The sequence below is a fragment of the Allobosea sp. Tri-44 genome (assembly GCF_004123845.1).
Classification (GTDB): Bacteria; Pseudomonadota; Alphaproteobacteria; order Rhizobiales; family Beijerinckiaceae; genus Allobosea.
In genome coordinates this window covers 274893-498170 of the sequence record NZ_NBDP01000030.1, presented here as the reverse complement: position 1 = coordinate 498170, position 223278 = coordinate 274893, and the positions used below count along the sequence as shown (strand labels likewise).

The window sequence follows — 223278 nt, the reverse complement described above, 5'->3', positions numbered from 1 at the left end:
GAATTTCACCGGTGAGGTCTGGCCGAAGGCCGAGCCCATGATCAGGCTGACGCGTTTGCCCTCGCCGACGATGCGCGGCAATTCGGGCGCGGCGTGGTGGATGAATTCCGGCGTGACCTCCTCATGCGTCTTCGGCAAAGCGAGCCAGGTCTGGATGCCATAGAGCTTGGGCGCCTTCAGCCGCTCTTCCGGCGCGGTGCGCTCGGAATGGACGATGCCGCGCCCGGCCGTCATCAGGTTCACCGCGCCGGGGCGGATCGGCAGCGCCGTGCCGAGCGAATCGCGGTGCATGATCTCGCCGTCGAAGAGATAGGTGACGGTGGAAAGCCCGATATGGGGGTGCGGGCGCACGTCGATGCCCTCGCCGAGCAGAAACTCGGCCGGGCCCATCTGGTCGAAGAAGATGAAGGGGCCGACCATCTTGCGTCCGATCGAAGGCAAGGCGCGGCGGACCGAGAAACCACCGAGATCATGCGCGCGTGGCACGATCACCTGCTCGAGCGCCTCGCAGGAGCGGGTATCGCCCGCGATCGGATCATGATCGGGCAGCTGCGACATGGCGATGTCCTCCTGTGAGCGTGAGAAGACTGGCCCCGGACGTCGCGCACGACAAGGGTACAACCGGCCGCACCGGGCTCGACGCCGCCCGCCGGAAAAATTATCGATAATCCATGGCCAGCGAGAAATCCGAGACCCTTCCAGTCCGCATCAGCCGCGTTCTCGCCGAACGGATCATCTCCGGGCAGCTCGAGCCGGGGGCAAGGCTGCGGCAGGACCATGTCGCGGCCGAGTTCGGCGCGAGCCATGTCCCGGTGCGCGAAGCCTTCCAGCGCCTCGAGGCGCAGGGTCTCGCCGTCAGCGAGCCGCGCCGCGGTGTGCGCGTCGCCGCCTTCGACCTGCGCGAGGTTCGCGAAGTCGCCGAGATGCGCGCGGCGCTGGAAGTTCTCGCCTTGCGCCACGCCGGGCCGCATCTGACGCGCGCGATCCTCGACGAGGCCGAGGAGGCGACCCGCGCCGGCGACAATTCGCCGGATGTCCGCGCCTGGGAGGAGGCGAATCGGCGCTTCCACCGCCTGATCGTGACACCCTGCGCCATGCCGCGCCTGCTGGCGGCGATCGACGATCTCCACGCCGCCAGCGCCCGCTTCCTGTTCTCGTCGTGGCGCTCGGACTGGGAGGCGCGGACCGATCACGATCACCGTGCCATCCTCGCAGCATTGCGCGTTGGCCAGGTCGACGACGCCGCGGCGATCCTCGCCCGCCATGTCCAATGGATCGGCTCCAAGCCGGTCCGCACTGCCACCGGCGGAACCCGCGACGTCTTCGCCATCCAGGGCTGAAGCCGAGGCCGGGCCATCGGCGGCGGGGCGTGGCTACAACGCGGCTGTGCATTTTCGCGCGTGGGGTAGCCGAGCGCTGCTGACTTGCAATCCGATCGGCCTTATGGATTCTGAGATAGATCGACTTGCTAAATTATCTATAATTCTGGAATCAATGGAGATCAAACCCATGAGCGACCTCAGCTACGCCGCACCCCCCCGCTTCAGCCCGCTCGATCTGCAAGCGCGTCCGGCATTCGTCCAGCTCGGGGCAGTCCTCGCCGGCACCCTGGTCCTGGCGATCGCCTCGCAGATCAGCGTACCGATGTTGCCGGTGCCGATGACCATGCAGACACTGGCGGTGATCCTGATCGGCGCGCTCTATGGCTGGCGGCTCGGCGCGCTCACCATCGTCGCCTGGCTCGGAGAGGCGGCGCTAGGCCTGCCCGTGCTCGCCAATGGCAACGGTGGACTGGCGCCCTTCATGGGCCCGACCGCGGGCTATCTCGCCTCCTTCCCGCTCGTCGCCGCCCTGGTCGGCTGGCTCGCCGAGCGCGGCTGGAATGGCAGCCGTCCGGCCTTCGCTTTCGTCTCGATGCTGCTCGGCCACGCTCTCTGCCTGCTGCTCGGCGCAGCTTGGCTCGCCACGCTGATCGGTCCGGAGAAGGCGATGCTCGCCGGCGTCGTGCCCTTCCTGCTTGGCTCGCTGGTGAAGTCGGGGCTTGGTACGGCGATCCTGATGGCGTTCTCGCGCCGCACGAACAAGGCCGAGCAGGGTTGAGTCGGGACGGGCCGGCGTCTCGGCGCCGGCCCGTCCACGAATGCCCCGGCTAGTCAGGCGGCCTGCCGGGTTTCGAGCTGGGCGAGCCGCGCTACGTAGTGGCCGGCGGTCGCCTCCAGGGCCTCGGCATCGGCCCGGCGGACGTCATAGACCAGGAACGGTTCCTGCCAGGCGAGGGCGCAGCGATGCGCCGTCGCCTGCAGCGGTTTCAACAGGTCGCGCAGCGAGAACAGATTGGCTCCGCTCGGCGTGTAGGCCTCGGGAACATTGCCTGCGGTGGCGGCGATCAGGATCGGCCGGCCGGCAAGCTTTGCGCCCTCCGCTGCGTAGTGGATGTAGAACATCCGCGTCAGCACCGCGTCCTGCCAGGCTTTGAGCAGCGGCGGCGTCGAATACCATTGCACCGGGAACTGCAGGACGATGCGCTCGGCGGCAAGAAGCCGCGCGACCTCCACGTCGCCATCGATGCGCCCATCCGGATAGAGCGCCTGCATATCGACGACGGTCGTGCCGGGCTGGCTGCTTGCGGCTTCCGCCAAGGCCTTGTTGGCGCGCGAGCAGCGATAATCGGGATGGAAGAGCAGGATCAGCGTCTGCGTCATGGCGACCTCCTTGGGTTCGAGAGGAGGATGCGGCGCGCTTAGAAATTACTCCAATGGATGATCAATATATCCTATTATCAACCTCATGAATTTACGGGCGATCGATCTCAACCTGCTCGTGGTGCTCGACGCCCTGCTAGACGAGGCCCATGTCTCGCGCGCGGCCGAGCGGATCGGGCTGTCGCAGCCAGCGGCGTCCAGCGCGCTCGATCGCTGCCGCCATCTCTTCAAGGACCCGCTGTTGCTGCGGGGCAGGGGCCGGATGCACCTGACGGCGAAGGCGCGGGCGCTACAGCAGCCGCTGCGCGACATCCTCGCCCAGGTGGCGGCACTGCTTGACGCCCCGGAGCCGGATCTCACGAGCCTGACGCAGACCGTCAAGGTGATGACGGCCGAGCTGCCGCCGGAGTTGGTGACGGGCCGGGTCTATGAACACCTGATGCGCACCGCGCCGGGCCTGACCCTCGCCATCCTGCCCTGGCAGGGCGCGCAGGCGACGCTGGAGGCCCTGGCGCAGGGGCGGGCCGATCTCGCCATCTCGGTCTTCCCGACGATCGACGCCGATTTCACCCGCCGGGAGCTGCTGCGCGAGCGCTATGTCGTCGCGATGCGCAAGGGCCACCCCGCTGGCGCCAGCTTCGACCTCAATCGCTGGCTCGCCTTTCCGCATGTGCTGGTTTCCGGCCGAGGCGAGACGCATGGTCCGCTCGACGAGGCGCTCGCCCGGCTCGGCCGCAAGCGCCATATTGGCCTGGTCGTGCCGAGCTTCCTCAGTGTGCCGCCGCTGCTGCTGGCCTCGGACCTGATCGCGCTCCTGCCGAGCCGGACCTTGCCGCTGGAAGAGGCTGATCGCTTCGTCACCTTCGAGCCGCCGGTCGCAGTCGAGGGCTTCCCGCTGCATCTCGCCTGGCACCGGCGCAGCGAGACTGATCCTGCGGTCCAGCATGTCGCACGCTTGATCGAGGCCGTGCTCAGCGAAGCGGCCGCGATCAGTCCACTGGCCTAGTTCCCGACGTCGAGTGGCTGGGTGCCGGTCGGCTTGCCGTCGGCCCCGAGCGTGATCTTCTCGATGCGGGCTTCTGCCTGCTTCAGCAGCGCGTCGCAGCGAGCCTTTAGCGCCTCGCCGCGGGTGTAGATGTCGATCGATTCTTCCAGCGCCACGTCGCCGCGTTCGAGCCGGGCGACGATGCCCTCGAGCTCCTTCAGGGCCGCCTCGAAGGGCAGGCCGGCGACATCGGCATTGGTCTTGGCGTCGGTCACGGGCGCGAATCCTGTTGGCGGCCCGTTATCGGCTCTGGTCCCTTTCGCCGCAACCCCGTGCCTCACATCGGCAGGGCGGAGGTCTTCTTGATCGTGCGCAGCGTCAGGGTCGACTGGACCCGGGTGACGCCCGGCAATTGCGTGATGATGTCGGTGTGGATGCGCTCAAAATCGGCGCTGTCGCGATAGATCACGCGCATCAGGTAGTCGTGCGCGCCGGCGAGCAGGTGGCATTCGAGGATCTCGGGCAGGTCCTGCACGGCCTTCTCGAAGCTCTCCAGCGAGGCGCGGCCCTGCTGGTCGAGCGTGACGAAGACGAAGGCAGTGCCGGGGAAGCCGGCGATGCGCTCGTCGAGCATCATCACATAGCCGCGGATCAGCCCGCTCTCCTCGAGCTGGCGCACACGGCGCAGGCAGGCGGAGGGCGAGAGGTGCACCTTGTCGGCGAGGTCCGAATTGGTGATCCGGCCGTCCTTCTGGAGGATACGCAGGATCGTCTTGTCGCGGGAATCGAGTTCGATCTGCATCGCTGGAGCGTCGTCCCGTGGGCCGGCGCCGTCTGGCGCGGTCGCCGGAAAGCGCAGATGTTTCTGCGTAAAAAGCGGGTTTGGCAAGCATGATCTTGCGCGTGCTCCCGCATTATCCGCATGGCGGCGCTGTCGCAGCGTCCTGCGCCGCAGGATCGTGCAGCGCAGCATTCGGATTTGTCCAGTCGAGATCGAGGCGGACGGGCTTGCCGTCGCGGGCGCTCGCCAAGCGGGTCTGGCCGTGTGCGCAAAAACGTTTACAACTAAACTATTCTCTTCGGGACGCCGCCATGAATCTCTGGTTCCGCCTCATCTGGCTGCTGCTGACGCGGCCCTTCCAGCCCAGGCTGAAGCCGCCCTTCGAGGCCTCGATCCTGCCCTTCCGGGTCTGGCCCCACGATCTCGACACCAGCCTGCACATGAACAATGCCCGCTACTGGGGGCTGATGGATCTCGGCCGTGCCGATCTGATGCTGCGCAGCGGTCTCTGGCGCGCGATCCTGCGCCATGGCTGGGTGCCGGTGGTCAATTGCGGCACGATCCGCTTCCGCCGTGAGGTCCGCCTGTTCCGCGCGCTCAGGCTGGAGACGCGGCTGCTGTGCTGGGGCGAGAGCTGGGTCGTGATGCAGCATCGCATCCTGGCGGCAGGGCGCGACGGCCAGGAGATCGTCGCCGCGGTCGCGCTGGTGCGTGCCGCGCTCTATGACCGCAAGGGCAGAGCCTATGTGCCGGCTGCCCGCCTTTTCGCCGAGATGGGCGTTGCGGTCGAAAGCCCCGAGCCGAGCCCGGAGGTCGCGGCCTTCCTCGCGGCCGAGGAGGCCTTGCGGCAGGCGGGGACTGCGCTGGAAGCGTGATGCCCCGTCATTCTCGGGCGGAGCGAAGCGCAGACCGGAGAATCTCATGACGAGAAGGCGCTGGCTGAAGCCCCATTCGGCCTGAGATGCTCGGGTCAAGCCCGAGCATGACGCGTTTCATTACTCCGCCGCGAGCCGGGTCGCGCGCCATTGCGCCAGCAGGGCCCGCAGCGCACCCGGCTTCAGCGGCTTGTTCAGCACGTGGATATCGAGCGCCGCGGCTTCCTCGCGCACCTCCGGCGAGCGGTCGGCCGTCAGGAGGATCGCCGGCAGTCCGCCGACCTGCTGCCGCAGGGCCGAGATCACAGCGATGCCGTTCTCGCCACGGTCGAGATGGTAGTCGGCGATCAGCACGTCCGGCGAGCCATTCGCGGCGATGATCGCCGCGGCTTCGTCGAGATCGCGTGCGGTCTCGACCTTGCAGCCCCAGCCGCCGAGCAGGAGCCGCATGCCGTCGAGGATCGTCGGCTCGTTGTCGATGGCGAGCAGCTTGAGGCCGGCGAGTTGGCTGCTGGACGGGGTGTTGCGTGCGGCCGCATTCGTCGCCATTGCCGGCAGCGGCGCGGCGCGCGGCACCAGGATCGAGAAGCGCGTGCCGCGTCCCGGTGTCGAGGCGAGCTGGAGCTTGTGGTCGAGGGTGCGCGCGATCCGCTCGACGATCGACAGGCCGAGACCCAGTCCTCGCGCGACCTTCGCGCCCTGGTCGAGGCGCTGGAACTCGCGGAACACGGTCTTCTGCTTGCTCGCCGGAATGCCCAATCCGGTATCGAGCACCTCGATCGCGATCTGCCCGCCGCGCTGGCGGCAGCCGACCAGCACCTTGCCGTTCGGGGTGTACTTGATCGCGTTCGAAACCAGGTTCTGCAGCAGGCGACGCAGCAAGCGTCGGTCCGAGCGGACGGTCGTCGCGGTCGCCGCGAAGACGAGCTTCAGTCCCTTCTCCTGGGCGCTCGGCTCGAATTCGCGCTGGAGCTGCCGCATCAGCTCGTCGAGGCGGAAGGCGCTGATCTCGGGCTTGAGCGCGCCGCCGTCAAGCCGCGAGATTTCGAGCAGCGCGGTCAGGATCTCCTCGACCGCGTCGAGCGAGGCGTCGATGTTCTCGGCGAGATCTGGCTGTGTGCTGGCACGGTCGCGTTCGACCAGAGCGGAGGCGTAGAGCCGAGCGGCATTGAGCGGCTGGAGGATGTCGTGGCTGGCAGCGGCGAGGAAGCGCGTCTTCGAGGCGTTGGCGTCGTCTGCCTCGGCCTTGGCGCGCTGCAACTCGGTGTTGACGTGCCTGATCTCCTCGGTGCGCTCGGCGACACGCTTTTCCAGCGTCTCGTTGGTCCGCGCCAATTCCTCTTCGGCCACGACCGAGTCGGTGATGTCGGTATAGGTAGTGACGATGCCGCCATCGGGCAGCGGGTTGGAGCGGATCTCGATCACGTTCTTGGAAGGGTAGAGCTTGAGCCGGACCGGTTCGCGGTCGTTGACGAAGCTCTCCAGCCGCGCCGCCATGAGCTCGTCGAGCGGGCCGGCGCCATAGGCGCCGCGCTCGGCATTGTAGCGCACGATCTCGTCGAGCCCGGTGCCGAAGCGCACCAGCGAGGGCGGCAGGTCGTAGAGCTGGATGAAGGCCTTGTTCCAGGCGAGCAGCCTGAGGTCGCGGTCGAGCACGGTGATGCCCTGGCCGGCATGGTCGAGGCCGTTCTGAAGGATGTCGCGATTGTACTGGAGGGCTGCCGAGGCGTCGTCGAGCAGCTTGAAGGCGGCCTCGGTCGAGAGGTTGCGCCGTTTCAGCAGCAGCGACAGCACGAGGCGTGACGAGGCGGCGCCGATCGCGGAGGAGAGCAGGTGCTCGCCGAAGCGCAGCGTGTGGATATCGGCCTCGCGGGTGCCGTTCAGCACCTCGCCGCGCGAATGGGCGAAGCCCTCGAAGGCGCGCTGCGTCCGCTCCTGGCCGAGATAGCGGCCGATGGTCGACTGCAGCTCCGCCTCGGTGACGCTGGAGCGCCAGAGCGAGAAGGACTGCGCCATCGTTGCCCGGTCCGACTCGACGAAGGCGTTGGCTTGCAGCCGCTCCATCGCGCTCGCCGGGCGAATGAACGAAAAGCCGACATAGCAGATAAGGTTGATGCCGAGGCTCCAGAGCACGCCATGGGGCAGGGCCGGCAGCGACAGGCCGAACAGCGCCTCCGGTCGCAAGGCGGTGATGCCGAGCGGCCCGTGCGCGACGATCTCCGCCCAATAGCCGCCGGGCTGGGCGAGGCTCGGTATCAGCAACGTATAGAGCCAGGTCAGCAGGCCCGCCGACAGGCCGGCCGCGGCGCCGAGCGCCGTGCCGCGCCGCCAGATCAGTCCGCCGAAGAAGGCCGGCGCGATCTGCGCCGTCGCGGCGAAGGAGAGCAGGCCGATCGAGACCAGCGCCGCCTCGCCCGCAGCCCGGTAATAGGCATAGCCGAGCAGGATGACGACGACGATGGCGCCGCGCCTTATGTGCACGACCTGCGAGCCGAGATCGCCGCCGGTCGGACCGCTGCGGCCTTTGCGCTCGATCATCGCGGCCGCGCGCTCGGGGTCGACGCTGACGCCGCGCCCGCGCAGCAGCAACGGCGTGACGAGATGGTTCGAGATCATGATCGCCAGCGCGACCGAGGCGACGATGACCATGGCGGTGCCCGCCGAAAGCCCGCCGATGAAGACGAAGAGGGCGATGAAGCCGGCCTGCTTCTCCAGCGGCAGCAGCAGCACGGTCATGTCGCGATCGACGCCCGAGCCCGGCAGCAGGACCTCGCCGGCCGCCGCCAGCGGCAGCACGAACAGGTTGATCAGCACGAGGTAGAGCGGAAACATCCAGGCGGCGCGACGCACGTCCCGGACGTCGCGATTCTCGACGATCGCCATGTGGAACTGCCGCGCCAGCAGCAGCGCGGCGCAGGAGGACAGGGCGGTCAGCGTCAGGAACATCGGCCAGCTCGAGGTCCGGTCCCAGATCGGCGGCTTGTCCGCAGCCGCAGCCGCCCGCGCCGCCTGGGCGAAGAGGTCGCTGGCCCCGTCGAACAGGCCGTAGACGACGAAGACGCCGAGAGCCAGGAAGGCGACGAGCTTGACAAGCGACTCGGCCGCGATCGCCAGCACCAGCCCGTCCTGGTGTTCGGTCGCGTCGATATGGCGGGTGCCGAAGGCGCAGGCGAAGCCGGCGAGGACCAGGGCGACCAGGAAGGCGAGGTCGCTCAGGATCGGGATGTCGGTCATCGGCGGCGGCCCGCCGGCAGCGGCGAAGAACACCGAGAGCGAATTTGCCACCGCCTTCAACTGCAGGGCGATATAGGGCAGGGCGCCGACCACCGCGACGATGCAGACCAGCGCTGCGACGCGCTCGCTCTTGCCGTAGCGCGCGCCGACGAAGTCGGCGATCGAGGTGATGTTCTGCGACTTGGCGATGCTGACGATGCGGGCGACGAAGCGGTGTCCCAGACCGATCACCAGCGCCGGGCCGACATAGATGCCGAGGAAGTCGAAGCCCGCCCGGTTGGCGAAGCCGACCGAGCCGTAGAAGGTCCAGGACGTGCAGTAGACGCCCAGCGCCAGCGCATAGATCGTCGTGCGCGCCCGCCCGGTCATCAGGCGCCGTCCGGTGGTGTCCGCGAGATGCGCGATCGCGAACAGGACGCAGAGATAGCCGAGTGCGCTCAGGACGACTGACCAGGCCGGTAGCATCGCGCCTCCCTAGATCAGGCCATCCGCATTTGGACGATTCCGTCCAAATGCGGATGGCCTGATCGATTCCAATAGTTTGGAGCATGCTTTACGCGAAAAACCGTTGCCACTTTTTCGCAGCATGCTCCTGCAACGGCGATCGCCGGCAAACCTATCGCTGCCGCGCCATTGCCGCCATCGGTCTTTAGGCCGGTTTCAGGCTGCTGTCGGGACCTGTGCCAGTCGCTCCATCCGCTGCTGCCCCCACGCGTGCATGGCGCGGACGATCTCTTCGAGCGAGCGGCCTTCCTCCGTCAGGGCGTAGTCCACCCGCGGGGGAACCTGCGCATAGACCGTGCGGAGAACGAGCCCGCACTCCTCGAGCTCGCGCAATTGCCGGGTGAGCATGCGCTGCGTCGCGCTCGGCAGCTTCCGGCGGATCTCGTTGAAGCGCAGCGTGCCGGAGAGCAGGTGGTAGATGATCACGCCCTTCCACTTGCCGTCGATCAGGTCGAGCGTCGCCTCGACCGGGCAACCGGCGGCGCAGTCGTAGCGCTTCTTCGTCTTCAGCATCCGACAGTATCCATTGTGATACTACTGGTCCGTTTTGTGCGTATTGCAGCCTGGGAGCATAACCATATTTCTTGGCCTGCAACAGGAGATAATCCGATGAAGGCCGTTGGCTACCGCGCATCCCACCCGATCGAGCATCCGCAGGCGCTGCTCGACCTGACGCTCGACAAGCCGGCGGTGGCTGGCCGCGACCTGCTGGTTCGGATCGAGGCGGTCTCGGTCAATCCGGTCGACACCAAGATGCGCCTGCGCTCGCAGCCCGAGGCTGGCAGTGCGAAGGTGCTCGGCTGGGATGCCGCCGGCGTCGTCGAGGCGGTCGGCCCCGACGCCAGATTGTTCAAGCCGGGCGACAAGGTCTTCTATGCCGGCGCCATCGGCCGCTCGGGCACGAATGCCGAATACCATCTGGTCGACGAGCGCATCGTCGGTCGCCGGCCGGCTTCGCTCTCGGTCGCGGAAGCGGCGGCAATGCCTTTGACTGCGATCACCGCCTGGGAGGCGCTGTTCGACCGGCTCGACATCCGCCGGGCGGTTCCGGGGGCGGCGAATGCGCTGCTGATCATCGGCGGCGCTGGGGGCGTCGGCTCGATCGCGATCCAGCTCGCCAGGCAGCTCAGCGACGTCGCGGTGATCGCGACTGCCTCGCGGCCGGAAACGCAGGCCTGGGTCAGGGAGCTCGGCGCCGACCATGTCGTCGACCACACCAAGCCTCTGGCCGCTCAGGTCGCTGCGCTCGGCATCGGCGCGCCGGCCTTCGTCTTCTCGACCACGCAGACCGACCGGCATTTCGACGAGATCGTCGAGCTGATCGCGCCGCAGGGCCGCTTCGGCCTGATCGACGATCCCGAGCCGATCGATGCGATGAAGCTCAAGCGCAAGAGCGTCTCGCTGCATTGGGAGCTGATGTTCACGCGCTCGCTCTTCGGCACTGCCGACATGATCGCGCAACATGAGCTGCTCAACGAGGTCAGCGCCATGGTCGACGCCGGCAAGCTCAAGACCACCCTCGGCGAGCATTTCGGCAGGATCGATGCGGCCAATCTCAAGCGCGCCCATGCCCTGCTCGAAAGCGGCAGGGCCAAGGGCAAAATCGTTCTCGAAGGTTTCTGAGAGGGGACGCGGGCGGCAGAGAGCGGAATCTCTGCCGCAGGGTTGGTCGTCATCCCGACTTCGCAATATGGATGGTCGGCCTCCTGAAAACGGCGTTTATCCGCTGAAAGGGCGAGGAAAGTGCTGGGAGAGCGGTTTCCCACGTCGCCGTCGATGGTCTAGCCTGCCGCGGGGGGCGGCATTGCGTAGCGTGATGCCGAAGACTGGCCAGGCATTCGGAAAGGCGCGCCATGATCAAGGAATTCAAGGAATTTGCCCTGAAGGGCAATGTCGTCGATCTCGCCATCGGCGTGATCATCGGCGCGGCTTTCGGCAAGATCGTCGAATCGCTGGTTGGCGACATCATCATGCCGCTGATCGGCGCGATCGGCAGCGTCGACTTCTCCAACTACTTCATCGGCCTCAACAGTGCCGTGACCGCGCCGGTCCTCGTCGATGCGAAGAAGCAGGGCGCCGTGCTCGCCTATGGCAGCTTCCTCACCATCGCGGTCAACTTCATGATCATCGCCTTCGTGCTGTTCATGGTCGTCAAGGGGATCAACCGGCTCAAGCGCAAGGAAGCGGCCAAGGCGGCCGAGCCCGCGCCGCCTGCGCAGGACGTCGTGCTGCTCGGCGAGATCCGCGACCTGCTGAAGCAGAAGGCCTGACGTCCTCGCGGGGCGTGCCGGAACGCCGAGCGCGCCCTGCGATCCATCACCGCGACCGATCGGGTCGATCTCGTCAATTCATGCCGCCGCGGCGCGATCTGCGTTAGATTGGCTTGCATGTTTCTTGCGACAGATCGCCCGAAGGATCGCCTATGAACATGCACGCACCGGCCGGGACCAGCCTGATCGCCGACCTGCGCCCCGAGGCGCGCAATGCGCCCGAGAGCGGCATCGTCGAGGTCGTCAACCACGGCCGGCTCAAGCCCGGGCTGATCCCGCTCTGGGTCGGCGAGGGCGATCTCGCGACGCCCGAGTTCATCGTCCGCGCCGCCAACAAGTCGCTGGCCGATGGCGAGACCTTCTACACTTGGCAGCGCGGCATTCCGGACCTGCGCGAGGCGCTGGCGCGCTACCACACCGCGCTCTATGGCCGCCCCTTCGCCATGGACCGCTTCTACGTCACCGGCTCCGGCATGCAGTCGGTCCAGATCGCGGTCCGGCTGATCGCCGGCGTCGGCGACGAATTGATCATCCCGACCCCGGCCTGGCCGAATTTCGCTGCTGCCATGGGTATCGCCGGCGCCAATCCGGTCTGCGTGCCGATGGAGTTCAAGGACGGGCGCTTCACGCTCGACCTTGAGAAGCTGGAAGCGGCGATCTCGCCGCGCACCCGCGCCTTCGTCATCAACTCACCGGCCAACCCGACCGGCTGGACAGCGACACGCGACGAGCTTGCGGCTATCCTCGCCATCGCCCGCAAATACGGCATCTGGATCATCGCCGACGAGATCTATGCCCGCTTCGTCTATGACGGTTCAGCCCGGGCCGCCTCCTTCCATGACGTGATGGAGCAGGAGGACCGCATCCTCTTCGTCCAGACCTTCTCGAAGAACTGGGCGATGACCGGCTGGCGCGTCGGCTGGATCGAGGTGCCGCCGGCCTTCGGCCAGATCGTCGAGAATCTGATCCAGTACTCGACCTCCGGCTCACCGGTCTTCGTCCAGCGCGCCGCCATCGCGGCGCTGGAGGAAGGCGAGCCCTTCGTTGCCGAGCAGATCGCCCGCGCTACCGAAGGCCGGCGCATCATCGCCGAAGGGCTGAAGGCGACGAACCGCGTGACGCTGCAGGCACCGGACGGCGCCTTCTACCAGTTCTTCGCCGTCGACGGCCGCACCGATTCACGCGCGCTGGCAATCGAGCTGGTCGACAAGGCCAATGTCGGTCTGGCGCCCGGCACCGCCTTCGGACCGGGCGGCGAGACGGGGCTCAGGCTCTGCTTCGCCCGCAAGGCTTCGGATCTCGTCGAGACGGTGGCGCGCCTGCAGAAGGCGCTGGCCGGCTGACCTCGCCTGGGTCATGCCCCGCTTGCGCTCCCGGCGTTTGACCTGAGAACTGGCGGCCGTCATTGATGCGGCGTTGCGCCCCGACGGCGCATCGCGAGCATCATGCCTGTCCCGAGCTACGTCCCCTACCATCTGCGCACCCTGTCGCGTGAAGCGGCTGTGATCGCTTGCGCGGCGGTCGGCGGCACGCTCTTCGCCCTGCTCGATGTCCCGGCGGCCTGGCTGTCGGGCTCGATGCTGCTGGTCTCCATTCTCGGCATCACCCGGCCGCTGCCCGATCTACGCCGCCCCTGGTTCGATTCGACCATGGTGATGTCCGGCGCGCTGATCGGTTCGGCCGCGACGCCCGAGGCGCTCGCCGCGACGGCGCGCTATCCCGGCTCGCTGCTCGTGCTGGTCGTCGGCCTCGTCGCGATCATGCTGACGACCGGCGCCTATCTGCGCTTTGTGGCACGCTGGAGCTGGATCGACTCGCTGCTGGCGGCCGCGCCCGGCGCGCTCTCGGCCGTGATCTCGGTGGCACAGGACAAGGGCGCCAATATCGGCCGCATCGCCGCGATCCAGCTCTTCCGCATCCTCGTCCTGGTCGCGGTCCTGCCCAGCATCATGAAATTGAGCAGCGGCGGCGTTCCGCTCGCTTTGCCGCCGCCTGTTGTGATCGCGAGCGTTGGCGACATGGCGCTGCTGCTCGGCTGCGGGCTCGTCACCGGACTGATCTTCGAGAAGATCGGGATCACCGCGCCCTTCATTCTCGGCGCCACGTTGGCGAGCGCCGTGCTGCACGGCACCGGTCTGGTCCACGGCACGATGCCGCCGGAGATCGCGATCGCGGTGATGGTCATGCTCGGCGCGGCCATGGGCGGGCGCGTCTCGAACCTGAAGCGCAACGAGATCGCGGCGCTGTTCCCGCTCGCGATCGGCGGCTTCGTCGTCTCGATGGCGGTGGCCTTTGCCTTCGCCTGGCCGGCAGCCTGGCTCGCCGGCGTGCCCTATGCCAGCGCCATGGCAGCCTTCGCGCCGGGCGGGCTCGAGGCGATGGCGATGCTCGCCTTCGCCATGGGGCTCGACCCGCTCTATGTCGGCGCGCACCATCTGACGCGCTTCATGCTGCTCGGGCTGCTGATGCCCTTTCTTGTCGGGCGGCTGAAGTCCGAAAAGCCGCCCGCGCCGCAGTAACAGCCCGGGGCCTGCCATGGCCGGCTCCCGGGGCAAGGATCAGTCCAGGCCGATCGTGGTCAGGTCCTGGAACCAGTGCTGGGCCAGCACGAACTTTTTGATCTTCGGCGAAAGCACATGCGGGTTGGTGTCGTGCACCACCCACACCAGAACCGCGTCGTCGACGATCTGCGCATGCGCCTTGGCCAGCAGCTCGTCCTGCCGGGCGACGTCGAAGGTCTTCATAGCCTCGTCGAGAAGCGCGTCGACCGCGGGGCTTGCGTAGACGCCCCAGTTGACGCCGACCGGAGCGGCCTGGTTCGAGTGGAAGAACCGGATGATCGCATAGAGCGGATCCGAGGTGACATAGGCGATGTTGTTGGAGCTGATGCCGGCGTTGATCTCGTCCTTCGCGCCCTTGCGCCAGTGGGTGTAGAGCAGCTCGAGCTCGACCACCTTGAAGTCGATCTCGATACCGACCTCTTTCAGGTTCTGCTGGATGAACTCGTTCATTGGCAGCGACAGCATCTGGCCGGTGCCGCCCTGCGCGATCACGAAGGTCGCCTTCAGCGGCTTGGTCGGCGAATAGCCGGCCTCGGCGAGCAGCTTCTTCGCCGCCTCGGGGTCGTATTTGATCTCGAATCCGGGCTTGCCGAACCAGGGATTGGCTGGATCGACCTGGCCGACGGCCGGCTTGGCGAGGCCGTTCATCAACTCGACCACGCCCTTGCGGTCGATGGCGAGATTCATCGCCTTGCGCAGCCTGATATCGGTCCAGGGCGAGCCGGGCGCGACGCTGAGATGATAGTTCCAGACATGCGGCGTGACGTTCTCGACGATCTTCATGCCGGCCTTCTTGAGCTGAGGCACGGTATCGGGGGCCGGGGTCTCGATCAGATCGACCTGGCCGGAGATCAGCGCGTTGGTGCGCGACAGCACCTCCGGCAGCGGCACCAGCACCAGCTTGTCGACCTTGGCGAGGCGGTTATTGTTCCAGTAATCCGGGTTCCGGCTGAGTTCGGCGAGTTCGCGCGGCACCAGCCGGGTCAGCTTGAACGGGCCGGTGCCGGAGGGCTCGCGCGCGAACTTCTCCCAGTCGCGGCCGAGCTTTTCGTATTGCGCCGGGCTCGAGACCAGGAACCAGAGCATCTGATAGGGGAAGAAGGAATCGACTGCCTTGGTGGTGATTTCGACCGTCTTGGCATCGACCTTGCGCCAGCTCGCGATCGAGGGCAGGCGCGGCTTGACCTGCGCCGCCTGGCGCCGGTCGTAATGCGCTGCCTTCTCGTCGAGCACCTTGTCGAGGTTCCAGACCACGGCGTCGGCGTCGAAGGCGCTGCCGTCATGGAACTTGACGCCGTCGCGCAGGGTGAACAGCCACTTCTTCGCATCGGCCGGATCGACCTTCCACGCCGTCGCCAGCCCGGCTACGAGCTTGCCTGGCCGCTCGGCGACGTCCATCTCCCAGGCGACGAGCGGGTCGTAGAGCGTATAGCCCGTGAACTTGTAGGCGCCGGCGCCGCGATCCGGCTGGCCCGAGGTCAGCGGTATGTCCGCCATCGAAATGCCGTAGCGGACGACCGTCTCGGCCAACGCCGGACTGGCTACGGAAAGGGCGACGAGGGCAGAGGCTGCCAAACGTTTGAACATTGCGCACACCGATAAGAGGAATGGTGTGCGGACAGCGGCAAGAGATGTGCCATACGGAACTATCTCTCTGCCGCAATCATGAGCTTGTCATACCGCCTGCGCGGGAGGTTCAGGCCACGCCGTTGGTGTGCGTCATCAGCGCATAGAGCGAAGTCGTGCCGCAGATGAAGAGCCGGTTCCGCTTCGGCCCGCCGAAGCAAAGGTTCGCCACCACCTCCGGCACCAGCACCTTGCCGATCAACGTGCCATCCGGGTCGTAGACATGGACGCCATCGGCGGCGCTGCTCCAGAGCCGGCCGGAAACGTCGAAGCGGAAGCCGTCGAACAATCCGTTGGTGCAGGTGGCGAAGACCGAGGAGGCGCCGAGCGTCCTGCCATCGCCGGTCATCGCGACCTTGCGGATATGGCGCGGCCCGTTCTGCGGATCATGGCTCGCGCCGGTATCGGCAATGTAGAGCGCGCTTTCGTCGGGCGAGAAGGCGAGGCCGTTCGGCTTGACGAAATCGTCGGCGGCGATGGTGACTTCGCCGCTTTGCGGATCGATGCGGTAGACGTTGCAGTGGCCGATCTCGCTTTCGGCCTTGTCGCCCTCATAATCGGTCAGGATGCCGTAATCGGGATCGGTGAACCAGATAGAGCCGTCCGACTTCACCACCACATCGTTCGGCGAGTTCAGCCGCTTGCCCTGGTAGTGGCTGGCCAGCACGGTGACCGAGCCGTCATGCTCGGTCCGTGTCACCTGGCGCCCGCCATGCTCGCAGGTGACGAGCCGGCCTTGGCGGTCGACGGTGTTGCCGTTCGAGTTGCGCGCCGGCTGGCGGAAGACGCCGACCTGGCCGGTGAGCGCATCGAAGCGCAGCATCCGGTCGTTCGGGATGTCGGACCAGACCAGCGTCTGGTGGGCCGGGAACCAGGCCGGTCCTTCCGACCAGCGCGCCCCGGTCCAGAGCCGCTCCATCCTGGCCGAGCCGGGCACGATCCGATGGAAGCGCGGGTCGAGCACCTCGACGCGAAAACCCTCGATGAAGCCGAATGTCATGCCTGTCCTCCCTGGTGGGAGGGACAATCGGCAATAGTAGGCGCTACAGCAACCGGGCACTGCGGGAGCCCGCAATGCATAGGGCGCGGGGAACCCTCTCCTGGAAGGAGAGGGCAGGGTGAGGTGTAGGCCGCTTGACCAGTGCCGCGAGGGCTGATCGCGCGGTTGGGTTCCGGCCAACGTTTCCAGTCCGAACACCTCACCCCTGCCCCTCTCCTTCCAGGAGAGGGGTTCTGTCGGGGTCCCGCGCCTGAAACTCTACAACACCAACCCCTCATCCCAATACGGCGTCGCCCCGTACAGCTCCGCCAGATAATCGACGAAGGCGCGCACCTTCTGCTCCATGTGCCGGCGACTCGGATAGACCGCGTAGACGGCAACGCGCTTGCCGACCGAATAGTCCGGCAGCACCCTGATCAAGGCTCCCGATTTCAGCTCCGGACCGACATCCCAGGTCGAGCGCAAGGCGATGCCGACGCCCGCCAGCAGCGCCTCGCGCACGACCTCGCTGGAATTCGTCCGCAGCGGGCCGTTGATCCGGACCGAAACCTGGCCTTCCGGCCCATCGAGACGCCATTGGTCGGCATTGTGGGCGACCAGCGTATGGCGCGGCAGGTCCTCGATGGTTTCGGGGTTACCATTGGCGGCGAGATAGCCGGGCGTCGCGCATAGCACGCGATGGTTCGGCGCCAGCCGCTTCGCCACCAGGCTCGAATCGCGCAAATCAGCGATCCGCACCGCCAGGTCGAAACCCTCCGCGATGATGTCGACGAACCCGTCGCTCAGGATCAGTTCGACATTCACCGCAGGGTTGGCGTCAAGGAAGGGCTTCAGATGCGGCGCGACATGCATCCGCCCGAACGAGGTCGGCGCCGAGACGCGCAAGGTTCCGCGCGCCTGGCCGGCGCCGCTGGCGACCCAGGCCTCGGCTTCCTCGATCGAGCCGAGGATCGACACCACCCGCTCGTAGAAGCCCTGGCCGGCCTCGGTCAGCGAAAGCTGGCGCGTGGTGCGCTGGAGCAGGCGCACGCCGAGTCGGTCTTCCAGGCGGCGGATGCGCTTGGAGATCACGGCCGGCGAGAGGCTGAGCTCGCGGGCGGCGGCGGACATGCTCCTGGCCGTGACGACATGGGCGAAGACGTCGAGGTCGCCAAACCGGTCCATGCGCCCACCATCTTTTCCATTTTGGAAATAATCATGCACGTTACTCGCGCTGCGCCACATGTGGAAGTATTCTAGAGTCGCATCGGACTCGTTCGGTGCGCGTGCGCAGTGACAGCGCCTGGTGGCTCCGTGGGCGAGGCAAGGTGAGTGGAGGATTTGCTATGAGTGCGATCGCCTTTCCGGTTCCCGATGCCGGCATCCTCGCCCGCCGCGACGCCATCATCGCCGGCCTCAGCCTGCTGGTCGCGCCCGATGCGCTGATCACCTCGGAGGACGAGCGCCGCCCCTATGAGACCGATGCGCTGACCGCCTATCGCCGCATGCCGCTCGCCGTTGTGCTGCCCTCGACCACGCAGGAGGTCGCGGCGGTGCTGCGCTATTGCGGCGAGCAGGGCGTGCCGGTGGTGCCGCGCGGTGCCGGCACCTCGCTCGCCGGCGGCGCGATCCCGCAGGAGGATGCCGTGGTCATCGGCGTCTCCAAGATGAACCGCATCCTCGAGATCGACTACGCCAACCGGGTGGCGAAGGTACAAGCCGGCGTCACCAATCTCGCCGTTACCGGCGCCGTTTCGGCCGACGGTTTCTTCTACGCGCCCGATCCGTCCTCGCAGCTCGCCTGCTCGATCGGCGGCAATATCGGCATGAACTCCGGCGGCGCGCATTGCCTGAAATACGGCGTCACCACCAACAACGTACTCGGCGTCACCCTGGTGATGCTCGACGGCAGCATCGTCGAGATCGGCGGCGGCCATCTCGACGCGCCCGGCTACGACCTGCTCGGCCTGATCGTCGGCTCGGAAGGGCAGCTCGGCATCGTCACCGAGGCGACGGTGCGCATCCTGCGCCAGGCCGAGGGTGCGCGGCCGGTCCTGTTCGGCTTCCCGACCAGTGTCGAGGCCGGCGCCGCGGTCGCCGCGATCATCGGCGCCGGCATCATCCCGGTGGCGATGGAGTTCATGGACAAGCCGGCGATCGAGATCTGCGAAGCCTTTGCCCATGCCGGCTACCCGATGGATTGCGGCGCGCTGCTGATCATCGAGGTCGAGGGTTCCGAGGCCGAGATGGACGCCCAGCTCGCCCGCATCGTCGCGATTGCCAGGGAGCACGGCGTCGGCACGGTCAAGGAGAGCAAATCGGCGATGGAGACGGCGGCGATCTGGAAGGGCCGCAAATCGGCCTTCGGCGCGACCGGCCGCATCGCCGACTACATCTGCATGGATGGCACCATCCCGACCGGGCAATTGCCCTTCGTGCTCGAGCGCATGGACGAGATCATCAAGGGCTATGGCCTGCGCGTCGCCAATGTCTTCCACGCCGGCGACGGCAATCTCCACCCGCTGATCCTCTACAACTGCAACGATCCGGTCGAGGCGCAGAAGGCCGAGGATGCCGGCAACGATATCCTCAAGCTTTGCGTCGAGGTCGGCGGCTGCCTCACCGGCGAGCACGGCGTCGGCATCGAGAAACGCGACCTGATGACCGTTCAGTTCAACGAGGCCGACCTGCACCAGCAGCAGCGGGTGAGGGCGGTGTTCGATCCGCGCTGGCTGCTGAACCCGGCCAAGGTCTTCCCGCTCAAAGGCCGGATCGCAGCGTGAGCTTTGTCATTCCGGGGCTCGCGTAGCGAGAACCCGGAACCCACGACCGGGTGAGCGGGATGGCGTATCTCGTCTACCTCATGGCTAGCAAACGAAGCGGTACGCTTTACCTGGGCATCACCAACGATCTGGCGAGACGTGCCCATGAGCACAAATCGAAACGAAACATCGGATTCACGAGCCGCTACGGGGTAGACAGGCTGGTCTGGTACGAACAGTTCGAGGATGTCAGGGATGCGATCGACCGGGAGAAGGTCCTGAAGAAGTGGCGCAGAGCCTGGAAGATCAAGCTCATCGAAGACATGAATCCGGAATGGAAGGATTTCTATGAAGGGCTGTCCTGACCGGCGATGCCCAGTCGTGGGTTCCGGGTTCTTCGCGATGCGAAGCCCCGGAATGACAGTGGTGGGCGCCTGATGCTCCACACCCCCACCACAGAGGCGCAGGCCTGCGCCGTCGTCGCTTCGATCGTCGAGGCGCGCGTTCCGCTCGCCATTCGCGGCGGCGGCACGCGCACGGGCCTCGGCCGGCCGGACAATACCGTCAGCACCATCACCAGCGCCGGCCTCACCGGTATCACGCTCTACGAGCCGTCCGAGATGGTGATCGGCGCCAAAGCCGGCACGCCGCTGACGCTGATCGAGGAGACGCTGGCCGCGCGCGGCCAGATGCTGCCTTTCGAGCCGATGGACCATCGTGCCTTGCTCGGCACAGACGGCGAGCCGACCATCGGCGCGATCGCGGCCGGCAATATCTCCGGCCCGCGCCGGATCAATGCCGGCGCCGCCCGCGACTCCCTGATCGGCATCAAGCTGATCAATGGCCGTGGCGAGTTGGTGAAGTCGGGCGGGCGGGTGATGAAGAACGTCACCGGTCTCGACCTGGTGAAGCTCGTCGCCGGCAGCTTCGGCACGCTTGGCTTCCTGACTGAAGTGACCTTCCGAGTCCTGCCGCGACCGGAACGCGTCGTGACGCTGATCTGGGAGGACCTTGCCGACGAGGCAGCAGTGGCGCTGCTTTCGGGCGCGCTTGGCTCGCCCTTCGAGCCCATGGCGGCCGCGCATCTGCCGGCTGGCATCGGTGCAGAGCAGGCGCGCACGCTGCTCAGGCTGGAGAACTTCTCCGCTTCGGTCAGCTACCGCGCCGCCGAGCTTGCCCGCCTTTTGAAGCCTCATGGGCGACCCGCGTTGGTCGAGGGGCGCGCATCCGACACGCTCTGGCGCGAGGTGCGCGATGCCTCCTTCTTCGCCGGCACGCTGGACGCCGTGTGGCGGCTCTCGCTCGCGCCTACCAACGGGCCGAAGGCGACCGCCGCGATCGCTCGCGCCGTGCCGGGGGCGCGCTGGTTCTACGATTGGGGCGGTGGCCTCGTCTGGCTGGCCGTGCCGGCAGATGGGGATGCCGGTGCCGCCGCGATCCGCGCTGTGCTGAAGCCGCTCGGTGGCCATGCCACTTTGGTCCGGGCACCCGATGCGGTGCGAGCCGTAGTTCCCGTATTCGAGCCGCTCTCCGAGCCACTGATGCGAGTGACGGCGGGCATCAAGAAAAGCTTCGACCCGGAGGGCGTGTTCGAGCCCGGCCGGATGTATGCGGGGATCTGATGACGCTCGCTGAATCGCTTTCCTCCAAGGCGCCCTCGGCGCGCGCGAACTGGGCGCCCGGCCGCCTCGGCCCTGTGGCCATCGCCGTGCTGGCGGCGCTGCTGACCGCCGGCGCGGCGGCGATCCTGCTCTGGATGGGCCGCGAGCCGATCTGCAAATGCGGGACGATCAAGCTCTGGCAGGGCACGGTGATGTCCTCCGAGAACTCCCAGCACATCGCCGACTGGTACACCTTCTCGCACATCATCCACGGCTTCCTGTTCTACGGCCTGTTCTGGCTGATCCGGCGTATCACCGGCCTGCCGATCTCCGTCGGCCTCGCGCTACTACTCGCGATTGTGCTGGAGAGTGCCTGGGAGATCACCGAGAACACCGACGCGGTGATCAATCACTACCGCACGGCCACGATCTCGCTCGACTATTACGGCGACAGCGTACTGAACTCGGTCAGCGACATCCTCGCCATGGCGCTCGGCTTCCTGTTCGCCCGGTTCGCGCCGGTCTGGATCACGGTGTCGGGCGCGCTGGCGATGGAGCTCATCGTCGGCTGGCTGATCCGCGACAACCTCACCCTCAACGTCATCATGCTGCTCTGGCCGATGGACTGGATCAAAGCCTGGCAGGGCGGAGCCTGAGCGATGCAGACCAATTTCTCGCCCGAACTTCTCGCCTCCGATCCGCGCCTGCCGGCCTCCGAGAAGATCCTGCGCACCTGCGTGCATTGCGGCTTCTGCACCGCGACCTGCCCGACCTATCTGCTGCTCGGCGACGAGCTCGATTCCCCGCGCGGGCGCATCTACCAGATCAAGGACATGCTGGAGAGCGGCCGGCCGGCGAGCCCGGACGTGGTCAAGCATGTCGACCGCTGTCTCTCCTGCCTCTCCTGCATGACGACCTGCCCCTCGGGCGTGCACTACATGCACCTTGTCGACCATGCCCGCGCCCATATCGAGGAAACCTATGAGCGGCCCGTCGCCGACCGGACGCTGCGGGCCATCCTCTCGGCGATCCTGCCCTATCCCGGCCGCTTCCGCCTCGCCATGCTGGCGGCGCGCCTCGGCAAACCGCTGGCCGGGGCGCTCGGCGCGCTGCCTGTCATCGGAGCGCGGCTGAAGGCGATGCTGGCGCTGGCGCCCTGGAGCCTGCCCGACCGCTCGGCGATGGAGGGGCCGCGCTCCTTCCCGGCCGAGGGCGAACGGCGCCGACGCGTCGCCATTCTCTCCGGCTGCGCCCAGCCGGTGCTCGACCCCGGCATCAACGAGGCGACGATCCGCCTGCTCACCCGCCACGGCGTCGAGGTGGTGCTGCCCAAGGGCGAGGGCTGCTGCGGCGCGCTCGTCCACCATATGGGCCGCGAGCATGACGCGCTCGCCTTCGCCCGCGCCAATATCGATGCCTGGATGGCGGAGATCGAGGGCGAGGGGCTCGACGCCATCCTGATCACAGCCTCGGGCTGCGGCACGACGATCAAGGATTACGGTTTCATGTTCCGCGACGACGCGACCCATGCGGCGAAGGCGGTGAAGGTTTCGGCGCTCGCCAAGGACGTGACCGAGTTCGTCGAGACGCTGGAGTTGGCCCCGACCCGGAGCTTCGACCTCACGGTCGCCTACCACTCGGCCTGCTCGATGCAGCATGGCCAGCAGCTCAAGGACGGGCCGAAGCGCCTCTTGGCGCGCGCCGGCTTCCGCGTGAAGGAGGTGCCGGAAGGCCATATCTGCTGCGGCTCGGCCGGCGTCTACAACATCCTCCAGCCGGAGATCGCCGGACAGTTGCGCGAGCGCAAGGTCGGCAACATCCAGCGCACGAAGCCGGATCTCGTCGCCACCGGCAATATCGGCTGCATCACCCAGATTGCGAAGGGCTTTGCCGACCGCGGCGCGTCGACGCCGATCCTGCACACCGCCGAATTGCTCGACTGGGCGACCGGCGGGCCCTTGCCTGCGAGGCTGGCGAAGGCGGGGATCGGGGAGGCGGTTCCGGCCGGAGTCGTCGCAGCGGAGTGACTATGTGTCATGCTCGGGCTTGACCCGAGCATCTCAGCCCGGATGGGCTCTGGCCTGCGCCTTCTCGTCAGGAGATTCTCGGGTCTGCGCGGAGTTTATCCTCGGGCCGACCGAAGGTCGGACCCGAGGGCTCCGCCCGAGAATGACGCCGGCGTCAGTTCCCGTAGACCATCTGCCGGAGCTTCTGCTGAGCCGCGGTCATCGCCGATTGCTTGGTGTTCATGGCGGTGATCGCCGCCTGCACCCTGTTGCGCAGCGCCGTATTGCGCACATCGACCTGAGACCCGCTCACCCGGATCGCCGCCTTGTTCGCTTCGATCAGCTCGGCCAGCGCCAGGATCGCGGCGAAGGTCTCGTCGGTCACCGGGAAGACCTCGCGGACGGTCGCGGCCGGCTCCGTCACCAGTTTCTGGTAGGCGCTCGCATAGACCTTGGCGAGGTCTTCCGGCTGCTTGAGGGCGGCACGCTCGCTCTCGGCGGCGGCGAGCGCGGCGTCGAGCGCCTGGCGCATCTGGGTAAAGCCGGCGCGAACCGCTGCGATCTCGGTCTTGCGCGCGACCACGTCCTCGATCGAGCGCGGCGCGGCCTTGGCGGTCGCCTCCTGCATCGGCTTGCCGACCGTCGTGTTCATGCGCTCGTGGAAGCGCAGGATCACGGCATAGTGGCCGGCATAGTCGCCGAAGGATTTCTGCTTTTCGGCATCGGGGCGCGGCAGGCGCACGCCCGGGCGCGCCAGTATGTCCGTCTGCAGGAAGCCGATGAAGGCCTTGCGCTGGTCGGGCTCGCTCGGCCCGCAGGCGGCGAGCAGCAGCACCGCGAACAGGCAGGCCAGCAGGTTGCGTAGTCCGGCCTGCATCATCCATTCCTCGCGCCGCGGCCGGAGACTAGAGCCGGATCCGATAAGATTGCATCAATCCGATCGATGAATCGGTCTCTGACTTTAGTATCAGAGACCGCCTGCCGATCGGTTTCCGAGGCAAGCCGATCGGCAAGCGGTCTGTAATGCGCGATTATGGCCGCGGCTAGCCGGATTGCGGCCGCTGCGCTTGCTCCGCGCGCCGCAGCGGGCTAACCCGCCTCCAGACCCGGTCATAATCTCAACTCGAGTTTTAAAAATCCTATGTCCGCCCCTGCCAAGCTGAAGGCCCGCCAGCCGCGCGGTTTCGTCGATCGCGGCCCGGCCGATGTCGCCGCCACCGAGCGCATGCTCGCCGTGATCCGCGAGAGCTTCTCGCTCTACGGCTTCGATCCGGTCGAGACGCCTTTCGTCGAGTACACCGACGCGCTCGGCAAGTTCCTGCCGGACCAGGACCGCCCGAACGAGGGCGTCTTCTCGTTCCAGGACGATGACGAGCAGTGGCTCTCGCTGCGCTATGATCTGACGGCGCCGCTCGCCCGCTATGTCGCCGAGAATTTCGACGCGCTGCCAAAACCCTATCGCAGCTATCGCGTCGGCTACGTTTTCCGCAACGAGAAGCCGGGGCCGGGACGCTTCCGCCAGTTCATGCAGTTCGACGCCGACATCGTCGGCTCGGGCAGCGTTGCGGCCGATGCCGAGGCCTGCATGCTCGCCGCCGACACGATGGAGAAGCTCGGCATCAAGCGCGGCGACTATGTCGTCAAGGTCAACAACCGCAAGGTGCTCGACGGGGTGATGGAGGCGATCGGCCTCGGCGGCGAGGAGAATGCCGGCCGCCGTCTGACAGTGCTGCGGGCCATCGACAAGCTCGACAAGTTCGGGCCGGAGGGCGTGCGGCTGCTGCTCGGCGAGGGGCGCAAGGACGAAAGCGGGGATTTCACGAAGGGTGCGGGGCTGAGCGAGGAACAAGCCGATGTCGTACTTGGATACCTCGAGTTTCAATTAGACGAGGAGTTCGGCGACTGGGAAGGCGTGCTGGACGACTGGAAGCGATCTGTTGGCAACAGTGCAATCGGAAATGCTGGCGTTGAGGAGTTGGCTCAGATTCATGCGTTGTGCCGAGCTGCGGGGTATGGTTCTGATCGGATTGCATTTGAGTCCTCCGTCGTCCGCGGCCTCGAATACTATACCGGCCCGGTCTATGAGGTGGAGCTGACCTTCCCGGTCACCAATGAGGACGGCCAGGTCGTGCGCTTCGGCTCGGTGGCGGGCGGCGGGCGCTATGATGGTCTCGTCGGCCGCTTCCGGCCCGAGCCCGTGCCGGCAACCGGCTTCTCGATCGGCGTCTCCCGGCTCTATTCGGCGCTGAAGGCTGTGAAGTCGCCGATCGTCGATGCGAAGAACGATTTGCCGCTCGTCGTCGTCACCGCGATGGACAACAAGTCGCCGGAGTTCATGCCGGGCTATCAGAAGCTTGTCTCGGACCTCCGGCAGGCGACGGTCGAGGATGGCAAACCGCTCTGCCGCGCCGACCTCTATCTCGGCTCGTCCGGCTTCAACGCCCAGATGAAATATGCCGACCGGCGCGGCGCGGTTTGCGCCGTGATCCAGGGCTCGTCGGAACGCGAGGCCGGCACGGTCGTGATCAAGGACCTGATCCTCGGCGCCGAGCTCGCCGCTGCGGGCCGCGACGTCAAGGATTCCGCCGAGCACAAGGAGCGCCAGGCGCAGGCGCAGTTCTCTGTGCCGGTTGGTGAGCTGGTTGAGGGCGTGAAGAGGATGCTGGGGCGGCATTCATAAGGCGTGGGGAACCCCTCTCCTGTAAGGAGAGGGGCAGGGGTGAGGTGTTCGGACTGAAAACGTTGGCCGGAACCCGCCCGCGCGGTCAGCGCTCGCGGAACTGGTCGAGCGGGCTACACCTCACCCTGCCCTCTCCTTACAGGAGAGGGTTCCCCGCGCCCCTTCACGATTCCCGCTAACCCAATTCCCTAAAAACCATCGAAAATCGTAGCGGGCCCTGCTAGGACGGCGCCGCAATAGGATGTTTGTAAAGTGCCGGCCATGCGCTCAAAGCTCGAGACCGTGATCGCGCCGTTCGAGCGCGAGGGCTACCGGCGCGCCGAGCCGGCGATCCTGCAGCCGGTCGAGCCCTTCCTCGATCTCTCGGGTGAGGATATCCGCCGCCGCATCTTCCTGACGCAGGACGATGACGGGCGCGAATGGTGCCTGCGCCCCGAATACACCATCCCCGTCGCGCTGGCACATATCGCAGCCCATTCCGCCGAGCCGGCGTCCTATGCCTATGCCGGCCCGGTCTTCCGCATGCGTGCGAATGAGCCGAGCGAGTTCGCCCAGGCGGGTCTGGAATCCTTCGGGCGGACCGATTTCGCCGCCGCCGATGCCGAGATCATGGCGCTGACCGTCGAATCCGCCGCCTCGCTCGGCCTGAGCCGGCCGCGCCTGCTGATGGGCGATGTCGCGCTGCTGACGGCGCTGCTCGACCGGCTCGGCGTGCCGCAGGCCGCCCGCCGCCGGTTGATGCGTGCGGTTGCGCAAGGCAAGGGTGCCGATGCCGTCGCCGCGCTCGAGCCGCCGGCGAACGAGGTCGAACACGCCCATGCCGGCCTGCTCAAGGCGCTGGAAGGTCAGGACCCCAAGGCGGCGCGCGCTTTCGTCGAGGACGTGCTCTCGATCGCCGGGATCTCGACTGTCGGCGGCCGCTCGGCCGGCGACATCGCCGAGCGCTTCCTGGCGCGGGCGGCCGAGCGCGACAATCCGGTCAATGCCGAAGCGAGCGGCCTGATCGCGCATGCACTGGCCATCGGCGGCGATCCGGATGGCGCCTCCGCCGCCTGGCGCAAGCTCGCCGGCGAGGCCGGGCTCGACCTTGCCGCCGCCCTCGACGCCTTCGACGAGCGCACCGGCTTCCTCGCCGCGCGCGGCGTCGACGTCGCCAATATCTCGTTCTCGGCCGGCTTTGCCCGCAATCTCGACTACTACACCGGCTTCATCTTCGAGTTGCACGATCCGGCCCGGCCGGATCTCAAGCCGATCGCGGGTGGCGGCCGCTATGACGGCGTGCTCCAGCGCCTCGGTGCGCCGGCACCGGTGCCGGCGGTGGGCGCCTCACTCTGGCTCGACCGCCTCGCGGGAGGCAAGGCATGAGCGCAACGATGACCCAGACTCAGACCAACGACGCGCCGCTGGTCCTTGCCGTTCCCTCCAAGGGACGTCTGCAGGAGAACGCCACCGCCTTCTTCGGCAGGGCAGGGCTCAGCTTCGTGCAGGCGCGCGGGCAGCGCGAATATCGTGGCCAGATCGCCGGGCTCGGCGGTGCCGAGGTCGCCTATCTCTCGGCCTCCGAGATCGTCGCCCAGCTGTCTTCCGGCGCCGCCCATCTCGGCATCACCGGCGAGGATCTGGTCCGCGAGCAGGTCGCCGACGCCGATGCCAGCATGGTCCTGCTGGCGCCGCTGGGCTTCGGCCAGGCCAATGTCGTCGTCGCCGTGCCGCAGGCCTGGATCGACGTCCGCACCATGGCCGATCTCGACGACGTCGCCGCGACCATGCGCGCCCGCAACGGCCGCAAGCTGCGCGTCGCCACAAAGTATGTGAACCTGACCCGCCGCTTCTTCGCCAGCCATGGCCTCGCCGACTACCGCATCGTCGAGAGCCTGGGCGCGACCGAAGGTGCGCCGGCAGCCGGCACCGCCGAGATCGTGGTCGACATCACCACCACCGGCGCGACGCTCTCTGCAAATGCGCTGAAAGTGCTCGATGACGGCGTGATCCTGGCGTCGGAGGCCAATCTCGTCGCCTCCGTGCGCGCGCCCTGGGGCAAGCAGGCGCGGGATGCCGCCGCCGCCATCCTCTCGCGCATCGCCGCGGAGGAGGAGGCGCGCTCGCTGCGCGAGGTCCGCGCCGTGCTGAACGCCGTCTCGCCGCAGCGGCTCGGCGAGATCGCGCACCGGCTTGGTGCGCGCCTGCCCTTCGGCGCGTCCGGCAGCGACGGCGTCGTCACGCTGCATTGTCCGCGCAAGGCGGTGTTCCCGCTGGTCGAGGAACTGAGCAAGGCCGGTGCCGACGACATCACCGTGCGAACGCTCGATTACGTCTTCCGCCGCTCCAATCCGCTGATCGAACGGCTGCTGGCGCGCATTTGACACGCCGGATTCCCGACGCAATGTCCGGGTAATTCAGTCGGGCGAGGCGATTTCGGTGCAAGTCGTACCAAAAGCGGTGCGATCGAGACTTGCGCTCGCCACCACGATCGGTGCAGTGGAAAGTATCGGGTTCTCGTAGAGCCGGATGATTTCAGTTGGCATCGCAAGGCGATGCCAACTGAAATCTGAATCCGTCTCTCATCAAAAGGTTAGAGCAGGATCGATGCGAAAAACCGGTTCCCACTTTTTCGCATCCTGCTCTAAGGCTGTCGCTCTTTCCAATCGGGGTCTGGACCAGTTGAATACGCAGTCGCGCCTTGGCCTCCTGGCCGCCCTCGTTCTCTCCCTGTCGCCTGTCCTGGTGAGTGATGCGCTCGCCCAGGGGCGCCAGCGGCCGTCGCAGATTCCGCAGCAAGGGCAGGACGCTCCGCCGCCGCGGCAGCAGGAGAAGAATTTCCCGCTCGACGCCTCCTGGACCCTGAACCAGATGAACGGCAAGCCAAATACTGGCTACCGCGCGACGCTGAAGGTCGATTCCAATCTGCGTGGTACCGGCTTTGCCGGCTGCAACACCTTCTCGGCTTCGGCCTATCCGCTACGCCAGCAGGCTTTCGCCGTCGGCCCGATCGCGGTGACCAAGATGGCCTGCGACAAGGGCGCCTCCGACTTCGAACGCGGCTATCTGACGGCGCTGCGCACCGCCCAGAAATGGGACCTGGTCGAGGGTCGTCTCGTCATCAAGACGGGCACGGGCGAGCTCCGCTTCGATCGCGGAATCTGAGCTGGCGCGAAGCCGTCCCGCCGCTTCTCGTCATGGTCGGGCTTGTCCCGACCATCCATGTCTTCCTCTCGGTCAGATGCGGTGTTCAAGACGTGGATGCTCGCCACAAGGGCGAGCATGACGTGCTGGGTTTCGTAGCGCTGTCGGACTAGCCCGCCGCTTCCATGGCCTTCGCCTTCGGGCTGAAGGTGCCGTCGGCATTCTTCTCCATCGCGATCAGCTCGTCGTGCATGGCGCGCAGAGTCGAACGATGACCGATCGAGACGATGCTGGTTTGCGGCAGCTCGCGCCGGATCACCTCGTAGATCTCGCCTTCCAGCTTCTCGTCGAGCGAGGCGGTCGCCTCGTCGAGGAAGAGCCAGTCCGGCTTGGCCAACAGGGCGCGCGCCACCGCGAGGCGCTGCTGCTCACCGCCCGAGAGGCGCTGGCCCCAGAGATCGACTTCGTCGAGCCGCTCGGCGAGATGGCCGAGCTTGACCTTGTCCATCGCCGCATGGATTTCCGCGTCACTGAACGCATCGGGTTCGGCCGGATAGGCGAGCGCAGCCCGCAGGGAGCCTTGCGGCAGATAAGGCCGCTGCGGCAGGACGAGCATGCGTTGCCCCTCCGGCGTCACGACCTTGCCCTCGCCGAATGGCCAGATGCCGGCGAGCGCCCGGAACAATGTCGACTTGCCCGAGCCGGATGGCCCGACCACCAGCGTCGAATGCCCACCCGGCAGAGTGAGGCCGGAAGCCTGCACGATCGGCTGCCCGTTCGGCAGGTTGAGAGCGAGCGTCTCGATCGTGGCGTCCTTGACCGGCTTCTCGACGATATCGATCGCTGCGCCTTCTCCACCGGCGCCCTGCGCCTCAGCCTTGGCGATCGCCGCCTCGAAGGTGGTGAGACGGTTGATCGAGGCGAGATAGGAGGCGATCGACTGGTAGCTGTTGATGAAGAAGGACATGGCCGTCTCGACCCGGCCGAAAGCCGAGGACACCTGCGTCAGCACGCCGAAGGCGATCGCACCGGCGAAGTAGTAGGGCGCCAGCAAGACGAAGGGGATGACGACGTTCGCCTGATTATAGGAGAGCGTGAAGGTCGTCAGCTTCAGCCTGCGCCAGAGCAGGTGGTAGAAATTGTCGACGATGCCGCCGAAGGTCTCGCCGAGATGACGCCGCTCGGCCCCTTCGCCGCGCATCAACGCGATCTGCTCGGAGTATTCGCGCAGGCGAGCGAGAGCGAAGCGGAAGTTCGCCTCGCGCCGCTCCTGCTCGAACTCGAGCCCGATCAGCGGCTTGCCGATCAGATGAGTGATCCAGGTTGCGATCGCGGCGTAAATCAGTGTCGCCCAGAAGATGAAGCCGGGGATTACGAGGTCGGTGCCGGGCACGGTGATCGCCACGGGGATCGACCAGAGGATGATCGAGAACGAGACCAGCGTTGAGACCTGGGTAATCAGCGTCAGCGAGAAGCTGTAGGTCTGGTTCAGGAAGGCCCGCGTGTCTTCCGAAATGCGCTGGTCGGGGTTGTCCGCCGTGCCGGCGAGCGAGATACGGTAGTGGTTGCCGTTGCCGAGCCAGCGCTTGTTGTATTCGGCGGCCATCCATTCGCGCCAGCGGATCAGCAGGACCGAATTGGCGACGGTCTCGATCAACACGCTGATCACGGAGACTGCTGCCCAGACGCAAAAGACGTTGATGAGCTGTTCCCAGAAAGCCGGCGCGTTCTTCTCCTGCAGGGCGTTGTAGAAGTCGCGATAGAAGAAGTTGATGCGCAGCGAGATGCCGACCTGCGCCTGGTTGAGGACGATCAGGAAAACGACGAGCGCGACCGCGAAGGTGCCGAGCCGCATGCGGTAGCGGCCGAATGGTCCGAGATTGGCGATCTGCGGCTCGGAGGATTCGAAATAAGGCGAGGCGATGCGGGCAATGCGCTGCACCACCGGCACGAAGGAGACCAGGTAGATCAGGATGCCGAAGACGGCGACCGTCGTGCCGAGGCTGGCCGGCGGCGCCGCAGCCTGCCAGGCGGTGGGCCAGAGCCCGAGCTGGGCAAGCAGCGCGCCGGCGCCGAAAATCACATACTCCGTGCCGAAGATGCCGGAGAAGATTTTCAGGAAGAACGGGATGCTGGTCGAGCGGAACGTGGCGAACGCCAGCAGCAAGCCGACGACGCCGAGGCCGAGAATGCCCGTACTCCCGCTTTGCTGGCCGACCACGAGCGCGATCACGGCGAGCGCGGCGATGGCGAAACTCAACAGGCGCATGGCGTCGTCCTTGTCGGGGAATCAGCGCGGGAGCCGCGCTGCTCAGGAGAGAGCGTTGTAGATCAGCCCTGCGCACAAAAAAGGCCCGGCTCAAGACCGGGCCGCGCTTTTTCAGCGTTTTGTGATCTGGCTCAGTCCTTGTCGACCGAATAGGCGCCAGCGCCGGCTGTGAACAGCACGAGGAAGCCGCCGGCGACCGCGAGGTTCTTCATGAACAGCAATTGCTGCATCGGCTGCGCCCAGTTCATGTGGAAGAGCACGGAAGCGGCGATGGTGAAGGCGAACAGCGCGAGTGCCGCAAGGCGGGTCTTGTAGCCGACGACGATCATCAGGCCGCCGATCAGTTCGACGATGATCACCAGCGGCAGCAGAATCCCGGGAACGCCGGCGGAGCCCATATAGGCTTGCGTTCCCGCATAGCCGTTGATCTTGGACCAGCCGCCGAGGACGAACATCAGGGCGAGCAGGATGCGACCGACGAGCTTGGCGGCGTCGGCCAGGGCAGGGTTGTTCATGAAGTGACCCCCGAAAGCATGGACGCGGCAGGATGCCGCACCCGTCGCGATCTAGGGCCTACAACGAAAGTCGATGCAAGACTGCGGAGCCTCTTCCTTGTGCAAAGCGCGCAATTGCCAAGTTCGGCTCAGCCGCCCGGTTTCTGCTTGCGACGCGCTTCCAGCTCCTCGGTCACGGCGATGACGTCGAGATAATCCTCGTGCTTGGCCGGCGCATAGCGCGACACTTGCCCGTCGGTGAAGGTCTTGAACACCTCCGGCGCCTCGTCCTTCATCGCCATCATCGCGGCGACGAACTCGTCCTTGAGCGCTTGCGGCAGGTTGGCGCGCGTCGAGAACGGGCTCGCCGGGATCAGCGGCGAGGTCCAGATCACCCGGGTCGCGCCGGCCGGGATCATGCCGCGGCCGGCGAGGCGCTGCACCACGCCGGAATTCTCGTTGACCTGGAAGGTGGCGACGCCGTCGAACTGGCCGCGCACCAGCGCGATCACCGAATTGTCATGGCCGCCGGAGAACACCGTGCCGCCGAAATGCGTCTGCGGATCGAAGCCCTGCTTGCGCAGGTAATAGGACGGGAAGGCGTAGCCCGAGGTCGAGTTCGGGTCGGCGAAGGCGAAGTTCTTGCCCTTCAGATCGGCGACCGACTTGTAGGGGCTCTCGGCGCGCACGACGACGACCGAGTAATAGCCCTCCTGGCCGTTGTTATCGACATCGCGGAACAGCGGCTGCAATTTGTCGCCGAGCACGCGCCGGCCGAGCGAATAGACCGCCGGCCCGAAGCGTGAGAATTCGAGCTGGTCTGCGCGCATCGCCTCGACGAGGCCGGCATAGTCGCTGACCCGGTAGATCTTCACGGGGACGCCGAGCTTCTTGGCCAGATAGTCAACCATCGGCTGGTTGCGGGCGATCGCTGCCGCCTCGTTCTCCGCCGAAGAGACGCCGAAGCGAACTTCCCGGATGCTCTGACGCCAGTCATCCTGCTGGGCAAGGATGGGCGAGGCGGCGACCGAACCGAGTCCGGCAAGCAGCAGGCGACGCGTGAGCATGGTGGAACTCCGGCGAGAAAGCCGAACTCTGCCCAGCGCCTGAGTCAGGGCGTTTACGGAGCGATGTCGTTTGCAAGACGCGCCGGCAAACGGAAAAAGGCCCGGCTTGCGCCGGGCCTTCCATTCTTGTCGAGCTGGAGAGCTCGGACTTCCTATCAGAAGTCCATGCCGCCCATGCCGCCGCCGCCCATCGGGGGCATCGGGGCGTCCTTCTTCGGCGCCTCGGCGATCATCGCCTCGGTGGTGATCAGCAGGCCGGCGATCGAAGCCGCGTCCTGGATCGCCGTACGCACGACCTTGGTCGGGTCGATGATGCCGGCCTTGACCAGATCGCCGTATTCGCCGGTCTGGGCGTTGTAGCCGTAGGCGTAGTCCTTCGACTCCAGCAGCTTGCCGACCACGACCGCGCCGTCATCGCCAGCGTTGTCGACGATCTGCTTGGCCGGAGCGGTGATCGCCTTGCGGACGATCTCGACGCCGGTCTTCTGGTCGTCGTTCTGGGTCTTGATCGCCTTGACGGTCTGGAGCGCGCGCAGGAGGGCGACGCCGCCGCCCGGCAGGATGCCTTCTTCCACCGCAGCGCGGGTGGCGTTCAGGGCATCGTCGACGCGGTCCTTCTTCTCCTTGACCTCGACCTCGGTCGCGCCGCCGACGCGGATGACCGCGACGCCGCCGGCGAGCTTGGCCAGACGCTCCTGGAGCTTCTCACGGTCGTAGTCCGAGGAGGTCTCCTCGATCTGCGCCTTGATCTGCGAAACGCGGCCTTCGATGTCCTTCTTCTTGCCGGCGCCGTCGATGATCGTGGTGTTCTCCTTCTCGATGCGCACCTTCTTGGCGCGGCCGAGCATGTTGAGCGTCACGGTCTCGAGCTTGATGCCGAGGTCTTCCGAGATCATCTGGCCGGCGGTCAGGATCGAGATGTCCTCGAGCATGGCCTTGCGGCGGTCACCGAAGCCCGGAGCCTTGACGGCCGCGACCTTCAGGCCGCCACGGAGCTTGTTGACGACGAGCGTGGCGAGAGCCTCACCCTCGACGTCCTCGGCGATGATCAGCAGCGGCTTGCCGGTCTGCACGACGGCCTCGAGGATCGGCAGCATCGCCTGGAGCGACGACAGCTTCTTCTCGAAGATGAGGATGTAGGGGTCCTCGAGCTCGGCGACCATCTTCTCGGCATTGGTGATGAAGTAGGGCGAGAGATAGCCACGGTCGAACTGCATGCCCTCGACGACGTCGAGCTCGGTCTCGGCGGTCTTGGCCTCCTCGACGGTGATGACACCCTCGTTGCCGACCTTCTGCATCGCGGTCGCGATCATCTTGCCGACCGACTCGTCGCCGTTCGCCGAGATCGTGCCGACCTGCGCGACTTCCGCGTTCGAGGTGACCTTCTTGGAGTTCTTCTTCAGGTCCGAAACGATCGCCTCGACCGCAAGGTCGATGCCGCGCTTCAGGTCCATCGGGTTCATGCCGGCGGCGACCGACTTCAGGCCTTCGCGCATGATGGCGGCGGCGAGAACCGTAGCGGTCGTGGTGCCGTCGCCGGCGGCGTCGTTCTGCTTCGAGGCCACTTCGCGCACCATCTGGGCGCCCATGTTCTCGAACTTGTCGGCGAGCTCGATCTCCTTGGCGACGGTGACGCCGTCCTTGGTGATGCGCGGGGCGCCGAACGACTTCTCGATCACGACGTTGCGGCCCTTGGGACCAAGCGTGACCTTGACGGCGTTGTTCAGGATCTCGACGCCGCGCAGCATCTTGTCGCGGGCATCAGTGGAAAAACGGACTTCTTTGGCAGCCATGAGACTACTCCTGATTGAGGGCTTGAAGGAACGTCAGGCTGTTCAGCCGATGACGCCCATGATGTCGGATTCCTTCATGATCAGGAGATCCTGGCCGTCGATCTTGACTTCGGTGCCGCTCCACTTGCCGAAGAGGACGCGATCGCCCTTCTTGACATCGAGGGCAACCAGCTTGCCGGCTTCGTCGCGGGCGCCGGGGCCGACGGAGACGATTTCGCCCTCTTGGGGCTTTTCCTTGGCGGTATCGGGGATGATGATGCCACCCTTGGTCTTCTCTTCGCCATCAAGGCGACGGACCACAACGCGGTCATGCAGCGGACGGAACTTCATGGTTCTGTCTTCCTCTCGGTCGTATTCTGGACGGGCTCGAGTTTGGCCCGTGAAAGGGATCTGTTAGCAGTCTCACCAAGTGAGTGCTAACGGACGTCGCGGAGATAGGCCTGAGGCCCGCAGGAGTCAAGGAAACCGCCGCGCAAAAGGTGAACGCGGCAACCGGCCGCCGATCTGCCTGCTGCGGCCGCACGTTAAACCGGCTATCGTGGCGAGATGACGACGCCAGCGCACGATCTCCACCTCGACGACATCGCCCGCTCCTGTGTCGTGCTGCATGTCCGCATGACCGCGCGGGCCGTGACCCGCGCCTATGACGAGGCGATGCGGCCGAGCGGCCTCAAGATCACCCAGTTCGTACTGCTCTCGGCGCTCTCGACTGGTGCCTGGCGCTCGGTCACCGAGCTCGCCGACCGCTTCGCGCTGGAGCGGACCTCGCTGACCCGCAACCTGCAACTCCTCGCAGCCGAGAAGCTGATCGAGCCGGTCGATTGCAAGGGCAGGGCGCTGACCTATGCCGTGACCGAGAAGGGCCGCGCCGCGATCGAGGCGGCGATCCCCTATTGGCGCGCGGCGCAGGACAGGATCGAGGGCGGGCTTGGCCAGGAACGCTGGAGCGAGACGCGCGACAATCTCAAGGCGATCCGGCGGGCGGCAAGGCAGGTCGGCTGAGCCGCGCGTGCAAGCTTGACCGAGTCGGTCAGCCATCTCTATCGTGCATCTACACGATAGAGATGGAGTCGGACATGTCCCGTGAGATCGGTGTCGTCAGCCGCGATGTTCTGCTCGCGGAGGATGGCGTGTCCTTCCTGCGCGGGGTGATCGAGGGGCGCCATCCCGGCCCGCCCTTCGCCGATGCGATGGATTTCGACATCGCCGAAGTCGAGGAGGGCAGGGTGGTCTTCGTCGGCACGCCCTCGCCGCGCTTCTTCAATCCGCTCGGGACGATCCATGGCGGCTGGACGGCCACCATCCTCGATTCCGCCATGGCCTGCGCCGTGCATTCGACGCTGCGGGCCGGTGAGGGCTACACCACGCTGGAGATGAAGCTGAACTATGTCCGCCCGGTCATGCCGGGAAACGGCCCGGTGCGCTGCGAGGGCAGGCTGATCCACCGCGGCGGCTCGGTCGCGACGAGCGAGGGCAAGCTGGTCGATGCGCAGGGCAAGCTGTTGGCGCATGGGACCGAGACCTGCATGATCTTCGGCGCGAAGCGCTGAGCGCCGCTCAGGCTCTGCGATAGTCGCTCGGGTTCGCGCCCATCACCCGCTTGAAGCGGCGGTTGAAGGTCGAAAGATCGCCGAAGCCGCAATCGAAGGCGATGCTGGCGACTGGTAGCTCGCTCCGGCGCAGCAGCAATGCCGCCCGGTGCAGGCGAGTGCGCAGCACATATTGGTGCGGCGTCATCCCGATCAGCGCCCGGAAGGTGCGCAGGAAATGATAGGGGCTCATCGCCGCCTGCCTGGCCAGCGCATCGAGCGAGAGCGCCTCTTCGCAATGCCCTTCGATGTGGCGCAGCGCCCGCGTGATCCGCCGCTGGTCGCGGGCGCTTGGCCGCTCGGCTACAGACTTCTCGCCCGACAGCACGCTCGCCACGGTGCCGGCAAGGCGCATAGCGGTCTCCTCGAGCCTGTCGGGATCATCAGTAATGGCTTCCGCTTCGGCCAGGAGGCCAGCCAGCGCAGGGAGCGGCGGGAGATGTGCCAGCCCGAAATCGTTGCGCCGGGCACCGGGCACCGCCGCGATGATGCCTTCGAGATAGGCCGGCTCGAACTGGAAGGCGAGGCAGCGGTCGCCGGTCGCATGTTCATGGCCGCATTCGAAGCAGGCGCCGCGATTGCCGAGCAGCAGCGAGCCCGGCGCCAGGACAGCGCTGCCCTGCGTCGAGCGGTACCGGAACGAGCCGCTGCGGACGATGGCGATGCAATGATGCGGATGCTCTTCCTCGAAGGCGCGGTCCTTCGGGCCGGCGGTGCAGACGATATCGCTGACCCGCCAGCCGGGGCCTGAAGCCAGAAGATGAGCGGTCGCGGTCATGCTGACGAGTTTAGCAGTTTTTCCCAAGCAAGGCCCGGGGCTTCGGGTCTAGCTGGCGCCAAGTTGATCAAGACGGAGTCCGATCATGACAGCAGCGCCATCGACGCTGGCCGATGTTCTCATCGCTGACGGGCCGGCGCCCGAATATGCGGAGAAGCTCGCCCTCTACGGCCAGTTTGTCGGCGCCTGGACCATGGAGGCGGTGATCCACACCGACGATAGCCAGCGTCATGAGGCCAGGGGTGAAATCCGCTTCGGCTGGGTGCTCGATGGGCGCGCCGTGCAGGATGTCTGGAGCCTGCCCGGCTTCTTCCACGGCACGACGCTGCGCATCTACGACCCCGACCAGGACGCCTGGCACATCCGCTGGAACGACCCGGTCAAGCAATACTACACGCACCAGATAGGCCGCGCCGATGGCAAGGACATCGTCCAGCACGGCAAGCTCGAGGACGGCACCGCGATCCGCTGGCGCTTCACCGAGATCACGCCGGACTCGTTTCACTGGATCGGCGACCACTCGCGCGATGGCGGCGCGAGCTGGCAGATCCAGGCCGATGTCCGCGCCAAGCGCATCAAGACCTGACAGGGAGAAGACAAGCCATGTTCGATCACGTTTCCATCGGCGTTCGCGAGATCGCCAGCACCAAGCGCTTCTACGACGCCGCGCTCGGCGCCCTCGGCTATGACTGCCTGAGCGCCGACGAAAGCTCGCTCGGCTATGGCAAGGGCAGTGTCGGGCTCTGGATCGGGGCGGCCTCGGCGCCGGTGCCGCCGGACCGCGAGTCGAACCTGCATTTCTGCTTCGTCGCGCCGACGCGCCAGAGCGTCCACGCCTTCCATGCCGCGGCGCTGGCAGCAGGCGGCAGCGACAATGGCAAGCCGGGCCTGCGCGAGTCCTATGGTCCCGACTACTACGCCGCCTTCGTCGTCGATCCCGACGGCTACCGGCTCGAGGCCTATTGCAGCAAGCCGGCCTGAGGCGACCGCAACAGATTAATGCTCGGGCGGCAGATCATGTGCCGCCCATTCGCTGCGCGGGATCGCCTCGCCGACGCGGAACTGGAAGCCGGCGACCTTGCCGTTCGCCGCCATCTCGCAGCGGAACCGCAAGCCATACCATTGCTTGCGGCTGCGGAAGGCAGCTCCGTCCGCTTCCAGCGCAGTCTTCGACTGCCTCGTGCCGGCCATGGCGAAAGCCACGACGCGGTCGGGCTCGAACTCCGCCTTCCAGGCATGGATCTGGCTCATCGCCTCGAGATTGCAGAGCTGCTCGATGCGCTCGGCCGCGTCGAGCGTCTTCAGCGCTTCGCGCGTCCCGCGGCTGCGCGGATTGGCCAGCACGCTTTCGGAATGCAGCACCCGGGCCGTGATCATCGCCGGTGGCTCGGCCGGTGGTGGAACGGGCGGGACGGCCGGCTTCTCGGAGGGTGGAGTGTCAGGGGCCGCTTGCGGGGGCGGCACGATCTCAGCGGCCTGTGGAGGGGCGGGCGCCCGCACCGGCGCCGGTGGTGGTGGTGAGGTCGGCGTCAACGCCTCCGGTCCGACCAGTTCGACCTCGACGCTTGCCTCGCTTACCGGAACGAAGCCGCTGAAGGCTCGGACAGCGAGCAGGGCGCCAAGCAAGGCAAGATGCAGGCAGAGCGCGACGGCCAGGCCGGGTTCGCGAAGGGCGCGAACAGCGGGGCCGGGGCGCTGCATGCCCTGATCAATCGCCGTTGGTGCGGAAGGAGGGCATGAGCGGCGTGCGCTTCCCTTGAGGCGTTCCGTGCAGAAGTCCGACCAAGCAGGCGATTTTGCGGCGGGGTCAGCGCCGGCTTACGGCGAAGGCACCGGCGACGATCAGGGCCGCGCCTGCAAAGGTGGTCCAGAGTGGCACCTCGCCGAAGACGAACCAGCCGAGCAGGCTCGCCCAGATCAGCGCCGTGTACTCGATCGGCGCCAATCGCGAGGCGGGCGCCCGGGCGAAGGCCGAGGTCAGCGAGAGATGCCCGGCGACGCCGAGTGCGCCGGCGCCAAGATAAGCGAGCAGATCGCCGCCGCTCATCGGCATGAAGACGAAATAGGCTGGCCAGGCCAGGCACAGCGCCGGCCCGGCATTCTGGAACAGCACGATGATCGCCGGATGTTCCTTCACCGCGATCCGCCGCAGCAGGATCAGGTTGAAGGCATAGGAGACCGCGGAGAACAGCGCAGCGGCGACGCCGAGCTCGGCGCCGGTGACGCCGCCCTTCAAACGCGGCCAGACCATCACCAGCATGCCGGCGAGGCCGAAGCCGAGCGCCTGCAGGATGCGCCCGTCGAGCCGTTCCTTCAGGATCAGGGCCCCGAGCAGGGCGACGAAGACCGGCGCGAGGAAGGACAGCGTCAGCGCCTCGGCCAGTGGCAGCACCGAGACCGAATAGAAGAAGCTGCCGGCGGTCAGGATCACCACCGGCACGCGCACCGTATTGCCGATCAGGCTGGCGCGCGTCGGAAAGGTGGGACGCAGGAAGGCGAGCACCACGAGCGCGCACAGGCCGCCCATGGCAAAGCGCATGAACAGCGCCAGCAGGAACGGATGCTGTTGCATCTGCGCCTTGATCACCGCGTCCATCGCGGTGAGCAGCGCGATGCCGAACGCTGCCCGCAGCGCGGTGTTGGGGTTCATGGCCGGGCCGCGGCGAGCGGCTTGCGGAAATGGTATTCCCAGGTGGCGGAGATGTCGGCGAGATAACGCTCGCCCGGCCAGCGCACGAAGCCGAGCTTCTCATAGAAGCGGTGGCCGCGGGTGAACTTGCTGTCCGACCACAGCATCATCTCGCCATAGCCGCCGGCCTCGGCGAAGGCGAGTGTGCGTGCGAACAGCGCCTGCGCCAGTCCGCTGCCGCGCTGGCTCGGGTCGGCATAGACCTTGAACAGCTCGACCGCGTTCTGGTCCGGCACGGGAACGACGGCGATCGAGCCCACGACGCGGCCATCCGGCCCATCCGCGACCCAGTGCCTGCCGCCCTTCTCGGCATAGTGACTGGCCGGGCGGCGCAGCTCCGGGAATTCCGACCAGTCGAAGAAACAGTTCGGATATTCGGCGAAGGTCGCGGAGATCAAGGCGGCGAGCGGTTCCGAATCGGCGTCGGTGGCGTCGCGAAGGGCGGGCAGGGCGATCATGATGGATCGCTTAGGGCCAATGTGGCCCGCTGCAAAGATGGGTCGCTCGCGCTCCTGCCATGCTGCTATCGCAGCAATGCCAGCGCGGCATCGGCCGTCAGTTTCAGCGCCGCCACGGCGAGCAGGAGATAGCAGGCGAAGAACAGCCGCTTCTGGTCAAGCCGATCATGCAGCCAGCGCCCGATCCAGACGCCGATCGGCGCGGCCGGCAGCAAAGCGAGCGCCGCCCAGAGCGCCTGCGGCTGCTTTAAGCCCAGCGCGATATAGGGCGGCAGCTTCAGGAGGTTGCCGAGCATGAAAAAGGCGATGGTCGTGCCGACGAAGGCGGTCTTGGAGAGCCCGCGCGCCAGCAGGTACATGGCTACGGGCGGCCCACCCGCATGAGCAACGAAGGTGGTGAAGCCCGAAGCGGTGCCGGCCAACAGCGCCAAAGGCGGCGAGACGGGTAGCTGGCCGGGAGGCGCGACGCGTCCGCGCAGGAACCAATGGGCCGTGAAGGCGAGGGTGACGAGCCCGATGATCAGCGTGACGATGCGCGCATCGACGATGAGGAAGACCGCGTAGCCGATCGCGATGCCGGTGATCAGGCCGGGTATCAGCCAGACGAGATCCTTCTTCGACCAGGTCGAGGCGCCGAAGCTGCCGATGGCGACAAGGTCCATCGCCGCGACCAGCAACGCGACCATGATCGCCGCCTGCAAGGGATCGACCACCAGCGCCAGCAGCGGAATGCCGAGGATGGCGAGCCCGCCGCCGAAGGCGCCCTTGCCGATGCCGACGAGCAAGGTCGTCGCCCAGCCGACGAGATAGAACAGCGGATCGCCCGGCATCGGCTCAGCTTGCCGCGATGGCGGAGGGCGAGGACTGGTCGGCGTCCGCCTGGGAACCTGCGGTTTGGCGATTGGGCGGAATCAGCGCAGTCATGCGTTGCCAGTGCCAAGCTGGCCTGCCCCTTCGCGATGGCGTCATGACCGTTCTCCTGCCCTTCGTGATCAATGCCGGGCTGAACTTCGCCCTCGGGCTGCTCATTGCCTATTTCCTCGGCCCCGCCGAATTCGGCCGCTATGCCATCGGCGCGGCGATCATCGTCGTGCTCAACACCGCGCTGCTCGACTGGATAAGACTGTCTGCCGTCCGCTTCTACTCGCAGAAGAGCCGCGAGGAACAGCCGCAGATCGGGGCGACCCTCGATGTACTGAGCGCAGGCATGACCATAGCGCTCACCGGGCTGCTCGTCGCGGCCATCGTCGCCGGGGTCGATTTCGGCCTGCCGGCCATGCTGGTCGCCGCCTCGGTGCTGGGTGGCATCTGCGCCGGCCTGTTCGACTATCATGGCGCCATCGCCCGCGCCCGTTTCCTCGATGCGGCCTATGCCCGCCTGATCATCGTCAAGAACGTGCTGGCGCTGCTTTTGATGGTCGGCGGTGCCTGGTGGACGCGCGATCCGACGGTCGTGATGTTCGGCGGTGTCATCAGCGCCATGGCGGCGCTGCTGGCGGTGCGCCGTGCGCTCGCCGACGCGCCGCTCTCCTGGTCGGCGGCACGGTGCGACCTCGCGCTCGACTTCGCGCGCTACGCGCTGCCGATCGTCGGCGCGAACGCGATCTATTCGCTGATCCCGCTGCTCAACCGCTCGCTGCTCGCCGATGCCTATGGCTTTGCCGAGGCCGGCTATTTCTCGCTCGCGGCCGATATGGGCCTGCGCCTGTTCGGCACGCTCGCCGCGACGCTCGAGATCGTCATGCTGCGCGAGGTGCTGCGGCTGGATGAGGCGAAGGGCCGCCGCGCCGCGCAAAGGCGCATCGCCGCCAACCTCGTGATCGTGCTGATGGTGGCGTTGCCGGTGGCCGCCGGCCTATTCCTGGTGCTGCCGGCTTTCGAAAAGCTGCTCGTGCCGGTGGCTTTCCATGGCCACTTCGCCGCCTACATGCTGCTGCTGCTGCCCGGTTTCGTCGCGCTCACCATCTTCGCCGGCGGGCTCTATCCGGTCTTCCTGCTTGGCAAGCGCACGGGCCTGGTGACGCTGGCGGCCTGCACCGGCCTTCTCGCCAATGTCGCCCTGGTCTTCGCCGCCGGCACGCTCGGCCCGGAGCGCTATGCGCTCGGCCAGACCATCAGCTTCCTCGTCGTCCTCGTCATCACCGGCTGGGTGGGGCTGCGCTCGCTCCCGGTCCGCCCGAACTGGCGGGAGATCGGCATCATCGTCGCGGCGGTCGCGGTCATGGTGGCGGTTGTCTGGCCGCTCTCCGGCCGCCTCCCGCCCTTGCCGGAGTTGTTGCTGCAGGCCGCGCTCGGCGCCGCCATCTATGGCGGGCTGATGCTGGCCTTCGACGTGGCGCGCTGCCGGACATTGTTGCGGCTGTGGCTGGCCTTGCGCAAGCGGACCGCGTGAACCAGGCATTTACCGCGTTTGCTCGCCGATCGCTAAGGTTAATCGCCGGAATTCGAGCGATTAAGCCGGTTCCGGGCCGGGCAGAGTCAACGATTCACCATTCATTTCAACGCATCGCCTCACGCTTCTCGCCTGTTGTGTCGAGAGAGTTGCGTCATGCGTCCGCTCTATTTCGTTTCCCTCGTCGTCCTCGGCGGTGCCCTGCAGCTGTCGGGGCCGGCCAGCGCCCAGACCTATTGGCGGCCGGCCGATCCGATGGTCACGAACTCCACGGCCCGCGGCCAGTATGGCGGCGGCTTCATCGAGATGCTGATGACGGGGCAGGACCCCAGCTATGGCCGTGGCGGCGCCGTCTACAACCGGCCGCAGCGCGGCGCCTATGGCCAGCAGCCGGCGATGCGCCGCCTGTCCGATTATGAGGCGCCGGTTCCGATCCAGGGCGACCCGATGGAGCCGCGCCGCGAGCGTCGCTCCGCCGCGCTCGGCGAGCCGATGCCGGCCGAACGGCCGATCGCACGCACCCTCGATCCGCGCTTCCAGAAGCAGGAAGTCGCCTATAACGGCCCGCACAAGCCGGGCACCATCATCATCGACACGCCGCAGCGCTTCCTCTTCCTGGTCCAGCCCGGCGGCCGGGCCTTGCGCTACGGCATCGGCGTTGGCCGTCCCGGCTTCGAATGGGCCGGCATGAAGTCTGTGACACGCAAGGCCGAATGGCCGAGCTGGACGCCGCCGGCGGAGATGCTGAAGCGCCGGCCCGATCTGCCGCGCTTCATGGCCGGCGGCCCCGAAAATCCGATGGGCGCGCGCGCCATGTATCTCGGCTCGACCCTTTATCGCATCCACGGCACCAACGAGCCGAACACGATCGGCCAGGCCGTCTCCTCCGGCTGCATCCGCATGAATAACGAGGACGTGGTCGACCTCTACGAGCGGGTGCGTGTCGGCGCCAAGGTCCTGGTGATCTGAAACGCCCGATACGGCGCGCAAAGAAAAAGACCCGCCTGTCGCCAGGCGGGTCTCATTATTTTTAGTGGGGCAGTAGGCGTCTCAGGCCCAGTCGTCGTCCCCGCCGCCGGAGCCGTCGTCATAGCTGCCGTCGTCATAGCTGGCGTCCTGATAAGTGGGCTCCGGCTGGGCTTGCTGCGGCTCTGCAGCGGGCTGCTGGTCGGCCGCCGTCTGGGTATCCTTGGCCGCATCGCTGTTCTGCGAGGCGTCCTTGTTCTGCGCGGTGCTCGCCTCGGCCGGCTTGGCCTCACTCGCTGCGCTCTTGTTGCCGCCGAGCGCATTCATCAGCATGTTGCCAGCAACCATGCCGCCGGCAACGCCGGCCGCCGTCGTCAGCGCGCTTGCCATGAAGCCGCCGCCGCCGCGAGCCGGGGGCTGCTGCGCCGGCTGGTTCTGCCAGGTGCCGGGTGCGGGTGCAGCGGCCGTGCCCTGCTGCGGCGCCATGCCCTGGTTGCCCGGCTGGCCGCCCCAGGGCGGGGAGGCCGGTTGCGGCTGGCCGCGCTGCGGGAAGGATGGCACCGAGCCGCTGCGGGCCGGCTGGCTCGCGCCGCCGCCACCGAAGATGCCCGACAGGAAGCCGCCAGATTGCTGGGCTGGAGCCGGTGCAGGCGGTTGATTGCGCAACTGCTCGACCTCGGCCTGCAACTGCTCGATCTGGCCCTGCATGCTGGTGAGCGCCTGCTCCTGCACATAGACCGACTGCGCCATCGCATAGACGGCATAGGGCTGCTCGCGGAGGCGGTCAGCGATGAAACGCTCAGCCTCGGGGTCGCGGGGCTGGTTGGCCGCCTGACGCAGGCGGTCGAAAATCCCGGCGATCACGTCGCGTTCTTGCGGCGTCATCGTCATCTCCTCTCGATGTTGGACAAGGCGGTCGCCCTGTCGCATCGAAAGGTGGTGACGGCTTATGACGCTATCAAGGCGGTGCCTCGGCGCCTTTCTGTTGCGCCGAAAAAGACCTGCCTTCAGGCGTTGCCGACGTTGACATAGGTGAAGCCGCGCGCGTGCATCTCGCCGGAGCGGTAGATGTTGCGCAGATCGACCACGACGGGGTGACGCAGCGCTGCCTTGACGCGGCCGAGATCGAGCGCGCGGAAGGCGTCCCATTCGGTCACGATCACCAGCGCATCGGCACCATCGAGGCAGGAATAGGCGTCGGGCGCGTAGGTGATCTCGGGCATCAGCGCCTTGGCGCTGGCCATCGCCTCGGGGTCATAGGCGGTGACCTCGGCGCCCGCGTCGAGCAGCGCCGTCACGATCGAGAGCGAGGGCGCCTCGCGCATGTCGTCGGTGTTCGGTTTGAAGGCGAGGCCGAGGATGGCGATGCGCTTGGCCCTGACCGAGCCGCCACAGGCCGCGATCACCTTGCGCGCCATCGCCCGCTTGCGCTGGTCGTTGACCGCGACCACCGTCTCGACCAGGCGCAAGGGGCTTTCCATATCCTGCGCCGTCTTGATCAAAGCGAGCGTGTCCTTCGGGAAGCAGGAGCCGCCATAGCCGGGCCCCGCATGCAGGAACTTGCCGCCGATGCGGTTGTCGAGGCCGATGCCGCGCGCCACCTCCTGGACATTGGCGCCGACCCGCTCGCACAGGTCGGCGATCTCGTTGATGAAGGTGATCTTGGTCGCGAGGAACGCGTTGCCGGCGTATTTGATCAGCTCCGACGTTCGCCGCGCGGTGAACAGCAGCGGCGCGGCATTGAGATAGAGCGGCCGGTAGATATCTTCCATCACCTTGCGGGCGCGGTCGTCCTCGGTCCCGATCACGATGCGGTCGGGCCGTTTGAAGTCCGCGATCGCGGCGCCCTCGCGCAGGAATTCCGGATTGGAGACGACAGCGAAGTCTGCGTCGGGCCGGGCCTCGCGCATGATCCGCTCGACCTCGTCGCCGGTGCCGACCGGCACGGTCGACTTGGTGACGACGACGGTGAAGCCCTCGATCGCCGCGACGACGTCGCGCGCCGCCTGGTGCACATAGGAGAGGTCGGCATGGCCGTCGCCGCGGCGCGAAGGCGTGCCGACGGCGATGAAGACGGCATCGGCCGCCGCGACCGGTCCGGCGAGCTCGGTGGTGAAGGAGAGCCGCCCGGCGCGGACATTGTTGGCGACGAGGTCGTCGAGGCCGGGTTCGAAGATCGGGATCTCACCGCGCTTCAGGGCCGCGATCTTGCCGGCATCTGTGTCGACGCAGGTCACCTCATGGCCGAAATCGGCGAAGCAGGCTCCCGAGACCAGGCCGACATAGCCTGAACCGATCATCGTCACGCGCATCTGGCGTTCTCACCATCCGGCCGGCGGCCTGCCGGCCCGCAGGGCGTATCGCAAAACTGCGCCGAGGCAAATCGCTGCCGCGCGCATCGGCTTTCCGCGCGGTATGGGGATCGTGGGTAACGCTGGCGTGACGACATGGCCGAAGGCAGCTGCAACAGCTGCCTTCGGGGTAGGCCGGGTGGGATGGGACTAGAGCAATTCCAGCAAAAGTGCGTAGCGGTTTTGCGTCCGGAATTGCTTGAAACAAGGAGATAGAGCCTTGGAGGCGAACCTGTGTTTGCCGGAAACGCTCTAGATCTCAGATGTCGTCCGGCGGCAGCGGCGCGTCGGTCTCGTCGAGCTCCGGCTCGGAGATCGGATTGCGGTTCAGCACGACCACCGTGGTGCCGGTCGGAACGCGGCTGTGCAGATCGATGATGTCCTGGTTGAACAGGCGGATGCAGCCGGAGGATACGGCCTTGCCGATCGACCACGGTTCGGTAGTGCCATGGATGCGGTAGAGCGTGTCGCGATTGCCCTGGTAGAGGTAGAGCGCACGCGCACCGAGGGGGTTCTCGATCCCGCCGGCCATGCCGCCGGCCCAAGGCCTGTTCCGCTCGGGCTCGCGGGCGACCATGGCGGCAGTCGGCGTCCAGCGCGGCCATTCCGCCTTGCGGGCCACGGTAGCGCGGCCGCGCCAGGACATGCCCTGCTTGCCGACGCCGATGCCGTAACGGATGGCGCGGCCGTTCTCGCGCACCAGGTAGAGGAAGCGGGCCGAGGTATCGACAATGATCGTGCCCGGTGCCTCCGGGGTCCGGTAGTTGACCTCCTGGCGCAGGAAGCGCGTGTCGACCTCGTCGATGTCGGTCGCCGGCAGCGGATGTCTCTCGTCCGGCCGCTCGTCATACATCGACAGGAAGGCGGCGTTCTGATGGGTCGGTGTGCGCGCCTCGAAGGGCTGCTGCGGGCCGGTGACGCAGCCGGCCAGGCCGACGGGCAAGAAGGCCGAGGCCATCGTCAGGAAGCGGCGGCGGGAACAGGTGGCGGAGGCATCAGGCTGGGGGGAGGACATAACTCGGCTCTTTGTGGGACGGCTGGCAGCGGAAACATGCGAATTGCCGACAAGTTCCAATGAGTTCCCGTCGGCTGACCCCTTCCACTTCACGGCTTGGCATGGCGGTGGGGTGAAAAGGATGTGGCGAAACTATGGCCAACGCAGAGCGTGGCTGGAATGTCACAGTGAGGTATGCTGGCACCGCATGGCGGTGGGATTGCCATCTGTGCGTGCGCATGCCTGCTTATGCAGCAAGAAAGGAGTGTTTATGCCGTGTTTTGAGCCAGAATTCCTGGAATTGAAACCGTTTTAAAGGGCCCTTTAACCGTTACCGGCAAAGCTTTTTAAGCCTCATCGGCTTCGGTGCCTGTTCATGCCGAAAGTTTATGCGCCGGTCACGCTCCGACCGTGCGGAAGCACGAGCAAGAATATGAAATCGATCCGCTTCAAGGTGCTGGCGATGCTGGGGATCGTCGCCGCGGGCGCGATCCTCTCGGCGGCCCTGAGCCTTTATGCTCTTTCGCGCTCCAGCGACCTCAATGCGCGCTCCGACATTCAGGGCGAGATCACGCTGGTGACTGAACGGATCAATACGCAGGTCTTCGCCGTGGTGATGGATTCCCGCGGCATCTACATGTCGAAGGATGCCAAGGAGGCTGAGGCCTTCGCCAAGCCGAAGGAGGCGCGCTTCCCGGTGATGCGCAAGCTCGCCGCCGATCTGGTCGCCCTGGTGCCGGCGGCAGAACGCGAGACCGCGCTCAAGCTGCAGAAATCGGTCGAGGAGTTCATCGCCTTCCGCAGCGAGACCATCCGGCTCGGTCGCGAGGTCTCGACCGCCGCCGCCAACCAGCAGGGCAATAACGACCTGAACCGGGCCAACCGAAAGGCGTTGAACGACCAGCTGGTCGCCTTCGGCAAGCGCAATGAGGAGGTGGGCAGCAGGCTCGGCGCCGAGGCGGCCGATTTCACGCGTCAGATCCAGTGGATTCTGCCTTTGATACTGCTCTCGACGCTGATTGCCTCGATCGCAGCGGCAGTGCTGTTCGCGCAACGCTCGATCACCCGTCCGCTGCTCGATCTCGGTGCCAGCATGAGCCGACTCACCACCGGCGAGACTGACATCGCGGTTCCGCACACCAAGCGGCAGGACGAAATCGGCGACATGGCGCGTGCCGTCGCCGTGCTGCGCCAGAGCACTGAGCAGGTCGCGCTGCTGCAGGAGCAGGAGCGGGCCGCTTCGGCGGCGCGGATCCGCTCGGCCGATGCGATGGCGTCGGTTGTCTCGGATGTGGGGGAAGTTGTCGCGGCTGCGGCGGCAGGCGATTTCTCGGCGAGGCTTCAGATCGAAGACGCCGATGAGCAGATGCAGAAACTGGTTGCCGGCATCAACGAGATCAACGCCGTGGTCGACAATGCCACGACCGAGTTCGTCGAGGTGTTGCGCGCGCTGGCGACGGGGGACCTCACCCGGCAGGTGCCGACGGCCTATCACGGCCGCTTCGCCGAGCTGAAGGACGCGGTCAACGAGACGATCGAGCGGCTCGCCACGACGGTTCGGACGATCCAGCTGACGTCTTCGGAGGTCGGCATGGCGGCACGCGAGATCAACACCGGCGCGGACGACCTGTCGAAGCGCACCGAGGAGCAGGCCTCTTCGCTGGAGGAGACAGCGGCGACGACGGAGGAACTGGCGGCCTCGGTGAAGGCCTCGGCGCAAGGCGCGCGCCAGGCGGCGGCGATCGCGGAGGAGGCGATGAAGGCGGCCCAGGACGGCGGCGCCATCGCCGGCGAAGCCGTCGCGGCCATGGCCCGGATCGAAGAGGCCTCGAAGAAGATCTCCGACATCATCCGGGTGATCGACGACATCGCCTTCCAGACCAATCTGCTGGCGCTGAACGCGGCGGTCGAAGCCGCCCGCGCCGGCGATGCCGGCAAGGGCTTCGCCGTGGTGGCGAGCGAGGTCCGCACCCTCGCCCAGCGCTCCAGCGAGGCGGCCAAGGACATCTCCGGCTTGATCTCCTCCTCGAACAGTGAGGTCGAGACCGGCGTCAAGCTGGTGCGCCGGGCCGGCGACTCGCTGGAGAAGATCCTGTCGGCCTCGCAGAAGGTCACCGGCACGATCCAGGAGATCTCGGCGGCCTCGGCCGAGCAGGCCCATGGCATCGACGAAATGAGCCAGGCGGTTGCCCATCTTGACGAGATGACGCAGGCCAACGCGGCGCTCGCCGAACAGAGCGCCGCCTCGGCCGGGGCGCTGTCAGGCCGGATCGGCGAGCTCAACACGCTGGTGGCGAGCTTCCGGACGGGAGACAATGGGCTTGCCCGTGCTCCGGCTGCGGCGGTCCCCGTCGCTAGGCCGGTGGCCACCCGCATAGCCAGGCCCAGCGTCAGGCCGTCTGCGCCCACCGCCGCGACGGCGCCCGAATCTGAGCCCGAGCGGCTGCGCCAGCTCGCCGAGGCCGCCTTCGCCCAGAGCAAGGCCGCCGCACCACGCCGCGAGCGTCCGGCGCCTGCTCCGGCCCGCAAGGCCGCTAACGGTCGCGCCGGAGACGATGGCTGGGAAGAGTTCTAGGAAGCGCTAGGCCGAACGTCGGCTTGGTGTTTCGGCAGACAACATCGTCTTCGCCATCTGGCCGTAGAGCTCGGTCCAGGCGGCTCTCGTCTGTGTGGTGAAGTCGGCCCCCAGCGACGTCTCCAGGGTCCAGAGCAGGGCGCTGCCGACAGCCTCGTAGTGCTCCGGCTGGACGCCATAGTTGCGATGGCGCTCGCCCAGTCGCGCGAGCAGGACATTGAGGCCGCCGGGGTCGTTGAGCATGGCGAGCGCGACCGTTAGCGTTTCCATCAGCTTGGCCGCTTGGCCCTGGATATCCGTCTTGAAGAGCGCCCGTGTGCTGGGCGCGGTGGTGAACAGCCGCTCATAGAACAGGCATGCCGTCTCGATCTTGCGCCGATGCAGCTGCGCGAAGCTCGACCGTACCAGCGCGATATCTTGCGGCGTCACGACCTTCCCCCCTTCAGCGTTGCAGCATGAGGGATCGTTTCGGAGATTCTCCGCCAATTCATGTGGAAGTGCAACCCAGAGTTAGCGAATTCTTGCGAATAAGAGGCAGTTAACTCTACGAGGCTCGCGCGCTGGCGCCCTTTGTCAGGCCGAGCCGCTCGCGGGCGAACCAGCGCGCCAGCATCAGCGCGGCGACGATCGCGAGCCCGACCGCAAGCCCGATCCAGATGCCGACGCCGGCGAGCGGCGTCAGGAAGCCGAGAGCGGCCGAGAGCGGCAGGCCGATTCCCCAATATCCCAGGCCGGCAAACAGCATCGGTACCCGCGTATCGCGCAGGCCACGCAGGATCGAGACGCCGACCACCTGCACGCCGTCGACGATCTGAAAGATCGCCGCATAGAACAGGAACACCATGGCGAGCTGCGCCACCTCGGTGGCGCGCGGCTTGCTGGCGTCGAGGAACGGCACGACCAGCCAATGCGGGATGAGAAGCATCAGCAGGGCGGTGAAGCACATGAAGGCGGTGGCGAGCACGATCGCCGTCGCACCGGCCCGGGCGATGCCCTCGCTGTCGCCGGCGCCGAAGGCGCGCCCGACCCTGACCGTCCCGGCCTGGCCAATGCCCATCGGCACCATGAAGCATAGCGAGGCGATCTGGATCGCGATCGCATGGGCGGCGAGCGAGGTCGGGCCGAGCAGCCCCATCAGGAAGGCGGCGCCGTTGAAGATCCAGACCTCGAAGCCGACCGTCGTGCCGATCGGCAGGCCCATCCGCCAGAAGGCGCGGTAACGGCTCCAGTCCGGCCGCCAGAAGCGGCCGAACAGGTGATAGCGCCGGAAGCGCCGGTCGAGAGAGACCACCATGGCGAGGCCGGCGAACATCAGCGTCGAGGCCAGCGCCGTCGCCATCCCCGAGCCGGGCAGGCCGAGCGCCGGGAAGCCGAGCCGTCCGAACATCAGCACCCAGTTGGCGAAGGCGTTGAAGACGACCGCGAAGAGCACGGTCACGAAGACCCAGAACGGCCGCTGCAGCGCCGCCAGGAAGCCGCGCAGGACGAGATAGCAATAGAAGGGCAGGAGCCCCCATTGCAGCGTGTGCAGATAGGAGGCGGCGGCCTTCGCCAGCGCCGGATCCTGGCCCATTGCCTTGAGGATCGTTTCGGCCTGCCAGAGGCAGAGCCACATCGGCCCGGCCATGGTCGCCGCCACCCAGAATCCCTGGCGCACGGTGCGGCGCACATCGCGAACCGAGTGCCGGTTCCGTCCGAGCTCGATCGCAACCATCGGTGCAACCGCCGCCATCACGCCGATGCCGAAGATCAGGAAGGCCATGTAGAGATTGGAGGCGAGCGCGCCGGCCGCCAGCGCGTCCGGGCCGAGCTGGCCCATCATCACGACGTCGGTCGCCGTCATCGCCGTCTGCGCGACATTGGTCAGGACCATCGGCCAGCTCAGCGCCAGCATGGCCTTGACCTCGGTGAGCCAGGGGCTCGCCGACCGATAGGGAAGGGCAATCTGCGACATGACTGCCTTTTATCTGGGCAGATTGCTCCTTCACAGCCCTTGTCGCGCCGGGGCGAGCCGCGCTCTGCGCGGGGCGCGCTGCCGGTCCGCGCGGCAACGCTAATTCTGCCTCTTGCGCGTACGGCCCGGTTCCTGCCTGCTGCGCATCTCGACCAAACCATGCCTGCCTGCGGAGAGCCGACGAGATGAGCACCAACCTGCGGATCGATGGGGAGCGCCTGGTATCGCGACTGGCCGCCTTGTCGAAGATCGGCGCGACGCCGGAAGGCGGCTGCCGGCGGCTGGCGCTGACCGACGAGGACAAGCAAGGCCGCGACTGGCTGGTCGGCGAGCTGAAGGCGCTCGGCCTCGATGTTCGGGTCGATGCGATCGGCAACATCGTCGGCATCCTCAAGGGCCAGGAAGACGGGCCGGCGGTGATCATGGGCTCGCATATCGACACGGTCGGTACCGGCGGTCGCTTCGACGGCGCGCTCGGAGTGATCGGCGGCGTCGAGGTGCTGGCGGCGCTGCGCGATGCTGGGCTGACCCCCAAGCGCGACATGGCGGTGATCGCCTTCACCAATGAGGAAGGCGCGCGTTTCCATCCCGACATGCTCGGATCCTATGTCTGGGCCGGCGGCATGAGTGTCGAGGCCGCCCACGCCGAGCTCGATGCCGACGGCGCCGTGCTCGGGACCGAACTGGAGCGCATCGGCTATCACGGTGTGGAGCAGCCGGGCTTCCTGCCGGCGCATGCCTATCTCGAACTGCACATCGAGCAGGGGCCGGTGCTGGAGAGCGAAGGCGGCGGGCTGGGTGCCGTCACCGGCATTCAGGCGATCTGCTGGCTCGAGCTGACCCTGACCGGGCGGCCGAGCCATGCCGGCACGACGCCGATGCGCTATCGCAAGGATCCCGGCCTCGCCGCAGCGCGGATCAATATCTTCGCCAACGAGCTGACCAAGACGATCCCGGGCCAGCTCGCCAATTCCGGCGTGATTCGCATCCGGCCCGGTAACGTCAACGTCGTGCCGGAAACCGTGGTGATGACGCTCGACCTGCGCAATCCGTTGGATGCGCCGCTCGCTGAAGCCGAGGCGGCGGTGCGTAAGTTCTGCGCCGAATTGTCGGCGCGCGACGACATCGCGATCAGCTTCCGTGACCTCGCCCGCTTCCCGGCGACACCCTTCGCCGAGGAGCTGATCGCCAATGTCGAGGCGAGCGCCGCCGAGTTTGGCCTGCCGATTCGTCGGATGATCTCGGGCGCCGGCCATGACGCGCAGATGATGTCGCGCCTCTGCCCGACGGCGATGGTCTTCATCCCCTCGATCGGCGGGCTCTCGCATAACCCGGCCGAGCTCAGCAGCGACGACGACATGGTCGCCGGCGCCAATGTCCTGCTCAGCGCCGCCTGGCGCGCCGCCAACGCCTGACGGGGATACTGCCGATGACCGCTATCGCTTCGTTGTCCGCCACCGAGCTCGGCGGCCTCTACGCCGCGCGCGAACTCTCCCCGGTCGAGGTCGCCCGGGACGCGCTCGCCCGCATCGACCGTTTCGAGCCGGAGGTGAATGCCTTCGTCGTCCGCGACGAGGGCGTGACGCTCGCCATGGCTGAGGCCGCGGAGGCGCGCTGGCTGAAAGGCGAGGCGCTCGGTCCGCTCGACGGCGTGCCGGTGACGATCAAGGACAATCTCGGCGTTGCCGGCTGGCCGATGCGGCGCGGCTCGGCAGTCGCCTCCGACGCGCCGTACCAGCAGGATGCCCCAGCGACGGCGCGCCTGCGCGAGGCTGGCTGTGTCTTCCTCGGCAAGACGAGCATGCCGGAATATGGCTGGAAGGGCGTCGGCGATTCACCGCTCTCCGGCATTACCCGCAATCCCTGGGACGTCTCGACCGGCCCGGGCGGGTCTTCGTCGGGAGCAGCCGTCGCCGCGGCGCTCAATCTCGGCTGCATCCATCTCGGTACCGATGGCGCCGGCTCGGTCCGCATCCCGGCCGCCTTCTGCGGCGTCTTCGGCCTGAAGCCGACCTATGGCCGGGTACCGGCCTGGCCCGCCTCGGTCATGGGTTTCCTGGCCCATCTCGGCCCGCTCACCCGCACCGTACGCGATTCGGCCCTCGCCATGAATGCGATCGGCCGTCCCGATGCGCGTGACATGACCGCTTTCAAGGACATGCCGCCCGATTTCACGGCAGGGCTAGATCGCGGTGTGCGCGGCTTGCGCGTCGCCTGGTCGCCACGCCTCGGCGGCGACGTTTCGGTCGATCCCGAGATCGCGGCTCTGGCGCACGCGGCGGCACTGGCGTTCCGCGAGCTTGGCGCGACGGTGGAGGAGGTCGATCCCGGCTTCGACGACCCGATCGCGACGTTGATGACGCTCTGGTCCGCTGGTGCGGCCCTGGGCTTGCGCAGCATAGATGCAGCAGGGCGTGCCCAGATGGACCCCGGCCTCGTTGCGGTTGCCGAGATGGGTGAGCGGATCGACAGCGCGGCCTATGTCGATGCCCTGCTGTATCAACGCAACGCGCTCGCCTACCAGATGGCGCAATTCCACGAGCGTTTCGATCTCCTGCTGACGCCGACGCTGCCGCTGCCGGCCTTCGCCGTCGGCCGCAATACGCCCGAGCACGGCGCTTATGGCGAAGACTGGACGCGCTGGACACCTCTGACCTACCCGTTCAACATCACGCAGCAGCCGGCTGCTGCCGTGCCGTGCGGACTGACTTCGACCGGATTGCCAGCGAGCCTGCAGATCGTCGGGGCTTTCGGCAACGATCAGCTCGTGATGCAGGCCGCCGCGGCCTTCGAGGCGGCGCGGCCCTTTGCTCGCGTCGACGCGCCGATCAAATCGATTTAGGTGGATCAGCGCAATTTTCTGCGACGGCATCCCGGCTTTGCGTGTCGTTTGCTTGCAAACGATGTCGTGAGCCGCAAACCGGTTCCGTCTGGCACAAACCCTGCAGGGTCAATTCTTGTCGTAGCGACCCGTCAAGCGTGTTGTCAGGTGCAGGTTTTTCTGCCCACACTCTAGGCAAGGTCGCCCGATCAGAGGCCGCCGCCGCTTCAGGGGAGAGTACAAGATGGACCGCAGGAATTTTCTGAAGACCGCCGCCGGGACCGGCGTTCTGGCAGCAACCGGCGGTCTCGCCATGCCGGCGCTCTCGCAAGGCGCTGCAGCCAAGACGCTGCGTTTCGTGCCGCAGGCCAATCTCGCCAATTTCGACCCGATCTGGGGAACGCAATACGTCGTCCGCAATGCCGCAGCATTGGTCTGGGACACGCTCTACGGCATCGATTCGAAGTTCCAGCCGCAGCGCCAGATGGTCGAGGGCGAGGAGGTCTCCGCCGATGGGTTGACCTGGACTTTCAAGCTGCGCTCTGGCCTCAAGTTCCATGACGGCACGCCGGTGCTCGCCAAGGACGTGGTGCAGAGCCTGAAGCGCTGGCAGGCCCGCGATCCGATGGGCCTGATGATCAGGGCGATCGAGAACGAGCTCTCCGCAGTCGACGATCGCACCTGGAAGTGGCAGCTGAAGCAGCCCTTCCCCAAGATGCTGCTGGCGCTCGCCAAGAACAACGCGCCGTGCTCCTTCATCATGCCCGAGCGCATCGCCAAGACCGATCCGTTCACGCAAATCACCGAATATGTCGGCTCCGGGCCGATGAAGTTCGCCCGCAATGAATGGGTGCCGGGCGCCAAGGCCGTCTTTGAGAAGTTCGCCGACTATGTGCCGCGCTCCGAGAAGGCCGACTGGCTCGCCGGCGGCAAGAACATCCTGGTCGACCGCGTCGAATGGGTGATCATCCCCGATGCCGCGACCGCAGCGGCGGCGCTGCAGAGCGGCGAGGTCGACTGGTGGGAGACCCCGCTCTCCGATCTCGTGCCGGTCCTCAAGGCTCACAAGGACATCAACGTCGATATCGGCGATCCGCTCGGCAATATCGGCGCCTTCCGCATGAACCACCTGCACCCGCCCTTCAACAATCTGAAGGTGCGCCAGGCGGTGCTGACGGCGATGAACCAGGAAGACTTCATGCGCTCGATCGTCGGCGACGACGACAAGCTCTGGAAGCCGTTGCCCGGCTTCTTCACCCCTGGCACGCCGCTCTACACCGAGGCCGGTGGCGACATGCTGAAGATGAAGAACGTCGCGGCCGCCAAGAAGCTCATCGCCGAGTCCGGCTACAATGGCGAGCCGGTGATCTGCGTGGTGGCGCAGGACATGTCGGCGACCAAGGCGATGGGCGACGTCACCGCCGAGCTGCTCAAGAGCATCGGCCTGAAGGTCGATTTCGTCGCCACCGACTGGGGTACGGTCGGCGCGCGGCGCGCCCAGAAGACCCCGCCGAGCCAGGGTGGCTGGAGCATGTTCCACACCTGGCATGCCGGCGCGGACTGCATCAACCCGTCATCCTACACCGCGATCCGCGCCAATGGCGACAAGGCCTGGTTCGGCTGGCCGGACGTGCCGGCGGTCGAGGCCGAGGTCACCAACTGGTTCAATGCCAAGGATCAGGCCGAGGAGAAGGCGGCGATGGACCGCCTCAACAAGGCAGCCGTCGAGAACGTCGTCTTTGCGCCGACCGGTTTCTATCTCGGCTACCAGGCCTGGCGGAAGAATGTCACCGGCGTGACGAGCGGCCCGCTGCCCTTCTTCTGGAACGTCGCGAAGGGCTGAGACCAGAGCAAGCCTGTCCCGGATATCGCCGGGGCACGGCCAAATCACGCCCGCCGGACCCATCGGGATCGCGATCCTGATCGGCCCGGCGCCAGCAGCGGCAACTCAGGGTTTCGATGCTCGCATTCATCATCAGACGCATCATCACGACGATCCCCGTCATGGCTTTCGTGGCGCTGTTCGTCTTCTCGCTTCTCTATATCGCGCCGGGCGATCCGGCGGCCGTGATCGCCGGTGACCAGGCCTCGCCGGCCGATGTCGAGCGCATCCGCCAGAGTCTCGGGCTCGACCGGCCCTATCTCGTCCGCTTCGGCGAGTGGTTCTTCCGGGTGCTGCAGGGCGATCTCGGCACCTCGATCTTCACTTCGCTGCCGGTGACCCAATTGATCGCCCAGCGCATCGAGCCGACATTGTCGCTGATGGTGCTGACGCTGATCCTCGCGGTTTCGATCGCCGTGCCGCTCGGCGTCATCGCGGCCTGGAAGGCCGGAACCTGGGTCGATCGCGCGGTCGTCGGCTTCGCGGTTTTCGGCTTCTCGGTCCCGGTCTTCGTGATCGGATACCTGCTCGCCTATGTCTTCGCGCTCAAGCTCGACTGGGTGCCGGTGCAGGGCTACACGCCGATCGCGCAGGGCATCTGGCCCTGGTTCAAGAACCTGATCCTGCCATCGATCACGCTGGGGACGGTCTATATCGCGCTGATCGCGCGCATCACCCGCGCGACCATGCTCGAGGTGCTGCAGCAGGACTATGTTCGCACCGCCCAGGCCAAGGGCGTCAGCAACCGTGACGTGCTCTTCCTGCATTCGCTGAAGAACGCGGCGGTGCCGGTCGTCACCATCATCGGCATCGGCGTCGCGCTGCTGATCGGTGGCGCCGTCGTCACCGAGAGCGTCTTCGCCATTCCGGGGCTGGGCCGGCTGACGCTCGATGCGATCCTGCGCCGCGACTATCCGGTCATCCAGGGCGTCGTGCTGATCTTCTCGTTCGTCTACGTGCTGGTGAACCTGGCCGTCGACCTGATCTACACCCTCGTCGATCCGAGGATACGCTATTGACCGCTCCAGCTGCACCACTGTCCCTGGCGGACGAAGCCGGCGTGGACGCCAAGCCGCGCAAGCGCTCCTATCTGCGCAAGCATCCATCGGTCGCCATCGGCGGCTTCCTCCTGCTGCTGATGATCTTCATCGCGGTGTTCGCGCCCTTGCTCTTCACGGTCGATCCGACGGCGATCGCGACCTCCAGGCGCACGCGTGTGCCGTCGGAGCTGTACTGGTTCGGCACCGACATGCTCGGCCGCGACATCTACTCGCGTGTCGTCTATGGCGCGCGCGTCTCGCTGATCGTCGGCTTCTCGGTCGCCATCCTGGCGTCGGTCATCGGTCTGGCGATCGGGCTCTTTTCCGGCTTCGTGCGCTGGGCCGACGGCATCGTCATGCGCGTCATCGACGGCATGATGTCGATCCCGCCGATCCTGCTCGCCATCGCATTGATGGCGCTGACGCGCGGCTCGGTCGGCAACGTCATCCTCGCGATCACCGTCGCCGAGATTCCGCGTGTGGCGCGCCTGGTGCGCAGCGTCGTCCTGTCGCTGCGCGAGCAGCCCTATGTCGAGGCGGCGATCTCGAATGGCGCCCGCGTGCCACGCATCATCATCAAGCACATCCTGCCCAATACGATCGCGCCGATGACGGTGCAGGCGACCTATATCTGCGCCAGCGCCATGATCATCGAGGCGATCCTGTCCTTCATCGGCGCCGGCGTGCCGCCGGCGACGCCGTCCTGGGGCAACATCATGGCTGAGGGCAGGGCGCTCTGGCAGGTTAGGCCGCACATCGTCTTCTTCCCGGCCCTGTTCCTGTCGATCACCGTGCTCGCCGTGAACCTGCTCGGCGACGGCCTGCGCGACTCGCTGGATCCGCGACTGGCCAAAAGCATCTGAGGGCGGTTCGGCGTCATGTGCTGCCAAGGACGGAAGAACCCCTCCCCCTTGTGGGGAGGGGCAGGGGTGGGGGTCGCAAAGCCGGAACGATCGGCAGACGCTCATTGTGCTGCCGCTGCTGCCAGCGCTTTTCTCCTGCCGGTCACCAAGTGGCACCACCCCCATCCCCAGCCCTTCCCCACAAGGGGGAAGGGAGGAGCCCGGGCGATCAGCCTTGAGCAAAGAGACTGTGATGTTGCTGGCAGCCAGGAGGCGCTAGGCGCGAAGATCGACCACGACGTCTCCGGACACCGCGTCGGTGACGCCGAGACTGCCACCGAGGTCCTCGAGCGTATCGCGGAAGCTATTGAGCGTCGCGATCATCTGGTCGCGGGCACCCTTCAGCGCGGCGAGGTCGGCCCATTCGCCGATCAGGCAATAGGAATGGTCGCCGGTCTTGATGATGTGCCCCTTCGCGAGGCCCGGCCAACTGGCCTTGCCGCCGCGATGGGCATCGAGGAACTCCGCCTCCCGGCCGGGCTTGATGCGGAAGCGGACGACGTTGAACGTGGTCATGGCTTTGGTCCGAAACGCGATGCTGCCTCGGCAGCCGCGGCCGGCGGTTCCGGACGAGCCCAGAGGGAACGCCCGACGGTATTGTGGCGACCCCGTCCCCGCAATGGCGCACAAGAGTACCGATCTACGCTTCTGGCGAGATCTCCCGGTAGCGCATGAGCACTGTAGGAGCCTTCCGATGCCTCGCATTCTGACCGTCGGCGCAGCCCAGCTCGGGCCGATCCAGCGCGAGGAGAGCCGTAGCTCGGCGGTGGCGCGCATGATTGAATTGATGCGCCTGGCGAAGTCGAATGGCTGCGATCTCGTCGTCTATCCGGAAGCCGCGCTGACCGCCTTCTTCCCGCATTGGTGGATGGAGGACGAGGCTGAGATCGACAGTTATTTCGAGAGCGCCATGCCTTCGAACGAGACCGCGCCGCTCTTCGCTGAAGCCGAGCGGCTCGGGATTGGCTTCCATCTCGGCTATACGGAGCTCGCCCATGAAGACGGCCGCAAGCGCCGCTTCAACACCGCGATCCTGGTCGATAAATCAGGCCAGATCGTCGGCAAGTATCGCAAGATTCATCTGCCCGGCCATCCCGAGCACCGCCCGGACGCTCTCTTCCAGAATCTCGAAAAGCGCTATTTCGAGACCGGCAATCTCGGCTGGCCGGTCTGGGAAACCATGGGCGGCCGGCTCGGCATGATGATCTGCAATGACCGGCGCTGGCCCGAGAGCTACCGGGTCATGGGCCTGCAGGGTGTCGAGATGGTCCTGCTCGGCTACAACACGCCCAAGCACAACCCGCCCGCACCGGCCCACGACCGGCTCGGCAATTTCCACAACCAGCTCGTCATGCAGGCCGGCGCCTACCAGAACGCGACCTGGGTCGTGGGCGTCGCCAAGGCGGGCCTGGAGGCCGGCGTCGACCAGATCGGCGGCTCCTGCATCATTGCCCCGACCGGCGAGGTGGTGGCGCAGGCGGTGACGGAAGGTGACGAACTCGTCGTCGCGCGCTGCGATCTCGACCTCGGCAACAGCTACAGGAACTCGACCTTCAACTTCGCCAAGCACCGCGAGCCGCAGCATTACGGCATGATCGTCGAGCGCAAGGGCGCGGTGGTCGCGTGATTTCGAGCCCTTTTCAGCCGTCATTCCGGACAAGCGGCGAAGCCGCGCGGCGTCGGAATGACAGCGCTCTGTTCTGATGTCGAGAAGACTTCGCAGGAGCTGTCATGACTCACGATCTCATCCTCAAGGGCGGGCGGGTAATCGACCCGTCGCAGAAGCATGACGGCGTCATCGACGTCGCTTTCACCGATGGGAAGGTTTCGGGCTTCGGCAAGGATCTGAAGGGGGCCAAGGAGACCCGCGACGTCTCCGGCTACATCGTCACGCCCGGCCTGATCGACCTGCACACCCATGTCTACTGGGGCGGCACCTCACTCGGCATCGACGCCGACGAGTTCTGCCGCGCCTCCGGCGTCACCACTTCTGTCGACACCGGCTCGGCCGGCCCCGGCAACTGGCCGGGCTTCCGCAAGCATGTGATCGAGAAGAGCCAGGCGCGCATCCTCGCTTATCTCCATGTCTCGCATGCCGGCATCTACGGTTTCGACCACCGCGTCATGGTCGGCGAGAGCGGCGATCTTCGGTTGATGAACCCGATCGACTGCGTCGAGGTCGCCGACAAGAACCGCGACCTGATCGTCGGCATCAAGGTCCGCGTCGGCCTGCATGCCTCGGGCACCTCCGGGACCGTGCCGCTCAACATCGCGCTGCAGGTCGCCAACGAGGTCGGCATGCCGCTGATGTGCCATATCGACCATCCGCCGCCGTCCTATGAGGAAGTGATCGGCATGCTGCGGCCGGGCGACGTGCTGACCCATGCCTTCCGTCCCTTCCCGAACGCGCCTGCGACCGCGCAGGGCACGGTCAAGCCCGAGGTGCTGGCCGCCCGCAAGCGCGGCGTCATCTTCGACATTGGCCATGGCAAGGGCTCGTTCTCGTTCAAGACGACGCGCGCCATGCTCGCCAACGGCTTCGAGCCGGACGTGATCTCCTCCGACGTGCACAAGCTCTGCATCGACGGCCCGGCCTATGACCAGGTCACCACCATGTCGAAGTTCCTCTGCATGGGCATGAGCCTGAACAATGTCGTCGCCGCCTCGACCGTGAACGCCGCCACGGCGCTGAAGCGGATGGAATACGGCTCGCTCAAGGTCGGCTCGCTCGGCGACGCGACGGTGCTCACCATCAAGGAAGGCAAGTTCGACTATGTCGACGTCGTCGGCGAGCACCTGACCGGAGACAGGAAGATCGTCTCCGAAGGCGTCGTGCTGAAGGGCGCCTGGTGGCACCCCAAGCGCAGCAACAAGTTCAGGAAAGTCGAGGCGGCGTAAGGCACAGGCGTCATTCTCGGACGAAGCGAAGCGCAGACCCGAGAATCTTGGGACCAGAGGGCGCCAATTGGAGCCTTCTCCGGCCTGAGATGCTCGGGGCAAGCCCGAGCATGACGTGTAGTCGTTCTGATGATCACATACCCACTCTCCTGGCGCGCCATGGCCGCCGCTGACCTGCCCGCCGTCATGGCGGTCGCGGCCGTGGTGCATCCTGGCTACCCGGAAAGCGAGGCGGTCTTCGCCGAGCGGCTAGCGCTGCATCCGGCAGGCTGCCTGGTGCTGGAAAGCGGGGAGGGCGTCGGCGGCTACGTGCTGAGCCATCCCTGGCAGCTCGGTCAGGCACTGACACTCGACAGCCTGCTCGGCGCATTGCCCAAGCAGGCTGACGCCTATTACATCCACGACCTCGCTCTGCTGCCGGGCGCACGCGGCGGTGGCGCGGCCTCGACTTGCGTCGACCAGCTGTCGTCACATGCCCGCGCCTCGGGCCTTGCCCGGATGGCCCTTGTCGCTGTCGGCGATTCGGCCGGCTTCTGGCGGCGCCACGGGTTTCACGAGGCGCATGACGAAGCCCTTGCTCGCAAGCTTGCGAGCTATGACGATGCGGCCCGCTACATGGTCCGCGATTTGAAAGACGATGGGAGAAACGCATGAGTGCCGATGACAAGCTTAGGGAATTGGGGCTGACCCTGCCCGACGTCCCGACCCCGGTCGCGACCTATGTCAGCTTCAAGCGCGTCGGCGAGTTCATCTATCTCTCCGGCCAGGGCCCCAAGCGCGCCGACGGCACCTATCCGACCGGCAAGGTCGGCGCCGGCGTCTCGATCGAGGAAGCCTATGAGCACGCCAAGCAGACCGGGCTCGGCCTGCTCGCGGCGATGAAGAAGGCAGCCGGCTCGCTCGACAAGATCGAGGTCGTCAAGCTGCTCGGCATGGTCAATGCCGCGCCCGACTTCTCGCAGCACCCCAAGGTCATCAATGGCTGCTCCGACCTGTTTGTCGCCGTGCTCGGCGACAATGGCCGTCACGCCCGCTCCGCCGTCGGCATGGGCTCGCTGCCCAACAACATGACGGTCGAGATCGAAGTCATCGTCCGGGTGCTGCCGTGACGACCGCGCTCGCTGAAGAGATCGCCCGCGTCTACGGCACGCCGGCCGTCGTCATCGACCTCGACAAGGTCGAGGCCAACATCGCCCGGTTGCAGGCCGCCTGCGACGCCGCCGGCGTCGCCAACCGTCCGCACATCAAGACGCACAAATCGCCCGAGCTGGCGCGGCTCCAGGTCGCAGCCGGTGCGCGTGGAATCACCTGCCAGAAGCTCGGTGAGGCCGAGGTCATGGCCGATGGCGGCATCGACGACATCCTGATCAGCTACAACATTTTGGGCGAGGAGAAGCTGGGACGCCTTGGCGCCTTGCAGCGCCGCGTCCGGATGATCGTCGCCGCCGACAATCCCGTCACGATCGCCGGCTTGCCCAAGGCCGCCGAGATCGCCGGGCGCAATCTCGAGGTCGTGGTCGAGTGCGACACCGGCCGCAAGCGCGCCGGCGTCGAGACCCCGGGCGAGGCGGTAGAACTCGCCAGGCAGATCGCCGCGTCCAAGGGCCTGACCTTCGCCGGCTTCCTGATGTACCCACCGGAAACCGGCTGGCCGGCGACGCAGGACTTCCTCGACACCGCCAATGCCGGCCTCCGCGAGGCCGGTCTCGAAGCCGGCATCATCTCGACTGGCGGCTCGCCCAACATCCCGAACATCGGCAAGCTCAAGGGCTCGACCGAGCATCGCTCCGGCACCTCGATCTTCAACGACCGCATGCAGATCGCGGCCGGGGTGGCGGAGCTGGAGGACTGCGCGCTGACGGTGTACGCGACCGTGGTCAGCCGGGCCGGAGCGGAGCGCGGCATTCTCGATTCCGGCTCGAAGACGCTGACCAGCGACAAGGGCGGGCTCGACGGCCACGGCTATATCCTCGAATACCCCCTGGCCCGGATCGCGCAGTTCGCCGAGGAACACGGCTTCCTCGATCTTTCCGGCAGCAATGAGCGACCCAATGTCGGCGAGGTCGTGCGGGTGGTGCCGAACCATGTCTGCGTCGTCGTCAACATGGTCGACCGGCTGGTGACCGTGCGCGGCGACAAGCTCATCGGCGAATTGCCGGTGGCGGCAAGGGGTAAGCTGACCTGAAGGCCAAGCGTCATGCTCGGGCTTGACCCGAGCATCTCAGCCCGGAGAGGGCGCTGATCGGCGCCTCTCGTCATGAGATTCTCGGGTCTGCGCTTCGCTCCGCCCGAGAATGACGGCTGGGTTACGCCTTGATGCCGGCGCCCAGGAATTCGACCAGATCGCGCCGCACCAGCTCGATATGGTCGACCAGCAGGCGGCTCGCTTCCTTCAACGTCCCGGCGCGGCAGAGCCGGATCAACTCGTTGTGCTCGGTCTGTGCCCGCTCGATCGACGAGCTGCGCTGCAATTGCAGGCGGGTGTAGCGGTCGCTAGTCTGCAAGAGCCCCGCTACGATCGAAAGCGTGCGCGGCTGCGTCGCCCGGGCATAGAGCGCCATGTGAAAATCGGCGTTGAGCACGCCCCAGCGGCTGATGTCGCCGGCGGTCATCGCCTGCTCGAAGGCCGCTTCCATCCCGGCAACAGCCGCGAAATCCTCCGCCGTCAGCACCGGCACCGAGCTCACCAGCAGCCGCGGCTCCAGGAGCTTGCGCAGCTCGAACACGTCGTTGATCTCGTCGAGCGACAGCCCCGAGACGATCGCGCCCTTGTGCGGCACGATCCTGACAAAGCCTTCCGCCTCGAGCTGGAACAGCGCCTCGCGCACCGGGATGCGGCTGACCTCGAAGGCCTGCGCCAGCGCGTCCTGCCGTAGTTGCGAGCCGGCCGGATAGCTGCCGTCGAGGATCTCCTGGCGCAGGCGATCGACGATCGCCGAGGACAGGGTGCGGTGCTTCAGGGGAGGGGACATCGGTCGACCCTAGCTGATCGCGTTGAGGAAAACCATTGACACGTAGATTTTATACAATCTACAAAGCGTCAAGGGGAAGACAGGAATGAGCAATGAAGCTGTCGCGGCGCGTAGCCGCTCCATGGCCGTGCCGGAGGCGATCGTCGCTGTGTCCGGGTGCCTGCTCCGGGTCGAGCACCGCGCCCTCCAGGGACTGATGTTCCTGCTGTCGGCGCTGATCCTGCTCAATGTCGTCACGCGCTATAGCGGCCATCCGATCTACTGGATCGACGAATCCGCGGTTTACAGCGTCGTCTGGCTCACCTTCATCGGCGCCTCGGCGATGACGCGCATGCGGCTCGACTTCGCGGTGACCATGCTGACCGACCGCTTCTCCGAGCGCGGCGTCGCGATCTTTCGCGTTATCGCGACCCTTGGCGTTATCCTGTTCGGTATCGCCCTTGGGGTGATGTGCTGGCTCTGGCTCGATCCGGTCGGCATCGCGCAGGCGGGCTTCGACGCCAGGGAATACGCCGGCCAGTCCTTCAACTTCATCTACACCGAGCGGACCCAGACGCTGAACTGGCCGACTTGGGTGATCTACATGATCATGCCGCTCTTCGCGGTGTCGATGACGCTGCATGCGCTCGCCAACCTGTTCGAGGATCTAGGCCTCGTCGCGAAGCAGGAGCTGCCCGGCTTTGCCGCCGCCAATGCCGACGGGGTGGTGAACTGATGGCGATCACGATTGGAGCTTTCTTCGGCATCATGCTGGCCGGCGTGCCGATCGCGCTGTGCCTCTGCCTCGGCGCGCTGGTCTACATGGCGGCGACCGGCAACATGCAGCTCTTGCCGAATTACCCGCTGCAGATGTTCGGCGGTGTCGACAGCTACGGGCTGATCGCCATCCCGCTCTTCGTCCTGATCGGCGAGATCATGAACGGCGGCGGCATCACCCGCCGCATCGTCGATCTGGCGATGGCCTTTGTCGGCTCGCTCCGTGGCGGCTTGGCCTATGTCAACATCCTCGCCAACATGTTCGTCTCCTCGATCCTCGGCTCGGCTACGGCCCAGGTCGCGATCATGGCGCAGGTCATGGTCCCCGAGATGGAGCGCAAGGGCTATGATAAGAATTTCGCCGCGGGCCTGACCGCCTATGGCGGCATGCTCGGGCCGATCATCCCGCCCTCGGTGATGTTCGTCGTCTATGCGGTGCTGGCCCAGGTCTCGGTCAGCGACATGCTGATCACCGGCATCGTGCCCGGCATCCTGCTGACGATCCTGTTCTTCCTCGTCATTGCGGCGATGGGGTTCGTCTACAATTATCCGGCCGGCGAGAAACAGACCCTGCGCGAGCGCGCCATGATCGTGCTCGGCGCCGCGCCGACCCTGCTGATCCCGATCGTCATCGTCGGCTCGATCCTCGGCGGCCTCGCCAATGCGACGGAAGCTGCGGCCGTCGGCTGGGTCGCAGCGGCCTTGATCGGCCGCTACTGGACCAAGGAATTCAGCTTCAAGCAGCTGCCGCAGATGATGCTGCGCGCGGGCGTCTATTCGGCGATCGTGCTCTTCCTGGTCGCGGCTGCCGCCGTGTTCTCCTGGGTGCTGGTCTACGGCAAGGTCCCGCAGGCCGTCGCCGCCTCGATCCAGGCGATCGCCAAGGATCCCGTGACCTTCATGCTGCTGGTCAACGTCATCCTGCTGATCATCGGCACGGTGATCGACGGCATTCCCGGCCTGATCATGACGGTGCCGATCCTGCTGCCGATCGCGACCGAGGTCTACGGTATCGACCCCCGCCATTTCGGCGTCGTCGTGGTGGTCAACCTCGTGCTCGGCCTGCTCTCGCCGCCGGTGGGCCTGTGCTTCTTCGTCGCCGCCGCAGTGACGGGAGCCAAGCCGGGCAAGATGTTCCTGGTGACGCTGCCCTTCTTCATCATCTCCTGCGTCCTCCTGGTCCTGCTCTCGATCTACCCATGGCTGTCGCTGGTCCTGGTGAAGTGAGTTCGTTCGTCAACCAATAAGGGGAGTTCCGTCATGACCATTTCACGCCGTCATCTGATCGCTGCCGCTGCCACCCTGCCGATCGCCAAGCCGGCGCTGCTGCTCGCCCAGAGCAAGGAGCTGCGCCTCGGCATCCTGACCCCGAACGGCCACCCCTGGAACGTCGCGGCGGTCAAGGTCGGCGAGCGCCTGAAGGCCGAGACCAATGGCCGGCTGAACCTCACCGTCTTCCACTCCGGCCAGCTCGGCAACGAGGCGGCGATGCTGCAGCAGATGCAGTCCGGCGCGCTCGACATGGGCTGGATCATGGCTGCCGAGCTGGGCTCGCGCGTGCCGGCGATCGGCGCGATCACCGCGCCCTATATCGTCGACTCGACCGCCAAGATCGCCAAGCTGGTGCGCGATCCCGTCGCGATGGGGCTGTTCGAGGTGCTGCCGCGCGAGACCGGCTGCGTCGGCCTGGCCTGGGGCATCACCGGCATGCGCGCCGTCTTCGCTGCCAAGGAGATCGACGGCGTCGCCGGCCTCAAGGGCATGAAGCTGCGCATCAACCCGACGCCGGTCTATCGCGACTTCTACCAGCTCCTCGGCGCCGCCCCGACCCCGATCCCGACCCCGCAGGTCTTCGACGCCATGACCAATGGCCAGGTCGACGGGCTCGAGGCCGATCTGGAGTTCTCGTGGAACCAGCGCTTCGACAAGGTCTCGAAGACCATCCTGCAGATGAACGCGATCTTCATGCCGGTGATCGCGCTCGCCTCGGGCCGGGTCTGGCAGGGCATGCCGGCGGCCGATCGCGAGCTGATCCAGAAGACCGTGCGCGCCGCGCTTGACGAGCAGATCGACGCGCTCGCCGTCAACGAACCCAAGCTCGTCGAGCAGTTCAAGGCGGCTGGCGCCAACTTCAAGCTCGCCAATCCCAAGGACGCCGAAGCGGTCGTCGCCGAGTTCGACAAGATCTGGCTGCCCAAGGCGCCGGTGCTCGCCGATCTGCGCAAGGCCGGCAAGTCGATCTCGGCCTGATCTCAGGTTACCATCATGGCTGCGGGCGATAGGCCCGCAGCCGCCTTCCTCCCGCGAGCGGACCCCTGCCATGACCAAGAACATCTTCAGCGGTACGATTCCCGCCCTGATGAGCCCCTGCACCGCTTCGGGCGATGTCGATTACGCCGAGTTGGTGCGCACCGGCCGCCACCTGATCGACGCCGGCATGTCGGCGGTCGTCTATTGCGGCTCGATGGGCGATTGGCCGCTGCTGACCGACGAGCAGCGCATGGAAGGCGTTGAGGCGCTGGTGAAGGGCGGCATCCCGCTGATCGTCGGCACCGGCGCACAAAATCCGAAGCGCGCTGCCGCGCTTGCCGCCCACGCCAAGAAGGCAGGGGCGCAAGGGTTGATGGTCATCCCGCGCGTGCTCTCGCGCGGTTCCTCGCTGCAGGCCCAGCGCGCCCATTTCGAGGGCATCCTGGAAGCGGCGGTCGATCTGCCGTCGGTGATCTACAACAGCCCCTATTACGGCTACGAGACCAAGGCCGACCTCTTCTTTTCGCTGCATGAGCGCTATCCGCATCTCGTCGGCTTCAAGGAATTCGGCGGCGGGGCGGCGCTGACCTATGCGGCCGAGCACATCACCAACCGCGATCCCAAGCTGACCCTGATGGTTGGCGTCGATACGCAGGTCACGCACGGCTTCATCCGCTGCGGCGCCAGGGGCGCGATCACCGGCATCGGCAATGCCCTGCCCAAGGAGGTGCTGCACCTCGTCGCGCTCTCGCAGAAGGCCGCCGCCGGCGACCCGCAGGCCGAGCGCGATGCGCTCGAACTGGAGCGGGCGCTCTATGTGCTCTCCTCCTTCGACGAGGGCGTCGACCTCGTGCTCTATTACAAGCACTTGATGGTGCTGGAGGGGCACAAGGCCTACGAGCGCCACTTCAACGAGGCCGACAGGCTCTCCGACGCCCAGCGCAACTACGTCGAAAGCGAATGGCGCCGCTTCAAGAGCTGGTACGCCAAGTGGGCAGCGGAAGGCCGGGCGGCGAAGGCGGCGTGATGCCGGTCACTCCGGGTGCCGCGCATTCCACGCCGCGGCGTACTCACTGCACAGCCGATCGAGCTCGGCCCGGTCGGTGACGCCGGCCGGCCGCGCCCGTGACGGCGAGGCCTGCTGGAACGGCACGGAGCGCTGATGCGCCACGCGCCAGATCCGGCGCAGCTCCACGAGCGGCTCGGCATGGTCGTCGACCCGGACATCAAAGCTCGGCACCGGCTCGCCCGCCCAGATCCTGATCGCGCAGGACTGCCGGCCGCGCTTGTCGCCGCCGGCCTTCTCGCCGGCTTCGAGCGCGACAAGCAGGCGCTCGTCGAAGTCGAGGCCCGAGTTCTCGACATAGGCCTTCAGGGTTTCCTGGACGACCTCCGGCCCGGCCAGCATGTTGCCGGCGACCGAGACCTGCGGGCCGTCGACTGCCCCGCACCAGTCGATGCAGGCATTGCCGGTGTAGGAGGCGGTGCGGCCATCGCGGTCGATCAGGTGCAACTGCCGGTGCGCCCGGCCTTCATCGGCTGCCGTCAGGTTGGCGATGATCTCGACCGACGACCGGCCTTCCTGCAGCAGCTTGAGGCCATCGACGCCATAGAGCGGATTGACGAAGGCCTGCGTCGCGATCGCGCCGACCCGGCCGCCGCCATAGGGCACGCGCGCGCCAACGGCGAAGGCACAGGTCGAGACGGCGACGCCAAAGGCGCCGGTCGCGGCGTCGCGCGCGACGATGGACCAGGTCATGAGCGATTCCTCAGAGCCGGATGATTTCGGATGGAATCGCAAGGCGATTCCATCCGAAATCTGAATCCGTCTCTTATCCAAGAGTTAGAGCAGGATCGATGCGAAAAACCGGTTTCCACTTTTTCGCATCCTGCTCTAGCGGCCGGCGGCGTAGGCCTGCATCAGACGTGGCGTCGCCGCGGCGCGCAAGAGGCCGTCGGCGCTCTTCTCGGCCGCGGTGAGCCGCCCGACTGTCCAGGCCGGCGCCGTCTCCAGTTTGTGGCCGCGTCGCACGAGATCGGCCAGAACCGTCTCGCCGACGCTCTCCTCGACCGTGAGATGGCCCGGCCGCGCCTCGCGCGGATAGAAGGTCGAGGGGAAATGCTGGGTATGGAACAGCGGCAGGTCGATCGCCTCCTGCAAATTGAGCCCGTGATGCACCCGGCGCAGGAACATGCCGAGCTGCCATTGCTCCTGCTGGTCGCCGCCGGGGGTGCCGAAGGCGAGGCGCGGCTGCCCGTTCTCGAAGGCGATGGTCGGGGTCAGCGTCGTGCGCGGGCGCTTGCCCGGCGCGAGCGAAGAGGGCAGGCCCTCTTCGAGGAAGAAGGCCTGGGCGCGCGAGTTCAGCGGGAAGCCGAGCTCCGGGATCACCGGCGAGGATTGCAGCCAGCCGCCCGAGGGCGTCGCCGCGACCATGTTGCCCCAGCGGTCGATCACGTCGATATGGACGGTGTCGCCGCGCTGCGAGGAGGCGACCATCGAGGCCAGCGTCGGCTCGCCGACGGTTGCGCTGGTCGCAGCGCCATGCTGGCCGGCGATCCGGATATTGGCGAGCGCCTGCGCGACCTGGGCTTCGAAGCCCGGAACCACACCCGGGCGGATTTCGAGCGAAGCCTCGTTGCCGATCAGCGCGCGCCGGCCGCGGGCATAGTCTTCCGACAGCAGCGTCGCCAGCGGCACCTTCACGAAATCCGGGTCGCCGTAATAGGCCTCGCGATCGGCGAAGGCGAGCTTCATCGCCTCGGCGACATGGTGGATGAACTCGGGGCTGGCCGGGCCCATCGCGGAGAGATCGAAGCCTTCGAGGATCTTCAGCGTCTGCAGGAAGACCGGGCCCTGACCCCAGGGGCCGATCTTGAACACCTCCCAGTCGTGATAGGTCACGCTCGCCGGCGCTTCGTAATGCGGCGTCCAGCCGGCCATGTCCTGCGCGGTGAGCAGGCCCTTGTGCCGGCGCCCGGTCGAATCCATCGGCGCTTCCGTGCGGCAGAAGGCGTCCATCGCCTCGGCGACGAAGCCCTTGTACCACGCGTCGTAGGCGGCCTGGATCTGCTTCTGCCGATCGCCGCCGGCGGCCTCCGCCTCGGTGAGGATGCGCTTGTAGGTCGCGGCCGCTGCCGAATTGCGGAAGAGCTCGCGGCCCTTGGGGACATTGCCGCCGGGAAGATAGACCGCGCCGGAGGTCGGCCACTCATTGCTGAAGAGGTCGGTCAGCCCCGCGATCGTGTCGGAGACGCGCGGCAGCATCGGGTGGCCGTTTTCGAAATAGCCGATCGCTGGCTCCAGCACCTCGCGCAAGGGCAGGCGGCCATGGTCGCGCAGCATCGTCATCCAGCCGCCGAAGGCGCCGGGGATGACGGTCGAGAGCAGGCCGTCGCCGGGGATGATGTCGATGCCGAGGTCCTTGTAGGCCTTGATCGTCGCTGCGGCCGGCGCCGGCCCCTGGGCGCAGAGCACTTCGACCTTCTTCGTCTCAGCCAAATAGAACACCGCCGGCATGTCGCCAGCGGGGCCGACGAGGTGCGGCTCGACCACCTGCAGCACGAAGGCGGCGGCGGCACAGGCGTCGAAGGCGTTGCCGCCCTTCTCCAGCATCGCCATGCCCGACGCGGTCGCGAGCCAATGCGTCGAGGTGACGACGCCGAAGGTGCCGAGGATCTCGGGGCGGGTGGTGAACATGGTGGTTCCTCAGATAGGCAGGTCAGGATTCTTTGGGATCGAGCGCGTCGCGCAGGCCGTCGCCGAGCAGGTTGAAGCCGAGAACCGCCAGGAAGATGGCGACGCCGGGGGCGACCGACATCCACGGCGCCTGCTCCATGAAGTTCTTGGCGACGTTCAGCATCTGGCCCCAGGACGGGGAGGGCGGCTGCTGGCCGAGACCGAGGAAGGAGAGGGCGGCTTCGAGCACGATCGCCTGCGCCATGAACAGGGTCGATTGCACGATGATCGGCGAGAGCGTGTTCGGCGCGACATGGCGGAACAGGATGTAGAGACTGCCCCCGCCGATGGAGCGGGCGCCGTCGACGAACTCCTCGTTCTTGATCGCGAGCACCTGCCCGCGGACGAGGCGGATCAGGATCGGCGCGAAGGAGAGCCCGATCGCGATCATCGCATTGGTCAGCGACGGGCCGAGCACGGCCGCGAGCGCGATCGCCAGGATCAGGAAGGGGCAGGCGAGCAGCGCTTCGGTGATGCGCGAGATCACCGCGTCGATCCAGCCGCCATACCAGCCGGCGATCAGGCCGATCGGCACGCCGACCCCCAGCGCGATCGCGACCGAGATGATGCCCGCCAGCAGCGAGGCCTGTGCGCCGAAGATCAGCCGCGAAACCTGGTCGCGCCCGAGCTCGTCGGTGCCGAACCAGTAGAGCTCGGAGGGCGGCTTGCGGATGGCGAGGAAGTTCGACTTCAGCGGGTCGGCGAGCGGCAGCAGCGGCGCCAGCAGCGCCATGGCGACGAAGACGAGCACGATCAGGCCGCCGATCCGGGCCGAGCGGCTGCGCATCAGCTTGCGGAGGGAGCCGCGGCCCTGAAGGGTCGCCCCGGTGGCGCGGACAGTCATGGCGCCCATCAGCTGTCCCTCAGGCGCGGATTGACGAGGATGTAGAGGACATCCGCGAGGAGGTTCATGATGATGAAGCCGATCGCGGTACAGAGCACCACGCCCTGGACGACGCCGTAGTCGCGGTTGAAGACCGCATCGACGATCAGCTTGCCGAAGCCGGGAATGGTGAAGACCTGCTCGGTCAAAACCGCGCCGGCAAGCAACTCGCCGAACAGGATCGTCGACAAAGTGATGATCGGCACCAGCGCATTGCGCAGCGCATGCCGGTTGATCACCGCGTCCTCGGCCAACCCCTTGGCGCGCGCCGTCCGGACATAGTCGGATTGCAGCACTTCGAGCATCGCCGAGCGGGTATGGCGCATCAGAGAGGCTGCGAGCCCGCCGCCGAGCACGAAGGCCGGCATGATCAGGCGCTCGATTGCGGCGCGCGGATCGCTGAAAATCGATTCGAAGCCCGAGGCCGGCAGCCAGCGCAATTCGACCGAGACCAGCAGGATCAGCATGATCCCGAGCCAGAAATGCGGGACCGAGAGGCCGAACAGCGCGACCGCGCTCGCCGAATAATCGGCGACTGTATCCTTGCGTCGCGCCGCGATGATACCAGCGGGGATGCCGATGCCGACGGCGATGAGCATCGAGGCGACCGCCAGCTGGAAGGTGACGCCGAGCTTCTGAATGATCAGCCCGAGCACCGGCTCGCCGGTGCGCAGCGAACGGCCGAAATCACCCTGGATCACCTGGCCGAGCCAGGCGAAGAACTGCACTACGATCGGATCGTCCATCCGGTAAATCTGACGCAGGCGCGCGATCACCTCGGGGTCGCGCTCCTCGCCGGCGATCACCAGGAACGGATCGCCCGGCAGCGCCCGCTGCAGGGCGAACACGAACAGCGACACCAGGAACAGTGTCGGGATCGCGATCACGAGGCGGCGACCGATCAGAGCGAGCATGGCTGCCGATCGCCTTGACGAGGTTGGGAGAGAGCGGGATTGCCGCGCTCGCTCCTGTCGGGCGCGCCTCTCACGACCGCTTCAGCCCCGAAAGCCTGATCATCCCGTCGGGATTGATCACGAAGCCCTGGAGGTTGGAGCGCAGCGCGAAGAAGACGGTCTGGTTGTAGAGATAGACGATCGGCAGCTCGTCCTGGAGCATCTTCTGCGCCGCGTCGTAGCGCTTCTTGCGCTCGGCGACGTCGTAGATCGTGCGGGCCTCGTCGAGCAGCTTGTCGACCTCGGCGTTGGAATACTTGCCGTCGTTCTGGTTGCCCTTGCTGGTGACGAACTGATGGATGTTGCCGTCGGGATCGATGCGGCCGGACCAGCCGATCCGGCTCATCTGGAACTTGCCCTGCTGCTGGTCGCGGAGCTGGCTGGCGAACTCGGTCGAGCGGATCTGGACGTCGATGCCCACCTCCTGCGCCATCGCCTGGATGACCTGGCCGAGCTGGGCGTCGACGGGGTTGTTGGTGACGAAGAGATCGATGCTGACCTTGGCGACCCCCGCCTCCTTCAGCAGCGCCTTGGCCTTGGCGACGTCGCGCGCCGGCACGGGGAAAGCGGCGGAGAGATACTGGTTGCCGGGATTGAAGGGCTGGATCATCGGCTCATAGAGCCCCTCGAACACGACCTGGCTCAGCACCTTGCGGTCGATGGCGAGCGACAGCGCCTGGCGCACCCGCTTGTCCTTGCCCATCGGCTGATTGGCGGCCTCACCATGGCCGGTGTTGATGGTGATGCCCTGATAGCCGAGATTGGCGGTGCTCTCGATCTTGAGGCTCTTGTCGGCCTTGGCCGACTTCACATCGGTCGGGGCCAGCCGTTCCAGCATGTCGAGCTCGCCGGCGCGCAGGTTGGCGAGGCGGACGGTGGTGTCGGGAATGGCGCGGTAGACGATCCGGTCGAACTGGTAGTTGGCTGCCTCCCAGTGCCCCTTGAACTTCTCCAGCACGATCCGGTCGTTCTGGACGCGCTCGACGAACTGATAGGGGCCGGAGCAGATCGGCTTGGCGGTGATGTCGGGACCGAGGCTCTTCGGCGACAGCATCATGCCGGCGCGGTCGGTGAGCTGGGCGAGCAGCGTCGCATCGGGGCGCTTCAGCTTGAAGACGAGCGTTGCCGGGTCGGGCGCGCTGACGCTCTCGACCGAGGCGAGTTCCGATTTGCGCAGCGAATCCGGCAGCGTCATCGCCCGCTCGAGATTGGCCTTGGCCGCCTCGGCGTTGAACATCTCGCCGTCATGGAACTTCGCGTCGCTCCGGAGCTTCATCGTCAGCGTCAGTCCGTCCGCCGAGAACGACCACTCGGTCGCGAGCCGCGGGGTGATCTTCAGCTCCGGGTCGATGTCGACGAGACGGTCGCACAGGCCCATGAAGACGATGCGGCCGACGAAGGTGCGGGCCTTGTGCGGGTCGAGCATATCGGGGTCTTCTTGCAGGCCGATCCGCAAGGTCGATGGCGACTGGGCTTGGGCCGGAAGTGCGGCGAGGCCGAGCAAGGCCGCCGACGCAAGCAGAACGATATGTTTCATGCTGTTCCCCTGTTTGTTTTGCTTTGATAGTGGCCCGCTGACTGGTGCGCCCTCGCTCTTCGGCGATTCTGGCAGCCCCGCGGGTCATTGCTGACTTGGTCCCATTCGGTACCAAGTTGGCGCATTTCAAGGTGATCGTCGATAGGTTCGTCTTGCCCCTGCAGAGCGTTGTCTGAAACATTCCACGCCAGCGCGATTGGTGCAATGGATACAGTATGACGAATGCCAGTCGCCAGCACCCGCATGGCAGCGGCGCGATCGAGCTCTGTCGCCGTTCGCATCGATTCTGGTATGCAAAAATTTGCCGGACGCTGCTCGCATGCTTGTGCGGCACGCCCAACGGAAAGGTCGAACGATGCTGCTGGGTGTGATTGCCGACGACATGACGGGCGCGACCGACGTCGCCCTGATGCTGAACCGCGCCGGGATGCGCACGGTCCAGGTCATCGGCGCGCCGGCTGCCGGCGCCAAATTACCCGAGGCCAATGCCGTCGTCGTCGCGCTGAAATCGCGCACCAATCCTGTGGCTGAAGCCGTGGCGGATTCGCTCGCCGCCTGCGAGGCGCTGCTGGCCGCTGGCGCGCGGCAGATCCTGTTCAAGTATTGCTCGACCTTCGACTCGACCGCCAAGGGCAATATCGGCCCGGTCGCGGATGCGCTGATGCAGCGCCTCAATGCTCATCAGGCGATCGTCTGCCCGGCTTTCCCGGCCAATGGCCGCTCGATCTTCAACGGCTATCTCTTCGTCGGCGATGTGCCGCTGCACGAGAGCTCGATGAAAGACCACCCGCTGACGCCGATGCGGGATTCGAACCTGATGCGGCTGATGGCTGCGCAGACCGGTCACAAGGTCGGACTAGCCTCCTACGCCGCCGTCAACCAGGGCGCCGCAGCCGTGCGCAAGCGCCTGGCCGAACTGGCGGCCGACGGAGTGCGCTATGTCGTCACCGATGCGCTCGACAACGGCCATCTGATGGTGCTGGGCGAGGCCATTTCCGACCATGTCCTGCTCACCGGCGGCTCCGGCATCGCGATGGGCCTGCCGGAGAACTTCCGCAAGGCGGGCCTGCTGCCCTGGCGCGAGACCGCGACGCATCTCTCCGCACCGGTCGGCCGCGCCGGCATCATCTCGGGCAGCTGCTCGACCGCGACGCGCGGCCAGATCAAGGCAGCCCTGGCCGCCGGTGTTCCGGCGCTGAAGGTCGATCCGCTGGCGCTCGCTGGCGGACAGCAAACGGCGAAGGAACTGGCGGATTGGGCCTTGGCGCAGCCGGCCGACAAGCCCTTCCTCGTCTATTCCAGCGACGATCCGGCCGAGGTCGCCACGGTGCAGGACAAGCTCGGCCGCGACAAGGCTGGCGAGGCCGTCGAGCATGCCTTTGCCGAAGCCGCGAGGCTGCTGAACGCCGGCGGCGTCACCCGCCTGCTCGTGGCCGGTGGTGAGACCTCCGGCGCGGTCGTGCAGGGGCTTTCCATCCGCACGCTGGAGATCGGCCCTGAGATCGATCCCGGCGTGCCCTGGACCCGAGTCGTCGACGGACCGGAGATGGTGGTGGCGTTGAAGTCGGGGAATTTCGGCGCGCCCGATTTCTTCCTCAAGGCCTGGGAGCTTTTGAAGTAGCGCGATCGTGTCGCGTCGCCTCGCGTTTGCACTGCGGTAAACTCGTATAGGATAGGCAGTGCAAGCGAGGCTTTGGGGGTGCAGATGGCGTTTCTTGGCGATCTCCTGACCAGCGTCGCCGATCGCGGCCGGGCGCTGATCAATTTCGAGCGTTTCGCCTCGAATCGCCGCCGGCCGCTCGACAAGCTTTGCGAGGATCTGCTCTCGGGCCGCGGCGAGGCCTCGGGCATGGCGCTGGCGCAGGCCGTTCTCGATGATTGGGAGCGGCTCGATGAGGCCGGTCGGCTCGCCTTCTTCCGCCTGCTGCAGGAGCGCTTCGGTCCCGATCGCGAGCGGCTCGATGCGGCGCTCGAGCGTTATCGCGAGACACCCGACGCCGAGGCGATCGGCCAGCTCCACCTCGCCTCCGAGCCGCGCCGCCAGGAGCTCTTCCGCCGCCTCAACCTTGCGCCCGGTGGCACGCATGTGCTGGTGCGCATGCGCGAGAGCCTGTTCGAGGCGATGAAGCAGGAGCCGGATCTGAAGGCGGTCGATGCCGACTTCCGCCATCTCTTCGGTTCCTGGTTCAACCGCGGCTTCCTGGTGCTGCGTCGTATCGACTGGACCACGCCGGCGAATGTGCTCGAGAAGATCATCCGCTACGAGGCGGTCCACGCCATCAAGGATTGGGACGATCTGCGCCGCCGGCTCGAACCGGCCGACCGGCGTTGCTTTGCCTTCTTCCATCCGCAGCTCGTCGACGAGCCGCTGATCTTCGTCGAGGTCGCGCTGACCCGCGAAAGCCCGAGCCGCATCGTCGATGTGCTGAGGCAGGAACGCGAGGTGCTGCCGGCCTCCTCGGCCACCACGGCGGTGTTCTATTCGATCTCGAACTGCCAGGAGGGCCTGCGCGGCATCTCCTTCGGCAATTTCCTGATCAAGCAGGTCGCCGAGGATCTGAAGCGGGAGCTGCCGGGGCTCGACGTCTTCGTCACGCTCTCGCCGGTGCCGGGCTTTGCCCGCTGGCTCGGACCGGCGCTGGCCGAGCCGGTCGAGCTCGGCCTGACCAATGAGGAGGCCGCATTGCTGATGCAGGCGCCGGCCGAGGTCGTGGCGCTCGACGAGGTGACCGAAGCCCGTCGCGACAAGCTCCTCGGGCAGATGCTGGCGCATTATATGCTGCGGGCCCGGACCTCCTCCGGGCGCGTGATCGACCCGGTCGCCCGCTTCCATCTCGGCAATGGCGCACGGCTGGAGCGCATCAATGTTGGTGGAAACCTCTCCGACCGGGGGCAGCGCGAGTCCCACGGCGTGATGGTCAATTACCGCTATGAGCTCGACGACATCGAGGTCAATCACGAGGCCTTCGCCAGCCGCAACACCGTGGTCGCATCCTCCTCGGTCAAGAAGCTGCTGCGGCCGGCTAAGCACTGAACAACACACAACGGAAACGCCTGAAAGGACCCGAAATCATGGGCAATCATCTGTTCGACCTGATCAAGGCCCGCATGCCGGCGCCGGACGCGCCCTTTGCATTCCTCGATGACGGCCGGACCTATACTTACGCCGACATGGTCGCGGTCTCCGCCCGCTTCGCCAATGCGCTGGTGGCGCTCGGCGTCAAGCCGGGCGACCGCGTCGCCGTCCAGGTCGAGAAGAGCATCGAGGCGCTGATGCTCTATCTCGGCACGGTCCGTGCCGGCGCGATCTTCCTGCCGCTCAATACCGCCTATACCCCGGCCGAGATCGAATATTTCCTCGGCGACGCAGAGCCGGCCGTCTTCGTCTGTGATCCCGCCAGGGCCGAAGCGTTGAAGCCTTTCGCCGACAAGGCCGGCGCCAAGCTGGAGACGCTCGGCGTCGGCGCCGGCAGCCTGCTCGACAAGGCCAACGCCGCATCGGCCGAGTTCGTCGATGTCGCGCGCGGCGCCGACGATCTCGCCGCCATCCTCTACACCTCCGGCACGACCGGGCGCTCCAAGGGCGCCATGCTCAGCCATGACAACCTCGCCTCGAACGCGCTGGCGCTGGTCGACTATTGGCGCTTCGGCAAGAGCGACGTGCTGCTGCACGCACTGCCGATCTTCCACACCCACGGCCTCTTCGTCGCGACGAATGTCATCCTGTTCGCCGGCGCGGCGATGATCCTGCTGCCGAAATTCGATCCGGAGCAGGTTTTCAAGCATTTGCCCAAGGCGACCAGCATGATGGGCGTGCCGACCTTCTATGTCCGCCTGCTCCAGGATCAGCGCCTGTCCAAGGAAGCGGTGAAGCATATGCGCCTCTTCGTCTCCGGTTCAGCGCCGCTGCTGGCCGAGACGCATCGCGAATGGCGCGAGCGCACCGGCCACGCCATCCTCGAGCGCTACGGCATGACCGAAACCAACATGAACACCTCCAACCCCTATGACGGGGAGCGGGTGGCCGGCACGGTCGGCCTCCCGTTGCCCGGCGTGTCGGCGCGCGTCACCGATCCGGAGAGCGGCAAGGAGCTCGCTCGCGACGAGATCGGCATGATCGAGGTCAGGGGCCCGAACGTCTTCAAGGGCTATTGGCGCAATCCCGAGAAGACCAGGTCCGAGTTCAGGGCGGACGGCTTCTTCATCACCGGTGATCTCGGCAAGATCGACCCGGCCGGCTACGTCCACATTGTCGGGCGCGGCAAGGACCTGATCATCACCGGCGGCTACAACGTCTATCCCAAGGAAGTCGAGGCCGAGATCGACGAGATGCCCGGCGTGATCGAGAGCGCCGTGATCGGCTGCCCGCATCCCGATTTCGGCGAGGGCGTCACCGCCGTGGTGGTGGCGAAGGCCGGCGCCGATATCTCCGCCGCCGGCATCGCCAAGGCGCTGGAGCAGCGCCTCGCCAAGTTCAAATTGCCGAAGCAGGTCTTCATCGTCGCCGACCTGCCGCGCAACACCATGGGCAAGGTCCAGAAGAACCTGCTGCGCGACCAATACAAGGACATCTACGCCAAGCAGCTCAAGGCGGGGGAGTAGGAGCGCATCTCGTCATTGCGAGGAGCGCAGCGACGAAGCAATCCAGAGGCCGCGGAGCTCTACGTCTCCCTGGATTGCTTCGCTTCGCTCGCAATGACGGAATCGTTCCGCTTTAGGCGTGCACCGGCGCCTTCAATTCGACCGTCTCGCCATCGGCCGGGATCAGCAGCCGGTCGGAGGCGATGCTGCGGGCGTCGGCCGCCTCGCGCAGCGCCTGCCGGCTGACCGTAGCGTGGTCGAGCGCCTCCATGTGGACGGCGACGATCACCGCCTGCGGCGCCTGCTCGGCGAGGTCCAGCGTCTGCTGCGCATCCATGACGATCAGCGTGCCGTCCCAGAGCGCGCCGCAGGAATGAGTGACGATCACGTCGGGCTCGGCCTTGGCGACGGCCTCCTGCAGCGGCGGATAGAGCACGCTGTCGCCACACCAGTAGACGCATGGCTCGCCCGGCGCTTCCAGCGTCAGACCCATCACCGCGCCCATCACCTCCACCACCGGGCCGGTACCGTGCTGCGCCGGCTGTGGCTTCACCACGATCGGGCCTATGCGGACGAAATGATCGAGCGGCTCGACATTGGTGAAGCCGGCCGCCCGGATCGCCTCCTCATTGCCGGGCTGGCAAATCAGCGGGATGTCCTTCGGGATCCGCGCCTTGGCGACATCATCGAAATGGTCGGCATGCAGATGCGAGACGATGACATGGTCGACGCCGGCGAGGATCTCCTCGATCGGCTCGGGCAGGTCGACCATCGGATTCTGCGACTTGCCGGCGATCGAGCGACGGCTGAGCTTCTCGCCGAAATCAGGGTCGATCAGCAGGGTCTTGCCGGCATAGCTCAGCTTGAGCAGGGCGTTGCGCAGGAGTTTGAGCTGCATGGCGGCTCCGCAAATGGAGGGATCGGTCCATCCGATCCTTCCTGCATGCGGCCGCCGCGACCAGTTCGAATTTGTGAAGCAAACTGCATCGCGGCGTTAGGTCTCTGTGTTTTCAGGCAGATTTTCCTTCTACTGCCGTCTGAATGCTTCGTTCGTCTCCGACAGGCTGCTGACACAGGAAAATAGCCGCGACTGAGCTGCCGCTATTTTTCCGCGCCGATTTCGTCAGGCACCGCTCACGCCGCGAACTGGCCGTAGGGCACGGTGTTGCGGGCCGTCCTGAGCGCGCTCGCCCACCAGTGCAGTTGCCCGAGCATCGTCGCCATCGCCCGTTCGGCACGATCGGCATCTCGCAGGCGACCAGTCTCGTCGAACTGGTCCCAGGCATTGGCGAAGCAGACGCCGTCGCGGATCGTCGCCGCGTGCAGCTCGGCGAAGACGAGGCGCAGTTGCTCGACGGCGCGCAATCCGCCGGAAATCCCGCCATAGGAGACGAAGGCGATCGGCTTGCCGCGCCATTGTGCGCCGGTGCCGTCGATCAGCGCCTTCAGCGGGGCCGGGAAGGAGCGGTTGTACTCGGGCGTGACCACGATGAAGGCGTCGGCGCGGCCGAGCCGTTCCTTCTGCTCGGCGAGGTCATGGGCGCCGGGATCGACGCTCTCGACCGAGAACGGGCCGTCGCCTTCGATCTGCGCGATCGTCCAGCCGGCGACCTTGTCGCAGAGGCGGCCCTGGCGCGTGCTGCCGTAGACCACGGCGATCTTGATCTGGGGAATGAGCGGGCGATGCATGAGAGGCTCCGGGGGGCTGGCGATGCAGCGGAGCGACCTCTATAAGACCTCAAGTAAGGTTAAGGTCAAGCGCCATGAAGCACCCAGCCCGCAATCTCTTCGCCGATGATCTCAGCGTCGGCCAGGTCGCGAGCCGCAGCGGGATCGCGGTCTCCGCACTCCACTTCTACGAGGCCGAAGGGCTGATCCGCAGCCGCCGCAACGCCGGCAACCAGCGCCGCTACCCGCGCGAGGTGCTGCGCCGCGTCGCCATCATCAAGGTGGCGCAGCGCACCGGCATTCCGCTGAAGACGATCCGCGAGGCCTTCAAGGCGCTGCCGCAGGAGCGCACGCCGACGGCGGAAGACTGGACCCGGCTCTCCGCCGCCTGGAAGGAGGAGCTGGAGCACCGCATCGATCGGCTGACGCGCCTGCGTGACCACCTCAACGATTGCATCGGCTGCGGCTGCCTCTCGGTGAAGAGCTGCCCGCTGCACAATCCCTGGGACGAACTCGGCAAGCAGGGCGCGGGGCCGCGCCTGCTCGATCCGGATTGAGACGGGTGAGATTTATGCCGCAAGTAACTCCTCGAATTTCGCTCTTGGCGAAGTCATTTCTATAACGGAACTGGCAGCCGGCGCGATGACGCCATAGAAATCGCCGATCCCGGCTTTTGGATCAATGACGGCAATCCGGCGCGGGCTGTTGTCCAGTCGAGCGAGATCATGGAACTTCGCCGCTGCCCCGACAACCGAGTTGTAGTTTGCCGTTACGGCTTCGAATACGCTTGCGCCCGCACTGCCTTTGACGAGCGCCGCTATTTTCCAACGATGGCTTGAAGCTCCCATAACTGGCGCGTCTCGGACGATTTCGCGCGTCGGGTAGACCTCTGCAAGCTTGTCGTAGAGCCGTTCTCTGGCGTCTCGCGCATCGCGCTCAGAGGCGCGAAGCGCGCAAAGAGAGACGGCAAGCTGCGAACTGTTCGCGACAACTTCCATAGCCCCAGGAAGCCGCTCAATATCGACTTCCGCGACAAACATATCCCGCCCATCGAACCGGATGCCAGACTCGGCGGCAATCCGCTCGGCTTCTTTGGCGTAACCGCGCTGAACACCCATCATTTCGGCCTCTTGATGGCCGCCCCCCCGGTCGGACACAAAGCACCGGCCTTGCTGGAGAGTCACCTCGATCACGACCGAAGCGCCGCTTGGGTAAAGCACCGGCATCGAAACAAGAGAACCGGCGCGAAAATGCTCTGCCGAGACCATTCTTTGAATGGCGGCTTCAACGTGGGTCGATATCTTTTGGCCAATGAAATCAATCATCTGGTATCCAGAACATATCAACGTTGCGAGACGGGACTTCTATAAGGTCTATGTTATTGATTTTAAAGCATTCTCCGCAGAACGCAATGAAATCGGATAAGGTTGGAGGGTCTGGGTTAATCAACCGTGCGGCGGGCAAGCTACCAATCCTCATGCGCGCCTCACTCTCCACCCAATTGTCGGCAAAAGAGTGATGGTGGCTCACTTTCTCAAAGCGCGCGAACTCGAGCCCGGGCGGTCCCCAGCGCTTGTTCGTGTGAACGTGGAATGGTTTCCAGCAACAGCGCCATAGTTCTACCCGCTTCCGGCCAGCCGGCGCATATTCAAGCTGCATCATCGCGTCGCGGCTTACATGCTCTTTCGAGACGCGCGCTCGAAGTTCGAAGCCGCCGACACCGACACCGTCACTGACGAGCGGCGTAACGAGCTCAAAAAACCGAGGGTTCGAATCTGGATTCCAGCGAGGGCGGAACGCCAGCTGCTTTTCCCCGAAGACGAGCGCATCGATCTGATCGGGAAGGGCTGCCATGCAGCGTCGATTAGTCCATAGCGCTCGGCTGGAATCAAGCTACAGCGGCGGTCTCTGATCTCATTTGCATCAGCGGAACACTTTCCCTTCGTAAAGAGCCGCCAGCGGAAACCGCGCTACATCCGCCAGCAGTTCGACGAAGCCTGCGGCCTGAAGTTCCGCCGTTGCCTTGCCTTTCTCGGCGGTGGCGAGGCTGGCATCGCCCGCCGCGCCGGAGGGGTGAACATCCTGCGCCATCCAGGCAAAGGGATGGGGCCCCGTCGGCCGGAGCCATTTATAGCCCTCGTCCGCCATCTCGACCGTCCGCGGCACGAAGCGGCCGGCCTTGCTCATGTCGACGAGGTCGGGCCGGAAATGCAGCATCAGCGAGGTCTCGATGTCGCCGGCATGGATGCCGTGCTTGGCGTCCAGCTCGGCATAGAGCCCGGGCGGCAGGCCGAAATTGCTCCAGGAGGTCGAGACCGCGAACATGCCGTGGCTGACGCGCAGTTCACGTGCCACCACCTTCATCGGGTCGACATTGCCGCCATGGGAGGTGATGAGCACGAGCTTGCGCAGGCCGGCGCGCTTCACGCTTTCGCCGATCTCGATCCAGCTGCGGATCGCGCTTTCCCACGAGATCGTCAGCGTTCCCGGCGAATGCAGGTGCTCGTTCGACTTGCAGATCGCCTGCGTCGGCAGGACCAGCACGTCGAGCCCGGCCGGAACCTGCGGCATCGCCAGCGCCAGCATCGCGTTCATCACGGTGGTGTCGACCGATACAGGCAGATGCGGCCCGTGCTGCTCGATCGCCGCCAGCGGCAGCACGGCGATGGTTGTCTCGGGCGAGAGCCCCGCAAAATCGCTGCTCTTGAGATCGCCCCAGAAACGCGCGCTCATTCCGTCGGTCCTTGTCGGCGGCAGGTCATAGCCGGTTGATGTCTTCGCATTCGAGGATCGGCTTGGGCGCGCCCTGGCGGGCGGCCTTCAGCATCGCCTTGCCCAGCCGCTCGGTCGAGGTGACATAGCGTGGGAACGTCCGCTCGAGCCAGGGCAGGAGCGGCGCCGTAATGGCATAGCCGATGCGGTAGAGCGTCGTGCGCGAGGTGATGCCGTGCATAGGGCGGATGCCGGCGGGTCGGAAGATGTAGACGGCCTTGAACGGCAGGCGCAGCAGCGCATTCTCGGTCCGGCCCTTGACCCTGGCCCACATCACGCGGCCGCTCTCGCTGCTGTCGGTGCCTGCCGCGGAGGTGTGGACGAAGGTCATCGCCGGGTTGAGCCGGGAGAGCGCCCGGGCCGCCGCGAGAGCTATGTCGTAGGTGATCCGGCTGTAATCGGCCTCGCTCATCCCGGCCGAGGCGACGCCGAGGCAGAAGAAGCAGGCGTCGAAACCGGTGAGCTCTGCTTCGATCGCCGAATAGTCGGTGAGGTCAGAAAGCACGATCTCGCGCAGCTTGGCGTGGTGCTGGCCCGTCGCCGTGCGGCCGATCGTGACGACCTCCTCGACGCCGGGATCGAGCAGGCATTCGCGCAGGACGCCTTGTCCGACCATGCCGGTGGCGCCGAAGATCAGGACTTTCATCGCGAAGACGTTTTCAGCTGGATTTCCGGCCACGGGGCGCTACCGGAGACGGCGTTGACTGATCGCAGCATAGCCGGGGAGCGGCACGATGGAAGCGCTGCCGCCACCTGTGTGCAGAGCGTCGGTGTACATTCACATGACGGCCTCGGCCGTGGCATACAAGCTGCTTGCCGGACTGGGAGGTCACGCAGTCCGGCGTCAGTTTGCGACATGATGGAGGGGGTTCTGCCATGACGATGAAATATCGCCTCGACCGGCGCGCTGCGCTCGGCCTGCTCGGTGGCTCGGCCGCCTCGATGTTGATCCCGGTGCCCGGCGCCCGCGTCAATGCACAGACGCTCGACAAGGTCAGCTACCAGACCAACTGGCGCGCCCAGACCGAGCATGGCGGCTTCTATCTCGCCGCCGCCAACGGCATCTACAAGAAGTACGGCCTCGACGTCGAGATCCGTCCCGGCGGTCCGCAGCAGAACCCGACCCAGCTCCTGCTCGGCGGCCGCGTCGACATGATCATGGGCAATTCGCTGGAGGCGCTGAGCTTCGCGCAGGAGAACCTGCCCTTCCTCTGCATCGCCTCGATCTTCCAGAAGGATCCGCAGGTCCTGATCTCGCATCCGGGCCAGGGCAACGACACGCTCGCTGCCCTCAAGGACAAGCCGATCCTGATCGCGGCGCAGGCCCGCGTCGGCTTCTGGCCGTTCCTGAAGCTGAAATTCGGCTATCGCGACGAGCAGATCCGGCCCTACACCTTCAACATGGCGCCGTTCCTGGCTGACAAGAAGCTGACGCAGCAGGGCTTTTTATCCTCCGAGCCGTTCGTGATCCGCAAGGCCGGCGTCGAGCCGGTCGTCCATCTCCTCGCCGATGCCGGCTTCGAGAACTACAACACGACGATCACGATCTCCCGGAAGATGGTGCAGGAGAAGAAGGAGGTCGTGCAGCGCTTCGTCGACGCGACAGCCGAAGGCTGGGCGCAGTACATGAAGGGCGGCGCCAATATCGCTGCCGCCAATGCCCGGATCCTCAAGGATAATCCCGACATGGATCAGGAGAAGATCGACTACGCGCTCAAGGTGATGAACGAGAACGGCATTGTCGCCTCCGGGGATGCGGTGACGCTCGGCATCGGCGCGATGACCGACGCGCGCTGGGCGAGCTTCGCCAAGACGATGACCGAGGCCGGTGTCATTCCCGCCGGGGTCGACGTGAAGAAGGCCTACAGCCTGGAGTTCGTCAACAAGGGCGTCGGCAAGCCGTAAGGCAGCGAGCGCAAGGGAGCGGGTCATCCCGGACAAGCCGCGAAGCGGCGCCGATCCGGGATCCATTCCTGAACCGTTCAGGCATGGATCCCGGATCTCCCTCCGGTCGCCCGGGATGACGCCCACTTAAAGATCGAAAAACGGATCGTCAGGCTTTGGACACAGCCTATCTGAGCACACCCCATGCCGTACGTCAGACTGGCGCCGAGCCGCTCGTTTGCGTGCGTAATGTCTCCAAGCAGTTCGCCAACGGCACGCTGGCTGTTCGCGACGTCAATCTCAGCCTCGGTACCGGCGAGTTCGTCAGCCTGCTCGGACCGTCCGGCTGCGGCAAGTCGACCTTGTTGCGCATGATCGCCGGGCTGGGCAGCCCGTCCTCGGGCACGATCGACTGGCCGGGTGCCGGAGAGGACAAGGCCGAGCGCGATCTCGGTTTCGTCTTCCAGGATCCGACGCTGATGCCCTGGGCCAATGCGCTGTCCAACGTCATGCTGCCGCTGGTGTTGAAGCATGTACCCAAGCGGGAGGCGGAAGGACGCGCTGCCGAGATGCTGGCGCTGGTCGGTCTCAAGAGCTTCGAAAAATCCTATCCGCGCGAGCTCTCCGGCGGCATGAAGATGCGGGTCTCGATCGCCCGCGCTTTGGTGATGCGGCCGAAGATCCTGCTGATGGACGAGCCCTTCGCCGCGCTCGACGAGATCACCCGGCATCGCCTCAACGACGATCTGCTGAATCTGTGGTGGCGCGAGCGCTTCACCGCTGTCTTCGTCACCCATTCGGTCTTCGAGTCGGTCTACCTCTCGCAGCGCATCGTCGTGATGGCGGCGCGGCCCGGCCGTGTCATGGCCGATCTCGATGTCTCCGCGCCCTATCCGCGCGACGAGTTGTTCCGGACCTCGCCCGAATACGCCCATCTCTGCCGGCTCGCCTCCGGCAAGCTCAAGGAGGCGATCGGCGCATGAGCTCTCCTTCTTCCGCGACCTCCGTGCCGCATGACGGCACCGATGCCGAAGCCCGCCCGCTCACTGTTGCCGAACCTTCGATCCTCGGCCTGCCGGTCAGCTTCTGGCCTCGGATCCTCGCGCCGATCGCCGTCGGCCTCCTGGTGCTCGGGCTGTGGGAATTCGCCGTGCGCTGGAACGAGGTGCCGTCCTATGTGCTGCCCGGGCCGCTCCTGGTCGGCCAGACCCTGATCGCCGACTGGGGCACGCTTTCGACCTCGCTCTGGGTCACCTTGCGCATCACCTTCATGGCGCTGGCGGCGGCGGTGATCGTCGGCGTCGCGCTCGCAGTGCTGTTCACCCAGTCGAAATGGCTGGAAATGGCGCTTCTACCCTATGCGGTGATCCTGCAGGTGACGCCGATCGTCGCGATCGCGCCGCTGATCATCATCTGGGCCGGGGACATCAACCTCTCGCTGCTGATCTGCGCCTGGATCGTCGCCTTCTTCCCGATCCTGTCGAACACGATCCTCGGGCTGAATTCGGCCGACCACAACCTGATCAACTTCTTCCAGCTCCATGGCGCGACGCGCTGGCAGACGCTGCGCCATCTCAAGCTGCCGGCGGCGCTGCCCTATTTCCTGGCGGGCCTCAAGATATCGGGCGGCCTGGCCCTGATCGGAGCGGTCGTCGCCGAGTTCGTGGCCGGCACCGGCGGCTCGGAATCGGGGCTGGCCTATCGCATCCTCGAGGCCGGCTATCAGCTCAAGATCCCGCGCGTCTTCGCCGCGTTGCTGATGATCTCGCTCTCGGGCATCGCGATTTTCCTGGCGACCAGCCTGATCTCGCATCTCCTGCTGCGGCGCTGGCACGAGAGCGCGCTGAAGCGCGAGAACTGATCCCCGACAGAGCGGAACGGGCTTTAGCCGAAGAAGCGCAGCCGGTCTTCGACGGGCAGTGTGCCGATCGCTCGCAGATCGGCCTCTGAATAGCTGAGCTCGACCTGGGCCGAACTTGCCATTGGCGGATCGGCGATGGCCTGGCCAGCCGCGCCGACATCGGCGAAGGCGATATCGTCTTCGGCGGCCTGGATGCTGCCGCGTCGGCGATAGGCCTGCGTCGGCGGGCGCAGGCCGGTTTCGTTGAGTGGCGCGCGCTCCTGCGTGCTGGCCTCGACCACGTCGATGTCGCCGGGGTCCGTCGTTCTCTTCGGAGCGGGCGGCCTGGGCATCTCTGCCGCTGCGATCGGAGGCCGCGGCGTATCGAGCAAGGTGAAATCGGTGTCGCCCGCGGTTGCGCGCAGATTCGCATCCAGCATGGCGATGGTGTCGGCGACCTTTTCGATCTGGTTGGCACCGGCCTCGATCACCGTGGTCGCGCCGTAAATCTGAGTCGCACGTTGGTCGAGCCGGTTGCAAAGCTCGGATTCAGATCCCGATTCGCGCAGCGTCCAGGCGATTTCCTGGATCGCTTCCGCTGCCTCGAGGATGCCCGACGCCGTCTCCTGGATGCGGGTCGACAGGCGCGCGGAGGTGCCGCTGACGCCGGCGCGATCGAGATCGCCGCGCAGCTCTGCTATCGTGCGGGCCGTTTCCGACAGGTCCGGACCAAGCTCAGCCGCGGGAACGGAGCAGAGCCGTTCGAGGCGAGCGATGGCCGACAGCACCATCTCGGTATCGGCCTGCCGATTGCGGCGAGCGTACTCGTTCAGGAACCAGCGGCCGCGCGAGGTTTCGACCACGGCGGCGGCGATCGCGTCATAGTCGGCCGCGCTCAGCGGGGATAGCGAACGCGCGTCGCTCATGGCCAGACTGCTCTCCATGGGCTGGCCGAATCGCATTTCGCCGACCGAAGATGCCCATCTGCAAACTTGCTGATGATTCTTTAAGAAATCGCTGCCACTGGCATGTCACCGCCTCTCCGGTCCGAACCTTCGCGTCTGCTGGCCGCGCGCCTGTCGCTCATGCACGCGCTGAACTTCCTCGGCGTCGGCTTCTATCTGCCATTCTTCCCCGTCTGGCTCGGCTCGAAGGGGCTGAGCGATGTCGATATCGGCTATGTGCTGGCGATCCCGATCCTGGTGCGTGTCTTCGTCGCGTCGTCGGTGACCGGCCTTGGTGATCGGCTGCGTCCGAACACCTTGCTGGCACTGCTCAACGCACTGGCGGGAATCATCTATTTCGCCCTGGCACAGCAAGCGCAGCTCGTCCCGATCGCGGTCCTGACCGCGCTGAGCGCCATCGCATTGTCGGGTGTGGTGCCGCTCGCCGATGTCCTGACCACCGAGCAGGTGAAAGCAGGGGCGCTGAAGGACTATGGCCGCGTCAGGCTGTGGGGCTCGGTGACTTTCGTGCTCTCGAACCTCGCCGGCGGCTATCTGATTGCATTGTACGGCGCCTGGCTGATTCCGTTCGTCCTCGCCGGCAGCAGTTCGCTCGCAGCATTGGCCGCCTTGCAGGCGCCGTCGCCGCCGGGAAGGATTTCACCCGTCGCCCGGCAAGGCACATCTCCGGCCGGCTTCAGGCTTCCGTTCTGGCTCGCGATCGCCGCGGCCGCTTGCGTCAACGCCACCCATGCGGCGCTCTATGCCTTCGGCTCGCTGCACTGGCGCAGCCTCGGTTTCAGCGACCAGGTGATCGGCTGGCTCTGGGCTGTCTCGGTCCTGGCCGAGATCGTCGTTTTCATCGTCGCAGGCAGCATTGCGGCGCGCGGCGTCGTCGGCCTGCGCTGGATCGCGATCGGGGCGGTGGCGGCAGCACTGCGCTTCGGGATGATGAGCGCCGATCCTGGGCTGCCGGTCACCTTCCTGCTGCAGATCCTGCACGGGGCCACCTTCGGCTGCGCCCATCTCGGCTCGCTGGCGGCATTGTCGGCGCTTGCCCCGGAGGCGCGCCGCGCGGCGGCTCAGGGCCATCTCGTCGCCGCCGGTGCACTCGCGATGGGGCTGATCACCATTCTGTCCGGCTATCTCTATCGTCTGTTCGGGCCAGGCGTGTTCCTCGCCATGGTGCCGGTCGCGCTGTGTGGCCTGGCGCTGGCGGTGCTTGCCATCCTCCGGGCGCGCGGCGATACAGGCTATGGGGGCCGAATCTGAATGCGGGAGTGGGCTAACCGTCATGGCTGTCGTCGACGACGCTGAGCCGCAGGCGGTCTATCGCGACGATGGTGGCGTCCTCGTGGTGTCGCTGGCCGGGCGCTGGAGCGCCGGGCGGGCGCCGCGTCTCGAGGCTCTGACCAGCGAGTTGACGGAGCGCATCGGCAGCGTCCGCAGCGCACGGCTCGACCTGTCGGCGATCGAACGCCTGGATACGCTCGGTGCCTATCTGCTTGGGCAGGTGAAGCAGGCGGGCGAAGCGAAAGGGGCTTCAGTCGAGCTGACCAGCCGCCGACCGGAGCACGGCGTGCTGCTGGCGGAGGTCGAGCGCGACGTCACCGATTACCAACCGCCGGTTCGCCCGATCGGGCTCGTCACCATCCTTATCGACATCGGCCAGGGCGTCGTCCGCTTCGGTCGCGATCTTGCCGGTGGCGCGATCTTTCTCGGCGAGGTGATGGCAGGTTGCGTCGGTGCCCTGTTCGGTCCGCGGCGTTTCCGCGGACCGTCGCTAGTCAACCAGATCGAGCTGATCGCCTTCAACGGCGCGCCGATCATCATCCTGATCTCGTTCCTGGTCGGTTGCATCGTCGCGCAGCAGGGCATCTTCCAGCTCCAGCGCTTCGGCGCGACCGCCTTCGTCGTCAACCTGACCGGCATCCTGGTCCTGCGCGAGCTGTCGGTGCTTCTGACCTCGATCATGGTGGCGGGTCGCTCGGGTTCTGCCTTCACCGCCGAGATCGGCTCGATGAAGATGCGCGAGGAAATCGACGCGCTCAGGGTGATGGGGCTCGACCCGATCGAGGTGCTGATCGTGCCGCGCATCCTGGCGTTGATCATCGCGTTGCCGATTCTGACCTTCATCTCGGCCATGGCAGGCCTCGTCGGAGCCGGCCTGGTGAGCTGGCTCTATGGCGGCATCGGCCTCGATACCTATCTCGATCGCCTGAAATCCGTGATCACCTGGCAGCATTTCGCGGTTGGCCTCATCAAGGCCCCTTTCATGGCGTTCGTGATCGGCCTGATCGCCTCGATCGAGGGCCTGGCGGTGAAGGGCTCGGCCGAATCGCTCGGACATCAGGTGACCGCGTCGGTGGTGAAGGCGATCTTCATGGTCATCGTGGTCGACGGGCTGTTCGCCATGTTCTTCGCCTCGATTCGGATGTGAGGGGGAGCGCCCGGTGCTCGACAAACCCTCTCAGGCTGGTCCGCGCGGGCCGCAGGATGCGGCCGGGCAGGAACCCGAGGCCGTGATTCGCGTTCGTGATCTCAAGGTCGCCTTCGGCGACAAGGTGATCATGGACGGGCTCGATCTCGACGTGATGCGCGGTGAGATTCTCGGCTTCGTCGGCGGCTCCGGTCAGGGCAAATCCGTGTTGACCCGCACGATCCTCGGTCTCGTGCGCAAGCAGCGCGGCTCGATCGAGGTCTTCGGCGAAAATGTCGACAAGCTCGATCCGCGCGGCCGGCGCCGGCTCGAACGCCGTTTCGGCGTGATGTTCCAGCAGGGCGCCTTGTTCTCGGCGCTCACCGTCAAGCAGAACATCCAGGTGCCGATGCGGGAATATCTCCAGCTTTCGCCGGGTCTGCTCGAAGAACTCGCCATGCTCAAGATCGAGATGGTGGGGCTGAAGCCCGATGCCGCCGACAAGACGCCCTCGGAACTGTCCGGCGGCATGATCAAGCGCGCCGCGCTCGCCCGGGCGCTGGCGCTCGATCCCGAGATCGTCTTCCTCGACGAGCCGACTTCGGGCCTCGACCCGATCGGCGCTGCCGAATTCGACGAGCTGATCATGACACTCAAGCAGACTTTGGGCTTGACGGTGTTCATGGTAACCCATGACCTCGATAGTCTATATGTAGCCTGCGACAGGATTGCTGCCTTGGCGGACAAGCGTGTCATCGCGGTTGGTCCGCTCGCCACCATGCTGGCGTCCGATCATCCCTGGCTCAAAGCGTATTTCGGCGGGGAGCGGGCACGCGCCCGGCTGCCTGAGGATCGAACGAGGACCTGACCGCCCGCGATGGAATCCCGTGCGAACTACGCTCTGGTCGGCCTCTTCACTCTCGCGGTGATCGCGGCGATGTTCGGCTTCGTCTACTGGTTCGGCAGCGGCGGCGGCGGGCGCAAGCAGGATGTCCGCGTGATCTTCACGGGGACCGTCACCGGCCTTGGACGCGGATCGAGCGTGCTCTTCAACGGGTTGCGCGTCGGCGAGGTCAAGCAGATTGGCCTGCAGCCTGACGATCCGCGCCGCATCTTCGGTGTGATCGAGGTCGAGAACACCACGCCGCTGCGTGTCGATACCCGTGCCCGCATCGAGGCGCAGGGGCTCGCCGGCGTCGTTGCCTTGCAGCTGATCGGCGGCGAGCCTGATGCCGCAGTGCTGCTGGCAAAGCCCGGCGAGGCGCTGCCGACCATTAGCGCCGAGCGTTCCGAACTGCAGGACATCATCGAGACGGTCCGCAATGTCGCGAAGAAGGCCGATGAGGTGTTGGGCAGTGTCGACGGGCTGATCAAGGAAAATTCCGGCTCGATCAGCAACACCGTGCGCAATGTCGAGAAGTTCTCCAAGGCTCTGGGTGATAATTCCGACAGCATCGACAAGCTGATGTCCAGCTTCGGCCAGATTGCCGATACGATCGCGCCGCTGTCGCAGAAGCTCGGCACGCTGAGCGAGGAGCTGACCGGGGTTGTCCGCTCGATCGATCAGAAGAAGATCACCGGCATCGTCGAGAACATCGACAAGTTCACCGCGGCGCTGGGCGGCTCCAGCGCCGACGTGTCGAAGGCGGTCAGCGACGTCGCCTCGATCACCGACAAGCTCAACCGCGCCGCCGATCAGGTCGAAGGCGTGCTCAAGGCGGCGCAGTCCTTCCTGAACACGCAGGACGGCCAGGGCGCCTTCGCCGAGGTTGCCAGCGCGGCCAAGTCGATCCGCGCCCTGGCCGACAATCTCGACAAGCGCACCGCCGAGATCACCACCGGCATCAATCGCTTCACCGGCCCTGGATTGCGCGATATCGAGTCGCTGGCCTCCGATGGCAAGCGCACTCTTTCCGATTTAAATCGAACTTTGCGCAATCTCGAGCGTAATCCCCAGCAGTTCATTTTCGGCGGCCGTCCGCCACTTCCGCAATATGGTGGATCGCGCTAGCTCGATATGATCATGCTGACCCCGCCCTCGCTGCTTTACGGTCGTCTGCGCGCCCTGTCCCTGGCAGCTGTAGGCGCATTGTTGCTAGCCGGTTGCGGCGGCGGCGCGACGCCGACCACCTACGATCTCTCGGCCCCGCGCGACTTCGGCCGCATCGGCGGATCAGGAGGCGTGCTGATTGTCGCCGAGCCTTCGACCGTCCAGGCGCTGGATTCCGACCGCCTGATCGTCAAGGACTCGGCCGGTGCCCTCTCTTTCCTCGGCGGGGCGCAATGGGCCGACCGGGTGCCGAAACTGGTGCAGGCCCGTCTGATCCAGACCTTCGAGAACGGCAGCCGCATCGCCGCCGTCGGCCGGCCGGGCGAACGCATCGTTCCCGACCTCCAGCTCAACACCGACATCCGCAGCTTCAACGTCGATGCTGCGAGCGGTGCGGCCGTGGTCGAGATCACCGCCAAGCTGGTCGGCGATCGCAGCGGCAAGGTCCAGCGCGCCAGACTATTCTCGGCGCGCGTGCCCGCCGGCGCTGACGGGGCAGGGGCGGCGCAAGCGCTCGACCAGGCACTGTCGCAGGTGCTGATCCAGATCGCCCGCTGGGCGCGCTGACGGGGCTAGCCTCGATTAGCTGTCCCGGTCGATCATGTTGCTCAGTTCGGCGGGGTAGGACGATGGATGCGGCGCCGCAGCCACCAGCCCGATACGAAGAGGGCGCCTAGAGCATGCTGCGAAAAAGTGGCAACGTTTTTTCGCGCCAAGCATGCTCTAAACTATTAGAATTGATCACGTTATCTGCGTTTGGACGATTCCGTCCAAACGCAGCGTGATCTAGAACGGCCAGAAGCGCGTAGAGCCAGTGCGTGCCGAATCCGTATTTCAATAACGGAACGACGACTGTCGCAAAAACGCCGGTGGATATCCAGGACCAGCAGCCAAGGCGGCATCCTCGCCAGAGCTGATCATTGGCATCGTTGCGCTCCACGGCTTCCCCTATAAGAAAGGCCGCCAATCGGCGGCCTTTCTGTTCATCGTTCCTGAACTGGCACTTACTCGAAGCGCCCGCTGGCATGGGCCAGCATGGTGTAGACCTTGCCGGTCTCCGAGGTCAGGTAGGTCTTCGCCACCATCGAGTCGCGGTCGTCCTTGGCCGCTTCGCCGAGCAGGCGCTCGAACTCCTCGATATAGCGGTCGACCGTCTCCTTGAACTCGGCGTCCCGGCGGTATTTGCGCCGGATCTCGTCGAAGGTCTGCTGGCCCTGCAGGGTGTAGAGCCGGCGGGTAAAGACGTTGCGCTCGCCGCGCTTGTAGCGTTCCCAGAGCTCGACGGCGGCGTCATGGTCGATCATCCGGGCGATGTCGACCGAGAGCGAATCGAGCTTCTCGATACTGTGCGCCGTTGGCTTGGAGGCCTCGGGCGCCCTGTCGTCGCGCGAGGCTCGGCTCAGGAGGTCCGAGAGCCAGCCCGACTTTGCCGGGGCAGGTTCGGCCGCGGGCCGGCGCACTGGCTCGGCGCGTTGGACCTCGGGCCGCGCGGGCTCGGGGGCAGGGCGCGCCTGAACCTGCGCTTGCGGCGCAGCCCTTGCCGGTTCCGGCGTCGGGTCGATCGAGGCCCGCAGTGGCTCGGTCAGCACCGGCGCGCTCTGCACGGCGACCGAAGCGCTGGCTACGGGCATTGGCTGCTGATAGGCGACTGCCCGCCGCTCGCCCTGCGGGCGTGCAACGTCGGTGCTGCGGCCGGAGCGCGAGACGATCTCGGTCAGCTCGTTGAGCGCCTTGATCTGGTCGGCGACGACGCGGCGCATGGCGGCGGTCGATTCCTGCGTCTCGCGCGGCAGCTCGAGCACGCCCTTCTTGAGCTCGGTGCGGGTCGTCTCGAGCTCGCGATGGATCTCTGCTGACATCGACCGCATGTCCTCGGCAGCGCTCTGGAAGCGCTCCGTGACCTTGGCGAACTCGCCGGAGACCTCGTTCACCACCTCTTCATAGGCCGCCCGAAGCGCCAGTGCCGTCGCCTCGCGCTCGCGGCCGCTGGCGGCGCGGATCGAGTCGAACTGCTGGGCGATGGCGCTGTTGGTCGACTCGGCCGCGTCGCCGAGCACGGTGCTGAGCTGGCGGGTGCGCGTCTCGGCGTTGCTGAGCGAATCGTCGAGCGCCGACGAGAAGGAGCGGGTGATCTGCTCGATGTCGTCTGTGCGTGTCGAGATCAGCCCGTGCAGGTGCTCCAGCGCCTCCTTGCGGTCGGCCAGGACATTGCCGACGCGAGCCTCGACCTGCTCGAGCCGCTGCGCGACGGCGTTAAGCGCCGCGGCATTGGTTTGCGAGGTCTCGGTCATCGCCGAGCCCTGCTCGTCGATCCGGGAGATCAGCGCCACGGTGTCGCGCAGCGTGCCTTCCGAGTAGCCCTTCAGCGTCGCGATCTGGCTCGCGACCTGCTCGGAGGTGCGGTTGGTCTCCTGCACCACCGTCGAGAGCACGGTCTGCAGCTCCTCGACGCGGCCCGACAGGCTGCCTTCGACCGCCGCGAGGTTCTTGTTCGCGCCGGTGACGATCTGCTGCATCAGCTTGTTGGCCTCGCCGAGGCGGCCCAGCATGCTGCCGAGCTCGCTGCGCAATTGCTCATTGGTCTTGAGCAGCGCCTCGACCGACTGGTTCGTGCCGCTCTCGATCGTTTCGCGCAGCGCACCCGAGGCAAGGTCGAGCGCCTGGCTCATCTCGGTGCCGCGCTCGCGCAGGCTGGCGACCACGGAGCCGCCACGGTTCTCGATGTTTTTGACCAGGGCCTCGCCGATGCTGGCGAACTGGCCGGCGAGGGCGGCGCCCTTCTGGCCGAGCGCGTCGATCACGCCGTTGCCGCGTTCGTCGAACAGCGCACGGATTTCCTCGGTCCGTGCGGTCAGCGAGGAGTTCATCCCTTCCGACTGTTCCGCCAGGGTCCGGGTCAGATGCCGGCTCTGCTGGTCCAGCACATTCAGGATGTCGCCGCCACGCTCGTCGAACAGGGCGCGCAATTCCTCTGTCCGTCCGGAGAGGGCGGTGGCGATGCCGTCCGACCGCTCCTGCAGGATCTGGGCGATCTGGCTGCCGCGGTGGCCGAGCGCGTTGAGGATGCCGCCACCGCGCTCGTCGAAGACTGCGCGCAGCTCGTCGGAGCGCTCGGATAGCGCGGCGGCGATGCCGTCCGACTTCTCCTGCAGCGTCCGGACGATCTGGTTGCCCTGCTGGTCGAGCAGGTTGACCAGGCCGGAGCCCTTGTCCTCGAACAGGGCACGGAGTTCTTCCGTCCGGGCGTTGAGCGAGCCGGCGATCGAGTCCGAGGTGCCTTGCAGTGTCTGGACGATCTGATTGCCACGCTCGTCGAGCAAGGTGATCAGTCCGGCACCCTTACCGTCGAACAGGGCACGCAGCTCCTCGGTGCGGGCACCGAGCGAAACGGAGACCGAATCCGCAGTACCCTGCAGCGTCTGGGCGATCTGGGTGCCGCGCGCATCGAGCGTGCCGGAGACCGTGTCGAGCCGGTTGACGACGCGCTCCTCGAACCGCGCCACGCTCTGATCGAGCGTATCGGCGATCTGGAGGGCACGCCCGCCGAGCGTCGCATTGATGCTGTCGGCCTTCTCGGCGAGCGTTTGTGTCAGCGCCTCGCTCTTGGTGGTGACGATCTCGCCGATCTCGTCGGCCTTGGCGGTCAGCGCGCGGGTGACCTCGCGCCCGCCCTCGGCCATGACCCGGGCGATATCGACCGTGCGCTCGACCAGCGCCTCGTTAAGGGCGTTGGCGCGTGCACCGAGATTGCCGTCGATGCGGGCGATGAGCCCGTCGAGCGAGGTCGCGATCTCGGAGCTCTTGGCGCTGGAGCGATCCTCGAAGATCTTGATCTGGGTCTCCATGGTGGCGGCCGCTTCCTGCGTGCGCGCCATCATGGTCTCGGCGGCGTGCTGCGAGCGCTCGCCGATCCGCTCGGCCAGCGCCTGGCCTTCCTCGCCAAGCAGCTTCTCGACCTGGCCGAGACGCAGCGTCACCGAATCGGTGAAGGAGCGGGCGTCGTTGCCGAGCTTGGCGGCCAGCGTGCCGCCGCGGGTGACGATGATCTCCTCGAAGGCGCCGAGGCGGGCGCCGATCGTGGCTTCGATCTCGCGGCCCTGGACGTCGAAGAGGCGGTTCAGCGAGTCATGCTTGCTGGCGAGCGATTCGTTGAGCGCCTGTGAGCGCGCATCGACCGAGCGCAGCAGCGACTCTGCGTTGGCGGCGAGCGCCTGGTTGACGCGGCCTCCCTGCTGGGTCAGCGCGATGACCACGTCCTTGCCGGTGGCGGCGAGCAGGCTGCTGGCACGCTCGGCCTCGGTCGTGAAGGTGCCGCGCAGCGCGGTCGCCGCCTCGGTGACGCGGTCGGCGATCTCGCGGCCGTCGACATTGATCGCATCGGACAGAGCCTTGGTGGCCTCGTCGAGACGGCTGGCCAGCGTCTGGCTCTGCTCGCCGATGAGCCCATGGACCTCGCGGCCGGTCGCGGTGAGGCCGGCGACGATCGCGTCACGCTGGGTGCCGAGCAGGGCCCCGACCTCGTCTCCTGCCTGCCCGAGGCGGGCGATGAAGCCGGTGTGCTGGTTGTCGATGACGGATTTCGCCGTCTCGCTCGCGGCGAGGATCTTGGCGGCGAGCGCCTCGCCGGTTTCGTCGAGCCGCTGATGCGCGGTCCCGCTCGCATCCGCCAGCCGGTCGATCAGCGCGTTGCCGCGCTCGGCCAGCAGGCCGTGCACCGAGCGGCCGACATCGGCGACGCGGGTGACCAGTGCCTGGCTCTGGCCGGAGAGCAGCTCCTGCATGTCCTGGCCAGTCGCAATGACGCGGCCGCTGAGCGCTTCGCCCTCGGTTATGAGCAGGTTGCGCACGCTGGCGCCGGCATCGGTGAGCTGCGTCACCAGCGTCTCGCGCTGGCTGCCGATCGCGGTGTGGACCTCGGTGCCGACATCCGACAGGCGCGCGACCAGACTGTCGCCGCGCTCGCCGATGGTGGCGTGGACCTCGCGCGCCACTTCCGACAGCCGGGCGATGAGCCCGTCGCCACGCTCGCCGATCGCAGCCTCGACGTCGCGGCCGGCATGGGCCACGCGGGCGACGATGCCCTCGGCACGGTCGCCGAGCGTCCGGTGAATCTCCTCGGTGCTGTCGGACAGTCTGGCGACGAGACTGTCGCCGCGCTCGCCGATCACGTTTTCGACGCTGCGGCCCGCATCCGACACGCGCGCGACGATGCTGTCGGCGCGCTCGCCGATCGCGTGCTCGACACCCTGGCCGATCTCGGCCATGCGCAGCACCAGCCCGTCGCCGCGCTCGCTGATCGCCTCCTGCAGGCGCTGCCCGGTCTCGGAGAGACGGCCGACCAGGTGGTCGCCCTGCTCGCCGATCGTGCTGCGCACCTCGTGGCCGACGTCGGAAAGGCGGGTGACGAGGCTGCTCGCCTCCTCGGAGAACAGGCTGTGCACGGTCGCGCCGACAGCGGAGATCCGCGCGGTCAGCTCTTCGCCGCGCTCGCCGATCAGGCTGTGCAGGCCCTTGCTGGCCTCGTCGAAGCGCAGGACGATCGAATCGGTCTTCTCGCTCAGCAAGGTGTCGACGGTCTGGACCGTGCCGGAGAGCTTTTCGACCAGTGTCTCACCCTGGCTGGCGATCAGGCCATGGACGGTATCGCCGGCTTCCTGGATGCGGCTGACGACGAGCTCGTTCTGCTTGCCAAGCAGCATGTGCACGCCGCGGCCGACTTCGGCGAGGCGGGTGGTGACGCTGTCGCCCTCGCTGCTGATCGTATTGCGCAGCGTCTCGCCGGTCTCGGTCAGGCGGCGGCTCAGGCTGCCGCTCTGCTCGTCGAACAGCTCGACGAGGGTGCGCCCGCTCTGCTCGAAGCGCTCGGCGACGGTGGCACCGCGCTGCGAAATCTCCTGGGCGAGCGTATCGCCGGTGTTGCGCAGTGTATCGTTGACGGTCTCGGCGCGGCTCGCCAGCGACTCGACGACCTGGGCGCCGGTCTCGCTGATGGCGCGGGTGACGTCGCGGGCGCCGGCGGTCAGACCCTCGGTGAGCACGGCGCCGGTGCGCTCCAGCGAGCCCGCAATCTCCTGGGCGCGGTTGTCGAGCAAGGCGGTCACCGACTGGCTCGCATTCGTCATGCGCTCGCTGACATCATGCGAAGTCGATTGCAGGCGCTCGACCAGATCGCTGCCGCGGCCGCTGATCTCGTCGACCATGCGCTCGCCGGCATGTCCGAGAGCCAGCGTGATCTGGTCGCCCTTGTCGGTCAGGCGCGAGGTGACGCGCTCGCCAGCCTCGGCGACGGCGTCGGCGATCGAGCGACTGGCGGTTTCGAGATCCTTGCTGATGCTCTCATGCGCGCCGCTGATCGCGAATTTGACGCGCTCGGCATTGCCGACGACGGATTCGCGCTGGTTCACCAGCTCGTCGATGAGCGAGCGCAACCGGATCTCGTTGTCGGCATAGGCCCGCTCGAGCGTGGCGATCTCGCCGCGCACGATTGTTTCGAGTTCGCCGGCACGCGCGACCGCGCGTTCGATGCCGTCGCCCATGGCGGCGACCTCGCGGCGGATGGTCTGGCTGAGCGACAGGACGGAATCCGTCGCAACGACCTCGGGCTCGGCCAGGCGCAGTGCGACTTCTGTCATCGCGCGCGAGACCAGCCGCATCTCCTGGGTCCGGCGATAGAGCGCCGCCAGTACGAAGAAGAAGACGACGGGCGTGCCGGCGCCAAAGGCGAGCAGGGCCCATTGTCCGGGTCCCCAGGCGGCCATGCCGGCCGGCAGGCCCTCGGTGAACGAACCATAGCGGCTGACGAGCGTGAAACCGACGCCGCCGAGCCAGGCGAGGGTGGCCAGGACCGCGAGCCAATAGGGCCGGCCGGAGGGACGGACGGCGAAGGCCTGGACGAGTGAAGAGGAATCCCGGCGGTCGTCATTGGCGACGCGGCTGGTGTCGGGCGCGATGGCGGGGCGGGGCGGGGCGGTCGGTGCTTCTGGCGCAGCTTCCGCGGCTGCCTGCGTGACAGCAGCGCTTTCGACGCGCGGCAGATCGATCCTGAGCTCGTTCTCGCCCGTCGCTGGCAGCTTCGGCTCGGTAGAAGCCGGCCCCTCGGTCTTCGACGGGTCGAGCCTCAGCGCCTCCTCGATCGCCGACATCGCTGCTTCGGTCGGATCCTGGAGCTTGTTCTGCCGGGTCATGAATGCCGCCTCGCTACGCTACTTGCGACGGGCGGTGATGTCCGCCGCAGATCGGGAACCGGCAGCCTCCAGCCGGATCCGTCAAGCGACACGACGCCCATCGTTTACTGTATCGAAGGGTAGTTGAGGCAAGCAGGGATTGAAACCCGTTTGACCGTCTGATTCACAAACGTCGTTAACGCCTCATTCACCATAAAGGCGCTTCATCAGGGGTCAGAAGGCTGCGCGAGTTCCGCAGCTTAGAGCCGGATCCGAGTTCCCCATGCCCCAGACTGCCATCGACCTCGTGCACCTGTCCCGCCAGACCGGCGGCGATGCCGAGTTGGAGCGCGAGCTGCTGACGCTGTTCGCGCAGCAATGCGCCCGCCATTTGCGCGCCATCCACGGTGGCGACGCCAATGTCCGCCGCGATGCCGCCCACACGCTGAAAGGGGCTGCCCGCGCGATCGGCGCCTGGCAGGTCGCGGAAGCCGCCGACCGGATCGAGCAGCAGCTCGCCCAGGCCGGTACGCCGCCGCGCGAGGACGCGCTGGACGCCCTGACGCTTGCCGCGGCCGAGGCGCGCGCGGTGATTTCCCGGCTCGACTGCGCGGCCTGAGGCCGCAGGAATGAAGCGCGGCATGGCGGATATCGCCGTTTCGTCCGCTTTCGAAATCCTCTAGAGACGAAGTGTTCGCGGGCTCGCTCGCGGGCGACGTTCCTCCTGCGAACCTGCCAGTGCGCCGCCAAGGAAGCCCGGCCGGTTCCTCCCGACCGCGCCAGCCGCGCAGCCGCCGCAAGGCGCGCCGGAGTCCACGATGCCGAAGATCACTTACATCGATGCCCAGGGCACCAGCCGCACGGTCGAGGGCGAGGCTGGTTCGACCGTGATGGAGGTCGCGGTGCGCAACGGCGTTCCGGGCATCGAGGCGGAATGCGGCGGAGCCTGCGCCTGCGCCACCTGCCATGTCTATGTCGACGAGGCCTGGGCCGAAAAGGCTGGCCATGCCGAGCCGATGGAGGAGGACATGCTCGATTTCGCCTTCGATGTCCGCCCGACCTCGCGCCTGTCCTGCCAGATCCGAGTGCGTGACGAACTCGATGGCTTGATCGTTCGCACGCCGGCCCGCCAGGGCTGAACTCCCGACAGCTTGGTTTCTACTCGGCTGGCGCCGCTGCCTGCGCGGCGAGCGTCGTCTCGTGGCCGGCTGCCGGATGGCGCGGCACCAGCAGCGACAGGCTGAGCGAGACCGTCGCCACTGCCGCCCCGATATAGAAGACGATCGCCGGATCGCGTAGCCAGATCAGGCCGAAGGTGACCGGCAGGAACACTGCGGCGATGTGGTTGATGGTGAAGGCCACCGCCGAGGTCGGCGCGATGTCGGCGGGGTCGGCGATCTTCTGGAAATAGGTGCGCTGCGCCAGGACGAGCGTGAAGAAGACGCCGTCGATGACGAAGAGCCCGCCGGCGAGGAGCGCGCCCGCCGCGCCGAATTGGCCATGGCTGGCCAGCGCATAGCCGATGAAGACGGCGATCAGCGAGATGTTCTCGAGCTGGATCGTGGCGCGCTCGCCGACCTTGCCGACGAGGTTGCCGAGCAGCGGGCCGGCGAACATGTTGATGCCATAGGTCACGAGCAGCAGCGTCGCGGTCGCGGCGACGTCGTAGCCGAAGCGCTCGACCAGCAGGAAGCCGCCAAACGCCATGAAGATCTGCCGGCGTGCGCCCGACATGAAGGTCAGGGCGTAATAGAGCCAGTAGCGCTTGCGCAGCACGAAGCCCTTGTTCTGCGGCACCACGCCCTGGAACCGCGGGAAGAGCGCCATGGCGGCTGCCGTCAGCGCCATGGTGACGAGGCCGGCGCCAAGGAAGATATGGACATAGCTCGGCTGCCACAGGCGCCAGATCAGCGCGATCGAACCGAAGGCGATGAGCTGGGCTACCGCCGAGGCGCCGGCGATCTTGCCGAGCAGCCGCGGCGCCTCCGACTTCGGCAGCAGCTGTAATTGCAGCGATTGCTGCGCTGTCTCGTAATAGTGGAAGCCGAGCGACATGATCATCGTCGTCAGCAGGAGGCCGCCGAGGCTGGGGAAGTAGCCGGTCAGCGCCACGCCGAGACCGAGAGTCAGCAGGCTGAGATAAGCCAGCACCTGCTCGCGCATGATCCAGAACAGGATGATGGCGGTGAAGGCCAGGAAGCCAGGAATCTCGCGGACCGATTGCAGGATGCCGATGTCCTGCCCGGTGAAGCCCGCCGCTTCCTTGGTGAAATTGTTGAGCAGCGCGCTCCAGCTGGCGTAGCCGAGCCAGTTGAGGAAGGCGAGTACCATCAGGAAGGCGGCCGGAGAGGCGAGCAGGCCTGTTCGTGGCGGCGGAGAGGCGGCTGCGGTCATCGGTCCACCCGAAAAAGAGTGCACGGCGCAAAGCGCGGCGGCGGACTGTCGGGTTCCCGGGCGCCGCCGTCAAATTCCCCCGGCTTCTGGCGGGCATGCGCTGGCCTGATTGATCGATCGCAAGGACGGCTGCCCGCCATCGCGCGATAATCGCGTTACTGGAGCCTCTCGCGACGAGGCGACGCTCTTCCCTTCGGGGATTGTGCTCCGACATAATGTGAAGGCGTCGGTGCCGATCGTTCGACCATGCCTGGCCGGGCGGGCCACGCCGGAGGAGGATGCGATGTACAAATCGATTCTGGTGCCCGTCGATCTTGCCGAGGCCGAATTGGCAGCCCCTGCCATTGCCGCGGCCGAGTCATTTGCCACCGCATCCGATGGCACGATCAGGCTGGTCTTCGTGCGTTCACTCGTACCGATCACCTACATGGAATTCGTGCCGGCCGATTTCGATGCCGGCCAGCAGGCGGAATCCGAAGCCAAGCTCGCCGAAATCGCCGCCAAGGTGAACCTGCCGGCCGAGCGCGTCTCGGCCAAGGTCCTGGTCGGCTCTGTCCATGGTGAGGTGCTCGCCGAGGCCGATGCCAGCGGCGCCGACCTGATCGTCATCGGCTCGCATGAACCCGGCATACTGGCCTATGTGATCGGCTCGAACGCCTCGACCATCGTGCGGCGAGCGAAATGCTCGGTACTGGTGGTCAGGTAGCGCGCTTTCCGCTCAGCCGGGCAACGGAAATTCCCGTGCGCTCGATGCTTCGGAGCCTGCTCGAAACACCGAAGACGCGCCTGACCGGGCCGAAGCGCTTCTGAATGTTGGAACCTGCCGGCGTTGCAGCCGTTGAAGTCTTGCGCTGCAACCCGGGAGGACATCGTGAGCATTCTCTGGACCATCATCGTAGGCTTCGTGGCGGGTGTCGTGGCCAAGTTCCTGACGCCCGGATCGAATGAGCCCGCCGGGTTTGTGCTGACGACGATCCTGGGAATCGTCGGAGCCTTCGTAGCGTCCTATCTCGGGCAGGCGCTCGGCTGGTACGCACCGGGCGAGGGGGCGGGCATCATCGGGGCCATCGTCGGGGCGGTCATCGTCCTGATGGTGTGGGCGTTTCTCTCGAAACGCGGAAACACCGTCTAGAGGCCGTTCCGATCAGGCCGGTCAGGTCGATCCGAACCGGCGCTAGGCCCGTTGAACAAGCCTTTTCCAACCGCCAGGAGATACATATGAGCGAGAGCCGCCTGCCGTCCATGACGGCCCTTCTCGGATTGCTGGCGGTTGCCGGCTACCAGAATCGGGACAAGATCGCTGAATGGTTGGGGAACGCGAAAGAGCCGGGGCGCCCGACTGCACCATCGTCCGACATGCCTCCGGAGGCGGGCGGTATCCTGGGCGGCACGCTCGGAGCAGGCGGGATCGGCGGCCTGCTGACTGGCGGGCTGGGCGAACTCCTCGATCGTTTCAAACAGGCTGGCCAGGCTGACAAGGCCGATTCCTGGGTTCGGCAGGGGCCCAATCAGGAGGTCGCGCCGCAGGAACTCGAAACGGCCATCGGTCCCGACGTCATCGATGCATTGGTCCGGCAAACGGGGCTCTCGAAGGAGGAGCTGCTCTCGCGTCTGTCGCAGCGGGTCCCCGAAGCCGTCGACCGCTATACGCCGGAGGGCCGGCTCGGCGCCGCTGGCGCCTGAACCAGTATCTTGACCGCCGATATCCTGACCGCCGATGCGATCAACTCTGCGGGCGGCCCGGGACGAGGTCGTCAGGGACTTCGCCGCTCGTAAGATCCCGCGGCCGGTTGAGCCTGACCATCGGCCAGACCTGCCAGAACGAGGCGGCTGCCAGTAAGAGCCCCAGCCCTGCCGCGGCGGTGGCGCCCTGCTGGAAAGCGCGGAGGCTGAAAAAGGTCAGCATGACCATCGCGCCGCCGCCGGCGAGCGCCAGCGCCAGCCAGAGCAGATAGGGCTTGCCGGCGAGGAAACGCGCTTTCGGATTGGCACGCACGATCGCAGCCGATAGCGCCGTGACGAAGGCATGGTAGCGCGCATCGTCGCGGTCGATGTCGGTCAGCGAGCGCCAGGACAGGTTTCCGAAGGTGATCGTCCTGCCGTCGCTCAGCCGCAGCTTGGTCCGGAAGCCCTTTGACGAGACATTGCTGGGTGCAAAGATGAAGCGCACCTGCTCGACTGCGGACAGCCTGACCTGGTCGACTTTGCGGGTCGAGTCGACCTCCAGCACGTCGCCTTTCAGCCGATAGGCGATCTCGAAGCCGATTGGTTTCGGGCGCTGGCGCCAGGAGGGAGCGGGCGTATCGTCGTCGGTTTGCATGGCTGCGAGCCTTAGCGGCTCATCCGCTGCTTAGCTACCGTGTCAGCGCCTTCATCGCGCCGTCGAGGCCGTCGAGCGTCAGCGGGAACATCCGCCCGCCCATCAGCCCGCCGATCTGGCGGATCGACTGGGTGTAACCCCAGAGATGCTGCTGTACCGGGTTGAGCCAGACCGATTTCGCGAAGCGCTCTGTGAGGCGCCGCATCCAGACCTCGCCGGGCTCCTCGTTCCAGTGCTCGACCGAACCACCGGGCATCGCGATCTCGTAGGGGCTCATCGAGGCGTCGCCGACGAAGACGAGGCGGTAATCGGCCGGATAGGTGCGCAGCACGTCGAAGGTCGGGATGACCTGGTCGTGGCGGCGCCGATTCTCCTTCCAGACCCGCTCATAGGGGCAATTGTGAAAGTAGAAGTGCTCGAAATGCTTGAACTCGGCCCGTGCCGCCGAGAACAGCTCCTCGGCGAGTTCGATATGCCAGTCCATCGAGCCGCCGACATCAAGGAAGAGCAGCACCTTGACGGCATTGTGCCGCTCCGGCCGGAGCTTGACGTCGAGATAGCCGTGCTTGGCGGTCTCGGTGATGGTCTGGTCGAGGTCGAGCTCCTCGGCCGCCCCGGTACGGGCGAATTTGCGCAGCCGGCGCAGCGCGATCCGTAAGTTTCGCACGCCCAGCTCACGCGTGTCGTCGAAATCCTTGAAGTCGCGCTTGTCCCAGACCTTCACCGCCCGGAAATTGCGGTTCTTGTCCTGGCCGATGCGGACGCCTTCGGGATTGTAGCCATAGGCGCCATAGGGTGAGGTGCCGGCGGTGCCGATCCATTTCGAGCCGCCCTGGTGGCGGCCCTTCTGCTCGGCGAGGCGCTGTTTCAGCGTCTCGAGCAGCTTCTCCCAGCCGAGCGCATCGATCTGGGCCTTTTCCTCGTCGGTGAGGAACTTCTCGGCGAGCTTGCGCAGCCACTCCTCGGGAATGCCGACCTGCTCGAACGCCTCGCCAAGCGTCTCCATGCCCTTGAACACTTCGGCAAAGACGCGGTCGAAGCGGTCGAGATGGCGTTCGTCCTTCACCAGGCAGGTGCGGGCGAGATAGTAGAACTCGTCGACGCGGTGTTCGGCGAGATCCGCTTCCACACCTTCGAGCAGCGCAAGATACTCGCGCAAGGTGACCGGGACCTTGGCAGCGCGCAGATCGGTGAAGAGGCGAAGGAACATCGCGCTACTGTGGCCAGCAGCGCCTCGGGGTCAAGCCGCGACGGCCTGGAGCCTGTTCCGGTCAGCGTGCGATGCGAGCTGAGCGGTCAAACAGCGTACAAAAATTAAGAGCCGGATCCGATCAGATTGAATTCGATCTGATCGGATCCGGCTCCGGTCCGTCAAGGCTTAGGCGACTGCGTCGGCCAGATCCTTGGTGACCTTGAACTTCACGACCGTCTTGGCCGGAACCTTGATCGTCGCGCCGGTCGACGGGTTGCGGGCCTCGCGGGCTTCGCGCTTGGAAGCGGCGAGCTTGCCGATACCGCCGAGCGTGACGTCGCCGCCGGACTTCAGGGTCTTGGCAACAACGCCGGCGAGAGAGCCGAGAATGGCCGAGACGTCGGTCTTGGTCTTGCCCGTCTCTTCCGCAATCGCGGCGATCAGTTCGTTCTTGGTCATGAAAACCTCCTGAGACCAATGATGCTTAAATTGACGTCGCGCCGGGGCCCCGGAGGGTTCCGGCGCGTCGCGGCGAATCGACGCAATCGCGCACGAGCCCGCCATTTGACACGCTTGCCGCCGGAACACGACGGCAGCGACCGTACATACGCACAGCAATCGGCTTCGTTCCTGTCAAAAGCCGCGAAATTGGGGCGGTTTTCACCAGCTTTGTGGAGCGATTGACAAGTTCCCCTGAATTATTTGAAGCTTGAAATAATTCAGGGGAGCGGAACACGGTATGAAGGCCATCATCATTGGCGGCGGCATAGGGGGGCTGTCACTGGCCCTGATGCTGCATGCGCGCGGCATTGCCGCGACTGTCTACGAGCAGGCGAGCGAGATCCGCGAGGTCGGCGTCGGCATCAACACGCTGCCGCATGCCATTCGCGAACTGGCGGAGCTAGGCCTGCTGCCGGCGCTCGATGCGGTGGCGATCCGCACGCGCGAGCTGATCTACATGAACCGGTTCGGCCAGACCGTCTGGCGCGAACTGCGCGGCCTGCACGCTGGCGCACCGGTACCGCAGTTCTCGATCCATCGCGGCCGGCTCCAGGGCGTGATTCGCGACGCCGTGATCGAGCGGCTCGGCCCGGACGCGATCCGCACCGGGCGACGCCTGCAGGGCTTCCTGCAGGACGAGGCGGGCGTGACCGCGCATTTCGCCGACGCCAAGCTCGGCGAGGGCGGCGAGACTGCGCGGGCCGATATCCTGATCGGCGCCGACGGCATCCATTCGACGGTGCGTTCGCATTACTTCCCGAACCAGGGCGGGCCGCGTTGGAACGGTGTCCAGATGTGGCGCGGTGCCTGCGACTGGCCGGCTTTCCTCGACGGCGAGAGCATGATCATCGCCGGCGGCATGGCTGGAAAGCTGGTGCTCTATCCGATCGCCGAAGGCAAAAAGCCGGGAACGCGCCTAACCAATTGGGTCGTCAATGTGCGCACCGGTGACCCCGCCAAACCGCCGCCGAAGGAAGCCTGGTCGAAAGCTGGTCGGCTCGAGGATGTGCTGCCCTTCGCCCGGCGCTTCACGGTGCCCGGCGTCGATATCCTCGCTCTGATCAAGGCGAGCGGCACCTTCTGGGAATATCCGATGTGCGATCGCGACCCGCTGCCGCGCTGGACTCATGGCCGGGTGACGCTGCTCGGCGACGCCGCCCATCCGATGTACCCGGTCGGCTCCAATGGCGCCTCGCAGGCGATCCTCGATGCGCGCTGCCTCGCCGACCTCCTGGTCAAGGCCGAGCATCCCCGCCACGCGCTCGCCGCCTATGAGGCGCAGCGCCTGCCGGCGACGGCCGAGATCGTCGCGATGAACCGCGCCGGCGGGCCCGAGCGTGTCATCGACGCCGTCGAGGCGCTGGCGCCGAACGGCTTCGACGATGTCGAGCGCGTCCTGCCCTATGGCAAGCGCGAGCAGATCGTGAACGCCTATGCCGGCAAGGCCGGCTTTTCGGCGGCGCAATTGGCGAAGCGCTGAGCGATCAGGGTTGCTCTGCCCGTACCAGCGGCGCGATGCGGTCGATCCGGTTGGTCCAGATCCCGGGAATCGGCCGCTCGAGGGCTGCCAGTTCCTCCGTCCGGTCGATCCCGGCGGAGCCGTCGCCGCCGACCAGCGGGCCGGCGACGATGACCTCGCTGCCGGCGGCCCGCATGCGTGCCGTGAACCGCGCCGGCCAGCCCCAGATCCACCTCGTGTAGTTGGACGGGATCAGCAAGAGCTGCCGTTCGCAGGATTGCGGCGTCAGCCCGGCCCAGCCCATTGCGAGATGGTGGATCAGGCAGCGCTTCTCTGCCTCTTTGGACATGGTGCGCAGGGTCGGGATGCGTTCGCGCAGCACCGCGATCGGCCGATCGCCGCCATAGGCCATCAGCAGCGCGAGCTGCGCCGGAGGGAGCTTCAGCAGGCGTTCGGCGAGCAACTCGCCCTCGCGCGGATCGTTGCTCTTGACGTTGATCAGCAAACGCCGATCTGGAATGCGCGCCAGCACCTCGTCCAGCGACGGCATCAGGCCGATGCCCTTGCCGCGGAAGGGATAGGTCTTGCCGCCGTCGGCCGTATAGCCATAGCCAATGTCGAGTGCCTTGAGTTCTGCGAGCGTCTTCTCGCGGGTGACGCCCGTCCCGTTGGTCCGGCAGTCCAGCGTCCAGTCGTGGATCACCGCGAACTGGCCATTGGTGGTCGGGTGGACGTCGAACTCGACGATGTCCGCGCCTGCAGCGAAGGCCGCTTCCATCGAGGCGAGCGTGTTTTCGAGATAGGGGTGTTCCGGCGTATTGATGCGGCTCGCTGTGCAGGTCGTGTCGTTGACGCCGCTCGATGGATAGGTCTGCGCCAGCCCACGATGCGCGAGCAGCACGGGACGCTCCGTCGTCGCCGGAGCCAGCAGCGCAGTGTTTTGCACGAAGGCGGTGCCGCCCAAGGCCGCGACCACAACGCCGGCAGCCACCCAGAATCGTTTCATCGCTATCCCCTCGAAAAGGGCGCGATGTCGGCGGTGAAAGCCGGCGAAATTCAGCCGGAACTCAGGCGCCTTCCGTCAGCTCGACGATGCGCGCCTTCAGGGTCGCGTTCTCCTGTTCGAGCCGGCGCAGGCGCCGCACCAGGTCGAGTGGAACAGGAGCATCATCCTGCTTCGAGGCTGCAGCAAAGGCGACGCCGATGCGCGCGCTGTCGCGCCAGCGGGTGCGCACCATCCGGCTCTCGCGCTTCAGCGGGAGATAGAGTTCGAACAGGTCGGGCAAGGCGACGCTGCCCGAGAAAACCAGCAGTGCCCCGTCTTCCGACAGGTTCCTGACGGTGCAGTCCAGCGTCGACTGCCGCTGGTTGAAGATGACCTTGCCGCCGATCAGCGTCCGGTTGCGGGCGGAGCGGCGGCGTTCGGTGAGAATGGTGGCGGTGGGCATCGGCCTGACCTTGTTCTAGCTCAGGTTGAAACAATGCCCGGGAATGCTCTTGGTTGCAGCAGTAAGCTTTGCTTAACCTTAACCGCGCTGCGCCTCGCTCAGGCTCCTTCGGGCGGGGGCGGCAGGAAGTCGATCTCGTAGCGCGCCGCGAGGGCAACGACCTCGGCCGGATTCTGCTCCTGCATCGAATGGATCGCCCAGAACAGGTCGTAGAGCCGGCCAGTCGGCGCGACCCAGAACAGGCACTTCACGGCCGAGTCGCTCTTGTTGAACAGGCCATGCGGGATGTTGCGCGGCAGCTTGATCAGGTCGCCGGGCAGGGCATGCGATTCCTGGCCGTCGAGCACGAGGTCGAGACGGCCCTCGAGCATGTAAATGAACTCGTCCTGGGTCGGATGGATATGCGGCGGCACGAAGGTGCCGGGCGGGAAGGTGGCGTGCCAGGAGAAGCTGTCTTCGCTCAGCATCTTCGGCACATAGGTCTGGCCGAGGATGTTCCAGGAGATCGCGTCGATCCCCTCATTGGCCTTGGTCACGCCGGCGGTCAGAGGCTTCATCGTCGGGTCTCCTTCTTAGAGGTGCAGGAAGCGGTCCTTGACCGCGCTGTCGCTGCGCAGATCGTCGCTGCTGCCGCGCCAGGCGACGCGGCCCTTCTCCAGCACGACATGCCGGTCGGCGATCTTGGCAAGCGCATCGACGTTCTTGTCGATCACAAGGATCGATTCACCCTCGGCCTTCAGCGCCGACAGGCAGGACCAGATCTCCTGCCGGATGATCGGTGCCAGCCCCTCGGTGGCTTCATCGAGGATGACGAGCTTGGGATTGGTCATCAGCGCCCGGCCGATCGCCAGCATCTGCTGCTCGCCGCCGGAGAGCTGGTTGCCGCGATTGGCCTTGCGCTCCTGCAGCCGGGGCAGGAAGGCGTAGACGCGCTCCAGCGTCCAGCGTGGCGTGCCGAAACGGCTGGCGGCGGTGGCGATCAGGTTCTCCTCGACCGAGAGCGTCGGGAAAACCTGCCGCCCTTCCGGCACCAGCCCGATCCCGGCCTGCGCCAGCCGGAAGGGCGCACTGCCGGTGAGGTCGACGCCGCCGAAGCTGACGCGGCCGGCGCGCGGCCGGATCAGCCCCATGATGGCGCGCACCGTCGTGGTCTTGCCCATGCCGTTGCGCCCGAGCAGGGTCACGACCTCACCGGCGCCGACCGCAAGATCGACGCCGAACAGGATCTGCGCTTCGCCATAGCCGGCATCGAGGTTCTCGACGGTGAGCATCAGCCCTCCTCGCCGAGATAGGCTTCGCGCACAGCCGGATCGGCCCGAACTGCAGCGGGATCGCCGGATGCGATGACGCGGCCATAGACCAGCACGCTGACCGTGTCGGCCAGCGCGAACACCGCCTCCATGTCGTGCTCGACCAGCAGCATGGCGTAGCGCCCCTTCAGGCTCTTGAGCAGGCCGATCAGCCGCTCGCCTTCCTCCTTGCCGACGCCGGCGAGCGGCTCGTCGAGCAGGATCGCTGCCGGCTCCAGCGCCAGCGCCATGGCGATCTCCAGCGCCCGCTTCTCGCCATGCGACAGGCTGCCCGCGGGGATGTGGGCGCGCTCGGACAATCCGACCGCATCCAGCGCGGCGCGGGCAGGGCGGTTGAGACGCTCGTCGCTGGCGGCGTTGCGGAAGAAGGAGAGCGGATGCGTGGCCTTGGCCTGGACGCCGAGTGCGACATTCTCCAGCGCCGAGAGCGAGGCGATGGTCGAGGTGATCTGGAAGGTCCGCGCCAGGCCGTGGCGGGCACGCTTCTCGGCATTGAACGCCGTGACGTCCTGGCTGCGGAACCGGATGATGCCGGCATCGGGCGTCAGCATGCCGGAGATCTGGTGCACGAGCGTCGTCTTGCCGGCGCCGTTCGGGCCGATCAGCGCATGCAGTTCGCCCGGCGCGACGGCGAGGCTGACGCCGTCCGTGACCTTCAGCGCGCCGAAGGATTTGCTCAACGCCTCGAGGACGAGAACCGGCTCAGCCATGACGCGAGCCCAGCTTGCGCAGCATCCCGACGATGCCGCCGCGAGTGAACAGCACGAACAGGATGATCAACGGCCCGAAGATGGCGCGCCAGTGCTCGGTCAGGTGCGAAAGCGCATCCTCGGCGATCAGATAGGCGACAGCGCCGATGATCGCGCCGTGCAGCGAGCCGACGCCGCCGAGCACCGCCATGAAGATCAATTCGCCCGAGCGCTGCCAGGACATGAAGGCCGGGCTGACAAACTCGGTGTGGTTGGCGAGGAAAAAGCCGGACAGGCCCGCCAGCATGCCGCTGATCACATAGGCGATGAGCCGCACGCGGGTGACGTCGAAGCCGGTGACGCTGACCCTGGTCGGGTTTTCGCGCGCCGCCCTGAGCACCCGGCCAAAGCGCGACGCGACGAGGCCGCGCACCAGAAGATAGGCGCCGCCGAGTGCGATGAGCACGGTGTAATAGAACGAGGTCCGGTTCGCGAACGGGTTGAAGCCGAGAAGCGTGCTTTTCTCGTAGAGCGTCAGCCCGTCATCGCCGCCATAGGCCGAGAGCGCCTGCGCCAGGAAATAGACCATCTGGCCGAAGGCGAGGGTGATCATGATGAAGGCGACGCCGCGCGTGCGCAGGCAGACCGCGCCGGTGATCGCGCCGAACAGCGCGCAGACGGCGAGGATCACCGGCAGGATCATCAGCGCCTCGCTCTTGCCCTCGGTGATCATGATGCCGGTGACATAGGCGCCGATGCCGAGGAAGGCAGCGTGGCCGAAGGAAACCAGCCCGCCGACGCCGAGGATGAGGTCGAGCGAGAGCGCGGCGATGGCGAAGATCAGCGCCCGCGTCAGCAGCGCGAGCCAGCCGGCCGGCATGCCGAGCGAAACCGCAAGCGGCGCCAGAGCCAGCAGCAGGAACAGGATGGCCGGCAGCAGGACCTTGGCGCGCTCGCGCGGCGGTGCGACGCTGGTGATATCGGCGGTGGCCGGCGTCGCGCTCATGTCCGGCCTCGCGCCGGCAGCAACCCTTCCGGCCGCACGAACAGCACCACCGCCATCAGGAGATAGATCAGCATCGAGGACAGTGCCGCGCCGGTCGCCCGCGCCGAGGGCGCGCTCATGAACAGCCGGAGCAGGTCGTTCATGAAGGAGCGGCCGAGCGTGTCGACGAGGCCGACGATCAAGGCCGCGACGAAGGCGCCGCGGATCGAGCCGATGCCGCCGATGACGATGACGACGAAGGCGAGGATCAGCACGGTGTCGCCCATGCCAGGTTCGACCGAGAGGATCGGCGCCGCCATCGCCCCGGCGAAGCCCGCCAGCATGGTGCCGAAGGCGAAGACGATCATGAACAGCTTGCGGATGTCGACGCCGAGCGCCGAGACCATCGGCGCGTTCGAGGCGCCGGCACGCAGCAGCATGCCGGTGCGGGTCTTCTCGACGATGAACCAGAGCAGGGCGCCGACCGCCAGCCCCGATCCGATGAGCGCAAAGCGGTAGGTCGGGTAGAGGATGCCGTCCATCAGTGCGACATTGCCGGTGAGGAACACCGGCAGCGGCACGGAGAGTGGAGCGGCGCCCCAGACCATCTTGACGCCCTGGTTGAGCAGCAGGATCAGCCCGAAGGTCGCCAGCACCTGATCGAGATGGTCGCGCTCGTAGAGATGGCGGAAGACTAGGAATTCGAGCGCGAGGCCGAAGACCAGTGCCGCTGCCAGCGCCAGCACCAGGCCGAGCACGAAGGAACCCGTCAGCGAGACGAAGGTCACCGCCAGATAGGCGCCGAGCATGTACTGCACGCCATGCGCCAGGTTGATGAAGTCCATGACGCCGAAGACCAGCGTCAATCCCGCCGCCACCAGGAACAGCAGGATGCCGAACTGCAGCCCGTTCAGGATCTGGACGATGAGGAGGCCGGTGGTCATCGGTGCCGGTTCATTCTGCCTTGGCGATCACTCTCGACGTCATTCCGGCCGCAGCGAAGCGGAGCGCCGGAATCCATCATAGGGCGCTGGGCTCTACGATGGATTCCGGAGCTGCGCTGCTTCGCAGCTTGTCCGGAATGACGGTGGCGTTGGAACGCCGCGCCGTCACTTCAGCGCGCAGTCCTTCGCGTGCGGATCGGCGTAGTCCTCGAACACCTTCTGGGCGATCTCGGTCTGGAACTTGCCGTCGGCGCGCTTGGCGACCTTGACCAGGTAGAAGTCCTGGATCGGGTAGCCATTGGTGTTGAACTTGAACTTGCCGCGCAGCGAGGTGAAGTCGGCCTTCTTGATCGCGGCGCGCAGCTTGTCCTTGTCGCCGGTGCCGCCGGCGGCCTTCACGGCCGAATCGATCAGCTGCGCCGCGTCATAGGACTGCTGGGCATAGGAGCCGGGGACGATCTTGTAGGCCGCCTCATAGGCCGCGACGAACTTCTTTGTCTGCGGGTTGTCCATGTTCGGCGCCCAGGTCATGCCGCCGAACATGCCGACCGCCGCATCCTGCTGCGCCGGCAGCGTCGACTCGTCGACCGTGAAGGCGGAGAGGAAGGGCACCTTGCCGGTGAGGCCGGCCTGCGACCACTGCTTGACGAAGTTGACGCCGAGGCCGCCGGGCAGGAAGGCAAAGACCACGTCGGGCTTGGCCGAGGCGATCTTGGCGAGTTCCGCCGCGAAGTCGAGCGAGGTCAGCGGGACATAGACCTCATCGAGGATCTCGCCCTTGAAGTAGCGCTTGAAGCCGGCGAGCGAGTCCTTACCGGCCTGGTAGTTCGGCGCGATGATGTAGGCCTTCTTGTAGTTCTGGTCCTGCGCGTACTTGCCCAGCACCTCGTGGACCTGGTCGTTCTGGTACGAGGTCACGAAGAAGTTCTGGTGGCAGGCCTTGCCGGCCATGGTCGAGGGACCGGCATTCGGGCTGATCAGGATCGCGCCGGAATCGAGCACCGGCTTGGCGATGGCGCCAAGGATGTTCGAGAACACCGGGCCGACGACGAAGTCGACTTTGCCGCCCTCGACGAAGCTGCGGACCTTGCCGACTGCGACGTCGGGCTTGAGCTCGTCGTCGATCACGGTGATCTGCACCGGCACGCCGCCGAGCTTGCCGCCGTTCTGATCGACGGCGAGCTGGAAGCCGTCGCGAACCTGCTGGCCGAGCGCCGCCGCCGGGCCGGTCAGCACGCTGACCACGCCGATCTTCAGGGGCTCCTGCGCCTGGGCAGCGGAAAGCCCGAGCGCGAGCGCGCCGGCACTGAGCGACAAAGCGAATTTCAGTGTCATGTCGGATGTCCTCCCGGGACCTGCGATAGCCGCCGCCGAAGGGATCCCCATCCCCGTTTCAAGCAGCGCCACGGCCATATTGTTTCAAGCTTAAAATATCTGCAAGGGGTTCTGATCGGTAATTTTTATGCGCGGTCGGATGGCGCCATTCTCGGGCGAAGCGAGGCGCAGACCCGAGAATCTTTGGACGAGAAGGCACCTCGGGCGCCTCCTTCGGCCTGAGATGCTCGGGACGAGCCCGAGCATGACGCGTCCTAGCTGCCGGCCTTATGCCTGCACGCCGTCGACGTACCAGTCCATCTTCGAGAGCACCTCGTCGGTGGCGGTCTCGCCGGCCTTGAGGCGCAGCGTGCCCTTCTGGTCCTTGAGCTCGCCGGTAAAGGGGTGGATCGTGCCGGAGACGATGCCCTTCTGGAGCTCGTCCGCTGCGGCGCGCGCCGCCGGGCTGACCGCGTCGTTATAGGGCGCGAGCTTGACCATGCCGTCCTTGATGCCGCCCCAGACGTCGCCGCTCTTCCAGCTGCCGTCCATCGCCTCCTTGACGCGCTTGACGTAATAGCCCGACCAGTCGTCGACGATCGCCGAGAGATGCGCCTTGGGCGCGAAGGCCTTCATGTCAGAGGCCTGGCCGAAGGCGTAGACGCCGCGCTGCTCGGCAGCCTGCAGGGCCGCGGCGGAATCGGTGTGCTGGGTGATGATGTCGCAGCCCTGGTCGATCAGCGCCTTGGCGGCGTCGGCTTCCTTGGCCGGGTCGTACCAGGTCGAGGCCCAGATCACCTTGGTCTTGAAGTTCGGGTTCACCTTCTTGGCAGCGAGATGGAAGGCGTTGATGCCCATCACCACCTCGGGGATCGGGAAGGAGGCGATGTAGCCGGCCTGGCCCGATTTCGACATGTGCCCGGCAATCGTGCCGATCACCGCGCGGCCCTCGTAGAAGCGGGCATTGTAGGTCGCGACGTTCTCGGCGCGCTGGTAGCCGGTCGCGTGCTCGAAAAAGACCTTGGGGAACTGCTTCGCCACCTGGATGGTCGGGTTCATGAAGCCGAAGGAGGTGGTGAAGATCAGCTTGTCGCCGGCCTGCGCGAGCTGGCGGATGGCACGCGCCGCATCGGGGCCTTCGGCGACGTTCTCGATGAAGCTGGTCTTGACCTTGTTGCCATAGGCGGCCTCGACCGCCTTGCGCCCCTGGTCATGCGTCCAGGTCCAGCCATGGTCGCCGACGGGGCCGACATAGACGAAGCCGACGCCGAAGGGCGCCTGGGCCCGGGCGCCCGTGAGCGGCAGAACCGAAGTTGCGGCCGCGCCGGCAAGAAGCGTGCGGCGGGTGATGATGGTCGACATGATGGTGCTCCCCGTTGTCGGTTGCGGCGCTCACTGCGCCGGGAAAGGCTTGCCGAGGCAGGCTGGCGCATCGCGCCCGCCGGTCCTCCGTCCTAGCGACATCATGGTCAGAACCACAATCGTCGCAAGGTAGGGGGTCATCGCCAGCACCTCCGGCGCGACGAAGCTCCAGCCGGCGGCCTTGGCCTGCAATTCGAAGGTCGCGACCGCGCCGAAGAGATAGGCACCGATCAGGAGCCGGCCCGGCTTCCACGCCGCGAAGACGACGAGGGCGAGCGCAATCCAGCCGCGACCAGCAGTCAGCCGGTCGGCCCACATCGGGGTGAGCGCCAGCGAGAAATAGGCGCCGCCGAGCCCCGCAAGCGCCCCGCCGAAGGCGGTCGCGGCCGTGCGGATCGCCAGCACGCGATAGCCGATGGCATGGGCGGAATCGGCATTTTCGCCGACGGCGCGCAGGATCAGCCCGGCCCGCGTACGGCGCAGGAACAGGCCGACGGCAAGGACGAGCGCGAGCGAAAGATAGACGATCGCGTCATGGCCGAAGACGAGGCGCAGCCAGGGATGCGCGGCATAATCGGCGGGGAAGAGTGGGCCGAGCCGCGTAATCGTGCGGCCGACGAAGCCGGCGCCGATCAGCGAGGAGGCGCCGATGCCGAAGATCGTCAGGGCGAGGCCCGTCGCGACCTGGTTGGAGCCGAGGCCGAGCGTCAGCAGCGCGAAGATCATCGCTGCCGCGACGCCTGCCAGCGTGGCGGCGATGAGCCCGAGCGCGACGCTGCCGGTGGAATAGGCCACGGCAAAGCCGGCGACCGCGCCGCACAGCATCATGCCTTCGACGCCGAGATTGAGGACGCCGGCCTTCTCGGTGACGAGTTCGCCTAAAGCCGCGAGCAGGATCGGCGTTGCCGCCGCGGCTAGTGTCATGAAGATCGAGACGAGGATGGCGGCGGTCATGGCGCGACCTTCGCCGGGCGCGCCTTCCAGGCGAGCCGCCAGCGCACCAGCACGTCGGTCGCGAGCAGGAAGAACAGCAGCAGCGCCTGGAACATGCCCGTGGCTGCCGAGGGCAGCCGGACCGTGCTCTGGGCGATCTCGCCGCCGACATAGGTCACCGCCAGCACCAGCGCGCCGAAGACGATGCCGACAGGCGAGAGCCGGCCGAGAAAGGCGACGATGATCGCGGTGAAGCCGTAGCCGACCGGAAATTGCGGGGTGAGCTGGCCAAAGGGGCCGGCCGCCTCGAGCAGCCCGGCGAGGCCGGCAAGGCCGCCCCCGGTGAGCAGCACCGCCCAGGTGACGCGGTTGGCGTCGAAGCCGCCATGACGGGCGGCCGCCGGCGCACGGCCGACGACGCGCACGGCGTAGCCGGCGACGGTCTTGCTCAGAACGAACCAGGCGATGAGCGCGAGCAGGATGGCCAGGGGCACGCCGACATGGACGAGCGAGCCTTCCGCGACCGCCGGCAGCGTCTGGCTTCCGCTGAACATCTTGGTCTGGGGGAAGTTGAAGCCGTCCGGGTCCTTCCATGGGCCGCGCACGAGATAGTACAGGAACTGCACCGCGACATAGGTCAGCATCAGGCTGGTCAGGATCTCGCTGACCTGGAGGCGCACCTTGAGCAGGGCCGGCACTGCCGCATAGGCCGCGCCGCCGAGAATGCCGGCGAGCGCCATCGCCGGCAGGATCCACCAACCGGTCATGTCATGGGTCAGGAGCGCGACGCCGGTGCCGGCGATGGCGCCCATGACGTATTGGCCCTCGGCGCCGATGTTCCAGACATTGGCGCGAAAGCCGATGGCGAGGCCGAGTGCGATCATGATGAGAGGCGCCGCCTTGACGCCGAGATCGGCCCAGCGCTGCGGCTCGATCAGCGGCGTGATGAATATGGCGGTCACCGCGCGCAGGCCGTCATAGCCGATCGCGCCGAAGACCAGCATGCCGGTCAGCATGGTGAGCCCGATCGCGATCAGCGGGCTCAGATAGAGCATCGCCTTGCTGGGCTCGCGCCGGCGCCGCCACTCAAGCATGCGCCGGCTCCGCGACATGGCTCTCGCCGTGGACGCCGCCCATCAACAGGCCGATCTCTTCGAGCTTCAGCCCGGCCACCGGCCGCGCCTGCGACAGCCGGCCCTCATTGATCACGCAGAGCCGATCGGAGAGTTCGAGTAGTTCGTCGAGATCCTGCGAGATCACGACGATGGCCGAACCCTGTGCGGCAAGATCGACCAGCGCCTGCCGGATCGCGGCGGCAGCGCCGGCATCGACGCCCCAGGTTGGCTGCGCCACGACGAGCACGTCGGGCCTTTGCCCGATCTCGCGACCCATAATGAATTTCTGCAGGTTGCCGCCGGACAGCGAGCCGGCGAGCGCGCTCGAACCGGTGGTGCGCACGTCGAAGCGCGCGATGACGTCACCGGCATAGCGCTCGACCGGCCCTTGCCGGATCAGACCCGACGGCGCCAGCGGCAGGCGATGGCGCGCGGTCAGCACGACATTCTCGGCGAGCGTGAACTCGGGCACGGCGGCATGGCCGTTGCGCTCCTCGGGCACGCAGGCGAGGCCAGCGGCACGGCGCGCGCCGGCATCCGACCGGCCGATCGGCCGGCCGTCGAGCTTGATCGCATCGGCTCGGCCAGCGAGATGCTCACCAGAGAGCGCCGTCAGCAATTCAGCCTGGCCGTTGCCGGCGACGCCGGCGATGCCGAGGATCTCACCGGCCTGGGCGGAGAAGGAGATGCCTTTCAGGCTGGTGCCGAAGGGCGGCTCACCCGGCATGTCGAGGCGCTCGACGCTGAGCCGCGCCGCGCCTTGCTTGCTGGCGGCTGGTCGCTGGAGATACTTCAGCTCGGCGCCGATCATCAATTCGGCCATGCGCTGCGTCGTCTCGATGCGCGGGTCGCAGGCCGCGACGACCCGGCCAGCCCGCAGGATGGTCGCGGCCTCGCAGAGCGCTTTGATCTCGTGCAGCTTGTGGCTGATGTAGAGGATCGAGCAGCCTTCGGCTGCGATCTGGCGCAGCGTCTCGAACAGCCGCTCGACCTCCTGCGGGGTCAGCACCGAGGTCGGCTCGTCCATGATCAGCAGCTTCGGCTTCTGCAAAAGGCAGCGCACGATCTCGATGCGCTGGCGCTCACCGACCGAGAGCGTGTGGACCTCGCGGTCCGGATCGAGCGGCAGCGAATAGCTGTCGAGGATCGCCTTGATCCTAGCCTTCAACTCCTCGGGCGGCACCGTCTCGTCGAGCCCGAGCGCGATGTTCTCCAGCACGGTCATGCCGTCGAACAGCGAGAAGTGCTGGAAGACCATGCCGATGCCGAGCTTGCGCGCCGCCTTGGGCGAGGCGATCTCGACCGGGCGGCCGTCGAAGCTGATCTGCCCTTCGTCGGCGCGCTGCACGCCGTAGATGATCTTGACCAGGGTCGACTTGCCGGCGCCGTTCTCGCCGAGCAAAGCGTGGATCTCGCCGGGGCGGACGGAGAGGCTGATGTCCTGATTGGCCTTCACGCCGGGAAAGCTCTTCGAGACATGGGCGAGCGCCAGGCGCGAAGGTGCCGTCTGGTCAGGCGGCTGCGTCATGGCGGTTCCGTGGCCTCACTCGTTTCGTCGCTCTCTCGCCAAGCAAGCAACGCACCAGCTCGGCGCTCGTCAAGGCGGCGATCACCTCCGGACGCTTGTCATGCACATCCGATCCGCCGATCGGGCAGGTGAGTTGCGTCAACGCTTTGCTGCCGGGGTGGCGGCGGCGGAAGCTCGCCTCGAAACGAGCCCGCTTCGTGGCCGAGCCGATCATGCCGACATAAGCGGCGTCGCCGCGCAGCAGTGCCGCCTCGGCCAGGCGATAGTCGAGCGCGTGGCTATGGGTCAGGACAATGAAGGCCGAGCAGGGCCGGGCAGCGGTCAGCGCAGTCTCGGGATCGTCGAGCTGCAGGCAGGCGACAGTCGCCGGCACCTCATCGAACTGGCCGGGGCGATCGTCGATCAGGGTTATTGCGACCGGCAGCAGGGCGAGACTCCGCACCAGCGCCTTGCCTGTATGGCCGGCGCCGAAGATCAGCACCTGCGGCCGCTCGGCCGCGGCTTTCGCCTCGTCCTGCTTCAGCGCTTCGAGATGTGCAGCGGTCGCCGGCTCCATCGCCACCCGGACGCGCCCGCCGCAGCACTGACCCATTTGCGGGCCGAGTGGGATGTCGATCAGCTGCTGCGGGCCACCACTGTCGAGCAGAATGCGGGCAAGGTCGATGCAGTGGAATTCGAGCTGGCCGCCGCCGATGGTGCCGGCGCTGCCACGGGCGCTGACGATCATGGTCGCGCCGGCCTCGCGCGGCGTCGAGCCTTGCGCCTCCGCGATGCGGACGATGACGGCGCCTTCGGCAAGGCTGCTGGCGAGAAAGTCGGCGGGGGTCATCGCGCCGCCTCCGCCAACGACCGCACCCGGTCGACTGCGTCGAGCACCCGCTCCGGCGTCGCCGGCGCGTCGAGCTGCGGGCAGTATCGGTGATCGCCGACGCTGGCGACAGCGTCGGAGAGCGCGTGCAGAACGCTGATCGCCAGCATCAAAGGCGGCTCGCCCACCGCCTTGGAGCGATGGATCGTGTGCTCGCGGTTCGGCGCATTCTCCAGCAGCGCGACATTGAAGATGCGCGGCCGGTCGGAGGCGACCGGAATCTTGTAGGTCGACGGCGCATGCGTTTGTAGCCGCCCCTTCTCGTCCCAGACCAGCTCCTCGGTGGTCAGCCAGCCCATGCCCTGGATGAAGCCGCCCTCGATCTGGCCCTTGTCGATCGCCGGGTTCAGCGAGTTGCCGCAGTCGTGCAGGATATCGACGCGCTCGACCTTGTATTCGCCGGTCAGCGTATCGATCGCGACCTCGGCGGCAGCTGCGCCATAGGCGAAGTAATAGAACGGGTGACCGCGCCCGGCCTTGCGGTCCCAATGGATCTTTGGCGTCGCGTAGAAGCCGGTGGCCGAGAGCGGGACGCGCGCCATGTACGCCGCCTTGACCAGCTCGACGAAGCCGATCTCGCGTGCGCCGATCCGAACGCGTCCGGGCAGGAATACGATCGCCTCCGGCTTTTCCTGCCAGTGCGCGGCGGCGAAGGTCACGAGCCGCTTCTTGATCGTCTCGCAGGCGTCGAGCGCCGCCATGCCGTTGAGGTCCGAGCCGGACGAGGCGGCGGTGGCGGAGGTGTTCGGCACCTTGCCGGTCGTCGTCGCGGTGATCTTGATGTCGCCGAGCCCGATGCCGAAGGCCTGCGCCACCACCTGCGCCACCTTCTGGTAGAGCCCCTGGCCCATTTCGGTACCGCCATGGTTCAGCGCCACCGTGCCGTCTGTATAGATATGCACCAGCGCGCCGGCCTGATTGTACCAGGTCGCGGTGAAGGATATCCCGAACTTGACCGGCGTCAGCGCGATGCCGCGCTTGATCACCGGGCTCTCCCGGTTGAAGGCGCGGATCGCCGCCTGCCGGGCACGGTAGTCGCAGGAATGCGCGAGGTCGTCGATCACCTCGCCGGCGATCATGTCCTCGACCGGCTGGTGATAGGGCGTGATTTCGCGTCCTTCGCCGCCGTAGAGATTGCGCTTCCTCACCTCCAGCGGGTCGAGCTCGGTGGCGTAGGCGACCTCCTCGATGAAGCGCTCCGCTCCGACCATGCCCTGCGGTCCGCCGAAGCCGCGAAAGGCAGTGTTGGAGACCGTATGCGTGCGCAAGGGCTCCGAGCGGGCCCGGACCGCCGGGTAGAAATAGCAATTATCCATGTGGAACAGGGCGCGGTCGGTGACCGGGCCGGAGAGGTCGGCGTTCCAGCCGCAGCGGGCGGCATAGACGGCATCGACCGCATGGATATGGCCGTCATCGTCGAAGCCGATCTCGTAGTCGACGACGAAGTCGTGGCGCTTGCCGGTGATGACCATGTCGTCGTCGCGGTCGGGCCGGAGCTTCACCGGTCGCTTCAGCTTGCGGGCGGCGAGTGCGGCGACGCAGGCGAAGAGGTTGGCCTGCGTCTCCTTGCCGCCGAAGCCGCCGCCCATGCGCCGGACCTCGATGGTGACCGCATGCGCGCCGACGCCGAGCACCTGGGCGAGCATGTGCTGGACCTCGCTCGGATGCTGGGTCGAGGACTGCACCAGCATGTCGCCGTCCTCGCCGGGGATGGCGAGCGCGATCTGGCTTTCGAGATAGAAATGATCCTGCCCGCCGATTTCCATCGAGCCTTTCAGCCGGCGCGGGCTGGCGGTAAGCGCGGCGGCCAGATCGCCGCGCTCAAGCTTCAGCGGTTCGGTGACGAGATCGGAGCCAGCCGCGCGCGCCGCGGCGACGTCGAGCAGGGGAGGCGCCTCGTCGTAAGCAGCCTTGGCCAGCGTCGCGGCGTTGCGGGCCTGCTCGCGCGTCTCCGCAACGACGGCAAACAGCGGCTGGCCATGATGCAGGATCGCGCCAGTCGCGAAGACCGGCTCGTCATGTTTATGCGTCGAGGAGATGTCGTTGTCGCCGGGAATGTCGGCGGCGGTCAGGACCGCGAGCACGCCGGGCGCGGCTTGGACGGCCGACAGGTCGAGCGCCAGCAGCTTGCCATGCGCGATGGTGGACAGGCCGATATAGGCATGGGCAAGGCCCGCCGGTTCGGCGATATCGTCGATATAGAGCGCTTCGCCGGCGACGTGCTTCTCGGCGGAATCGTGCTTCAGCGGCGAGCCGACGATCGGCCGTGTTTCGCCAAGATCGAGCCGTTTGCGTGCGTCAGCCATGGGCGGCCTCCGCCAGCAGGCCGGCGACGCGGGTCGCGGTTTCGGGGCGGGTCGTCTCGATCAGGAAGCGTCGCAGCAGGTTGCCGGCGACCTTGAGCCGATAGGCGGCCGAGGCACGCATGTCGGTGAGAGGCGTGAAATCCTGCGCCAACGCGGCGATTGCGGTGGTGACCGATGCTTGGTCCCAGGAACCGCCGAGCAAGGCGGCTTCCGCAGCCTTCGCCCGCTTCGGGATGCCGGCCATGCCGCCATAGGCGAGCCGCGCCTCGCTGACGCGACCGGCGTCATCGAGTTCGAGATAGAAGGCGCCACAGACAGCGGAAATGTCCTCGTCGAAGCGCTTCGAGATCTTCGAGATATGGAAGAGCGCGCCTCTCGGCAGTTTCGGCACCAGCACAGCTTCGACGAATTCGCCTGGCTGCCGGTCCTGTTTGCGATAGTCGAGGAAGAAGGCTTCGAGCAGGAGTTCTCGGCGCTCGCTGCCTTTGCGCAGTACCAGGGTCGCACCGAGTGCGATCAGCGCCGGCGGCAGGTCGCCGATCGGCGAGCCATTGGCGACGTTGCCGCCGATCGTGCCGGCATTGCGGACTTGCTCGCCGCCGAAGCGGCGCATCATCTCGTCGAGCTGCGGCGATATTCCCGCGAGTGCTTCTCGCACCGCGACCTGGTTCGCCATCGCGCCGAAGCGGAGATGATCGCCTTCGTCCGAGATCGCGCGCAATTCGTCGAGCCGGCCCAGAGAGATCACCGGATCGAGCCGGCGCATGCCTTTGGTGACCCAGAGCCCGACATCGGTCGCGCCGGCCACGAGCGTTGCCTGCGGATGCGCGCTGACGAGTTCGGCCAAGGCCGCGACGGTGGCGGGGGCGTAGAAGTGGCGCTCGCCGTCGTCGATCGAGATCGTCTCGTTATCCGCGAGCGCTTTCAGCCGGGCGATGATCGCGGGCATCGCCGCGACGAACCGATCCCGCTCGCGCTCGTCGGCATCCATGCGCTGCGCCGCGGCGATGATCGGCTCGTAGCCGGTGCAGCGGCAGAGGTTTCCGGCGAGCGCGTCCTCGATGCGCTGGACCGAGGGCGCCCGCTCGCTCAGCCAGAGTGCGAGCAGCGACATCACGAAGCCCGGCGTGCAGAAGCCGCATTGCGAGCCATGGCAGTCGACCATCGCCTGCTGCACCGGGTGAAGCGTGCCGTCCGGGCTTCTCAGATGCTCGACGGTCAGGACGTGGCAGCCGTCCAGCGTCGGCAGGAAGCGGATGCAGGCATTGATCGCCTCATAGCGCAGGCGGCCACCGTCGAGCCGGCCGACTACGATGGTGCAGGCGCCGCAATCGCCTTCGGCGCAGCCTTCCTTGGTGCCGGTGCGGCGGCGGTCGAGCCGAAGCCAATCGAGCACGGTGCGGGTCGGATCGCAGGAAGCGATCTCGACCAGCTCGTCGCCGAGCAGGAAACGCACGGTCTCACGCATGGCGGGTCGGTGCATGGCGGTCTTGCCGCTCGCAGATCGGATTCATGCCCCAAGATTAGGCACGTTCACGGCTTGGCCGGAAGCTTTGATTTGGTGCAGATATGATCGCGATTTGAGCTGGAGCGGCGAACCTTGAGCAAAGACGGCGCGACCTCGGCCCTGCGCGGCCGGCTCCTCTGGTTCGTCGATGATCCGCATGCGGTCGGTGAGGCCGCGCATCGCTATGTCGAGGATGGGCTGCTCGTCATCGAGAACGGCCTGATCCGGGCCGCCGGCGAGGCGAAGGACCTGCTGCCGACGCTGCCGGGCGGCGCCGCGATCACCGACCACCGTCCGCATCTGATCATGCCGGGCTTCATCGACGCCCATATCCACATGCCGCAGACGCAGGTGATCGCCTCCTATGGCGCGCAGTTGATGGAGTGGCTGAACAAATACACCTTCGTCGAAGAGCAGAAGCTCGCCCAGCAGGGCCATGCTGAAAAACTCTCCATCTTCCTGCTCGACGAAATGCTGGCGAGCGGCACCACCACGGCGGCGGTCTACTGCTCGGTACACAAACAGTCGGCCGAAGTCTTCTTCGCCGAATCGCACCGGCGCAACACCCGCATGATCGCCGGCAAGGTGATGATGGATCGCAACGCCCCGCCGGCGCTGACCGACACGGCCGAGAGCGGCTATGCCGACAGCAAGGATCTGATCGCACGCTGGCACGGCAAGGGCCGCCAGCTCTACGCGATCACGCCGCGCTTCGCCGTGACCTCGACGCCGGAGCAGATGGCGGCCTCAACGAGGCTGGTCGCGGAACATCCCGACTGCTTCGTCCAGACCCATATCAACGAGAACCGGGCCGAGATCGCCTTCGCCCGCGAGCTCTATCCTGCTGCCGCCGATTATGCCGGCATCTATGAGGATTACGGCCTGCTGGGAAAGAAGAGCCTGCTCGGCCACTGCATCCACATGACCAAGCGCGAATGGCGCGCCTTCGCCGAGCATGGCGCGGTCGCCGTCTTCTGCCCGACCTCGAACCTCTTCCTCGGCTCAGGCCTGTTCGATTGGGATCGCGCCCGCCGCGAGGGTGTCAAGGTCGCCGTCGCGACCGATATCGGCGGCGGCACTTCCTATTCGATGCTGCGCACCATGGCCGAGGCCTACAAGATCCTGCAACTGCAGGGGCAGTCGCTCTCGGCCTTCGAGGCGCTGCATGCGATCACGCTGGGCAATGCGGCTGCGCTCGGCCTCGATCACCTGATGGGCTCGTTCGAGCTGGGGCGCGAGGCGGACGTCGTTGTGCTCGATCCCGCTGCGACGCGGGTGATGGCGCATCGGCTGGAGACGGTGCGTGATCTCGCCGAGGAGCTCTTCGTGCTGGTCACGCTCGGCGACGAGCGGAATGTGGTGGCCACTTATGTGATGGGGGAGCGAGTGGAGTACCCGTCTTTCTCGGGCGCCGCGTAGCGGTGACCCGAGAATCTCTTGCAGGGTAGGGCGCCCTCTTGTTGTGAGATGCTCGGGTCAAGCCCGAGCATGACGCGCAATCAGCCCAACACGCCGCCCTTGCGGGCGTGGTCGAGATAGATCTCGCGCAACCGGATCGTCGCCGGGCCCGGCGCGCCGTTGTGGATGCTGTGGCCGTCGATCGTCGTCACCGGCATCACCAGGCTGGTGGCGGACGTGATGAAGGCCTCCTCGGCGTCGAGCGCCTCTTCAAGCGTGAACTCGCGCTCCTCGAACGAGAAGCCGCTCTCGGCGAGGAAGGCGAGCACGGCCGTGCGGGTGATGCCGGGCAGCACCTTGTGGGAGAGCGGGCGCGAGATCAGGGTCTTGCCCTTGACGATCCAGGCGGTCGACGAGGCGCCTTCGGTGACGACGCCGTCCTCGATCATCCAGGCTTCCTGCGCGCCGTTTTCGGCGGCAAACTGCTTGGCCAGCACCGGCGCGAGCAGGTTGACGCTCTTGATGTCGCGGCGGGCCCAGCGCAGGTCCGGCGTGCTGACGACCTTGATGCCGGTCTTCGCCAGCGGGGTGTCGGCGAACTGGCGCGCCTGGGTGAACAGCACCAGCGACGACGTCACGCCCTTCGGGAACGGAAAGTCGCGATCGGCAGCGCCGCGCGAGACCTGCAGATAGATGCTGCCTTCGTCGAGCGTGTTGCGGGCGATCAACTCTTCGTGGATCGCGACGAGTTCGGTGCGCGAGCAGGGGAGGCCGAGACCGATCTCGCCGGCCGAGCGTTCCAGCCGGGCGAGGTGCGCCTCGCAGTCGACCAGCCTGCCGCCGAGCACCGCCGAAACCTCGTAGATGCCGTCGCCGAAGATGAAACCGCGGTCGAAGATCGAGATCGTCGCCTCTTCCTCGGGAAGGTAGGCGCCATTGACGTAGACGGTGCGGCTCATGGGATGGTCTCGTGCGGAAGGACGGACTTTCCTAGCCGAGCCGGTCGCATGAAGCGAGATATCATGCCGGTTTGCCGACCGGCGTCAGATGCAAGGCGGCGCCAGAGCATTTTCGAACGAGGCGGATACCGGTTCGCGTGAAGAAAGCGCGATAAACCAACTTCAACCCACCGTCTTCGCCTCGAAATGGCGGGTCCTGAACGCGCGGACCTTGGCGCGGTTGCCGCAGACCGCCATCTCGCACCAGCGCCGCAGCCGGTTCTTGGTGGTGTCGAAGAACAGCCAGCCGCAATGGTCGCCCTCGCATTGCTTGATGCGGGCGAGGTTCTGCTGAGTCAGCACGGTGAGGGCCGAAAGCGCGATCGGTCCGCGGATCGCTTCGCTCAGCGTCTGGGCGGCGTCCCAGCGCCAGACGAAACCGTCGCCGAACGGGGACAGCTTGGCGCAGGCCAGGCAATGCGCATGGATGCCGGCCAGCTGCATCCGGTCCGCCTCGGTCGGCGGCTGGCGGCGAGCGAGGGCAGCGCCGATCCGGTAGATCGTGTCGCGCAGGTCGAGCGCGTCGGTGAGCAGGCGCGCCGCCAGTCCGGCATCGGCTGCGACCGCGGCCAATGCGGCGTCCCGGTCGCTGTCGCTGATCGCCTTGGCATGCCCCGCCCAGATCACGACATCACGCCCCTCGCGCAGGTGCTCGAGCTCGTTCGGGTCGCCACGATCCGAAGCAGTGTTGGTGAAGTCGAAGGCGAGCTCGCTCGCGACCAGCGGCAATGAACCGGCCCGGCTTGAGCCGCCTGTACGATCGACAGTCATGTAACCATCTATCTGTGATTTACAGGTTAAATCAAGCGGCTTAGCGTCCGGCCACGGATTGAACCGTGGAGGAGAACGGACATGAGAACCAACTGGGCCGCGATGCTCGCCGCTGGCGTGCTCGCGATGTCGCAAGGCGCGGCGCTGGCGCAGATCAAGCTCGGCGTTGCCGGCCCGATGACGGGAGCAAACGCCGCTTTCGGGGCGCAATTGAAGAACGGGGCCGAGCAGGCGGTTGCCGACATCAATGCCGCGGGCGGCATCCTTGGCCAGACGATCGTGATTTCAACGGGCGATGATGTCGGTGACCCCAAGCAGGGCGTCTCGGTCGCCAACAAGTTCGTCGGCGACGGCGTCAAATGGGTGGTCGGCCACTTCAACTCCGGCGTTACCATGCCGGCCTCCGAGGTCTACGCCGAAAACGGCATGCTGATGATCAGCCCCTCGGCGACGAACCCGAAGATCACCGAGCGCGGGCTGTGGAATGTGTTCCGCACCTGCGGCCGCGACGATCAGCAGGGCGCCGTCGCCTCCGGCCACATCGCCAAGACCTTCAAGGGCAAGGTCATCGTCATCGTCCACGACAAGACGACCTATGGCCAGGGGCTCGCCGAAGAGACCCGCAAGGGCCTGCATGCCGCCGGCATCAAGGAAGCGCTCTATGAAGGCGTCAACACCGGCGAGAAGGATTTCTCAGCGCTGGTCTCGAAGATCAAATCGGCCAAGGCCGACCTGCTCTATTGGGGCGGGCTGCATACCGAACTCGGCCTGATCGTCCGCCAGATGCGCGACCAGGGCCTGACGACGGTGGCGATGGGCGCCGACGGCATCACCTCCGACGAGTACGCGGTGATCGGCGGTCCGGGCACCGAGGGCACGCTGATGACCTTCCCGCCCGATCCGCGCAAGCGCGCCGCCGCCGCCGAGGTCGTCAAGCGCTTCGAGGTCAAGGGCATCAATCCCGAGGCCTACACGCTCTACTCCTACGCCGCGGTCCAGATCATGAAGCAGGCGGCCGAGCAGGCGAAATCGCTCGACCCCAAGAAGGTCGCCGCCGCGATGCATTCGGGGATGACGTTCAAGACCGTGCTCGGCGACATGTCCTATGACAAGAAGGGCGACCGCACCAATCTCGACTACACCGTCTACACCTGGAAGAAGGGGACGGACGGCAAGATCACCTATGTCGAGAACTAAGAGCTTCAGCTAGCCGGCGTTGGTGGCCTCCTGGCCGGACGCCGGCAGGACGCCGCTTCGCTCAAGGCGAAGCGGCGTTTTCGTTTCAGCACTTCAGCGCTGCTGCGATCAGGCGCTGGGTGTAATCCTGCTGTGGCGCCTCGAAGATCGCCTCGGTCGGCCCGCGCTCGACGACCTTGCCGTCCTTCATCACCATGATCTCGTCGGCCATGGCGCGGACGACGGCGAGGTCGTGGCTGATGAAGAGATATGAGAGGTCGTGCTTCGCCTGCAGGTCTTTCAGCAGGGCGACGATGCTCTGCTGCACGGTGCGGTCCAGCGCCGAGGTCGGCTCGTCGAGCACCACCAGCGCCGGATGCAGGATCATGGCGCGGGCGATGGCGACGCGCTGGCGCTGGCCGCCCGAGAACTCGTGCGGGTAGCGATTGCGGAGCGCAGGGTCGAGGCAGACTTCGGTCAGAGCCGCCGCCGCCCGTCGCTCGCGTTCGGCTCGCGACAGGGCTGGTTCGTGGACGAGCAGCCCCTCGGTGATGATCTCGCCGACGGTGAGGCGCGGCGAGAGCGAGCCGAACGGATCCTGGAACACGACCTGCAGGCTTCGTCGCAAGGGGCGCATCGCGGCGCGGTCGAGCGGAGCCAGTGCCCGGTCCTCGAAGCGGACGGTTCCAGAAGAGGGCAGGAGCCTGAGCAGGGCGCGTCCCAGCGTCGATTTGCCCGAGCCGGATTCGCCGACGATACCGATGGTCTGGCTGCGCTTCAGCGTCAGGTCGACGCCGTCGACGGCGTGCAGCGTCACCCGCTCGCGCTTCAGGAAGCCGCGCGACAGGTCGAAACTGACGCGCAGGTCGCGGGCTTCGAGCAGCACGGGCGCATCGGGCGGTGGCGGTGCCTTGTGGCCATGCGGCTCGGCCGCGAGCAGCGCCTTGGTGTAGGGATGCTGCGGCGTCTCGAAGATCGCCTGCGCCGGCCCGCTCTCGACCACCTCGCCGGCCTTCATCACATAGACGCGCTCGGCATATTTGCGGACCAGCCCGAGGTCATGGCTGATCAGGATCACCGCCATGCCGAGCCGCTGCCGGAGCTCGGCGATCAGGGCGAGGATCTCAGCCTCGATGGTGACGTCGAGGGCCGTCGTCGGTTCGTCGGCGATCAGGATGTCGGGATCGTTGGCGAGTGCCATCGCGATCATCACGCGCTGCCGCTGACCGCCGGAGAGTTCGTGCGGGTAGGAATCGAGCCTGCGTTCGGGGTACGGAATCCGCACCAGCTTCAGCAGTTCCAGCGCCCGCGCCCGCGCCGCCTTGCGCGACAGGCCCTGATGCTTGCACAAGGGCGCCGCCATCTGCGTGCCGATCCGGAACAGCGGATCGAGCGAGGTCATCGGCTCCTGGAAGATCATCGCGAGCTTCCGGCCGCGATAGCTGTTCAGGACCGTGGGCGGCAGCTTGATGAGATCGACCTCGCGATAGCGGATCGCGCCGGAAACCTCGCCATTGCTGGCGAGGAGGCCCATCGCCGCCATCACGCTCTGGCTCTTGCCCGAGCCGGATTCGCCGACGACCGCGACGAATTCGCCCGGGCCGACATCGAGATCGATGCCGCGCACGGCTTCGCACGGCCCATCATTGGTACGGAAGCGGACCTTGAGATTGCGGATGGCGAGGATCGGGTCGCTCGCCATCTCAGCGATCCCGAGGGTCGAGCGCGTCGCGCAGGCCATCGCCGAGGAAGTTGAGCGCGAACAGCGTCGTCACCAGGAAGGTGGCAGGAAAGGTGAGCATCCACGGCGTCGCCTGGATGGCGCGGGCGCCGTCCGAGATCAGCACCCCCCAGCTCGTCATCGGCTCCTGGATGCCGAGCCCGAGGAAGGAGAGGAAGCTTTCGAGCAGAATCACCTTCGGCACCAGCAGGGTGACGTAGACGACGACCGGCCCGAGCGTGTTCGGTATGACATGGCGCTTGAGGATGCCGCCGGTCGAGACGCCGAGCGCCTCGGCCGCCAGCACATAGTCCTGCCGTTTGATCGAGAGCGCCTGGCCGCGGACGATGCGGGCCATGTCGAGCCACTCGATCGCGCCGACGGCGAGGAACATCAGGATGAAGTTCCGGCCGAAGAAGACGACGAGCAGGATGACGAAGAAGATGAAGGGCAGGGAATAGAGGACGTCGACGATGCGCATCATCACCATGTCGATGCGCCCGCCGAGATAGCCGGCGGTCGCGCCATAGACGACGCCGATCACCAGCGCGACCCCGGTGGCGAGCAGGCCGATGGCGAGCGAGACGCGGCCGGCGATCAGCGTGCGGGTGAGCAGGTCGCGCCCGTTCGAGTCGGTGCCGAACAGGAAGTATTGGCGCTTGATCGGGACGTCGAGACTGAGGCGTCGCCCTTCCTGCTCGCTGCCGGTGATCACCGGTGTGCCGAACTGATCGGAGCGGTCGAAATAGACGAGCAGGCGCTGGTCGATCGGCCGCTGCGCAGTCAGGACCAGCCTGACGCGAGTTGCCTCGGCCACGACATCGCTGGGAGTGGCCCTGATACGAGACGCGATGCGCTGCACGGCCGCCGGCAGTCCCTCGGCCTTTGGATATGAGGCGAGGCTGGCGGGGACGCGGACATAGTCCTGATAGACACGGTCGTAAGCATGGCCGGTCATGAGCGGGCCGACGATGCAGGCCAGCATCATCAGCGCCAGCACGATCAGGCTCGCCACCGCGGCACGGTTGCGCAGCAGGCGGATGCGGGCGTCCTGCCAGAGCGAGCGGCCGATGGGCGGGATGGAACAGGCGGTCGTGTCGCTCATCGCTCACTCCAGCCTGACGCGCGGGTCGAGCAGCGCGTAGAGGATGTCGACCATGAGGTTGAAGAGCAGCACGAAGATCGCGACGACGACGACCGTGCCCATCACCAGCGTGTAGTCGCGGTTGAGCGCGCCCTCGACGAAATAGCGCCCGATGCCGGGAATGGCGAAGATCGTCTCGACCACGACCGAGCCGGTGAGCAGGCTCGCCGCCGCCGGCCCGAGATAGGACACGACCGGCAGCGCCGCGCCACGCGCCGCATGCAGCGCGATGGTCGTGGTCGAGAGGCCCTGCGCCCGCAAGGTACGGATATGGTTGGCGCGCAGCGTCTCGATCATCGCCGCGCGCGTCATTCGGGCGATCACGGCGATCTGGGGCAAAGCGAGGGTCACGATCGGCAGCACCGTGTTGCGGAAGGCGCCGCCGTTCCAGCCACCGACCGGCAGCCAGGCCAGTGTGAGCCCGAAAACGATCTGCAGGACGGGCGCGACGACGAAGTTCGGAATGGTGATGCCGGCGGTGGCGAAGCCGATCACCGCATGGTCGGCGGCGCGGTTCTGGCGGAAGGCGGCGAGCATGCCGAGTGGGCCGCCGATCGCAAGCGCCAGCAGCAGTGCCGAGGCGCCGAGCCGGATCGAGACCGGCAGGCCCTGCGCGAACAGTTCGCCGATCGAGAAGTCGCGGAAATAGAAGGACGGGCCGAAATCGCCGCGCAGCAGGGCGCCGAGATAGGTCAGGTATTGCTGGAACAGCGGCTGGTCGAGCTTGTAGATGCGCCGCAGGTTCTCCATCACCTTGGCTTCGAGCGCCTGCTCGAGATCGAACGGCCCGCCCGGCGCGACGCGCATCAGGAAGAACGAGATCGTCACGATCACGAACAGGGTCGGGATCGCGGCGGCAAGGCGGCGCAGGATGTAGGTGAGCACGGGGCTGGTCCCTACGTCATGCTCGGGCTTGACCCGAGCATCTCATGACAGCTGGCGGTTGCCCGCTTCGGCCTGAGATGGCCGGCTCAAGCCCGGCCATGACGTGCTTCAGTCACGGCTTCAGGCTCATGAACCGCGTCGGCAGCGCGCCGCGCAGGTTCTGCTGGAAGCCTTGCAATTTCGGCGAGACCAGGTTCTTCGAGGAGTAGTAGAGCACCGGGATCCAGGGAACGTCGGCGGCGAGGATCGCGTCCGCCTCGCGCAGGATCGCGGCGCGCTTGGCGATGTCGATCTCCTCGGCGCCCTGCTTCATCAGAGCGTCGAATTGCGGGTTGTTGTACTTGCCGGAGTTGAAGCCGGTGTTGTCGCTCTGGAACAGGAACAGGAAGTTCTGCGGGTCGGAATAATCGCCGATCCAGCCATAGCGGGCGATATCGAAATCGCCGCCGTCGCGCAGCAAAGCGAAATGGGTCTTGCCGTCGGTGTTGATGAAGCTGGTCTCGACGCCGATCGCCTTCCACTGCTCGGCGATGGCGATCACGGTGCGGCGGTTGTTGTCGGTGGTGTTGTAGCGTAGCTGCAGGCGCAGCGGCATGCCCGGCCCGAAGCCGGCTGCGGCGAGCAGCTTCTTGGCCTCGTCCTCGCGGTCGAGCGGGGAGGTGCCCTTGAAGTCGGCTTCGGCGCGTTCGCCATAGTTGCCGATATTCGGCGGGATCACGCCATAGGCCGGCAGCATGGTGCCGCCCCAGATTTCCTCGGCGATGAACTCCCGGTCGATCACCAGCGAGAGCGCGCGGCGCACCCTGATGTCGTCGAACGGCTTCTTGGCGGTGTTGATGATCAAGAAATAGGTGCCGAGATAGGGCGAGACCTTGACCTGCTCCTTGCCGAGCTTCTCGCGCAACTGCTGAATCTGGTCGGCCGGAATGTCCGATGTCATCTGCAGCTCGCCAGCCTGAAAACGGCGGGCTGCGGCGGAGAAATCGGGCGTCGGATAGTAGATGACCGTGTCGATCTTGACGTTCGCGGCGTCGTGGAAGGCCTTGTTCTTCTCCAGGCGGATATGCGAGTTCGGCACGAACTCCTTCAGCGTGTAGGCGCCGTTCGAGACCCAGTTCTCCGGCTTGACGAAGTCCTTGCCGAACTTCTGGACCGAAGCCGGGTGGACCGGCAGCCCGGTCTGGTGCGTCAGCAATTCGAGGAAATATGGGGTCGGGCGCTCAAGCGTGATTTCGAGCGTGCGCTCGTCGACCGCATTGACGCCGAGGTCTTCGAGCTTAGCTCCGTCGCTCGCCTTGTTGATCTTCTCGGCATTGCGGATCGGGTAGAGGATGTTGGCGTATTTCGCGCCCGTCTCCGGATTGACCATGCGCCGGAACGAGAAGACGAAATCACCCGCCGTGACCGGGTCGCCATTCGACCATTTGGCGTTGGCGCGCAGCTTGAAGGCGTAGCTCTTGCCGTCCTGGGCCATCGTCCAGCTTTCGGCGACGCCGGGCACGACCTCGCCGTTGATATGGTGGATCACCAGGCCTTCGGAGAGATCGCGCAGCAGATGCGCCTCGCTCACCGTCGAGGTCTTGTGCGAATCGAGCGTCTCGGGATCGCCGTCATTGCCGCGATGGAACACGACCTGCGCCATGGCAGCGCCAGCGAGCGCAAGAAAAAGGCCGCTCGCCAGCGCGAGCGGCCGGATGGCACGCCGGATTCCGGACTGACGGTGGATCTCAACCATGAGCGCTCTCCGAACTCTTCGGACGGGCCCCTTCCCGCTCCTGACGGGAAGTATGAGCCTATCGCGCCACGCGCGCCAAGAGCGAAAAGGCGGTATCAACCACTCATGCTAAGCCACTGTCCCGCTTTTGAAAGCTGGCTCAGAAACGACTTCAACAGAGCCTTTCCCAAGGTCAGCCGGTGGCTGCTCGCCCTTGCGCCTCCGCCACCGCGACCGCGGTCATGTTGACGACACCGCGCGCCGTCACCGAGCCGGTGAGGACGTGCACGGGTTTGGCTGCGCCGATCAGGATCGGTCCGACGGGAAGTGCATCAGCCAGCACTTTGGCGAACTGGTAGGCAATGTTGGCGGCGTCGAGATTGGGGAAGATCAGGACGTTGGCGATGCCCTTCAGGCGCGATGAGGGCAGCACCCGCTCGCGGATGGCGGCGACAAGGGCGGTGTCAGCCTCCATCTCGCCGTCGCATTCCAGCTCCGGCGCGCGCTCCTGGATCAGCTTGCCCGCCTTGCGCATCTTGATCGAGCTCGGCGTGTCGGCTGCGCCGAAATCCGAATGCGAGAGCAGGGCGATCTTCGGCTCGATGCCGAAACGCGTGACGTGGCTCGCGGCCAGCACCGCCATGTCGGCGATCTCTTCCGCCGTCGGATCATGCTTCACATGGGTGTCGGCGAGGAAGAAGCCGCCCTTGCTCGTGATGATCAGCGTCATCGCCGCGAGGTCGCAGACGCCGGGCTCGAGCCCGATGATGTCGCGGATATGGCGCAGCCGCGAGAGGAACCGGCCTTCGAGGCCGGTGATCATCGCATCCGCCTCGCCGCGCACGACGGCGAGTGCCGCGATCACGGTGTTGTTGGTGCGCACCAGCGAGCGCGCCGCTTCCGGTGTGATGCCACGCCGGCCGGCAATGTCGAGATAGGTCTGGACGTAATCGCGATAGCGCGGATCGTCCTCCGGGTTGATCAGCTCGCAATCGATGCCGGGCCGGATCGTCAGGCCAAAGCGCTTGACGCGGGTCTCGATCACCGAGGGGCGGCCGATCAGGATCGGGATCGCCATGCCCTCCTCGATCGCGATCTGGGCGGCGCGCAGGACCCGCTCATCCTCGCCCTCGGCATAGATCACCCGCTTCGGATCGGCCTTCGCCTTGGCGAAGAGCGGCTTCATCAGGAAGCCGGAGCGGAAGACGAAGCGCGACAGGTCCTCGCGATAGGCCTCGATGTCGATCAGCGGTTTCTTGGCGACGCCGGTGGCCATTGCCGCCTCCGCCACCGCCGGTGCGATGCGCAGGATCAGGCGCGGGTCGAACGGGTTTGGGATCAGCGACGTCGCGCCGAAGGTCTGGGATTCGCCGCCATAGGCGCGTGCGGCGATATCGGAGGTCGCCTCGCGGGCGAGGGCGGCGATGGCGCGCACCGCGGCGAGCTTCATCGCCTCGTTGATCGTCGTCGCCTGCACGTCGAGCGCGCCACGGAAGATGTAGGGGAAGCACAGGACGTTGTTGACTTGGTTCGGATAGTCCGAGCGGCCGGTGCAGATCATCGCGTCGGGGCGGACGGCAAGCGCATCCTCCGGCGTGATCTCGGGGTTGGGGTTGGCGAGTGCCAGGATCAGCGGCTTCGGCGCCATCTGCTTGGCCATCTCGGGCTTCAGCACGCCGGCGGCCGAGAGGCCGAGGAAGATGTCGGCGCCGCTGATCACCTCGGCGAGCGTGCGCGCCTCGGTCTCCTGGGCGTAGACCTCCTTCCAGCGGTCCATCAGCGTGTTGCGGCCCTTGTAGACCACGCCGTCGAGGTCGGTGACCCAGATGTTCTGCGTGCGGGCGCCGAGCGATACGAGGAGATTGAGGCAGGCGAGCGCGGCGGCGCCGGCGCCGGAGACGACGATCTTGACCTCGGCGATCTTCTTAGCCGCGAGGTCGAGCCCGTTCAGGACGGCGGCGCCGACGATGATCGCCGTGCCGTGCTGGTCGTCATGGAAGACCGGGATGTTCATCCGGGCCTTGAGCTGCTCCTCGATCTCGAAGCACTCCGGGCCCTTGATGTCCTCGAGATTGATGCCGCCGAAGGTCGGCTCCAGCGCCGCGACGACCTCGACGAACTTCTCGATGTTCTTCTGCTCGACCTCGATGTCGAAGCAGTCGATGCCGGCGAACTTCTTGAACAGGACGGCCTTGCCTTCCATCACCGGCTTGGAGGCGAGGGGGCCGATGTCGCCGAGGCCGAGCACGGCGGTGCCGTTGGTGATGACGGCGACGAGGTTCTGGCGCGAGGTCAGCTCGGCCGCCTCGCCGGGGTCGTCGACGATCGCTTCGCAGGCAGCGGCGACGCCGGGCGAATAGGCGAGCGCCAGGTCGCGTTGGTTGCCGAGAGGTTTGGTCGCCTGGATCTCGAGCTTACCGGGCTTGGGAAGGCGGTGGTAGACGAGCGCGCCCGAACGAAGATCCGCCGACAATGTGCTCTTAGCCATCCCCACGCTTCCTCTGCGCCGCCGTTGCTTGCAGACGAGGTCGCGCGGAAAGGGGGTGGGCGTCAAGCCGAGCCAAGTGGCGAAAGACTTGTGCCACGGGAAAAACGACACCGCGTTTGGCGCGCAAACACGTCCAGATCGATCAAAACCGTGGAGACGGGCGGCCCGTGAAACAGCCGTGAAACAAAACTAAACATTACAAAGAAATAATGATTTCAAAGGCCTCTGCTGTTGCAGACTGCCCCTCACCGTACATCCGCCGATTTGGTTCCGGCGGTCGTTCTTGGGAGGGATTGATGGAAGCGACGCGATCCGCCTTCGACGAAGTCGTCTCGTTGCGTCAGGCCAAGCAGCTGATCCAGTGCATGGCGCATGAGCAGAGCTTCCTGCTGCTCTCGCCCCCCGGGCTCGGCAAGTCCGAACTGGTCTACGAAGCCGCGCGCGAGGCGGGTCTGCCTTGCCGCTCCCTGCTCGGCACCCAGATTGCTCCGGAGGACGTGAGCGGTATACCGCGCATCGTCGGCGAGCGCTCGGTCTTCTGCCCGCCGCGCGTGCTGCTGCCGGAAAAGCCCGAGCCGTTCTGCCTCTTCCTCGACGAGTTGCCGGCCTGCTCGCCCGATGTCCAGAAGGCGTTCTACTCGCTGCTATTGGAGCGGCGGCTGGGCGAGCACGCTTTGCCGAAGGGCACCTGGGTCGTCGCCGCCGGCAACCGCCTGCAGGACCGCGCTCTGGTGCGGGCGATGAGCTCGGCGCTGGTCAACCGCGTCACCATCCTGCAATTGCGCGTCGATACCGACGATTGGCTGGCCTGGGCTCAGCGCACCGGTGTGCGGGCCGAGATCCGCAGCTTCATCGCGACGATTCCCGACGCACTGATGCGGCCGGTGCCGGCTGAGCCGGTGCCGTTCTCGACGCCGCGCGCCTGGACCGTGCTGTCGCGGGCGCTCGACATGGCGCAGAAGGCCGGCTTCCTCAGCAATGAACTGCGGCGGGCGCTGGCCTTCGGGCGCCTCTCGCCGGAAGACGCGGTGGTGTTCTGCGCGCTCGCCGAGGATTCGATCGGGGCGGTCCGCCCGCTCGAGGACTACCTGCGCAAGCCGGAGCTGTTGCCTAAGGGCGATTCCGCCCGCTGGTTCATCCTCGACTGCATCCGCCAGTTCGTCAGGGATGGCCGCGCCGCAGGCATCAAGGCGCCGGTGATCAACCGCTTCCTGCGCAGCCTCTCCCATGAGCACCAGCTTCTTATCCTCAACGACATGGTCGAGACCTGGGGCGCGCTCGGGGCGGACCGTGCCATGTACGACCTCCTGCGCAAGGTCGCGGCATGAGCACGGCGCCCGATCCCTCGGCTGCCGACCGCGCCACCCATGCGCGGATCATGAAGGGCTTGCGGCTGGTCACGGCGCCGTTCCCGCATCTGGCGGGGCTTGCCGCCGCCGTGCGCGTCGAGATCGACGAGCGCGTGCCGACCATGGGCGTCTTCGCCTCCGGCCGGCTGCTGGCGAACCCGGCCTTCACGGCGAGGCTCTCAGCCGATGACCTCGTCTTCGTGCTCGCCCATGAGCTGCTGCACCTGGCGTTGCGGACCCATGACCGGGCTCGCGGCAGCGCCACGCTCGAGTTCAACTACGCCCACGACTACATCATCAACGACATGCTGCGGCACGCGCTCGGCACCACGGTAATCCCGGCCGGCGGGCTCGATATGCCTGGTGCCCGCGAGCGCTCGGCCGAGGACATCGTGCTGGAGATGCGCCGCACCGGCAGCTACATGCCGTCCAAGACGCTGGTCTGGGAGGGGCAGGTCGTCACCGTTGAGCAGGTGCTTGGCGCGGCGCGGCAGGCGCCGGCGGGTTCGATGGGCGATGCGCTCGATGCGCGGCGCGAGCGCGAGCTCTTTCCGGAGGATAGTGCCGATCAGGTCGAGCGGGCGCGGGCGGTACGCGACCTCGCCGCGCGCGGCATGGTGCTGGCGAAGGCCATGGGCGCGATGCGTGGCAAGGGCGACAGTCCGGGCGGGCAACAGCAGAGCGTGCGGGCCCAGCGCGGCTTCTTTCACACGCCCTGGCACGTTGCGCTCCAGCCCTGGCTCGAAGGCGTCGCGCCGGGCGAGCGCACCTATACCCGCGCCTCGCGTCGCGGCAACGATCACAGCGATGTCGTGATGCCCGGGCGCAAGCGCTATTCCTGGATGCTGAACGTCATCCTCGACACCAGCGCCTCGATGGGCGACGATATCCCCAAAGCGCTCGGTGCCATCGCCGATTTCTGCGATGCGGCCGGGGTCGATGAGATCCGCGTCGTCCAGTGCGACACCGTCGTCACCTCAGACGAGATGCTCTCGCCGGCAGCGCTCGCCGACTATCAGATCAGCGGCTATGGCGGCAGCGATCTGACACCGGCGCTCGCCGCACTAGCGGACGATCCGCGCGTGACCTCCGCCATCGTCATCACCGATGGCGACATCTCCTATCCGAGCGAAGCCGTCCCCTATGCGGTGCTGTGGGCGTTGCCGAAGAGCTCAACCTCGTTCCAGCCGTCCTATGGCCGGGTCGTCGTCATGCAAGCGGGAGGCGCATCATGAAGGTCGTGCAGGATCTCGTCGCCTATTTCGACAAACGCGGAAAACTCTCGCGCCGGCAACTCAAGACGCTGCTCGAGCAGAACTCGATCGCTTCCGAGGCGCCGACCAATATGCACGGGCTCTGCGAGAAGGTCGGAGCCGTCTACTATTTTCGCGTCACGGGCACCGTCGAGGGCCAGCTCTGGGGCACCGACATCTACAGCGGCGACTCGTCGATCGGCGCCGCGGCCGTGCACATAGGATTGCTCAAGCCGGGCAAGACCGCCGTCTTCAGAGTGACGGTAGTGACGCCACCGGAGGAGTTCGCTGGCACCGAGCGCAACGGCGTCACCAGCACCCAGTACGGCCGTTATCAATACGCCTGGAAGCTGTCGGCGATCTGAGCTGAGACGCTAGGCCGCCAGCGCGCCGACGCCGCCATCATGCAGATGGCAGGCCGCGACGTGGCCCGTCGCGATCTCTTTCAGCGCCGGGCGCTCGACCCTGCAGCGCGGCCCGGCCTGCGGGCAGCGCGGATGGAAATGGCAGCCGGATGGCGGATGCAGCGGCGAGGGAATCTCGCCCTTCAGCGGTGCGAAGCGCTTCTTGCGCGCCGCGATCGACGGCACATTGGCGAGCAGCGCCTGCGCATAGGGATGCTGCGGGCCCTTGAACAATTCGGCCGCCGGCGCAGCTTCGACGACGCGGCCGAGATACATGATCACGACCCGGTCGGAGAGGTGGCGGACCACCGAGAGATCATGGCTAATAAAGAGATAAGTCAGGTTAAGTTCGTCGCGCAGCTTCATGAAAAGATTCAGGACCTGGGCCTGAATCGATACATCAAGTGCGGCCACGCTCTCGTCGCAGACGAGGAATTGCGGCTTGACCGCGAGCGCCCGCGCAATGCCGATGCGGGCGCGCTGGCCGCCGGAGAACTGGTGCGGGTAGCGGCGGCGATAGGTCGAGTCTAGGCCGACCCGGTCGAGCATCTCGGCGACATAGGCGTCCTGCTGGGCCTTCGGCACCAGCCCGTGCACAACCGGCGCCTCGCCGACGATGTCGGTGACGCGCAGGCGCGGATTGAGCGAGGACATCGGGTCCTGGAAGATCATCTGGATGGCGAGCGTCGCCGCTTTCCGCTCCTCCGACGACATCTCGTTGGTGTAGCGCCCGCGCCAGGAGACGCGGCCGGAGCTGGCATGGTGGACGCCGGCGACGACGCGCCCGAGCGTCGACTTGCCACAGCCGGATTCGCCGACGAGCCCGACGACCTCGCCCTGTCGGATCGAGAGATCGACGCTGTCGACGGCATGGACGACCTGCTCGCTGTAGTTCGCGCCGAGCAGGTTGGCGAATTTCGAGGCGGCGTCGAGCGGCTTGGTGAAGCGCTTCGAGACGCCTTCGAGGGTGAGGATCGGCGTAGTCATGCCGCAACTCCGGCGAGGTTCAGCGGGTGGTGGCAGCGCACGCCGCGTGCGCCCGGGAAGGGGGTGACGTCGGGCGCGAGGGCGAGGCAATCGGCCTGCGCGTAATCGCAGCGCGCCGCGAAGGCACAGCCCTGCGGCAGGCGGGCCAGCGAGGGCGTCGAGCCTCTGATCTGGCGCAAGGGCGCGCCGGGCTCGCCCTCGGCCGGCAGCGAGCCAAGCAGCCCGCTGGTGTAGGGATGGAGTGGGGTATCGAGCACCGGATCGACTGCGCCGGTCTCGACGATGCGGCCGGCATACATCACCGCGATCCGGTCGGCGAGGCCGGCAACGACGCCGAGATCATGGGTGATCCAGACCAGCGCCGTGCCGGTGTCGGCGCAGAGCGACTGCATCTCCGCCAGGATCTGGCTCTGGATGGTGACGTCGAGCGCCGTCGTCGGCTCGTCGCAGATGATCAAGGGCGGGCGGTGCAGCAGGGCGATCGCGATCGCGACGCGCTGGCGCATGCCGCCGGAGAACTGGTGCGGATAGGCGTTGAGGCGTTCCTCGGGCGAGGGGATGCCGACCCTGGCGAGCGCGTCGCGGGAGCGCTCCCGGGCCGCCTTATGCGAGACCTTGTCATGGGCGGTGACGGCCTCGATCATTTGCGTGTCGACGCGCAGGACCGGGTTCAGCGTCATCATCGGGTCCTGGAAGATCATCGCGACCTCGCGGCCGCGGACCTTGCGGAAGCCGTCCTCGCCGAGCCCGACCAGCTCCTTGCCGTTGAGCTTGATCGAGCCATCGACGATTCTGCCCGGCGGGTCGATCAGCCCCATCACCGAGAAGCCGGTGACCGACTTGCCCGAGCCGGATTCGCCGACGAGGCCGAGCACCTCGCCACGCTCGACGTGGAACGAGACGCCATCGACCGACTTCACCGTGCCGGCGCGGGTGAAGAAATGGGTCTTGAGACCGCTGACTTCGAGAACGGGCGCCATGCTCACTTCTCCAGGCGCGGGTTGAGCACGTCGCGCAGGCGGTCTCCGACCAGATTGATCGAGACGATCGTCATCAGCAGTGCGAAGCCGGGGAAGACTGAGATCCAGTAGCTGCCCGAGAGCATGTACTGGAAGCCGTTGGCGATCAGCACGCCGAGCGAGGGCTCGGTCTGCGGCAGGCCGACGCCGAGGAAGGACAGCGTCGCCTCCAGCGAGATGGCATGGGCCGTCTGCACGGTGACGATGACGATCACCGGCGCGAGGCAGTTCGGCAGGATGTGCCGAAAAACGGTGCGGGCATGGGAGAGGCCGAGCGACTGCGCCGCCTCGACATATTCCTTGCGCCGCTCGACCAGGGCCGAGCCGCGCACGGTGCGGGCGTAGTAGGCCCACTGCACCATCACCAACGCGATGATGATCTTGTCGACACCCTTGCCGAGGCCCGCCACCAGGATCAGGGCGACCAGCACGGAAGGCAGCGAGAGCTGCAGGTCGACGAGGCGCATGATCGCGTTCTCGGTGCGCCCGCCGGCATAAGCCGCGATCAGGCCGACCGCCGAGCCGATCGTCGCCGCCAGGATGCCCGAGAAGGCGCCGACCATCAGCGAAATGCGCAGGCCGTAGAGGATGCCCGAGAGCAGGTCGCGGCCGACACCGTCCGAGCCGAGCCACATGGTGAAGCCCTCGCCGGAGACCGCGCCCGGCGGCTGGCGCGAATCCATCACGTCGACGCTGGCGAGATCATAGGGGTTCTGCGGCGCGATCAGCGGGGCGGCGACAGCGAGCAGCACGATCAGGATGAAGAGGGCGAGGCCGAACAGTGCCAGCCGGTCCTCGATGAAGGAACGGACAAAGCGCCGGAACGGCGTCTCCTCCTTTGCCTCGATGGGCGGTGCGGCAGCGGGCAGGGCGGCTTCGCTCATGATGTCGCCTCCGTCAGGCGTACGCGTGGGTCGAGCGCCGAATAGACCAGGTCGACCAGGAGGTTGATGGTGACGAACAGCACGACGACGACCATGACGTAGGCGACGATCACCGGCCGATCGAGCCGGGTGATCGCCTCGAGCAGCAGGCGGCCCATGCCGGGCCAGGCGAAGATCGTTTCGGTCACCACCGAGAAAGCGACGAGCGAGCCGAACTCCAGCCCGAGCACGGTGACGATCGGGATCATGATGTTCTTGAGGATGTGCACGCCGATGATCCGGCGCTGCGACAGGCCCTTGGCCCGGGCGAACTTGACGTAGTCCATCAGCGCCGCCTCGCGGGCGCCGGCCCGCGCCAGGCGGATCACCAGCGAGATCTTGAGCAGCGCCAGGTTGAGCGCCGGCAGCGCGACATGCTGCCAGCCCTTCAGCGACAACAGCGAGGTCTCCAGGCCGAAGATCGAGACGGTCGGTCCGCGCCCGGTCGCCGGCAGCCAGCCGAGGCCGACCGCGAAAGTCAGGATCAGCATCAGCCCGACCCAGAAGGTCGGCAGAGAGAAGCCGAGGATCGAGACCGCCATGATGAAGCGCGAGAGCCGGCTCTCCGGCTTCAGGCCGGCATAGAGGCCGAGCGGCAGGCCGATCACGATCGCCATGACCAGCGCGACGAAGGCGAGCTCCAGTGTCGCCGGCATGCGGTGCAGGATCAGCTTGATGGCGGATTCGCCATGGACGAAGGAACGGCCGAGATCGCCCTGGGCCGCGTTCTTCAGGAAGACCAGGAACTGTTCCCAGATCGGCCGATCGAGCCCGAGCGCGCGGGCCGTCTCGGCGATCTGCTGCTGATCCATCTCCGGCGAGATCAGCATGTAGATCGGGTCGCCGACGACGTTCACGCCGAAGAAGACGATCACGAGCATGGCCGCGATGACGAAGAGGGCTTGCGCCAGGCGGCGCAGGACGAATGCCAGCATGGTCCGGGGCCTTCCGGATCGTTCAATCCGGCTCCAGCTTAAAGCTGGAGCAAGTTAAAGATAGAGCCGTTCAGCGCGGCCGATACCGGCGTGATGCCGGGAGGCGGGCGCGCATGGAACGGCTCCGGGGGTGTTTCCGCCAAGCGGGCCGGGCTCCGGCCCAGCCCGCCATCGGCGGCGTGTTCGACCGGTCCGGCTCAGTCCTTCCGGATGCCGGTCGCGAGCGTGTACTCGTCGGTGCGAGCCTGCACCTTGACGCCCTTGCGCGAGGCCCAGGTGTTCAGCTGGTAGTGCGTCGGGATCAGGCCGACATCGTTCATGCTGATATCCATCGCCTCGGCCAGAGCAGCATCGCGCTTGGCGTCGTCGACCGTGCTCAGCGCCTCGACGAGCTTGGCGTCGAAGGTCGGGTTGGAGTAGCGGCCGCGATTGGTCGCACCCATGCCCTTGGCGGGATCGAAGGTGGCGAGCAGCGCCTTCAGCGAGTCGGAGGATTCGCCGGTGCCGGCGCCCCAGCCGACCAGGATGAAGGAGAATTCAGGCACATTGCCTTGGCCGCCCTGCGAGGCGCGGGTGAAGAAGTTCGCCGACGGCAGCGTCTCGACCTCGGTCTCGATGCCGAGGCGCGAGAACATCTGCGCGACGGCCTCGATGATCTTGGTGTCGTTGAGATAGCGGTTGGTCGGCCCGTGCAGCTTCATCTTGAAGCCGTTCGGATAGCCGGCCTCGGCGAGCAGCTTCTTGGCGCCGTTGAGGTCGAAGGCGACCGGCTTCAGCTTCTTGGAGGTGCCGAAGAAGCCGTCGGGCAGGAGCTGGCCGGCCGGGATCGCCTCCTTCTCCATGATGCGGTCGACGATGCCCGGGCGGTTGATCGCCATCGACAGCGCCTGGCGGACCTTGAGGTTGCGCAGCGGGTTCTTGATCTCGGAGCCGTCCTTGCCCTTGATGAAGGGCGAGACCTCGCGGAAGTGATCCATGTGGAAATAGATCACCCGGTTCGAGACCGTGCTCGCGACGCTGAGCTTGGCATCGCCCTTGAGGCGGGCGACGTCCGAGGTCGGCACGTTCTCGATCACGTCGAGATCGCCCGCGAGCAGCGCCGCGACGCGGGTCGGGGCCGAGGTGATCATCCGGAAGGTGACCTTCGACCAGGGCTCCTTGCCGCCCCAGTAGCTCTCGTTCGGGGTCAGCACGACGCGGTCGCCGGCGACATATTCGGCCTGCTTGTAGGCGCCGGTGCCGCCGGTGGTGCACTTGCCGAGGTTGAAGTCCTCAGTGGTGGTGTCCTTGCACTTGGCCGGGATGATGCCGAAGGTCGAGAGATCGGTCGGCACCAGCGGCGCCGGCGTCGCGGTCTTCACGCGGACGGTGAAATCGTCGACCTTGGTGAACTCCTTGCCGCGGACATAGGCGGAGAAGCTCGAAGGGCTCTTCGGCACGTTCGGCGCGCGCTGCATGGTGGCGATCACGTCGTCCGCCGTGAACGGCGTGCCGTCATGGAACCTGACGTTCTTGCGGAGCTTGAATTCCCAGGTCGTGTCGTCGATCGCCTTCCAGCTCTCGGCGAGTAGCGGCTTCAGCGCCTGCTTCTCATCCTGCCCGACCAGCGGCTCGTAGATGTGCCGCGCCAGCATGTTGTTGGGGGTGAGGTTGTGATAGTGCGGGTCGAGCGAACTGAGCTCCGCCGACAGGCCGATCTTGAGTTCCTGGGCTGACGCCAGACTGGCGATGGTCATGACAGGAGCCGCCAGAATGGCGAGCTTGAGAGCTTTCAGCCCGTTGGCGCTGAACGTTTTCATTCCGAACCTCCCGATGGCTTTGATGCACCATCATTCACAACTGAGCCGCGCGTGGCGAGTCGCCGGATTGGCCGGTCTACCCCTGATCTCGCCCGGCCCGGCTTGTAGAACGATTTCGTATACCTGTAAATTATACTGCGCGCGCTATCATATAACCTAAACGCATAGGCAGATGCGAGGCGCGGATAAGGGCGGGGACGCGACCATGGCGATCAAGGCAAGCGTCGATCGGCGGCCTCCGAGCTTGCGCGAGCTCGAGGTGCTGCAGGCTATGATCGCGACCCGCAAGACGGTGGCAGCAGCGCAGATGCTCGGCATTTCGCAGCCAGCCGTGTCGCGGGCGCTGGCGGCACTGGAGGCTCATGTCGGCCGCCCGCTGTTCTCTCGCGAAGGCGGCAGGCTTGTGCCCACTGCGGACGCCTTTGCGCTCGACGCAGAGGCGCAACCGATCTTCGCGGCATTGGACCGCTTGAACAGTTGGCCCGGACAGGCCGTTCAGGCGAGCGTGCTGCGCATCGCGACGCCGCCGACCCTGGCCCAGTTCGTCCTGCCACCGGTTCTGGCCGAGTTCCGCCGGCTGGAGCCCGATGTCGTCGCCAATGTCGAGATCGATACCAGTTCCACCGTAATCACACAGGTTGCCGACCGTGCGGTCGATCTCGGGCTGGTCGACATGTCTGCGTCGCATATCGGCATTCATGGCGAGGTCATTCGCGAGGCCGTGGCGCATGTTCTGATGCCGGAGGACCATCCGCTCGCTGGCCGCGAGGTGCTGGGCCCACAGGACCTCGCCGACGAGCCGATCATCGCTCTCGCACGGCGCTTTCCCGAGCGCATCAAGGTGGAGCGGGCCTTCGCCGACGCCGGAGTGACGCTGCGCCTGGTCGGGGAGGGCACGGCGGCCGTTTTCGTCGCCGAGATGGTCAGGCAACGCGTCGGTCTTGCCTTGCTGAATCCCTTTCCCCTGACGCTCGGTGGCATGCAGGGGCTGGTGGCCCGCCGCTTCGCGCCGGCCATCGCTTATCGGACGATGCTGCTGTTCGCCTCCGCCGGATCAGTCGCGCCGGCGGCGCGTCGTTTTGCCGACCTGCTGCTGGCGATGCAGCCGGAAGACGGGCTGACCAAACCGATCAGATAGCGGACTCAGAACGCCTTGAAGGTGATGATCGTGTGGGTGTCGGCGATCTCGGGGATCGACTGCACCTTCTGGGCAACGAAATGGCCGATGTCGACATCGGCTGCGACGTGGAACTTGGCGAGAATGTCGTAATTGCCGGCGGTCGAGTAGATCTCCGAGGCGATCTCGCGGTCGGCGAGCTCGCTGGCGACCTCATAGGTCTTGCCGAGCCTGCATTTGATCTCGACGAAGAAGGTCTGCATCGCGCGCTCCGGAATCCTCAAGCCCTTCGATAGCCGCTGGCGCGGGAAGATCAAGCGCCGGCGAGTTCGGCGATGCGGCGTGTCATGGCGCTTTCGGGGTCGGGAAGCGTGTCGAGCACGGTGAAATGGTTCGCGCCGTCGATCTCCTCATAGCGGGTGCGAACCCCTTCGAGACCCCAGACATCGGTGAGCTGGCGGCTCTGCTTGTGATACTCGGCGCTCTCGGCCCCACCGACGACCGCGTCCATGACGAGCCCGGATGGCGCCGGCCAGAACAGCGGGCTTTCCCGTTCCGCTCCCTCGAGCGTCAGCCCCAGTGCCTGGTTGATGCTGGTTTCGGCCAAAGGCTTCAGATTATAGAGGCCGGAGATGCCGTAGGCGGCGGGCACGATCTGGTCCGGAAGCTCCGGATCGACGTTCTTCCAGCCCGTCGCCAGCAGGCAGGCGGCAAGCTGGCCGCCGGCTGAATGCCCCGCAGCGACCACCGGCAGGTTATAGCGCAGCCAGATCCCAGCAGCGGCCTGCTGCAGTTCCCAAACGATGTGGCCGACCTCGACCTGCGGGCAGAGGTCGTAGCCCGCGAGCGCGACGGGTACGCCGCGCTGGTTCAGCCCGCGCGCCATGTGCGAGAAGTAGCTCGGATCGAGTGCCTGCCAGTAGCCGCCATGGATGAAGAGCACGATCGCCTTGCTCTTCACATCCTCCGGCTTGAACAGGTCGTAGGTCTGGCGCGGGCCCTCGCCATAGCGGACGCCCAGCTCGCTGACGGCGACCTCGCGATAGGCCGCCGCATCGCGGGCCCAGCCGGCGATGATGCCCGGATGCTCCGGCACGCGGGCGCGATTGTTGTATTCGGTCTCGTAGTCGACGGACATCGGATCCTGATCTTGCTGCGCCTCGGCAGTCGCTGCCGGCTCGGTTCGGGAGCAGTTTGCGCCATGCGCACCCGGCCGGTCGAGGTCTTTTGACAGGGACTGCGACAAACGCGACAAGACGCAGCCTCGATCGCGCCGGAGCCGCCCATGGACAATCCCGTTCTCGCCGAAGTCACTCGTGGCAATACGGTCGAATCGCGCCATCGCGGCTCGGTGATCGTCGTCGATGTCGACGGGGCCGTGGTGTTCTCGCTCGGCGATGTCGAGCGGCCGGTCTTCCCGCGCTCGGCCGTGAAGGCGCTGCAGGCCCTGCCGCTGCTCGAAAGCGGCGCCGCCGATCGCTTCGGTCTGGTGCCGGCCGAGATCGCGCTCGCCGTCGCCTCGCATTCCGGCGAGGAGCGCCACGCCGAAACCTCGCTCGCCATGCTGAAGAAGGCCGGCCGCGACGCCTCCTGCCTCGAATGCGGCGCACATTGGCCGATGGGCGAGGCGGCGACGCGTGCGCTCGCCAGAGCCGGCCGCGAGCCGAGTGCGCTTAACAACAACTGCTCGGGCAAGCATGCCGGCTTCATCTGCCTGTCCTGCGGCATCGACGAGGACCCGGCCGGCTATGTGAAGGGCACCCATCCCGTGCAGCAGGCGGTGCGGGCCGCGCTGGAGGAGGTGACCGGCGCGCCGCACAAGGCCGAGCTCTCCGGCACCGATGGCTGCTCGATCCCGACCTATGCGGTGCCGCTGAAAGCGCTGGCGCTCGGCTTTGCCCGCTTCGGCACCGGCAATGGGCTTGGCCCCAAGCGCGCCGAGGCGGCGCGGCGCATCCGCGAGGCGGTCGCAGCCAATCCCTTCATGGTCGCGGGCACCGGCCGCTTCGATACGCGCTTCATGGAGGTCTTCGGCGCCCGCGCCTTCATCAAGACCGGGGCAGAGGGCGTCTATTGCGGCACGCTGCCGGAGCTCGGCTACGGCATCGCGCTGAAATGCGACGATGGTGCCGGCCGCGCCACCGAGATTGCCATGGCCACTCTGGTCGAGCGCTTCCTGCCGCGGCAGGGTGGTGACGAGGAGGCCTTCGCGCCCTTCCGCGAGACGGTCATGAAGAACTGGAACGGCATCGAGGTCGGCCGTGTTCGCGCGGCCGAGGTGTTGCGGCAGCGCGCTTGACGGCGAACACGGGGCGGCGCGAGGCTCATTGTCCGCCTGCGGAGTCCCGCCTCATGCCGCACGCCTCCGCGTCGCCTGAAAAGCCCAGCGCGATTGGCCGCGCCGGCGCCTTCGGGCGCGACCTGCTCGCCGGGCTGACGCTCGCGGCGATCACCATCCCCGAGCAGATGGCGACGGCCCGGCTTGGTGGCTTCGAGCCGCAGATCGGTTTCTACGCCTTCGTCGCGGCGACGCTGGGCTTCGTCCTGTTCGGCGCGAGCCGGCTGCTGACGGTCGGCGCGGATTCGACGATCACGCCGATCTTCGTCAGCGGCCTCGCGGCGCTGGCGGCGGGCGGTGCGATCCCGGCAGGCTCGGCGACCCTGCTCGCGCTGCTGGTCGGGCTCGCGCTTATCGTCGCCGGCCTGCTGCGACTCGGCTGGATCGCCGATCTGTTGTCCGTGCCGGTGCTGACCGGCTTCCTCGCCGGCATCGCCGTCCACATCGCCGTTTCGCAGCTTCCCGGCCTGCTCGGTATTCCCGGCGGCGGCCATCACATTGCCGGCCAGCTCGCGGCGCTCTGGCATGGGCTTGGCGGCATCAACGTCATCTCGCTGGCGATTGGCGTCGCGACGCTCGCGACCGTGAACCTGTGCGAACGCTTCGTCCCACGCCTGCCGGGCGCACTGCTGGCGCTCGTCGCCGCGACGACGGCGGTGGTGCTCTTCAAACTGGAGGCGCATGGCGTCGCGGTGCTCGGCGCCTTGCCCTCAGGCTGGCCGAGTCTCGTGCCGCCCGTGCTCGACTGGAGGGACATTCGCAGCCTCGTGCCGCTCGCGCTGGTCATCGCGCTGGTGGTGATGATGCAGACGGCAACTGTCAGCCGCTCCTTCCGCGATCCGAATGGCGCCGAGCCGAAGGTCGACCGCGATTTCATCGGCCTCGGAGCGGCGAACCTCCTCGCCGGGCTGGCCAGCACCTTCCCCGTCAATGCCAGCCCGCCGCGGACGGCGGTGGTCGCCGAGAGCGGCGGGCGCTCGCAGCTCGCTGCAGCGACGGCGGCGCTGATCGTGCTCGCGCTTGCGGTCGCTGGTGGCTCGCTGCTGGCGCAGGTGCCCGTGGCGGCGCTGGCCGGTGTGCTGCTCTTCGTGGCGCAGCGCATCGTCCGGGTCGAGGTCATCCGCCGGCTCGCCGGCCAGTCGCGGTCCGAATTCGCGCTCGTTCTGCTCACGGCCATCGCCATCATCTGGCTGCCGGTCGAGACGGGCGTCGCCGTCGGTATCGGCCTGTCGCTACTGCACGGCGTCTGGATGACGACGCGCAGCGAGCCGATTGAGCAGTTGCGCATTCCCGGCACGACGATCTGGTGGCCGCCCGAGCCCGGCCACCGCGGCGAGCAGGTCGAGGGCGTGCTGGTGATCGCCTTTCCGGCGCCGCTGCTCTTCGCCAATGCCGAGATATTCCGCCGGGGCGTGCTCGCGCTGCTGGCGGAGCGGAGACCCACACTAATTGTCCTCGATGCCGGCGGCATTCCCGCCATCGACTATACCGCGGCGCAGGCCCTGCTCGCTGTCGCGACGGCCTGCCGGGAGCGGGGCGGTGCTTTCGCCATCGCCCGGGCTGAATCCGTCCGCGCGCTGCAGGCGCTGGAGGATTTCGGCGTGATCGCCGAGATCGGGGCAGAGCATGTCTTCCACAGTGTCGAGGAGGCGGTGAGGGCGCTCGCGCCGGCCGCGAAGGAGGCCTCATGAGCTACTCGGTCGAGCCAAGGCTACATCCTGTCGCCATCGCCGATCTCAGGCCGACGCAGATCACCGTCGGCATGCGCGAAGTCGAGATGAAGCAGGTCCATTGGCGGGCGGAGCGCGAGGAGAAGGGCGCGGATTTCCTCGGCCGCCATGCCGTACCGGTCGTCGTCGGCCCGAAGCGCCGCCTGTACCTTATCGATCACCACCACCTCGCGCTCGCATTGCACCTGGAGGGCGAGGAGCAGGTGCTGACGACCGAGGTTGCCGACCTGTCGCGGCTCGGCAAGGACGAGTTCTGGAGTTTCCTCGATAGTCGCAGCTGGATGCATCCCCTCGACGCAGAGGGGCGTCGGCGCGGCCATGACCAAATCCCGCGCAAGGTCTCCGGCCTCGTCGACGATCCCTATCGCTCGCTGGCGGGAGCGCTGCGGCTTGCCGGTGGCTACGCCAAGACGGAGGCGCCGTTCAGCGAATTCCTCTGGGCTGACTTCTTGCGTCGACGCATCAAGCGGGCGGTTCTCGAACGCTCCCTTGCCAAGGCGCTCGAAAGGGCACTGGGCCTGGCCCGGTCGCGCGAGGCCGAGCATCTGCCGGGCTGGTGCGGCCCCTCGGACTGAGCTTCAGCCGACGGCGTTGCCTTCGACCCGGATGCCGGCGGCGCGCTTGTCCTGGCCCCTGGTCAGGTCGCCGGTCACCACCTTGCCGAATTCGGTGCCGACCACCGCGCCGAGCCTGGCCTCGCTGATCACATTGTTGGCGATCAGCGCATTGCGCTCCTTCGGGACGAGCGAGACGGAGATGCCGATTCCGGTGCGCCGGACCACGTTGCCGGTCGCGACGAGATTGCGCATCGCCCAGGACCAACCGAGCGAAATGCCGATCTCGCTGGCGTTCTCGATGACGTTGCCGGTGACCGCCGCTTCCGCCTCGATATGCAAGCCTATGCCACCGACGAGCTCCTTGCCCTTCGGCGCCAACCCCTTCTGAGCATTGCGGATGATGTTGTTGGCGAAGACCGAGAGCCGCCCGCCATGGTCGAGATTGGTGATGTTGGCGCCTTGCGCACAATCCTCGACCAGGTTGTTGGCGATGATCGCGCCCTCGAAGGCGAACTCCGAATACAGGCCGGTCTCGCCGCAGCGCCTGCCCTGATTGCCGATGATCTGCACGCCCGAGCCGGAATTGTTGCGGATGAAGGTCAGCGCGCAGTCGCGTAAGCTGTTGCCTTCGATCACCACGCCACCGGCGCGAAACAGGCTGATGCCGTTGCCGTTCGGCCCGTCGCCGCCGGCATCGCTGCGGATGCGGTTGAGGCGGTTGCCGCGGATCAGGCTCTGCTCGTCCCCTGCCTGGCTGCGCCAGAGCTGGATGCCGTTGTTGCCACAATCCTCGACAGTGTTGGCCTCGATCGAAAGCCCGCGCGAATCGAGCGAGAACAGCGCCGCATCCCGCATCGAGCGGAAGCGGTTGCGCTCGATGCGCCCCGCGGTTCGATTGAGCGTCAGCCCGACCGAACCGGCATTGGCGAATTCGCAATCAGACAGAGCGAGGTCGAGCACCTCGTCGGCGTTCAGTAGACCCGCGCGCTGGCCGAGTTTGATGTCTAGCCCGTCGAGCACGATCCCGGCGATCGCCGCGCGCTTGATGCGCCGCGCCACCAGCAGCGGCCCGGCCTGCGCGGCAATGAACTGGGTGGCGCCCGACACTCCGATCAGACGGGCGTTCTCCGGCAGGACGACATTTGCGATACGGTAGCGGCCGGGCGCGACGATCAGTGGTGCGTTCTGCTTGGCCGCCTCGACCAGAGCCGTCTGAAGGGTACGCGACTGGTCATCGGCGGAGCCGGAACGCAGGCCGAATTGCGCCGCCTCAAGCCCGAGCGTGCCGAGCGGCGCCGATGCGCCGGCGCGTGGCGTCTGCCCCAGGACGGGACTGGCTGAAGCCGCAACCGTGCCGAAAAGGGCCGTCCGCAGCCAGTGGCGGCGCGAAAGCGTCATCGGAGCCTCCATTATGACCGCAAAGCTTCAAGAGGCGTGCCGGCGATCGGGCTCGCTGCCCGGTTACAGGCCGAGCGCCCTGGCGATCTCGTCGGCGGCTGCGGTCGGCGCCATCTCGCCGGCGGCGACGGCCGCTTCGAGCTTGGGTGTGCGCGCCTTCAGCGCCGGATCGTGCCGGAGCTTGGCCTGCAGCCGGTCCTGCACCATCGCCCAGATCCATTTGACGTCCTGCCGCCGGCGCTTCTCGGCGATCAGCCCCTTCGCCTCGAAGCGGGCGCGGTGCTCCTCGATCTTGGCCCAGAGCGCGTCGAGACCGGCGCCGGTCAGGCCCGAGATCGTCACCACCGGGGTCGACCACAGCGACGAAGTCGGCGCGAGGATGTGCAGTGCCGCCTTGTATTGCGCAGCCGCAGCACGCGCCGCGGTCGCGCCCTCACCGTCGGCCTTGTTGACCGCGAGCATGTCGGCGAGCTCGATGATGCCCTTCTTGATGCCCTGTAACTCGTCACCAGCATTGGGCAGCATCAGCACCAGGAAGAAGTCGGTGAGATCGGCGACGGCCGTCTCCGACTGACCGACGCCGACGGTCTCGACCAGGATCACATCGAAGCCTGCGGCTTCGCAGAGCAGCATGGTCTCGCGCGTCTTGGCCGCGACGCCCCCCAACGTGCCGGAGGAGGGCGAGGGCCGGATATAAGCGTTCGGGTCGACGGCCAGCTGCGCCATCCGCGTCTTGTCGCCGAGGATCGAGCCTCCGCTGCGCGTCGAGGACGGGTCGACCGCGAGCACCGCGACCTTGTGGCCCTGGCTCGTCAGATAGCTGCCGAGCGCGTCGATCGTGGTCGATTTGCCGACGCCGGGCACGCCGGTGATGCCGACCCGGATCGCCTTGCCGGTATGCGGGAGCAGGCGGGAGAGCAGGACCTGCGCCTGCTCGCGATGGTCGGCGCGCCGGCTCTCCGCGAGCGTGATCGCCCGCGCCAGCGCCGCGCGCTCGCCCGCCAGAATCGCATTGCCGAGCGCTGAGAGGTCGACCATGCTCCGCTGGTAGCAAGAGAGTGCTTGCAGCGGAAGCGGGGCTTTTGGAGGCAACCGTGTCATCCCCGCTCTTGCCAAGCGGTGGGGACGGTGAGACGAGTTTCTCGGGTTGCGGAGAGCGTGTCGCGTGTCCGGTTTGCGGTCTTTCGTTCTCATCTCGCTGTTGTCGCTGGTGCTCGCCGCTTGCGGTGGCCCGCCGCGTGTGCTGGTCGTCTCGGCGGCCAAACCAAATGACACCTCCGGCACGGTCAGCATCTTCGTCGCGACCTCACGCGCCTCGACCAAGCAGCCGGAATATTTCAGCGGCGAGCGCAGTCCGGCAGTCGCCTTTGCGCGGCTCGACATCAACGTGCCGCGCAATCACCAGGTCGGCCAGCTCGAACTCCCGGGCAGCGTCACGAGCGCGGGCGATCCGGCCAGCCATTTCACCGTCGGCGGCGTCAAACTCCTCTCCGAGCCGGAGATGCTGAAAGAGGTAAAAGCGGCAGTCGGACAACGGCCGCAAGCCGATCGCGAGGTGCTCGTCTTCGTCCACGGCTTCAACACGAATTTCGCCGACGCCGCCTTCCGCTTCGCCCAGATCGTCACCGATTCCGGCTTCAAGGGCGTGCCGGTGCTGTTCACCTGGCCGTCGCGGGCGCAGCTCCTCGCCTATCCCTACGATCGCGATAGCGCCGATTTCTCCCGGGATTCCCTTGAGACTGGCCTGCGCGTGATCGCTCGCGACCTCGGCGCCAACCGTTTCGATATCCTTGCGCATTCGATGGGAACGCTGCTGACGGTCGAGACGCTGCGCCAAGCGGCGATCCGCGGCGATGGCAGCTTTGGCGGCAAGCTGCGCAATGTCATGCTGGCGGCGCCCGACATCGACCTCGACGTCTTCAAGACCCAGCTTGCCGCGATCAAACGGCCGGTCACCGTCTTCGTCTCCTCGGACGACAAGGCGCTCGACTTCTCCCGCCGCATCGCCGGCGACAAGACACGGCTGGGCTCGATCTCGGACAAGGATACCGAGGTCGTCGCCGATCTGCGCAAAGCCGGGGCGACGATCATTGATCTGTCGGGTGATCGCGCCAACGACGAGTACAACCACGGCAAGTTCGCGACCACGCCGCGCATCGTCCAGATGATCGGAAAGCGGCTCGGCGCCGACGGACTCGATGGCGGAACGGGCGGCGGCATGCTCGGTCTCGACTCCAAAGCTTCGCCGTCTTTCGTCGACCGTGACAAATAACTGCCCAATTCTGGCCGCGTTGGTCTGGCCTTAAGGGTTTCGCGGCCAGAAGGTCCGCATCCCCATTCTTGGACATCGCCAGTGATCTCGCCTTCGCGACATGCCGTTTCACGCCGCTCCTTCGTCGCCCTCCTCGGGCTTGGGTTGGCTGGCTGCGGCCAGAGCGAGGCGTCGATCTCGCCGTTCGTCGGGCCGGCGGATTCATCCAGCTTCGGCAAGGAGCCGCAGCTGCTCGTCGCGACGACGCGCAAGCCGATGGGCGATCGCGCACCCTATTTCGGCTCGGATCGCGGCAGCGGGCTGACCTTCGCCGAGGTCAGGCTGTCGGCGCCGGGCCGTGGTGTCGCTGCGCAGGTGAGCTCCGTCGTTAGTGGCGACTGGGCCGTGCTCGGCGTGACCAGGCGCAGCGCAAGCGATGCCGCCCGGACCTTTGCCGATTCCGCGACTGGCCGCGACGTGCTGCTCTATGTCCACGGTTTCAACGAGACCTTCGAAACGGCCGCGCGCAGCGCCGGTCAGCTCTCGCATGCGCTGGCTTTCGAAGGGCGGACTGCTCTCTTCACCTGGCCGTCCGGCGGTGGTTTGCTCGCCTATGCCTATGACCGCGAGAGCGCGCTCTGGTCGCGCGACGGCTTCGTCCAGACCCTGAAGGCGCTGGTCGCCAATCCGACCATCGGGCGGATCAACATCGTCGCGCATTCGATGGGCAGCTTCCTGACGCTGGAAGGCCTGCGCGAGCTGCGCGATTTCGAAGGGTTGTCGGATCGGATCGGCGCCGTCGTCCTGGCTTCGCCCGATGTCGACATCGATGCCTTCGAGCAGACCGTGCCCAGGCTCGGCTCGATCGCCCGGCGGATGACCGTGATCATCGATCCCGGCGACAAGGCGCTCGCGGTCTCCTCGCGCATCGCCGGCGGCGTCGCCCGCGCCGGCGCCGCCGACCGCGAGCGGCTGGAGCAGCTCGGCGTGCGCGTTGCCGATACGGCCGGCCGCGGCTGGAGCCTGCTGCGCCACGACCTCTTCCTGTCGAACAGCGAAGTGACGCAGGTCGTGCGCCGCGCGATTGACCGGTCGCAATCCTGACCCGGAGGCCGGAGCCCCCGGGTCGGCCTATCCCGATCAGCCAGCCGGCTTGAGCGCGATGACGGAACGCGCCGCCTTCTCGATCGCCTCTCGCGAATAGAGCAGCGGCGCATAGTCGCCGGCGGCCCAGAGCGGCGCGAGATCGCGATAATGCGGGCTGTAGGTGTCCCCCGATTGCCCGGGCGTATTAATGAAGCGGCTCTCGTCCCACTTGCCGACATCCAGCACCATGCGGAACGAGGCGCCGGCCGTGACCCTGAAGTCGGAGGTCCGATAGGAGGCCGCGCGCGGGCTGAAGGCCGAGCCGCCCATGGCGAGCCGGCCGACATTGAGCTGAGCGCGGTCTGGGCCGCCGGCGAGGGGCGAGAGTGCATGGTCGAACTGGGCGTGGTGGATCTTGCCCCAATTCCAGCTCGCAACGTCTGGGCCTAGCGCTTGGCGCAACTCCTCCATCGCCGCTTTCAGCGTCTCGAGCAGCAGCGCATCGCGCGCTGCCTTCGAGTCGGCGCCGAGAGCACTGTCGGGGGATTGCAGATAGGCGACGACCGCCGCCACATCGAGTGGGCCGATCACGCCGCGTGCCTTTTCCGGCACGGCCTTCGCCGTCAGCGCGCGGCCGAGATGCTTGCTCATCCAGACCTCGGACAATGCAGCGGCGGCGCTGTCGACAGCCGTCTCGTGATTCCAGCCCTTGATCAGTTTCAGGCCCTCGGCGGTGGTTGGATCGTCCGAGGACAGCGGCGCCAGCAGCGCGGCTAGCTTGCGGCCGTTGTCCGAGCTGTCGTCGTTCTGCAGGGCCATTGCATCCGCCAGCGTCACCTTGTTTTTCGTGCCGAGCACGGCCTTGATCCGGTTGATCCGGGAGGGATCGGACCATTCGAAGCCGATGCGCTTGGCGAGAAGTGGGTGATCCTTCGGGATGTTCATCTCGTTGGCGGTGGCGAAGAAGCCCTCGGTCGGATTGTAGACCTCGGGCAATTCGCCGGCCTTCATGAAACCGGTCCATTCATAGCGGCCATCGCCGGGCACCGGCATCAGGCCGTCATGGTTCGGCCGCTGCGGCGCGCGCCCGCCGACGATCCAGCCGATATTGCCCTTGTTGTCGGCGTAGACCTGGTTTTCGGACGGCGCCCCCCATTCCGCCATCGCCTTCTTGAAGCCGGCCCAGTCCTTCGCCGTCATGTATTCCGCCGAGTTGAAATAGGCCGAGGTTCCCGGCTCGAACCAGACGGTGCGGATCGCGAAGGCGCGCTTCTCGTCCGGCTCTGTCTTCATGATTGGGCCGTGGCGGGTGAATTTGAGTTCGACCTGGCGCGGCGCCTCGCCCTTGACCTCTATGGTGTCGTTGACGGAGCGCATCTCCTCCCAGCCGCCGCTATAGCGATACTGGTTCGGGTTGGCCGGGTTGGTCTCGTAGACGTAGAGGTCCTCCTGATCGATCGCGAAGATTGTCAGCCCGAAGGCGATCTCGCCGTTGTGACCGATCGAGATGCCCGGCAAGGCGGGCTCGCCGCCACCGATCACCGACAGGCCCGGCGCATTGAGATGCACGACATAGCGCAGCGACGGCACGCCATGGGCGCGGTGGGGATCGTTGGCGAGGATCGGGCGGCCGGTCGCGGTGCGGCTCGCGGCTATCGTCCAATTGTTTGAGCCGATGGTCGAGATGCTGTCGCCGGCTGCGGCGAAGATGGCGTCGCGGTCGAGCGCGGCGCGCTTCTCGCCTGGGGCGGCGAAGGTGACGTCACGGGTCGCGAGATTGTAGTCGTCGAGGATGTCAGGCTTGATCGCGCAGGGGTCGAGCCCGTCCGGCACCTTGGTCTTCACGCTCGGCTCCAGCACGCGCCGGAAGCGATCGGCCTCGATCCCGGCGGCGCAGGCGACACGGGCGCGCACGACCTCGGACATCACGTTGCGAGTCAGGCCATGGCTACGGATGCGCACCACGTCCTCGGCGCTCCAGCGATCCGGCAAGGTGCCGGAGACGCGGAAATCGAGCGGTAGTGACTGCTTGCCCGCCCGCACCTCATCGACACGCGCATTGATTCCGGCGACGAAGGCGTCGGTATAGGCCTTCGCATCGGGGCCATAGGCGGCCCATTCCTTGTCCATCTCGCCGCGATAGAGGAAGAGCCGGGCGGCGCGGTCCTGCGCGACATAGGACGGGCCGAAATCCTTCGCGAGGAGCCCAAGGCCGCGCTTGCGCCAGAGATCGATCTGCCAGAGCCGGTCGCGCGCCGCATTGTAGCCCTGCAGGAACAGCGCGTCGCGGGTGGAGGCTGCGTAGATGTGCGCCACGCCCCACTGATCGAGGATGAGCTCCGCTGGCCCCTGCAACCCGGCGACGGCCTGCTCCGAGCGCTTGACTGCGCTCGAAAGCTCGGCCCGTGCGGGCAGGGATGCGGGGATCAGGACGGTGGCAATGGCAAACAGCGACGCTGCGCCGCCGGCGCGAAGTGCTCTGCTCATGGTGTTCCTCCGTGCGGCCCGTCTTTGGCGACAGGCCTTGCCGGGGGAGCTTAGGAGCAGGCTGCTCGGCGGGCACTGCTAGCAGCCACATGGCAGCCTTGCCGTGCCGGCATGTTGGGGGCGGTGCGTTCCTTGCGCGGGTGGCCGGGTTACAGCGGCGGCAGGCCGACGCGCTTCTTGATCGTCGCCAGCGCGAAGTTGGATTCGACCGACTGGACGCATTTCAGCCGCGTCATCTTCTGCTTCAGGAAGCGCTCATAGCCCTCGATGCCGTCGGTCAGCACGCGCAGCAGATAGTCCTGGCTGCCGGTCATCAGGTAGCATTCCGCTACTTCGGGCCAGTTTTCGATCGCCTTCTCGAACTCGGCGATGTGCTCCTGGTTTTGCTGGCTGAGCCGCACCGAGACGAAGACGCTGAAGGGCAAGCCATAGGCTTTCGGGTCGACGATCGCCGAATAGCTCCTGATGACGCCGGTTTCCTCCAGCCGCTTCAGTCGGCGCAGGCAGGGCGTCGGCGACAGGCCGACCTTCTCGGACAGGTCCTGATTGGTGATGCGGCCATCCTCCTGCAGCAATGCCAGCATGCGGCGGTCGATCGTATCGAGCATGATCTGCTCCTCCGGGCTTTCAATCGAGCAGGAAGCTGCAAAAACTTGCTCTAGAGCACGGGTGATCGTTCATGCAATGGCCTTAGGATCGTCCTAGGCTCGCGTCGCAAGGCCGTGCTGGTCGGCGAGGAGGCAATCATGAGCGACGACAACTACCACAAGGACCGGATTGCCAATCGCCGGCTCCACCCCGAGACCCTGATGATGGGCTTCGGTTATTCCCCCGCCATGTCGGAAGGGTCGCTCAAGCCGCCGGTCTTCCTGACCTCAACCTTCGTTTTCGAGAACGCCCAGCAGGGCAAGGACTTCTTCGACCTCACCGCGGGGCGCCGCCAGCTCAAGCCGGGCGAGAAGTCGGGGCTGGTCTATTCGCGCTTCAACCATCCCAACATGGAGATCCTCGAGGATCGCCTGGCGATCTGGGACGAGGCCGAGAAGTGCGCCGTCTTCGCCAGCGGCATGGCGGCGATCGCGACGACCTGCTTCGCATTCCTGCGGCCGGGCGACACCATCATCCACAGCCGCCCGCTCTATGGCGGCACTGAGACATTGCTGAAGAACCAGATGGGTGCCTTCGGCGTCACGCCCTTCGGCTTCACCGACGGCATCGACATCGCCCAGATGCGGGCGGTCGCCGAGGCCGCCGCCGCCAAGGGCCGGGTCGCGATGATCCTGGTCGAGACGCCGGCCAACCCGACCAACGGTCTGGTCGATCTCGCCGCCTGCGCCGCGATCGCCGACGAACTGGAAAAGTCGCAGGGCCATCGCCCTCCGGTAGTCGTCGACAACACCATGCTGGGGCCGATGTTCCAGAAGCCGCTGAAGCACGGCGCCGATCTCAGCCTGCTGTCGCTGACCAAATATGTCGGCGGTCATAGCGATCTCGTCGGCGGCTCGATCAGCGGCTCGGAAAAGCTGGTGCGGCAGGTCAAGGCCTGGCGTGGCTCGCTCGGCACGCAGCTCGATCCGAACTCCTGCTGGATGTTGATGCGCTCGCTCGAAACGCTGGACATCCGCATGAGCCGCTCGAACGAGAACGGCCGCAAGGTCGCCGACTATCTCGCCGCTCACCCGAAGATCGCCAAGGTGCACTATCTCGGCAATCTCCAGGATGGCGACCCGCGCAAGCCGGTCTTCGATCGCCAGTGCAGCGCCCCCGGCTCGACCTTCGCTTTCGACGTCAAGGGTGGCGAGAAGGAAGCCTTCGCCGTGCTGGACAACCTCCAGATCATGAAGCTCGCGGTCAGCCTCGGCGGTACCGAGACGCTGGTCTCGCACCCCGCCGCGATGACCCATTCTGGCGTCGCCCGCGAGTTGCGCGAGGAGATCGGCCTCACCGATGCGCTGATCCGCATCTCGGTCGGCATCGAGAACATCGAGGATCTGATCTCCGATCTCGCCCAGGCGCTCGAAGCCGCGTGAGGGCAGGGCGGCGCCGCATCGTCGTCGCGGCGCTCGCCGCCATGCTCTCGGTCGGTCCGGCTTGCGCGGAGCCACAGACCGAGAGCGTGGCGCAGACCATCTGCCGATTGATCGAAGGTGCAGCGAAGACCCACGATCTGCCGGTCGCCTTCCTCACCCGGCTGATCTGGCGCGAAAGCAGCTTCCGGCCGCATGTCGTCAGCCCGGCCGGGGCACAGGGCATTGCCCAGTTCATGCCGGGGACGGCGAATGAGCGCGGCCTCGCCGATCCGTTCGATCCCGAGGCGGCGATCCCGCATTCGGCCGCCTTCCTTGCAGCCTTGAAGAACCAGTTCGGCAATCTCGGCCTCGCCGCCGCGGCCTATAATGGCGGGCCGAACCGCGTCGCGCGCTGGGTCGAGCGTGGCGGCATGCTGCCCTATGAAACGCAGGCCTATGTCCGCTTCATCACTGGCCGCCCGGTCGAGGAATGGCGGCTGGGCGCGGGCGAGCTTCCGCCGCCGGCGACGCGGGAGGAGACAGATTGCCTCGCCACCGTCGCTTCGATCCGCATCACCACGCCGGCCGTGCTGGTCGAGGGCGCGTATGGACCGTTCGGGGTGCAGCTTGCGGGCAATACCTCGAAGGCGCGCGCCATCGCCTCCTATCAGCGCGTCGCCGCACGCTTCGCCTCGCTGCTCTCAGGCAAGCCGACCATGATCCTGGGATCGGCCGTGGCGGGACGGGGCAGGGGCCGCTTCTACCGGGTCAGGTTGCCGGCACAGAGCCTGCGCGAGGCGACGATGAGCTGCAATCGCCTGCGGCAGGCGGGCGGTGCGTGTCTGGTGCTGCGGAATTGAGCGATCTGCTGCGGCTTTCGACATTGGTCATCCCGGACAAGCCGCGAAGCGGGGCTGATCCGGGATCCATTCCGGAACACTTCTCGGTGCGGTTCCGGAATGGGTCCCGTGTCTCCCTGCGGTCGCCCGGGACGACTCGCGTTTAGATCGCGAAGCCGTTGCGGGGCGCTATAATCCCACCCGCCCCCAGCCCGGCAGTTTCAGCGCCGGTCGCTGCAGGTCGAAGCCTGCCACCAGCCCGAGCAGGTTGACCTCGACGCCCTCGACCCAACCCAGCGTGACACCGAAAAGCCCGTAGAGCGAGGCCTGCAAACCGGTTCGGCTCGGCGTCCAGCCGGCGTAGAGGCCGTCGCCGCGCCAGTCCTTGCCGATCGCGGTCGGTGGCAGGGCGCGGCCGAGCTCCGGAACTTCGGCGAGGACGTGCTGGACGAAGCTGTTCGAGTTCGGCCCCGGCCAGGCCGCATAGGAGCCATTCGCGCTGTAGCTGTAGCTCTTCACAGCCTCGCGGATGCGCGGGATCAGCGCCTCAGCAGCCTGCCCCCTGATCTCGCCGACCAGCTCCGGGACGTTGCCATACCAGCGCCCGTCGGCGACGCGGACGTTCACGCGCACCGGGTTGCCCCAGCCGACGACGTCGAAGCGCGTATAGGCCGAAGCGTTCGCCTCCTTCACCACCACCCAGGAATGATGTGCGAAGACGCCGCGCCAGCGGCCGACGCGGGCGGCGAAGACGTGGACGGTCGCTTCCGGCTCGATGCTGGGGGCGGGCAGGAGCGCGGCGCTCGACCAGTCGGCACGTGCCCAGTCGGACGCGAGCGGTTGCCATTGCCACCACGCGGCGTGCGTGCCGAGGGGCAGGAGGAAGACCACCGTGAAGAGGAGGAGCAAGCGTCGGATCATGTCTCGTCAGAAAATAGGTGGCGCGGCACCTGTGCCACAAGGCGCGACGGAGCATCGCCAATCACGAAATCGAGGTTGAGGCTTGGCCGCAAGCTGCGAGAGGCTGTTAGCGTCCTTGGATAGGGTTTGGGCGTCGGCGATTTTGCCCGAGTGCCAGGAGCTTGGTGCGGCCAAGCCTTCCGGCTTGGTCGTGACGAGCGACGCCGCAATCGGGCAAAAGTGCCACGCCGCTGCGCGGTGAGGTGAAACCGGCCGACTGCTGCGTCGCATCGCTTGCCGATACCAGCGGTATCGGCGGCGCAATGCTCCTGGCATTCGGACGGTTTGACCTCACCCAAACCCTATCCAAGGACGCTAACAGCCTCTAACTTGCCGGCGCGAAATCTAGAGGAGGGGCAGATTGCGCACTTTGACGTCGGTTATGCATGGGTTGGCCGCTGCGGCGGCTTTCGGGCTCGCTCTCGCAGCCGGTCCGGCAGGAGCGCAGGACAACAAGGAACTGCGCATCTTCAACTGGTCGGACTACGTCAATCCTGAGGTGCTCGACGCCTTCAAGAAAGAGACCGGCATCACCGTCGTCTACGACACCTTCGACCAGATGGAGACGGTCGAGACCAAGCTACTGGCCGGCAAGACCGGCTACGACCTCGTCGTCGTAACAGCCTCCTTCCTGCCGAGGCATATCCCGCTCGGTCTTTATACGCCGGTCGACACCGCCAAGGTGCCGAACCTCAAGAATGCCTGGTCCGAGATCCAGAAGCGCTTGGCGAAATACGATCCCGGCAACAAGTTCGCCGTGAACTACATGTGGGGCACCACCGGGATCGGCTACAACGTCGCCAAGGTGAAGGAGCGGCTCGGCAACGACGCCGTGATCGACAGCTGGAACGTCATCTTCGATACCGAAAAGCTGAAGAAGCTCTCCAATTGCGGCGTGCACGTGCTCGACGCGGTCGAGGAGATGTTCCCGGCGGCGCTGCGCTATCTCGGGCTCGACCCCGACTCGAAGAACGAGGCCGACCTCAACAAGGCCGGCGAACTGCTGCGCAAGATCCGGCCGCACATCCAGAAATTCCACTCGTCAGAATACATCAACGCGCTCGCCAACGGCGATATCTGCCTGGCGGTGGGCTATTCCGGCGACGTGCTGCAGGCCAGGAAGCGCGCCAGCGAAGCCAAGAACAAGGTCGAGATCGCCTATGCGATCCCGAAGGAAGGCGCGTTGATGTGGTTCGATTCCTTCGTCATCCCGAAGGATGCCGGCAACCAGGACGCGGCGCTGAAGTTCATCGACTTCGTCAACCGTGCCGACATGGCGGCGAAGAACTCGGACTTCATCCAGTACGCCAACGGCAACATTGCCTCCAAGCCGCTGCTTTCGGCCGAGGTCCGCGACAATCCGGGCATCTATCCGCCGGATGCGGTGATGGGCCGGCTCTACACGATCACGCCCTACGACCAGAAGACGCAGCGGGTGGTCAACCGGCTGTGGACCCGCGTCAAGAGTGGCAGGTGAACAGGGACCCTAGCCGGACGGAGGCGGGTGGAAGACGCGCCTCGCCCGGCAGCGTCCGGCGCGACTTCCAGCCCTGGAACGACCCCTCCGCCAAGCCGCTGGTCGAATTCCGCAATGTGACCAAGCGCTTCGGCGCGGTGGTGGCGGTGGATCGGCTCTCGCTTTCGATCCACCAACGCGAGTTCTTCGCGCTGCTCGGGCCATCCGGCTGCGGCAAGACCACGCTGATGCGCATGCTCGCCGGCTTCGAGCGGCCCGACGAGGGCGAGATCCTGCTCGACGGCGTCGACATCACCGCCGTGCCGCCGCATCGGCGGCCGGTCAACATGATGTTCCAGTCCTATGCGCTGTTCCCGCATCTGAGCGTCGGCGACAACATCGCCTATGGGCTCAAACGCGAGGGCCTGCCGAAGGCGGAGATCGCCGCGCGCGTTGATGCGATGCTTGGGCGCGTCCGCCTCAAGGGCATGGAGAAGCGCCGGCCGGACCAGCTTTCCGGCGGCCAGCGTCAGCGCGTCGCGCTTGCTCGCGCCCTCGTCAAGCAGCCAAAGCTCCTCCTGCTCGACGAGCCGCTTGGCGCGCTCGACAGGAAGCTGCGCGAGGAGACCCAATACGAGCTGATGGACCTGCAGGCCGATCTCGGCCTGACCTTCATGGTCGTCACGCACGACCAGGACGAGGCCATGACCATGGCCGACCGCATGGCGGTGATGGACCATGGCCGGCTGCTCCAGATCGCGCCACCCGACCTGATCTACGAGGCGCCGGCCAGCCGCTTCGTCGCGGAGTTCGTCGGCGATATCAATCTGATCGAGGGCAAGGTCACCGCCGTCGAAGGCGATCTCGTCACGCTGGAGAACCAGCCTGTCGGCGTGATCGAGCTCGACGAGGACGCGCCGAGCTGCCGGCCGGGCGATGCGCTTACCATCGGCCTCCGTCCCGAGAAGATCGCGCTCAGCCATGACGAGCCGGAGCAGAGCGTCAACAAGGTCGCCGGCGAGATCTGGGACATCGGCTATCTCGGTGACATGACCATGGTCCAGGTCATGGTCGGCGGCGACGAGGGCAAGCTCTTCAAGGTCTCGCTGACCAACCGCACGCGACGCATCGAGCGCCCCTTCGCCTGGGAAGACAGGGTCTGGCTCTCCTGGGATGTCGAGGCCGGCATGGTGCTGGCGTCGTGAGCACGCCGGCTTCCCGAAGCGGCGGGACCGGTCGCGGCTTGCTGGTCGCGGCCATTCCCTATCTCTGGCTCATCGCCTTCTTCCTGGCACCCTTCGTCATCGTGCTCAGGATCGCACTCTCCGACGCCGCGACCGACCAGCCGCCCTATGCACCGCATTTTCCCGGCTTTAGCCAGCTCGGCGAGTTCCTGAGCGCGCTCGACTTCGAGAATTTCCGCCTGCTCGGCGACGACCCGCTCTATTGGCAAAGCTATCTCTCCTCGCTGCGCATCGCGGCGCTGACCACGCTGATCGCGCTCGCGATCGGCTATCCGCTCGCCTATGCGATGGCACTGGCGCCGAAGCGCTGGCAGGGCATCCTGCTCGTCCTCGTCATCCTGCCGTTCTGGACCTCGTTCCTGATCCGCGTCTACGCCTGGATCGGCATCCTGCGGCCGGACGGCCTGCTCGACATGGCGCTGATGGGCATCGGGCTCACCAGCGAACCCTTGCGCCTGCTCAACACCGACGCCGCTGTGCTGATCGGCATGGTCTACTCCTACCTGCCCTTTATGGTCCTGCCGCTGTTCTCGACCCTGCAGAAGCTCGACGGCACCTTGCTGGAAGCGGCCTCCGACCTCGGCGCGACGCCGCTGACCACTTTCCTGACCGTGACCTTGCCGCTCTCGGTCCCCGGTATCCTCGCCGGCTCGGCGCTGGTCTTCATCCCCGCGATCGGCGAGTTCGTCATCCCCGATCTGCTCGGCGGCTCCGACACGCTGATGGTCGGCAAGGTGCTCTGGAACGAGTTCTTCTCCAACCGCGACTGGCCGCTCGCCTCGGCGGTGGCGATCGTGCTGCTCGTCGTCCTGGTCCTGCCGCTGATGCTGCTGCAGCGGGCGCGCGGAGCAACCCAATGAGGCGCTTCGGAGCCTTCCACCTCGCCGCGCTCATTGCCGGATTCGCCTTTCTTTACCTGCCGATCGTCGCGCTCGTCGCCTATTCCTTCAATGCCTCGCGGCTGGTGACGGTCTGGGGCGGCTTCTCGACGCATTGGTACGGAACGCTCTTCAGCAATCAGCCGCTGCTCGACGCCGCCTGGCTGACGATCCGCGTCGCGCTGGTCTCCGCGACGCTAGCAACAGTGCTCGGGACGCTCGCGGCATTGGCATTGGCGCGCTATCGCGTCTTCGCCGGCCGAATGCTGTTCTCCGGCATGGTGATGGCGCCCTTGGTGATGCCGGAGGTGATCACCGGCCTGTCGCTGCTGCTGCTTTTCGTCGCCGGTGATGTCGAGCGCGGCTACTGGACCGTGGTCATCGCCCACGCGACCTTCAGCCTCGGCTTCGCTTGCATCGTTGTGCAGGCGCGACTCGCCGGTTTCGACCGTTCATTGGAGGAAGCGGCGCGCGATCTCGGCGCGACGCCGATGGAGACCTTCAGGACGGTGACGCTGCCGCTGATCTGGCCGGCGGTTGCTGCCGCCTGGATGCTGGCCTTCACGCTCTCGCTCGACGATCTCGTCATTGCCAGCTTCACCACCGGGCCGGGCGCTACCACCTTGCCGATGCGGCTCTATTCGGCCATTCGCCTCGGGGTGACGCCCGAGATCAACGCCGCCTGCACGATCATGATCGCGGCGGTGGCGGTCGCGGTGATCGGCGCCTCCCTGCTGATGAAGCGCGAGGCACTGGCGGGGCGCTGACCTAAACGCCTGCTGAACGTCGCGCTCAAAACCGGTTCAGCCTGGTTGCGCGAGAGTGCTTGCCAGAGCGGGAAGCCTTCCTGCTCCGGCAAGAGGAGACATGAAGATGTTCCGCACCCTCGCTTCTGCCGGCCTTATCGCTGCCGCTGCGCTCGGGATCAGCGCGGTATCACCCAGCAAGGCCGAGGCCGGCGTCCTGATCCAGCAGGCCTATTATGACGGTCCCGGCTATGGCTGGCGCGCGCCGCCAGCCTATGGCTACTGGGGCGTTCCCCGCTGGCGCCGCCAGTATGACGGCCCGCGCTTCTATGGCCCGCCGCCCCCGCCGCCGCGGTACTACCAGCGCTGGCGCGGCGGCTGGTAGAGTTCGCAAGTCGACGCAGCGCGGCGGGTCACTCCGCCGCGCTTTTCTGCGCGTATCCTAGCCGCTGGTTGAGCTCTTCCAGGAGCTTCTCCGCGGCGTCGGCGATGACGGTGCCGGGCGGGAAGATCGCGCTGGCGCCGGCCTCGATCAGGGCGTCGAAGTCCTGAGGCGGGATGACGCCGCCGACCACGATCATGATGTCGGGCCGGCCGGCTTTGGCGAGCGCCCCCTTGAGCTCCGGCACCAGCGTCAGATGGCCCGCTGCCAGCGAGGAGACGCCGACGATGTGGACGTCGTTCTCGACGCCCTGGCGCGCCGCCTCGTCCGGGGTGGCGAAGAGCGGGCCGATATCGACGTCGAAGCCGAGATCGGCGAAGGCCGAGGCGATCACCTTCTGGCCGCGATCGTGGCCGTCCTGGCCCATCTTGGCGACGAGAATGCGCGGGCGGCGCCCGTCCGCTTCCTCGAAGGCCTCGCACATTAACTGCACGCGCGTCACGGCAGGGTTCATCTCGCCGACCTCCCGCTTGTAGACGCCCGAGATTGACTTGATCTCCGCGCGGTGACGCCCGAAGACCTGCTCCATCGCCATCGAGATTTCGCCGACGGTCGCCTTCGCCCGCGCCGCCTTGACCGCAAGGTCGAGCAGGTTGCCGTCGCCTTGCGCGCCGTTGGTCAGCGCGGTCAGCGCTGCCTGCGTCTCGGCCTCGTTGCGCTCGGCCTTGAGGCGTCTCAGCTTATCGAGCTGCTGGGCGCGGACCGAGGCGTTGTCGACCTTGAGCACGTCGATCGCCGCCTCGTTGTCGGGCTTGAAGATGTTGACGCCGATGATCGATTGCTGGCGGCCGTCGATGCGCGCCTGCGTCTTCGCCGCGGCTTCCTCGATCCGGAGCTTCGGGATGCCGGCCTCGATCGCTTTGGCCATGCCGCCCAGCGCCTCGACCTCCTGGATGTGGCCCCAGGCCTTGGCGGCGAGCTCGGCGGTGAGGCGCTCGACATAATAGGAGCCGCCCCAAGGGTCGATGATCTTTGTCGTGCCGCTTTCCTGCTGCAGCACGATCTGGGTGTTGCGGGCGATGCGGGCGGAGAAGTCGGTCGGCAGCGCCAGCGCCTCGTCGAGCGCGTTGGTGTGCAGCGACTGGGTGTGCCCCTGCGTCGCCGCCATCGCCTCGATCATCGTGCGCGGCACGTTGTTGAACACGTCCTGCGCTGTCAGCGACCAGCCCGAGGTCTGGCAATGGGTGCGTAAGGGGAGCGACTTCTCGTTCTGCGCCCCGAAATCCTTGACGAGCTTGGCCCAGATCAGCCGGGCGGCCCTGAGCTTCGCCACCTCCATGAAGAAGTTCATGCCGATGGCCCAGAAGAAGGAGAGCCGCGGCGCGAAGACGTCGACGCCGAGGCCCGCCTGCTGGCCGGCGCGGATGTATTCGACGCCGTCGGCGAGCGTGTAGCCGAGCTCGAGGTCCTGCGTCGCCCCGGCCTCCTGCATGTGGTAGCCGGAGATCGAGATCGAGTTGAACTTCGGCATGTTGGCCGAGGTGTAGGCGAAGATGTCGCCGATGATCCGCATCGAGGGCGAGGGCGGGTAGATATAGGTGTTGCGGACCATGAACTCCTTGAGGATGTCGTTCTGGATCGTCCCCGAGAGCTTGGCCGCCGGCACGCCCTGTTCTTCCGCCGCGACGATGTAGAGCGCCAGCACCGGCAGCACGGCGCCGTTCATCGTCATCGACACGCTCATCTGGTCGAGCGGGATGCCGGAGAACAGCGTGCGCATGTCGTAGATCGAGTCGATCGCGACGCCGGCCATGCCGACATCGCCGCCGACGCGCGGATGGTCGCTGTCATAGCCGCGATGGGTCGCGAGATCGAAGGCGACCGAAAGGCCCTTCTGGCCGGCAGCGAGGTTGCGCCGATAGAAGGCGTTCGAATCCTCGGCCGTGGAGAAGCCGGCATATTGCCGGATCGTCCAGGGCTGGTTGACGTACATGGTCGGGTAGGGGCCGCGCAGATAGGGCGCGATGCCGGGCAGGGTATCGACGAAGGGCAGGCCGTCGCGATCCGCGGCCGTGTAAATCGGCTTGACCGGGATGTCCTCCGGTGTTTGCCAGAGCTCGCCCGCGCTCTGTGGGGCGGCCGCGGCGCCCGCCGTGTCGGCGAAGGCGAGCTTCGTGAAATCCGGGATCGCGGTCATGGCTTGCTCCCGTCTGTCCTGTCCCACCAATGGTGGAAATGATGCACCGGTCCGTGGCCGCGGCCAACCTTGACCGCGTCCGAGGCCGCGATTGCGGCAGAGATGTAGCGCTTGGCCAGCACCACCGCTTCGTTAAGCGCGATGCCGTGGGCGAGGCCGGAGGCGATCGCCGAAGACAAAGTGCAGCCGGTGCCGTGAGTGTTCTGCGTCGCGATGCGCGGCGCGACCAGGAGCTCGCGCCGGCCGTCCTTGCCAATCAGGATGTCGACGCTGTCGTCGCCGGTGCCATGGCCGCCCTTGACCAGGACATTCGCCGGACCGAATGCGAGCAATGCCTCCGCCTGCTCGGCGGCCGCGTCTTCGGTCTCCGCCATAGCGGTTGCGAGCAGGGCGGCCGCCTCCGGCAGATTCGGCGTCACGATCGTGCAGAGCGGCAGCAGGCGGCGCTTCAGCGCCTCAATCGCGTCTTCCTGTAAGAGCCGCCCGCCCGATGCCGCGATCATCACCGGATCGAGCACGATGTTCTTTGCGTTATGGCGTTCGAGCCCGTCCGCCACGGTCTCGATCAGCTCGGCCGTGGCCAGCATGCCGATCTTGACCGCATCGACCTTGAGATCGTCGAAGACGGCGTCGATCTGGGCGGCGACGAAATCGGCCGGCACCGGATGGATCGCGGTCACGGCGGTGGTGTTCTGTGCGGTCAGCGCCACGATGACGCTGGCGCCATAGACCTGATGCGCGGCGAACGTCTTGAGGTCGGCCTGAATGCCGGCGCCGCCGCTGGAGTCGGAGCCGGCAATGGTGAGCGCGATCGGCATGCTTATCCCTTGCTGGTGCTGACAGGGGATATGGCGACGGCGAGCGCATCCTGCAGCACGGCGATGGCGTCGCAGCCGGCGAAGACGAAGTTCGTCACACCGGCCTCACGCAGCGCCGCCTCCTGCTCGCCGGGACGGCCGGCGAGCCAGACCGTCGCACCTGCTGCCGTCAGTGTTTTCGCGGCGGGGACCACCTCGGCCCCATAGCTCTCGTCGGAGCCGCAAAGGCAGGCGAGCTTCGCCCCCGAAGCGCGGAAGGCTGCGACGAGCGTGTCGAGATCGGTCGCGCCGGCCTTGGCGAAGCCGTCACCGGAGGGTGCAGCCATGCCCCCTGCCTCGAACAGGTTGCGGGCGAAGCCGGCGCGTGCGGCGAAGCCGGCGATTGGCCCCAGCGTGGCGAGGAAGGCTTTCGGCCGCTCGCCAGCGGCTTCGGCGATATCGGCGCTGGCGCGCAACGCCTCGAACGGTTCGGCTAGGCGGACGCTGGGCAGTGCCTCGACCGTGATTGCGCCGCTAGCCGCTTCGCTGGTCGGCATGGCGGCCGGAGGCGGCGCCAGCACCGACACCGACGCTTCCGACAGGTTCGGGAATTCGCTCGTGCCCGTGATCGGCTCGCGCCGGGTCGCGATGGCTTTCGCGCGGGTCGCCCGCTCGCGTCCGAGACCCATCTGGACATGGCCGTTGGCGAGTGCGGCGACGATGCCGGTCAGGCCATCAGCGCTCTCCGCTTCCAGGTCCTGGAATTTGCGCCAGCCCTGCTCGCACAGCGCCTGCGTCAATTCTTCGAATCCGCCCGCACCAGCTGCCGGATCGGCGACACGCCAGAGATTGGCTTCCTCCAGCAGGATCAGCTGGGTGTTGCGGGCGATGCGGCGGGCGAAGCCGTCGGGCAGGCCGAGCGCCGCGGTGAAGGGCTGCACGCTGATCGAATCTGCGCCGCCGACGCCAGCCGAAAAGGTGGCGATCGTACCGCGCAGCAGGTTGACCCAGGGATCGCGCCGGGTCAGCGAGCGCCAGGCGGTCTCGGCATGGATAAAAACGGGCTTGGGATCGAGCCCGCAGGCGCGCTGCACCCGGTCCCAGAGCAGCCGCGCGGCCCGCAACTTGGCGACGGTGACGAATTCGTCGGCATCGGCGACGAGGGTGAAGGAGATGGCGTCGCGCGCTTCGGCGAGCGGGATGCCCTGTGCCTCCAGCAGGCGCAGATAAGTCACTGCAGTCGCCAGCACGGCGCCGAGTTCCTGCGCCTCGGTCGCGCCGGCCTCATGCCAGATCCGGCCGTCGGCGGCGAGGAACGGGCCGGTGAAGCCGCGCGCCTTCAGCGTGCCGATCGTCTCGGCGATGCGCTTGCCGAGCTCGGGCAATTGCACCGCGAGTGCGCCCGAACTGGCGAGCACGCCAATCGGCTCCATGCCGAAATCGATCTGGAGGGAGGAGGGCGCATGGCCGCGCTTCTCGGCGAGATCGGCCAGTAGCAGCGCCTGCTTGCGGCCACCGGGGGCCGGGTCGAGGCGCAGCCTGACCAGATCGAGCATCACGCCGTCGAGCACAGCGTCGAGCGCCTCGACCGAGCTCGCCTCAAGCCCGAAACCGCGTGCCGCAGGAGCGCCGGCGAAGCTGAGGGTCAGCGAGTCGGCGCCCCCTTCGAGATCGGCGAGTGCGAGCTTCGCAGCTTCGGTCTCATCAGGGTGATCGACGCGCGCCGCGACGCGCCAGCGTCCGGCCTCTGCGCGTAGCGGTCGGGCGCTTTGCTCGGCTGCCGCCTCGTAGAGCGGCTCGATACGGACGCCGTCCGATGTCCGCCCGACCAGCTTCTTCTCGAAATCGGCGCCCTTCAGCACCTTGTCGACCGCGGCGCGCCACTGCGCTTCGCCCGGTGTGGGGAAGGCGTCCATGAAGGGCAGGTCGGCGAAGACTGTCGAGGTCATCAGCAGCGAACTCCTTGCACGCATTCCTCCCGCCGTTCCCGTCAGGCGATGGAACACACGCCAATGGGCGGCCCATTGTGCAACCGCGAAATCCTGATTGCCATGGCTCGGCGCGAACGCAAATGCCCCGTTGGTCGGAAAGCCGTGCCGAAATGCCTATCCGCGCGACAAGGAACTCCTATGCCTGCAAACGAAAACGCCGCCCGGTAGGGCGGCGTTCCAAAATCTGGAGAGGGATGTGTCGGCTCAGACGAACTGACCGAGGCCCGGGATCGCGCCGACGATCGCGCCCATCGTGTCCTCGCCCGCCTTCTCGCGGCCGACCGCGAACATCTCCTTCGATACGGTCTGGATCTGGCCCATCGACAGGCCAGCGCCCATCAATTGGCCACCGAGCGCCATCACGCCGCCGCCACCGCCCATCATACCGCCGATCGCGCCCATCAGCCCGCCCTTGGCGCCACCTTCGGCGTTGGCGAGGTCCTGGGCGCCAGGCAGCGCTCCCATCAGCTGGCCGATCTCGGCCGCGGGGCCTTCCTTCTGCAGGAAGGCGAGGATGATGCCGATCGCCTTTTTCGCCAGCGACTCATCGAGGCCGGAAGCAGCCATGATGCGGGAGATCAGTTCGTCCATCGTGCGGTCCTCTCATGCCGAGTCATCCGGCGTTCCGGAAGATAGTTTATACATAAACTATCTCGGGTGGAAGCGATCTTCATGCTTCCGCCCAACTTCTCGTTTCGCTACACCCTTTCCACGACCTTATGGCAACGGAACAGGCGCGACCATGGCGGATGACGGCACGATCCTGATCGGCAAGAGCGAGAAGCCGGAGGTGCTGCTGCTCAAGCTCGCCAACCGCCATGGCCTCGTCACCGGCGCGACCGGTACCGGCAAGACGGTGACGCTGCAGGTGCTGGCGGAGGGCTTCGCCAAGCACGGCGTCCCGGTCTTCGCTGCCGACATCAAGGGCGACCTCTCGGGCATCGCCGCGCCGGGCAACTCCAAGCCGCCCTTCGTCAAGCGCGCCGAGGAACTCGGGCTCAAATACGAGCCCGACCAGTTCACCACGGTATTCTGGGATGTGTTCGGCGAGCAGGGCCATCCGGTCCGCGCCACGATTTCGGAGATGGGCCCGCTGCTGCTGGCGCGCCTGCTCGACCTCAACGACACCCAGGAAGGCGTGCTCAACATCGCCTTCCGCATCGCCGACGAGCAGAAGCTCTTGCTGCTCGACCTCAAGGACCTGCGCGCGATCCTCGCCTTCATCGCCGAGAACGCGCAGGAGCTGACGACCAAATACGGCAACGTCACCTCCGCTTCGGTCGGCACGATCCAGCGCGCTCTGCTCGTGCTGGAGAACCAGAAGGGCGACCTGTTCTTCGGGGAGCCGGCGCTCGACATCAATGACCTGATGAAGACCGACCGCGACGGCCGCGGCATCGTCAACATCATGGCGGCCGACAAGCTGATGGCCAATCCGCGGCTCTACGCCACCTTCCTGCTCTGGCTGCTCTCAGAGCTGTTCGAGCAGCTGCCGGAGGTCGGCGACCTCGACAAGCCCAAGCTCGTCTTCTTCTTCGACGAGGCACATCTGCTCTTCAACGGCGCGCCCAAGGCGTTGCTGACGGCGGTCGAGCAGGTGGTGCGGCTGATCCGCTCCAAGGGCGTCGGCGTCTATTTCGTCACCCAGAACCCGCTCGATATTCCCGACACCGTGCTGGCCCAGCTCGGCAATCGCGTCCAGCACGCCTTGCGCGCCTTCACCCCGCGCGACCAGAAGGCGGTCAGGGCCGCAGCCGAGACCTTCCGCCAGAATCCGAAGATCAACACCGAGCAGGCGATCACCCAGCTCGCCGTCGGCGAGGCCCTGGTCTCGACGCTGGAAGGCAAGGGCTCGCCGACCATGGTCGAGCGCTGCCTGATCGCCCCGCCGATGGCGCAGGTCGGCCCGATCACGCCGCAGGAACGGACGCAGTGCATGCGCGCCTCCGGCTTCACCGGCAAATACGACACGATGGTCGACCGGGACTCGGCCTATGAGGCGCTGATGAAGCGCAAGGGGATGAATGCCGACGGCTCGCTGGTCGAGGCCTCGACCGAAGGCGGCGGCGGCATCCTCGACACCATCGGCGGCTGGCTCGGCGGCGGCAGTGGCGAGCGTCCCAAGACCGGTCCCGGCAGCCGCGGCGGGCGCCTGCCGCAAAGCATGACCGAAAAGATCATCACCTCGGCGGCGCGCTCGGCCGCGACCTCGATCGGCAGGCAGGTCGGTACCGCCATCCTGCGCGGTGTGCTCGGCTCGCTCACGGGCGGACGGCGGTAGCCAAGTTTGGCATTGCGTCTGGCGATTGTCATTCAAGCGCATTACATTGTGCTTGTGAAGGGAGTATCGTCATGGCTTCGAATGCCTTGGTACAGACGCGGATCGACGCCGACGTGAAGGACCGCGCAACCGCGGTCCTGGAGGGCATGGGTCTCACCGTCTCCGACGCCGTGCGCATTCTGCTGACGCGTACGGCAAATGAAGGCGCTCTGCCGCTCGAACTCGTCAGCAATAGTGACGCGCACGACGCCTGGTTCCGCGCGAAAGTGCTGCAGGCGCTGGCGGATGAGCGTCCCGACATCGAGGACGCCGATGCCGAGGCTCGCTTTACCGAACGCCGCGCTGCGGCCCTTCGCAAGGCCGGCGGAAAAGCATGATGCGTGTGGTCTGGTCGCCGTTCGCTCTTGCCGATCGCGACGAGATCTTCAGCTACATCGAAGCCGACAATCCGAAAGTGGCTGCCGAAATCGACGAGCGGATCGCCTCGGCTGTGCATCGCCTCCTTCGGTTTCCGGAAAGCGGCCGGCCCGGCAGGGTCGCGGGCACCCGCGAACTGGTCGTTCCGCGCACGCCTTATATCGCCATCTATGGGGTGATGAGCGATAAGGTTCGCATTCTTCGTGTCCTGCACGGCGCAAGGATGTGGCCGGAGGATATGGACGAGGCGTAGACGCCGCCGCAAAGCAAGCTGCTGTGCGTCCGGACGACTGGCATCGTGCGCGCGACTGGGCATGATGGCGCCACCGGAATCAGATTCCAGTGAGCGCCCATGTCCCAGCTTCCCGCCATCCTGTCCCGCCTCGACGCCGATGTCGACACGTCGCTGGCTCGTCTCTCCTCCTGGCTCGAAATTCCCTCGATCGGGACTGATCCGGCTTTCGATAAGCAGACGCGCCAGGCGGCCGAATGGCTGCGCTCCGATCTGGAAGAGCTCGGCTTCAAGGCAGAATTGCGCGAGACCGGCGGTCATCCGGTCGTGCTCGCGCATCGGCCAAAGCCCGGCGCGCCGCATGCGCTGTTCTACGGCCATTACGACGTCCAGCCGGTCGACCCGCTCGAGCTGTGGGACAACGATCCGTTCAAGCCGGCCGTCAAGGAGATCGAGCCCGGGCGGAAAGTGATCCTTGCCCGCGGCGCCTGCGACGACAAGGGTCAAGTCATGACCTTCGTCGAGGCGATCCGCGCGACGCTCGCCGAGACCGGCGACCTGCCGATCGGCCTCACCATCCTGGTCGAAGGTGAGGAGGAATCCGGTTCGGTCAACCTGCCGGGCTTTATCAAGGCCAACGCCGCCGAGCTGAAGGCCGATTTCGCGCTGGTCTGCGACACCGGCATGTGGGACCGCGTCACGCCGCTGATCACCTCGACGCTGCGCGGCATGGTCTATCAGGAGGTCAGGCTGACCGCGGCCGACCGCGACCTGCATTCGGGCTTGTTCGGCGGCGCCGCCGCGAATCCGATCCATGTGCTGACCAAGATCGTCGCCGAGATCCATGACGAGGCCGGCCGGATCACCATCCCCGGCTTCTATGACGGCGTGCACGAGCCGACGAACGCGCAGAAGGCGGAATGGGCCGACCTGAACCTGACCGAGAAGGAGTTCCTCGGCCAGGTCGGGCTGAAGCACTCGGTCGGTGAGAAGGGCCGTATGCTGATCGAGCAGATCCAGTCGCGCCCGACCTGCGACGTCAACGGCATCTGGGGCGGCTATACCGGAGAGGGCTCGAAGACGGTGATCGCCGCCAAGGCATCCGCCAAGGTCTCGTTCCGCCTCGTCGGCGACCAGGACCCGGCCAAGATCGCCGCGGCCTTCCACCAGTTCGTGCGTGAACGCCTGCCTGAGGATGTGACCGCCGAGTTCATCGGCCATTCCGGTTCGCCGGCGCTGGCCGTGCCGGTCGATTCCCCGGTCCTGCAGAAGGCGCGCAAGGCACTCGCCGAGGAATGGGGTGGCCGCGTCGTCAGCATCGGCAGTGGCGGCTCGATCCCTGTCGGCGGCGACTTCAAGCGCACGCTCGGGCTCGACACCCTTTTCGTCGGCTTCGGCCTCGACGACGACCGCGTCCACTCGCCAAACGAGAAGTACGACCTCTCCTCCTTCCACAAGGGCCAGCGCTCCTGGGCCCGCATCTTGCAAGCACTCGCCTCATGAAATCCGTCTGTGTCTTCTGCGGCTCGAGCCCGGGCCATGATCCCGTCCATGCCGAGGGCGCCCGCGCCATGGGCACGGCCATTGCCAGGCGCGGCCTGACGCTGGTCTATGGCGGCGGCGCCGTCGGGCTGATGGGCATCGTCGCCAATGCCGCGCTCGAAGCCGGCGGCGAGGTCCATGGCGTGATCCCGCGGGCGCTGCGCGAGAAGGAGGTCGGCCATAACAAGCTGACCCGGCTCGAAGTGGTCGAGACCATGCACATCCGCAAGGCGCGCATGGCCGAGCTCTCCGACGGCTTCATCGCCATGTCCGGCGGCATCGGCACCTTCGAGGAGATCTTCGAGATCTGGACCTGGGGCCAGCTCGGCATCCACGGCAAGCCGCTCGGCTTCCTCAACATCGCCGGCTTCTACGACCCGCTCTTCGCCTTCCTCGACAACACCACCAAGGCCGGCTTCATGTGGCAGGCCCATCGCGACATGGCGATGATGGAGACCGATCCCGGCGCGCTGCTCGACAAGATGGACGCCTACAGGCCGCAGGCCCAGATCAAATGGGTGGAGAAGTCGGAGGTTTGAGGTCTCTCCGTCTACTCAGCCCGTTTAGGCGCTCGCCTCAGCGTGAGCACCTTCCTTACCGCTTGCCGATCTGGCGGTATAGCGTCGGCGACCTTGCCCCTGCGGTCTCAGTTGGGTTGAGCATCTAGCAGGGGCTTGTCGGCTTCGATCGCCTCTGGTTCGCTGTTGGGCCTTGATGGATTGCGGCGGGTGGCATGTTGGATCCTGGATTATCGGACCTTTCCTGTTCCTGCCTAATGGCCGAGTGGAAAGTTGAACGAGCCAAACAGCACATCAGCGATGTTGAAGCGATCACTCGCTGGATGATCGATCCGGCCAATTATGTGGTTCGGTCCGAGCTCGACACTCAAACAAGACAATATCAGTTGCACATTGGCCCTGCTGGGGGAGGTCTGCCTCGTGCATTGCCTTTGGCAATCGGCGACGCCGTTCATAATCTGCGCTCCGGGCTGGATTACCTTTGGAGCGCCCTAGAACGGAAGGCCAACCCCGATGCTAACGATAGGCGCTCGACGTTCCCTAGTCACGAAGAAAAGGAGAACCTTGTTGATTTGGTTTCCAAGAGAATTGCGATAAAGAAAGCCTTTCCACAAGCCGAGGCTTTTATAATTGACGTTATAAAACCTTATAAAACTGGCAACTTTAAACTATGGGTACTTGGAAAGCTCAATAACGTCGATAAACACAGGCTGCTTCTTGCTACGTACAGCATAGCTCGGTTCGGCAAGTTCGTCGCCACGAGCGAGGATGGAGGCGTGATTGATCTCTCTTACAGCAGCATCCAGACGCCCGGGCCAATCTTTAAGCTTGGTTTCGTCACACCTTTTAAGCTAAACGACGATGCGGAAATTGCCGCTGAGATAGTGTTCGCTGAATCTGACCTGCCGCCAGGACAGCTTGTCGTGCAGACGCTGGTCAATTTCGCTGAGGCCGTGTCTGAGACGATCCAAGCATTCCGAGAAACCTTTCTACCCGCTCCTGCTGAATAATCGCGGCCTGAATTCCTCGTTCGACACAGCGGGCAAAATCAGGCTAGTACCCTAATATATAGATTTATTCCAATGCGTCGATGCGCTTGCCCGCCTTGCCGCGATAGCGATAGGAATTTTATCCTTGACATGGTGACGCTGATCGGGTAGAGATCAGGAACGCTCACGAATTGCGCCTGAGACGAACGAAGCCGCCGCGCTGCCCAGCCGGCGGCTTTCGCATGTCCGGGCTGAGCCGAGGTTTCCGATGACCGACGAGAGTGACGAGAGCGCCCCGGCTCGGCCGGCGGCGAAGCGCAAGTCTGCGCCGCGCGGCCGCAAGGCGGTGATCGGCAAGCTCTGGAAGGCGGCGCAGACCCAGCTCGAAGCGCATGAGGCGCATCTGGCCGAATTGCCGGCCGGCGCGGCCGCGAGTGAGGCCGACGCCAAGACACTGGCGACGCTGGCTCGCACCGTGCGCGAGCTGGTCGCGCTGGATTCTACCGCAGTGGGGGAGGGAGGAAAATCCGAGGATGACCCCAGCCCCGCCGAAGGATTGCGCCGGGTCGATGAACTGCGGCGAGAGCTGGCACGACGCATGGAACGCCTTATCGCCGATCACGCAGGTGAGACTGTTCCTCAAGCTGCTGCCGGGCCTGCCCCCCGAGTTGGTTAGGCTCGTCGAGCAGGAGTGGACGTTCTACGGCCGGCCCGACCAGAAATCCCGGCGCCTGCCGCCCTGGTGGACCTGGCTTGTCCTTGGTGGTCGTGGCGCCGGCAAGACCCGGACCGGCGCCGAGTGGGTCAAGGGCATGGCGCTCGGGCTCGCCCCGATCGCCAGCGAACCCGTCGGCCGCATCGCCCTTGTCGGCGAGACGCAGGCTCAGGTTCGCGACGTGATGATCGAGGGCGTCTCCGGTCTGCTGGCGATCCATCATCGCTGGGAGAAGCCGGTCTGGTCGCCGTCGCGGCGCCGGCTCGAATGGGGCAATGGCGCGATCGCGCAGGTGTTCACTGCCGAGGATCCGGAAGGGCTGCGCGGGCCGCAATTCGGCGCCGCCTGGTCCGACGAGCTGGCGAAGTGGCCGAACCTTCAGGAGACCTGGGATATGCTGCAACTCGGCCTGAGGCTCGGCGACCGGCCGCGCCAGGTGGTGACGACGACGCCGCGCCCGCTGCCGCTGATCAAGCGGCTGCTCGACGATCCGCGCGTCGCCGTCAGCCGGGCGGCGACCAGTGCCAATCGCTTCAACCTGGCGCCGAGCTTTCTCGACAGCGTGAGCCAAGCCTATGGCGGCACGCGGCTCGGCCGGCAGGAGCTCGAAGGCGAGATCGTCGAGGAGAGCGCGGATGCACTCTGGAGCCGGGCGCTGATCGAGGAGTGCCGCGAGCGCGAGGCGCCGCCGCTGGCGCGGATCGTCGTGGCGGTCGATCCGCCGGCCTCCTCGTCGAAGCGGGCTGACAGTTGCGGACTTGTCGCGGCGGGGATCGATCGCGACGGCATCGGCCATGTCCTTGCGGATGCGACGCTTGCCGGCGCCAAGCCGCATGAATGGGCGCAAGCGGCCGTCGCGCTCTATCGCCGGCTGGAGGCCGATGCACTCGTCGTCGAGGTCAATCAGGGCGGCGAGATGGCGACAAGCGTCATCCGCGAGGTCGATCCCGGGGTGCCGGTGACGGCCGTCAGGGCCTCGCGCGGAAAATTCCTGCGGGCCGAGCCGGTGGCGGCGCTCTATGCGCAGGGCCGGGTGCGCCATGCCGGCGCCTTTCCGGCGCTGGAGGACGAGATGTGCGACTTCGGCCCGACGGGGCTGAGCTCGGGCCGCTCGCCCGACCGGCTCGACGCGCTGGTCTGGGCGCTGACCCATCTGATGCTCGGGCCGAAGGGCCGGCCGCGGGTGAGGGGGCTTTAAGGACAGCCGTCATTCCCGGACCGCGAAGCGGAGCCGGGAATCTCAGGACCATCTTGCATGAAATGCTCGGCTCAAGGCCGAGCATGACGTGCGCTTCATCGCGAGACATCCATGCTCAATTTCCTTCGCAGCCTGCGCGGCCCCGCCGCGCTGGAACAGAAGCGCTCGCGCGTCGGGCCGCTGATCGCCCTGCACGAAGCCGGCCGTCCGGTCTGGACGCCGCGCGACTATGGTGCGCTGTCGCGCGAGGGCTATCAGCGCAATCCGGTGGTGCATCGCTGCGTCAGGCTGATCGCCGAGGCCGCGGCGCAGACCCAGCTGATCGCCAAGGTCGGAGAGCGCGAGATGCCGGAGCACCCGGCGCTGGTGCTGATCGATCGGCCCAATCCGCGCCAGGGTGGCATCGCCTTCCGCGAGATGCTCTACGGGCATCTCCTCGTCGCCGGAAACGCCTATGTCGAGGCAGCGAGCATTGGCCGCGAGCCGCGCGAGCTTTATGCGCTCCGGCCCGACCGCATGCGGGTGGTGCCCGGCCGCGACGGCTGGCCTGAAGGCTACGACTATACGGTCGGCGCGCAGACGATCCGCTTCCGCCAGGACGAGGGCGCGCAGCCGCCGATCCTGCATTTGTCGCTGTTTCATCCCGTCGACGACCATTACGGCCTCTCGCCGGTCGAGGCAGCGGCCTGCTCGCTCGACGTCCACAATGCCGCCGGCGCCTGGCACAAGGCGCTGCTCGACAACGCGGCGCGTCCGTCCGGCGCGCTGGTCTATGACGGGCCGGAAGGCGGCACGCTGACCGAGGCGCAGTTCGAGCGGCTGAAGCAGGAGCTGGAGGATGGCTTCCAGGGCGCGCGCAATGCCGGGAGGCCTTTGCTGCTCGAAGGCGGGCTCGACTGGAAGCCGCTCTCGCTGTCGCCGGCCGAGCTCGATTTCGTCGCCGCCAAGGGCGTCGCGGCGCGGGAGATCGCGCTCGCCTTCGGCGTGCCGCCGCTGCTGCTCGGGCTTCCCGGCGACAACACCCATGCCAATTTCGCCGAGGCCAACCGCGCCTTCTGGCGCCAGACGCTGATCCCGCTGGTCAGGCGCACGGCGCAATCGCTGGCGCAATGGCTCGGCCCCGCCTTCGGCGACGCGCTCTCCCTCGAGCCCGATCTCGATGCGATCGAGGCGCTGGCGGACGAGCGGGAATCGCTCTGGCGGCGGGTCTCTGCTGCCGCATTCCTCACTGAGGACGAGAAACGCGAGGCGGTCGGCTATGGCCGCCGGGAGGTGTCGTCATGAGTCCCTTCGACGAAGCTGCAGCCGGCATCGTCGCCCGCGGCGATCTCGGTCATCTCGCGCTGCTGCTCTGGGCCTTTTGCGCCTCGGGGCTCGCCCTCTTCGCCTTGCGCGAGCTGATCGCCGCCAACCGGCGCTTCGACGAGTTCGTGCGCGAGCTCACCCGCTTCAACGCCCGCTACGAGGGAGGAGATTCATGAGCAAGACCGGAGGCAAATCGCCGGCAAGGCCGTCTCCGGCCGCTGTGAGATCGGGGGTGGCCGCGCCGCGCCCCGGCCGCCAGCCGCGCGACGTATTCGGCCGCTTCTTCGAGACGCTCGGACAGCTCGACGCCAATGGCCGCGGTGGGCGGGGAGGAGCGCGATGAGAGCTGCCGCAACCCGCCATCCGGCATTGGCGCGCGAGGCCAAATTCCTGGCGCAGCCATTGGCCAGGATCGAGCCGGACGGCGCCTTCGAGGGCTATGCCAGCCTGTTCCGCGTCGCCGATCTCGGCAAGGACGTGGTCGAGCCAGGAGCGTTCCGCGACAGTCTCGCCCGCCGTGGCGCCGCCGGCATCAGGATGCTGTGGCAGCACGATCCAACCGAACCGATCGGGCGCTGGCTCGAGCTGCGCGAGGATTCGCGCGGCCTTTATGTCCGTGGCCGGCTCTCGCTTGCCGTGGCCCGTGCCCGCGAGTTGCATGCGCTGATGCGCGACGGCGCCGTCGACGGGCTCTCGATCGGCTTCCGCTCGCAGCGCGCCCGCAGCGAGCCCCGCACCGGCCTGCGCCGGTTGGAGAAGGTCGATCTCTGGGAGATCTCGCTCGTCACCTTCCCGATGCTGCCGCAGGCCCGGGTCAGCGCCGTCAAGGCGCTGCGCCCGCCCAGCCACGTCGCCTTTGCCTGAAAACTGCACTCAAACCGCAAAAACCACAGGAGATTCCATGACTGCGTTGAACCAGGCTCCCGAGACCAAGGCAACCGGCGAGATCGCCGCCGCCTATGACGATCTGCGCTACACGCTGGAAGCCTATCGCTCCACCAATGACGAGCGCTTGGCAGAGCTCGAGACCCGTATGGGCGGTGACGTCCTGACCGGCGATAAGCTGGCCCGTCTCGACGACGCGCTCGACGAGACCCGTCGCCGGATCGACCGGCTGAGCCTCGACAGTCGTCGCCCGGTGCTGGGCGCGAGCGAGGAGCGCGACCCGGTCGTTGCCGAGCACAAGGCGGCCTTCGCGTCCTATGTCCGCCATGGCGAGGCGACGGGCCTGAAGCGGCTCGAAGCCAAGGCGCTTTCGGCCGGCTCCGGTCCGGATGGCGGCTATCTGGCGCCGTCGACGGTCGAGGGCGAGATCCTGCGCCGCCTCACGACCGTGTCGCCGATCCGCTCGATCGCGACAGTCCGCACCATCTCGTCCGGCACCTACAAGAAAGCGTTCTCGACCACCGGCCCGGCTTCTGGCTGGGTCGCCGAGACAGCGGCCCGTCCGCAGAGCGGCACGCCGACCCTGGCCGAGCTCTCCTTCCCGGCAATGGAGCTCTATGCCATGCCGGCGGCGACGCAGACCTTGCTCGACGATGCCATCGTCGACATCGACCAGTGGATCGCCGAGGAGGTCGAGAGCGCCTTCGCCGAGCAGGAGGGGGCGGCCTTCGTCAATGGCGACGGCGTCGACAAGCCCAAGGGCTTCCTCGCCTATCCGACCATCGCCGATGCGAGCTGGAGCTGGGGCAATCTCGGCACGCTGAAGACCGGAGTCGCCGGCGCCTTCGCAGCCTCGAACCCGTCCGACATCCTGGTCGATCTCGTCTATGCGCTGAAGGCCGGCTACCGCCAGAACGCCAGCTTCGTCATGAACCGCAAGACGCAAGCCGCGGTGCGCAAGTTCAAGGACTCGACCGGCCAGTATCTCTGGCAGCCGCCGGCCGCGGCGGGTGCCCAAGCGACGCTGCTCGGCTTCCCGGTCGTCGAGGCCGAGGACATGCCGAACATCGCGACCGACTCGGTCTCGCTCGCCTTCGGTGACTTCCGCCGCGGCTATCTCGTCGTCGACCGGGCGGGCGTGCGCATCCTGCGTGATCCCTATTCTGCCAAGCCGCATGTGCTGTTCTACACGACCAAGCGCGTCGGAGGCGGCGTGCAGGACTTCGCGGCGATCAAGGGGCTGAAGTTCTCGGCCTGATCGCGCGCTTCGGCGGCGTCAGCGGCCGAACCACCAGCTGTAGCTCGCGTTCGGGCGCGCATCCTCGCGCGCCTGCCGCGGCTCGTCGCCATAGTTGAGCAGGCGCTCGCTCGCCTCGGCGATCCAGGCGCGGTGGTCGCTGATCGGGGTGATCGCGGTGAAGCCGCCGCAGATCATCTTGACGCGAGAACTCAGGGGACCGCTCGACCAGGAGACGATGCCGACGAGATCACGCGATCCGGACGGGCCGCGCAAGACAGGCCCGCCGGAATCGCCGCGGCAGGCGCCGGCGCCGAGAGTCTCGCCGCGGTTCTCGGTGTCGACGGCCACCTTGACCGTGTTGGCGGTGGTGTAGTTGCCGGCGTTGACCAAGGTCACCTCGCGCAGAGTGCGCGCGGTCTTCTTGTTGTTCTCGGAAGCGAGGCCGAAACCCGCCATTGTGACGGTCTCGCCCTGCCACAACCCGCTGCCAAGCGTCAGAGGCTGGATATCGGCCGGCAGTGGCGTGGCGAGACGCAGCAGCGCCAGATCGGCGCCCGGCTGCGTGCGCGGCGTCGTGCCGGGCACGAAAGTCGGGTGCGGCAGGACCGCTGCGACGATATGCGTCCGGTTGCGGAAGCGTTTGTCGAGGCTGATCACGCGCACCGAACCGCCGGTCATCAGGCAATGGGCCGCCGTCAGCACCAGTTCGGAAGAAATAGCGGCGCCGGAGCAGAGCTCGCCGCGGCTGGTCTCGACCCGCAAGGTCGAGGCGCGTGCGCCATCGACCGTACGCGAGGTCACGCCGCCGATCACGGCCTGTGCCGGCACAGTCATCTGCAGGCCGGCGCAAAAAGCTATTGCGACGGTCGCGGCGCGCTTCGAATAGGTCACGGTCGAGGTCATCGCTGCCATGGCTTCAGTCTATGGTTTGCTGCGGCGCAGTCCAGTGCTGTTCGCGTCTGCAGGGCGTTAGGGAGCATTGGTCCAGTCTGCACTCTCGCCCCAGCCCGACAATGTACGGTCGATCCAGCTGCGCTGGGGCGCGACCAGCACGCCCTGGCTGAGCAGGCCGCATTGCTTGCCGGATGGGCCGGTCGACCAGCTGGAAACGGCGACAACGCCACCCGAGCCAGCGACGATCGGCCCGCCGGAATCGCCCTGGCATGCGCCGGCGCCCGGCCGCTTGCCGCCGGTCGCCGGATCGGCAGCCCAGATCAGGATACGGCCGGGACCGTAGGGCTCGACGGCGGCGAGTGCGGCTGAGCGGTAAGTGCCAGTCGTCTTCGCTTCGCCTTCGCGTGAGACGCCGTAGCCCCCAAGCGTAACCGGCGATCCGGCGCGCGGCAGTGCGCCGTCGACCAGCGTCGCGGTCGAGAAACGCGCCGGTAGTGGTGCCGCGAGTTTGACCAGCGCAAGATCGATCGAGCGTTGCCGGTTCGCGACGGACTTGGCGTTGAACTCCGGATGCAGCGCGATTGCCGCCGGCTCGGTCAGCACCGGCTGGCCGCCGTCCTGCCAGTGGATGCGTAGATCGACGCGGGCATCGGCGCAGTGCGCGGCGGTGAGGATGGCGCGGCGCGACAGCACGATGCCGGTACAGACGCCGCCGCGGGCATTGAGCACCATCAGGGTCGAACTCGCGATCGGGCCGCCCTCGCGCCCGCCGACCACGGCCGAGGCGGACCACGGCGCAGCGAAAGCTGCTGCCAGGACTGCCAGTCCAATCGCCGTTCTGCCGTGCATCGAGCCGTCTCCGCTGTCGGGCCGGGTTCGATAGCGCATTGGCGGCAACGTTCAAACCCGGGAGAGGAGAGACCATGACGCCGCTCGCCCTGACGCCACCGAGCATCGAGCCGGTCTCGCTGTCGGAAGCCAAGGATTTTCTGCGGATTATCGTGGGTGACGAGGACGAACTGCTCGGGACCTTGCTCACCGCAGCCCGGCTGATGATCGAGGCCGCTTCCGGGCGTCTCCTGATCGAGCAGGCCTGGCGAATTGTGCTCGACGCCTGGCCGCAGGGCGGCGAGATTCGCTTGCCGCTCTCGCCAGTGCGAAATCTCACGGCTGCACGCGTTCATCCTGCCGCCGGCGCCGCTGAACTGGTTACGCCGTCCTCGCTGACACTGGTCGAGGGTTCCGATCCGCCGCTGATCAGGGTTTCAGGACCGATCCCGGCGCCCGGCCGCACCCGTTCTTCGATCGAGATCGATCTCGTCGCCGGCTTCGGCGCGACGCGCGACACGGTGCCCGCGCCGTTGCGGCAGGCCGTGCTGCGGCTCGCCTGCCGCTGGTTCGAGCATCGCGGCGACGTGGTCAGCCGCGATGCAATGCGGCTGCCGGCCGAGATCGCCGCGCTCGTCGCTCCCTTTCGCCGTGTGAGGCTCTGATGCTTCGCGAGACAGGGAAAGGCCGCCGTCCCGTCGGCGCGCTGCGGCGACGCTTGCTGCTGGAGGCTCCCGTTGAAACGCCAGATAGCGCCGGCGGCCAGCTTCGGAGCTTCGATACCGTCGCCGCGGTCTGGGCTCAGGTCGAATGGCTCTCGGGCGATGAGCGCTGGCGCGGCGAGCGGCCCGAGCAGGCAGCGAGCCATCGCATCACTCTGCGTTGGCGCGCGGGTGTCGATGCAGGCCAGCGGCTACGCGACGGTGGTCAGATCTTCGACATCCGCGCGGTTGGCGATCCCGATGGCGGCCGCCGGCGCCTGGTCTGCCTGGTCGAGGAGGTGAGCCGATGAGCGACGCCATCCTGCCGCTCCGGCGCGCGATCCACGCGCATCTGTCCGCTGATGCCGGGCTGACGGCGCTGATCGGAACGAGCCGCCTTCATGACGAGCCGCCGCGCGCCCTGAGTGGACTCTACGTCGTCCATGGCGAGGTCACGGCCGAGGATTGGTCGACCGGGAGCGACCGTGGCTGCGAGCAGAAGTTCTCCCTCTTCGTATGGGCAGGGGAGAGCGCCTCCTCGCGCAAGGCGCTCGAGGCGGCGGCCCGGATCGTCGCGAGCCTGGAAAGCGCTGCGCTCGCGCCGGAAGGCCACCGACTGGTCAATTTGACCTGGCTGTCCTCGAAACTCGCCCGCGATCCAAAGACCCATCTGCCAACCGTGACGCTGACCTTCCGGGCCGTCACCGAAGCGCTCTGACCCGCACGAAAGGACCGCCCATGCCTGCCCAGAAAGGCAAGGACCTGCTGCTGAAGGCCGCTGATGCCGGCGGCAGCTTCGTCACCGTGGCCGGCCTGCGCGCCCGCCAGATCGCTTTCAACGCCGAGGCGGTCGACGTCACCCATGCCGAGTCGGTAGGGCGGTGGCGCGAGCTGCTTGCCGGCGCCGGCATGCGCCGCGCCAGCATCAGCGGCGCCGGCATTTTCAAGGACGAGGCGTCCGACGCATTGGTCCGCCAGATCTTCTTCGATGGCGCGATCCGCGACTGGCAGGTGATCGTGCCCGATTTTGGCACGATCACCGGGCCGTTCCAGCTCTCGACGCTCGAATATCGCGGCGACCATGCCGCCGAAGTCACCTTCGAGCTCTCGCTGGAATCAGCCGGCCAGCTCACCTTCACGCTCGCCTGAGGGGAGACCGGCATGGTCAATCGCTACAGGGGCGAGGTTGCCCTGATGGTCGACGGGCGGGCGCTGCCGATGCGCCTCACCCTCGGCGCGCTCGCCGAACTCGAGGATGCTTTCTCGGTCGAGAACTTGCCGGCACTGGGCGAACGCTTCGCCGCTGGCCGGCTTTCGGCCCGTGATATCGCCCGGATCCTGGCGGCTGGGCTGCGCGGTGCCGGCAGCGCACTGGCCACGGACGAGGTTGCGGCGCTGCCTTTTGACGGCGGGCTCAACGGCGCCATCGCCGCGGCGATCGCGCTGCTCGACGCGACCTTCGCCCCGGCCGGTGAGGGCACGGAAGCTCGCCCTCCGATGCCGCCGGCGGCCTAGGCGCGCCGGCGGCTGTCCCTTTTCCTTGGCGCGAGGTGATGGCTTTCGGGCTCGCGCGCCTGCGCTGGCCGCCGGATGTCTTCTGGGCCGCAAGTCCGCGCGAAATCTTTGCTGCGATCGAGGCCTATCGGCCGCCTCAAGCGGTCGAGGGGCCCTCACGCACGGCGTTGGATGCGCTGATGCAGGCCCATCCGGATCTCGTTTCCTGTGATCATCACGATTGGAAAGGCCGCATCGATGGCTGACGAAGACTCTCCCTCCTTCGATTTCGGCGGTCTTCGTACGCTGAACACGCTGACCCAGAGCCTGACCAAGGCGTCGCAGGCCTTCGGCAAGTCGATCACCACGGCCTTCGCCAGCGGTATCGTCGAGGGCAAGCGCTTCGAGGATGTGCTGCGCGGCATCGGCACATCGCTGAGCCAGAGCTTGCTGAAATCGGCGCTGAGGCCGCTGCAGAGCGCGATCTCGAGTTGGCTCGGTTCCGGCATCAGCAGCCTGGCCGGCCTCTTCAGTGGCGGCAAGGGTGGCGGCGGTGGTCTGCCGGTCTCGCCCTTCGCCGATGGCGGCGTCGTCGCGGCGCCTTCCTATTTCGCCATGGGGCGCGGGCTCGGGCTGATGGGCGAGCGCGGAGCGGAGGCGATCATGCCCTTGTCGCGCGGACCCGACGGCAAGCTCGGCGTACGGGCTGCCGGCGGCGGCGAGCGGCGTCCGGCCAGCGTCACCGTCCAGATCACGACGCCTGACGCCGACAGCTTTCGCCGCTCCGAGGCGCAGGTCTCGGCGGCGATACGCACGTGCTGTAGCACGCGGAAACCGGGCGCTCTGACCCTCAGCAACATGACAGGAGTGCCGGCATGAGCGGCTTCCATGAGGTGCGCTTCCCGACCGGGATCGCGCGCGGTGCCCGTGGCGGGCCGGAACGGCTGACCCAGGTGGTGACGCTGGCCTCGGGCCGGGAGGTCCGCAACAGCCGCTGGGCGCATTCACGGCGACGTTACGATGCCGGTTTCGGCATCCGCACCCTCGATGCGCTTGCTGAGGTCGTCGCCTTCTTCGAAGAGCGTCGCGGCCGGCTCTACGGCTTCCGCTGGCGCGATCAGCTCGACTGGAAGAGCTGTGCCCCATCTGCGACGCCTGCGTTGAGCGACCAGCAGATCGGCGTCGGCGACGGGGTGATGCGGGTCTTCCAGCTCTGCAAGCTCTATGGCGGACTGCATGCTCCTTACGTCCGCCGCATCACCAAGCCGGTGGCCGGGAGTGTGCTCATCGCGGTCGACGGTGTTGTGCAGGCGCAGCCCGGCATTGTGTCCTGCGACCATGCCAGGGGCGCGATTACCTTCGCCGTCGGCCAGGCCCCGCCAGCCGGCGCTGTCGTCAGCGCCGGCTTCGCCTTCGACGTTCCGGTGCGCTTCGACACCGATACGATCGAGGTCGACCTCTCGGCCTTCGAAGCCGGCGACATCCCCAAGATCCCGATCGTCGAGATCGCTGACTGAGGTTTGCCATGCGGACACTTTCCCCGGCGCTCGCCACGCATGCTGCCGGCGAGGCGACCACGCTTTGCCGCTGCTGGAGCCTGATCCGACGCGACGGTGTGGTGCTCGGCTTCACTGATCATGACCGCGATCTTGCTTTCGACGGTATTCTGTTCCGCGCGAATGCGGGCCTCGAAGCCGCCGAGACCAGCGCTGAGCTCGGCTTCGCGACCGGTGGCGGCGAGGTGCTCGGAGCCTTGGCGGCGAGCGGGCTCAACGAGCAGGATTTGTCGCGCGGGCTCTACGACGATGCCCGGGTCGCGCTCTGGCTGGTCAACTGGGTCGATCCAAGCCAGCGCACCTTGCTGGAAACCGGTTTCGTCGGCGAGGTGAAGCGCAGCGACACCAACTTCACCGCTGAGGTCCGGGGGCTCGGCAAGGCCTTCGACGAGGAGCGTGGCCGGCTCTACACTGCGAGCTGTTCCGCTGATCTCGGCGATGTTCGTTGCGGTGTCATACCGAGCTCGTCGGCGGCAACAGTCGCCGCGACCGATGGACGTTTCTCAATCACCGCACCGGCGCTCTCCGGTTACAGCGATGGCTACCTCAGCGGCGGCCGGCTGGTCTTTACTGCGGGCGCCAACACTGGCTTCGCCACCGAGATCCGCAGCCATCGCGCCGATGGCGGCGCGATCGTCTTGCAGCTCTGGCAGGCCGCGCCGCAGCCGATCGCGATCGGTGATGCCTTCATCGCCCAGGCCGGCTGCGACAAGCGCTTCACCACCTGCCGCAACAAGTTCGGCAACGGCGTCAACTTCCGCGGCTTCCCGCATCTTCCGGGCAACGACTTCATCATTGGCGGCGCCGCCACGGATAATCCTGGTGCCGGCCCGTTCGATGGCGGGAGCCTGTTCCAATGACGGGCACCGATACGACGCGCGAACGCATCGTTACGGCGGCACGGGGCTGGCTCGGTACGCCCTATCACCATCAAGCGTCGCTACGCGGTGTCGGTTGCGACTGCCTTGGCCTGGTACGTGGGATCTGGCGCGACCTTTATCGCGACGAACCCGAGCCGACACCACCCTATTCGCCCTACTGGACCCAGCAGGGTGCGGGCGAGACACTGGCACTGGCGGCGCAGCGTCACCTGCGGCCTCTCGATATCGAGGCCGCACAGCCCGGCGACGTCCTGCTCTTCCGCTGGCGCCAACATCTGCCGGCGGCGCATTGCGCCATCCTGACCGAGTCCGACCGCATCCTGCACGCCCATGACGGCGCGACGGTCAGTGAGGTTGCCTTCACCGGCTGGTGGCGCCGCCATCTCAGCCATGCCTTCGCCTTTCCGGAGCTCGATCCCTGATGGCCACACTCGTCCTGCAGGTCGCCGGTTCGGTGCTCGGCGCGGCCGTCGGAGGACCGATCGGCGCCATGATCGGCCGCTCGCTAGGCGCCATCGCCGGTGCGAGCCTCGACCAGGGCCTGTTCGGCGGCGGCGGTGGCACACGCATCATCGAGGGGCCGCGTCTGAAAGAGATCGACGGCCTCGCCTCGACCGAGGGCGCGCCGATCCCACGGGTCTACGGACGGGCGAGGCTCGGCGGCCAACTGATCTGGGCGACGCGCTTCGAGGAAGAGGTGACGACCACGGTCACCAGAACCAAGAGCGGCGGCAAGGGCGGTCAGAAGGCGCAGAAGACCTACGAGACCACCTACAGCTATTACGCCAATCTCGCGGTTGCGATCTGCGAGGGGCCGATCGCCTTCGTGCGCCGGATCTGGGCCGACGGCCGCGAGATCGACTTCAACACCGTGTCGCTGCGCATCCATCGTGGCTTCGAGAACCAGGAGGCCGATCCGCTGGTCGCCGCCAAGGAGGCGGGCGCCGCGCCGGCCTACCGCGGCACAGCCTATGTCGTGTTCGAGCGCTTTCCGCTCGCGGGCTATGGCAACCGCGTGCCGCAATTCTCCGTCGAGGTCGTGCGCGGGGTGCCAGGCCTCGGCGAGATGATCCGCGCCGTGACGCTGATTCCTGGCGCGAGCGAGTTCATCTACGCGCCGACCCTCGTCAACCAGGAGCCAGAGGCCGGCGTCACCATCGCCGAGAACCGCCACCAGCTGCACAGCGCCACCGACATCGACGGTGCAATCACGCACCTGCTGGCGCTCTGCCCATACCTGCGGCGAATCTCCCTCGTCGTCAGCTGGTTCGGCGACGATCTGCGGGCTGACCATTGCACCGTCGCACCGCGCGTCGAGATCGCCGACAAGAATACGCCCGGCGCTCCATGGTCTGTGGCGGGCCTCGAGCGGTTGACTGCTCGCGTGGTCAGCCAGTCGAACGGCAGGCCAGCCTATGGTGGCACGCCTTCGGACGAGAGCGTGATCGCCCTGATCCAGAGGCTCCGACATATCTTCGGGCTCGAAGTGGTGCTTTATCCCTTCGTGATGATGGATGTGCCGGCCGGCAATGCCCTGACCGATCCGCACACCGGCAACGCCTACCAGCCGCCTTATCCTTGGCGCGGCCGCATCACCTGTTCGCCGGCCCCTGGCCAGCCCGGTTCACCGGACGGCACGTCGACGGCAACGAACCAGGTTGCGAGTTTTCTGGGCTCCGCTACGGCGGCCGACTTCTCACTGGACGGCAACAGAGTCGTCAGCGCACGACCCGCCGAGTGGAGCTTCCGCCGTGCCGTGCTGCATGCGGCGATGCTCGCCAAGGCGGCCGGCGGGGTTGAAGGCTTCATCATCGGTTCCGAGCTGGTCGGTCTGACGCGGGTGCGCGGGGCTTCGGGCTATTACCCGATGGTCAACGGGTTGGTCGCCCTCGCGGCCGAGGTCCGCGCCATCCTGCCGCCGCCGACCAAGCTGACCTACGCAGCCGACTGGACCGAATACGGCGCCCATGTTCGCGACGGCGGGCAGGACGTTCGCTTTCCGCTCGACCCGCTCTGGTCGAGCGCGGTCATCGATGCAATCGGTATCGACTATTATGCGCCGCTCTCCGATTGGCGCGATACGCCAGATCATGCCGACATTGGGATCGCGCGCGGCCCCGCCGATGTCGATTATCTGCGCAGCCGTCTGACCTCCGGCGAAGGATACGACTGGTATTACGCCGACCTCTCTGGTCGCCATGCCCAGATGCGTCTGCCGATCACGGATGGTGCCTTTGGCAAGCCCTGGGTCTTTCGACAGAAGGATCTGCCAAACTGGTGGCTGAACTCGCATGTTGAACGCTTCGCCGGCGCCGAGATCGGCACGACCGGTTGGCTGCCGGGAGCAAAGCCGATCTGGCTCACCGAGATCGGCCTGCCCGCCGTCGACAAGGGCGGCAATTCGCCGAACGTCTTTCCCGATCCGAAATCTGTCGATGGCGGCTATCCGCATTTCTCGTCGAAGGCGCGCGACGACCTCGTCCAGGCGCGCGGACTGGAGGCGATCCTGTCGGGCTTCGACCCGGCGCTCCCTGGCTTCGACCCTCAGCGCAATCCGGTAGCGCCTTCGCTCGGCCTCCGCATGGTCGACCCGGCCAATGTTTTCGTCTGGACCTGGGATGCAAGACCGTTCCCAGCTTTTCCAGATCTGACTTCGGCCTGGGCGGATGCGGCGAACTACGAGACCGGCCACTGGATCAACGGTCGCCTCGAAGGCGTGACGCTCGACCGGCTGGTACGGGCGATACTCGCCGATTTTGACCTCCCGGCGCCGGACGAGCTCGGTATCGACGGCTTCGTCGACGGCTACGCCCTCGATCGGCCGATCTCCGCGCGACAGGCGCTCGAGCCACTCGCCCAGGCCTTCGGTTTCGATGCCATCATGTCCTCTGGCAGGCTCGCCTTCCGCGCCCGTGCCGCGACGATCGCCCGCGCCTTATCGGGAGACGATCTCGTGCTCGACCCTGACGGTCAGCCCTTCGAGCTGCGCCGAGCGCAGGAGAGCGAGCTGCCGCGGGAATTGCGCCTGGCCCATATCGACGGCAACGACGACTATCGTCAGGTGACGGCCCGTTCGCGCCGTCTTGCCGGGGCGGCGCGGCGGGAAAACGCCGTCGAACTTCCCGTAGTCACCCGGCGTGCCGAGGGCCAGCGCCTCGCCGATCAACGGTTGCAGGAAATCTGGGCGAGTCGCGAGACACTCGAACTGGAGCTTTCGCCGCGTTGCATCGGTCTTGAAGCGGGCGATGTGATCTTGCTCGACATTGCCGGCCGGCCCCGCCTGTTCCGTCTGACACGGATCAGCGATGGCCCGACGCGGCGTACCAGTGCGCGCTCGGTCGAGCCGGCCGTCTATCGCGGCGCAGCGGCAGGAGTGGCGGAGGACGAGCGCCCTCCCAAAATGCCTCCGCGGATCGCGGGGCGGCCTGACGCCCTGATCCTCGACCTTCCGATCGTGCGGGAGGTGCCGCCACCGCTGCAGTCGCTCGCGGCCTTCGCCGATCCCTGGCCTGGTGCGCTGGCGATCTGGCGCGCCACCGAGGGCATGCCGTTCGCATTAGCTGGCGTCGTCGCGGCGCCGTCGATCATGGGCGAGACCTTGACCGAGCTCGTGCCCGGACCGCTCTGGCGCACCGACCGGCATGCTTCGGTCGAAGTGCGGTTGCGCGGTGGCAGCCTCGCCTCGATCGCCCCGGAGGCCGCACTCACCGGGGGCAATGCGCTCGCCTTCATCGACTCGATAGGGGAGGTCGAGATCGCCACAGCGGCGCGGGTCGAACTGATCGGGGCACGGACATTCCGGCTGTCGCAGATGGTGCGCGGGCTTGGCGGTTCGGAGGCAGCTGCGGCGCGAACATTGGCTCCAGGTGCGCGCGTGGTCGTGCTCGATGGCGCAGCGGTCTCGTTGACGACGAGCCTCGACGATGTCGGCCGGCATGTCCGCTATCGGATCGGCCCGCCCAATGCCGATGTCGCCGCCGCTTCGATGCGCGAGCTTTCCGCGACTGTCGGAACTGCTCCGTTACGGCCACTGGCGCCCGTGCGTGTCCGGGCTCGGCGCCTGCCGTCCGGCATTGCGTTGAGCTGGATCCGGCGCGGCCGTTTCGGTGGTGACTCCTGGGAAACGGCCGAGGTGCCGCTCGGGGAGGATATCGAGCGTTATCGCGTGACGATTCGAGCCGGTGGCGCGTCCATCAGGACCATTGATGTCGATGCGCCGGTCATGCTCTACGAAGCGGCGCAGGAACTCGCTGACTTCGGCAGCCCTCAGGCCGAGCTTGATATCGAGCTTGCGCAGCTCAGCGTCGTTGCGGGGGCCGGTCTTTCGCAACGTCGACTCATTACAGTCCGCTGAGCTAGCCTCACGCTGATGTTCATGGCGCATTCACGCATACCGGGCTAGCCCATAGCGATGATGCTGCTCGACCCTAACGTCGCGATTTTCGCGTTCGTCATCGCCACCGCTTCGCCGGTGGAGACGGTCGATTCGCCGCCGCCGATCTCTTGTCTTTCGGCGCAGGAAACGCGCGAGGCTGTGTCGGACGGCAAGGTCATGCAACCCGCCACGGCATCTCGCCATGCCCGCGACGCTGCGCCCGGCGAGGTCCTGCGGATCAGGCTCTGCCGCCAGGGCGACGAGTTCGTCTACGTGGTGACGACGATGAAGCGCGACGGCCGGGTCGCCCGGGTCACGCTCGACGGCGCCTCGGGCAAGGTGGCGGATATCCGCTAGTTCCGCTATGCCGCGTTCCTGATCCGCCAATCGGAGAAAAGCCCCCGTGCGACTGCTCGTCGTAGAAGACGACAAGGACCTCAACCGCCAGATCGTCAATGCGCTGGAGAACTCCGGCTATGCCGTCGACAAGGCTTTTGACGGCGAAGAAGGGCTCTATCTCGGCGAGACCGAGCCCTATGATGCGGTGATCCTCGATCTCGGCCTGCCCAAGGTCGACGGCGTCGCCGTGCTGCAGGGCTGGCGCCGGGCCGGCAAGACCATGCCGGTGCTGATCCTGACGGCGCGCGACCGCTGGAGCGACAAGGTCTCGGGCTTCGACGCCGGCGCCGACGACTATGTCGTCAAGCCATTTCATATCGAGGAACTGCTCGCCCGCGTCCGCGCCCTGCTGCGCCGCGCCGCCGGCCACGCCACCGCCGAGCTGATCTGCGGTCCGGTCCGCCTCGACACGCGCGCCAGCCGCGTCGTCGTCGACGGCAACCCGGTCAAGCTCACCTCGCATGAATACCGACTGCTCGCCTATCTGATGCACCATCAGGGCCGCGTCGTCTCACGCACTGAATTGGTCGAGCATCTCTACGATCAGGATTTCGACCGCGATTCCAACACGATCGAGGTCTTCGTCGGCCGCCTGCGCAAAAAGCTCGGCGTCGACGTCATCGAGACCGTACGCGGCCTCGGCTATATCGCTGCTGCGAAGTCCTGAGGCGGCCATGCCGGTTACGCGGCAGCGCTTCTCGCTCGGCGCCCGGCTCTTCATCTCGGCTGCGATCTGCTGCGCGCTGGTGCTGATCCTCGCCGGTTTCGGTCTAACCACCTTCTATCGGCGCGCGGCCGAGCGCGGCTTCGACGAGCGTCTCAGTGTCTATATCAAGGAGTTGGTCGCCGACCTCGCGGCTCCGCCCGAGGCCGAGCGCCAGGCGATCGGCGATCTCGGCGAGCCGCGCTTCGATCTGCCGCTCTCCGGCTGGTACTGGCAGATCATCCGGCTCGACGGCGAGCGTCCGACGATACGCACCTCGCGCTCCCTCGTCGGCGGGCAATTGCCGAAGCTGCTCGACCAAAATTTGCAACCGAACGCTCGTGGCTTGCGCGAGAGCTATGTCTCCGGACCGGACGAGCGACGCCTGCGCGTGCTCGAACGCGAGATCGATGTCGGCGAGGATGGCCGCTTCACAGTCGGCGTCGCTGCCCCGGCCGACGAAATCGAAGGCGACATCCGTGATTTTCGTTTCGCGCTGACGCTGACCTTCCTTTTCCTCGGGCTGGCTCTCGTCGCCTCGACGATCGTCCAGGTCCGCTTTGGCCTGCGCCCGCTGGCGCGCTTGCGCGCCGCGGTCGGGACGGTGCGCACCGGCGAGAGCACGCGTATCGCCGGGCGCTATCCGCCCGATCTGGCGCCGCTGGCAGGCGAGCTCAACCAGCTCATCGACGCAAACCGCGAGATCCTGGAGCGCGCCCGAACCCAGGTCGGCAATCTAGCCCATGCCCTCAAGACGCCGCTCAGTGTGATGCAGAACGAGGCCGAGGCCGGGCAGGGCGCTTTGTCCCAGACCATTCGCCACCAGACCGCGATCATGCGCGACCAGGTTCAGTATTATCTCGATCGGGCTCGGGCTGCCGCCTTGTCCGGCGCTCTCGGCGGTGTCTCCGAGATCACTCCTTCGCTCGACGCGTTGATCCGGACCTTCGAGAAGATCGCGCAGGGCCGGGCGATCGAGGGCAGTCACACTGTTCCTGCCGGCGTCCGCTTTCGCGGCGAGAAGCAGGATCTCGAGGAGATGCTCGGCAATCTGCTCGACAACGCCTTCAAATGGGCGCGCACCGAAGTGCAGGTCAGTCTCGCGCCAGAAGCGCAGGCGCCCGAAGGGCGTCTCGTCCTGCTGATTGACGATGACGGGCCGGGTCTTCCCGATGAGGCGATGGCCGAAGTCCTCAAGCGCGGTCGCAGGCTCGACGAGACAACGCCGGGCTCGGGCCTGGGATTATCGATCGTCGTCGATCTCGCCAAGCTCCATGGCGGCGGCCTCTCGCTGGAGCGCTCGCCGCTTGGCGGCCTTCGGGCGCGCCTTGTCCTGCCGGCGGTCTGACGCCGCATTGCCCGCGTGACCCTTTGTCGCCATCTTCGGACATGAACCGGCACCTTCGAACGGTTATGAACGGCGAATGCTGATCTGGATCATCTTCGCGGCCATGACGGGCGCAGCGGTCATGGCGGTGCTCTGGCCGCTTGGCCGCCGGGCCCCGGCGCTCACCGCCGATACGGCCGGAGCGACCGCGCTCTACCGTGCCCAGCTCGCCGAGATCGATCGCGATCTCGGCCGCAAGCTGATCGGCGGCGCAGAGGCCGATGCAGCCAAGGCCGAGGCGGCGCGCCGACTTCTGCGCGAGACGGCGACGGAATCGGTGCCAGCCGGCGAGAGTGAGCCGGCGCTGCGGCGACGCCGCGCGGCGTCCGCGATCGCGCTCTCCTGTGTACCTCTGCTGGCGCTGTTGATCTACGGCGCCTATGGCTCGCCGAGCCTGCCGGACCAGCCGCTCGCCGCGCGGATGAAGGCCAATCCGGAGCAGGATTTCGAGCTGGCGCTAGCACGGATCGAGTCCCATCTCGCCGCAAACCCCACTGACGGTAAAGGCTGGAGCGTGCTCGCACCGGTCTATTTGCGTCAGGGACGTTTCGACGATGCCGCTAAGGCCTTCGCCAACGCGATCCGCTATGACGGCGCGACGAGCGAGCGGGAGGGCGGCCAGGCCGAAGCGCAGATGCTCGCCGCGGGGGGCGTGGTCACGGCTGCGGCGCGCGCAAGCCTGGCCGAGGCGCTGAAGCTCGATCCGGGCAATCCGCGTGCCCGCTTCTTCATGGCGATCGCGCAGGAGCAGGATGGGCAGGTGCCGGCCGCGATCGCGGCGCTCAAGGCCCTGCTCGCCGACGCGCCGGCCGACGCGCCTTGGGTGGCGACGGTGCGGGCGCGCCTCGAAGGGCTGGAGCGCTCGTCCGGTCCGGTGGATGCGATCGCCAGCCTGCCGGAAGCCGAACGCATGATTGCGATCCGCGGCATGGTCGATGGCCTCGCCGCACGGCTCGCCGAGGGCGGCGGCAGTCTTGCCGATTGGTCCCGTCTGATCCGCTCGCAGGCTACGCTCGGGGACCGCGAGGCGGCGCAGAGATCGCTTTCCGTGGCCCGGCAGCGCCTGATCTCCGATCAGGTTACTGCGGCTGCACTCGATGACCTGCGCAGCGAGCTCGGCCTGCAGGAGGCGGCGCGATGACCGCCCAGGTCGGTATCCCCGCCACGCCGCCGCGCAAGCGCTTGACACGCAAGCAGCGCCGTCTCGTCGTGATCGCCTCGGTCGGTGTCGTGCTTGGCCTCGCAGCCGGGCTAGTCGCCTATGCCCTGCGCGATTCGATCGTCTTCTTCTACGGACCGACCGAGATCGTCGAGAAGGGCCTCACGCCCGGCACACGCCTGCGACTGGGCGGCCTGGTCGAGGCCGGATCGGTCGAGCGCGGCTCCAACCAGCGTGTCAGCTTTGCCGTTACCGACGGGAAGACCAGGACCATGGTCAGCTATACCGGCCTGCTGCCGGATCTTTTCCGCGAAGGGCAGGGTGTCGTCACCGAAGGCGTGCTTGAAGCGCCGGGGCGTTTCCGTGCCGATTCCGTCCTGGCCAAGCATGACGAGACCTACATGCCGCGCGAGGTCGCCGACGCGCTGAAGAAGCAGGGCCATTGGCAGCCCGGCGAAACCAAAGCCGGCGCGCCCGCAGCGCCGTCCACGAAATAGGGCTGCGCCAGTGTTCGTCGAGATCGGTCATTTCGCGTTGGCATTGGCGCTCGGCGTCGCGGTCGTCCAGACGATCGTGCCGCTCTGGGGGGTGGCCAGGAACGATCCGGCTCTGGCCTCGGTCGGCCCGGCGGCGGCGATTGCCTGCTTCCTCCTGGTCGCGCTCTCCTTCGGCTGCCTGATGGCGTCCTATGTGACGTCCGATTTCTCGGTCGAGAACGTCGTCGCCAATTCGCATTCGACGCAGCCGCTGATCTACAAGCTGACCGCCGTATGGGGAAACCATGAGGGCTCGATGCTGCTCTGGGTCCTCATCCTCGTGCTGTTCGGCGCGCTGGTCGCGCTATCGCGCCGGTCGTTGCCGGTAAAGTTGCGGGCCGGCACCCTCGCTGCCCAAGGCAGCGTCAGTGTCGCCTTCCTCGCCTTCACGCTTTTGACCTCGAACCCGTTCCGGCGCCTCGTCCCGGCTCCGGGCGAGGGGCAGGACCTCAACCCGATCCTGCAGGACCTTGGCCTCGCGATCCATCCGCCGCTGCTCTATGTCGGCTATGTCGGCTTCTCGATCACCTATGCCTTCGCCGTCGCGGCCTTGATCGAGGGCAAGATCGACGCGGTCTGGGCGCGCGCCGTCCGTCCCTGGACCCTGCTGGCCTGGACCTTTCTGACGCTCGGCATCGCGATGGGCTCCTACTGGGCCTATTACGAGCTCGGCTGGGGCGGCTGGTGGTTCTGGGACCCGGTCGAGAACGCCTCCCTGATGCCCTGGCTCGCCGGCACGGCGCTGATTCACTCGACCGTGGTGATGGAGAAGCGCGACGCGCTCAAGGTCTGGACGATCCTGCTCGCCATCCTGACCTTCTCGCTCTCGCTGCTCGGCACCTTCATCGTCCGCTCCGGCGTGCTGACCTCGGTGCATTCCTTCGCCAGCGACCCGCAGCGCGGCCTGTTCATCCTCGGCATCCTGATCGCCTTCATCGGCGGCTCGCTGGCGCTGTTCGCCTGGCGGGCGCCGCTTTTGAAACAGGGCGGCTTGTTCGCGCCGGTCTCACGGGAGAGCGCGCTCGTCGTCAACAACCTCTTCCTGGCGACCGCCTGCGCCACCGTCTTCATCGGCACGCTCTATCCGCTCGTGCTGGAGATGGTGACCGGCGACAAGATTTCGGTCGGCCCCCCCTTCTTCAACGCCACCTTCGTGCCGCTGCTGGTGCCGTTGTTGCTGCTGCTGCCGATCGGCCAGACACTGGCCTGGAAGCGCGGCGACCTGCTCGGCGCCGCCCAGCGCGCCCAGGTCGCATTCGGCGTCGGCGTGATCACGACACTTGCGATCTTCGCCTTCGTGCGTGGCGGGCCGGTGCTGGCGCCGCTCGGCATCGGTCTCGGTGTCTTTCTCGTCGTCGGAGCATTTTGGGAAATCGGCGAACGCGTAGCCGGCCGCGCCAGCGGCGCCTCGGCGATCTGGTCGCGGGCGAAGGGCCTGCCGCGCTCCGCCTGGGGCAGTGCGCTCGGCCATGCCGGTGTCGGCATCAGCGTGATCGGCATCGCCGCTACAGCCTGGGGCACTGAGGCGATCGGCATGCTCAAGGTCGGCGAGAGCCTCACCAGTGGCCGTTACACCGTCACGCTGGAGGCCGTGACGCCGCGCACCGGCCCGAATTATCGCGAGGACGCCGCCCGCTTCCGCATCGTCGCCAATGGCCGCGAGCTTGAGCCTGTCGAGGCGATGAAGCGCATCTATACGGCGCGCGCCATGCCGACCACCGAAGCCGGCATCCGCACTGTGGGGCTTGGGCAGGCCTATCTCAGCCTGGGCGAGATCGACGACAGCGGCGCTATCGCGGTCAAGCTGCACGACAAGCCACTGATCCTCCTGATCTGGATCGGCGCGCTGGTGATGGCGGCGGGCGGCGGGCTCTCGCTGACCGATCGGCGCTTCCGATTGGCCGCGCCGCGGCGCGTGGCGGCACCGGCCGCGCTTCCGCAGCCGGCCGAGTGATCCCGATGCGTGCTGTCCTGCTCTTCCTGGTCGGGCTATCGGCGTTCTCGGGCCCGGCAGCCGCCGTGCAGCCCGACGAGGTGCTGAAGAATCCTGCGCTGGAACAGCGCGCGCGGGGGATTTCCTCCGGCCTGCGCTGCCTGGTCTGCCAGAATCAATCGATCGACGATTCCGATGCGCCGCTCGCCAAGGATCTGCGCATCCTGGTACGCGAACGGCTCACTGCCGGCGACAGCGACGGCGCCGTGATCGATTTCGTCGTCGCTCGCTATGGCGACTTCGTCTTGCTGCGCCCGCCGATGAATGTGCGCACCATCGCGCTCTGGGCCGCGCCCTTCCTCATCGTGCTGTCCGGGGCCGTCTTCCTCTGGCGTCGGCGCAATCGTTCTGCTGCGCCGGTCAGCGCTGCATTGACTGCCGAAGAGCAGGCGAGGTTGGACGAGCTGATGAAGCGCAGCGACGGCTAGATCGGCCTAGCGGCTGATACCGCAGCTCCGGAAAAGCTCTGCCCGGTATGCATTGTCGCTACGCCCGGCAATTGCGTAGCCGCGAGGGCTGCCAGGAACGGGCGTTTCGTATGCGAAGAGCGCGTAGGTTCGGGCGAAGCAGGCGGCTTGCTCTCCGGAATGTCCGCGCTGGGCCGCCACCCTCAGGCCGGCACGATGTGCAGACCCGGCCCTGCCGGACGATGAGCCCGCCGCGCGCTGCCTGAGGTCGCCCAGCCGGTCGACGCCGCAGCGGCGTTGCTGCTCGGCGTTGTAGGCCGGTGTCGAGGCGGCGAACCAGCTTTTCCTCCCGTTGGGTTTTTCGACGACCACCGCGTGCTTGGCGAAGACCCGTCCATAGCATTCGGCGTTTTCGTAGCCGCGGCGCTGCGCGAGGCGCACCCCGGTTTCATAAGCGGGCATGTCTTGCGCCAGGGCGTTCTCCCCAGCGAGTAGCAATGCGGCGAGGACCATATATCCAATCACGTGTTTCATGTCGGCCTGCTCTTATCGCGCGCATCGACTGTAGGGAGCATCGTGACCGAGTCAGCGTCAAGCCGACTCCTTCCCCCAAGCCGCGCCAACCTTACGAAACTGTCATCATCGGGCGAAATCCGGGTAAGGCGCCGTCCGTCATGGTCCACCTCACGAAGCAGGGAAGGCCCTGCCTCCCGCATCGAGGTGAGAACCATGACCACCCAAGAAAATAATACCCCCGACACCGCCACTCGCTCGCCCGCCACCACCCGCTCGATCCTGAAGCGCGGCGCGCTCATCGCCGGCGCGGCGACGCTGAGCATCGGCCTGATGGCCGGCCTCGCCGACAATTTCCTGAACACCCACGGCGCCGCCAATGCGCAGCCGATCCAGCTCTCCGGCTTGCAGCAGACACAGCTGCCCTCCTTCGCCGATGTGGTCGATCGGGTTAAGCCCGCCGTCGTCTCGGTTCGCGTCAAGGCCAAGGTCGTCGCAAGCGCCGACGAGCAGGGCGGCCCGGCTGGCATCGAAGGCCTGCCTCCCGGCCATCCGCTCGAGCGCTTCCTGCGCCGCTTCGGCGAGGAGGGCATGGGCCCGCGCGGACCGCAGCAGCAGCCGCGCGCTCAGCTCTCGCAGGGCTCGGGCTTCTTCGTCAGTCAGGACGGCTATGTCGTCACCAACAACCACGTCGTCGCCAATGCGGCCGAGGTCCAGCTGGTCACCGATAGCGGCAAGACGCTTTCGGCCAAGGTGATCGGCACCGATCCGCGCACTGACCTTGCTCTGCTCAAGGTCAACGAGTCCGGCAACTATCCGTTCGTTCAGCTGGCTTCAGGCAAGCCGCGCACCGGTGAATGGGTGTTGGCGGTCGGCAATCCGTTCGGCCTTGGCGGCACCGTGACCGCTGGCATCGTCTCGGCGCAGGGCCGCGATATCGGCTCCGGCCCCTATGACGACTTCCTGCAGATCGACGCAGCCGTAAACCGCGGCAATTCCGGCGGTCCGACCTTTAACCAGAAGGGCGAGGTCGTCGGCGTCAACACCGCGATCTACTCGCCTTCGGGCGGCAATGTCGGCATCGCCTTCGCGATTCCCGCTGCCACCGTCCAGAGCGTCGTAGAGCAGCTCAAGGAGCACGGCTCGGTCGCCCGCGGCTTCATCGGCGTGCAGATCCAGCCGGTCACGGCCGAGGTCGCCGACGCGATCGGCCTGAAGGATGCCAAGGGCGCGCTGATCGCCGAGGCGCAGGCCAACGGCCCTGCCGCCAAGGCCGGCCTGAAGCGCGGTGATACCATCCTCGCCGTCAACGGTGAGAAGATCGCCGATGCCCGCGAGCTCTCGCGCAAGATCGCGACCTTCGCACCCGGCGCCAAGACGAACCTGACCATCTGGCGCGATGGCAAGGAGCGCGAGGTCTCGTTCGAGGTCGGCCGCCAGCCGGCGGCCTGACCCGGGCCTATCAAGATCGGGCATGCTCTTGCGCGTAGCGTTCAGTTCATCTGCAAGAGCATGGTCCGGGCGGATGGTTTCTCCCGGTTGTCACGTCGCCCCCTGCCGGGAATGCCAGCCGTCACGGCGGCAGGTCGGATCGTCACCTCCGGCCTGCCGCTTTTCTTTTCGTTGGGCTAGTTTGCAGTCATGCGACTCCTGATCGTTGAAGACGATGCCGAAGCGGCAGCCTATCTGGTCAAGGCCTTTCGCGAGGCCGGCCATGTCGCCGACCACGCCCCCGACGGCCTGGAAGGCTACGCCATGGCGCAGGGCGGCGGCTATGACGTGCTCGTCGTCGACCGCATGCTGCCGCGGATGGACGGGCTTTCGGTGATCCGCTCTTTGCGCGAGCAAGGCGAGACGACCCCGGCGCTGATCCTCTCCGCACTCGCCCAGGTCGACGACCGGGTGAAGGGCCTGCGCGCCGGCGGCGACGACTACCTGCCCAAGCCCTATGCCTTCTCCGAGCTGCTCGCCCGGGTCGAAGTCCTCTCGCGCCGCCGCGGCGCGCCTGCCTCCGAACCGACCAGCTATCGCACCGGCGACCTCCTGCTCGATCGGCTGGCGCATCGCGTCACCCGCGCCGGCGAGGAGATCGCGCTGCAGCCGCGCGAGTTCCGTCTGCTCGAATATCTGATGAAGCATGCCGGCCAGGTCGTGACTCGCACCATGCTGCTCGAGAACGTCTGGGATTATCACTTCGACCCGCAGACGAATGTCATCGACGTGCACGTCTCGCGGCTGCGCTCCAAGGTCGACAAGGGTTTCGAGCACCCGATGATCCACACCATCCGCGGCGCGGGGTATATGGTCCGTGACTCAGCTCGCTGACCACCGTGCCCCGGAAGCCGGAGCGTCATCCGGCCGCCTGCGCTTCCTGCCGCACCTCGTCCGTACAACGGCCTTCAAGCTGACGGCGCTCTATCTCGTCGTCTTCGCGCTCTTTGCCGTCTTCGTGCTGGGCTATGTCGCCTGGAACGCCAAGAACCTGCTCGACGACCAGATCCGCTCGACCATCGACGCGGAGATCCAGGGCCTGGCCGAGCAGCAGCGTCTCGGCGGCATCAGGCGGCTCGTCCAGGTCATCGAGCGGCGCTCGCGCGGGCCGGGCGCTTCGCTCTATCTCGTCACCACGCCGCTGGGCGAGCGTATCGCCGGCAATATCGAGGCGCTGCCGCCAGGCACGCTCGACCGCCAGGGCGAGAGCGAGATCGAGTACGCCCGCTCCTCCGAGGCGCTCGACCAGACCAACCACGCCATCGTCCGCGTCTTCATGTTGCCTGCGGGGTTCCGCCTGCTGGTCGGTCGCGATGTCGAGGAGCGCGAGCGCCTGCGCGTTGTGATCAAGCGCGCGGCCGCCTGGTCATTCCTGCTCGTGGTGGTACTCGGCTGCTTCGCCGGCTGGTTCGTCGCGCGGCGGGTGCTGAAGCGCATCGACGGCATGAACGATACGGCCCGCTCGATCATGGCTGGCGACCTCAAGGGGCGGCTCGCCATCGCCGGCACCGGCGACGAGCTCGACCGGCTGGCGGAGAATCTCAACGCCATGCTCGACCGGATCGGCGAGCTGATGAGCGGCATGCAGCAGGTCTCGGACAACATCGCCCATGACCTCAAGACGCCGTTGACCCGCCTGCGCAACCGCGCCGAGGAGGCCTTGCGCACGGCGCAGTCGCCCGAGCAGCTGCGCACCGCGCTCGACGGCGCGATCGAGGAAGCGGACGGGCTGATCCGGGTGTTCAATGCCCTGTTGATGATCGCGCGGCTCGAGACCCGCCAGATCACCGACAGCATGGCGCCGCTCGACCTTGCCGAGATCGTTGATGGGCTCTCCGAACTCTACGAGCCGCTCGCGGAGGAGGCGGGGCTCACTCTGTCCGCCTCGGTCGAGCCCGACCTGTTGCTCACCGGCAATCGCGAGCTGATCGGCCAGGCGCTGGCCAATCTGATCGACAACGCCTTGAAATACGGCAAGCCGGAGGGCGATGCCCCGGCGACTGTTGCGGTCACCGCGCGGCGCGTCGGCGAAACGATCGAGCTCGGTGTCGCCGATCACGGCGCCGGCATTCCCGAGGCCGATCGCGGCCGTGTGCTGGAGCGCTTTGTCCGGCTCGACCAGAGCCGTACGAAGCCGGGTTTCGGACTCGGGCTCGCGCTCGCTTCGGCGGTCGCGCACCTGCATGGCGGCGCGATCCGCCTGTCGGACAATGCGCCGGGGCTCGATGTCGTGATGTTGCTGCCGGTTGCGCCGCCTTCTGTGGACAGGCCGCTCCCGGAGGCGCCTGCGGGCTCGACATCGCAGCCGAACGGGGCAGGGTTCCAGTCGGCTTGATGGAGAGCTGGAGGGCTCCCTTGAGCCGGTCGTTGCGGAGGTCAGTGTGGGCGAGCCGTTATGCGAGCGCCTCAAGGCGGCGCCTGTCCTGCCGGCGCGCCGCAAGGTCGAGGCGCTCTGGCGCGAGGAGCTAATCGGGCGCCTGTTCGACGCCGGTTCTGGCGGGCGCCTCGCCGCCCATCTCGCGGGCAATCAGGCATCCGCTGCGCTGGTTGCTGGCATCCTCGCTCATTCGCCCTTCCTGACGCAGATCATGCGGCGCGATCCGGACGGCCTGCTCGCCTCGCTGACCACCGATCCCGGCGAGCGCCGCGATGCGCTGCTTGCCGGCATCGCCGCTTTCGCCACGCCGGACACGGCGACGACCGACCTGATGCGTGAGCTGCGCCGTTTCCGTCAGGGCATGGCGCTGCTGCTGGCGCTCGCCGATATCGGCGGCGTCTGGCAGGTGGAGACGGTCACGGCCGCCCTCAGCGCCACCGCCGACATGGCGGTGAAGCTCGCCAGCGAGCATGCGCTGCATCAGGCCGCCGGCCTCGGCCGGATCGAGCTTCCCGACCCGGCTGAACCTGGGAAGGGCTCGGGCCTCGTCGTGCTGGCGCTCGGCAAGCACGGTGCCGGCGAGCTGAACTACTCCTCCGATATCGACATCGTCGTCTTCTTCGATCCGGAGATGGCCGAGGCCGCCGGCGTCGGCGAGCCGACGAGCTTCTTCGTCAAGCTCACCCAGCAGATCGCCCGCATTATCCAGGAGCGCACGCCGGACGGCTATGTCTTTCGCGTCGACCTGCGTTTGCGGCCCGATCCGGGGTCGACCCATGTCGCGGTCGCCCTGCCGACGGCCTATGCCTATTACGAGACGGTCGGCCAGAACTGGGAACGCGCCGCGATGATCAAGGCGCGGCCCGTCGCCGGCGACCTCGATCTCGGCCGCCGCTTCATTGCCGACCTCGCTCCCTTCATCTGGCGCAAATATTTCGACTTCGCCGCCATCGCCGACATCCATGCGATGAAGCGCCAGATCCAGTCGGTGAAGGGCTTCGAGACGCTCAGCCTGCCCGGCCACAATGTGAAGCTCGGCCGCGGCGGCATCCGCGAGATCGAATTCTTCGTCCAGACCCAGCAGCTCGTCTTCGGTGGCAGGCGCCCGGCGCTACGCGGACCGCGCACGCTCGACATGCTGGGAGAACTCACCAGGGAGAACTGGATCAGCCCGCAGGCCCGCGACGCGCTGACGGAATCCTATTGCTGGCTGCGCACCGTCGAGCACCGGCTGCAGATGCGCCATGACGAGCAGACGCAGACCTTGCCGACGGACGCCGCCGATCTCGACGCCTTGGCCCGTTTCTGCGGCTACCCCTCGGCCAAGGTCTTCGGCAAGGATCTGGAGGCGCATGCCAGGCGCGTCGAGGGTCATTATGCCCTCCTGTTCGAGGATGCCCCCAGCCTCGCCAGCGAGGCCGGCTCGCTCTCCTTCACCGGCACCGAGAACGATCCCGAGACGCTGGCAACGCTGAGCAAGCTCGGCTTCCGCCAGCCCGCCACTGCAGCCGAGACGGTGCGCGGCTGGCATTTCGGCCGCCGCGCCGCCGTCACCAGCGCTCGTGCCCGCGAGGTGCTGACCGAGCTGACGCCGGCGCTCCTCGTCGCGCTCGGGCGCACCACCGATCCTGATGGTGCGCTCGCCCATCTCGACAACGCCTTCGTGCGTATGCCGGCGGCGGTCGAATTGCTGACCCTGCTGCGCTCGCACGAGGCCTTGCTGCAGCTTTTTGCCGAGATCCTCGGCAGCGCGCCGCGCCTCGCCAAGGTCGCGGCGCTTTATCCGCATGTGCTCGACGCGGTGATCGACCCCGCCTTCAGCGCCCCGCGTCACGACGCCGAGCGGGTGGCGCAGCGCGTGCGCGCCATGGTCGGCACGCCGCCGCCCAGCGTCGAGGACGGGCTTGATCGCATGCGCGATGCCGCCCGGCAGGAGAACTTTCTCGTCGGCGCCCGGCTGCTCTCCGGCGTGATCAATGCCGAACAGGCAGCGCAGGGCTATGCCGCGGTCGCTGAGGCCTGTATCCGCGCCGCCTTCGACGATACCCGCGCCGCCTTCGCCGCTGACCATGGTCTTGTCACCGGCGCCGAGGCCGTGGTTCTCGGCATGGGCCGTCTCGGTGCCGGCGAACTCACGCCCTCATCCGATCTCGACCTGATGCTGCTTTATGAGCGGCCGGAGGAGGCCGAGGCCAGCGATGGCGGGCGTCCGCTCGATCCGGTGACCTGGCATGTCCGTTTCACCCAGCGCCTCGTCGCGGCGCTGACGGTGCCGACCCGGCGCGGCACGCTTTATCAGGTCGACATGCGGCTGCGGCCGGCCGGAAACAAGAGCCCGGCTGCGACGCAGTTCGGGGGCTTTACGGCCTACCACCAGGGCGAGGCTGAGATCTGGGAGGAGATGGCGTTGACCCGCGCCCGCGTCGTCGCCGGCGACGCCGGTCTAAAGGCGAAGGTCGAGGCCGCGATCCGGGATATTCTGCTGCGCAAGCGCGAGCCGGCCAAGGTCGCCGCGGCCGTCGCCGAGATGCGGGCGCTGATCGCCAAGGAGAAGGGCGAGAGCGATCCCTGGGATCTCAAACTCGCCGCCGGCGGCCTGACCGATCTCGATTTCCTGGCGCAGTTCCTGGTGCTCGCTCATGGCCACTATCACCCGCAGCTCCTCGCCCGGACCACGGCAGGCGTCTTCATTGCGGCGCGCGACACTGGTGTCATCGCGGCCGAGGATGCCGAGCGGCTGGCGGGCGCAGCGCGCTTCATCGGCGACGTCCAGCTCTGGCAGCGCTTTGCAGTGGAGGAGGGCTTCGATCCCAGGGTCGTGCCGGAACGCGTCCTGCGCCGGATCGCGACGGCGGTCGGCCTGCCGGATGCCAAGATGCTGAAGGCCGAGCTGGATGAGCGGCGTGCGATGGCGCGCGGTCTGTTCAAGCAGATATTGGGCGCCGCGCAGAAGAGGTAAGCGCCACGCTCTTCGCTCAGGCCGCCCGCTCCAGCTCCGCAGCGACCGGGCTTTTCAGCGGCAGGTGGACCATCACGATCGTGCCCGAGCCCATGATCGAGCGGATCCGGAGCGAGCCGCCATGCAGCTCGGCGAGAGAGCGGGCGATGGCGAGGCCGAGGCCGGAGCCGCCATGACTGCGCGCCAGCTCGCCCTCGACCTGCTCGAACGGGCGGCCGATGCGGCCTAGCTTCTCGCGCGGAATGCCGATGCCGGAATCCTCGACATAGAGGTTGAGTGCGTCGGGCGCCGGCTTGACGCGGACCGCGATCTGGCCGCCCTCGGGGGTGAACTTGATAGCGTTGTCGACGAGGTTGCCGACGATCTGGAAGAGAGCGTGCGAGTCCGCCTCGAGGCGCAGATTGCTGCCGATATCGCTGGTCAGGGAGAGCCGTTTGTGCGCGATCGCCTCGCGATGGCAGTTGATCGCTTCACCGACCACGAGGTCGAGCGCGACATCCGTCTTCTCGAGCTCGATCTTGCCGGACTCGATCCGCGCCATGTTCAGGATGTCGTTGATCACCGCGAGCAGGTAGCCGCCGCTGGAGCGGATATCGCGAACATATTCGACATAACGCTCGGAGCCGAGGGGGCCGAACAATCCGTCATCCATGATCTCGGAGAAGCCGAGGATGGCGTTGAGCGGCGTGCGCAGCTCGTGGCTCATATTGGCGAGGAATTCCGACTTGGCACGGTTGGCAGTTTCTGCCGCGGCCTTCTGCTCGAGATAGAGTTCGGCGAGTTCGGCGAGCTGCTGGGCTTGCGCCTCCAGTTTCTGCCGCGACGACTTCAGATCGGTGACATTCTTGAGCAGTTCGTGCTCGGAGCGGGTCAGGCGCTCCTCCTGCTGCTTCAGCAGGGTGATGTCGGTGCCGACCGAGACCGAGCCGCCATCCTTGGTACGGCGGCCGTTGATCTGCAGCCAGCGTCCGTCGGAGAGCTTCGCCTCGTAGGAATGGCTGCCTGAGCCGGGGCGCGAGCTGCGGACCGGCTCGCGGTCGATGCTCGGCTGGGCGCTATGGCTCATGATCTGCTCATAGCTCGTGCCGGTGCGCATCAGTTCCGGCGACAGCATGTGGAGCTGCTGGTACTTGGCATTGCAGAGCACGAGCTTTTGCTCGGCATCCCAGAGAACGAAGGCCTCCGAGATCGCCTCGACCGCGTCGCGCAGCCGGGCATCTGACGTGGCGGTGCGGGCCGCCATGCGGCGCTGTTCGGAGATGTCTACGACGATGCCGACGAGATGCTGCGCATGGGTCCGGCGATCGGTGACCAGTTCGGCCCGGGCCTTGAGCCAGACCCATTCGCCGGAGGCGTTGCGGACACGGAACTCCTGGTCGAGATGGTTGGCCTCGCCGCGGCTGACCGCATCGGCCAGGCCATAGAGATCGGCGTCCTCGGGGTGGATGAAGGCGTTGACCTCGCCGAAGGACATGTACTCGCCGGAGCGGTCATAGCCGAGCATCGCATACATCGAATCCGACCAGTACATCCGGCCCCGGGCCAGGTCCCAGTCCCACAGGCCGCAATGGCCGCGGCTGAGTGCCGTGTCGATGCGATCGCGCACGCAGTCGCAATCCTCGTCGGCGGCGCGGGCGCGCCTGGATTGCAGCACAAAAGCGGCGGTGATACCGGCGAGCACGATCGCCGCCGAGCCGAACAGGACCAGGATCGAACGACGGCGTTCCTCCCAGGCCGACAGCGCGCGCTTGACCGGATGGAGCACCGCGACCTGGCCGAGCGGCGCGGCGAGGTTGCGGACGGTGGCGAGGACTTCGATCCCGCCCGGAAGCGTGATCGGCATGACGCCGGCCCGGTCGGCGAAGACGGTCAGCGCCTGCCCAGGACCAAGCAGATCGACGAGGTTGCGCTCGCTCACGCCGATCGTCGGCTCGCCGGCGACAACACGGCCGCTCGGATCACTGACATAGACGATGCGGCCGCGGCCGGCGATGTGCCTGGTCGTCAGAGCCGTGAGTGCGCTCTCGGGGCGCTTGTCATCCTTCGAGGCTAGATCGAGCTCGCGCACAAGCAATGCCGCGAGTGCGTCGAGGTCCATTGCTGCGTCATCGAGCGCATCATCGCGCAATGCGCTGGTCTGGACGTAGGCTCCGAGCGCCAGGAGCAAGACAAAGCCGGCGACCAGCGCCGGAATGACTTTCCGGAAGATCGGCTCCAGCTGCTCGAAGCGCTGATAAAGCGGATGGGTCAGGGATCGTGCTACGCCCAGCACCGAATTTGCGCGCACGTGTGCGCAAGCCGCGTCTGCACGCGTCATGCCCGTTCCCCCTTCGGAAGCGATGTACCGTCAGTAAGATCGGGAGACGTGCCGCATCCCCGAATCACTGTCAGTTGAATCCGCAGGCCTCGCTTTGTCTAGCGGAAACTTCGTTGTTTTCGCGACTTTGCGCGCAATGGTTGTAGCGTCGAATCGGTTGAATCTTGCGCGCGCAGGACTTCGTTAACCTTTGAGGCAAAGCAGCCTTAACGCCCCTGTCACTGGCCCTTTCAGGCCAGCGAGCGGGTGGCGATATCTGCGACGTCGCGCGACAGGTTCGGGGTGGTCTGGACCATCCGCAAAGCCGCCTCCGCCTTGGCCCGGCGCCCGGCTTCGAGCATGCGCCAGCTCTTGAACGAACCGAGCAGGCGGGAAGCGACCTGCGGATTGGTCCGGTCGAGCGCGATGACGATGTCGGCGATGAAGCCGTAGCCCTCGCCGTCGGCCCGGTTGAACTGGGTGAGGTTGGCGGCAAAGCCGCCGATCAGGCCGCGTACCCGGTTGGGATTGCCGAGCGAGAAAGCCGGGTGGTTCATCAGCCCCTTGACCCGGGTGAGCGTGCCGTCCTCCGCGATCAGCGCCTGCGCCATCAGCCACTTGTCGAGCACCAGCGGCTCGCGGGCATAGAGTTCGCCGAAGCGCGCGATCAAATCCTCCCGCTCGGCGCCCGGGATCAGCGTCATCGCGGCCAGCGCCGCGAGCCGGTCGGTCAGGTTGTCGGCCTCGGCGAACTGCGCCAGCCCCAGCCGTGCACCGCTGGCGGGCTCGCCGAGTGCGATCAGTCCGAGGGCCTCGTTGCGGAGTGCCCGCCGTCCCGCGGGGCTCGCTGCCGGCGAATAGGGGCCGCGGTCGGTAAGGCTGACACGCAAATCTGCGAGCTGACCGGCCAGTGCGCCGCCGATTGCGGCCGAGAGCCGGCGATGGGCGCCGTGCACGACATCTGGATCGACATCGATCCCGATCTCGCGGGCGATGTCGGCTGGGGCGGGCAGGCGCAATACCTGCGCGGCGAAGGCTGGATCCAAAGCGGGGTCGGCGAGGAAACCGGAGAGCGCCTTGCCGAGCGCCGACGCAGTCGCATCCAGCGTGGACATGTCGCCCTTGCCGGCTCGTACCAGGGTCCGCATCGCCACAGTCTGCAGCGCCTGCCAGCGGTTGAAGGAATCGCTGTCGGCGGTGAACAGCGTCAGCAGATCGCTGTCGCCCAGGTCGAGCTCGAGCCGTACTGGCGCCGAGAAGCCGCGCAACAGTGACGGCGTTGGCGCTTCCGGCACATCGGTAAAGGTCAGGGACAGCGAAGGCTGGTCGAGCACGACCACGCCGCCAGCCTTGAGCGCCGGCGAGATGCTGGTGAGCGGCAGGTCGCCGCCCTTGCCGACCAGGCCGAGCGCGACGGGGATAACGACGGGCTGCTTGTGCGATTGGCCCGGTGTTGCCGGCGTCGATTGGGCGAGCTGCAGCTTGTAGCTCCTCGCCTGCGCATCGTATTTGCCGGACGCGACCACGGTTGGCGTGCCGGCCTGCTCGTACCATCTGGCGAAATGGGCGAGATCCTGGCCCGAGGCCTCGACGAAACAGTCGAGGAATTCCTCGATCGTCGCAGCCGTACCGTCGCAGCGCTCGAAATAGAGGTCCATGCCGCGCGTGAAGGCGTCCTCGCCGATCAGCACCTTGAGCATGCGGATCACCTCCGCGCCCTTCTCGTAGACCGTCGGCGTGTAGAAGTTGTTGATCTCCTTGTAGGCGCGCGGCCTGACCGGGTGGGCGAGGGGGCCGGCATCCTCGGAGAACTGCGTCGAGCGCAGGGTGCGCACGTCGGCGATGCGCTTTACCGGGCGCGAGCGCTCGTCGGAGGAGAATTCCTGGTCGCGGAAGACGGTGAGCCCTTCCTTCAGGCAGAGCTGGAACCAGTCGCGGCAGGTGATGCGGTTGCCGGTCCAGTTGTGGAAGTACTCGTGCGCGATGATGGCCTCGATCGAGGCATAGTCGCCATCGCTCGCCGTCAGCGGGTCGGCCAGTACGTATTTGTCGTTGAAGATGTTGAGGCCCTTGTTCTCCATCGCCCCCATGTTGAAGTCGGACACGGCGACGACGTTGAACACGTCGAGATCGTAGTTGCGGCCGAAGACCCGCTCGTCCCAGCGCATGCAGCGCACCAGTGAGTCCAGCGCCCAGCCGGCACGCCCGGCTTTGCCTGGCTCGACATAGACCGCGAGCTCGACCTTGCGGCCGTCCGCGGTCATGTAATCCTGCCGGACATGGTCGAGCTTGCCGCCGACTAGCGCGAACAGATAGGCCGGTTTCGGGTGCGGATCGTGCCAGACGGCAAAATGCCGTTCGCCGCCGGGCAGTTCGGCGGCCGCGACGAGGTTGCCGTTGGAGAGCAGGACCGGGGCCTGCGTCTTCTCCGCCTCGAGTCTGACCGTATAGACGCTCATCACGTCCGGCCGGTCTAGGAAATAGGTGATGCGGCGGAAGCCGTCGGCCTCGCATTGCGTGCAGTAGACGCCGCTGGAGCGATAGAGCCCCATCAGCTTGGTGTTGGCGCCGGGGTCGAGCGTCGTCTCGATCCGGAGCGAGAACGCCCGCGCCGGCGGCGCGTGGATCGTCAGCCCCTGCGCCGACAGGGAATAGGCGGATGGGTCGAGTGGGACGTCGTCTAGCAGGATCGAATCCGGCGTCAGCTCGTCGCCGTCGAGCACCAGCGGCGCGCCGGCATGGCCGGCCGGGTTCGGCCGCAGCTGCAGTTGCGAGCGCACTCTGGTCCGCGTCGGATCGAGGACGATGTCGAGATCGACGGTGTCGATCAGCCAGTCGGAGGGGCGATAGTCCTCGAGGCGGATGAGGGGGGCGTCTTCGGCGCGCATGTTCGTTCGCTTCCTTCAGTCGCTCTTGTCTTATGAACCTTGAGGCGGCAGCGGAAGCCGTCAGGGCAAGGCGTAGGGCTTGTCGGACACAACTGCCGGCTCGGCATGGCTGACCAGGCGACAGACATCCGGCCTGGCCTCCCGAACCTTGCGCTCGATCTTGTCGACAGCGCGATGCACGGCGGCGACGTCGAGCGTCGCATCGGCGCGGCAGTGATAATTAACCACGAGGCCGTTGCGGGTCTCGCGCACGCGGACACTGTGGATGTCGCGGATCGGGCCGCCGGCTTCCGCTACGCGCGCCGCCTCCTGCGCAATCGCCTTGCCGATCGCCTCGACCACCTCCCAGGCCGCGTTGTGGCCGGAAGGCTGGCCGGTCTCCATCGGTTCGATATGGGTATCGACCTCGGTCTCACCCCCGAACTCGGCGCGGATCGCGTTCTCCAGCCGCGTGGCGATCTCGTGCGCCTCGCCGAGTGGGAGCACCGCGTCGACCTCCATGTCGAGCGAGACGGCGAGCCGCTCGCCGATGGTGTGGACGCTGACATGGTGCACCGGCACCTTCATCTTCAGCGCGATCAGCAGCACGCGTTCCAGCGCCGTCTCGTCATCGACCTGGACCGGGTTGGCGGTGACGGTCAGCGCCGAATCCGGCTCGACGACGGCCAGCGCCCGCAACAGGTCGTCCTTGATCGCGGTCACGCGGTCGAGCGGCAAGGTGCGCGAGACCTGGATGCCGATCTCGCCCTGCACCACACCGCCCGCCGGCCGCAGCCTCAACCACTCGACATTGACGACGCCGGCCACGCCCTGCGCGGCGTCGCGCAAGCGTTCGGTGAGCCCCTTCGGCGCTGCGTCGATCAGCGTGTCGACCGTGCGCCGCCCCAGTTTGATGGCGGTGGCGATCATGAACACGGCGAGGGCGAGGGCGGTCGCGCTGTCGGCCATCGGCACGCCCATCCGCGTCAGCACCAGGCCGAGCAGGACCAGCGCCGTGCCGACGAAGTCGGTGGCGAAATGCAGCGCCTCGGCCGCGAGCGCCTCGCTGCGGGTCTCCTTGGCGACCATGGTCAGGGTGCGCCAGCGCGTCGCGTCGACCATCAGCGAGAACAGCAGTACGCCGATCACCAGCGGCGTCACCGCGACATGCGGCTCAGCCCCGCTCCACAGGCGATTGGCCGCTTCCCACAGGATCGCGCCGGAGAGCCCGAACAGGATCGCGGTTTCCAGCAGCGCCGCCAACGCCTCGAACTTGCCGTGGCCGTAATGGTGCTCGTCATCGGCCGGCTTGTCGGCGGCGCGCACGGCGAACCAGGTGAACATCGTCGAGCCGATGTCGATCAGCCCCTGCAGGGCGTCCGTCATCAGCGCGAGCGAGCCGGAAAGGATCGCTGCGGCAAATTTGGCAAGCGTCAGCACGACGCTCGCAATCACCGAGAGCGTCGCCGCCTTCTGCTTGACCCGCGCCACCTCGGCGGGCGACACCGTGCCCGTCGGGTTCGGCGTGCGATCCTGCGTTCCGCTCATGACAGCTCCGCGCCAACCCTCTTGGATTGGCGCCGGTTTGGCCCGATCCATCAGCCAGATCAACCCCGGGAGACGAATAGTGCGCTATCTCCACACCATGGTCCGCGTCACCGACCTCGATGCCGCCCTCGATTTCTACGTGAACAAGTTCGGCCTGGTCGAAACCCGCCGGATCGAGAACGAGAAGGGCCGCTTCACGCTCGTCTTCCTGGCTGCGCCGGATGATGCCGCTGCGGTAAAGGAGCAGGGCAGCCGCGGCCGCCCGACGCTGGAACTGACCTTCAACTGGGATCCGGAGGCCTACACCGGCGGGCGCAATTTCGGCCATCTCGCCTATGAGGTCGATGACATCTACGCGACCTGCGACAAGCTGATGAAGGCTGGCGTCACCATCAACCGGCCGCCGCGCGACGGCAACATGGCCTTCGTCCGCTCGCCCGACAACATCTCGATCGAGATCCTGCAGAAGGGTGAGCCAAAGGCGCCGGCCGAGCCTTGGCTGAGCATGCCTAACACAGGGGCGTGGTGAAGGCGTAGATTGCGGGCTGATATGCTCCCTGATATCATCAGATGATATCAGGGAGGCTCGCATGGGCATTCTGGTGCGTGACGAAAAGATCGATCGGCAGGTGCGTGAGCTGGCTCGTCAGGATGGGATTTCGCTTCAGGCGGCGATCGGCCTGGCGGTGGACAACGAGCTGAAGCAGCGAGCGGAACGGCGCGAGAGGATCGAGGCAGCCACGCGCCGGGCGCAGGAAAGGCTTGCCCAGTATCCGACGGTCGACGACGGCCTGACTCACAAAGAGTTCTGGGATCGTGAGTACGGCGACGCCTGATGTTCCTCGACGCCTCGGTTATCGTCGCCAATCTGCTCGAAGAGCCCGAGGCAATCGCCTTCAGAGGGGCCTTGGCGCAGGCTTCCGAAAACGTGACCTCTCCCTTGGCGATATTTGAGGCTTCGACCAGAATTGCGGCGGTCAAGCGGGTCTCGATCGACAAGGCCTACGAGATCGTCCGCGACTTCACGGAAGAAACAGGGATTCGGATCGTCGCGATCGATGCGGCGATCGGCGCGGCTGCCCATCTCTGTGCGGCTCATTATCACTATCTCGCCGGCCATCCGGCCCGCCTTAATATGGGCGATTGTTTCGCCTATGCGGCGGCGCGCGCCTCGGGCGTGCCGCTCGCCTATAAGGGCAACGATTTCGTCCACACCGATATCGACGGCATCCGCTTCGGAGCCTGACAGACCCAGCGGAGCTTTCGGACATTGACCAAGACATTGTTCGGCCATCTCGACGACGGCACGCCGATCCACGAGGCCGTGCTGCGCTCGGCCTCCGGCGCCGAGGCGCGGGTGATGGAATGGGGCGCGGTACTGCGCGATCTCGTCGTGCCGCTGCCGGGGGGCGGGCGCCAGCAGGTCGTGCTCGGCTTTCCCGACTTCGCCGATTATCCCAGGCATTCCCCGCATATGGGCGCGATCGCCGGCCGCTTCGCCAACCGCATCGGCGGCGGCCGCTTCACACTCGACGGTGTCGAATACAGTACGCCGCTGAACGAGCACGGCCGGAACTCGCTGCATGGCGGCGGGCAGGGCTTCGGCAAGCGGCCCTGGACCTTGGTGCATCATGACGAGGCGAGCGCCACATTGGCGCTGGTCTCCCCTGCAGGCGATGCTGGCTATCCCGGCACGCTCGACGTCTTCTGCCGCTATACCCTGATCGGCGCCGCGACCCTGCGGATCGAGCTCACTGCCACCACGGACGCGCCGACGATCGTCAACCTGGCGCACCATTCCTATTTCCGTCTCGACGATGCCCCGGACATTCTCGATCACGAGTTCGAAGTCCGCGCCAACCTGGTCACGCCGGTCGATGCCGAGCTGATCCCGGACGGCTCGGTCGCCTCGGTCGAGGGAACGCCTTTCGACTTCCGCAAATCCCGGCCGGTCCGCTTCGCTAATCCGGACGGCTCGCGCTTCTGGTACGATCACAATTACCTGCTCCGCCGCGATCGCCGTGAGCCCGCCGCTGCGACCGGTCTCGAACTCGCCCATGCCGCGACCTTGCGCTCGCGCCGCTCGGGTCTTGCCATGGAGGTCTGGACCACCGAACCGGCCTTGCAGGTCTATGACGGCTTCAAGCTGGATACGCCGGTGCCGGGGCTCGACGGCGCGGCTTACGGCGCCTGCGCCGGCATCGCGCTCGAGCCGCAGCACGTGCCGGACTCGCCCAATCTCCCGCATTTCCCCTCGACGGTGCTGCGCCCCGGCGAGGTCTACCGCCAGATCAGCGAATTCAGGTTCGGAGCCTAAGAACTCCTAACAGAACCTGAGGGGGTCTCGATGGGTTTTGGAGGAGACGGATGCTAGGAGAAGCGCGCAGCCGATACCCCTTGGTATCGGCAAGTCGGTTCGACACCGCAGGCGGCCCTCCAAAGCCCACCTTCGGCGCCGGGAATTCGCCCGTCCGCGGCGTCGCAACGCTTGCCGATACCAACGGTATCGGCTTCTCGCTGCTCCTGGCGGAGCGGACGAATTGCCGGCGTCGCGACCCCCTCAGGTTCTGTTAGGAGCTCTTAGCGGTATGGCCGGTGTCTTCTGTCTCGGTATCGCGACGCTCGACTATGTCTACAGCGTCGAACGCGTGCCCAACCCCGGCGAGAAGGACCGGGCGCGCGATCTCGTCGTCACCGGCGGAGGCTGTGCCGGCAGCGGTTCGGCTGCGATCGGCCGGCTCGGCGGCAAGGCCTGGCTGGCGACGCGGCTGGGCGACGACGCGGTCGGCGACACCATCGTCGGGCAGTTGCAGCAGGACGGCGTCGATACCTCGCTCTCGCCGCGCTTCCCCGGCCTGCGCTCGCCGGTCTCCTCGATCCTGATCGACGCCCAGGGCGAGCGCATGGTCGTCTCCTACACCGATCCGAAGACGCCGCTGACGACCGACTGGCTGCCCGAGGCGCTGCCTGATGGCGTCGATGGCGTGCTGGTCGATACGCGCTGGGGCGAGGGCTCGCTCGCGGCGCTCAAGCTCGCTCGCAAGGCCGGCGTGCCCGGCGTCATCGATGGCGACCGCCAGCCGACCCATCCGGAGATGGTGACTACCGCCAGCCATGTCGCCTTCAGCGAGAAGGCGCTGAGCGAAATTTCCGGCGGACAGGAGCCGCAGGCGGCGCTGGAGGCATTGGCGCGCGACGCACAGAACTGGCTGGCCGTGACGCTCGGGCCGCACGGTGTCCTCTTCATGGAGAATGGCGGGATCGCCCATCTGCCGGCCTTTCCGATCGAGGCGGTCGATACGCTCGGCGCTGGCGATGTCTGGCACGGCGCCTTCGCTCTGGCTCTGGCCGAAGGGCAGGGCGAGCGCCAGGCGGTGCGCTTCGCCTCGGCAGTGGCGGCGATCAAATGCACCCGCTTCGGCGGCCGCGCCGGTACGCCGACGCGCGACGAGGTCGGGCGCTTCCTGGCGGCGCATTGAGGCGCGGGAACTTCGCTGCCTTCCGGCCGTAGATGGCGAGAACCCGAACTCGCCGGAGGCAGCCATGGCCAGCAGAAACCTTCACGACATCGCCGCCAAGATGCGCGACATCGACATCGCCTTTCTCACCACGCGGACTGACGGTGGCGAGCTGGCGGCGCGGCCGATGAGCAACAACGCCGATGTCGAGTATGACGGCGACTCCTTCTACTTCACCGACGACTCGACGCGGATGGTCGGCGATATCGAGCGCGATCCGACGGTCGCGCTGCAATTCTCCGGCAAGGACGGCTTCTTCGTCGCGGTCGAGGGCAGGGCCGACCTGATCCGCGACAAGCAGACTTTCGCCGAGCACTGGAATCCCGACCTCGACGCCTGGTTCGAGAAGGGCGTCGACACGCCCGGCCTGGTGATGATCAAGGTCGGCGCCCAGCGCATCAAATATTGGGATGGCGAGGACAACGGCGAAGTCAGCCTCTGAGGCTGCTCTGCCTAGAATATGGGCAGAGGAGCCGCGTGGCGACCTTGCGAGCTGACGCATTGCGCGGAAAACTGCGCAGGATCGTCAGAGTCTCCCATGTTCGCGCCTGCGTTGCCGCAATCACCCGAGCCGCTGTTGCCGGACTATGTCCGCGCCGACGGCGGCGTGCGCTTGCGCTTCGGCAAGGTCGGTGCCCGCACCATGCGGCTGGAGGTCGCAGAGAGCGGCGGCTACCGCGCCCGTTTTCCGACGGTTTATGACGGGCGTTGCGAGGCCGTGCTGATCAACACTGCCGGCGGCATGGCGGGCGGCGACCGCGCCGTTACGCAGATCGCCCTCGATGCCGGCGCGCAGGCGGTCGTGACGACGCAGGCGGCAGAGAAGATCTATCGCAGCCAGGGCAGCAAGACGCGGGTCGAGACCCACATCGATGTCGCTGATGGCGCCGAGCTCGCCTGGCTGCCGCAGGAGACGATCCTGTTCTCGGGTTCGCGCCTGTCGCGCAGCCTCGATGTCGATCTCGCGCCCGCCGCTACGTTCATCGCAGCCGAGACACTCTATTTCGGCCGCGCCGCCATGGGCGAGAGCCTGTCGCGCGGCCAGCTGCGTGACCGCTGGCGCATCCGCCGCGAGGGCCGGCTGGTCTTCGCCGAGGACCTCAGGCTCAATGGCGCCATCGACGCGACCTTGGGTCGCAAGGCGGTCGGGCAGGGCGCGCGGGCCGCCGCGACCGTCTTCGCCATAGGCCCGGGTCAGCCCGAAAAGCTCTCCGAAATCCGCGCCTTGCTCGCGGGCGATCCCGCTTTCGCCGAGGTCGAGGCCGGCGCCGGCATCCTCGACGGCTTCCTTCTGATCCGCCTTCTCTCCGCCGACGCGCAGGCGCTGCGTCGCGCCCTCGTCATGCTGCTCGGGCATCTGATCGGCCGTGCGCTGCCGCGCACCTGGTCAATCTGAGGAGAGCGTGATGCTGGCAATCCAGGGACTGAAATGCGTCTATGATACCGGCTCCCGCGGCTGGGCGATCGAGCTCGCGCTGAAGGGCGAGGGCGAAGAGGCCGTGCGCCGCTTCGATGTCGACGGCCCCGAGGATGCCGAGATGCTGATCGAGGCTTTCGACGAGTCGACCTCGAGCAGCTTCGATCCGGCGACGGGCGAAATCGTGTTCGCCTACGAATACGCCACCCTCGACGATGAAGACGAAGAGGACGAGGAAGAGGAAGGCGAAGAGGACGAGGACGGCGAGGAAGAGGACGACGCCGAAGTCTCCGAGGACGAAGTCGACGAAGACGAGAAAGAAAAGGTCAAGGCATGAATCTGACGCCGCGCGAGAAGGACAAGCTCATCATCGCCATGGCTGCCATGGTGGCGAGGCGAAGGCTCGAGCGCGGCGTCAAGCTCAACCATCCCGAAGCCGTCGCGCTGATCACCGACTTCGTGGTCGAGGGTGCGCGCGACGGCAAGTCCGTCGCCGAATTGATGGAGGCCGGCGCCCATGTCCTTTCGGCCGATCAGGTCATGGACGGCATCGCCGAAATGCTCCACGACGTCCAGGTCGAGGCGACCTTCCCTGACGGCACCAAGCTCGTCACCGTCCATGAGCCGATCCGCGGCTCGGCCGGTCGGCTGAGGCCGGGCGAGATCACGACGCTGCCGGGCGATCTCATCCTCAACGAGGGTCGTGAGAGTCTGACGCTCACCGTCGCCAACACTGGCGACCGGCCGATCCAGGTCGGTTCGCATTACCATTTCTTCGAGGCCAATCCGGCGCTCGCCTTCGAGCGCGACAGGGCCCGTGGCTTCCGGCTCGACATTCCGGCCGGCACGGCAGTTCGCTTCGAGCCGGGGCAGACACGGGAGGTCAGGCTCGTCGCGCTCGCCGGCAAGCGCGAGGTCTACGGTTTCCGCCAGGAGGTCATGGGCAAGCTGTGAGGCGGCGCCTGAGATCGCATTTGCGACGAGATTTCGCTTCAGCCTTGTGAGCGAACGTTGCCGGCTTCCGTCAGCCCGAGGCAGCTGCCATGCTCGAACGATCCTCAGGCCAGACCGCCATGCAAGACGATGCTGCACTCCCATCGCCCCCGACGCTCGAAAGCGGCAAGGCAAAACGGGGGATCTGCGCCATCAGCGGCGCGGAGCTCAGTCGCAAGAGCCTGATCGCGCTCGGAACCCTGCGGCCCTCGCTGGTCGAGCATATCCGGCGCGACTTTCCCGATCTCGATGATCACAGCCTGATCAGCCTCAAGGAGCTGGCGCGCTATCGCACCCGCTATGTCGAGGAGATCCTGCGCGAGGAGCACGGCGAGTACACCGACCTCGATCGCGAGGTTGCTGAAAGCATCGCCCGGCAGGAAACCATCGCCGAGAATGTCGAGGACGATTTCGAGGAGCACCGCACCCTCGGCGAGCGTCTCTCGGATGGGCTTGCCAGCTTCGGCGGCTCATGGGCCTTCCTGATCAGTTTTGGCGTCGTCCTGGCGGTCTGGATGCTGGTCAACGTCGTCGCCGGGACGGGCGCTTTCGACCCCTATCCGTTCATCCTGCTCAACCTCGTGCTGTCCTGCATCGCGGCCATCCAGGCGCCGATCATCATGATGAGCCAGAAGCGGCAGGAAGCGAAGGATCGCCTGCGCTCGTTCAACGATTACCAGGTCAACCTCAAGGCCGAGCTCGAGGTCCGGCACCTGCACGAGAAGGTCGACCATCTGATCACGCGGCAATGGCAGCGCCTCGCCGAGATTCAGCAGGTTCAGCTGGAAATGCTGCAGGAAGCGCAATTGCCCCGCCGCAAGCCGAAGCGGCGCAAGAAGCCGTTGGTGAAGAAGAAGGTGGCTGTGGCACCGGCGGAACCGCCAACCGGGGAAGGAGAGCTCTCCAATGGCAGCTGATGGATCTGTCCGCACATCAAGGCGTTGGCCTCTTGCCGCCTCGGAGGCGACGCGGTTCGGCGAGGTGACGCCGTGAACGGATTGGCGACCGGGAGGGTGCCCTGATGCGCGAAGACGATAACTTGCTGCGCGACCAGATCGCGCTGGTGACGCATGCGGCTGGTTTTGCTGTTCGCATTCACGCCGGTCAGGTGCGCAAAGGCGAAAGCGGCCCGCCCTTCTTCCTGCACCTCGCCGAAGTCGCCGATCTGCTCGCCAAGGCGCTGGAGGAGCCCGATGCCGAGCTCGTCGCGGCGGCCTGGCTGCATGACGCGGTCGAGAAGACGAAGATCACCAGCGACGAGATCGAGAACGTCTTCGGCCCGCGAGTTGCATCGCTCGTCGCCGAAGTGAGCGACGACAAGAGCCTGCCGGAGGCGGAGCGGCATCGCATGCAGATCGAGACGATCGGCGAGAAGACCGAGGCGGCGCGCCTGCTGCGGCTGGCCGACAAGATCAGCGGCCTGCGTGAACTGGCCGAGGACCCACCGGCTGCCTGGGATGTTGCGCGCCGTCGCGACTGGCTGCAATTCGCGATCGATGTCGCCGCCGGTTGTCGCAGCCTCAGCTCCGCGCTCGACCTGTTGTTCGATCAGGCTGCCGCCGCGGCTGCCCGAAGCATCGATGAAATGCCGGCCTAGCGGGCTGGTTGACGAGGATAGCCCATGCCCTTCGCCTTTCCGCGCAATGCCTATGCCGCGATGTTCGGCCCGACCACTGGCGACACGGTCCGCCTCGGCGATACCGAGCTCGTCATCAGGGTCGAGAAGGATTTCACCACCTATGGCGAGGAGGTGAAGTTCGGCGGCGGCAAGGTCATCCGCGACGGCATGGGCCAGAGCCAGGTCCGCAATGCCGACGGCGCCGTCGACACCGTCATCACCAATGCGCTGATCCTCGACCATTGGGGCATCGTGAAGGCCGATATTGGCATCAGGGCCGGGCGCATCTGCGCGATCGGCAAGGCCGGAAATCCCGATATTCAGGCCGGCTTCGGCAATTTCAACCCGTCAGAGACGATCATTGTCGGTCCCGGTACAGAGGTCATCGCCGGCGAGGGCAAGATCGTCACTGCCGGCGGCTTCGACAGCCATATCCATTACATCTGCCCGCAGCAGATCGAGGATGCGCTGATGAGCGGGCTGACCACCATGCTGGGCGGCGGCACCGGTCCGGCGCATGGCACGCTGGCGACGACCTGCACGCCCGGCCCCTGGCATCTCGGCCAGATGATCAAGGCGGCCGACGCCTTCCCGATGAACCTCGCCTTCGCCGGCAAGGGCAATGCCGCGCTGCCCGGCGCGCTCATCGAGATGATCGAGGCCGGCGCCTGCGCCCTCAAGCTGCATGAGGACTGGGGCACGACGCCGGGCGCGATCGACAACTGCCTTTCGGTCGCCGACGAATACGACATCCAGGTGATGATCCACACCGACACGCTGAACGAGTCGGGCTTCGTCGAGGATACCGTCGCGGCCTTCAAGGGCCGCACCATCCACGCCTTCCACACGGAAGGGGCGGGCGGCGGCCATGCGCCCGATATCATGAAGGTCGCCGGGCTGCCGAACGTGCTGCCGTCCTCGACCAATCCGACCCGGCCCTTCACGGTGAACACGCTCGACGAGCACTTGGACATGCTGATGGTCTGCCATCATTTGTCGCCGTCGATCCCGGAGGACCTCGCCTTCGCCGAGAGCCGCATCCGCAAGGAGACGATCGCGGCCGAGGACATCCTGCACGATCTCGGCGCGCTCTCGATGATGTCCTCGGACAGCCAAGCCATGGGCCGCATCGGCGAGGTGATCACCCGTACCTGGCAGACCGCGCACAAGATGAAGGTCCAGCGCGGGCCGCTGCCGCAGGACGCCGGCACCGGCGCCGACAATTTCCGGGCGAAGCGCTATGTCGCCAAGTACACGATCAACCCGGCGATCGCCCACGGCATATCCCGGCATATCGGCTCGATCGAGGTCGGCAAGCTCGCAGACCTCGTCGTCTGGTCGCCGGCCTTCTTCGGCGCCAAGCCCGACCTCGTCGTCAAGGGCGGGATGATCGCTGCGGCCCCGATGGGCGATCCCAACGCCTCGATCCCGACGCCGCAGCCGGTTCATTACCGGCCGATGTTCGGCGCCTTCGGCAAGGCGGTGACCTCGACCTCGCTGGTCTTCGTCTCGCAGGCGGCGATGGCGAACGGTCTGAAGGGTCGGCTCGGCACCGACAAGGAGATGGTCGCGGTCGAGAACACCCGCGGCGGCATCTCGAAGAAGAGCATGATCCACAACGACGCGACGCCGGACATCCAGATCGATCCGGAGACCTATGCCGTCGTGGCGGATGGCGAGTTGCTAGTCTGCGAACCGGCGAAGGAGCTGCCGCTGGCGCAGCGCTATTTCCTGTTCTGAGTGCTCCGAGTTATCGCTATTGCAATTCTTTGCAGTCGGCGAATTCGAGATCATGTCGTTGCCGGCGCACTTCTCGGTGGATCGTCATGGTACCGATCAAGGGCCTATATGAGAGCCATCTCACGGTGTCGGACCTTTCGCGATCGATCGCGTTTTACCGGGACATCGTCGGCCTCGAACTTGCCCATACGGTTCCAGCGCGCAATGCGGCTTTCTTCTGGGTCGGCGGGCGTGACAGATCGATGCTCGGACTCTGGTCGATTCAGAGTTCTCCGCTGCGCCTGAGACTTCACATCGCCTTCCACACGGGTCTGGATGAGGTGAAACAATCGGTCCAGGCGCTTCGCGCGAAAGGCATCGTGCCTCGCAATGGCGGTGGCGGTCCTGAGATCGACGAGCCCGTGGTCTTTCCCTGGATGCCAGCAGCGAGCGTCTACTTCGACGATCCGGACGGCCATTCGCTGGAGTATATTGCGATCCTGCCAGGCAAGGCGCAGCCTGACATGTCCGGAACGGTCAAGCTCTCCGAATGGCGGGCGTTGGATGCGGGTGCCGAGTAGGGCCCGCAGCGTTACTTCCTGTTCTGAGCGGCGGCGTGGGCTGGAACATCGCCCGCCACCTCCACGTTCCCTCCCATCGCAGAACAGGGAGGGAACCATGGCTAAGACCGCCGGGCCCAAGGGCCAGCAGCCAGAA

General features: G+C 66.6%; 210 protein-coding genes and 1 pseudogene (2 of these 211 running past the window's edge). 123 read left to right on the top strand and 88 right to left on the bottom strand.

Features of this window, described 5'->3' with window-relative positions:
• Positions 1–558 carry the 5' portion of a pirin family protein gene (locus B6S44_RS18810; RefSeq protein WP_129158398.1) on the bottom strand. It extends 363 nt beyond the left edge of the window, so only the first 558 of its 921 coding nucleotides appear in the window; it begins with the start codon at positions 556–558; its stop codon lies beyond the left edge, outside the window.
• 113 nt (positions 559–671) lie between these two features.
• Between B6S44_RS18810 and B6S44_RS18805 the strand changes: the two genes are divergently transcribed.
• Both B6S44_RS18805 and B6S44_RS18800 read left to right on the top strand, forming a co-directional pair.
• Positions 672–1340 carry a GntR family transcriptional regulator gene (locus B6S44_RS18805; protein WP_129158397.1) on the top strand — a complete coding sequence of 223 codons (669 nt, stop codon included), beginning with the start codon at positions 672–674 and terminating at the stop codon, positions 1338–1340.
• A gap of 169 nt (positions 1341–1509) precedes the next feature.
• Positions 1510–2100, top strand: a complete 591-nt coding sequence (locus B6S44_RS18800) for a biotin transporter BioY (RefSeq protein ID WP_129158396.1) — start codon at positions 1510–1512, stop codon at positions 2098–2100.
• Positions 2101–2153: 53 nt separating this feature from the next.
• Here the strand turns inward: B6S44_RS18800 and B6S44_RS18795 are convergent, their stop codons facing one another.
• Positions 2154–2702, bottom strand: a complete 549-nt coding sequence (locus B6S44_RS18795; RefSeq protein ID WP_129158395.1) for an NAD(P)H-dependent oxidoreductase — start codon at positions 2700–2702, stop codon at positions 2154–2156.
• An 85-nt stretch (positions 2703–2787) separates the two neighbouring features.
• Here B6S44_RS18795 and B6S44_RS18790 point away from each other — a divergent pair, with 85 nt between their 5' ends.
• On the top strand, positions 2788–3708 hold the full coding sequence (locus tag B6S44_RS18790) for a LysR family transcriptional regulator (RefSeq protein WP_129158394.1): 921 nt from the start codon (positions 2788–2790) through the stop codon (positions 3706–3708).
• On the opposite strand, the gene B6S44_RS18785 is transcribed toward B6S44_RS18790, so the two are convergent.
• Together B6S44_RS18785 and B6S44_RS18780 are read right to left on the bottom strand one after the other, a co-directional pair.
• On the bottom strand, positions 3705–3962 hold the full coding sequence (locus B6S44_RS18785; protein ID WP_057187566.1) for an exodeoxyribonuclease VII small subunit: 258 nt from the start codon (positions 3960–3962) through the stop codon (positions 3705–3707). The genes B6S44_RS18790 and B6S44_RS18785 overlap by 4 nt on opposite strands.
• Positions 3963–4024: 62 nt before the next feature.
• Positions 4025–4489, bottom strand: coding sequence for an Lrp/AsnC family transcriptional regulator (locus B6S44_RS18780; RefSeq protein ID WP_193219601.1), 465 nt, complete (start codon positions 4487–4489; stop codon positions 4025–4027).
• A gap of 290 nt (positions 4490–4779) precedes the next feature.
• Here B6S44_RS18780 and B6S44_RS18775 point away from each other — a divergent pair, with 290 nt between their 5' ends.
• Positions 4780–5343, top strand: a complete 564-nt coding sequence (locus B6S44_RS18775; protein ID WP_129158393.1) for an acyl-CoA thioesterase — start codon at positions 4780–4782, stop codon at positions 5341–5343.
• Positions 5344–5463: 120 nt separating this feature from the next.
• On the opposite strand, the gene B6S44_RS18770 is transcribed toward B6S44_RS18775, so the two are convergent.
• Together B6S44_RS18770 and B6S44_RS18765 are read right to left on the bottom strand one after the other, a co-directional pair.
• Complete coding sequence (locus tag B6S44_RS18770) at positions 5464–9042, bottom strand: PAS domain-containing hybrid sensor histidine kinase/response regulator (RefSeq protein ID WP_129158392.1); 3579 nt, start codon at positions 9040–9042, stop codon at positions 5464–5466.
• A gap of 195 nt (positions 9043–9237) precedes the next feature.
• On the bottom strand, positions 9238–9594 hold the full coding sequence (locus B6S44_RS18765) for a winged helix-turn-helix transcriptional regulator (protein ID WP_129158391.1): 357 nt from the start codon (positions 9592–9594) through the stop codon (positions 9238–9240).
• A 96-nt stretch (positions 9595–9690) separates the two neighbouring features.
• Between B6S44_RS18765 and B6S44_RS18760 the strand changes: the two genes are divergently transcribed.
• The 4 genes from B6S44_RS18760 to B6S44_RS18745 all read left to right on the top strand — a co-directional run bounded on the left by B6S44_RS18760 (position 9691) and on the right by B6S44_RS18745 (position 13870).
• Positions 9691–10704: a zinc-binding alcohol dehydrogenase family protein gene (locus B6S44_RS18760; protein WP_129158390.1), complete on the top strand. Its 1014-nt coding sequence runs from the start codon at positions 9691–9693 to the stop codon at positions 10702–10704.
• Between the two features lie 230 nt (positions 10705–10934).
• Positions 10935–11351 (top strand): large conductance mechanosensitive channel protein MscL, encoded by a 417-nt coding sequence (mscL, locus tag B6S44_RS18755; RefSeq protein WP_129158389.1) that lies wholly within the window; start codon positions 10935–10937, stop codon positions 11349–11351.
• A 152-nt stretch (positions 11352–11503) separates the two neighbouring features.
• Positions 11504–12694, top strand: coding sequence for a pyridoxal phosphate-dependent aminotransferase (locus B6S44_RS18750; protein ID WP_129158388.1), 1191 nt, complete (start codon positions 11504–11506; stop codon positions 12692–12694).
• A gap of 102 nt (positions 12695–12796) precedes the next feature.
• Complete coding sequence (locus tag B6S44_RS18745) at positions 12797–13870, top strand: AbrB family transcriptional regulator (protein ID WP_129158387.1); 1074 nt, start codon at positions 12797–12799, stop codon at positions 13868–13870.
• Between the two features lie 39 nt (positions 13871–13909).
• Here B6S44_RS18745 and B6S44_RS18740 read toward each other — a convergent pair whose 3' ends face one another.
• The 3 genes from B6S44_RS18740 to B6S44_RS18730 form a co-directional block, all read right to left on the bottom strand.
• Positions 13910–15499, bottom strand: a complete 1590-nt coding sequence (locus B6S44_RS18740) for an ABC transporter substrate-binding protein (RefSeq protein WP_129158386.1) — start codon at positions 15497–15499, stop codon at positions 13910–13912.
• A 109-nt stretch (positions 15500–15608) separates the two neighbouring features.
• The gene (locus tag B6S44_RS18735; protein ID WP_129158385.1) at positions 15609–16538 is read right to left on the bottom strand and encodes an SMP-30/gluconolactonase/LRE family protein; all 930 of its coding nucleotides are present in this window, start codon (positions 16536–16538) and stop codon (positions 15609–15611) included.
• 258 nt (positions 16539–16796) lie between these two features.
• Entirely contained in the window at positions 16797–17702 is a 906-nt protein-coding gene (locus B6S44_RS18730) for a LysR family transcriptional regulator (RefSeq protein WP_129158384.1), read from the bottom strand.
• 161 nt (positions 17703–17863) lie between these two features.
• On the opposite strand from B6S44_RS18730, the gene B6S44_RS18725 reads away from it, so the two are divergent.
• The 5 genes from B6S44_RS18725 to glcF all read left to right on the top strand — a co-directional run bounded on the left by B6S44_RS18725 (position 17864) and on the right by glcF (position 22907).
• Positions 17864–19300, top strand: a complete 1437-nt coding sequence (locus B6S44_RS18725) for an FAD-binding oxidoreductase (protein WP_129158383.1) — start codon at positions 17864–17866, stop codon at positions 19298–19300.
• 59 nt (positions 19301–19359) lie between these two features.
• Positions 19360–19644, top strand: coding sequence for a GIY-YIG nuclease family protein (locus B6S44_RS18720; RefSeq protein ID WP_129158382.1), 285 nt, complete (start codon positions 19360–19362; stop codon positions 19642–19644).
• 69 nt (positions 19645–19713) lie between these two features.
• The gene (locus B6S44_RS18715) at positions 19714–20901 is read left to right on the top strand and encodes an FAD-binding protein (protein ID WP_129158868.1); all 1188 of its coding nucleotides are present in this window, start codon (positions 19714–19716) and stop codon (positions 20899–20901) included.
• Positions 20901–21536, top strand: coding sequence for a DUF2585 domain-containing protein (locus B6S44_RS18710; protein ID WP_129158381.1), 636 nt, complete (start codon positions 20901–20903; stop codon positions 21534–21536). Before B6S44_RS18715 ends, B6S44_RS18710 begins: the two co-directional genes overlap by 1 nt.
• Before the next feature lie 3 nt (positions 21537–21539).
• Positions 21540–22907: a glycolate oxidase subunit GlcF gene (gene glcF, locus B6S44_RS18705; protein WP_129158380.1), complete on the top strand. Its 1368-nt coding sequence runs from the start codon at positions 21540–21542 to the stop codon at positions 22905–22907.
• A 154-nt stretch (positions 22908–23061) separates the two neighbouring features.
• Here glcF and B6S44_RS18700 read toward each other — a convergent pair whose 3' ends face one another.
• A complete protein-coding gene (locus B6S44_RS18700; RefSeq protein ID WP_129158379.1) occupies positions 23062–23766 on the bottom strand; it encodes a DUF3053 family protein in 705 nt (234 codons plus the stop codon).
• Positions 23767–24027: 261 nt separating this feature from the next.
• On the opposite strand from B6S44_RS18700, the gene hisS reads away from it, so the two are divergent.
• The 4 genes from hisS to B6S44_RS18680 all read left to right on the top strand — a co-directional run bounded on the left by hisS (position 24028) and on the right by B6S44_RS18680 (position 28710).
• A complete protein-coding gene (hisS, locus tag B6S44_RS18695; protein WP_129158378.1) occupies positions 24028–25566 on the top strand; it encodes a histidine--tRNA ligase in 1539 nt (512 codons plus the stop codon).
• Positions 25567–25827: 261 nt separating this feature from the next.
• A complete protein-coding gene (locus tag B6S44_RS18690) occupies positions 25828–26931 on the top strand; it encodes an ATP phosphoribosyltransferase regulatory subunit (protein ID WP_129158377.1) in 1104 nt (367 codons plus the stop codon).
• 8 nt (positions 26932–26939) lie between these two features.
• Positions 26940–27929, top strand: coding sequence for an ATP phosphoribosyltransferase (gene hisG, locus B6S44_RS18685; RefSeq protein WP_129158376.1), 990 nt, complete (start codon positions 26940–26942; stop codon positions 27927–27929).
• Between the two features lie 298 nt (positions 27930–28227).
• On the top strand, positions 28228–28710 hold the full coding sequence (locus tag B6S44_RS18680) for an META domain-containing protein (RefSeq protein ID WP_164985883.1): 483 nt from the start codon (positions 28228–28230) through the stop codon (positions 28708–28710).
• A 148-nt stretch (positions 28711–28858) separates the two neighbouring features.
• Here B6S44_RS18680 and B6S44_RS18675 read toward each other — a convergent pair whose 3' ends face one another.
• The 5 genes from B6S44_RS18675 to groES form a co-directional block, all read right to left on the bottom strand.
• On the bottom strand, positions 28859–30958 hold the full coding sequence (locus tag B6S44_RS18675; protein ID WP_129158374.1) for an ABC transporter ATP-binding protein/permease: 2100 nt from the start codon (positions 30956–30958) through the stop codon (positions 28859–28861).
• A gap of 131 nt (positions 30959–31089) precedes the next feature.
• On the bottom strand, positions 31090–31473 hold the full coding sequence (locus B6S44_RS18670; RefSeq protein ID WP_110487857.1) for a DoxX family protein: 384 nt from the start codon (positions 31471–31473) through the stop codon (positions 31090–31092).
• Between the two features lie 128 nt (positions 31474–31601).
• On the bottom strand, positions 31602–32519 hold the full coding sequence (phnD, locus tag B6S44_RS18665) for a phosphate/phosphite/phosphonate ABC transporter substrate-binding protein (RefSeq protein WP_129158373.1): 918 nt from the start codon (positions 32517–32519) through the stop codon (positions 31602–31604).
• A 155-nt stretch (positions 32520–32674) separates the two neighbouring features.
• Positions 32675–34312 (bottom strand): chaperonin GroEL, encoded by a 1638-nt coding sequence (groL, locus tag B6S44_RS18660; RefSeq protein ID WP_129158372.1) that lies wholly within the window; start codon positions 34310–34312, stop codon positions 32675–32677.
• Between the two features lie 42 nt (positions 34313–34354).
• Positions 34355–34642, bottom strand: coding sequence for a co-chaperone GroES (gene groES / locus B6S44_RS18655; protein ID WP_129158371.1), 288 nt, complete (start codon positions 34640–34642; stop codon positions 34355–34357).
• Positions 34643–34858: 216 nt separating this feature from the next.
• Between groES and B6S44_RS18650 the strand changes: the two genes are divergently transcribed.
• Both B6S44_RS18650 and B6S44_RS18645 read left to right on the top strand, forming a co-directional pair.
• Positions 34859–35314, top strand: a complete 456-nt coding sequence (locus B6S44_RS18650; RefSeq protein ID WP_129158370.1) for a MarR family winged helix-turn-helix transcriptional regulator — start codon at positions 34859–34861, stop codon at positions 35312–35314.
• Between the two features lie 74 nt (positions 35315–35388).
• The gene (locus B6S44_RS18645) at positions 35389–35862 is read left to right on the top strand and encodes a PaaI family thioesterase (RefSeq protein WP_248309649.1); all 474 of its coding nucleotides are present in this window, start codon (positions 35389–35391) and stop codon (positions 35860–35862) included.
• A gap of 7 nt (positions 35863–35869) precedes the next feature.
• Here the strand turns inward: B6S44_RS18645 and B6S44_RS18640 are convergent, their stop codons facing one another.
• Positions 35870–36679, bottom strand: a complete 810-nt coding sequence (locus tag B6S44_RS18640; protein ID WP_129158368.1) for an AraC family transcriptional regulator — start codon at positions 36677–36679, stop codon at positions 35870–35872.
• A gap of 85 nt (positions 36680–36764) precedes the next feature.
• On the opposite strand from B6S44_RS18640, the gene B6S44_RS18635 reads away from it, so the two are divergent.
• Entirely contained in the window at positions 36765–37265 is a 501-nt protein-coding gene (locus tag B6S44_RS18635; RefSeq protein WP_129158367.1) for a hypothetical protein, read from the top strand.
• Between the two features lie 17 nt (positions 37266–37282).
• Complete coding sequence (locus B6S44_RS18630) at positions 37283–37660, top strand: VOC family protein (RefSeq protein ID WP_129158366.1); 378 nt, start codon at positions 37283–37285, stop codon at positions 37658–37660.
• Between the two features lie 15 nt (positions 37661–37675).
• Here B6S44_RS18630 and B6S44_RS30075 read toward each other — a convergent pair whose 3' ends face one another.
• From B6S44_RS30075 to B6S44_RS18610, 4 genes are all read right to left on the bottom strand, one after another.
• Positions 37676–38380, bottom strand: a complete 705-nt coding sequence (locus B6S44_RS30075) for a DUF930 domain-containing protein (RefSeq protein ID WP_129158365.1) — start codon at positions 38378–38380, stop codon at positions 37676–37678.
• Positions 38381–38486: 106 nt separating this feature from the next.
• The gene (locus tag B6S44_RS18620) at positions 38487–39329 is read right to left on the bottom strand and encodes a DMT family transporter (RefSeq protein WP_129158364.1); all 843 of its coding nucleotides are present in this window, start codon (positions 39327–39329) and stop codon (positions 38487–38489) included.
• Positions 39326–39826 (bottom strand): GNAT family N-acetyltransferase, encoded by a 501-nt coding sequence (locus B6S44_RS18615; RefSeq protein WP_129158363.1) that lies wholly within the window; start codon positions 39824–39826, stop codon positions 39326–39328. Before B6S44_RS18615 ends, B6S44_RS18620 begins: the two co-directional genes overlap by 4 nt.
• A gap of 65 nt (positions 39827–39891) precedes the next feature.
• Complete coding sequence (locus tag B6S44_RS18610; protein ID WP_129158362.1) at positions 39892–40656, bottom strand: sulfite exporter TauE/SafE family protein; 765 nt, start codon at positions 40654–40656, stop codon at positions 39892–39894.
• A 137-nt stretch (positions 40657–40793) separates the two neighbouring features.
• Between B6S44_RS18610 and B6S44_RS18605 the strand changes: the two genes are divergently transcribed.
• On the top strand, positions 40794–42218 hold the full coding sequence (locus B6S44_RS18605) for a lipopolysaccharide biosynthesis protein (RefSeq protein ID WP_164985882.1): 1425 nt from the start codon (positions 40794–40796) through the stop codon (positions 42216–42218).
• Positions 42219–42374: 156 nt separating this feature from the next.
• On the top strand, positions 42375–43187 hold the full coding sequence (locus tag B6S44_RS18600) for a L,D-transpeptidase (protein WP_465246123.1): 813 nt from the start codon (positions 42375–42377) through the stop codon (positions 43185–43187).
• An 81-nt stretch (positions 43188–43268) separates the two neighbouring features.
• On the opposite strand, the gene B6S44_RS18595 is transcribed toward B6S44_RS18600, so the two are convergent.
• From B6S44_RS18595 to B6S44_RS18585, 3 genes are all read right to left on the bottom strand, one after another.
• Positions 43269–44069 (bottom strand): DUF2076 domain-containing protein, encoded by an 801-nt coding sequence (locus B6S44_RS18595; RefSeq protein WP_129158360.1) that lies wholly within the window; start codon positions 44067–44069, stop codon positions 43269–43271.
• A 122-nt stretch (positions 44070–44191) separates the two neighbouring features.
• On the bottom strand, positions 44192–45496 hold the full coding sequence (locus tag B6S44_RS18590; protein WP_129158359.1) for a UDP-glucose dehydrogenase family protein: 1305 nt from the start codon (positions 45494–45496) through the stop codon (positions 44192–44194).
• Between the two features lie 298 nt (positions 45497–45794).
• Positions 45795–46493, bottom strand: coding sequence for a L,D-transpeptidase (locus B6S44_RS18585; RefSeq protein WP_129158866.1), 699 nt, complete (start codon positions 46491–46493; stop codon positions 45795–45797).
• A gap of 469 nt (positions 46494–46962) precedes the next feature.
• Between B6S44_RS18585 and B6S44_RS18580 the strand changes: the two genes are divergently transcribed.
• A complete protein-coding gene (locus B6S44_RS18580) occupies positions 46963–49104 on the top strand; it encodes a methyl-accepting chemotaxis protein (protein WP_164985881.1) in 2142 nt (713 codons plus the stop codon).
• Between the two features lie 6 nt (positions 49105–49110).
• On the opposite strand, the gene B6S44_RS18575 is transcribed toward B6S44_RS18580, so the two are convergent.
• Both B6S44_RS18575 and B6S44_RS18570 read right to left on the bottom strand, forming a co-directional pair.
• The gene (locus B6S44_RS18575; RefSeq protein ID WP_129158357.1) at positions 49111–49533 is read right to left on the bottom strand and encodes a globin domain-containing protein; all 423 of its coding nucleotides are present in this window, start codon (positions 49531–49533) and stop codon (positions 49111–49113) included.
• Positions 49534–49648: 115 nt separating this feature from the next.
• Entirely contained in the window at positions 49649–51058 is a 1410-nt protein-coding gene (locus B6S44_RS18570; protein ID WP_248309648.1) for an MATE family efflux transporter, read from the bottom strand.
• A 185-nt stretch (positions 51059–51243) separates the two neighbouring features.
• Between B6S44_RS18570 and B6S44_RS18565 the strand changes: the two genes are divergently transcribed.
• The 5 genes from B6S44_RS18565 (at position 51244) to B6S44_RS18545 (ending at position 57664) form a co-directional block, all read left to right on the top strand.
• The gene (locus B6S44_RS18565) at positions 51244–52473 is read left to right on the top strand and encodes a M20 family metallo-hydrolase (protein ID WP_129158356.1); all 1230 of its coding nucleotides are present in this window, start codon (positions 51244–51246) and stop codon (positions 52471–52473) included.
• A 14-nt stretch (positions 52474–52487) separates the two neighbouring features.
• On the top strand, positions 52488–53900 hold the full coding sequence (locus tag B6S44_RS18560) for an amidase (RefSeq protein WP_129158355.1): 1413 nt from the start codon (positions 52488–52490) through the stop codon (positions 53898–53900).
• Between the two features lie 223 nt (positions 53901–54123).
• Complete coding sequence (locus B6S44_RS18555; RefSeq protein ID WP_129158354.1) at positions 54124–55722, top strand: ABC transporter substrate-binding protein; 1599 nt, start codon at positions 54124–54126, stop codon at positions 55720–55722.
• A gap of 116 nt (positions 55723–55838) precedes the next feature.
• The gene (locus B6S44_RS18550) at positions 55839–56780 is read left to right on the top strand and encodes an ABC transporter permease (RefSeq protein WP_129158353.1); all 942 of its coding nucleotides are present in this window, start codon (positions 55839–55841) and stop codon (positions 56778–56780) included.
• Positions 56781–56821: 41 nt separating this feature from the next.
• Complete coding sequence (locus B6S44_RS18545; RefSeq protein WP_465246131.1) at positions 56822–57664, top strand: ABC transporter permease; 843 nt, start codon at positions 56822–56824, stop codon at positions 57662–57664.
• A 255-nt stretch (positions 57665–57919) separates the two neighbouring features.
• Here the strand turns inward: B6S44_RS18545 and B6S44_RS18540 are convergent, their stop codons facing one another.
• Entirely contained in the window at positions 57920–58219 is a 300-nt protein-coding gene (locus B6S44_RS18540; protein ID WP_129158352.1) for an antibiotic biosynthesis monooxygenase family protein, read from the bottom strand.
• Between the two features lie 178 nt (positions 58220–58397).
• Between B6S44_RS18540 and B6S44_RS18535 the strand changes: the two genes are divergently transcribed.
• The 5 genes from B6S44_RS18535 to B6S44_RS18515 all read left to right on the top strand — a co-directional run bounded on the left by B6S44_RS18535 (position 58398) and on the right by B6S44_RS18515 (position 62786).
• The gene (locus tag B6S44_RS18535; RefSeq protein WP_129158351.1) at positions 58398–59330 is read left to right on the top strand and encodes an N-carbamoyl-D-amino-acid hydrolase; all 933 of its coding nucleotides are present in this window, start codon (positions 58398–58400) and stop codon (positions 59328–59330) included.
• Positions 59331–59434: 104 nt separating this feature from the next.
• A complete protein-coding gene (locus B6S44_RS18530) occupies positions 59435–60601 on the top strand; it encodes an amidohydrolase/deacetylase family metallohydrolase (RefSeq protein ID WP_129158350.1) in 1167 nt (388 codons plus the stop codon).
• Positions 60602–60730: 129 nt separating this feature from the next.
• A complete protein-coding gene (locus B6S44_RS18525; RefSeq protein WP_206735189.1) occupies positions 60731–61255 on the top strand; it encodes a GNAT family N-acetyltransferase in 525 nt (174 codons plus the stop codon).
• Positions 61252–61710 (top strand): RidA family protein, encoded by a 459-nt coding sequence (locus B6S44_RS18520; protein ID WP_129158349.1) that lies wholly within the window; start codon positions 61252–61254, stop codon positions 61708–61710. Before B6S44_RS18525 ends, B6S44_RS18520 begins: the two co-directional genes overlap by 4 nt.
• Positions 61707–62786 (top strand): alanine racemase, encoded by a 1080-nt coding sequence (locus B6S44_RS18515; RefSeq protein WP_129158348.1) that lies wholly within the window; start codon positions 61707–61709, stop codon positions 62784–62786. Before B6S44_RS18520 ends, B6S44_RS18515 begins: the two co-directional genes overlap by 4 nt.
• A 121-nt stretch (positions 62787–62907) precedes the next feature.
• On the opposite strand, the gene B6S44_RS18510 is transcribed toward B6S44_RS18515, so the two are convergent.
• Entirely contained in the window at positions 62908–63573 is a 666-nt protein-coding gene (locus tag B6S44_RS18510; protein ID WP_129158347.1) for a GntR family transcriptional regulator, read from the bottom strand.
• Between the two features lie 85 nt (positions 63574–63658).
• Between B6S44_RS18510 and B6S44_RS18505 the strand changes: the two genes are divergently transcribed.
• From B6S44_RS18505 to B6S44_RS18490, 4 genes are all read left to right on the top strand, one after another.
• Positions 63659–64288, top strand: coding sequence for a TRAP transporter small permease (locus B6S44_RS18505; RefSeq protein WP_129158346.1), 630 nt, complete (start codon positions 63659–63661; stop codon positions 64286–64288).
• Entirely contained in the window at positions 64288–65556 is a 1269-nt protein-coding gene (locus B6S44_RS18500) for a TRAP transporter large permease (RefSeq protein ID WP_129158345.1), read from the top strand. The genes B6S44_RS18505 and B6S44_RS18500 overlap by 1 nt, the downstream gene beginning before the upstream one ends.
• 33 nt (positions 65557–65589) lie before the next feature.
• Positions 65590–66579, top strand: a complete 990-nt coding sequence (locus tag B6S44_RS18495; RefSeq protein ID WP_129158344.1) for a TRAP transporter substrate-binding protein — start codon at positions 65590–65592, stop codon at positions 66577–66579.
• 70 nt (positions 66580–66649) lie between these two features.
• Entirely contained in the window at positions 66650–67606 is a 957-nt protein-coding gene (locus tag B6S44_RS18490; protein ID WP_129158343.1) for a dihydrodipicolinate synthase family protein, read from the top strand.
• Positions 67607–67612: 6 nt separating this feature from the next.
• On the opposite strand, the gene B6S44_RS18485 is transcribed toward B6S44_RS18490, so the two are convergent.
• From B6S44_RS18485 to B6S44_RS18465, 5 genes are all read right to left on the bottom strand, one after another.
• Entirely contained in the window at positions 67613–68338 is a 726-nt protein-coding gene (locus tag B6S44_RS18485) for a DUF1028 domain-containing protein (RefSeq protein ID WP_129158342.1), read from the bottom strand.
• 135 nt (positions 68339–68473) lie between these two features.
• On the bottom strand, positions 68474–70276 hold the full coding sequence (locus B6S44_RS18480) for a gamma-glutamyltransferase family protein (RefSeq protein ID WP_129158341.1): 1803 nt from the start codon (positions 70274–70276) through the stop codon (positions 68474–68476).
• 22 nt (positions 70277–70298) lie between these two features.
• A complete protein-coding gene (locus B6S44_RS18475; RefSeq protein WP_129158340.1) occupies positions 70299–71168 on the bottom strand; it encodes an ABC transporter permease in 870 nt (289 codons plus the stop codon).
• Positions 71168–72112, bottom strand: a complete 945-nt coding sequence (locus tag B6S44_RS18470) for an ABC transporter permease (protein WP_129158339.1) — start codon at positions 72110–72112, stop codon at positions 71168–71170. The genes B6S44_RS18475 and B6S44_RS18470 overlap by 1 nt, the downstream gene beginning before the upstream one ends.
• Positions 72113–72182: 70 nt before the next feature.
• Positions 72183–73688, bottom strand: coding sequence for an ABC transporter substrate-binding protein (locus B6S44_RS18465; RefSeq protein ID WP_129158338.1), 1506 nt, complete (start codon positions 73686–73688; stop codon positions 72183–72185).
• A gap of 355 nt (positions 73689–74043) precedes the next feature.
• Between B6S44_RS18465 and otnK the strand changes: the two genes are divergently transcribed.
• The 3 genes from otnK to B6S44_RS18450 all read left to right on the top strand — a co-directional run bounded on the left by otnK (position 74044) and on the right by B6S44_RS18450 (position 78290).
• Entirely contained in the window at positions 74044–75309 is a 1266-nt protein-coding gene (otnK, locus tag B6S44_RS18460) for a 3-oxo-tetronate kinase (RefSeq protein ID WP_129158337.1), read from the top strand.
• Between the two features lie 84 nt (positions 75310–75393).
• Entirely contained in the window at positions 75394–76722 is a 1329-nt protein-coding gene (locus B6S44_RS18455) for a malonyl-CoA decarboxylase (RefSeq protein ID WP_129158336.1), read from the top strand.
• Positions 76723–76760: 38 nt separating this feature from the next.
• Positions 76761–78290, top strand: a complete 1530-nt coding sequence (locus B6S44_RS18450) for a malonate--CoA ligase (RefSeq protein WP_129158335.1) — start codon at positions 76761–76763, stop codon at positions 78288–78290.
• 112 nt (positions 78291–78402) lie between these two features.
• On the opposite strand, the gene B6S44_RS18445 is transcribed toward B6S44_RS18450, so the two are convergent.
• Both B6S44_RS18445 and B6S44_RS18440 read right to left on the bottom strand, forming a co-directional pair.
• Positions 78403–79167, bottom strand: a complete 765-nt coding sequence (locus B6S44_RS18445; RefSeq protein WP_129158334.1) for an MBL fold metallo-hydrolase — start codon at positions 79165–79167, stop codon at positions 78403–78405.
• A 236-nt stretch (positions 79168–79403) separates the two neighbouring features.
• Positions 79404–79958 (bottom strand): NADPH-dependent FMN reductase, encoded by a 555-nt coding sequence (locus B6S44_RS18440; RefSeq protein WP_129158333.1) that lies wholly within the window; start codon positions 79956–79958, stop codon positions 79404–79406.
• Positions 79959–80032: 74 nt separating this feature from the next.
• On the opposite strand from B6S44_RS18440, the gene soxR reads away from it, so the two are divergent.
• Complete coding sequence (soxR, locus tag B6S44_RS18435; protein ID WP_129158332.1) at positions 80033–80494, top strand: redox-sensitive transcriptional activator SoxR; 462 nt, start codon at positions 80033–80035, stop codon at positions 80492–80494.
• A 12-nt stretch (positions 80495–80506) separates the two neighbouring features.
• On the opposite strand, the gene B6S44_RS18430 is transcribed toward soxR, so the two are convergent.
• From B6S44_RS18430 to B6S44_RS18415, 4 genes are all read right to left on the bottom strand, one after another.
• Positions 80507–81262 carry a hypothetical protein gene (locus B6S44_RS18430; RefSeq protein WP_129158331.1) on the bottom strand — a complete coding sequence of 252 codons (756 nt, stop codon included), beginning with the start codon at positions 81260–81262 and terminating at the stop codon, positions 80507–80509.
• Positions 81255–81791 carry a hypothetical protein gene (locus B6S44_RS18425; RefSeq protein WP_129158330.1) on the bottom strand — a complete coding sequence of 179 codons (537 nt, stop codon included), beginning with the start codon at positions 81789–81791 and terminating at the stop codon, positions 81255–81257. The genes B6S44_RS18430 and B6S44_RS18425 overlap by 8 nt, the downstream gene beginning before the upstream one ends.
• Positions 81792–81860: 69 nt before the next feature.
• Positions 81861–82670 (bottom strand): creatininase family protein, encoded by an 810-nt coding sequence (locus tag B6S44_RS18420; protein WP_129158329.1) that lies wholly within the window; start codon positions 82668–82670, stop codon positions 81861–81863.
• Positions 82671–82695: 25 nt separating this feature from the next.
• Positions 82696–83355, bottom strand: a complete 660-nt coding sequence (locus B6S44_RS18415; protein WP_129158328.1) for an NAD-dependent epimerase/dehydratase family protein — start codon at positions 83353–83355, stop codon at positions 82696–82698.
• Between the two features lie 230 nt (positions 83356–83585).
• On the opposite strand from B6S44_RS18415, the gene B6S44_RS18410 reads away from it, so the two are divergent.
• The 3 genes from B6S44_RS18410 to B6S44_RS18400 all read left to right on the top strand — a co-directional run bounded on the left by B6S44_RS18410 (position 83586) and on the right by B6S44_RS18400 (position 86454).
• Positions 83586–84614, top strand: coding sequence for an ABC transporter substrate-binding protein (locus tag B6S44_RS18410; protein ID WP_129158327.1), 1029 nt, complete (start codon positions 83586–83588; stop codon positions 84612–84614).
• 155 nt (positions 84615–84769) lie between these two features.
• The gene (locus B6S44_RS18405; RefSeq protein ID WP_248309647.1) at positions 84770–85576 is read left to right on the top strand and encodes an ABC transporter ATP-binding protein; all 807 of its coding nucleotides are present in this window, start codon (positions 84770–84772) and stop codon (positions 85574–85576) included.
• Positions 85573–86454, top strand: coding sequence for an ABC transporter permease (locus tag B6S44_RS18400; RefSeq protein WP_129158326.1), 882 nt, complete (start codon positions 85573–85575; stop codon positions 86452–86454). The genes B6S44_RS18405 and B6S44_RS18400 overlap by 4 nt, the downstream gene beginning before the upstream one ends.
• A 23-nt stretch (positions 86455–86477) precedes the next feature.
• Here the strand turns inward: B6S44_RS18400 and B6S44_RS18395 are convergent, their stop codons facing one another.
• Positions 86478–87359: a hypothetical protein gene (locus B6S44_RS18395; protein ID WP_129158325.1), complete on the bottom strand. Its 882-nt coding sequence runs from the start codon at positions 87357–87359 to the stop codon at positions 86478–86480.
• Between the two features lie 102 nt (positions 87360–87461).
• Here B6S44_RS18395 and B6S44_RS18390 point away from each other — a divergent pair, with 102 nt between their 5' ends.
• From B6S44_RS18390 to B6S44_RS18370, 5 genes are all read left to right on the top strand, one after another.
• Entirely contained in the window at positions 87462–88649 is a 1188-nt protein-coding gene (locus B6S44_RS18390; protein WP_129158324.1) for an MFS transporter, read from the top strand.
• Between the two features lie 22 nt (positions 88650–88671).
• Complete coding sequence (locus tag B6S44_RS18385; RefSeq protein ID WP_129158323.1) at positions 88672–89817, top strand: MlaE family lipid ABC transporter permease subunit; 1146 nt, start codon at positions 88672–88674, stop codon at positions 89815–89817.
• Between the two features lie 130 nt (positions 89818–89947).
• Positions 89948–90664: an ATP-binding cassette domain-containing protein gene (locus tag B6S44_RS18380; RefSeq protein WP_206735204.1), complete on the top strand. Its 717-nt coding sequence runs from the start codon at positions 89948–89950 to the stop codon at positions 90662–90664.
• A gap of 9 nt (positions 90665–90673) precedes the next feature.
• On the top strand, positions 90674–91807 hold the full coding sequence (locus B6S44_RS18375) for an MlaD family protein (protein ID WP_129158322.1): 1134 nt from the start codon (positions 90674–90676) through the stop codon (positions 91805–91807).
• A gap of 12 nt (positions 91808–91819) precedes the next feature.
• Entirely contained in the window at positions 91820–92413 is a 594-nt protein-coding gene (locus tag B6S44_RS18370) for an ABC-type transport auxiliary lipoprotein family protein (RefSeq protein ID WP_129158321.1), read from the top strand.
• 437 nt (positions 92414–92850) lie between these two features.
• Here B6S44_RS18370 and B6S44_RS18365 read toward each other — a convergent pair whose 3' ends face one another.
• Complete coding sequence (locus tag B6S44_RS18365) at positions 92851–99030, bottom strand: apolipoprotein A-IV repeat region-like domain-containing protein (protein WP_129158320.1); 6180 nt, start codon at positions 99028–99030, stop codon at positions 92851–92853.
• A 262-nt stretch (positions 99031–99292) separates the two neighbouring features.
• Between B6S44_RS18365 and B6S44_RS18360 the strand changes: the two genes are divergently transcribed.
• Together B6S44_RS18360 and B6S44_RS18355 are read left to right on the top strand one after the other, a co-directional pair.
• A complete protein-coding gene (locus B6S44_RS18360) occupies positions 99293–99628 on the top strand; it encodes an Hpt domain-containing protein (protein WP_129158319.1) in 336 nt (111 codons plus the stop codon).
• A 199-nt stretch (positions 99629–99827) separates the two neighbouring features.
• The gene (locus B6S44_RS18355) at positions 99828–100148 is read left to right on the top strand and encodes a 2Fe-2S iron-sulfur cluster-binding protein (RefSeq protein ID WP_129158318.1); all 321 of its coding nucleotides are present in this window, start codon (positions 99828–99830) and stop codon (positions 100146–100148) included.
• A gap of 19 nt (positions 100149–100167) precedes the next feature.
• Here B6S44_RS18355 and B6S44_RS18350 read toward each other — a convergent pair whose 3' ends face one another.
• Positions 100168–101403, bottom strand: coding sequence for an MFS transporter (locus tag B6S44_RS18350; RefSeq protein ID WP_129158317.1), 1236 nt, complete (start codon positions 101401–101403; stop codon positions 100168–100170).
• 283 nt (positions 101404–101686) lie between these two features.
• Between B6S44_RS18350 and B6S44_RS18345 the strand changes: the two genes are divergently transcribed.
• The 3 genes from B6S44_RS18345 to B6S44_RS18335 all read left to right on the top strand — a co-directional run bounded on the left by B6S44_RS18345 (position 101687) and on the right by B6S44_RS18335 (position 103086).
• The gene (locus tag B6S44_RS18345; protein WP_129158316.1) at positions 101687–102109 is read left to right on the top strand and encodes a universal stress protein; all 423 of its coding nucleotides are present in this window, start codon (positions 101687–101689) and stop codon (positions 102107–102109) included.
• A 165-nt stretch (positions 102110–102274) separates the two neighbouring features.
• On the top strand, positions 102275–102535 hold the full coding sequence (locus B6S44_RS18340) for a GlsB/YeaQ/YmgE family stress response membrane protein (protein ID WP_129158315.1): 261 nt from the start codon (positions 102275–102277) through the stop codon (positions 102533–102535).
• 86 nt (positions 102536–102621) lie between these two features.
• The gene (locus tag B6S44_RS18335) at positions 102622–103086 is read left to right on the top strand and encodes a YidB family protein (RefSeq protein ID WP_129158314.1); all 465 of its coding nucleotides are present in this window, start codon (positions 102622–102624) and stop codon (positions 103084–103086) included.
• A 40-nt stretch (positions 103087–103126) separates the two neighbouring features.
• Here B6S44_RS18335 and B6S44_RS18330 read toward each other — a convergent pair whose 3' ends face one another.
• The 3 genes from B6S44_RS18330 to B6S44_RS18320 form a co-directional block, all read right to left on the bottom strand.
• Complete coding sequence (locus tag B6S44_RS18330; RefSeq protein WP_129158313.1) at positions 103127–103723, bottom strand: hypothetical protein; 597 nt, start codon at positions 103721–103723, stop codon at positions 103127–103129.
• Positions 103724–103757: 34 nt separating this feature from the next.
• Entirely contained in the window at positions 103758–104933 is a 1176-nt protein-coding gene (locus B6S44_RS18325; RefSeq protein ID WP_129158312.1) for a vWA domain-containing protein, read from the bottom strand.
• Positions 104934–105101: 168 nt separating this feature from the next.
• Positions 105102–105479, bottom strand: a complete 378-nt coding sequence (locus tag B6S44_RS18320; RefSeq protein WP_282568196.1) for an HU family DNA-binding protein — start codon at positions 105477–105479, stop codon at positions 105102–105104.
• A gap of 175 nt (positions 105480–105654) precedes the next feature.
• On the opposite strand from B6S44_RS18320, the gene B6S44_RS18315 reads away from it, so the two are divergent.
• On the top strand, positions 105655–106896 hold the full coding sequence (locus B6S44_RS18315) for a flavin-dependent oxidoreductase (protein WP_129158311.1): 1242 nt from the start codon (positions 105655–105657) through the stop codon (positions 106894–106896).
• Between the two features lie 4 nt (positions 106897–106900).
• Here B6S44_RS18315 and B6S44_RS18310 read toward each other — a convergent pair whose 3' ends face one another.
• From B6S44_RS18310 to xdhA, 15 genes are all read right to left on the bottom strand, one after another.
• Positions 106901–107887 (bottom strand): glycerophosphodiester phosphodiesterase family protein, encoded by a 987-nt coding sequence (locus B6S44_RS18310; protein WP_129158310.1) that lies wholly within the window; start codon positions 107885–107887, stop codon positions 106901–106903.
• 55 nt (positions 107888–107942) lie between these two features.
• The gene (locus B6S44_RS18305; RefSeq protein WP_129158309.1) at positions 107943–108323 is read right to left on the bottom strand and encodes a PilZ domain-containing protein; all 381 of its coding nucleotides are present in this window, start codon (positions 108321–108323) and stop codon (positions 107943–107945) included.
• 98 nt (positions 108324–108421) lie between these two features.
• A complete protein-coding gene (locus tag B6S44_RS18300) occupies positions 108422–108880 on the bottom strand; it encodes a cupin domain-containing protein (protein ID WP_129158308.1) in 459 nt (152 codons plus the stop codon).
• A gap of 15 nt (positions 108881–108895) precedes the next feature.
• The gene (locus B6S44_RS18295) at positions 108896–109594 is read right to left on the bottom strand and encodes an ABC transporter ATP-binding protein (protein ID WP_129158307.1); all 699 of its coding nucleotides are present in this window, start codon (positions 109592–109594) and stop codon (positions 108896–108898) included.
• On the bottom strand, positions 109594–110343 hold the full coding sequence (locus tag B6S44_RS18290; protein WP_129158306.1) for an ABC transporter ATP-binding protein: 750 nt from the start codon (positions 110341–110343) through the stop codon (positions 109594–109596). The genes B6S44_RS18295 and B6S44_RS18290 overlap by 1 nt, the downstream gene beginning before the upstream one ends.
• Positions 110336–111328 (bottom strand): branched-chain amino acid ABC transporter permease, encoded by a 993-nt coding sequence (locus tag B6S44_RS18285; protein ID WP_129158305.1) that lies wholly within the window; start codon positions 111326–111328, stop codon positions 110336–110338. Before B6S44_RS18285 ends, B6S44_RS18290 begins: the two co-directional genes overlap by 8 nt.
• Positions 111325–112251 (bottom strand): branched-chain amino acid ABC transporter permease, encoded by a 927-nt coding sequence (locus B6S44_RS18280; RefSeq protein ID WP_129158304.1) that lies wholly within the window; start codon positions 112249–112251, stop codon positions 111325–111327. The genes B6S44_RS18285 and B6S44_RS18280 overlap by 4 nt, the downstream gene beginning before the upstream one ends.
• Before the next feature lie 165 nt (positions 112252–112416).
• A complete protein-coding gene (locus B6S44_RS18275; RefSeq protein WP_129158303.1) occupies positions 112417–113586 on the bottom strand; it encodes an ABC transporter substrate-binding protein in 1170 nt (389 codons plus the stop codon).
• Positions 113587–113853: 267 nt separating this feature from the next.
• Positions 113854–114927: a BMP family ABC transporter substrate-binding protein gene (locus B6S44_RS18270; RefSeq protein WP_129158302.1), complete on the bottom strand. Its 1074-nt coding sequence runs from the start codon at positions 114925–114927 to the stop codon at positions 113854–113856.
• A 30-nt stretch (positions 114928–114957) separates the two neighbouring features.
• Positions 114958–115881 (bottom strand): ABC transporter permease, encoded by a 924-nt coding sequence (locus tag B6S44_RS18265; RefSeq protein WP_129158301.1) that lies wholly within the window; start codon positions 115879–115881, stop codon positions 114958–114960.
• Entirely contained in the window at positions 115878–116954 is a 1077-nt protein-coding gene (locus tag B6S44_RS18260) for an ABC transporter permease (protein WP_206735188.1), read from the bottom strand. Before B6S44_RS18260 ends, B6S44_RS18265 begins: the two co-directional genes overlap by 4 nt.
• On the bottom strand, positions 116947–118503 hold the full coding sequence (locus B6S44_RS18255; protein ID WP_129158299.1) for an ABC transporter ATP-binding protein: 1557 nt from the start codon (positions 118501–118503) through the stop codon (positions 116947–116949). The genes B6S44_RS18260 and B6S44_RS18255 overlap by 8 nt, the downstream gene beginning before the upstream one ends.
• The gene (gene xdhC / locus B6S44_RS18250; protein ID WP_129158298.1) at positions 118487–119332 is read right to left on the bottom strand and encodes a xanthine dehydrogenase accessory protein XdhC; all 846 of its coding nucleotides are present in this window, start codon (positions 119330–119332) and stop codon (positions 118487–118489) included. The genes B6S44_RS18255 and xdhC overlap by 17 nt, the downstream gene beginning before the upstream one ends.
• A complete protein-coding gene (gene xdhB / locus B6S44_RS18245) occupies positions 119329–121677 on the bottom strand; it encodes a xanthine dehydrogenase molybdopterin binding subunit (RefSeq protein WP_129158297.1) in 2349 nt (782 codons plus the stop codon). Before xdhB ends, xdhC begins: the two co-directional genes overlap by 4 nt.
• Positions 121670–123160 (bottom strand): xanthine dehydrogenase small subunit, encoded by a 1491-nt coding sequence (gene xdhA / locus B6S44_RS18240; RefSeq protein ID WP_248309646.1) that lies wholly within the window; start codon positions 123158–123160, stop codon positions 121670–121672. The genes xdhB and xdhA overlap by 8 nt, the downstream gene beginning before the upstream one ends.
• A 117-nt stretch (positions 123161–123277) precedes the next feature.
• On the opposite strand from xdhA, the gene guaD reads away from it, so the two are divergent.
• Positions 123278–124603, top strand: coding sequence for a guanine deaminase (guaD, locus tag B6S44_RS18235; RefSeq protein ID WP_248309645.1), 1326 nt, complete (start codon positions 123278–123280; stop codon positions 124601–124603).
• Positions 124604–124683: 80 nt separating this feature from the next.
• On the opposite strand, the gene B6S44_RS18230 is transcribed toward guaD, so the two are convergent.
• Together B6S44_RS18230 and B6S44_RS18225 are read right to left on the bottom strand one after the other, a co-directional pair.
• Positions 124684–125541, bottom strand: a complete 858-nt coding sequence (locus tag B6S44_RS18230) for a D-amino-acid transaminase (RefSeq protein WP_129158294.1) — start codon at positions 125539–125541, stop codon at positions 124684–124686.
• A 162-nt stretch (positions 125542–125703) separates the two neighbouring features.
• Complete coding sequence (locus B6S44_RS18225) at positions 125704–126351, bottom strand: CGNR zinc finger domain-containing protein (RefSeq protein ID WP_129158293.1); 648 nt, start codon at positions 126349–126351, stop codon at positions 125704–125706.
• An 81-nt stretch (positions 126352–126432) separates the two neighbouring features.
• On the opposite strand from B6S44_RS18225, the gene B6S44_RS18220 reads away from it, so the two are divergent.
• Positions 126433–127548, top strand: a complete 1116-nt coding sequence (locus tag B6S44_RS18220; RefSeq protein ID WP_248309644.1) for a branched-chain amino acid ABC transporter substrate-binding protein — start codon at positions 126433–126435, stop codon at positions 127546–127548.
• 85 nt (positions 127549–127633) lie between these two features.
• Here the strand turns inward: B6S44_RS18220 and B6S44_RS18215 are convergent, their stop codons facing one another.
• From B6S44_RS18215 to B6S44_RS18195, 5 genes are all read right to left on the bottom strand, one after another.
• Complete coding sequence (locus B6S44_RS18215) at positions 127634–129229, bottom strand: ABC transporter ATP-binding protein (protein WP_129158292.1); 1596 nt, start codon at positions 129227–129229, stop codon at positions 127634–127636.
• 1 nt (position 129230) lies between these two features.
• Positions 129231–130352: an ABC transporter permease subunit gene (locus tag B6S44_RS18210; RefSeq protein ID WP_129158291.1), complete on the bottom strand. Its 1122-nt coding sequence runs from the start codon at positions 130350–130352 to the stop codon at positions 129231–129233.
• A gap of 3 nt (positions 130353–130355) precedes the next feature.
• Positions 130356–131276, bottom strand: coding sequence for an ABC transporter permease subunit (locus tag B6S44_RS18205; RefSeq protein WP_129158290.1), 921 nt, complete (start codon positions 131274–131276; stop codon positions 130356–130358).
• A gap of 112 nt (positions 131277–131388) precedes the next feature.
• Positions 131389–133011: a peptide ABC transporter substrate-binding protein gene (locus B6S44_RS18200; RefSeq protein ID WP_206735187.1), complete on the bottom strand. Its 1623-nt coding sequence runs from the start codon at positions 133009–133011 to the stop codon at positions 131389–131391.
• A gap of 172 nt (positions 133012–133183) precedes the next feature.
• A complete protein-coding gene (locus B6S44_RS18195; RefSeq protein WP_129158289.1) occupies positions 133184–135478 on the bottom strand; it encodes an NADP-dependent malic enzyme in 2295 nt (764 codons plus the stop codon).
• A 296-nt stretch (positions 135479–135774) separates the two neighbouring features.
• Between B6S44_RS18195 and B6S44_RS18190 the strand changes: the two genes are divergently transcribed.
• Genes B6S44_RS18190 through B6S44_RS18180 form a run of 3 tightly spaced genes read left to right on the top strand, consistent with a single transcriptional unit; the run spans position 135775 to position 138445 of the window.
• Positions 135775–136806 (top strand): AAA family ATPase, encoded by a 1032-nt coding sequence (locus tag B6S44_RS18190; protein ID WP_129158288.1) that lies wholly within the window; start codon positions 135775–135777, stop codon positions 136804–136806.
• Positions 136803–138062: a vWA domain-containing protein gene (locus B6S44_RS18185; RefSeq protein ID WP_129158287.1), complete on the top strand. Its 1260-nt coding sequence runs from the start codon at positions 136803–136805 to the stop codon at positions 138060–138062. The genes B6S44_RS18190 and B6S44_RS18185 overlap by 4 nt, the downstream gene beginning before the upstream one ends.
• On the top strand, positions 138059–138445 hold the full coding sequence (locus tag B6S44_RS18180) for an LCCL domain-containing protein (RefSeq protein ID WP_129158286.1): 387 nt from the start codon (positions 138059–138061) through the stop codon (positions 138443–138445). The genes B6S44_RS18185 and B6S44_RS18180 overlap by 4 nt, the downstream gene beginning before the upstream one ends.
• 9 nt (positions 138446–138454) lie before the next feature.
• On the opposite strand, the gene B6S44_RS18175 is transcribed toward B6S44_RS18180, so the two are convergent.
• The 5 genes from B6S44_RS18175 to B6S44_RS18155 all read right to left on the bottom strand — a co-directional run bounded on the left by B6S44_RS18175 (position 138455) and on the right by B6S44_RS18155 (position 144147).
• Positions 138455–139471, bottom strand: a complete 1017-nt coding sequence (locus B6S44_RS18175; protein WP_129158285.1) for an ABC transporter ATP-binding protein — start codon at positions 139469–139471, stop codon at positions 138455–138457.
• Positions 139468–140451 carry an ABC transporter ATP-binding protein gene (locus tag B6S44_RS18170; protein ID WP_129158284.1) on the bottom strand — a complete coding sequence of 328 codons (984 nt, stop codon included), beginning with the start codon at positions 140449–140451 and terminating at the stop codon, positions 139468–139470. Before B6S44_RS18170 ends, B6S44_RS18175 begins: the two co-directional genes overlap by 4 nt.
• 2 nt (positions 140452–140453) lie before the next feature.
• A complete protein-coding gene (locus B6S44_RS18165) occupies positions 140454–141374 on the bottom strand; it encodes an ABC transporter permease (protein ID WP_129158283.1) in 921 nt (306 codons plus the stop codon).
• On the bottom strand, positions 141371–142348 hold the full coding sequence (locus B6S44_RS18160; RefSeq protein WP_129158282.1) for an ABC transporter permease: 978 nt from the start codon (positions 142346–142348) through the stop codon (positions 141371–141373). The genes B6S44_RS18165 and B6S44_RS18160 overlap by 4 nt, the downstream gene beginning before the upstream one ends.
• Before the next feature lie 197 nt (positions 142349–142545).
• A complete protein-coding gene (locus tag B6S44_RS18155) occupies positions 142546–144147 on the bottom strand; it encodes an ABC transporter substrate-binding protein (RefSeq protein ID WP_129158281.1) in 1602 nt (533 codons plus the stop codon).
• Between the two features lie 205 nt (positions 144148–144352).
• Here B6S44_RS18155 and B6S44_RS18150 point away from each other — a divergent pair, with 205 nt between their 5' ends.
• A complete protein-coding gene (locus tag B6S44_RS18150; protein ID WP_164985880.1) occupies positions 144353–145285 on the top strand; it encodes a LysR substrate-binding domain-containing protein in 933 nt (310 codons plus the stop codon).
• A 5-nt stretch (positions 145286–145290) separates the two neighbouring features.
• Here B6S44_RS18150 and B6S44_RS18145 read toward each other — a convergent pair whose 3' ends face one another.
• Together B6S44_RS18145 and B6S44_RS18140 are read right to left on the bottom strand one after the other, a co-directional pair.
• Positions 145291–145527, bottom strand: coding sequence for an Lrp/AsnC ligand binding domain-containing protein (locus B6S44_RS18145; protein ID WP_061964496.1), 237 nt, complete (start codon positions 145525–145527; stop codon positions 145291–145293).
• A 50-nt stretch (positions 145528–145577) separates the two neighbouring features.
• The gene (locus B6S44_RS18140; RefSeq protein WP_129158279.1) at positions 145578–146402 is read right to left on the bottom strand and encodes an alpha/beta hydrolase; all 825 of its coding nucleotides are present in this window, start codon (positions 146400–146402) and stop codon (positions 145578–145580) included.
• Between the two features lie 147 nt (positions 146403–146549).
• On the opposite strand from B6S44_RS18140, the gene B6S44_RS18135 reads away from it, so the two are divergent.
• From B6S44_RS18135 to B6S44_RS18125, 3 genes are read left to right on the top strand one after another with little or no spacing between them, the layout of a single operon-like run.
• Positions 146550–147563, top strand: a complete 1014-nt coding sequence (locus B6S44_RS18135) for an asparaginase (protein ID WP_129158278.1) — start codon at positions 146550–146552, stop codon at positions 147561–147563.
• A 53-nt stretch (positions 147564–147616) separates the two neighbouring features.
• Positions 147617–149293: a SulP family inorganic anion transporter gene (locus B6S44_RS18130; protein WP_129158277.1), complete on the top strand. Its 1677-nt coding sequence runs from the start codon at positions 147617–147619 to the stop codon at positions 149291–149293.
• Positions 149290–149907: a ParB-like protein gene (locus B6S44_RS18125; RefSeq protein WP_129158276.1), complete on the top strand. Its 618-nt coding sequence runs from the start codon at positions 149290–149292 to the stop codon at positions 149905–149907. The genes B6S44_RS18130 and B6S44_RS18125 overlap by 4 nt, the downstream gene beginning before the upstream one ends.
• 3 nt (positions 149908–149910) lie before the next feature.
• Here B6S44_RS18125 and B6S44_RS18120 read toward each other — a convergent pair whose 3' ends face one another.
• Entirely contained in the window at positions 149911–151287 is a 1377-nt protein-coding gene (locus tag B6S44_RS18120; protein ID WP_164985879.1) for a TIGR03808 family TAT-translocated repetitive protein, read from the bottom strand.
• Positions 151288–151350: 63 nt separating this feature from the next.
• Positions 151351–152325 carry a methylmalonyl Co-A mutase-associated GTPase MeaB gene (meaB, locus tag B6S44_RS18115; protein ID WP_129158274.1) on the bottom strand — a complete coding sequence of 325 codons (975 nt, stop codon included), beginning with the start codon at positions 152323–152325 and terminating at the stop codon, positions 151351–151353.
• Between the two features lie 127 nt (positions 152326–152452).
• Here meaB and B6S44_RS18110 point away from each other — a divergent pair, with 127 nt between their 5' ends.
• Both B6S44_RS18110 and B6S44_RS18105 read left to right on the top strand, forming a co-directional pair.
• Positions 152453–153559, top strand: a complete 1107-nt coding sequence (locus tag B6S44_RS18110) for an alpha/beta hydrolase (RefSeq protein ID WP_129158273.1) — start codon at positions 152453–152455, stop codon at positions 153557–153559.
• An 84-nt stretch (positions 153560–153643) separates the two neighbouring features.
• Positions 153644–154642 carry an alpha/beta hydrolase gene (locus B6S44_RS18105; RefSeq protein WP_129158858.1) on the top strand — a complete coding sequence of 333 codons (999 nt, stop codon included), beginning with the start codon at positions 153644–153646 and terminating at the stop codon, positions 154640–154642.
• Positions 154643–154678: 36 nt separating this feature from the next.
• Here B6S44_RS18105 and B6S44_RS18100 read toward each other — a convergent pair whose 3' ends face one another.
• The gene (locus B6S44_RS18100) at positions 154679–157111 is read right to left on the bottom strand and encodes a penicillin acylase family protein (protein ID WP_129158272.1); all 2433 of its coding nucleotides are present in this window, start codon (positions 157109–157111) and stop codon (positions 154679–154681) included.
• Positions 157112–157260: 149 nt separating this feature from the next.
• Positions 157261–157719 carry an Lrp/AsnC family transcriptional regulator gene (locus tag B6S44_RS18095; RefSeq protein ID WP_129158271.1) on the bottom strand — a complete coding sequence of 153 codons (459 nt, stop codon included), beginning with the start codon at positions 157717–157719 and terminating at the stop codon, positions 157261–157263.
• A 138-nt stretch (positions 157720–157857) separates the two neighbouring features.
• Between B6S44_RS18095 and B6S44_RS18090 the strand changes: the two genes are divergently transcribed.
• Together B6S44_RS18090 and B6S44_RS18085 are read left to right on the top strand one after the other, a co-directional pair.
• Complete coding sequence (locus tag B6S44_RS18090; protein WP_129158270.1) at positions 157858–159141, top strand: cystathionine gamma-synthase family protein; 1284 nt, start codon at positions 157858–157860, stop codon at positions 159139–159141.
• A 41-nt stretch (positions 159142–159182) separates the two neighbouring features.
• Positions 159183–159980, top strand: coding sequence for a lytic transglycosylase domain-containing protein (locus tag B6S44_RS18085; RefSeq protein ID WP_129158857.1), 798 nt, complete (start codon positions 159183–159185; stop codon positions 159978–159980).
• Positions 159981–160148: 168 nt separating this feature from the next.
• Here B6S44_RS18085 and B6S44_RS18080 read toward each other — a convergent pair whose 3' ends face one another.
• Complete coding sequence (locus B6S44_RS18080) at positions 160149–160868, bottom strand: DUF3750 domain-containing protein (protein ID WP_349236378.1); 720 nt, start codon at positions 160866–160868, stop codon at positions 160149–160151.
• 433 nt (positions 160869–161301) lie between these two features.
• On the opposite strand from B6S44_RS18080, the gene B6S44_RS18075 reads away from it, so the two are divergent.
• From B6S44_RS18075 to B6S44_RS18055, 5 genes are all read left to right on the top strand, one after another.
• Positions 161302–162396, top strand: a complete 1095-nt coding sequence (locus B6S44_RS18075) for a polyamine ABC transporter substrate-binding protein (protein WP_129158856.1) — start codon at positions 161302–161304, stop codon at positions 162394–162396.
• Positions 162393–163580, top strand: coding sequence for an ABC transporter ATP-binding protein (locus B6S44_RS18070; protein ID WP_129158268.1), 1188 nt, complete (start codon positions 162393–162395; stop codon positions 163578–163580). The genes B6S44_RS18075 and B6S44_RS18070 overlap by 4 nt, the downstream gene beginning before the upstream one ends.
• A complete protein-coding gene (locus B6S44_RS18065) occupies positions 163577–164479 on the top strand; it encodes an ABC transporter permease (protein ID WP_248309643.1) in 903 nt (300 codons plus the stop codon). The genes B6S44_RS18070 and B6S44_RS18065 overlap by 4 nt, the downstream gene beginning before the upstream one ends.
• Positions 164476–165264 carry an ABC transporter permease gene (locus B6S44_RS18060; protein WP_129158267.1) on the top strand — a complete coding sequence of 263 codons (789 nt, stop codon included), beginning with the start codon at positions 164476–164478 and terminating at the stop codon, positions 165262–165264. Before B6S44_RS18065 ends, B6S44_RS18060 begins: the two co-directional genes overlap by 4 nt.
• A gap of 106 nt (positions 165265–165370) precedes the next feature.
• Complete coding sequence (locus tag B6S44_RS18055) at positions 165371–165628, top strand: hypothetical protein (RefSeq protein ID WP_129158266.1); 258 nt, start codon at positions 165371–165373, stop codon at positions 165626–165628.
• 28 nt (positions 165629–165656) lie between these two features.
• Here the strand turns inward: B6S44_RS18055 and scpA are convergent, their stop codons facing one another.
• From scpA to B6S44_RS18035, 4 genes are all read right to left on the bottom strand, one after another.
• Positions 165657–167822: a methylmalonyl-CoA mutase gene (gene scpA, locus B6S44_RS18050; RefSeq protein ID WP_129158265.1), complete on the bottom strand. Its 2166-nt coding sequence runs from the start codon at positions 167820–167822 to the stop codon at positions 165657–165659.
• Complete coding sequence (gene thiD, locus B6S44_RS18045) at positions 167819–168646, bottom strand: bifunctional hydroxymethylpyrimidine kinase/phosphomethylpyrimidine kinase (RefSeq protein WP_282568195.1); 828 nt, start codon at positions 168644–168646, stop codon at positions 167819–167821. Before thiD ends, scpA begins: the two co-directional genes overlap by 4 nt.
• The gene (locus B6S44_RS18040) at positions 168643–170568 is read right to left on the bottom strand and encodes a methylmalonyl-CoA mutase subunit beta (protein ID WP_248309642.1); all 1926 of its coding nucleotides are present in this window, start codon (positions 170566–170568) and stop codon (positions 168643–168645) included. Before B6S44_RS18040 ends, thiD begins: the two co-directional genes overlap by 4 nt.
• 246 nt (positions 170569–170814) lie before the next feature.
• Complete coding sequence (locus B6S44_RS18035; protein ID WP_129158263.1) at positions 170815–171201, bottom strand: DUF2267 domain-containing protein; 387 nt, start codon at positions 171199–171201, stop codon at positions 170815–170817.
• 151 nt (positions 171202–171352) lie between these two features.
• On the opposite strand from B6S44_RS18035, the gene B6S44_RS18030 reads away from it, so the two are divergent.
• The 13 genes from B6S44_RS18030 to B6S44_RS17980 all read left to right on the top strand — a co-directional run bounded on the left by B6S44_RS18030 (position 171353) and on the right by B6S44_RS17980 (position 181950).
• Positions 171353–172891 (top strand): helicase HerA-like domain-containing protein, encoded by a 1539-nt coding sequence (locus tag B6S44_RS18030; protein ID WP_129158262.1) that lies wholly within the window; start codon positions 171353–171355, stop codon positions 172889–172891.
• 71 nt (positions 172892–172962) lie between these two features.
• Positions 172963–173268: a type II toxin-antitoxin system RelB/DinJ family antitoxin gene (locus B6S44_RS18025; protein WP_129158261.1), complete on the top strand. Its 306-nt coding sequence runs from the start codon at positions 172963–172965 to the stop codon at positions 173266–173268.
• The gene (locus B6S44_RS18020; RefSeq protein WP_129158853.1) at positions 173268–173561 is read left to right on the top strand and encodes a type II toxin-antitoxin system RelE/ParE family toxin; all 294 of its coding nucleotides are present in this window, start codon (positions 173268–173270) and stop codon (positions 173559–173561) included. Before B6S44_RS18025 ends, B6S44_RS18020 begins: the two co-directional genes overlap by 1 nt.
• A gap of 99 nt (positions 173562–173660) precedes the next feature.
• Positions 173661–175043, top strand: a complete 1383-nt coding sequence (locus tag B6S44_RS18015; protein WP_129158260.1) for a M20/M25/M40 family metallo-hydrolase — start codon at positions 173661–173663, stop codon at positions 175041–175043.
• Positions 175040–175621: an LOG family protein gene (locus tag B6S44_RS18010; RefSeq protein ID WP_129158259.1), complete on the top strand. Its 582-nt coding sequence runs from the start codon at positions 175040–175042 to the stop codon at positions 175619–175621. The genes B6S44_RS18015 and B6S44_RS18010 overlap by 4 nt, the downstream gene beginning before the upstream one ends.
• A gap of 194 nt (positions 175622–175815) precedes the next feature.
• Complete coding sequence (locus tag B6S44_RS18005; protein ID WP_129158258.1) at positions 175816–176610, top strand: hypothetical protein; 795 nt, start codon at positions 175816–175818, stop codon at positions 176608–176610.
• A 247-nt stretch (positions 176611–176857) separates the two neighbouring features.
• On the top strand, positions 176858–177265 hold the full coding sequence (locus B6S44_RS29425) for a hypothetical protein (protein ID WP_164985878.1): 408 nt from the start codon (positions 176858–176860) through the stop codon (positions 177263–177265).
• On the top strand, positions 177216–178502 hold the full coding sequence (locus B6S44_RS18000; RefSeq protein WP_248309641.1) for a DNA-packaging protein: 1287 nt from the start codon (positions 177216–177218) through the stop codon (positions 178500–178502). The genes B6S44_RS29425 and B6S44_RS18000 overlap by 50 nt, the downstream gene beginning before the upstream one ends.
• 111 nt (positions 178503–178613) lie before the next feature.
• On the top strand, positions 178614–179786 hold the full coding sequence (locus tag B6S44_RS17995; protein ID WP_129158257.1) for a phage portal protein: 1173 nt from the start codon (positions 178614–178616) through the stop codon (positions 179784–179786).
• Positions 179783–179983, top strand: a complete 201-nt coding sequence (locus B6S44_RS17990) for a hypothetical protein (RefSeq protein WP_129158256.1) — start codon at positions 179783–179785, stop codon at positions 179981–179983. Before B6S44_RS17995 ends, B6S44_RS17990 begins: the two co-directional genes overlap by 4 nt.
• Positions 179980–180150 (top strand): hypothetical protein, encoded by a 171-nt coding sequence (locus B6S44_RS29420; protein WP_164985877.1) that lies wholly within the window; start codon positions 179980–179982, stop codon positions 180148–180150. Before B6S44_RS17990 ends, B6S44_RS29420 begins: the two co-directional genes overlap by 4 nt.
• A complete protein-coding gene (locus B6S44_RS17985; protein WP_129158255.1) occupies positions 180147–180671 on the top strand; it encodes an HK97 family phage prohead protease in 525 nt (174 codons plus the stop codon). The genes B6S44_RS29420 and B6S44_RS17985 overlap by 4 nt, the downstream gene beginning before the upstream one ends.
• A 37-nt stretch (positions 180672–180708) precedes the next feature.
• Positions 180709–181950 carry a phage major capsid protein gene (locus B6S44_RS17980; RefSeq protein WP_129158254.1) on the top strand — a complete coding sequence of 414 codons (1242 nt, stop codon included), beginning with the start codon at positions 180709–180711 and terminating at the stop codon, positions 181948–181950.
• Positions 181951–181968: 18 nt separating this feature from the next.
• Here B6S44_RS17980 and B6S44_RS17975 read toward each other — a convergent pair whose 3' ends face one another.
• On the bottom strand, positions 181969–182844 hold the full coding sequence (locus B6S44_RS17975; protein ID WP_248309640.1) for a S1 family peptidase: 876 nt from the start codon (positions 182842–182844) through the stop codon (positions 181969–181971).
• A gap of 57 nt (positions 182845–182901) precedes the next feature.
• Positions 182902–183675, bottom strand: a complete 774-nt coding sequence (locus B6S44_RS17970; protein WP_129158253.1) for a S1 family peptidase — start codon at positions 183673–183675, stop codon at positions 182902–182904.
• A 74-nt stretch (positions 183676–183749) separates the two neighbouring features.
• Here B6S44_RS17970 and B6S44_RS17965 point away from each other — a divergent pair, with 74 nt between their 5' ends.
• The 18 genes and pseudogenes from B6S44_RS17965 to B6S44_RS17880 all read left to right on the top strand — a co-directional run bounded on the left by B6S44_RS17965 (position 183750) and on the right by B6S44_RS17880 (position 199266).
• Positions 183750–184319 (top strand): head-tail connector protein, encoded by a 570-nt coding sequence (locus tag B6S44_RS17965; RefSeq protein ID WP_129158252.1) that lies wholly within the window; start codon positions 183750–183752, stop codon positions 184317–184319.
• Positions 184319–184666, top strand: coding sequence for a phage head closure protein (locus B6S44_RS17960; protein ID WP_129158251.1), 348 nt, complete (start codon positions 184319–184321; stop codon positions 184664–184666). The genes B6S44_RS17965 and B6S44_RS17960 overlap by 1 nt, the downstream gene beginning before the upstream one ends.
• Positions 184663–185073 carry a DUF3168 domain-containing protein gene (locus B6S44_RS17955; RefSeq protein WP_129158250.1) on the top strand — a complete coding sequence of 137 codons (411 nt, stop codon included), beginning with the start codon at positions 184663–184665 and terminating at the stop codon, positions 185071–185073. The genes B6S44_RS17960 and B6S44_RS17955 overlap by 4 nt, the downstream gene beginning before the upstream one ends.
• Positions 185074–185093: 20 nt before the next feature.
• Positions 185094–185504 (top strand): phage major tail protein, TP901-1 family, encoded by a 411-nt coding sequence (locus B6S44_RS17950; protein WP_129158249.1) that lies wholly within the window; start codon positions 185094–185096, stop codon positions 185502–185504.
• A 12-nt stretch (positions 185505–185516) separates the two neighbouring features.
• Positions 185517–185870 (top strand): gene transfer agent family protein, encoded by a 354-nt coding sequence (locus B6S44_RS17945; protein WP_129158248.1) that lies wholly within the window; start codon positions 185517–185519, stop codon positions 185868–185870.
• A gap of 32 nt (positions 185871–185902) precedes the next feature.
• Positions 185903–186115 (top strand): annotated as a pseudogene (locus B6S44_RS17940) (phage tail assembly chaperone); the annotation flags it as partial.
• On the top strand, positions 186108–186728 hold the full coding sequence (locus B6S44_RS17935) for a phage tail tape measure protein (RefSeq protein WP_248309639.1): 621 nt from the start codon (positions 186108–186110) through the stop codon (positions 186726–186728). The pseudogene B6S44_RS17940 and the gene B6S44_RS17935, both read left to right, overlap by 8 nt.
• Positions 186725–187366, top strand: coding sequence for a DUF2460 domain-containing protein (locus B6S44_RS17930; RefSeq protein WP_129158246.1), 642 nt, complete (start codon positions 186725–186727; stop codon positions 187364–187366). Before B6S44_RS17935 ends, B6S44_RS17930 begins: the two co-directional genes overlap by 4 nt.
• 8 nt (positions 187367–187374) lie before the next feature.
• Positions 187375–188265: a DUF2163 domain-containing protein gene (locus B6S44_RS17925; RefSeq protein ID WP_129158245.1), complete on the top strand. Its 891-nt coding sequence runs from the start codon at positions 187375–187377 to the stop codon at positions 188263–188265.
• Positions 188262–188708: an NlpC/P60 family protein gene (locus tag B6S44_RS17920; RefSeq protein WP_129158244.1), complete on the top strand. Its 447-nt coding sequence runs from the start codon at positions 188262–188264 to the stop codon at positions 188706–188708. Before B6S44_RS17925 ends, B6S44_RS17920 begins: the two co-directional genes overlap by 4 nt.
• The gene (locus tag B6S44_RS17915) at positions 188708–192640 is read left to right on the top strand and encodes a baseplate multidomain protein megatron (RefSeq protein WP_129158243.1); all 3933 of its coding nucleotides are present in this window, start codon (positions 188708–188710) and stop codon (positions 192638–192640) included. The genes B6S44_RS17920 and B6S44_RS17915 overlap by 1 nt, the downstream gene beginning before the upstream one ends.
• A 57-nt stretch (positions 192641–192697) precedes the next feature.
• Entirely contained in the window at positions 192698–193018 is a 321-nt protein-coding gene (locus tag B6S44_RS17910; protein WP_129158242.1) for a PepSY domain-containing protein, read from the top strand.
• A gap of 46 nt (positions 193019–193064) precedes the next feature.
• On the top strand, positions 193065–193727 hold the full coding sequence (locus tag B6S44_RS17905; RefSeq protein ID WP_129158241.1) for a response regulator transcription factor: 663 nt from the start codon (positions 193065–193067) through the stop codon (positions 193725–193727).
• A 7-nt stretch (positions 193728–193734) separates the two neighbouring features.
• Complete coding sequence (locus B6S44_RS17900; protein WP_129158240.1) at positions 193735–195111, top strand: sensor histidine kinase; 1377 nt, start codon at positions 193735–193737, stop codon at positions 195109–195111.
• Between the two features lie 76 nt (positions 195112–195187).
• The gene (gene ccmI, locus B6S44_RS17895; RefSeq protein WP_129158239.1) at positions 195188–196291 is read left to right on the top strand and encodes a c-type cytochrome biogenesis protein CcmI; all 1104 of its coding nucleotides are present in this window, start codon (positions 195188–195190) and stop codon (positions 196289–196291) included.
• A gap of 41 nt (positions 196292–196332) precedes the next feature.
• Positions 196333–196806: a cytochrome c maturation protein CcmE gene (gene ccmE, locus B6S44_RS17890; RefSeq protein ID WP_129158850.1), complete on the top strand. Its 474-nt coding sequence runs from the start codon at positions 196333–196335 to the stop codon at positions 196804–196806.
• A gap of 10 nt (positions 196807–196816) precedes the next feature.
• Positions 196817–198799 carry a heme lyase CcmF/NrfE family subunit gene (locus B6S44_RS17885; RefSeq protein WP_129158238.1) on the top strand — a complete coding sequence of 661 codons (1983 nt, stop codon included), beginning with the start codon at positions 196817–196819 and terminating at the stop codon, positions 198797–198799.
• Positions 198800–198804: 5 nt separating this feature from the next.
• Positions 198805–199266: a cytochrome c-type biogenesis protein gene (locus B6S44_RS17880; RefSeq protein ID WP_129158237.1), complete on the top strand. Its 462-nt coding sequence runs from the start codon at positions 198805–198807 to the stop codon at positions 199264–199266.
• A 6-nt stretch (positions 199267–199272) separates the two neighbouring features.
• Here the strand turns inward: B6S44_RS17880 and B6S44_RS17875 are convergent, their stop codons facing one another.
• Positions 199273–199779, bottom strand: a complete 507-nt coding sequence (locus B6S44_RS17875; RefSeq protein ID WP_129158236.1) for a hypothetical protein — start codon at positions 199777–199779, stop codon at positions 199273–199275.
• A gap of 195 nt (positions 199780–199974) precedes the next feature.
• On the opposite strand from B6S44_RS17875, the gene B6S44_RS17870 reads away from it, so the two are divergent.
• The 4 genes from B6S44_RS17870 to B6S44_RS17855 all read left to right on the top strand — a co-directional run bounded on the left by B6S44_RS17870 (position 199975) and on the right by B6S44_RS17855 (position 206585).
• Positions 199975–201210, top strand: a complete 1236-nt coding sequence (locus B6S44_RS17870) for a trypsin-like peptidase domain-containing protein (RefSeq protein WP_349236377.1) — start codon at positions 199975–199977, stop codon at positions 201208–201210.
• Between the two features lie 189 nt (positions 201211–201399).
• A complete protein-coding gene (locus B6S44_RS17865) occupies positions 201400–202083 on the top strand; it encodes a response regulator transcription factor (protein WP_129158235.1) in 684 nt (227 codons plus the stop codon).
• Positions 202067–203584, top strand: coding sequence for a HAMP domain-containing sensor histidine kinase (locus B6S44_RS17860; protein ID WP_465246122.1), 1518 nt, complete (start codon positions 202067–202069; stop codon positions 203582–203584). The genes B6S44_RS17865 and B6S44_RS17860 overlap by 17 nt, the downstream gene beginning before the upstream one ends.
• 46 nt (positions 203585–203630) lie before the next feature.
• Positions 203631–206585, top strand: a complete 2955-nt coding sequence (locus B6S44_RS17855) for a bifunctional [glutamine synthetase] adenylyltransferase/[glutamine synthetase]-adenylyl-L-tyrosine phosphorylase (protein ID WP_248309638.1) — start codon at positions 203631–203633, stop codon at positions 206583–206585.
• Positions 206586–206601: 16 nt separating this feature from the next.
• Here the strand turns inward: B6S44_RS17855 and B6S44_RS17850 are convergent, their stop codons facing one another.
• From B6S44_RS17850 to B6S44_RS17840, 3 genes are all read right to left on the bottom strand, one after another.
• On the bottom strand, positions 206602–208872 hold the full coding sequence (locus B6S44_RS17850; protein WP_248309637.1) for a PAS domain-containing sensor histidine kinase: 2271 nt from the start codon (positions 208870–208872) through the stop codon (positions 206602–206604).
• A gap of 260 nt (positions 208873–209132) precedes the next feature.
• Positions 209133–211769, bottom strand: a complete 2637-nt coding sequence (gene pepN / locus B6S44_RS17845; protein ID WP_129158233.1) for an aminopeptidase N — start codon at positions 211767–211769, stop codon at positions 209133–209135.
• A gap of 60 nt (positions 211770–211829) precedes the next feature.
• On the bottom strand, positions 211830–213296 hold the full coding sequence (locus B6S44_RS17840) for a cation diffusion facilitator family transporter (RefSeq protein WP_129158232.1): 1467 nt from the start codon (positions 213294–213296) through the stop codon (positions 211830–211832).
• Between the two features lie 79 nt (positions 213297–213375).
• On the opposite strand from B6S44_RS17840, the gene B6S44_RS17835 reads away from it, so the two are divergent.
• The 14 genes from B6S44_RS17835 to B6S44_RS17775 form a co-directional block, all read left to right on the top strand.
• Entirely contained in the window at positions 213376–213825 is a 450-nt protein-coding gene (locus tag B6S44_RS17835) for a VOC family protein (RefSeq protein ID WP_129158231.1), read from the top strand.
• A 61-nt stretch (positions 213826–213886) separates the two neighbouring features.
• Positions 213887–214132 carry a type II toxin-antitoxin system VapB family antitoxin gene (locus tag B6S44_RS17830; protein WP_129158230.1) on the top strand — a complete coding sequence of 82 codons (246 nt, stop codon included), beginning with the start codon at positions 213887–213889 and terminating at the stop codon, positions 214130–214132.
• Positions 214132–214542 (top strand): type II toxin-antitoxin system VapC family toxin, encoded by a 411-nt coding sequence (locus tag B6S44_RS17825; RefSeq protein ID WP_129158229.1) that lies wholly within the window; start codon positions 214132–214134, stop codon positions 214540–214542. Before B6S44_RS17830 ends, B6S44_RS17825 begins: the two co-directional genes overlap by 1 nt.
• Positions 214543–214566: 24 nt before the next feature.
• Positions 214567–215613, top strand: a complete 1047-nt coding sequence (locus tag B6S44_RS17820; RefSeq protein ID WP_129158228.1) for an aldose epimerase family protein — start codon at positions 214567–214569, stop codon at positions 215611–215613.
• A gap of 271 nt (positions 215614–215884) precedes the next feature.
• On the top strand, positions 215885–216775 hold the full coding sequence (locus B6S44_RS17815) for a PfkB family carbohydrate kinase (protein ID WP_129158227.1): 891 nt from the start codon (positions 215885–215887) through the stop codon (positions 216773–216775).
• A 64-nt stretch (positions 216776–216839) separates the two neighbouring features.
• Complete coding sequence (locus tag B6S44_RS17810; protein ID WP_129158226.1) at positions 216840–217256, top strand: pyridoxamine 5'-phosphate oxidase family protein; 417 nt, start codon at positions 216840–216842, stop codon at positions 217254–217256.
• Positions 217257–217352: 96 nt separating this feature from the next.
• Positions 217353–218210, top strand: coding sequence for an urease accessory protein UreD (locus tag B6S44_RS17805; RefSeq protein WP_164985876.1), 858 nt, complete (start codon positions 217353–217355; stop codon positions 218208–218210).
• A gap of 10 nt (positions 218211–218220) precedes the next feature.
• Positions 218221–218568, top strand: coding sequence for a hypothetical protein (locus B6S44_RS29675; RefSeq protein WP_206735185.1), 348 nt, complete (start codon positions 218221–218223; stop codon positions 218566–218568).
• Positions 218565–219185: an urease subunit gamma gene (locus B6S44_RS17800; RefSeq protein WP_129158224.1), complete on the top strand. Its 621-nt coding sequence runs from the start codon at positions 218565–218567 to the stop codon at positions 219183–219185. The genes B6S44_RS29675 and B6S44_RS17800 overlap by 4 nt, the downstream gene beginning before the upstream one ends.
• Before the next feature lie 119 nt (positions 219186–219304).
• Entirely contained in the window at positions 219305–220141 is an 837-nt protein-coding gene (locus tag B6S44_RS17795; protein ID WP_129158223.1) for a DUF1003 domain-containing protein, read from the top strand.
• A gap of 104 nt (positions 220142–220245) precedes the next feature.
• Positions 220246–220821, top strand: a complete 576-nt coding sequence (locus B6S44_RS17790) for an HD domain-containing protein (protein WP_129158222.1) — start codon at positions 220246–220248, stop codon at positions 220819–220821.
• 24 nt (positions 220822–220845) lie between these two features.
• Entirely contained in the window at positions 220846–222582 is a 1737-nt protein-coding gene (gene ureC / locus B6S44_RS17785) for an urease subunit alpha (protein ID WP_129158221.1), read from the top strand.
• A gap of 86 nt (positions 222583–222668) precedes the next feature.
• A complete protein-coding gene (locus B6S44_RS17780; protein ID WP_129158220.1) occupies positions 222669–223142 on the top strand; it encodes a VOC family protein in 474 nt (157 codons plus the stop codon).
• A gap of 97 nt (positions 223143–223239) precedes the next feature.
• Positions 223240–223278 carry the 5' end (the start) of a hypothetical protein gene (locus tag B6S44_RS17775; RefSeq protein ID WP_129158219.1) on the top strand. Its footprint extends 213 nt past the window's final position, so only the first 39 of its 252 coding nucleotides appear in the window; the start codon lies at positions 223240–223242; its stop codon lies beyond the right edge, outside the window.

What these genes read in the sequence shown, in the direction of transcription:
- B6S44_RS18345 (WP_129158316.1), top strand. Translation starts at nt 101,687, where the DNA reads ATGTACAAATCGATTCTGGTGCCCGTCGATCTTGCCGAGGCCGAATTG.
- hisS (WP_129158378.1), top strand. Translation starts at nt 24,028, where the DNA reads ATGTCCGCCCCTGCCAAGCTGAAGGCCCGCCAGCCGCGCGGTTTCGTC.
- B6S44_RS17915 (WP_129158243.1), top strand. Translation starts at nt 188,708, where the DNA reads ATGGCCACACTCGTCCTGCAGGTCGCCGGTTCGGTGCTCGGCGCGGCC.
- B6S44_RS18615 (WP_129158363.1), bottom strand. Translation starts at nt 39,826, where the DNA reads ATGATCGCCCTGCCCGCCCTTCGCGACGCCACCGACGCCGATTCGGAA.
- B6S44_RS18800 (WP_129158396.1), top strand. Translation starts at nt 1,510, where the DNA reads ATGAGCGACCTCAGCTACGCCGCACCCCCCCGCTTCAGCCCGCTCGAT.
- B6S44_RS17960 (WP_129158251.1), top strand. Translation starts at nt 184,319, where the DNA reads ATGCTTCGCGAGACAGGGAAAGGCCGCCGTCCCGTCGGCGCGCTGCGG.
- B6S44_RS18085 (WP_129158857.1), top strand. Translation starts at nt 159,183, where the DNA reads ATGCTCTCGGTCGGTCCGGCTTGCGCGGAGCCACAGACCGAGAGCGTG.
- B6S44_RS18025 (WP_129158261.1), top strand. Translation starts at nt 172,963, where the DNA reads ATGGCTTCGAATGCCTTGGTACAGACGCGGATCGACGCCGACGTGAAG.
- B6S44_RS18605 (WP_164985882.1), top strand. Translation starts at nt 40,794, where the DNA reads ATGACCGTTCTCCTGCCCTTCGTGATCAATGCCGGGCTGAACTTCGCC.
- B6S44_RS17880 (WP_129158237.1), top strand. Translation starts at nt 198,805, where the DNA reads ATGCGTGCTGTCCTGCTCTTCCTGGTCGGGCTATCGGCGTTCTCGGGC.
- B6S44_RS17830 (WP_129158230.1), top strand. Translation starts at nt 213,887, where the DNA reads ATGGGCATTCTGGTGCGTGACGAAAAGATCGATCGGCAGGTGCGTGAG.
- B6S44_RS18265 (WP_129158301.1), bottom strand. Translation starts at nt 115,881, where the DNA reads ATGACCGCCGCCATCCTCGTCTCGATCTTCATGACACTAGCCGCGGCG.
- B6S44_RS18620 (WP_129158364.1), bottom strand. Translation starts at nt 39,329, where the DNA reads ATGAACCCCAACACCGCGCTGCGGGCAGCGTTCGGCATCGCGCTGCTC.
- B6S44_RS18760 (WP_129158390.1), top strand. Translation starts at nt 9,691, where the DNA reads ATGAAGGCCGTTGGCTACCGCGCATCCCACCCGATCGAGCATCCGCAG.
- B6S44_RS18635 (WP_129158367.1), top strand. Translation starts at nt 36,765, where the DNA reads ATGACAGCAGCGCCATCGACGCTGGCCGATGTTCTCATCGCTGACGGG.
- B6S44_RS18075 (WP_129158856.1), top strand. Translation starts at nt 161,302, where the DNA reads ATGCATGGGTTGGCCGCTGCGGCGGCTTTCGGGCTCGCTCTCGCAGCC.
- B6S44_RS18770 (WP_129158392.1), bottom strand. Translation starts at nt 9,042, where the DNA reads ATGCTACCGGCCTGGTCAGTCGTCCTGAGCGCACTCGGCTATCTCTGC.
- B6S44_RS18215 (WP_129158292.1), bottom strand. Translation starts at nt 129,229, where the DNA reads ATGGCGAGCGACCCGATCCTCGCCATCCGCAATCTCAAGGTCCGCTTC.
- B6S44_RS18455 (WP_129158336.1), top strand. Translation starts at nt 75,394, where the DNA reads ATGGCGTTTCTTGGCGATCTCCTGACCAGCGTCGCCGATCGCGGCCGG.
- B6S44_RS18600 (WP_465246123.1), top strand. Translation starts at nt 42,375, where the DNA reads ATGCGTCCGCTCTATTTCGTTTCCCTCGTCGTCCTCGGCGGTGCCCTG.
- B6S44_RS17980 (WP_129158254.1), top strand. Translation starts at nt 180,709, where the DNA reads ATGACTGCGTTGAACCAGGCTCCCGAGACCAAGGCAACCGGCGAGATC.
- B6S44_RS18580 (WP_164985881.1), top strand. Translation starts at nt 46,963, where the DNA reads ATGAAATCGATCCGCTTCAAGGTGCTGGCGATGCTGGGGATCGTCGCC.
- B6S44_RS18360 (WP_129158319.1), top strand. Translation starts at nt 99,293, where the DNA reads ATGCCCCAGACTGCCATCGACCTCGTGCACCTGTCCCGCCAGACCGGC.
- B6S44_RS18415 (WP_129158328.1), bottom strand. Translation starts at nt 83,355, where the DNA reads ATGAAAGTCCTGATCTTCGGCGCCACCGGCATGGTCGGACAAGGCGTC.
- B6S44_RS18750 (WP_129158388.1), top strand. Translation starts at nt 11,504, where the DNA reads ATGAACATGCACGCACCGGCCGGGACCAGCCTGATCGCCGACCTGCGC.
- B6S44_RS18475 (WP_129158340.1), bottom strand. Translation starts at nt 71,168, where the DNA reads ATGGGCGCCATGACTGTCCGCGCCACCGGGGCGACCCTTCAGGGCCGC.
- B6S44_RS17900 (WP_129158240.1), top strand. Translation starts at nt 193,735, where the DNA reads ATGCCGGTTACGCGGCAGCGCTTCTCGCTCGGCGCCCGGCTCTTCATC.
- B6S44_RS18505 (WP_129158346.1), top strand. Translation starts at nt 63,659, where the DNA reads ATGAGCAATGAAGCTGTCGCGGCGCGTAGCCGCTCCATGGCCGTGCCG.
- scpA (WP_129158265.1), bottom strand. Translation starts at nt 167,822, where the DNA reads ATGACCGCGATCCCGGATTTCACGAAGCTCGCCTTCGCCGACACGGCG.
- xdhA (WP_248309646.1), bottom strand. Translation starts at nt 123,160, where the DNA reads ATGCACCGACCCGCCATGCGTGAGACCGTGCGTTTCCTGCTCGGCGAC.
- B6S44_RS17985 (WP_129158255.1), top strand. Translation starts at nt 180,147, where the DNA reads ATGAGAGCTGCCGCAACCCGCCATCCGGCATTGGCGCGCGAGGCCAAA.
- B6S44_RS18585 (WP_129158866.1), bottom strand. Translation starts at nt 46,493, where the DNA reads ATGGCCTCGGCCTTCTTGCCCGTCGGCCTGGCCGGCTGCGTCACCGGC.
- B6S44_RS17950 (WP_129158249.1), top strand. Translation starts at nt 185,094, where the DNA reads ATGCCTGCCCAGAAAGGCAAGGACCTGCTGCTGAAGGCCGCTGATGCC.
- B6S44_RS18315 (WP_129158311.1), top strand. Translation starts at nt 105,655, where the DNA reads ATGAAGGCCATCATCATTGGCGGCGGCATAGGGGGGCTGTCACTGGCC.
- B6S44_RS18190 (WP_129158288.1), top strand. Translation starts at nt 135,775, where the DNA reads ATGGAAGCGACGCGATCCGCCTTCGACGAAGTCGTCTCGTTGCGTCAG.
- B6S44_RS18170 (WP_129158284.1), bottom strand. Translation starts at nt 140,451, where the DNA reads ATGGCGCCCGTTCTCGAAGTCAGCGGTCTCAAGACCCATTTCTTCACC.
- B6S44_RS18710 (WP_129158381.1), top strand. Translation starts at nt 20,901, where the DNA reads ATGACGCTCGCTGAATCGCTTTCCTCCAAGGCGCCCTCGGCGCGCGCG.
- B6S44_RS18015 (WP_129158260.1), top strand. Translation starts at nt 173,661, where the DNA reads ATGTCCCAGCTTCCCGCCATCCTGTCCCGCCTCGACGCCGATGTCGAC.
- B6S44_RS18400 (WP_129158326.1), top strand. Translation starts at nt 85,573, where the DNA reads ATGAGCTCTCCTTCTTCCGCGACCTCCGTGCCGCATGACGGCACCGAT.
- B6S44_RS18630 (WP_129158366.1), top strand. Translation starts at nt 37,283, where the DNA reads ATGTTCGATCACGTTTCCATCGGCGTTCGCGAGATCGCCAGCACCAAG.
- B6S44_RS17955 (WP_129158250.1), top strand. Translation starts at nt 184,663, where the DNA reads ATGAGCGACGCCATCCTGCCGCTCCGGCGCGCGATCCACGCGCATCTG.
- B6S44_RS18535 (WP_129158351.1), top strand. Translation starts at nt 58,398, where the DNA reads ATGCCTCGCATTCTGACCGTCGGCGCAGCCCAGCTCGGGCCGATCCAG.
- B6S44_RS18035 (WP_129158263.1), bottom strand. Translation starts at nt 171,201, where the DNA reads ATGGACGAACTGATCTCCCGCATCATGGCTGCTTCCGGCCTCGATGAG.
- B6S44_RS18650 (WP_129158370.1), top strand. Translation starts at nt 34,859, where the DNA reads ATGACGACGCCAGCGCACGATCTCCACCTCGACGACATCGCCCGCTCC.
- B6S44_RS17930 (WP_129158246.1), top strand. Translation starts at nt 186,725, where the DNA reads ATGAGCGGCTTCCATGAGGTGCGCTTCCCGACCGGGATCGCGCGCGGT.
- B6S44_RS17825 (WP_129158229.1), top strand. Translation starts at nt 214,132, where the DNA reads ATGTTCCTCGACGCCTCGGTTATCGTCGCCAATCTGCTCGAAGAGCCC.
- B6S44_RS18730 (WP_129158384.1), bottom strand. Translation starts at nt 17,702, where the DNA reads ATGGACCGGTTTGGCGACCTCGACGTCTTCGCCCATGTCGTCACGGCC.
- B6S44_RS18365 (WP_129158320.1), bottom strand. Translation starts at nt 99,030, where the DNA reads ATGACCCGGCAGAACAAGCTCCAGGATCCGACCGAAGCAGCGATGTCG.
- mscL (WP_129158389.1), top strand. Translation starts at nt 10,935, where the DNA reads ATGATCAAGGAATTCAAGGAATTTGCCCTGAAGGGCAATGTCGTCGAT.
- B6S44_RS18790 (WP_129158394.1), top strand. Translation starts at nt 2,788, where the DNA reads ATGAATTTACGGGCGATCGATCTCAACCTGCTCGTGGTGCTCGACGCC.
- B6S44_RS18040 (WP_248309642.1), bottom strand. Translation starts at nt 170,568, where the DNA reads ATGACCTCGACAGTCTTCGCCGACCTGCCCTTCATGGACGCCTTCCCC.
- B6S44_RS18090 (WP_129158270.1), top strand. Translation starts at nt 157,858, where the DNA reads ATGAGCGACGACAACTACCACAAGGACCGGATTGCCAATCGCCGGCTC.
- B6S44_RS18130 (WP_129158277.1), top strand. Translation starts at nt 147,617, where the DNA reads ATGCCGCACGCCTCCGCGTCGCCTGAAAAGCCCAGCGCGATTGGCCGC.
- B6S44_RS18295 (WP_129158307.1), bottom strand. Translation starts at nt 109,594, where the DNA reads ATGCTCACCGTCGAGAACCTCGATGCCGGCTATGGCGAAGCGCAGATC.
- B6S44_RS17810 (WP_129158226.1), top strand. Translation starts at nt 216,840, where the DNA reads ATGGCCAGCAGAAACCTTCACGACATCGCCGCCAAGATGCGCGACATC.
- groL (WP_129158372.1), bottom strand. Translation starts at nt 34,312, where the DNA reads ATGGCTGCCAAAGAAGTCCGTTTTTCCACTGATGCCCGCGACAAGATG.
- B6S44_RS18010 (WP_129158259.1), top strand. Translation starts at nt 175,040, where the DNA reads ATGAAATCCGTCTGTGTCTTCTGCGGCTCGAGCCCGGGCCATGATCCC.
- B6S44_RS18150 (WP_164985880.1), top strand. Translation starts at nt 144,353, where the DNA reads ATGGCGATCAAGGCAAGCGTCGATCGGCGGCCTCCGAGCTTGCGCGAG.
- B6S44_RS18725 (WP_129158383.1), top strand. Translation starts at nt 17,864, where the DNA reads ATGAGTGCGATCGCCTTTCCGGTTCCCGATGCCGGCATCCTCGCCCGC.
- ureC (WP_129158221.1), top strand. Translation starts at nt 220,846, where the DNA reads ATGCCCTTCGCCTTTCCGCGCAATGCCTATGCCGCGATGTTCGGCCCG.
- xdhC (WP_129158298.1), bottom strand. Translation starts at nt 119,332, where the DNA reads ATGACCCCCGCCGACTTTCTCGCCAGCAGCCTTGCCGAAGGCGCCGTC.
- B6S44_RS17920 (WP_129158244.1), top strand. Translation starts at nt 188,262, where the DNA reads ATGACGGGCACCGATACGACGCGCGAACGCATCGTTACGGCGGCACGG.
- B6S44_RS18490 (WP_129158343.1), top strand. Translation starts at nt 66,650, where the DNA reads ATGACCAAGAACATCTTCAGCGGTACGATTCCCGCCCTGATGAGCCCC.
- phnD (WP_129158373.1), bottom strand. Translation starts at nt 32,519, where the DNA reads ATGCTCACGCGTCGCCTGCTGCTTGCCGGACTCGGTTCGGTCGCCGCC.
- B6S44_RS18160 (WP_129158282.1), bottom strand. Translation starts at nt 142,348, where the DNA reads ATGCTGGCATTCGTCCTGCGCCGCCTGGCGCAAGCCCTCTTCGTCATC.
- B6S44_RS18325 (WP_129158312.1), bottom strand. Translation starts at nt 104,933, where the DNA reads ATGTTCCTTCGCCTCTTCACCGATCTGCGCGCTGCCAAGGTCCCGGTC.
- B6S44_RS18520 (WP_129158349.1), top strand. Translation starts at nt 61,252, where the DNA reads ATGAGTGCCGATGACAAGCTTAGGGAATTGGGGCTGACCCTGCCCGAC.
- soxR (WP_129158332.1), top strand. Translation starts at nt 80,033, where the DNA reads ATGAAGCACCCAGCCCGCAATCTCTTCGCCGATGATCTCAGCGTCGGC.
- hisG (WP_129158376.1), top strand. Translation starts at nt 26,940, where the DNA reads ATGACCCAGACTCAGACCAACGACGCGCCGCTGGTCCTTGCCGTTCCC.
- B6S44_RS18610 (WP_129158362.1), bottom strand. Translation starts at nt 40,656, where the DNA reads ATGCCGGGCGATCCGCTGTTCTATCTCGTCGGCTGGGCGACGACCTTG.
- B6S44_RS18510 (WP_129158347.1), bottom strand. Translation starts at nt 63,573, where the DNA reads ATGTCCCCTCCCCTGAAGCACCGCACCCTGTCCTCGGCGATCGTCGAT.
- B6S44_RS18645 (WP_248309649.1), top strand. Translation starts at nt 35,389, where the DNA reads ATGTCCCGTGAGATCGGTGTCGTCAGCCGCGATGTTCTGCTCGCGGAG.
- B6S44_RS17840 (WP_129158232.1), bottom strand. Translation starts at nt 213,296, where the DNA reads ATGAGCGGAACGCAGGATCGCACGCCGAACCCGACGGGCACGGTGTCG.
- B6S44_RS18495 (WP_129158344.1), top strand. Translation starts at nt 65,590, where the DNA reads ATGACCATTTCACGCCGTCATCTGATCGCTGCCGCTGCCACCCTGCCG.
- B6S44_RS30075 (WP_129158365.1), bottom strand. Translation starts at nt 38,380, where the DNA reads ATGCAGCGCCCCGGCCCCGCTGTTCGCGCCCTTCGCGAACCCGGCCTG.
- B6S44_RS18775 (WP_129158393.1), top strand. Translation starts at nt 4,780, where the DNA reads ATGAATCTCTGGTTCCGCCTCATCTGGCTGCTGCTGACGCGGCCCTTC.
- B6S44_RS17910 (WP_129158242.1), top strand. Translation starts at nt 192,698, where the DNA reads ATGATGCTGCTCGACCCTAACGTCGCGATTTTCGCGTTCGTCATCGCC.
- B6S44_RS18485 (WP_129158342.1), bottom strand. Translation starts at nt 68,338, where the DNA reads ATGACCTGGTCCATCGTCGCGCGCGACGCCGCGACCGGCGCCTTTGGC.
- meaB (WP_129158274.1), bottom strand. Translation starts at nt 152,325, where the DNA reads ATGGTCGACCTCTCAGCGCTCGGCAATGCGATTCTGGCGGGCGAGCGC.
- B6S44_RS18055 (WP_129158266.1), top strand. Translation starts at nt 165,371, where the DNA reads ATGTTCCGCACCCTCGCTTCTGCCGGCCTTATCGCTGCCGCTGCGCTC.
- B6S44_RS18425 (WP_129158330.1), bottom strand. Translation starts at nt 81,791, where the DNA reads ATGGCAGCCCTTCCCGATCAGATCGATGCGCTCGTCTTCGGGGAAAAG.
- B6S44_RS18285 (WP_129158305.1), bottom strand. Translation starts at nt 111,328, where the DNA reads ATGAGCGCGACGCCGGCCACCGCCGATATCACCAGCGTCGCACCGCCG.
- B6S44_RS17865 (WP_129158235.1), top strand. Translation starts at nt 201,400, where the DNA reads ATGCGACTCCTGATCGTTGAAGACGATGCCGAAGCGGCAGCCTATCTG.
- B6S44_RS18555 (WP_129158354.1), top strand. Translation starts at nt 54,124, where the DNA reads ATGGACCGCAGGAATTTTCTGAAGACCGCCGCCGGGACCGGCGTTCTG.
- B6S44_RS18305 (WP_129158309.1), bottom strand. Translation starts at nt 108,323, where the DNA reads ATGCCCACCGCCACCATTCTCACCGAACGCCGCCGCTCCGCCCGCAAC.
- B6S44_RS18640 (WP_129158368.1), bottom strand. Translation starts at nt 36,679, where the DNA reads ATGACCGCGACCGCTCATCTTCTGGCTTCAGGCCCCGGCTGGCGGGTC.
- B6S44_RS17790 (WP_129158222.1), top strand. Translation starts at nt 220,246, where the DNA reads ATGCGCGAAGACGATAACTTGCTGCGCGACCAGATCGCGCTGGTGACG.
- B6S44_RS17945 (WP_129158248.1), top strand. Translation starts at nt 185,517, where the DNA reads ATGGTCAATCGCTACAGGGGCGAGGTTGCCCTGATGGTCGACGGGCGG.
- B6S44_RS18270 (WP_129158302.1), bottom strand. Translation starts at nt 114,927, where the DNA reads ATGTCGACCATCATCACCCGCCGCACGCTTCTTGCCGGCGCGGCCGCA.
- groES (WP_129158371.1), bottom strand. Translation starts at nt 34,642, where the DNA reads ATGAAGTTCCGTCCGCTGCATGACCGCGTTGTGGTCCGTCGCCTTGAT.
- B6S44_RS18740 (WP_129158386.1), bottom strand. Translation starts at nt 15,499, where the DNA reads ATGTTCAAACGTTTGGCAGCCTCTGCCCTCGTCGCCCTTTCCGTAGCC.
- B6S44_RS18540 (WP_129158352.1), bottom strand. Translation starts at nt 58,219, where the DNA reads ATGACCACGTTCAACGTCGTCCGCTTCCGCATCAAGCCCGGCCGGGAG.
- B6S44_RS18100 (WP_129158272.1), bottom strand. Translation starts at nt 157,111, where the DNA reads ATGAGCAGAGCACTTCGCGCCGGCGGCGCAGCGTCGCTGTTTGCCATT.
- B6S44_RS18735 (WP_129158385.1), bottom strand. Translation starts at nt 16,538, where the DNA reads ATGACATTCGGCTTCATCGAGGGTTTTCGCGTCGAGGTGCTCGACCCG.
- B6S44_RS18195 (WP_129158289.1), bottom strand. Translation starts at nt 135,478, where the DNA reads ATGGCTAAGAGCACATTGTCGGCGGATCTTCGTTCGGGCGCGCTCGTC.
- B6S44_RS17875 (WP_129158236.1), bottom strand. Translation starts at nt 199,779, where the DNA reads ATGAAACACGTGATTGGATATATGGTCCTCGCCGCATTGCTACTCGCT.
- B6S44_RS18380 (WP_206735204.1), top strand. Translation starts at nt 89,948, where the DNA reads ATGGACGGGCTCGATCTCGACGTGATGCGCGGTGAGATTCTCGGCTTC.
- B6S44_RS17925 (WP_129158245.1), top strand. Translation starts at nt 187,375, where the DNA reads ATGCGGACACTTTCCCCGGCGCTCGCCACGCATGCTGCCGGCGAGGCG.
- pepN (WP_129158233.1), bottom strand. Translation starts at nt 211,769, where the DNA reads ATGCGCGCCGAAGACGCCCCCCTCATCCGCCTCGAGGACTATCGCCCC.
- B6S44_RS17870 (WP_349236377.1), top strand. Translation starts at nt 199,975, where the DNA reads ATGACCACCCAAGAAAATAATACCCCCGACACCGCCACTCGCTCGCCC.
- B6S44_RS18320 (WP_282568196.1), bottom strand. Translation starts at nt 105,479, where the DNA reads ATGGCGGGCTCGTGCGCGATTGCGTCGATTCGCCGCGACGCGCCGGAA.
- B6S44_RS18180 (WP_129158286.1), top strand. Translation starts at nt 138,059, where the DNA reads ATGAAGGTCGTGCAGGATCTCGTCGCCTATTTCGACAAACGCGGAAAA.
- B6S44_RS29675 (WP_206735185.1), top strand. Translation starts at nt 218,221, where the DNA reads ATGCTGGCAATCCAGGGACTGAAATGCGTCTATGATACCGGCTCCCGC.
- B6S44_RS18390 (WP_129158324.1), top strand. Translation starts at nt 87,462, where the DNA reads ATGTCACCGCCTCTCCGGTCCGAACCTTCGCGTCTGCTGGCCGCGCGC.
- B6S44_RS18210 (WP_129158291.1), bottom strand. Translation starts at nt 130,352, where the DNA reads ATGAGCGACACGACCGCCTGTTCCATCCCGCCCATCGGCCGCTCGCTC.
- B6S44_RS18120 (WP_164985879.1), bottom strand. Translation starts at nt 151,287, where the DNA reads ATGACGCTTTCGCGCCGCCACTGGCTGCGGACGGCCCTTTTCGGCACG.
- B6S44_RS18410 (WP_129158327.1), top strand. Translation starts at nt 83,586, where the DNA reads ATGACGATGAAATATCGCCTCGACCGGCGCGCTGCGCTCGGCCTGCTC.
- B6S44_RS18290 (WP_129158306.1), bottom strand. Translation starts at nt 110,343, where the DNA reads ATGGCTGAGCCGGTTCTCGTCCTCGAGGCGTTGAGCAAATCCTTCGGC.
- B6S44_RS17975 (WP_248309640.1), bottom strand. Translation starts at nt 182,844, where the DNA reads ATGGCAGCGATGACCTCGACCGTGACCTATTCGAAGCGCGCCGCGACC.
- B6S44_RS18465 (WP_129158338.1), bottom strand. Translation starts at nt 73,688, where the DNA reads ATGAAACATATCGTTCTGCTTGCGTCGGCGGCCTTGCTCGGCCTCGCC.
- B6S44_RS17970 (WP_129158253.1), bottom strand. Translation starts at nt 183,675, where the DNA reads ATGCACGGCAGAACGGCGATTGGACTGGCAGTCCTGGCAGCAGCTTTC.
- B6S44_RS18765 (WP_129158391.1), bottom strand. Translation starts at nt 9,594, where the DNA reads ATGCTGAAGACGAAGAAGCGCTACGACTGCGCCGCCGGTTGCCCGGTC.
- B6S44_RS18005 (WP_129158258.1), top strand. Translation starts at nt 175,816, where the DNA reads ATGTTGGATCCTGGATTATCGGACCTTTCCTGTTCCTGCCTAATGGCC.
- B6S44_RS18570 (WP_248309648.1), bottom strand. Translation starts at nt 51,058, where the DNA reads ATGTCGCAGATTGCCCTTCCCTATCGGTCGGCGAGCCCCTGGCTCACC.
- B6S44_RS18675 (WP_129158374.1), bottom strand. Translation starts at nt 30,958, where the DNA reads ATGCGCCTGTTGAGTTTCGCCATCGCCGCGCTCGCCGTGATCGCGCTC.
- B6S44_RS18280 (WP_129158304.1), bottom strand. Translation starts at nt 112,251, where the DNA reads ATGACCACCGGCCTCCTCATCGTCCAGATCCTGAACGGGCTGCAGTTC.
- B6S44_RS17780 (WP_129158220.1), top strand. Translation starts at nt 222,669, where the DNA reads ATGGTACCGATCAAGGGCCTATATGAGAGCCATCTCACGGTGTCGGAC.
- B6S44_RS17800 (WP_129158224.1), top strand. Translation starts at nt 218,565, where the DNA reads ATGAATCTGACGCCGCGCGAGAAGGACAAGCTCATCATCGCCATGGCT.
- B6S44_RS18185 (WP_129158287.1), top strand. Translation starts at nt 136,803, where the DNA reads ATGAGCACGGCGCCCGATCCCTCGGCTGCCGACCGCGCCACCCATGCG.
- B6S44_RS17805 (WP_164985876.1), top strand. Translation starts at nt 217,353, where the DNA reads ATGTTCGCGCCTGCGTTGCCGCAATCACCCGAGCCGCTGTTGCCGGAC.
- B6S44_RS18480 (WP_129158341.1), bottom strand. Translation starts at nt 70,276, where the DNA reads ATGTTCACCACCCGCCCCGAGATCCTCGGCACCTTCGGCGTCGTCACC.
- B6S44_RS18300 (WP_129158308.1), bottom strand. Translation starts at nt 108,880, where the DNA reads ATGAAGCCTCTGACCGCCGGCGTGACCAAGGCCAATGAGGGGATCGAC.
- B6S44_RS18060 (WP_129158267.1), top strand. Translation starts at nt 164,476, where the DNA reads ATGAGGCGCTTCGGAGCCTTCCACCTCGCCGCGCTCATTGCCGGATTC.
- B6S44_RS18805 (WP_129158397.1), top strand. Translation starts at nt 672, where the DNA reads ATGGCCAGCGAGAAATCCGAGACCCTTCCAGTCCGCATCAGCCGCGTT.
- B6S44_RS18525 (WP_206735189.1), top strand. Translation starts at nt 60,731, where the DNA reads ATGATCACATACCCACTCTCCTGGCGCGCCATGGCCGCCGCTGACCTG.
- B6S44_RS18255 (WP_129158299.1), bottom strand. Translation starts at nt 118,503, where the DNA reads ATGACGCAGCCGCCTGACCAGACGGCACCTTCGCGCCTGGCGCTCGCC.
- B6S44_RS18395 (WP_129158325.1), bottom strand. Translation starts at nt 87,359, where the DNA reads ATGAGCGACGCGCGTTCGCTATCCCCGCTGAGCGCGGCCGACTATGAC.
- B6S44_RS18470 (WP_129158339.1), bottom strand. Translation starts at nt 72,112, where the DNA reads ATGCTCGCTCTGATCGGTCGCCGCCTCGTGATCGCGATCCCGACACTG.
- B6S44_RS18780 (WP_193219601.1), bottom strand. Translation starts at nt 4,489, where the DNA reads ATGCAGATCGAACTCGATTCCCGCGACAAGACGATCCTGCGTATCCTC.
- B6S44_RS18440 (WP_129158333.1), bottom strand. Translation starts at nt 79,958, where the DNA reads ATGCATCGCCCGCTCATTCCCCAGATCAAGATCGCCGTGGTCTACGGC.
- B6S44_RS18020 (WP_129158853.1), top strand. Translation starts at nt 173,268, where the DNA reads ATGCGTGTGGTCTGGTCGCCGTTCGCTCTTGCCGATCGCGACGAGATC.
- B6S44_RS17815 (WP_129158227.1), top strand. Translation starts at nt 215,885, where the DNA reads ATGGCCGGTGTCTTCTGTCTCGGTATCGCGACGCTCGACTATGTCTAC.
- B6S44_RS18155 (WP_129158281.1), bottom strand. Translation starts at nt 144,147, where the DNA reads ATGAAAACGTTCAGCGCCAACGGGCTGAAAGCTCTCAAGCTCGCCATT.
- B6S44_RS29420 (WP_164985877.1), top strand. Translation starts at nt 179,980, where the DNA reads ATGAGCAAGACCGGAGGCAAATCGCCGGCAAGGCCGTCTCCGGCCGCT.
- B6S44_RS18165 (WP_129158283.1), bottom strand. Translation starts at nt 141,374, where the DNA reads ATGAGCGAAGCCGCCCTGCCCGCTGCCGCACCGCCCATCGAGGCAAAG.
- otnK (WP_129158337.1), top strand. Translation starts at nt 74,044, where the DNA reads ATGCTGCTGGGTGTGATTGCCGACGACATGACGGGCGCGACCGACGTC.
- B6S44_RS18030 (WP_129158262.1), top strand. Translation starts at nt 171,353, where the DNA reads ATGGCGGATGACGGCACGATCCTGATCGGCAAGAGCGAGAAGCCGGAG.
- B6S44_RS29425 (WP_164985878.1), top strand. Translation starts at nt 176,858, where the DNA reads ATGACCGACGAGAGTGACGAGAGCGCCCCGGCTCGGCCGGCGGCGAAG.
- B6S44_RS17795 (WP_129158223.1), top strand. Translation starts at nt 219,305, where the DNA reads ATGCAAGACGATGCTGCACTCCCATCGCCCCCGACGCTCGAAAGCGGC.
- B6S44_RS18225 (WP_129158293.1), bottom strand. Translation starts at nt 126,351, where the DNA reads ATGACTGTCGATCGTACAGGCGGCTCAAGCCGGGCCGGTTCATTGCCG.
- B6S44_RS18420 (WP_129158329.1), bottom strand. Translation starts at nt 82,670, where the DNA reads ATGAGCGCGCGTTTCTGGGGCGATCTCAAGAGCAGCGATTTTGCGGGG.
- B6S44_RS18690 (WP_129158377.1), top strand. Translation starts at nt 25,828, where the DNA reads ATGCGCTCAAAGCTCGAGACCGTGATCGCGCCGTTCGAGCGCGAGGGC.
- B6S44_RS17990 (WP_129158256.1), top strand. Translation starts at nt 179,783, where the DNA reads ATGAGTCCCTTCGACGAAGCTGCAGCCGGCATCGTCGCCCGCGGCGAT.
- B6S44_RS18335 (WP_129158314.1), top strand. Translation starts at nt 102,622, where the DNA reads ATGAGCGAGAGCCGCCTGCCGTCCATGACGGCCCTTCTCGGATTGCTG.
- B6S44_RS18230 (WP_129158294.1), bottom strand. Translation starts at nt 125,541, where the DNA reads ATGAGCCGCACCGTCTACGTCAATGGCGCCTACCTTCCCGAGGAAGAG.
- B6S44_RS18670 (WP_110487857.1), bottom strand. Translation starts at nt 31,473, where the DNA reads ATGAACAACCCTGCCCTGGCCGACGCCGCCAAGCTCGTCGGTCGCATC.
- B6S44_RS18720 (WP_129158382.1), top strand. Translation starts at nt 19,360, where the DNA reads ATGGCGTATCTCGTCTACCTCATGGCTAGCAAACGAAGCGGTACGCTT.
- B6S44_RS18330 (WP_129158313.1), bottom strand. Translation starts at nt 103,723, where the DNA reads ATGCAAACCGACGACGATACGCCCGCTCCCTCCTGGCGCCAGCGCCCG.
- B6S44_RS18445 (WP_129158334.1), bottom strand. Translation starts at nt 79,167, where the DNA reads ATGCAGCTCAAACTCCTGCGCAACGCCCTGCTCAAGCTGAGCTATGCC.
- B6S44_RS18175 (WP_129158285.1), bottom strand. Translation starts at nt 139,471, where the DNA reads ATGACTACGCCGATCCTCACCCTCGAAGGCGTCTCGAAGCGCTTCACC.
- B6S44_RS18355 (WP_129158318.1), top strand. Translation starts at nt 99,828, where the DNA reads ATGCCGAAGATCACTTACATCGATGCCCAGGGCACCAGCCGCACGGTC.
- B6S44_RS18200 (WP_206735187.1), bottom strand. Translation starts at nt 133,011, where the DNA reads ATGGTTGAGATCCACCGTCAGTCCGGAATCCGGCGTGCCATCCGGCCG.
- B6S44_RS18125 (WP_129158276.1), top strand. Translation starts at nt 149,290, where the DNA reads ATGAGCTACTCGGTCGAGCCAAGGCTACATCCTGTCGCCATCGCCGAT.
- B6S44_RS18565 (WP_129158356.1), top strand. Translation starts at nt 51,244, where the DNA reads ATGAGCACCAACCTGCGGATCGATGGGGAGCGCCTGGTATCGCGACTG.
- B6S44_RS18560 (WP_129158355.1), top strand. Translation starts at nt 52,488, where the DNA reads ATGACCGCTATCGCTTCGTTGTCCGCCACCGAGCTCGGCGGCCTCTAC.
- B6S44_RS18220 (WP_248309644.1), top strand. Translation starts at nt 126,433, where the DNA reads ATGAGAACCAACTGGGCCGCGATGCTCGCCGCTGGCGTGCTCGCGATG.
- B6S44_RS18260 (WP_206735188.1), bottom strand. Translation starts at nt 116,954, where the DNA reads ATGCTTGAGTGGCGGCGCCGGCGCGAGCCCAGCAAGGCGATGCTCTAT.
- B6S44_RS18350 (WP_129158317.1), bottom strand. Translation starts at nt 101,403, where the DNA reads ATGACCGCAGCCGCCTCTCCGCCGCCACGAACAGGCCTGCTCGCCTCT.
- B6S44_RS18135 (WP_129158278.1), top strand. Translation starts at nt 146,550, where the DNA reads ATGGACAATCCCGTTCTCGCCGAAGTCACTCGTGGCAATACGGTCGAA.
- xdhB (WP_129158297.1), bottom strand. Translation starts at nt 121,677, where the DNA reads ATGGCTGACGCACGCAAACGGCTCGATCTTGGCGAAACACGGCCGATC.
- B6S44_RS18595 (WP_129158360.1), bottom strand. Translation starts at nt 44,069, where the DNA reads ATGACGCCGCAAGAACGCGACGTGATCGCCGGGATTTTCGACCGCCTG.
- B6S44_RS18430 (WP_129158331.1), bottom strand. Translation starts at nt 81,262, where the DNA reads ATGATTGATTTCATTGGCCAAAAGATATCGACCCACGTTGAAGCCGCC.
- B6S44_RS18145 (WP_061964496.1), bottom strand. Translation starts at nt 145,527, where the DNA reads ATGCAGACCTTCTTCGTCGAGATCAAATGCAGGCTCGGCAAGACCTAT.
- B6S44_RS18795 (WP_129158395.1), bottom strand. Translation starts at nt 2,702, where the DNA reads ATGACGCAGACGCTGATCCTGCTCTTCCATCCCGATTATCGCTGCTCG.
- B6S44_RS18450 (WP_129158335.1), top strand. Translation starts at nt 76,761, where the DNA reads ATGGGCAATCATCTGTTCGACCTGATCAAGGCCCGCATGCCGGCGCCG.
- B6S44_RS18550 (WP_129158353.1), top strand. Translation starts at nt 55,839, where the DNA reads ATGCTCGCATTCATCATCAGACGCATCATCACGACGATCCCCGTCATG.
- B6S44_RS18385 (WP_129158323.1), top strand. Translation starts at nt 88,672, where the DNA reads ATGGCTGTCGTCGACGACGCTGAGCCGCAGGCGGTCTATCGCGACGAT.
- B6S44_RS18500 (WP_129158345.1), top strand. Translation starts at nt 64,288, where the DNA reads ATGGCGATCACGATTGGAGCTTTCTTCGGCATCATGCTGGCCGGCGTG.
- ccmI (WP_129158239.1), top strand. Translation starts at nt 195,188, where the DNA reads ATGCTGATCTGGATCATCTTCGCGGCCATGACGGGCGCAGCGGTCATG.
- B6S44_RS18140 (WP_129158279.1), bottom strand. Translation starts at nt 146,402, where the DNA reads ATGTCCGTCGACTACGAGACCGAATACAACAATCGCGCCCGCGTGCCG.
- B6S44_RS17965 (WP_129158252.1), top strand. Translation starts at nt 183,750, where the DNA reads ATGACGCCGCTCGCCCTGACGCCACCGAGCATCGAGCCGGTCTCGCTG.
- B6S44_RS17935 (WP_248309639.1), top strand. Translation starts at nt 186,108, where the DNA reads ATGGCTGACGAAGACTCTCCCTCCTTCGATTTCGGCGGTCTTCGTACG.
- B6S44_RS18745 (WP_129158387.1), top strand. Translation starts at nt 12,797, where the DNA reads ATGCCTGTCCCGAGCTACGTCCCCTACCATCTGCGCACCCTGTCGCGT.
- B6S44_RS18530 (WP_129158350.1), top strand. Translation starts at nt 59,435, where the DNA reads ATGACTCACGATCTCATCCTCAAGGGCGGGCGGGTAATCGACCCGTCG.
- B6S44_RS18700 (WP_129158379.1), bottom strand. Translation starts at nt 23,766, where the DNA reads ATGATGCAGGCCGGACTACGCAACCTGCTGGCCTGCCTGTTCGCGGTG.
- B6S44_RS18370 (WP_129158321.1), top strand. Translation starts at nt 91,820, where the DNA reads ATGCTGACCCCGCCCTCGCTGCTTTACGGTCGTCTGCGCGCCCTGTCC.
- B6S44_RS18590 (WP_129158359.1), bottom strand. Translation starts at nt 45,496, where the DNA reads ATGCGCGTGACGATGATCGGTTCAGGCTATGTCGGCCTGGTCTCGGGA.
- glcF (WP_129158380.1), top strand. Translation starts at nt 21,540, where the DNA reads ATGCAGACCAATTTCTCGCCCGAACTTCTCGCCTCCGATCCGCGCCTG.
- B6S44_RS17995 (WP_129158257.1), top strand. Translation starts at nt 178,614, where the DNA reads ATGCTCAATTTCCTTCGCAGCCTGCGCGGCCCCGCCGCGCTGGAACAG.
- B6S44_RS18275 (WP_129158303.1), bottom strand. Translation starts at nt 113,586, where the DNA reads ATGACACTGAAATTCGCTTTGTCGCTCAGTGCCGGCGCGCTCGCGCTC.
- B6S44_RS18095 (WP_129158271.1), bottom strand. Translation starts at nt 157,719, where the DNA reads ATGCTCGATACGATCGACCGCCGCATGCTGGCATTGCTGCAGGAGGAT.
- B6S44_RS18375 (WP_129158322.1), top strand. Translation starts at nt 90,674, where the DNA reads ATGGAATCCCGTGCGAACTACGCTCTGGTCGGCCTCTTCACTCTCGCG.